Origin of the sequence: Janthinobacterium aestuarii (assembly GCF_051380835.1) — a bacterium.
In the GTDB taxonomy this organism is placed as follows: domain Bacteria; phylum Pseudomonadota; class Gammaproteobacteria; order Burkholderiales; family Burkholderiaceae_D; genus Janthinobacterium; species Janthinobacterium aestuarii.
Window position 1 is genome coordinate 337,850 of the sequence record NZ_JBNYXU010000003.1, and the last position, 223,026, is coordinate 560,875.

At 63.2% G+C, this 223,026-nt stretch carries 216 protein-coding genes and 1 pseudogene (2 of these 217 only partly in view); 122 read left to right on the plus strand and 95 right to left on the minus strand.

The genetic code is table 11. The annotated features are described in order from the left end of the window. The 3 genes from ACQ4WO_RS11110 to ACQ4WO_RS11120 all read left to right on the plus strand — a co-directional run. Positions 1–808, plus strand: partial view of a c-type cytochrome gene (locus tag ACQ4WO_RS11110; protein WP_436481463.1) — the 3' portion only. 602 nt of this gene lie to the left of the window's left edge; the window shows 808 of its 1,410 coding nt (coding positions 603–1,410); the start codon falls outside the window, past its left edge; its stop codon occupies positions 806–808. 115 nt (positions 809–923) lie between these two features. Beyond that, positions 924–1,376 (plus strand): RrF2 family transcriptional regulator, encoded by a 453-nt coding sequence (locus ACQ4WO_RS11115; RefSeq protein ID WP_436481464.1) that lies wholly within the window; start codon positions 924–926, stop codon positions 1,374–1,376. Then, complete coding sequence (locus ACQ4WO_RS11120) at positions 1,363–2,337, plus strand: NAD(P)/FAD-dependent oxidoreductase (protein WP_436481465.1); 975 nt, start codon at positions 1,363–1,365, stop codon at positions 2,335–2,337. The genes ACQ4WO_RS11115 and ACQ4WO_RS11120 overlap by 14 nt, the downstream gene beginning before the upstream one ends. Here the strand turns inward: ACQ4WO_RS11120 and ACQ4WO_RS11125 are convergent. Then, entirely contained in the window at positions 2,265–3,032 is a 768-nt protein-coding gene (locus ACQ4WO_RS11125; RefSeq protein WP_436481466.1) for an SDR family oxidoreductase, read from the minus strand. The two genes, ACQ4WO_RS11120 and ACQ4WO_RS11125, sit on opposite strands and share 73 nt — an antisense overlap. A gap of 128 nt (positions 3,033–3,160) precedes the next feature. On the opposite strand from ACQ4WO_RS11125, the gene ACQ4WO_RS11130 reads away from it, so the two are divergent. Together ACQ4WO_RS11130 and ACQ4WO_RS11135 are read left to right on the plus strand one after the other, a co-directional pair. Then, entirely contained in the window at positions 3,161–4,084 is a 924-nt protein-coding gene (locus tag ACQ4WO_RS11130) for a LysR family transcriptional regulator (RefSeq protein WP_436481467.1), read from the plus strand. A 16-nt stretch (positions 4,085–4,100) separates the two neighbouring features. Further along, positions 4,101–4,853 (plus strand): DUF4303 domain-containing protein, encoded by a 753-nt coding sequence (locus ACQ4WO_RS11135; protein ID WP_436481468.1) that lies wholly within the window; start codon positions 4,101–4,103, stop codon positions 4,851–4,853. A 3-nt stretch (positions 4,854–4,856) separates the two neighbouring features. On the opposite strand, the gene ACQ4WO_RS11140 is transcribed toward ACQ4WO_RS11135, so the two are convergent. From ACQ4WO_RS11140 to ACQ4WO_RS11170, 7 genes are all read right to left on the minus strand, one after another. Then, positions 4,857–5,978: a metallophosphoesterase gene (locus ACQ4WO_RS11140; protein WP_436481469.1), complete on the minus strand. Its 1,122-nt coding sequence runs from the start codon at positions 5,976–5,978 to the stop codon at positions 4,857–4,859. A 71-nt stretch (positions 5,979–6,049) separates the two neighbouring features. Further along, positions 6,050–7,576 (minus strand): ATP-binding response regulator, encoded by a 1,527-nt coding sequence (locus ACQ4WO_RS11145; protein WP_436481470.1) that lies wholly within the window; start codon positions 7,574–7,576, stop codon positions 6,050–6,052. Continuing rightward, on the minus strand, positions 7,563–9,386 hold the full coding sequence (locus tag ACQ4WO_RS11150; protein WP_436481471.1) for an ATP-binding protein: 1,824 nt from the start codon (positions 9,384–9,386) through the stop codon (positions 7,563–7,565). The genes ACQ4WO_RS11145 and ACQ4WO_RS11150 overlap by 14 nt, the downstream gene beginning before the upstream one ends. Beyond that, positions 9,383–10,468 carry an ATP-binding protein gene (locus ACQ4WO_RS11155; RefSeq protein WP_436481472.1) on the minus strand — a complete coding sequence of 362 codons (1,086 nt, stop codon included), beginning with the start codon at positions 10,466–10,468 and terminating at the stop codon, positions 9,383–9,385. The genes ACQ4WO_RS11150 and ACQ4WO_RS11155 overlap by 4 nt, the downstream gene beginning before the upstream one ends. Then, positions 10,465–10,887 carry an ATP-binding protein gene (locus ACQ4WO_RS11160; protein WP_436481473.1) on the minus strand — a complete coding sequence of 141 codons (423 nt, stop codon included), beginning with the start codon at positions 10,885–10,887 and terminating at the stop codon, positions 10,465–10,467. Before ACQ4WO_RS11160 ends, ACQ4WO_RS11155 begins: the two co-directional genes overlap by 4 nt. A 10-nt stretch (positions 10,888–10,897) precedes the next feature. Continuing rightward, a complete protein-coding gene (locus ACQ4WO_RS11165) occupies positions 10,898–11,260 on the minus strand; it encodes an STAS domain-containing protein (RefSeq protein ID WP_436481475.1) in 363 nt (120 codons plus the stop codon). A gap of 7 nt (positions 11,261–11,267) precedes the next feature. Beyond that, on the minus strand, positions 11,268–12,152 hold the full coding sequence (locus ACQ4WO_RS11170) for an STAS domain-containing protein (RefSeq protein ID WP_436481476.1): 885 nt from the start codon (positions 12,150–12,152) through the stop codon (positions 11,268–11,270). 224 nt (positions 12,153–12,376) lie between these two features. On the opposite strand from ACQ4WO_RS11170, the gene ACQ4WO_RS11175 reads away from it, so the two are divergent. From ACQ4WO_RS11175 to ACQ4WO_RS11190, 4 genes are all read left to right on the plus strand, one after another. After that, positions 12,377–12,790, plus strand: a complete 414-nt coding sequence (locus ACQ4WO_RS11175; protein ID WP_436481477.1) for a hemerythrin domain-containing protein — start codon at positions 12,377–12,379, stop codon at positions 12,788–12,790. A gap of 36 nt (positions 12,791–12,826) precedes the next feature. After that, positions 12,827–14,008 (plus strand): NO-inducible flavohemoprotein, encoded by a 1,182-nt coding sequence (gene hmpA / locus ACQ4WO_RS11180; protein ID WP_436481478.1) that lies wholly within the window; start codon positions 12,827–12,829, stop codon positions 14,006–14,008. Positions 14,009–14,137: 129 nt separating this feature from the next. After that, entirely contained in the window at positions 14,138–14,446 is a 309-nt protein-coding gene (locus tag ACQ4WO_RS11185; RefSeq protein ID WP_034755744.1) for a DUF485 domain-containing protein, read from the plus strand. After that, a complete protein-coding gene (locus ACQ4WO_RS11190) occupies positions 14,443–16,125 on the plus strand; it encodes a cation acetate symporter (RefSeq protein ID WP_436481479.1) in 1,683 nt (560 codons plus the stop codon). The genes ACQ4WO_RS11185 and ACQ4WO_RS11190 overlap by 4 nt, the downstream gene beginning before the upstream one ends. 64 nt (positions 16,126–16,189) lie before the next feature. Here ACQ4WO_RS11190 and ACQ4WO_RS11195 read toward each other — a convergent pair whose 3' ends face one another. After that, on the minus strand, positions 16,190–16,645 hold the full coding sequence (locus ACQ4WO_RS11195) for an RrF2 family transcriptional regulator (protein WP_436481480.1): 456 nt from the start codon (positions 16,643–16,645) through the stop codon (positions 16,190–16,192). Positions 16,646–16,791: 146 nt separating this feature from the next. After that, a complete protein-coding gene (locus ACQ4WO_RS11200) occupies positions 16,792–17,085 on the minus strand; it encodes a hypothetical protein (RefSeq protein WP_436481481.1) in 294 nt (97 codons plus the stop codon). 23 nt (positions 17,086–17,108) lie between these two features. On the opposite strand from ACQ4WO_RS11200, the gene ppc reads away from it, so the two are divergent. The 14 genes from ppc to ACQ4WO_RS11270 all read left to right on the plus strand — a co-directional run bounded on the left by ppc (position 17,109) and on the right by ACQ4WO_RS11270 (position 35,789). Continuing rightward, on the plus strand, positions 17,109–19,862 hold the full coding sequence (ppc, locus tag ACQ4WO_RS11205) for a phosphoenolpyruvate carboxylase (protein WP_436481482.1): 2,754 nt from the start codon (positions 17,109–17,111) through the stop codon (positions 19,860–19,862). A 110-nt stretch (positions 19,863–19,972) separates the two neighbouring features. Continuing rightward, positions 19,973–20,983, plus strand: a complete 1,011-nt coding sequence (gap, locus tag ACQ4WO_RS11210) for a type I glyceraldehyde-3-phosphate dehydrogenase (protein ID WP_092708981.1) — start codon at positions 19,973–19,975, stop codon at positions 20,981–20,983. Positions 20,984–21,069: 86 nt separating this feature from the next. Next, positions 21,070–22,530 carry a pyruvate kinase gene (gene pyk, locus ACQ4WO_RS11215; RefSeq protein ID WP_083292642.1) on the plus strand — a complete coding sequence of 487 codons (1,461 nt, stop codon included), beginning with the start codon at positions 21,070–21,072 and terminating at the stop codon, positions 22,528–22,530. Between the two features lie 298 nt (positions 22,531–22,828). After that, a complete protein-coding gene (locus ACQ4WO_RS11220) occupies positions 22,829–23,578 on the plus strand; it encodes a heparin lyase I family protein (RefSeq protein WP_436481483.1) in 750 nt (249 codons plus the stop codon). Positions 23,579–23,603: 25 nt separating this feature from the next. Further along, the gene (locus ACQ4WO_RS11225; RefSeq protein ID WP_436481484.1) at positions 23,604–24,512 is read left to right on the plus strand and encodes a heparin lyase I family protein; all 909 of its coding nucleotides are present in this window, start codon (positions 23,604–23,606) and stop codon (positions 24,510–24,512) included. A 206-nt stretch (positions 24,513–24,718) separates the two neighbouring features. Further along, positions 24,719–24,898, plus strand: a complete 180-nt coding sequence (locus ACQ4WO_RS11230) for a hypothetical protein (RefSeq protein WP_436481485.1) — start codon at positions 24,719–24,721, stop codon at positions 24,896–24,898. An 88-nt stretch (positions 24,899–24,986) separates the two neighbouring features. Then, positions 24,987–25,469, plus strand: a complete 483-nt coding sequence (locus ACQ4WO_RS11235; RefSeq protein WP_436481486.1) for a DUF3617 domain-containing protein — start codon at positions 24,987–24,989, stop codon at positions 25,467–25,469. A 67-nt stretch (positions 25,470–25,536) separates the two neighbouring features. Continuing rightward, complete coding sequence (locus ACQ4WO_RS11240) at positions 25,537–26,109, plus strand: sigma-70 family RNA polymerase sigma factor (protein ID WP_436481487.1); 573 nt, start codon at positions 25,537–25,539, stop codon at positions 26,107–26,109. Continuing rightward, positions 26,106–27,074: a FecR domain-containing protein gene (locus ACQ4WO_RS11245; RefSeq protein ID WP_436481488.1), complete on the plus strand. Its 969-nt coding sequence runs from the start codon at positions 26,106–26,108 to the stop codon at positions 27,072–27,074. Before ACQ4WO_RS11240 ends, ACQ4WO_RS11245 begins: the two co-directional genes overlap by 4 nt. Before the next feature lie 273 nt (positions 27,075–27,347). Further along, positions 27,348–29,807, plus strand: coding sequence for a TonB-dependent siderophore receptor (locus ACQ4WO_RS11250; protein WP_436481489.1), 2,460 nt, complete (start codon positions 27,348–27,350; stop codon positions 29,805–29,807). 74 nt (positions 29,808–29,881) lie between these two features. Next, a complete protein-coding gene (locus tag ACQ4WO_RS11255; RefSeq protein WP_436481491.1) occupies positions 29,882–30,250 on the plus strand; it encodes a hypothetical protein in 369 nt (122 codons plus the stop codon). Between the two features lie 16 nt (positions 30,251–30,266). Further along, positions 30,267–30,725 (plus strand): GNAT family N-acetyltransferase, encoded by a 459-nt coding sequence (locus ACQ4WO_RS11260; RefSeq protein WP_436481492.1) that lies wholly within the window; start codon positions 30,267–30,269, stop codon positions 30,723–30,725. Between the two features lie 347 nt (positions 30,726–31,072). Continuing rightward, complete coding sequence (locus tag ACQ4WO_RS11265; protein ID WP_436481493.1) at positions 31,073–34,780, plus strand: PAS domain S-box protein; 3,708 nt, start codon at positions 31,073–31,075, stop codon at positions 34,778–34,780. A 13-nt stretch (positions 34,781–34,793) separates the two neighbouring features. Next, positions 34,794–35,789, plus strand: coding sequence for a response regulator (locus tag ACQ4WO_RS11270; RefSeq protein WP_436481494.1), 996 nt, complete (start codon positions 34,794–34,796; stop codon positions 35,787–35,789). Positions 35,790–35,800: 11 nt separating this feature from the next. Here the strand turns inward: ACQ4WO_RS11270 and ACQ4WO_RS11275 are convergent, their stop codons facing one another. The 5 genes from ACQ4WO_RS11275 to ACQ4WO_RS11295 all read right to left on the minus strand — a co-directional run bounded on the left by ACQ4WO_RS11275 (position 35,801) and on the right by ACQ4WO_RS11295 (position 39,919). Then, complete coding sequence (locus ACQ4WO_RS11275; protein WP_436481495.1) at positions 35,801–36,127, minus strand: RES family NAD+ phosphorylase; 327 nt, start codon at positions 36,125–36,127, stop codon at positions 35,801–35,803. A gap of 115 nt (positions 36,128–36,242) precedes the next feature. Next, positions 36,243–36,482, minus strand: a complete 240-nt coding sequence (locus tag ACQ4WO_RS11280; protein ID WP_436481496.1) for a hypothetical protein — start codon at positions 36,480–36,482, stop codon at positions 36,243–36,245. Positions 36,483–36,488: 6 nt separating this feature from the next. After that, positions 36,489–37,133 (minus strand): hypothetical protein, encoded by a 645-nt coding sequence (locus ACQ4WO_RS11285; RefSeq protein WP_436481497.1) that lies wholly within the window; start codon positions 37,131–37,133, stop codon positions 36,489–36,491. A 124-nt stretch (positions 37,134–37,257) separates the two neighbouring features. Further along, positions 37,258–39,141, minus strand: a complete 1,884-nt coding sequence (locus ACQ4WO_RS11290) for an esterase/lipase family protein (protein ID WP_436481498.1) — start codon at positions 39,139–39,141, stop codon at positions 37,258–37,260. A 1-nt stretch (position 39,142) separates the two neighbouring features. Then, positions 39,143–39,919, minus strand: coding sequence for a DUF481 domain-containing protein (locus tag ACQ4WO_RS11295; RefSeq protein ID WP_230518518.1), 777 nt, complete (start codon positions 39,917–39,919; stop codon positions 39,143–39,145). Between the two features lie 245 nt (positions 39,920–40,164). Between ACQ4WO_RS11295 and ACQ4WO_RS11300 the strand changes: the two genes are divergently transcribed. The 16 genes from ACQ4WO_RS11300 (at position 40,165) to ACQ4WO_RS11375 (ending at position 59,017) form a co-directional block, all read left to right on the plus strand. Continuing rightward, entirely contained in the window at positions 40,165–40,851 is a 687-nt protein-coding gene (locus tag ACQ4WO_RS11300) for a winged helix-turn-helix domain-containing protein (protein WP_034755791.1), read from the plus strand. Continuing rightward, positions 40,844–42,196: a sensor histidine kinase gene (locus ACQ4WO_RS11305; protein WP_436481499.1), complete on the plus strand. Its 1,353-nt coding sequence runs from the start codon at positions 40,844–40,846 to the stop codon at positions 42,194–42,196. The genes ACQ4WO_RS11300 and ACQ4WO_RS11305 overlap by 8 nt, the downstream gene beginning before the upstream one ends. Positions 42,197–42,422: 226 nt before the next feature. Further along, a complete protein-coding gene (locus tag ACQ4WO_RS11310) occupies positions 42,423–42,773 on the plus strand; it encodes an acyltransferase (RefSeq protein WP_436481501.1) in 351 nt (116 codons plus the stop codon). A gap of 171 nt (positions 42,774–42,944) precedes the next feature. Next, positions 42,945–43,847, plus strand: a complete 903-nt coding sequence (locus ACQ4WO_RS11315) for a DUF535 family protein (RefSeq protein WP_436481502.1) — start codon at positions 42,945–42,947, stop codon at positions 43,845–43,847. 112 nt (positions 43,848–43,959) lie between these two features. After that, positions 43,960–44,934: a porphobilinogen synthase gene (hemB, locus tag ACQ4WO_RS11320; protein WP_100873238.1), complete on the plus strand. Its 975-nt coding sequence runs from the start codon at positions 43,960–43,962 to the stop codon at positions 44,932–44,934. A 75-nt stretch (positions 44,935–45,009) separates the two neighbouring features. Then, positions 45,010–46,353: an MBL fold metallo-hydrolase gene (locus ACQ4WO_RS11325; protein WP_436481504.1), complete on the plus strand. Its 1,344-nt coding sequence runs from the start codon at positions 45,010–45,012 to the stop codon at positions 46,351–46,353. A gap of 56 nt (positions 46,354–46,409) precedes the next feature. Next, a complete protein-coding gene (gene msrA, locus ACQ4WO_RS11330; protein ID WP_436481505.1) occupies positions 46,410–46,931 on the plus strand; it encodes a peptide-methionine (S)-S-oxide reductase MsrA in 522 nt (173 codons plus the stop codon). A 10-nt stretch (positions 46,932–46,941) separates the two neighbouring features. Next, the gene (locus tag ACQ4WO_RS11335; RefSeq protein ID WP_436481506.1) at positions 46,942–47,760 is read left to right on the plus strand and encodes a helix-turn-helix domain-containing protein; all 819 of its coding nucleotides are present in this window, start codon (positions 46,942–46,944) and stop codon (positions 47,758–47,760) included. Between the two features lie 175 nt (positions 47,761–47,935). Further along, positions 47,936–49,294 carry an MFS transporter gene (locus ACQ4WO_RS11340; RefSeq protein ID WP_436481507.1) on the plus strand — a complete coding sequence of 453 codons (1,359 nt, stop codon included), beginning with the start codon at positions 47,936–47,938 and terminating at the stop codon, positions 49,292–49,294. A gap of 13 nt (positions 49,295–49,307) precedes the next feature. After that, positions 49,308–51,080: an FAD-dependent oxidoreductase gene (locus ACQ4WO_RS11345; RefSeq protein ID WP_436481508.1), complete on the plus strand. Its 1,773-nt coding sequence runs from the start codon at positions 49,308–49,310 to the stop codon at positions 51,078–51,080. Beyond that, a complete protein-coding gene (locus tag ACQ4WO_RS11350) occupies positions 51,077–51,262 on the plus strand; it encodes a DUF2783 domain-containing protein (protein ID WP_034755818.1) in 186 nt (61 codons plus the stop codon). The genes ACQ4WO_RS11345 and ACQ4WO_RS11350 overlap by 4 nt, the downstream gene beginning before the upstream one ends. Beyond that, positions 51,259–52,563: a homogentisate 1,2-dioxygenase gene (gene hmgA, locus ACQ4WO_RS11355; protein WP_436481509.1), complete on the plus strand. Its 1,305-nt coding sequence runs from the start codon at positions 51,259–51,261 to the stop codon at positions 52,561–52,563. Before ACQ4WO_RS11350 ends, hmgA begins: the two co-directional genes overlap by 4 nt. A gap of 171 nt (positions 52,564–52,734) precedes the next feature. After that, positions 52,735–53,928, plus strand: coding sequence for a sigma-54 interaction domain-containing protein (locus ACQ4WO_RS11360; RefSeq protein ID WP_436481510.1), 1,194 nt, complete (start codon positions 52,735–52,737; stop codon positions 53,926–53,928). 234 nt (positions 53,929–54,162) lie between these two features. Beyond that, on the plus strand, positions 54,163–55,242 hold the full coding sequence (locus ACQ4WO_RS11365) for an LLM class flavin-dependent oxidoreductase (protein WP_436481511.1): 1,080 nt from the start codon (positions 54,163–54,165) through the stop codon (positions 55,240–55,242). A gap of 26 nt (positions 55,243–55,268) precedes the next feature. After that, entirely contained in the window at positions 55,269–56,423 is a 1,155-nt protein-coding gene (locus ACQ4WO_RS11370) for an LLM class flavin-dependent oxidoreductase (RefSeq protein WP_034755824.1), read from the plus strand. Positions 56,424–56,644: 221 nt separating this feature from the next. Then, entirely contained in the window at positions 56,645–59,017 is a 2,373-nt protein-coding gene (locus tag ACQ4WO_RS11375; RefSeq protein ID WP_436481512.1) for a TonB-dependent receptor, read from the plus strand. 98 nt (positions 59,018–59,115) lie between these two features. On the opposite strand, the gene ACQ4WO_RS11380 is transcribed toward ACQ4WO_RS11375, so the two are convergent. Next, positions 59,116–60,168: an ABC transporter substrate-binding protein gene (locus tag ACQ4WO_RS11380; protein ID WP_436481513.1), complete on the minus strand. Its 1,053-nt coding sequence runs from the start codon at positions 60,166–60,168 to the stop codon at positions 59,116–59,118. Between the two features lie 233 nt (positions 60,169–60,401). Between ACQ4WO_RS11380 and ACQ4WO_RS11385 the strand changes: the two genes are divergently transcribed. From ACQ4WO_RS11385 to ACQ4WO_RS11420, 8 genes are read left to right on the plus strand one after another with little or no spacing between them, the layout of a single operon-like run. Further along, positions 60,402–61,151: a class II aldolase/adducin family protein gene (locus ACQ4WO_RS11385; protein WP_436481514.1), complete on the plus strand. Its 750-nt coding sequence runs from the start codon at positions 60,402–60,404 to the stop codon at positions 61,149–61,151. A gap of 22 nt (positions 61,152–61,173) precedes the next feature. Further along, complete coding sequence (locus tag ACQ4WO_RS11390) at positions 61,174–62,247, plus strand: ABC transporter substrate-binding protein (RefSeq protein ID WP_436481515.1); 1,074 nt, start codon at positions 61,174–61,176, stop codon at positions 62,245–62,247. Continuing rightward, a complete protein-coding gene (locus tag ACQ4WO_RS11395) occupies positions 62,244–63,080 on the plus strand; it encodes an ABC transporter permease (protein ID WP_436481516.1) in 837 nt (278 codons plus the stop codon). The genes ACQ4WO_RS11390 and ACQ4WO_RS11395 overlap by 4 nt, the downstream gene beginning before the upstream one ends. Beyond that, complete coding sequence (locus tag ACQ4WO_RS11400) at positions 63,077–63,841, plus strand: ABC transporter permease (RefSeq protein WP_436481518.1); 765 nt, start codon at positions 63,077–63,079, stop codon at positions 63,839–63,841. Before ACQ4WO_RS11395 ends, ACQ4WO_RS11400 begins: the two co-directional genes overlap by 4 nt. Further along, positions 63,834–65,099 carry an MFS transporter gene (locus tag ACQ4WO_RS11405; protein WP_436481519.1) on the plus strand — a complete coding sequence of 422 codons (1,266 nt, stop codon included), beginning with the start codon at positions 63,834–63,836 and terminating at the stop codon, positions 65,097–65,099. Before ACQ4WO_RS11400 ends, ACQ4WO_RS11405 begins: the two co-directional genes overlap by 8 nt. Continuing rightward, positions 65,096–65,977 carry an ABC transporter ATP-binding protein gene (locus ACQ4WO_RS11410; RefSeq protein ID WP_436481520.1) on the plus strand — a complete coding sequence of 294 codons (882 nt, stop codon included), beginning with the start codon at positions 65,096–65,098 and terminating at the stop codon, positions 65,975–65,977. Before ACQ4WO_RS11405 ends, ACQ4WO_RS11410 begins: the two co-directional genes overlap by 4 nt. A gap of 39 nt (positions 65,978–66,016) precedes the next feature. Continuing rightward, a complete protein-coding gene (locus ACQ4WO_RS11415; RefSeq protein ID WP_436481521.1) occupies positions 66,017–67,075 on the plus strand; it encodes an ABC transporter substrate-binding protein in 1,059 nt (352 codons plus the stop codon). A 48-nt stretch (positions 67,076–67,123) separates the two neighbouring features. Then, entirely contained in the window at positions 67,124–68,188 is a 1,065-nt protein-coding gene (locus ACQ4WO_RS11420; RefSeq protein WP_436481522.1) for an ABC transporter substrate-binding protein, read from the plus strand. A gap of 22 nt (positions 68,189–68,210) precedes the next feature. On the opposite strand, the gene ACQ4WO_RS11425 is transcribed toward ACQ4WO_RS11420, so the two are convergent. Next, complete coding sequence (locus tag ACQ4WO_RS11425; RefSeq protein WP_256267169.1) at positions 68,211–68,333, minus strand: hypothetical protein; 123 nt, start codon at positions 68,331–68,333, stop codon at positions 68,211–68,213. A 160-nt stretch (positions 68,334–68,493) separates the two neighbouring features. Here ACQ4WO_RS11425 and ACQ4WO_RS11430 point away from each other — a divergent pair, with 160 nt between their 5' ends. After that, complete coding sequence (locus tag ACQ4WO_RS11430) at positions 68,494–71,187, plus strand: polysaccharide deacetylase family protein (RefSeq protein ID WP_436481523.1); 2,694 nt, start codon at positions 68,494–68,496, stop codon at positions 71,185–71,187. Beyond that, positions 71,188–71,568, plus strand: coding sequence for an immunity 22 family protein (locus tag ACQ4WO_RS11435; protein WP_436481524.1), 381 nt, complete (start codon positions 71,188–71,190; stop codon positions 71,566–71,568). Here ACQ4WO_RS11435 and ACQ4WO_RS11440 read toward each other — a convergent pair. Then, on the minus strand, positions 71,553–72,776 hold the full coding sequence (locus ACQ4WO_RS11440) for a response regulator (protein ID WP_436481525.1): 1,224 nt from the start codon (positions 72,774–72,776) through the stop codon (positions 71,553–71,555). The genes ACQ4WO_RS11435 and ACQ4WO_RS11440 overlap by 16 nt on opposite strands. A 110-nt stretch (positions 72,777–72,886) precedes the next feature. On the opposite strand from ACQ4WO_RS11440, the gene ACQ4WO_RS11445 reads away from it, so the two are divergent. From ACQ4WO_RS11445 to ACQ4WO_RS11455, 3 genes are read left to right on the plus strand one after another with little or no spacing between them, the layout of a single operon-like run. After that, positions 72,887–73,402, plus strand: a complete 516-nt coding sequence (locus ACQ4WO_RS11445; protein WP_436481527.1) for a TonB-dependent receptor plug domain-containing protein — start codon at positions 72,887–72,889, stop codon at positions 73,400–73,402. After that, a complete protein-coding gene (locus ACQ4WO_RS11450) occupies positions 73,302–74,840 on the plus strand; it encodes a TonB-dependent receptor (protein ID WP_436481528.1) in 1,539 nt (512 codons plus the stop codon). Before ACQ4WO_RS11445 ends, ACQ4WO_RS11450 begins: the two co-directional genes overlap by 101 nt. A gap of 17 nt (positions 74,841–74,857) precedes the next feature. Beyond that, entirely contained in the window at positions 74,858–75,391 is a 534-nt protein-coding gene (locus ACQ4WO_RS11455) for an RNA 2'-phosphotransferase (RefSeq protein ID WP_436481529.1), read from the plus strand. Between the two features lie 4 nt (positions 75,392–75,395). Here ACQ4WO_RS11455 and ACQ4WO_RS11460 read toward each other — a convergent pair whose 3' ends face one another. From ACQ4WO_RS11460 to ACQ4WO_RS11505, 10 genes are all read right to left on the minus strand, one after another. Further along, positions 75,396–76,610 carry a PepSY-associated TM helix domain-containing protein gene (locus ACQ4WO_RS11460; protein WP_436481530.1) on the minus strand — a complete coding sequence of 405 codons (1,215 nt, stop codon included), beginning with the start codon at positions 76,608–76,610 and terminating at the stop codon, positions 75,396–75,398. After that, positions 76,610–79,072, minus strand: coding sequence for a TonB-dependent siderophore receptor (locus ACQ4WO_RS11465; RefSeq protein ID WP_436481531.1), 2,463 nt, complete (start codon positions 79,070–79,072; stop codon positions 76,610–76,612). The genes ACQ4WO_RS11460 and ACQ4WO_RS11465 overlap by 1 nt, the downstream gene beginning before the upstream one ends. Positions 79,073–79,165: 93 nt before the next feature. Next, a complete protein-coding gene (locus ACQ4WO_RS11470; RefSeq protein WP_436481532.1) occupies positions 79,166–80,152 on the minus strand; it encodes a FecR domain-containing protein in 987 nt (328 codons plus the stop codon). After that, positions 80,149–80,658 (minus strand): sigma-70 family RNA polymerase sigma factor, encoded by a 510-nt coding sequence (locus ACQ4WO_RS11475; RefSeq protein ID WP_436481533.1) that lies wholly within the window; start codon positions 80,656–80,658, stop codon positions 80,149–80,151. The genes ACQ4WO_RS11470 and ACQ4WO_RS11475 overlap by 4 nt, the downstream gene beginning before the upstream one ends. Before the next feature lie 128 nt (positions 80,659–80,786). Next, positions 80,787–81,905: a HupE/UreJ family protein gene (locus ACQ4WO_RS11480; RefSeq protein WP_436481534.1), complete on the minus strand. Its 1,119-nt coding sequence runs from the start codon at positions 81,903–81,905 to the stop codon at positions 80,787–80,789. After that, entirely contained in the window at positions 81,902–83,113 is a 1,212-nt protein-coding gene (locus ACQ4WO_RS11485; RefSeq protein ID WP_436481535.1) for a tetratricopeptide repeat protein, read from the minus strand. Before ACQ4WO_RS11485 ends, ACQ4WO_RS11480 begins: the two co-directional genes overlap by 4 nt. 65 nt (positions 83,114–83,178) lie before the next feature. Further along, positions 83,179–83,427: a hypothetical protein gene (locus ACQ4WO_RS11490; RefSeq protein ID WP_436481536.1), complete on the minus strand. Its 249-nt coding sequence runs from the start codon at positions 83,425–83,427 to the stop codon at positions 83,179–83,181. A 13-nt stretch (positions 83,428–83,440) separates the two neighbouring features. Then, entirely contained in the window at positions 83,441–84,940 is a 1,500-nt protein-coding gene (locus ACQ4WO_RS11495) for a DUF4331 domain-containing protein (protein WP_436481537.1), read from the minus strand. A gap of 119 nt (positions 84,941–85,059) precedes the next feature. Continuing rightward, positions 85,060–85,707, minus strand: a complete 648-nt coding sequence (locus tag ACQ4WO_RS11500; protein WP_436481538.1) for an NrsF family protein — start codon at positions 85,705–85,707, stop codon at positions 85,060–85,062. Continuing rightward, complete coding sequence (locus ACQ4WO_RS11505) at positions 85,704–86,288, minus strand: sigma-70 family RNA polymerase sigma factor (RefSeq protein ID WP_436481539.1); 585 nt, start codon at positions 86,286–86,288, stop codon at positions 85,704–85,706. The genes ACQ4WO_RS11500 and ACQ4WO_RS11505 overlap by 4 nt, the downstream gene beginning before the upstream one ends. A gap of 131 nt (positions 86,289–86,419) precedes the next feature. Between ACQ4WO_RS11505 and ACQ4WO_RS11510 the strand changes: the two genes are divergently transcribed. The 9 genes from ACQ4WO_RS11510 to ACQ4WO_RS11550 all read left to right on the plus strand — a co-directional run bounded on the left by ACQ4WO_RS11510 (position 86,420) and on the right by ACQ4WO_RS11550 (position 92,543). Next, positions 86,420–87,226, plus strand: a complete 807-nt coding sequence (locus ACQ4WO_RS11510) for a DUF1223 domain-containing protein (protein ID WP_436481540.1) — start codon at positions 86,420–86,422, stop codon at positions 87,224–87,226. Further along, positions 87,226–87,822, plus strand: a complete 597-nt coding sequence (locus ACQ4WO_RS11515) for a cytochrome b/b6 domain-containing protein (RefSeq protein WP_436481541.1) — start codon at positions 87,226–87,228, stop codon at positions 87,820–87,822. Before ACQ4WO_RS11510 ends, ACQ4WO_RS11515 begins: the two co-directional genes overlap by 1 nt. 50 nt (positions 87,823–87,872) lie before the next feature. Continuing rightward, a complete protein-coding gene (locus ACQ4WO_RS11520; RefSeq protein ID WP_436481690.1) occupies positions 87,873–88,604 on the plus strand; it encodes a molybdopterin-dependent oxidoreductase in 732 nt (243 codons plus the stop codon). Positions 88,605–88,687: 83 nt separating this feature from the next. After that, positions 88,688–88,975 carry a pentapeptide MXKDX repeat protein gene (locus ACQ4WO_RS11525; protein WP_436481542.1) on the plus strand — a complete coding sequence of 96 codons (288 nt, stop codon included), beginning with the start codon at positions 88,688–88,690 and terminating at the stop codon, positions 88,973–88,975. Between the two features lie 107 nt (positions 88,976–89,082). Next, the gene (locus ACQ4WO_RS11530) at positions 89,083–89,637 is read left to right on the plus strand and encodes a GNAT family N-acetyltransferase (RefSeq protein ID WP_436481543.1); all 555 of its coding nucleotides are present in this window, start codon (positions 89,083–89,085) and stop codon (positions 89,635–89,637) included. A 66-nt stretch (positions 89,638–89,703) separates the two neighbouring features. Beyond that, positions 89,704–90,924, plus strand: coding sequence for an MFS transporter (locus ACQ4WO_RS11535; RefSeq protein WP_436481544.1), 1,221 nt, complete (start codon positions 89,704–89,706; stop codon positions 90,922–90,924). Positions 90,925–90,932: 8 nt separating this feature from the next. Then, on the plus strand, positions 90,933–91,316 hold the full coding sequence (locus ACQ4WO_RS11540; protein WP_436481545.1) for a DUF5071 domain-containing protein: 384 nt from the start codon (positions 90,933–90,935) through the stop codon (positions 91,314–91,316). Beyond that, positions 91,316–91,864, plus strand: coding sequence for a DUF6714 family protein (locus ACQ4WO_RS11545; protein ID WP_436481546.1), 549 nt, complete (start codon positions 91,316–91,318; stop codon positions 91,862–91,864). Before ACQ4WO_RS11540 ends, ACQ4WO_RS11545 begins: the two co-directional genes overlap by 1 nt. Positions 91,865–91,901: 37 nt before the next feature. Next, complete coding sequence (locus ACQ4WO_RS11550; protein WP_436481547.1) at positions 91,902–92,543, plus strand: CatA-like O-acetyltransferase; 642 nt, start codon at positions 91,902–91,904, stop codon at positions 92,541–92,543. On the opposite strand, the gene ACQ4WO_RS11555 is transcribed toward ACQ4WO_RS11550, so the two are convergent. Continuing rightward, on the minus strand, positions 92,540–93,298 hold the full coding sequence (locus ACQ4WO_RS11555) for an AraC family transcriptional regulator (RefSeq protein ID WP_436481548.1): 759 nt from the start codon (positions 93,296–93,298) through the stop codon (positions 92,540–92,542). The two genes, ACQ4WO_RS11550 and ACQ4WO_RS11555, sit on opposite strands and share 4 nt — an antisense overlap. A gap of 86 nt (positions 93,299–93,384) precedes the next feature. Here ACQ4WO_RS11555 and ACQ4WO_RS11560 point away from each other — a divergent pair, with 86 nt between their 5' ends. Beyond that, positions 93,385–94,146: an alpha/beta fold hydrolase gene (locus ACQ4WO_RS11560; protein ID WP_436481549.1), complete on the plus strand. Its 762-nt coding sequence runs from the start codon at positions 93,385–93,387 to the stop codon at positions 94,144–94,146. On the opposite strand, the gene ACQ4WO_RS11565 is transcribed toward ACQ4WO_RS11560, so the two are convergent. Both ACQ4WO_RS11565 and ACQ4WO_RS11570 read right to left on the minus strand, forming a co-directional pair. Continuing rightward, on the minus strand, positions 94,147–94,788 hold the full coding sequence (locus ACQ4WO_RS11565) for a LysE family translocator (RefSeq protein WP_436481550.1): 642 nt from the start codon (positions 94,786–94,788) through the stop codon (positions 94,147–94,149). A 106-nt stretch (positions 94,789–94,894) separates the two neighbouring features. After that, complete coding sequence (locus ACQ4WO_RS11570) at positions 94,895–95,971, minus strand: YeiH family protein (protein WP_436481551.1); 1,077 nt, start codon at positions 95,969–95,971, stop codon at positions 94,895–94,897. 107 nt (positions 95,972–96,078) lie between these two features. Between ACQ4WO_RS11570 and ACQ4WO_RS11575 the strand changes: the two genes are divergently transcribed. After that, positions 96,079–96,981: a LysR family transcriptional regulator gene (locus ACQ4WO_RS11575; RefSeq protein ID WP_436481552.1), complete on the plus strand. Its 903-nt coding sequence runs from the start codon at positions 96,079–96,081 to the stop codon at positions 96,979–96,981. A gap of 12 nt (positions 96,982–96,993) precedes the next feature. Here ACQ4WO_RS11575 and ACQ4WO_RS11580 read toward each other — a convergent pair whose 3' ends face one another. Then, the gene (locus ACQ4WO_RS11580) at positions 96,994–98,082 is read right to left on the minus strand and encodes a flavodoxin family protein (RefSeq protein WP_436481553.1); all 1,089 of its coding nucleotides are present in this window, start codon (positions 98,080–98,082) and stop codon (positions 96,994–96,996) included. A gap of 116 nt (positions 98,083–98,198) precedes the next feature. Here ACQ4WO_RS11580 and ACQ4WO_RS11585 point away from each other — a divergent pair, with 116 nt between their 5' ends. The 4 genes from ACQ4WO_RS11585 to ACQ4WO_RS11600 all read left to right on the plus strand — a co-directional run bounded on the left by ACQ4WO_RS11585 (position 98,199) and on the right by ACQ4WO_RS11600 (position 100,115). Beyond that, positions 98,199–98,771, plus strand: coding sequence for a helix-turn-helix domain-containing protein (locus tag ACQ4WO_RS11585; RefSeq protein ID WP_436481554.1), 573 nt, complete (start codon positions 98,199–98,201; stop codon positions 98,769–98,771). A gap of 7 nt (positions 98,772–98,778) precedes the next feature. Beyond that, positions 98,779–99,309 carry a GNAT family N-acetyltransferase gene (locus ACQ4WO_RS11590; RefSeq protein ID WP_436481555.1) on the plus strand — a complete coding sequence of 177 codons (531 nt, stop codon included), beginning with the start codon at positions 98,779–98,781 and terminating at the stop codon, positions 99,307–99,309. Positions 99,310–99,488: 179 nt separating this feature from the next. Then, positions 99,489–99,752 (plus strand): DUF378 domain-containing protein, encoded by a 264-nt coding sequence (locus ACQ4WO_RS11595; RefSeq protein WP_436481556.1) that lies wholly within the window; start codon positions 99,489–99,491, stop codon positions 99,750–99,752. Positions 99,753–99,764: 12 nt separating this feature from the next. Continuing rightward, the gene (locus tag ACQ4WO_RS11600) at positions 99,765–100,115 is read left to right on the plus strand and encodes a hypothetical protein (RefSeq protein WP_436481557.1); all 351 of its coding nucleotides are present in this window, start codon (positions 99,765–99,767) and stop codon (positions 100,113–100,115) included. A gap of 59 nt (positions 100,116–100,174) precedes the next feature. On the opposite strand, the gene ACQ4WO_RS11605 is transcribed toward ACQ4WO_RS11600, so the two are convergent. Both ACQ4WO_RS11605 and ACQ4WO_RS11610 read right to left on the minus strand, forming a co-directional pair. After that, positions 100,175–100,582, minus strand: a complete 408-nt coding sequence (locus ACQ4WO_RS11605) for a c-type cytochrome (RefSeq protein WP_436481558.1) — start codon at positions 100,580–100,582, stop codon at positions 100,175–100,177. Between the two features lie 82 nt (positions 100,583–100,664). Then, the gene (locus ACQ4WO_RS11610; RefSeq protein WP_189396476.1) at positions 100,665–101,543 is read right to left on the minus strand and encodes an EamA family transporter; all 879 of its coding nucleotides are present in this window, start codon (positions 101,541–101,543) and stop codon (positions 100,665–100,667) included. A gap of 534 nt (positions 101,544–102,077) precedes the next feature. Here ACQ4WO_RS11610 and ACQ4WO_RS11615 point away from each other — a divergent pair. Next, positions 102,078–102,308 (plus strand): hypothetical protein, encoded by a 231-nt coding sequence (locus ACQ4WO_RS11615; RefSeq protein WP_436481559.1) that lies wholly within the window; start codon positions 102,078–102,080, stop codon positions 102,306–102,308. Positions 102,309–102,315: 7 nt separating this feature from the next. After that, a complete protein-coding gene (locus tag ACQ4WO_RS11620) occupies positions 102,316–102,732 on the plus strand; it encodes a hypothetical protein (protein WP_436481560.1) in 417 nt (138 codons plus the stop codon). A gap of 67 nt (positions 102,733–102,799) precedes the next feature. On the opposite strand, the gene ACQ4WO_RS11625 is transcribed toward ACQ4WO_RS11620, so the two are convergent. Next, a complete protein-coding gene (locus ACQ4WO_RS11625) occupies positions 102,800–104,680 on the minus strand; it encodes a phytase (RefSeq protein WP_436481561.1) in 1,881 nt (626 codons plus the stop codon). 17 nt (positions 104,681–104,697) lie between these two features. After that, positions 104,698–107,220: a TonB-dependent receptor gene (locus ACQ4WO_RS11630; protein ID WP_436481562.1), complete on the minus strand. Its 2,523-nt coding sequence runs from the start codon at positions 107,218–107,220 to the stop codon at positions 104,698–104,700. A 315-nt stretch (positions 107,221–107,535) separates the two neighbouring features. Between ACQ4WO_RS11630 and ACQ4WO_RS11635 the strand changes: the two genes are divergently transcribed. The 6 genes from ACQ4WO_RS11635 (at position 107,536) to ACQ4WO_RS11660 (ending at position 114,576) form a co-directional block, all read left to right on the plus strand. Then, positions 107,536–108,444, plus strand: a complete 909-nt coding sequence (locus ACQ4WO_RS11635) for a GGDEF domain-containing protein (RefSeq protein WP_436481563.1) — start codon at positions 107,536–107,538, stop codon at positions 108,442–108,444. Further along, positions 108,444–109,469, plus strand: coding sequence for an AraC family transcriptional regulator (locus tag ACQ4WO_RS11640; RefSeq protein WP_436481564.1), 1,026 nt, complete (start codon positions 108,444–108,446; stop codon positions 109,467–109,469). Before ACQ4WO_RS11635 ends, ACQ4WO_RS11640 begins: the two co-directional genes overlap by 1 nt. Positions 109,470–109,733: 264 nt before the next feature. Continuing rightward, positions 109,734–111,128, plus strand: a complete 1,395-nt coding sequence (locus ACQ4WO_RS11645; RefSeq protein WP_436481565.1) for a class I SAM-dependent methyltransferase — start codon at positions 109,734–109,736, stop codon at positions 111,126–111,128. Further along, positions 111,128–112,471, plus strand: a complete 1,344-nt coding sequence (locus tag ACQ4WO_RS11650; RefSeq protein WP_319991892.1) for a sensor histidine kinase — start codon at positions 111,128–111,130, stop codon at positions 112,469–112,471. The genes ACQ4WO_RS11645 and ACQ4WO_RS11650 overlap by 1 nt, the downstream gene beginning before the upstream one ends. Before the next feature lies 1 nt (position 112,472). Further along, positions 112,473–113,570: a hybrid sensor histidine kinase/response regulator gene (locus tag ACQ4WO_RS11655; RefSeq protein ID WP_436481566.1), complete on the plus strand. Its 1,098-nt coding sequence runs from the start codon at positions 112,473–112,475 to the stop codon at positions 113,568–113,570. Then, positions 113,563–114,576, plus strand: coding sequence for a response regulator (locus tag ACQ4WO_RS11660; RefSeq protein ID WP_436481567.1), 1,014 nt, complete (start codon positions 113,563–113,565; stop codon positions 114,574–114,576). Before ACQ4WO_RS11655 ends, ACQ4WO_RS11660 begins: the two co-directional genes overlap by 8 nt. A gap of 71 nt (positions 114,577–114,647) precedes the next feature. On the opposite strand, the gene ACQ4WO_RS11665 is transcribed toward ACQ4WO_RS11660, so the two are convergent. Next, on the minus strand, positions 114,648–115,175 hold the full coding sequence (locus ACQ4WO_RS11665; protein WP_436481568.1) for an SRPBCC family protein: 528 nt from the start codon (positions 115,173–115,175) through the stop codon (positions 114,648–114,650). A 215-nt stretch (positions 115,176–115,390) separates the two neighbouring features. Here ACQ4WO_RS11665 and ACQ4WO_RS11670 point away from each other — a divergent pair, with 215 nt between their 5' ends. Both ACQ4WO_RS11670 and ACQ4WO_RS11675 read left to right on the plus strand, forming a co-directional pair. Continuing rightward, complete coding sequence (locus ACQ4WO_RS11670) at positions 115,391–116,176, plus strand: DNA/RNA non-specific endonuclease (RefSeq protein ID WP_070279907.1); 786 nt, start codon at positions 115,391–115,393, stop codon at positions 116,174–116,176. Between the two features lie 21 nt (positions 116,177–116,197). Next, positions 116,198–116,452, plus strand: a complete 255-nt coding sequence (locus ACQ4WO_RS11675; RefSeq protein WP_436481569.1) for a hypothetical protein — start codon at positions 116,198–116,200, stop codon at positions 116,450–116,452. Positions 116,453–116,488: 36 nt separating this feature from the next. Here ACQ4WO_RS11675 and ACQ4WO_RS11680 read toward each other — a convergent pair whose 3' ends face one another. The 6 genes from ACQ4WO_RS11680 to ACQ4WO_RS11705 form a co-directional block, all read right to left on the minus strand. Next, positions 116,489–117,124, minus strand: a complete 636-nt coding sequence (locus tag ACQ4WO_RS11680; protein WP_436481570.1) for a VOC family protein — start codon at positions 117,122–117,124, stop codon at positions 116,489–116,491. Between the two features lie 102 nt (positions 117,125–117,226). Continuing rightward, the gene (locus tag ACQ4WO_RS11685; protein WP_436481571.1) at positions 117,227–120,091 is read right to left on the minus strand and encodes a M16 family metallopeptidase; all 2,865 of its coding nucleotides are present in this window, start codon (positions 120,089–120,091) and stop codon (positions 117,227–117,229) included. A 90-nt stretch (positions 120,092–120,181) separates the two neighbouring features. Beyond that, a complete protein-coding gene (locus ACQ4WO_RS11690; RefSeq protein ID WP_436481572.1) occupies positions 120,182–120,514 on the minus strand; it encodes a type II toxin-antitoxin system RelE/ParE family toxin in 333 nt (110 codons plus the stop codon). A gap of 1 nt (position 120,515) precedes the next feature. Continuing rightward, a complete protein-coding gene (locus ACQ4WO_RS11695; RefSeq protein ID WP_436481573.1) occupies positions 120,516–120,803 on the minus strand; it encodes a type II toxin-antitoxin system Phd/YefM family antitoxin in 288 nt (95 codons plus the stop codon). Positions 120,804–120,884: 81 nt separating this feature from the next. Continuing rightward, positions 120,885–121,871, minus strand: coding sequence for a sensor domain-containing diguanylate cyclase (locus ACQ4WO_RS11700; protein ID WP_436481574.1), 987 nt, complete (start codon positions 121,869–121,871; stop codon positions 120,885–120,887). Positions 121,872–121,960: 89 nt separating this feature from the next. Beyond that, complete coding sequence (locus ACQ4WO_RS11705; protein ID WP_436481575.1) at positions 121,961–122,860, minus strand: sensor histidine kinase; 900 nt, start codon at positions 122,858–122,860, stop codon at positions 121,961–121,963. Positions 122,861–123,148: 288 nt separating this feature from the next. Between ACQ4WO_RS11705 and queE the strand changes: the two genes are divergently transcribed. From queE to ACQ4WO_RS11745, 8 genes are all read left to right on the plus strand, one after another. Continuing rightward, the gene (gene queE, locus ACQ4WO_RS11710) at positions 123,149–123,784 is read left to right on the plus strand and encodes a 7-carboxy-7-deazaguanine synthase (protein ID WP_436481577.1); all 636 of its coding nucleotides are present in this window, start codon (positions 123,149–123,151) and stop codon (positions 123,782–123,784) included. An 8-nt stretch (positions 123,785–123,792) separates the two neighbouring features. Continuing rightward, a complete protein-coding gene (gene queD / locus ACQ4WO_RS11715; RefSeq protein WP_034755997.1) occupies positions 123,793–124,239 on the plus strand; it encodes a 6-carboxytetrahydropterin synthase QueD in 447 nt (148 codons plus the stop codon). Beyond that, positions 124,232–124,744, plus strand: a complete 513-nt coding sequence (tadA, locus tag ACQ4WO_RS11720; protein ID WP_436481578.1) for a tRNA adenosine(34) deaminase TadA — start codon at positions 124,232–124,234, stop codon at positions 124,742–124,744. The genes queD and tadA overlap by 8 nt, the downstream gene beginning before the upstream one ends. Before the next feature lie 187 nt (positions 124,745–124,931). Continuing rightward, complete coding sequence (locus tag ACQ4WO_RS11725) at positions 124,932–127,295, plus strand: TonB-dependent hemoglobin/transferrin/lactoferrin family receptor (protein WP_436481579.1); 2,364 nt, start codon at positions 124,932–124,934, stop codon at positions 127,293–127,295. Positions 127,296–127,357: 62 nt separating this feature from the next. After that, a complete protein-coding gene (locus ACQ4WO_RS11730) occupies positions 127,358–128,515 on the plus strand; it encodes a hemin-degrading factor (protein WP_436481580.1) in 1,158 nt (385 codons plus the stop codon). 152 nt (positions 128,516–128,667) lie between these two features. After that, entirely contained in the window at positions 128,668–129,585 is a 918-nt protein-coding gene (locus ACQ4WO_RS11735) for an alpha/beta fold hydrolase (protein ID WP_436481581.1), read from the plus strand. Between the two features lie 32 nt (positions 129,586–129,617). Continuing rightward, positions 129,618–130,535, plus strand: a complete 918-nt coding sequence (gene ldcA, locus ACQ4WO_RS11740) for a muramoyltetrapeptide carboxypeptidase (RefSeq protein WP_436481582.1) — start codon at positions 129,618–129,620, stop codon at positions 130,533–130,535. A 14-nt stretch (positions 130,536–130,549) separates the two neighbouring features. Next, positions 130,550–131,731 (plus strand): DUF418 domain-containing protein, encoded by a 1,182-nt coding sequence (locus tag ACQ4WO_RS11745; RefSeq protein ID WP_436481583.1) that lies wholly within the window; start codon positions 130,550–130,552, stop codon positions 131,729–131,731. 1 nt (position 131,732) lies between these two features. Here ACQ4WO_RS11745 and ACQ4WO_RS11750 read toward each other — a convergent pair whose 3' ends face one another. Continuing rightward, positions 131,733–132,449, minus strand: coding sequence for an SOS response-associated peptidase (locus ACQ4WO_RS11750; protein WP_436481584.1), 717 nt, complete (start codon positions 132,447–132,449; stop codon positions 131,733–131,735). Positions 132,450–132,591: 142 nt separating this feature from the next. On the opposite strand from ACQ4WO_RS11750, the gene ACQ4WO_RS11755 reads away from it, so the two are divergent. Further along, positions 132,592–132,813 (plus strand): hypothetical protein, encoded by a 222-nt coding sequence (locus tag ACQ4WO_RS11755; RefSeq protein ID WP_034756009.1) that lies wholly within the window; start codon positions 132,592–132,594, stop codon positions 132,811–132,813. 7 nt (positions 132,814–132,820) lie between these two features. Here the strand turns inward: ACQ4WO_RS11755 and ACQ4WO_RS11760 are convergent, their stop codons facing one another. From ACQ4WO_RS11760 to ACQ4WO_RS11805, 10 genes are all read right to left on the minus strand, one after another. Continuing rightward, positions 132,821–133,066, minus strand: a complete 246-nt coding sequence (locus ACQ4WO_RS11760) for a hypothetical protein (RefSeq protein ID WP_436481585.1) — start codon at positions 133,064–133,066, stop codon at positions 132,821–132,823. A 73-nt stretch (positions 133,067–133,139) separates the two neighbouring features. Beyond that, positions 133,140–133,445, minus strand: coding sequence for a hypothetical protein (locus tag ACQ4WO_RS11765; RefSeq protein WP_230516072.1), 306 nt, complete (start codon positions 133,443–133,445; stop codon positions 133,140–133,142). A 238-nt stretch (positions 133,446–133,683) separates the two neighbouring features. Beyond that, complete coding sequence (locus ACQ4WO_RS11770) at positions 133,684–133,890, minus strand: hypothetical protein (protein WP_092708710.1); 207 nt, start codon at positions 133,888–133,890, stop codon at positions 133,684–133,686. Positions 133,891–133,977: 87 nt separating this feature from the next. Further along, the gene (mntP, locus tag ACQ4WO_RS11775) at positions 133,978–134,547 is read right to left on the minus strand and encodes a manganese efflux pump MntP (protein WP_436481586.1); all 570 of its coding nucleotides are present in this window, start codon (positions 134,545–134,547) and stop codon (positions 133,978–133,980) included. Positions 134,548–134,607: 60 nt separating this feature from the next. Continuing rightward, on the minus strand, positions 134,608–135,462 hold the full coding sequence (locus ACQ4WO_RS11780) for an undecaprenyl-diphosphate phosphatase (RefSeq protein ID WP_436481587.1): 855 nt from the start codon (positions 135,460–135,462) through the stop codon (positions 134,608–134,610). 111 nt (positions 135,463–135,573) lie between these two features. Further along, on the minus strand, positions 135,574–136,425 hold the full coding sequence (locus tag ACQ4WO_RS11785) for an alpha/beta hydrolase (RefSeq protein WP_436481588.1): 852 nt from the start codon (positions 136,423–136,425) through the stop codon (positions 135,574–135,576). Between the two features lie 85 nt (positions 136,426–136,510). Further along, positions 136,511–137,146, minus strand: coding sequence for a hypothetical protein (locus ACQ4WO_RS11790; RefSeq protein ID WP_436481589.1), 636 nt, complete (start codon positions 137,144–137,146; stop codon positions 136,511–136,513). 91 nt (positions 137,147–137,237) lie between these two features. After that, positions 137,238–137,570, minus strand: a complete 333-nt coding sequence (locus ACQ4WO_RS11795; RefSeq protein ID WP_139089205.1) for a hypothetical protein — start codon at positions 137,568–137,570, stop codon at positions 137,238–137,240. Positions 137,571–137,595: 25 nt separating this feature from the next. Next, positions 137,596–138,288 (minus strand): hypothetical protein, encoded by a 693-nt coding sequence (locus tag ACQ4WO_RS11800; protein ID WP_436481590.1) that lies wholly within the window; start codon positions 138,286–138,288, stop codon positions 137,596–137,598. Positions 138,289–138,385: 97 nt separating this feature from the next. After that, entirely contained in the window at positions 138,386–140,056 is a 1,671-nt protein-coding gene (locus ACQ4WO_RS11805) for a DUF6138 family protein (protein WP_436481591.1), read from the minus strand. 229 nt (positions 140,057–140,285) lie between these two features. Here ACQ4WO_RS11805 and ACQ4WO_RS11810 point away from each other — a divergent pair, with 229 nt between their 5' ends. Both ACQ4WO_RS11810 and ACQ4WO_RS11815 read left to right on the plus strand, forming a co-directional pair. After that, a complete protein-coding gene (locus tag ACQ4WO_RS11810) occupies positions 140,286–140,543 on the plus strand; it encodes a DUF1488 family protein (RefSeq protein ID WP_034756033.1) in 258 nt (85 codons plus the stop codon). 306 nt (positions 140,544–140,849) lie between these two features. Further along, entirely contained in the window at positions 140,850–141,542 is a 693-nt protein-coding gene (locus ACQ4WO_RS11815) for a DUF3334 family protein (RefSeq protein ID WP_034756036.1), read from the plus strand. 69 nt (positions 141,543–141,611) lie between these two features. Here the strand turns inward: ACQ4WO_RS11815 and ACQ4WO_RS11820 are convergent, their stop codons facing one another. From ACQ4WO_RS11820 to ACQ4WO_RS11830, 3 genes are all read right to left on the minus strand, one after another. Further along, a complete protein-coding gene (locus tag ACQ4WO_RS11820) occupies positions 141,612–142,058 on the minus strand; it encodes a GNAT family N-acetyltransferase (RefSeq protein WP_436481592.1) in 447 nt (148 codons plus the stop codon). Between the two features lie 48 nt (positions 142,059–142,106). Continuing rightward, positions 142,107–142,778 carry a hypothetical protein gene (locus ACQ4WO_RS11825; protein ID WP_436481593.1) on the minus strand — a complete coding sequence of 224 codons (672 nt, stop codon included), beginning with the start codon at positions 142,776–142,778 and terminating at the stop codon, positions 142,107–142,109. Between the two features lie 87 nt (positions 142,779–142,865). Continuing rightward, on the minus strand, positions 142,866–143,414 hold the full coding sequence (locus tag ACQ4WO_RS11830) for a DUF2939 domain-containing protein (protein ID WP_436481594.1): 549 nt from the start codon (positions 143,412–143,414) through the stop codon (positions 142,866–142,868). Positions 143,415–143,623: 209 nt separating this feature from the next. Between ACQ4WO_RS11830 and ACQ4WO_RS11835 the strand changes: the two genes are divergently transcribed. The 4 genes from ACQ4WO_RS11835 (at position 143,624) to ACQ4WO_RS11850 (ending at position 148,213) form a co-directional block, all read left to right on the plus strand. Continuing rightward, positions 143,624–145,222, plus strand: coding sequence for an ABC-F family ATPase (locus ACQ4WO_RS11835; protein WP_034756044.1), 1,599 nt, complete (start codon positions 143,624–143,626; stop codon positions 145,220–145,222). Positions 145,223–145,458: 236 nt separating this feature from the next. Continuing rightward, a complete protein-coding gene (nadA, locus tag ACQ4WO_RS11840; protein WP_436481595.1) occupies positions 145,459–146,592 on the plus strand; it encodes a quinolinate synthase NadA in 1,134 nt (377 codons plus the stop codon). Next, positions 146,589–147,455 carry a carboxylating nicotinate-nucleotide diphosphorylase gene (gene nadC / locus ACQ4WO_RS11845; protein WP_436481596.1) on the plus strand — a complete coding sequence of 289 codons (867 nt, stop codon included), beginning with the start codon at positions 146,589–146,591 and terminating at the stop codon, positions 147,453–147,455. Before nadA ends, nadC begins: the two co-directional genes overlap by 4 nt. Next, positions 147,455–148,213: a substrate-binding periplasmic protein gene (locus ACQ4WO_RS11850; RefSeq protein ID WP_436481597.1), complete on the plus strand. Its 759-nt coding sequence runs from the start codon at positions 147,455–147,457 to the stop codon at positions 148,211–148,213. The genes nadC and ACQ4WO_RS11850 overlap by 1 nt, the downstream gene beginning before the upstream one ends. A gap of 51 nt (positions 148,214–148,264) precedes the next feature. On the opposite strand, the gene ypfJ is transcribed toward ACQ4WO_RS11850, so the two are convergent. Further along, positions 148,265–149,155, minus strand: a complete 891-nt coding sequence (gene ypfJ, locus ACQ4WO_RS11855; protein WP_436481598.1) for a KPN_02809 family neutral zinc metallopeptidase — start codon at positions 149,153–149,155, stop codon at positions 148,265–148,267. Between the two features lie 153 nt (positions 149,156–149,308). Here ypfJ and ACQ4WO_RS11860 point away from each other — a divergent pair, with 153 nt between their 5' ends. Then, positions 149,309–150,202: a GNAT family N-acetyltransferase gene (locus tag ACQ4WO_RS11860; RefSeq protein WP_436481599.1), complete on the plus strand. Its 894-nt coding sequence runs from the start codon at positions 149,309–149,311 to the stop codon at positions 150,200–150,202. 9 nt (positions 150,203–150,211) lie between these two features. Here the strand turns inward: ACQ4WO_RS11860 and ACQ4WO_RS11865 are convergent, their stop codons facing one another. Next, a complete protein-coding gene (locus ACQ4WO_RS11865; protein ID WP_436481600.1) occupies positions 150,212–150,910 on the minus strand; it encodes a DAPG hydrolase family protein in 699 nt (232 codons plus the stop codon). A gap of 107 nt (positions 150,911–151,017) precedes the next feature. Here ACQ4WO_RS11865 and ACQ4WO_RS11870 point away from each other — a divergent pair, with 107 nt between their 5' ends. After that, positions 151,018–151,692 carry a TetR/AcrR family transcriptional regulator gene (locus ACQ4WO_RS11870; protein ID WP_436481601.1) on the plus strand — a complete coding sequence of 225 codons (675 nt, stop codon included), beginning with the start codon at positions 151,018–151,020 and terminating at the stop codon, positions 151,690–151,692. Here the strand turns inward: ACQ4WO_RS11870 and ACQ4WO_RS11875 are convergent. The 7 genes from ACQ4WO_RS11875 to ACQ4WO_RS11905 all read right to left on the minus strand — a co-directional run bounded on the left by ACQ4WO_RS11875 (position 151,655) and on the right by ACQ4WO_RS11905 (position 157,185). Further along, complete coding sequence (locus tag ACQ4WO_RS11875; RefSeq protein ID WP_436481602.1) at positions 151,655–152,335, minus strand: DNA alkylation repair protein; 681 nt, start codon at positions 152,333–152,335, stop codon at positions 151,655–151,657. The two genes, ACQ4WO_RS11870 and ACQ4WO_RS11875, sit on opposite strands and share 38 nt — an antisense overlap. A 182-nt stretch (positions 152,336–152,517) precedes the next feature. Continuing rightward, positions 152,518–153,294: a peptidylprolyl isomerase gene (locus tag ACQ4WO_RS11880; protein ID WP_034756072.1), complete on the minus strand. Its 777-nt coding sequence runs from the start codon at positions 153,292–153,294 to the stop codon at positions 152,518–152,520. A gap of 111 nt (positions 153,295–153,405) precedes the next feature. After that, a complete protein-coding gene (locus ACQ4WO_RS11885) occupies positions 153,406–154,185 on the minus strand; it encodes a peptidylprolyl isomerase (protein WP_034756076.1) in 780 nt (259 codons plus the stop codon). A gap of 113 nt (positions 154,186–154,298) precedes the next feature. Further along, complete coding sequence (locus ACQ4WO_RS11890) at positions 154,299–154,586, minus strand: BolA family protein (protein WP_058048143.1); 288 nt, start codon at positions 154,584–154,586, stop codon at positions 154,299–154,301. Then, entirely contained in the window at positions 154,583–155,212 is a 630-nt protein-coding gene (locus ACQ4WO_RS11895) for a septation protein A (protein WP_128143165.1), read from the minus strand. Before ACQ4WO_RS11895 ends, ACQ4WO_RS11890 begins: the two co-directional genes overlap by 4 nt. Before the next feature lie 83 nt (positions 155,213–155,295). Further along, positions 155,296–155,697 (minus strand): peptide-methionine (R)-S-oxide reductase MsrB, encoded by a 402-nt coding sequence (gene msrB / locus ACQ4WO_RS11900; protein ID WP_034756083.1) that lies wholly within the window; start codon positions 155,695–155,697, stop codon positions 155,296–155,298. Positions 155,698–155,706: 9 nt separating this feature from the next. Beyond that, positions 155,707–157,185: a protein adenylyltransferase SelO gene (locus ACQ4WO_RS11905; protein WP_436481691.1), complete on the minus strand. Its 1,479-nt coding sequence runs from the start codon at positions 157,183–157,185 to the stop codon at positions 155,707–155,709. Between the two features lie 226 nt (positions 157,186–157,411). Between ACQ4WO_RS11905 and ACQ4WO_RS11910 the strand changes: the two genes are divergently transcribed. Further along, positions 157,412–159,073, plus strand: a complete 1,662-nt coding sequence (locus ACQ4WO_RS11910; RefSeq protein WP_436481604.1) for a 3-(methylthio)propionyl-CoA ligase — start codon at positions 157,412–157,414, stop codon at positions 159,071–159,073. On the opposite strand, the gene ACQ4WO_RS11915 is transcribed toward ACQ4WO_RS11910, so the two are convergent. Genes ACQ4WO_RS11915 through ACQ4WO_RS11930 form a run of 4 tightly spaced genes read right to left on the minus strand, consistent with a single transcriptional unit; the run spans position 159,070 to position 163,929 of the window. Further along, the gene (locus ACQ4WO_RS11915; RefSeq protein ID WP_436481605.1) at positions 159,070–160,593 is read right to left on the minus strand and encodes a chemotaxis protein CheW; all 1,524 of its coding nucleotides are present in this window, start codon (positions 160,591–160,593) and stop codon (positions 159,070–159,072) included. The genes ACQ4WO_RS11910 and ACQ4WO_RS11915 overlap by 4 nt on opposite strands. Further along, the gene (locus ACQ4WO_RS11920; RefSeq protein ID WP_436481606.1) at positions 160,580–161,104 is read right to left on the minus strand and encodes a chemotaxis protein CheD; all 525 of its coding nucleotides are present in this window, start codon (positions 161,102–161,104) and stop codon (positions 160,580–160,582) included. Before ACQ4WO_RS11920 ends, ACQ4WO_RS11915 begins: the two co-directional genes overlap by 14 nt. Further along, positions 161,101–161,925 carry a CheR family methyltransferase gene (locus ACQ4WO_RS11925; protein WP_436481607.1) on the minus strand — a complete coding sequence of 275 codons (825 nt, stop codon included), beginning with the start codon at positions 161,923–161,925 and terminating at the stop codon, positions 161,101–161,103. Before ACQ4WO_RS11925 ends, ACQ4WO_RS11920 begins: the two co-directional genes overlap by 4 nt. 3 nt (positions 161,926–161,928) lie before the next feature. After that, positions 161,929–163,929, minus strand: coding sequence for a methyl-accepting chemotaxis protein (locus ACQ4WO_RS11930; RefSeq protein WP_436481609.1), 2,001 nt, complete (start codon positions 163,927–163,929; stop codon positions 161,929–161,931). Between the two features lie 630 nt (positions 163,930–164,559). Here ACQ4WO_RS11930 and ACQ4WO_RS11935 point away from each other — a divergent pair. After that, positions 164,560–166,647, plus strand: coding sequence for a 3-hydroxyacyl-CoA dehydrogenase NAD-binding domain-containing protein (locus tag ACQ4WO_RS11935; protein ID WP_436481610.1), 2,088 nt, complete (start codon positions 164,560–164,562; stop codon positions 166,645–166,647). Positions 166,648–166,755: 108 nt separating this feature from the next. Here the strand turns inward: ACQ4WO_RS11935 and ACQ4WO_RS11940 are convergent, their stop codons facing one another. The 3 genes from ACQ4WO_RS11940 to ACQ4WO_RS11950 form a co-directional block, all read right to left on the minus strand. Continuing rightward, entirely contained in the window at positions 166,756–167,604 is an 849-nt protein-coding gene (locus tag ACQ4WO_RS11940) for an alpha/beta fold hydrolase (protein WP_436481611.1), read from the minus strand. Between the two features lie 107 nt (positions 167,605–167,711). Continuing rightward, complete coding sequence (locus ACQ4WO_RS11945; protein ID WP_436481612.1) at positions 167,712–168,110, minus strand: VOC family protein; 399 nt, start codon at positions 168,108–168,110, stop codon at positions 167,712–167,714. 101 nt (positions 168,111–168,211) lie between these two features. After that, a complete protein-coding gene (locus ACQ4WO_RS11950) occupies positions 168,212–168,451 on the minus strand; it encodes a DUF2798 domain-containing protein (RefSeq protein ID WP_070302497.1) in 240 nt (79 codons plus the stop codon). A 96-nt stretch (positions 168,452–168,547) separates the two neighbouring features. Between ACQ4WO_RS11950 and ACQ4WO_RS11955 the strand changes: the two genes are divergently transcribed. Further along, positions 168,548–169,453 (plus strand): LysR family transcriptional regulator, encoded by a 906-nt coding sequence (locus ACQ4WO_RS11955; protein ID WP_436481613.1) that lies wholly within the window; start codon positions 168,548–168,550, stop codon positions 169,451–169,453. Here the strand turns inward: ACQ4WO_RS11955 and ACQ4WO_RS11960 are convergent. From ACQ4WO_RS11960 to ACQ4WO_RS11970, 3 genes and pseudogenes are all read right to left on the minus strand, one after another. Beyond that, on the minus strand, positions 169,450–169,740 hold the full coding sequence (locus ACQ4WO_RS11960) for a hypothetical protein (RefSeq protein WP_436481614.1): 291 nt from the start codon (positions 169,738–169,740) through the stop codon (positions 169,450–169,452). The genes ACQ4WO_RS11955 and ACQ4WO_RS11960 overlap by 4 nt on opposite strands. Positions 169,741–170,032: 292 nt before the next feature. Further along, a pseudogene (locus ACQ4WO_RS11965) lies at positions 170,033–170,275 on the minus strand (nucleotidyltransferase domain-containing protein); the annotation flags it as partial. A 419-nt stretch (positions 170,276–170,694) separates the two neighbouring features. Further along, entirely contained in the window at positions 170,695–172,395 is a 1,701-nt protein-coding gene (locus ACQ4WO_RS11970) for an MFS transporter (RefSeq protein WP_436481615.1), read from the minus strand. Between the two features lie 228 nt (positions 172,396–172,623). Here ACQ4WO_RS11970 and ACQ4WO_RS11975 point away from each other — a divergent pair, with 228 nt between their 5' ends. From ACQ4WO_RS11975 to ACQ4WO_RS11985, 3 genes are all read left to right on the plus strand, one after another. After that, positions 172,624–173,802, plus strand: coding sequence for an acetyl-CoA C-acyltransferase (locus tag ACQ4WO_RS11975; protein WP_436481616.1), 1,179 nt, complete (start codon positions 172,624–172,626; stop codon positions 173,800–173,802). A 128-nt stretch (positions 173,803–173,930) separates the two neighbouring features. Beyond that, positions 173,931–174,233 carry a Dabb family protein gene (locus tag ACQ4WO_RS11980; RefSeq protein ID WP_436481618.1) on the plus strand — a complete coding sequence of 101 codons (303 nt, stop codon included), beginning with the start codon at positions 173,931–173,933 and terminating at the stop codon, positions 174,231–174,233. A 123-nt stretch (positions 174,234–174,356) separates the two neighbouring features. Continuing rightward, on the plus strand, positions 174,357–175,355 hold the full coding sequence (locus ACQ4WO_RS11985; RefSeq protein WP_436481619.1) for an NADP-dependent oxidoreductase: 999 nt from the start codon (positions 174,357–174,359) through the stop codon (positions 175,353–175,355). 75 nt (positions 175,356–175,430) lie between these two features. Here ACQ4WO_RS11985 and ACQ4WO_RS11990 read toward each other — a convergent pair whose 3' ends face one another. Then, the gene (locus tag ACQ4WO_RS11990; RefSeq protein WP_436481620.1) at positions 175,431–176,627 is read right to left on the minus strand and encodes an FAD-dependent monooxygenase; all 1,197 of its coding nucleotides are present in this window, start codon (positions 176,625–176,627) and stop codon (positions 175,431–175,433) included. Positions 176,628–176,754: 127 nt separating this feature from the next. Here ACQ4WO_RS11990 and ACQ4WO_RS11995 point away from each other — a divergent pair, with 127 nt between their 5' ends. Continuing rightward, a complete protein-coding gene (locus tag ACQ4WO_RS11995; protein ID WP_436481621.1) occupies positions 176,755–177,555 on the plus strand; it encodes an AraC family transcriptional regulator in 801 nt (266 codons plus the stop codon). Positions 177,556–177,624: 69 nt separating this feature from the next. Then, a complete protein-coding gene (locus ACQ4WO_RS12000; protein ID WP_436481622.1) occupies positions 177,625–178,050 on the plus strand; it encodes a GNAT family N-acetyltransferase in 426 nt (141 codons plus the stop codon). A 102-nt stretch (positions 178,051–178,152) separates the two neighbouring features. Here ACQ4WO_RS12000 and ACQ4WO_RS12005 read toward each other — a convergent pair whose 3' ends face one another. From ACQ4WO_RS12005 to ygfZ, 9 genes are all read right to left on the minus strand, one after another. Next, entirely contained in the window at positions 178,153–179,163 is a 1,011-nt protein-coding gene (locus ACQ4WO_RS12005) for an ABC transporter permease subunit (RefSeq protein WP_071323543.1), read from the minus strand. A gap of 36 nt (positions 179,164–179,199) precedes the next feature. Beyond that, positions 179,200–180,699 carry a sugar ABC transporter ATP-binding protein gene (locus ACQ4WO_RS12010; RefSeq protein WP_128143181.1) on the minus strand — a complete coding sequence of 500 codons (1,500 nt, stop codon included), beginning with the start codon at positions 180,697–180,699 and terminating at the stop codon, positions 179,200–179,202. An 83-nt stretch (positions 180,700–180,782) separates the two neighbouring features. Then, entirely contained in the window at positions 180,783–181,718 is a 936-nt protein-coding gene (locus ACQ4WO_RS12015; RefSeq protein WP_077404737.1) for an ABC transporter substrate-binding protein, read from the minus strand. 53 nt (positions 181,719–181,771) lie between these two features. After that, positions 181,772–182,722 (minus strand): transaldolase, encoded by a 951-nt coding sequence (gene tal / locus ACQ4WO_RS12020; protein ID WP_436481623.1) that lies wholly within the window; start codon positions 182,720–182,722, stop codon positions 181,772–181,774. A 2-nt stretch (positions 182,723–182,724) separates the two neighbouring features. Then, positions 182,725–184,209, minus strand: coding sequence for a xylulokinase (gene xylB, locus ACQ4WO_RS12025; protein WP_436481692.1), 1,485 nt, complete (start codon positions 184,207–184,209; stop codon positions 182,725–182,727). Positions 184,210–184,240: 31 nt separating this feature from the next. Further along, complete coding sequence (locus ACQ4WO_RS12030; protein ID WP_436481625.1) at positions 184,241–185,242, minus strand: LacI family DNA-binding transcriptional regulator; 1,002 nt, start codon at positions 185,240–185,242, stop codon at positions 184,241–184,243. 270 nt (positions 185,243–185,512) lie between these two features. After that, entirely contained in the window at positions 185,513–186,250 is a 738-nt protein-coding gene (locus ACQ4WO_RS12035) for an NRDE family protein (RefSeq protein ID WP_034756140.1), read from the minus strand. Beyond that, positions 186,241–186,531, minus strand: coding sequence for a DUF4936 family protein (locus tag ACQ4WO_RS12040; RefSeq protein WP_436481626.1), 291 nt, complete (start codon positions 186,529–186,531; stop codon positions 186,241–186,243). Before ACQ4WO_RS12040 ends, ACQ4WO_RS12035 begins: the two co-directional genes overlap by 10 nt. Positions 186,532–186,538: 7 nt before the next feature. After that, positions 186,539–187,645, minus strand: coding sequence for a CAF17-like 4Fe-4S cluster assembly/insertion protein YgfZ (ygfZ, locus tag ACQ4WO_RS12045; RefSeq protein WP_436481627.1), 1,107 nt, complete (start codon positions 187,643–187,645; stop codon positions 186,539–186,541). A gap of 176 nt (positions 187,646–187,821) precedes the next feature. Between ygfZ and mltG the strand changes: the two genes are divergently transcribed. The 9 genes from mltG (at position 187,822) to ACQ4WO_RS12090 (ending at position 194,836) form a co-directional block, all read left to right on the plus strand. After that, complete coding sequence (gene mltG, locus ACQ4WO_RS12050; protein WP_436481628.1) at positions 187,822–188,808, plus strand: endolytic transglycosylase MltG; 987 nt, start codon at positions 187,822–187,824, stop codon at positions 188,806–188,808. Positions 188,809–188,830: 22 nt separating this feature from the next. Continuing rightward, positions 188,831–189,472 carry a dTMP kinase gene (tmk, locus tag ACQ4WO_RS12055; RefSeq protein ID WP_436481629.1) on the plus strand — a complete coding sequence of 214 codons (642 nt, stop codon included), beginning with the start codon at positions 188,831–188,833 and terminating at the stop codon, positions 189,470–189,472. Positions 189,473–189,487: 15 nt separating this feature from the next. Next, on the plus strand, positions 189,488–190,516 hold the full coding sequence (locus ACQ4WO_RS12060) for a DNA polymerase III subunit delta' (RefSeq protein WP_436481631.1): 1,029 nt from the start codon (positions 189,488–189,490) through the stop codon (positions 190,514–190,516). Positions 190,517–190,778: 262 nt separating this feature from the next. Next, entirely contained in the window at positions 190,779–191,411 is a 633-nt protein-coding gene (locus ACQ4WO_RS12065; RefSeq protein ID WP_034756156.1) for a carbonic anhydrase, read from the plus strand. Between the two features lie 92 nt (positions 191,412–191,503). Beyond that, entirely contained in the window at positions 191,504–192,283 is a 780-nt protein-coding gene (locus ACQ4WO_RS12070; RefSeq protein WP_436481632.1) for a TatD family hydrolase, read from the plus strand. 16 nt (positions 192,284–192,299) lie between these two features. Then, entirely contained in the window at positions 192,300–192,950 is a 651-nt protein-coding gene (locus ACQ4WO_RS12075; protein ID WP_436481634.1) for an ankyrin repeat domain-containing protein, read from the plus strand. 252 nt (positions 192,951–193,202) lie between these two features. Next, positions 193,203–194,126, plus strand: a complete 924-nt coding sequence (locus tag ACQ4WO_RS12080) for a class I SAM-dependent methyltransferase (protein ID WP_436481635.1) — start codon at positions 193,203–193,205, stop codon at positions 194,124–194,126. Between the two features lie 100 nt (positions 194,127–194,226). Further along, on the plus strand, positions 194,227–194,475 hold the full coding sequence (locus tag ACQ4WO_RS12085; protein ID WP_034756165.1) for a hypothetical protein: 249 nt from the start codon (positions 194,227–194,229) through the stop codon (positions 194,473–194,475). 163 nt (positions 194,476–194,638) lie between these two features. Further along, positions 194,639–194,836, plus strand: a complete 198-nt coding sequence (locus ACQ4WO_RS12090) for a hypothetical protein (RefSeq protein ID WP_128143192.1) — start codon at positions 194,639–194,641, stop codon at positions 194,834–194,836. 65 nt (positions 194,837–194,901) lie between these two features. Here ACQ4WO_RS12090 and ACQ4WO_RS12095 read toward each other — a convergent pair whose 3' ends face one another. Continuing rightward, complete coding sequence (locus tag ACQ4WO_RS12095; RefSeq protein WP_436481636.1) at positions 194,902–196,020, minus strand: phospholipase A; 1,119 nt, start codon at positions 196,018–196,020, stop codon at positions 194,902–194,904. 271 nt (positions 196,021–196,291) lie between these two features. Here ACQ4WO_RS12095 and fusA point away from each other — a divergent pair, with 271 nt between their 5' ends. Next, complete coding sequence (gene fusA, locus ACQ4WO_RS12100) at positions 196,292–198,400, plus strand: elongation factor G (RefSeq protein WP_436481637.1); 2,109 nt, start codon at positions 196,292–196,294, stop codon at positions 198,398–198,400. A 178-nt stretch (positions 198,401–198,578) separates the two neighbouring features. After that, positions 198,579–199,109, plus strand: a complete 531-nt coding sequence (locus ACQ4WO_RS12105) for an SRPBCC family protein (protein ID WP_436481638.1) — start codon at positions 198,579–198,581, stop codon at positions 199,107–199,109. Between the two features lie 896 nt (positions 199,110–200,005). Here the strand turns inward: ACQ4WO_RS12105 and ACQ4WO_RS12110 are convergent. Next, positions 200,006–200,443, minus strand: a complete 438-nt coding sequence (locus ACQ4WO_RS12110; RefSeq protein ID WP_436481640.1) for a hypothetical protein — start codon at positions 200,441–200,443, stop codon at positions 200,006–200,008. Then, positions 200,440–201,345 (minus strand): alpha/beta hydrolase, encoded by a 906-nt coding sequence (locus ACQ4WO_RS12115; RefSeq protein ID WP_436481641.1) that lies wholly within the window; start codon positions 201,343–201,345, stop codon positions 200,440–200,442. The genes ACQ4WO_RS12110 and ACQ4WO_RS12115 overlap by 4 nt, the downstream gene beginning before the upstream one ends. A 140-nt stretch (positions 201,346–201,485) precedes the next feature. Between ACQ4WO_RS12115 and ACQ4WO_RS12120 the strand changes: the two genes are divergently transcribed. After that, positions 201,486–204,686, plus strand: coding sequence for a PAS domain-containing protein (locus tag ACQ4WO_RS12120; protein ID WP_436481642.1), 3,201 nt, complete (start codon positions 201,486–201,488; stop codon positions 204,684–204,686). Here ACQ4WO_RS12120 and ACQ4WO_RS12125 read toward each other — a convergent pair. The 4 genes from ACQ4WO_RS12125 to ACQ4WO_RS12140 are packed head-to-tail and all read right to left on the minus strand — an operon-like array spanning position 204,683 to position 213,113. Further along, positions 204,683–207,562: a hybrid sensor histidine kinase/response regulator gene (locus ACQ4WO_RS12125; RefSeq protein ID WP_436481643.1), complete on the minus strand. Its 2,880-nt coding sequence runs from the start codon at positions 207,560–207,562 to the stop codon at positions 204,683–204,685. The two genes, ACQ4WO_RS12120 and ACQ4WO_RS12125, sit on opposite strands and share 4 nt — an antisense overlap. Positions 207,563–207,569: 7 nt before the next feature. Further along, a complete protein-coding gene (locus ACQ4WO_RS12130; RefSeq protein WP_436481644.1) occupies positions 207,570–208,760 on the minus strand; it encodes a hybrid sensor histidine kinase/response regulator in 1,191 nt (396 codons plus the stop codon). After that, entirely contained in the window at positions 208,750–209,631 is an 882-nt protein-coding gene (locus ACQ4WO_RS12135; protein WP_436481645.1) for a CheR family methyltransferase, read from the minus strand. Before ACQ4WO_RS12135 ends, ACQ4WO_RS12130 begins: the two co-directional genes overlap by 11 nt. Then, positions 209,631–213,113, minus strand: coding sequence for a response regulator (locus ACQ4WO_RS12140; protein WP_436481646.1), 3,483 nt, complete (start codon positions 213,111–213,113; stop codon positions 209,631–209,633). The genes ACQ4WO_RS12135 and ACQ4WO_RS12140 overlap by 1 nt, the downstream gene beginning before the upstream one ends. Before the next feature lie 281 nt (positions 213,114–213,394). Between ACQ4WO_RS12140 and ACQ4WO_RS12145 the strand changes: the two genes are divergently transcribed. After that, entirely contained in the window at positions 213,395–213,847 is a 453-nt protein-coding gene (locus ACQ4WO_RS12145; protein WP_436481647.1) for an Hsp20/alpha crystallin family protein, read from the plus strand. Between the two features lie 537 nt (positions 213,848–214,384). On the opposite strand, the gene ACQ4WO_RS12150 is transcribed toward ACQ4WO_RS12145, so the two are convergent. Then, positions 214,385–215,731, minus strand: a complete 1,347-nt coding sequence (locus ACQ4WO_RS12150; protein ID WP_436481648.1) for an MFS transporter — start codon at positions 215,729–215,731, stop codon at positions 214,385–214,387. A 217-nt stretch (positions 215,732–215,948) separates the two neighbouring features. Here ACQ4WO_RS12150 and cyoA point away from each other — a divergent pair, with 217 nt between their 5' ends. From cyoA to ACQ4WO_RS12185, 7 genes are all read left to right on the plus strand, one after another. After that, complete coding sequence (gene cyoA / locus ACQ4WO_RS12155) at positions 215,949–216,932, plus strand: ubiquinol oxidase subunit II (RefSeq protein WP_046682726.1); 984 nt, start codon at positions 215,949–215,951, stop codon at positions 216,930–216,932. Positions 216,933–217,016: 84 nt separating this feature from the next. Next, positions 217,017–219,020, plus strand: a complete 2,004-nt coding sequence (gene cyoB / locus ACQ4WO_RS12160; RefSeq protein ID WP_436481650.1) for a cytochrome o ubiquinol oxidase subunit I — start codon at positions 217,017–217,019, stop codon at positions 219,018–219,020. Continuing rightward, positions 219,013–219,651, plus strand: coding sequence for a cytochrome o ubiquinol oxidase subunit III (gene cyoC, locus ACQ4WO_RS12165; RefSeq protein ID WP_034788486.1), 639 nt, complete (start codon positions 219,013–219,015; stop codon positions 219,649–219,651). The genes cyoB and cyoC overlap by 8 nt, the downstream gene beginning before the upstream one ends. Next, positions 219,648–220,034 carry a cytochrome o ubiquinol oxidase subunit IV gene (gene cyoD / locus ACQ4WO_RS12170; RefSeq protein ID WP_034748058.1) on the plus strand — a complete coding sequence of 129 codons (387 nt, stop codon included), beginning with the start codon at positions 219,648–219,650 and terminating at the stop codon, positions 220,032–220,034. Before cyoC ends, cyoD begins: the two co-directional genes overlap by 4 nt. Continuing rightward, positions 220,031–220,858 (plus strand): SURF1 family protein, encoded by an 828-nt coding sequence (locus ACQ4WO_RS12175; RefSeq protein WP_436481651.1) that lies wholly within the window; start codon positions 220,031–220,033, stop codon positions 220,856–220,858. The genes cyoD and ACQ4WO_RS12175 overlap by 4 nt, the downstream gene beginning before the upstream one ends. Next, entirely contained in the window at positions 220,842–222,191 is a 1,350-nt protein-coding gene (locus tag ACQ4WO_RS12180; protein ID WP_436481652.1) for an ATP-binding protein, read from the plus strand. The genes ACQ4WO_RS12175 and ACQ4WO_RS12180 overlap by 17 nt, the downstream gene beginning before the upstream one ends. Next, positions 222,181–222,717: a response regulator transcription factor gene (locus ACQ4WO_RS12185; protein ID WP_436481653.1), complete on the plus strand. Its 537-nt coding sequence runs from the start codon at positions 222,181–222,183 to the stop codon at positions 222,715–222,717. Before ACQ4WO_RS12180 ends, ACQ4WO_RS12185 begins: the two co-directional genes overlap by 11 nt. 110 nt (positions 222,718–222,827) lie before the next feature. Here ACQ4WO_RS12185 and ACQ4WO_RS12190 read toward each other — a convergent pair whose 3' ends face one another. After that, positions 222,828–223,026, minus strand: partial view of a hypothetical protein gene (locus tag ACQ4WO_RS12190; RefSeq protein WP_436481654.1) — the 3' end only. It continues 386 nt past the right edge of the window; 199 of the gene's 585 nt are visible here — the last part of the coding sequence; its start codon lies beyond the right edge, outside the window; the stop codon is at positions 222,828–222,830.

The window sequence follows — 223,026 nt, forward strand, 5'->3', positions numbered from 1 at the left end:
TGCGCTGATGGCGGAGCAGCTGTCGAAGGAGCTGGGCGGGGCGGACCTGGGCACCTGGTACGCGCCGAACATCACGTCGGACGTCAACAGCGGCGTGGGTGGCTGGAGCCAGCAGGAGCTGGCCAGCTACCTGCGCACGGGCCGCGCCGCGCACCGGGGCCAGGCGGCAGGCCCGATGGCCGAAGCCATCGACCATAGCCTCAAGCACCTGAGCGACGCGGACTTGAACGCCATCGCGCACTACATCAAGAGCGTGCCCGCCATCCGCGACAAGGCGGACGTGAAACCGGTGACGCAATGGGGCAAGGCGGGCGACGAGTTGAGCAGCATCCGTGGCGTGCCGCTGCCGCAAAACCTGAACACGATGTCGGGTGCGCAGCTCTACGATGCGCAGTGCGCCAGCTGTCACCAGGCCAGGGGCGAGGGTAGTTTCGACGGCGGCTTGCCGCCGCTGTTCCACAACTCGGCGACGGGCCGCAGCAACAGCAACAACCTGGTGATGGCCATCCTCGATGGCGTCGAGCGCCAGGACGGCAAGGGTAGTCATACTGCGGGCCACCTGATGCCCGCGTTTCGCCAGACCCTGTCGGACGAGCAGATCGTCATCCTCGGCAATTACGTGCAGCGGATGTACGGCAATCCCGCCATCAAGGTGACGGCGGAACAGGTGACGACCTTGCGCAATGGCGGCGCACCGTCGAACCTGATCGGCCTTGCCCGCGCGGGCATCATCGTCGGCGTGCTGGTGCTGCTGGCCTTGCTGCTGTGGTGGCGGGGACGCAGGCGCAAGGAAGCATCAGCAGCGTAAGAATACACCCTGAAGCAAAGGCTGGGGTCAGACCCGACAAGGTCTGCCCCCTTTTTTTACGCAGGATTTTGCAACTCGTTTGCATTCGTGAAAATTATGTACTATCATTAGTTACATGAGACGCGACAGCAAACTATCATCGATCCTCCATGTACTGCTGCACATGGCCCATGCGGGACGCCCGATGACGTCCGAAGAACTTTCCGGCTACCTGGACACCAACCCCGTGCTGGTGCGGCGCGTGATGGCCGGCCTGCGCGAGCGCGGCTACGTGGCGTCGGACAAGGGCCATGGCGGCGGCTGGCGCATCGTCTGCGACCTGCACCAGGTGACCCTGCAAGACATCTACGCGGCCGTGGGGTCGCCCACCATCTTCGCCATGGGCAACCGCGTCGATCAGCCGGGCTGCCTGGTCGAGCAAGTGGTCAACCAGTCGCTGGCCGGCGCCTTCGACGAAGCCGAGGCGCTGCTGATCCGGCGCCTTGGCGCCGTCACCCTGGCCGACCTGGCCGACCGTTTCAGCCAACAATACGCCACACACAAAGGAGCACCGCATGCACATTCCTGAATTTGACGCCATCATCATCGGCGGCAGCTACGCGGGCCTGTCCGCCGCCACGCAACTGGCGCGCGCCCGCCGCCGCGTGCTGGTGATCGACGGCGGCCAGCGCCGCAACCGCTACGCCAGCCATTCCCACGGTTTCCTGACCCAGGACGGCAGCGGCACGGCCGCCATCGCGGCCGAGGGCAAGGCGCAGCTGCTGGCGTATGCCACCGTCACCTGGCTGGACGGCACGGCCACGCGGGCGGCGGCCAGCGGCAATGGCTCTGGTTTCGACGTGACCCTGGCGGACGGCCATGTCGTGCACGGCCGCCGCCTGGTGCTGGCCACCGGCGTGATCGACGAACTGCCGCCCGTCGAAGGCCTGGCCGAGCGCTGGGGCGGCAGCGTTTTTCACTGCCCGTATTGCCACGGCTATGAACTGGAGCAGGGCGCCATCGGTGTGCTGGCCACCGGCCCCCTGTCCATGCACCATGCGCTGATGCTGCCCGACTGGGGCACGGTGACTTTTTTCCTGAATGGCGCGTTCGAGCCCGATGCGGCGCAGCTGGCGCAACTCGCTGCGCGCGGCGTCAAGCTGGTACGCACGCCCGTGGCGCGGATCGACGGCGTGGCCGACGTGGTCATGGCGGACGGCAGCCGCCATGCAATGGCCGGCCTGTTCGTGGCGACCCGTACCCGCATGGCCAGTTCCCTGGCCGGCGAATTGGGCTGCTTGCTGGAAGAGGGAATCATGGGACCGTTCGTGCGCACCGACGAGCAAAAGGCCAGCAGCGTGCCCGGCGTCTTTTGCTGCGGTGACGCGGGCCGCATGGCGGGCAGCGTGGCGTTCGCGGTGGCCGATGGCGCCATGGCAGGCGTGGCGGCGCACCGCTCGCTGATGTTCGGACTCGATCAGGCGGCAAAACCGCCATCGATCTTCAGCCCCGCGCCCGTGACGAACGCCGCTTCCGCGCTGGCCAGGTAAGCGACCATGCCGGCGATTTCATCGGCCGTGCCGTGGCGGGGCAGGGCCATCAGGCCGTGCATCAGGTCGGCGAAGTCGCCCGTCGGCGGGTTCATGTCCGTGGCGACGGGGCCCGGTTCCACGTTGTTGATGGTGATGCCGCGCGGGCCCAGGTCGCGCGACAGGCCTTGCGTCAGGCCGCTCAGCGCCGATTTGCTCATGGCGTAGGCGGCCGCGCCGCCGAACGGCATGCGGTGCGCATTCGTGCTGCCGATGTTGATGATGCGCCCGCCCGTCGGCATGTGCGCCACGGCCGCCTTGATGGCGACGAACACGGCGCGCACGTTGACGTTCAAGGTCTTGTCGAAGTCTTCCAGCGAAAAATCGTCGATGGCGCCGGGCAGGAACACGCCCGCATTGTTGACGAGGATGTCGACACGGCCAAACTGCGCCGCCACCTTGGCGATGGTTGCCGTCAGGGCGGAGGCGTCGGCCGCATCGGCCTGCACGCCCAGGGCCTTGCCGCCGCTTGCCTCCACTTTGGCGGCCAGCGCCTGCGCCTCGGCGGCGGAACTTTGATAGGTGAAGACGACGTTGGCGCCCTGGCTGGCAAGGCGGCGCACGATGGCGGCGCCGATGCCGCGCGAGCCGCCCGTCACGAATGCGATCTTGTCTTGCAGTGGCAGGGTGGTGCTGGTGGTGGCTTGAGTTTGCATGATGTGCTTTCTTTCTATGTTGGGGAGTGGATGAAGCCAGTATCTGCCTTTCATTCCTGCCGCGCTAGCCGTGAATCGCTACAATCACTTTCAACTATAAGTATCAAGATAGCGGGTAGAATAGGCGCATGGACGCCCTCAATCACTTGCAATCGTTTGTGCTGTCTGCCGAGTTGGGCAGTTTTTCGGCGGCCGCGCGCCGCCTGGGGCTGACGCCGGCGGCCGTCAGCAAGAACGTGGCGCGCCTGGAAGCGAGTCTGGGGCTGCGGCTGTTCCAGCGCAGCACGCGCCGTTTGACCCTGACGGAAGGGGGCGAACGCTTCCTGCAGCAGATAGGCGGCGCCCTGTCCACCCTGCGCGAAGCGATCGCCGGCGTGGCCGAAGAGGGCGGCCAGCCGGCCGGCATACTGAAAATCAGCATGGCGCCATCGTTCGGCCGCAGCTACGTGGTGCCCTTGCTGGGCGACTTCATTGCCCGCAACCCCGGTGTCATCCCCGACTGCCATTTCGACAACCGGCAAGTGGACTTGATCGGTGAAGGTTTTGACGTGGCCATCGGCGGCGGCATCGAATTGACGCCGGGCGTGGTGGCGCGCGAACTGGGCCACGCCCACATCGTCGCCACGGCGTCGCCCGCCTTCATGCGGGGCAAAGCCATGCCCGTGCACCCTTCGGATCTGGCGCAATTCGACGGCGTGGCGCGCCGCTCGGCCGGCAGCGGCAGATTGCGCAGCTGGATACTGCGCGACGGTTCGGGCGGCGAAGGCGTGGCCGAATGCCGTCCGCGCGCCATCTTCGACGATCCGGAAGCGATGGCGCAGGCGGCCATCCTCGGCGTTGGCGTGGCGCTGCTGCCCATGCCGCATGCGCTGGCCCACTTGCGCAGCGGCGCCCTGGTCCGGCTGCTGCCCGGCTGGCATGCCGATTCCGGCCCTTTGTCCGTGTACTATCCGAGCAAGAAACTGCTGCCCGCAAAGACGCGCGTGTTCGTCGATTTCCTGCTGGCGCAATTCCGCCAGCGCGATTTCGCGGCGCAGATGCGGCCCGATTAACCGATGAAAAATTTTCATGCATAGCAATTACAGCCTGTTTTATACCTTTAACCATGACCAGCCGGCCCGCTTCCAGGAAGTGCGCGTCTTCGGCACCACGGTGTGGACGGCCGCCGGTGCGGCCATGACCTGGGGCGAGGAGACGCGCACGCAGTATGCGAGCGTAGCCGAAGCGCAGGCCGCCTATCTGGCCCATTGCGATGTGGCTGTCGCCGATGGCTATACCCTGGCGCGCGCCATGCCCATCGACCCGGCCGTCTTTGATTTCGCGCTGCTGCAAATACTGGTAGCGGATGCCGCGCGCCTGGCATTTGGGGCCGTGCGCCGTGCCCATCCCGGCCAGCACATCAACGCTTTCGCGCTGGTCAGCGACGACAGCGCCATGACCATCGGCCCGGCGGCCAACAGCCGCGAAGCGCTGGCCGCCTCGGAGTACGGCGAAGAGATGTTATGGAATCCGGCCGAATGGGCGTTTGAGGACGGGGTCGCGTATTTCGACAGCGCCTACCGTTTGCTGCTGCAGGCGCACCGCGACTTGCCGTTCGACGTGGACTTCAGCACCTTCCGCAGCGGCGTGTTCGATGCCTGCATCGCGGCGCTGGCGCAGCTCGATGCCGACGAATGCTTCGGCACGGGCGCGCAGCGCGACGATTGCGTGCTGCTGTTCGAGGTCAGCGACAGCGTACCGGTGGAAGGCGCGCTGGCGCGCTTGAATCCGCCGGCCGTGGTGGCGCGCTTCGAGGCGTGGATGGCCAGCTGGGCCGATTAGGTTCTACGCCGCCACCAGCCTCAATCTCGTAATCTCCGCCGGCGCGCCGATGCGCTTCGGCGGGCCCCAGTAGCCGGTGCCGCGGCTCACATAAATCCACAAGCGGCCTTGCCGGTGCAGTCCCGCTACATACGGCTGCTGCAGCGGCACGAACAGATTCCAGGGCCAGAACTGGCCGCCGTGCGTGTGGCCCGACAACTGCAGGTCGTAGCCGGCCGCTTCGGCATCGGGCGCGCTGCGCGGCTGGTGCGCCAGCAGGATGCGCGGGATGCCGGCTGGCGCACCGGCGATGGCCGCCTGCGGGTCGCTTTTCTGGGCAGGGTCGAAACCGGCCGCGTTGAAATCGGTGACGCCGGCCAGGGCCAGGTATGCGCCGTCGTGCTCGAGCACCGCATGTTCGTTCATCAGCACGCGCAAGCCCAGGCGGCGGAACTCCGCCACCCACGGTGCGGCGCCAGAATAGTATTCGTGGTTGCCCGTGACGAGGAAGACGCCATGGCGCGCGCGCAGCTCACCCAGCGGCGCCGTATGGCTGCCCAATTGCGCCACCGTGCCGTCGACCACGTCGCCCGTGATGGCGATGATGTCGGGCTGCAGGCCGTTGGCGCGCGCGACGATGGCTTCCACATAGGCGCGCTTGATGGTGGCGCCCACGTGGATGTCGCTCAGTTGCACGATAGTCAAGCCCTGCAAGGCGGGCGGCAGGCCGGCGATGGGCACGTCGACTTCGCGCACGCGCGCCACCTTGCGGGCGTTGATGAAACCGACGGCGGTGGCCAGCAGGGCCAGGACCAGCACAAGCACGGCGGACGCCTGCGCGTGCGGTCGGGTGGCGGGAATCAGCATCAGCAGCTCGCGCAGCACGGTCAGCACGAACAGCGAGGAAAAAAAGCCCATGCACAGCGAGCCGGCCCAGCTCAAACGGTCGGCCAGGCGCGCATCGTTGGTGATGGCGCGGGCGAAGATGGTCATCGGCATCAGCATGGTCGACGCCAGCAAGACCAGGCCGCCCAGCAGCCAGCCGGCCAGGCCGACGGGCAGGGCAGGCAATAGCAGCCAGCCCAGCAGGGCGTGCAGGGCGCCCAGCAGCATGGTGATGCGCAGCAGCGGCGTGCGGGTTTTCATGTCATGGTTCCAGAGGTGAGGCGGCCGCCGATTATAGCGGACGCCCTGGCGGCATGCAGCCGCCACCCCGCTCATGGCGCGATATGCAGTCCCAGCCTGGCCAGCTTGCCAAAATCGACAGGCTTGGCGAAGTGCTCGTCGAAGCCTGCCTGCAGTGCCGCCTGGCGGTCGTGTTCCTGGCCGTAGCCGGTCAGCGCGACGAGCAGGAATTGCTGCGGTATCGGCAACTGGCGCAAGGCCACGGCCACTTCGTAGCCGCTCATGTCGGGCAGGCCGATGTCGAGAAAGACGATGTCGGGCATGAACTCCTGCGTGCGTTCGATCGCTTGCGTGCCCGTGTAAGCCGTGCGCACCGTGTGGCCGTACATTGCCAGCAGTTCGGCCAGGGTGTCGGCCGCGTCGCAGTTGTCGTCGACGACAAGGATGCGCTGGCTGTCGCCGGACGGTGGCTGGGCTGGCGCCGGCACGGCGGCCGGCGGCGGCACGGGCGCGCCGGCATCGAGCGGTAGCACGATCTCGAAGGTGCTGCCCTGTCCGACGCCGGGACTGTGCACGCTGACCTCGCCGCCGTGCAGGGTCACCAGCTTGCGCACCAGCGACAGGCCGATGCCCAGGCCGTCCTGCACCCGGTCGGGCGAGTGTCCGCTCTGTTTGAAGAGGCCAAAGATGCTGTCGATGCTGGCGGCGGCGATGCCGATGCCGTTGTCGATCAGGCATATGCGCACGGTGTCGCCTTCGCGCACGGCGGTGATGGCGATGCGCCCGCCCGGCGCCGTGAACTTGGCCGAGTTGAGCAGCAGGTTGGCGACGATCTGCGACAGGCGCACGGCGTCGCCGCGCACCCACAGCTCGTCTTCGGGCAGGCTCACCTTCAGCGCATGGCCGCGCGCCTCGATGCTGTGCGAGCTCGTTTCCAGCGCGCTGCGGATGACGCTGGCCAGGCTCACGCTTTCCCATTGCAGCGAGATCTTGCCCTGCGAAATACGCGACACGTCGAGCAGGTCGTCCACCAGGCGCACCAGGTGGTCCGTGTGGCGGCCGATGGTGCGGCGCGCATTGTCCTGCATCGGTGGCACGACGGGGTCGAGCTTGCACAGCAGGGCCAGCGCCGTGCGGATGGGGCCCAGCGGGTTGCGCAATTCGTGCGCCAGGGTGGCCAGGAATTCATCCTTGCGGCGGTCCACGTCGCGCAGCGCGCGCTCGACCCGTCCCAGGCGCAGCAGCGCCTTGACGTTGGCGATCAGTTCATCGGCCTCGATCGGCTCGACCAGGTAATTGTCGGCGCCGCCATCGAGGGCGCGGATCTTGTCGGCCGTGCCGATGCAGGAAGCCGACGTTTGCAGCACCAGGATGGTGTTCGTCTCGGCGCCGCCCTTCAGTTGGCGGCACACTTCCAGGCCGTTGATGTCGGGCAGCTTGACGTCGAGGAGGATCAGGTTGGGGCGGTCCTGGCGGGCGCGCAGCAGCGCGTCGCCGCCGTTCGAGGCTTCGATGACCTTGAAACCGGCGCGTTTGAGGATGCGCGATTTGGCGTAGCGTGCGCCATCGCTGTCATCGACGTTCAGGATCAGAGCATCGCTGTTGTTATCCGGTAGCATGCGCATTGTCCCATGTGGTTGTGCCTTGCGGCGGAGCCGGCTCCTGCCGGTGATGTGTGTTGCCGATCAGCGCGCGCAGGGTCGCCAGCAATTGCTGGCGCGACAGCGGCTTGATGTAGTAGGCCTCGGCGCCCAGGGCCAGGCCCTTGCGCACGTCGTCGATTTCGGTGGCGACGATGACGGGCACCTGGCGCCGCAGCGGGTCGTTTTTCAGCTCGGCCAGCCAGTGCCAGGCCGTTTCGCCGTGCAGCAGGATGTCGAGGATGACGGCGGCGGGACGCTGCTGTTCCCAGCGCTCCTGCGCTTCGCGCACGCTGCGTGCGGGAATGACGCGAAATTCGCTGCCGGCCAAAAATTTTTCGTACAGGAGGCGCACGGGCGGATTGTCTTCCACGACCAGCACGGCGACGCGCTGGTCGTTGCCATTGTCGTTGGCCGGCGCGCATGGCGGCAGGCTGCCTTCGGGCGCATGGTAGCTGGTGGGCAGGACGACGGAAAACAGCGAACCGCGGCCCGGCGTGCTTTCCACGGACACCGTGCCATTGAGCAAGGTGGCCAAGTTGCGGCACAGGGGCAGGCCCAGGCCCGTGCCCTTGACCTTGCGCTGCAGGTGGTTTTCCACCTGGCTGAATTCCTCGAAGATCAGCTGCACGTCTTCGGCATCGATGCCCAGGCCCGTGTCGGAGACGGAAAAGCGGATGGCGTCCTGCTCCGGCAAGGGCGTGGCGCTGACGACGATGGCGCCCGCTTCCGTAAACTTCAGGGCGTTGGCGATGAAGTTGCGCAGAATTTGCGACAGCTTGCCTTCATCCGTGTGGATGTGCAGCGCCGGGTCGGGGTCGATGAAGGTCAGGGTGAGCGACTCGGACACCAGCAGCGGGCGCAGCATGCCGCGCAGGGCGCTGAACAGGTCGGCCACCTGGAAGCTGTTGGCGTGTACGTCGACCTTGCCCGCCTCGATCTTGGCCAGGTCCAGCAGGTCGTTGACCAGGTCGCTCAGGCTGACGGCGCTTTGCAGGATGAACATCACCTGCTTTTCCTGTTCCCCGGACAGATCGCCGTCGATGCGGTCGAGCAGCAGCTTGGACAGGGCGCGGATGGAGCTGAGCGGGGTGCGGAATTCATGGCTCATGTTCGACAGGAAGCGCGATTTCATCTGGTCGGCGCGGCGCAGGTGGTCGGCTTTTTCGTCGAGCTCCGCGAACAGCGCCACCACGCCGCGGTTGGTGTCTTCCAGTTCGCGCGTCAGCTGCAGCAGGTCGTCCTGGCGCGTCTTCAGTTCGGCCAGGGTGGTCAATAGTTCGCGGTTCTGCTGCTGCACTTCGGACAGCGTGATATCCGAAGGTAGCGCCTGCAGGCTGCCGGACAGCGTGCCGATCATGCTCCCGTCGAGCAGGCGCGCGTCGCGCGGGAACAGTTTGTGCAAGGTGATGTGCGTGCCGTCGCCGGGCGCGCTGTGGATATGGCAGCGGTCCATCAGGCGCTGGGCGCCCAGGATGCCCAGGCCCATGCCCGTGGGCGAGCGGTAGGTGCCGGCCAATATCTTGTCGAGCTGCGCGATGCCGGGGCCCTGGTCCTCGATGCGGATGCTGAGCACCTGCGGCGCCGTCTGGCCGTCGATGGCGAAATGCACCTTGCCGCTGCCGGCGTAGTTGTAGACGTTGCGCGCCAGTTCCGACACGGCCGTGGCGATGCGCACCTGGTCCTGCACGCCGAAGCCGCACAGGGCGGCGATCTGCCGCGCGCGCTGGCGCGCCCCCACCACATCGAGCTCGCTCCCGATATGCGCCGTCAATATGCGTTGCGTCATGGCGTACCGCTCCTTTCCGCACCGGCCGGCCGGTATTCCTCGTGTTCGCGCAGCACCACCACCGTGACGTCGTCGCGTCCGCGCGCAAAATCGCGGTACAGCACGGCGGCGACCAGGCTGGGGTGGCACTGCGCCAGGCCCGGATACTGTTCCAGGTCCCAGCGCGTTTGCAGGCCGTCGCTATGCATGATCAGCGTCGCGCCCGGCTGCCACGCATAGCAGAATTCCTGCACCTTGCGCAGGTTGCTGCCGACGATGCCGTTATGCGACAGCAGATGCCGGCGCTGCTGCGCATCGAAGGCGCAGGCGGCGATATTGCCCACGCCGGCGTAGCGCAATTCGCGGCGCGCGCTGTCGATATGCGCCACGGCCATGGCCGCGCCGCGCGTGCCGCGCAGGGCGTCGTGGGCCTGTTCGATGAAGGGGGCGGGCAGGGGCGCCAGGCCGGGCGTGCCGCCTTCCAGCAGGGCGCTGGCGCGTTCCGAGGCGCGCGCCGCCAGCGGGCCGTGTCCCAGGCCGTCGGCTACCAGCAAGCTCAGTTCATGGCCTTCGCAGACCACGTTCCAGGCGTCGCCGCACACCTGTTCGGACGCCAGCGGCAAGCACACGGCGCCGACTTGCCAGCCAGGATGGGGCGGTATGGCGCCGCCGGCATGCTGGCCCCCGACCACCACCATCAGCGCCGTGCCTTTGCCGGGCGCCGTGTACAGGTCGAATTGCTGTCCCAGGCGGCGCATCGCGCCCAGGCCCACGCCATAGGTGCCGGTGGTGGAATGGCCATCCTGCATGTGCTGGCGCACGTTCTCCATGCCGGGACCGCTGTCGATGGCCAGCACTTCGATGCCGCTGGTGCCGCCGCGCAGCACCTTGCGCAGCAGGATTTCACCGCGCTGCGCGTGCTTGACGATATTCGTCGCCGCCTCGCTGATGACGATGGCCAATTCGCCCGCGCGCACGTCGTCGAAGCCGATGTGGCGCGCCAGTTCGTTGCCGGCGCGGCGCGCGGCGGCGATTTCGCTCGGTTCGCCGATGGAGAAACGACGTTGCCTGGCGATGTCCGGGGTGTGCTCGATGTGGTTCAAAACAGCTTCCATTTCGCGATAATGACGGTAGTACCGGCGCCGGGCGCCGTGTCGATGTGAAATGCGTCGGCCAGGCGCCTGGCGCCGCCCAGCCCCAGACCCAGGCCGCCGCCGCTGGTATAGCCATCGGTCAGCGCCAGGGCAATATCGGCTATGCCCGGTCCCGCATCGATGAAGCGCAGTTCCAGCCCCTGGCGCGCGCCATCGCTGATGCGCGCGATGCGCGCTTCGCCGCCGCCGCCGTAGCGCAGGGTGTTGCGCGCCAGCTCGCTGGCCGCCGTGATGATCTTGGTCTGTTCGATCAGGCCAAAACCCATGGCGACCATGCTGTCGCGCACCTGCCTGCGCAGCCGCACAACGTCTTCGTCGCCGCGCAGCGGCAGTATCTGCTCGCATTCCCGCGCCTGCGCGCCTAGCACGGCGCCACCGTCATTCCCATTCGCCGTCCCGTTCCAGCAGCTTGATGCCGCGTTCCACGTTGAGTGCCGTGCTCACGCCTTCCAAGGTCAGGCCCAGCTCCACCAGGGTGATGGCGACGGCCGGCTGCATGCCGACGACCACGGTGCGTGCGCCAAGGATCTTTGCCATCGCCGCCGTGTTGCTGATCATGCGGCCGATGAAGGAATCGACGATGTCGAGCGCGGATATATCGATCAGCACGCCCGTGGCGTGGTCCGTCACGATGCGCGCCGTCAGGTCGTCCTGCAAGGCCATCGCCAGGCGGTCGTGCATGTCCACCTGGATCGTCACCAGCAGCAGCCGGCCCATGCGTAAAATAGGGATTTTATCCATGCGCGCCTCAGTGCTGCTGCCGGTAGTCGATGCTGGAACCCGTGCGCTTCAGGGCCACGACGAAGGCGTCGGCCAGCGTGGCCTTGGTGATCACGTCTTCCAGGTTGACGCCCAGGTGCACGATGGTTTGCGCGATCTGCGGGCGGATGCCGCTGATGATGCAATCGGCGCCCATCAGGCGCGCGGCGGCGATGGTTTTCAGCAGGTGCTGCGCCACCAGGGTATCGACGGTGGGCACGCCCGTGATGTCGATGATGGCGATCAGGGCGCCCGTGTCGACGATCTTTTGCAACAGGCTTTCCATCACCACCTGCGTGCGCGCGCTGTCGAGCGTGCCGATCAAGGGCAGGGCCAGCACGTCTTTCCATAACTGCACCACGGGCGTGGACAGCTCCAGCAATTCCTGCTGCTGGCGCAATATCACCTGTTCGCGCGCCTTCTGGTAGACGGCGATGGTCAGCAGGCCCAGCTCGTCGAACAGATTGCTGGTGCTAACGAGGGCCTCGCCCAGTTGCTGCGGCTGCGCCGCGAGGGCATTGCGCAGGTAGGCGAACAGGGGCTCCTTGAGGGAAAACACGAAGCTGGCCGTGTCGACCGGCGCGTAGCCCTGGCGCGCGCGCGATTGCGATATGTCAGCGAGCAGCTGGCGCGTGTCGTCCCAGGCGGCGCCCTCGATGTCGAAGGAGTCGGCGCTTTCCAGCGCGCTCGCCAGCAGCGGCAGGAATTGCGATGCCTGCTGGCGCAGCTCGTTTTCGGCGATCTTGTCGCGCCGCAGCAGGCGGGCGATCAGGCCGGCCATCCAGCCGTCCAGCAATTGCGCGTGGTGTGTGCTGATGATGGCGGCCAAGTGCTGCGCCTGGCCTGTATCTGCAGTATCGGTCTTGTTTGTCATGCTCATCCTTGGCTGGATTGGAGGGGGCGGCATGGCCGCAAGCAGGCCAGCGCTGTCCTGCAAATTATAGGCAAGCGTGGCCTTGGCTTGTGTTTTGTGGCGCACACAGTGGCGCAAGTCGATGTACATTCCTATCGGAAACTACAGGGTCATAAAGATGCATTTGATTTGCATGTTTAACTGAATTCCGCTACACTGGCGCCACTCAACAAGAGAAAAACGCCATGAATATCGACAAATTCAAACAGCAGCATCTGGCCATCCTGGCCGCCATCGATGACTTGCGCCAGTTGGCGCGCGGCGGCGTCGCCGCGCAGGCCAGCGTCATTGCGCAACAGATCGTCGCCATGAGCGGCTTGATCAAGCTGCACCTGGCCGTGGAGCAGCGTTTCCTGTATCCGGCCGCGCAAGCCTGCGGCGTGGCCAAGGTGGCGCAGATGGGCCGCCGGTACGAAAGCGAGATGCACGGCATCGCCGGCGCCTACCTGGAGTTTGCCGGTCGCTGGAATACGCCGGTGCGCCTGGCAGCCGAGCCGGACGCCTTCCGCAGCGAAGCGAACACCGTGCTGCACGCGCTGTTCCAGCGCATGCGGCGCGAAGACCACGAATTGTATCCAGCCGTTGAATCGCTGGCCTGACACCGCTTACCACCAATAGACATACAGGAGTTGCACATGCTGACCCAAGAACAACGCGCCATCATCACGGCCACCGTCCCTATCCTCGAGCAGGGCGGCGAAGCGCTGACGCGCCACTTCTACAAGAATCTGTTCCGCGACCATCCCGAAGTGCTGCCGTACTTCAACCAGGCGCACCAGCACAGCGGCGAGCAGCAGCGCGCGCTGGCCAATGGCGTGCTGATGTACGCCAGGCATATCGATCAACTCGATGCGCTGGGCGATCTCGTGTCGACCATCGTCAACAAGCACGTGGCGCTGCAGATCCGCGCCGAGCACTATCCGCTGGTGGGCGCCAGCCTGCTGCAGGCGATACGCGAGGTGCTGGGCGAAGAAGTGGCCAGCGATGCCGTCATCGATGCCTGGGGCGCCGCCTATGGCCAGCTGGCCGACATCCTGGCCGGCGAGGAAGGGCGCATCTACAAGGCGCAGGCGGCCGCACCGGGCGGCTGGAGCGGCGCGCGCGACTTTACCGTGCGCAGCAAGACGGTGGAAAGCGGCGAGATCACGTCCTTCCTGCTGGCGCCCGTTGATGGCCAGCCCGTGCTCGACTTTGCGCCAGGCCAGTACATCGGCGTGCTGGTGATGGTCGATGGCGTGCCCATGCGCCGCCAGTACTCGCTGTCGGCCGCCAGCAATGGCCAGACCTACCGCATCAGCGTCAAGCGCGAAGCGGGCGGCAAGGTGTCGAACTATTTCCACGACCACGTGCAGGCGGGCGACACGGTGCAACTGACGCCGCCATCGGGCGACTTCGTACTGAAGGAGAGCGACAGGCCGCTGGTGCTGATCAGCGGCGGCGTGGGCATCACGCCCACCCTGGCCATGCTGACGGCGGCCCTGCGCGGCAAGCGTCCCGTGCACTTCATCCACGCGGCGCGCAACCACGGCGTGCATGCGTTCCGCGCGCAGATCGACGAACTGGCCGCGCAGCACCCGCAGCTGCAGCGCTATTACTGCTACGCGGAACATGGTGGCGAGCACGATGCGCCGGATGCCGTCGGCCTGCTGAATAAAGAGCAACTGAAAAACTGGCTGCCGGCTTCGCGCGACATCGACGCCTATTTCCTGGGACCGCAGCCGTTCATGCGGGCCGTCAAGCAATACTTGCGCGAACTGGGCGTGCCGGAACAGCAGACGCACCATGAATTCTTCGGACCGGCTGCCGCCTTGAACTGATTTTTCTTCCTGTCTTGTGTTGTCCCCGCGAGAAAAAACGCTGCCGTAAGGGGCGGGTAAGCCTCGCGCTGTACTGTAAATCCAAGCTCGCACAAAAGAGCACGCTTTTACATAACAGGAGGCAACACAATGCATGACGATCTGGTTCAAAAAATCAAGAGCGATCCCAGCTATCATCAGCTGGTCAAGGTACGTTCCCGCTTCGGCTGGGCGCTGACGGGCCTGATGATGCTCGTGTACTACGGCTACATTCTGCTCATCGCCTTCAACAAGGAATTCCTGGCCACGAAAACGGGCGCCGGCGTGATGACCTGGGGCATGCCGATCGGCCTGTTCGTCATCGTGTTTACCGTGCTCGTCACCGGCATCTATGTGCGCCGCGCCAACAAGCAATTCGACGACCTGAGCAACGCTATCCAGGCACGGGTGCAAGCATGAGCGCCGCCAAGCATGGGCTGCGCGGCATGTCTTGCCTGAGCGTCCTGGCCTTGCTGGGTGCCAGCAACGCCGCGTTTGCGGCCGGCGCCGACCTGGGCCAGGCAGTCAAGCAACCGACCAACTGGACGGCGATCATCATGTTCGCCGCCTTCGTCATCTTCACCCTGTTCGTCACCAAGTGGGCAGCCGCGAAGACCAAGTCTGCCTCCGATTTCTACACGGCCGGCGGCGGCATCACGGGCTTCCAGAACGGCCTGGCCATCGCGGGCGACTATATGTCGGCCGCATCATTCCTCGGCATTTCCGCCGCCGTCTTCCTGAACGGCTACGATGGCCTGATCTACGCCATCGGCTTTCTCGTCGGCTGGCCCGTCATCACCTTTTTGATGGCCGAGCGCCTGCGCAATCTGGGCCGCTTCACCTTTGCCGACGTGGCCGCCTACCGCTTCAAGCAGGCGCCGATCCGCATCTTTTCCGCGTCCGGCACCCTCGTCGTCGTGGCCTTTTACCTGATCGCGCAGATGGTGGGCGCGGGTCAATTGATCAAGCTGTTGTTCGGCCTCGAGTACTGGATCGCCGTCGTCCTCGTCGGTACATTGATGATGATTTACGTGCTGTTCGGCGGCATGACGGCCACCACCTGGGTGCAGATCATCAAGGCCGTGATGCTGCTGGGTGGCGCCACCTTCATGGCCGTTGCCGTGCTGGCGCAATTCAACTTCAGCCCGGAAGCGCTGTTCGCCAAGTCGGTGGACGTGCACGCCACCAAGGAAGCCATCATGGGTCCCGGTTCCTTCATCAAGGACCCGATTTCGGCCATCTCGTTCGGCATGGCGCTGATGTTCGGCACGGCCGGCCTGCCGCACATTTTGATGCGTTTTTTCACGGTGCCGAGCGCCAAGGAAGCGCGCAAATCCGTGTTCTGGGCCACCACCTGGATCGCCTATTTCTACATTCTGACCTTCATCATCGGCTTTGGCGCCATCGTGCTGGTGAGCACCAATCCCGAGTTCAAGGATGCTGCGGGCAAGCTGCTGGGCGGTAACAACATGGCGGCAGTGCACCTGGCCAAGGCCGTGGGCGGCAATGTCTTCCTCGGCTTCATGTCGGCGGTCGCGTTCGCCACGATTCTGGCCGTCGTGGCGGGCTTGACCCTGTCGGGCGCGTCGGCCGTGTCGCACGATCTGTATGCCACCGTCATCAAGAAGGGCAAGGCCACGGGCGCCAACGAGTTGAAGGTGTCGCGCGTGACGACGATCGTGCTGGGCATTATCGCCGTGGTGCTGGGCATCGCCTTTGAAAAGCAGAACATCGCCTTCATGGTCTCGCTGGCATTCGCCATTGCCGCCTCGGCCAACTTCCCCGTGCTGTTCATGTCGGTGCTGTGGAAGGATTGCACGACGCGGGGCGCCACCATCGGCGGCTTCCTCGGCTTGACCACGGCCGTCGCGCTGACGGTGGTGTCGAAGTCCGTGTGGGTCGACGTGCTCGGCCATGGCGAAGCGCTGTTCCCGTACGCCTCGCCGGCGCTGTTCTCGATGACGGCGGGCTTTGTCGGCATCTGGCTGTTCTCGGTGCTCGACAAGAGCCCCCGCGCGCGCATCGACCGCGCCGGCTACGAAGCGCAGCAAATGCGTTCGGAGACGGGCATCGGCGCGGCAGGCGCCAGCGCGCATTGATGTTTTAGATAGTCGCTGCAGGAAACAATGCCCGGTTCGCCGGGCATTGTTGTTTTTGGCGCGCTTACTTTGCCACGCGCAGGGGGATCGCGCCGGCCGCCAGCGCTGGCGCGCCCGGCGTCGCTTCGAGTATCGATGCCAGGGTCACCGTGTCGAGCACGGCAAGGAAGGCGGCCGTGGCCTGGCCCAGCTTGGCCTTCAGCAGGCAATCTGGTGTCAGCGGGCAGGTATTGTTTTCCTTGTTAAAACATTCCGCCATGAAAAAATCGTTTTCCGTCTCGCGCACGACGGTGCCGATATTGATCTCGGCCGGATCGCGCGCCAGGCGCAGGCCGCCATTGCGCCCACGTACCGTTTCCACGATGCCTGACAGGCCCAGCTGGTGCACCACCTTCATCAAATGATTTTTCGAGATGGCATGCAGGTCGGCGATGTCCTGGATGGTGACGAGGTGGTCGCGGTGCACGCCCAGGTACATCAGGGTGCGCAGGGTGTAGTCGGTATAGGCAGTCAGTCGCATGGGAGTAGAGAGTAAGCACCCGACAAAGCTACCGCGCGTCGCGATTTGCGGCCTGCGATGCTCACTGTGCATCCGCACAGCTGCGCTTCTCGGCCACAACTCTCATCCGCTCGCTACGTTTTTGTCAGGTGTGTGAAAGATGTGGATTACATCCTTGTTTCATCCGCAGCATACAGGAGAGCGCCGGCCGTGTGTGTTGCGCCGTCACTTTTCCGCCCCGAAAGACAAAAGTTGATTGCCTTTCGCTTAAATGCGTAGTAAATTTTCATATTGTTGCCCTGGTAAATAGCTTGCAAGCCCTTGTTGGCCCTTTGGATATGATTTTTATTGATGGCAATCAAGAGGATGGTGAAACAATAAGGTAAATTTACTACAAATTCGACGATGGGCGTTTCCCGGGCCGGGAAGCGCGAACTACGCAATCTGTGCGGTGCCGCCATGGCCGCCCCAGGAAATACATACCATGCAAATGAATGAAGTGAAAGACGAGCTGCTGAGCAGCGATATCCGCCAGCTGGGCCGTCTCTTGGGCGACGCCATCCGCAACCATCTGGGCGATCCCGCCTTCGAGCGCATCGAACATGTGCGCCAGCTGGCCATCCGTTTCCGCCGCGACAATGATGAAGCGGCGCGCGCGCAGCTGTCGGACGCGCTGCAAGCGCTGTCGCAGGAAGAAACCACGCAGCTGACGCGCGCTTTCAGCTATTTCTCGCTGCTGGCCAATATTGCGGAAGACCAGCATCACATCCGCCGCACGCGCGCCCACTTGATCGCCGGTTCGCCGCCACGCCAGGGTAGCCTCAGCCATGCCGTCGGCAACGTGTTTGACGCGGGCAAGGCCGATGCGCTGGAAACCTTCTTTGAAGATGCGTTTGTCAGCCCCGTCTTCACGGCGCATCCGACGGAAGTGCAGCGCAAGAGCATCCAGAATTGCCAGATGGCCATTGCCCGCCTGTTGAGCGAGCGCGACCGCGTGCAAATGACGCCGGAAGAAGCCGAGCAAAACGAAGAAGCGCTGGGCCGCGGCATCGTTACCCTGTGGCAGACGCGTTTGCTGCGCACGAGCAAGCTGTCCGTCATGGATGAAGTGGCCAATGGCCTGTCGTTCTACGACCACACGATCTTGCGCGAATTGCCGAAACTGTATTCTTCGCTGGAAACCATGCTGGCCCAGCGTGACGCCCGCTGGGAAGATGCGGAATTACCCAATTTCATGAAGGTCGGCAGCTGGATAGGTGGCGACCGCGACGGCAACCCCTTCGTCACGGCCGACATCCTGCGCAGCACCCTGCAAACGCAGGCCGACAAGGTCCTCGACTTTTACCTCGGCGAATTGCGCAAGCTCGCTTCGCAACTGTCGCTTGCGCAAATACTGAACGCCTGCAGCGAACCGCTGCGCGCGCTGGCCGAGCGCTCGGCCGATGCCTCGCCGCACCGCGTCGACGAGCCGTACCGCCGTGCCCTGCATGGCATCCATGCGCGTCTGGAAAACACGCGCGTGGTTCTTTCCGGCAAGGGCAGGCAAGCCGACGGCGTACAGCCCTACGCCGCGGCTGCCGAACTGCTGGCCGACCTGGACGTGGTCCAGCATTCTCTCGTCAGCAATGGCTTGCGCGCGCTCGCGCGTGGCCGCTTGCGCCAGTTGCGCCGCGCCGTCAAGGTCTTCGGCTTTTCGCTGGCGCCGCTCGACTTGCGCCAGAATTCGGATGTGCATGAGCGCGTCGTGGGCGAACTGTTCGCGGGCGCCCAGCCGGGCCTCGTCTACCTGGACCTCGATGAAGAGCAGCGCATCAGCTTGCTGCTGGCCGAGCTGGAATCGCCACGCCTGCTGACGTCGCCATATGCGCAGTACTCGGAAGAAACGACGTCCGAACTCGACATCTTCCGCGCCGTGCGCGAAGCGCACGTCAAATACGGCCGTGAATCGGTGCCGAACTGCATCATTTCGAAGGCGGCCAGCGTGTCGGACTTGCTGGAAGTGGCCTTGCTGCTGAAAGAAGTGGGCTTGCTGCGCCAGGACAGCCGCGAAGCGGACGTCAACATCATCCCGCTGTTCGAAACCATCGACGACTTGCGCGCCGGCCCCGCCATCATGGCGCGCGCGTTCGGCTTGCCCTTCTACCGTGGCTTGCTCGAGTCGCGCGCGGACCAGCAGGAAGTCATGCTTGGCTATTCGGACAGCAACAAGGACGGCGGCTTTTTGACGTCCGGCTGGGAACTCTACAAGGCCGAGATCGAACTGGTGACCGTCTTCAAGGAGTATCACATCAAGCTGCGTCTGTTCCACGGCCGCGGCGGTTCCGTGGGACGCGGCGGCGGACCCAGCTATGAAGCCATCCTGGCCCAGCCGGCCGGCGCCGTGCAGGGACAGATCCGGCTGACGGAGCAGGGCGAAGTCATCACGGCCAAGTATGCGAATCCGGAAGTGGGGCGCCGCAACCTGGAAGTGCTGGTGGCCGCCACCATCCAGTCGACCTTGCTGCCGCAGGCCCAGCTGCAACCGAAGGCTTCGGCCGGCGCCGGCCATTTGGCCGCGATGGAAGAGTTGTCCGGCACGGCTCTGAACGCCTACCGCGACCTCGTCTACGGCACAGAAGGCTTCGAGCAGTATTTCTGGGAATCGACGGTGATCGCGGAAATTGCCGCACTGAATATCGGCAGCCGTCCCGCTTCGCGCAAGAAATCCACGTCCATCGAGGATTTGCGCGCCATTCCGTGGGTGTTGAGCTGGGCGCAATGCCGCTTGATGCTGCCGGGCTGGTTCGGTTTCGGTTCCGCCGTGCAAGCCTACCTGGCCGCCCATCCCGCCGATGGCGCGGACGTGCTGCGCGGCATGTACACGGACTGGCCATTCTTCACGTCCTTGCTGTCGAACATGGATATGGTCCTGGCCAAGAGCGACATCGCCATTGCCGGCAAGTATGCGGAACTGGTCAAGGACAAGGCTTTGCGCGACGCCATCTTCACGCGCATCCGCGCCGAATACGCGGCCACCCTGGACGCCTTGAAACTGATCACGGGCCAGGAAGAATTGCAGCAAGCCAATCCGCTGATGCAGCGTTCGATACGCAACCGTTTCCCCTACATCGACCCGCTCAATCACGTGCAGGTGGAGCTGCTGAAGCGCTTCCGCGAGGGCAAGCAGGATGCGGCGGCGCGCACGGGAATCCATTTGTCGATCAATGGCATTGCGGCGGGGTTGCGTAATAGCGGTTAATTTTTAGGACAGAGCCGCCGAAAATCCGGGGTCAGACCCGCCGGGTCTGACCCCGGCAGTTGCACTCTGGGTGGCTTTACGAACTCAGCAGAAAACATCAAGGAGACAGCATGACCATCAAAGTTGCCATCAATGGCTATGGCCGCATCGGCCGTAACGTCTTGCGCGCGTTTTATGAAGGCGGCAAGCAGCAGGATATCGAAATCGTCGCCATCAACGACCTGGGCGACGCCAAGTCGAATGCGCATTTGACGCGCTACGACACGGTGCACGGCAAGTTTCCCGGCGTCGTCACCATCGACGGCGACAATATGCTCGTCAATGGCGACCGCATCCGCGTGTTCGCGCAGCGCGACCCGGCCCTGATTCCGTGGGGCGAACTCGGTGTCGACGTGGTGCTCGAATGCACGGGTTTCTTCACGACCAAGGAAAAAGCGTCGGCCCACCTGAAGGGCGGGGCAAAGAAAGTCATCATTTCCGCGCCGGGCGGCAAGGATGTGGACGCCACCATAGTGTTCGGCGTCAACCAACACGTGCTGAAAGCCACGGACACGGTCATCTCGAATGCCTCGTGCACGACGAATTGCCTGGCGCCATTAGTGAAACCTCTCAACGACGCCATCGGCATCGAATCGGGCCTGATGACCACCGTGCATGCCTACACGAATGACCAGGTGCTGTCCGACGTGATGCATGAAGACCTGCGCCGCGCCCGCTCGGCCACGCATTCGATGATTCCCACCAAGACGGGCGCCGCTGCCGCTGTCGGCCTGGTCTTGCCGGAACTCAATGGCAAGCTCGATGGTTTCGCCATCCGCGTGCCGACGATCAACGTGTCGCTGGTTGACCTGTCCTTTATCGCCAAGCGCGATACGACGGTGGAAGAGGTGAATGCCTTGCTGAAAACGGCGTCGGAAGGCGCGCTGAAAGGCATCCTGACGTACCAGACGGAACCACTGGTTTCCATCGATTTCAATCACAACCCGGCTTCGTCGAACTTCGATTCGACCTTGACCAAGGTCTCGGGCCGCCTCGTGAAAGTGTCGTCGTGGTACGACAACGAGTGGGGCTTCTCGAACCGCATGCTCGATACGACGGTCGCTCTGATGGCGGCCAAGTAAGAACGTAGTACCGCTGATCCAGCGCACCAGGACGGCCGGCCCACAAGGCTGGCCCTTGTAGCAACTTATTTTAGAAAGCAGCAACCATGACCATGCAAGTACAGCAACGCGCCACCAAGATCGTTTCCACCATCGGCCCCGCTTCGAACGATATCGATACCCTGGTCCGCATGTTCAAGGCCGGCGTCGACGTCGTGCGCCTGAACTTTTCGCATGGCAAGGCACAAGACCATATCGACCGCGCCCGCATGGTGCGCGAAGCGGCAGCCCTGTGCGGCCGCGAAGTGGCCATCATGGCCGACTTGCAAGGCCCGAAGATTCGCGTCGGCAAGTTTGAAGAAGGCAAGATTTTCCTGGAAAACGGCGCCAAGTTCATCCTCGACGCGAAATGGGGCGAGAACGGCGAACTGGGCAACATCGAGCGCTGCGGCCTCGACTACAAGGAATTGCCGCGCGACTTGCGCGCCGCCGACGTGCTGCTGCTCAACGACGGCCTCATCGTGCTGACGGTCGATAAAGTCGTCGGCAGCGAAATCCACACCACCGTCAAGATCGGTGGCGAGTTGTCGAACAACAAGGGCATCAACCGCCAGGGCGGCGGCTTGTCGGCGCCGGCCCTGACGGCGAAAGACATGGAAGACGTCAAAACGGCGATGAGCTTCCAGGCCGATTACGTGGCCGTGTCCTTTCCGAAAAACGCCACCGACATGGTCATGGCGCGCCAGCTGGCCAATATCGCCGGCGAAGCGTGGGACCACAAGCCGATGATGATCGCCAAGATCGAGCGCGCGGAAGCCATTCCTGCCTTGCAAGAAATTCTCGACGCTTCCGACGGCATCATGGTGGCGCGCGGCGACCTGGCCGTGGAAGTGGGCAATGCGGCCGTGCCGGCCTTGCAAAAGCGCATGATCAAGATGGCGCGCGCGTCGAACAAACTGGCGATCACGGCCACGCAGATGATGGAATCGATGATCGTCAACGCCGTGCCGACCCGCGCGGAAGTGTCCGACGTGGCAAATGCCGTGCTCGACGGCACGGATGCCGTCATGACGTCGGCGGAAACGGCCTCGGGCCGCTACCCGATCGAAACGGTGGAAGCCATGGCCGCCATCTGCCTGGACGCTGAAAAATGGGATACCTGCAAGCTGGACGCCGATTTCCTCAACGCCACGTTCTCGCGCATCGACCAGTCGATCGCCTACGGCGCCCTGTTTACGGCCCATCACCTGCGCGTGAAAGCCATCGCCACCCTGACGGAATCGGGCTCCACAGCCTTGTGGATGAGCCGCTGCAACATCGATATTCCCATCGTGGCGCTGACCCCGAGCGTGGGCACGCGCCGCAAGCTGGCCCTGTACCGCAACGTCAGCACCCTGGAACTGACGTCCGGCACGGACCGCGACAAGGTCTTGCAGCAGGCGGAAGATTTGCTGGTGGAACATAAAGTCGTGGCCAAGGGCGACACCGTCGTGCTGACCTGGGGCGAGCCGATGGGCAAGGTCGGCGGCACGAACGCGCTGAAAATCATGAAGATCGGCCAGCATTAAGTTGCTTTCAGGTGCCGGTTCCCGCCTGGCGGGGCCGGTACTTTCCTGCGTCGCCCTGGCTGTCCAGCCGTGCGCCACCGGCGCAGGCGCCCCGTGCATATCAGTTGTTCCCTTCCTTTGCCGCGCGTGGCGCTATCCTGCCCAGTTGATGATGGTTATAAAAAACACACTTATCAATTGTTGAAATTAGTATATTTAAATATAATTGCCTGCATCGTGTTTTTGATAGCCAAACCATACAAGGCTTTGCATGCAGTAATTTTGTCTTGCCGCCATTTCCTTATTGACCGTTGCGGGCTTGCAGGCATATGCCGTTGCGGCCGTCTTTCCTGGCGTTCCGGCGGCAGACATCGCGCAGCATTTCTCCGATTATTACGGCGTACGCCAGCACGCGCAGCAACGTGTCCAGGCGACTGCAGCTACGCTGGGCGGCGTCACGCGGCCCGTGGTGCGCACGGACTGGTATGGCACGGACGCCACGCCGCATAGCGATTTCTACCTGTTGAATGAACAGCACCCCGTGCAATCGACCCGCCGCTGGTATGCCATGAGCGTATTCCTGCCTGCAGACTGGATCACGAGCAGCGTGCCGATTACCGTGGCGCAGGTCGACAACGGCAGCGGGGCAGGCGCACTGGCGCCGCCCCTTGCCCTGCAGATACGCGGTGACCAGTTGATGTTGAACATGAACTTCAATCATCGGGCGAGCGATATCACGCCAGCCAATTCCGCGCGCCGCACGGTGATGGCTGGGCCGGCAACCTTGGGTAGCTGGCATTGCATGGTGGTGCGCGCCGACTGGTCCGCAGTGGCTGGCGCTGGTGAATTGCGCGTGTACATGAATGGCAGTGTGAAGGAAACTTTTTTCGCCCGCTCAAGCCACAACAGCTATGCGGGCGCACTGCACGTGCCGCGTGTGGGCTTGACCGTGCCCGAGGGGGCAACGCCTGGTCATCGCGCGATGTATGCCGACTTTTTATGGGTGGGCGATTCCGCCGCTTCACTCAATGACATGACGCAAAAGACGCCTTGCCATGTGGCGTCTTGAGTCGTCTCCGAACCCAGGATTTCCTATGCGCGCATTCACCGCCATCGCCACGCTGGCATTGCTGGCCGCCACGCCGCTGCACGCGCAGGTCGTCAACAGCATCGGCGGCCCCGTGACCACGATGGCGCAGCCCAGCCTGCCCAGGCCAGCCAGCTTTGACAATGTGACGACACGCTACTTCAACTGGCTGTACGGCATCAGCGCCGGCAATCCTGCCGGAGTGGAATTGGTGGGCGATCCCGCCGTGACTCAAGGTGTCGAGACGCGCAAGGTGTTTCGCATGACCGTCAACGCCAGCGATCCCGACGAGTATGGCAAACGCACCGAGATAACGCCATCGTATGAGCGCGTGCCCCAGGGACGGCGCTGGTATGCGGGTGGCGTGTATTTTCCTGCGGACTGGGACCTGACGGGCAAGGATGGCTGGATCGTCGTGTTCCAGGTGCATAGCGCCAGGGGTATCGTCGTGACGGCGCCGCCGTTCTCGATCATCGCCGATGGTCCCGATCTGCTGATGGAGACGCGGGCCAATCATCGCGATACCTACACGCAGAAGGGCGATGTAATGGTGCCGGATGCAAGTCCGGACAATACGATGCAGCAACGGCTGATGTTGGGAAAGATTGAGCGTGAGAAATGGTATTGCCTGGTGCTCGATGCGGATTGGCAGCATGCTTCCGGCACGGGCGCATCGCGCCTGTGGCTGAACGGCAAGTTGGTGTACGAGGGAAGCAATTTCCCTACCCACTATATGAATGTGGACTTGCCGTCGCGCGGTAATTATCCGAAGACGGGCGCCTACTTGGGCGGATTTCAGGACACGCTACACGGCAAGCGCGTTGTATACACGGATTTCATGCATCTGGGCGGCGGCGCCAGTAGCTATGCGCAAATGGCCGGTCAGACGCCGTGCCCCGCGCCGCCGGCCACGTAGTCAAGGCGAGAGCTTTACCGCTGTCACCAGCGCAATGATCTGCAAAAACATGAAAGTCTGACAGCCGAGTGAGCTGCAGTCTTAAGAATTGCTGAAAAATTCGTGCTCGACGGCGCATCGCCTGGCCGATGCCCAATCTGCCATTGCGGCGAGCACATTTCCGTGTCAGCATGGTTTTCCTGCCTTCCAAGGCGCATCCGGAGTTCATGATGACTGAATACTTGCCTGCCTTGATCTGGTCCCTGTCGGCCTTCGCCTGCATGTTCATTGCCAAGCGCCGCCTCGTCAAGACAACGGCCGTCCGGGCCGTCCTGGTGACCTTGCTGGGGCCGTTTGCCATTCCTTTCGTGCTGGCCGCAAAGCCCGGGAAACCCGCTCTGGCGTAATCGCCCGCGACCGTCATCTACGGCTAAGCGTGCGGCCTGCGGGCATTCCTCTTTGCTATATTCAAACTTTTAGCTAAAAGGAATGCCCATGAAGCGCAGCGCCACCCTGTTCCTGATGACTATCCTTCCCCTGTGTGCGGCCACGTTCGCTTCGGCGGCCGAGCCTGTGCAGCGTTTGCAGCGCGCCACGGGGCTGTGGAAGGTGACGCCCGCCACCTCGCCATTTTCCTGGGAAATCTGCGTCGACCACGCGCGCGACCGCCTGATCGACGACGATCTGTGGTCCGGCTTCGAGCAGGAATGCAAGATCGAGTCGCAAAGCCGCCAGGGCGATAGCTACCAATTCGCGTCCAGCTGTCCGGACGCCAAGCTGGCCGGCACCTTCAAGGGCGACCTGGCCAAGGCATATACCTTGAGCGCCGACACCACCGTGCAAGTCAATGGCAAGAGCGAAGTGCAGCGCACGGAACTGGCGGCGGTGTTCCAGGGCGCTTGTCCGGCGGGGCTGGCGCCGGGTGCGAAGAAAATGCGCGGCGGCATGGTGATGAAGAGCTTGTATACCGACCGCTAGAAGAGCGCAGCCACGCTGAAACAACAGTTTCAGGGATAGGCGAGCATCGGCATTGACGCCAGCGGCAATGATTTGTGATAATGAGAATTATTATCAATTAGCCGCGCCTTGCCTTGCGCGCATCGGAGTCCCAGTGAACATTGCGCAGCCCAGCGAGTCGATAACCGGTATCTACAGCCACCATCATGGCTGGCTGATGCGCTGGCTGCGCGCCAAGCTGCAGTGCGCCGACCATGCGGCCGACCTGGCGCACGATACCTTCGTGCGCCTGCTGATGGCGCCGCCGGAGAACCGGCAAACCTTGCGCGAACCGCGCGCCTACCTGACGACCGTGGCGCAGCGCCTGCTGATCGACCATTACCGGCGCCTGTCGCTGGAGCAGGCGTGGCTGGAAACCCTGGCGCAGCAGCCTGAATTGCTGATGCAGTCGCCGGAAGAACGGCTGCTTGTGCGCGAAGCCCTGCAGCGCATCGATGCCATGCTCGACGGCTTGCCGCCGCTCGTGCGCAGCGCCTTCCTGCTGGCCCATGTCGACGGCCTCGGCTACGGAGAAATCGCCAGGCGCCTGGCCGTGAGCGAGCGCAGCATCAAGCGCTACATGGTGCAGGCGTTCGAACGCTGCATCCTGCTGATCCTGTGACCGCTTCCATCGATCCCCGCGCGGCGCGGACGGCGGCGCAATGGCTGGTGCGCCTGCACGGGGGCGCCTTGACGCCAAGCGAGCAGCAAGCGTTCCAGGCCTGGCGCGCCAGCGATCCCGCGCATGAAGCGGCGTGGCAACGGGCCGAGCTGGTGTGCAGCACTCTCGCCAGCGTGCCGCCAGCTCTGCGCCAGACGGCGGATGCGGCGCCGCAGTCGCCGCAGCGGCGCGCCGTGCTTTACGGCCTGGCCGGGCTGATCGCGGCCGGACCGGCCCTGTGGCTGGCCAGCCAGTCTGCACCGTGGCAAGCGTGGCGTGCCGGCATCCGCACGGCCAGGGGCGAAATCCGCCACATGACATTACCCGACGGCACGCAACTGGTGCTCAATACGGACACGGCCATCGACGTCCACTTTGACCACGCGGCGCGGCAGGTCTTGCTGCATGCGGGGGAAATCCACGTCGCCACGGCCCACGACGCAGCCGTGCCCGCGCGCTCCTTCCTCGTGCGCAGCAGCAATGGCGCCGTGCGCGCGCTGGGCACGCACTTCAGCGTACGCCACCTTGGCACCTTGCTGGCGCCGCGCACGCAGGTCAGCGTCAGCGAGGGGGCGGTCGAGATCCAGCCAAGCGAAGCTCGCGACGCCTTGCGCAGGATCGATGCGGGCCGGCAGGGTAGTTTCGATGACCGTGCCGTTTCTGCCTTGACGCCGCTGGCATCGCATGCGGAAGCTTGGCTGCGGGGCGTGCTGATCGCCGAGCGCATGCCGCTGGGCGAGGTACTGGAACAGGTGGCGCGTTACCGTTACGGCGTGCTGCGCTGCGATCCCGCGCTGGCAGCCATGCCCGTGGACGGCATCTTCCAGTTGAACGACCCGGACAATATCCTGCTTCTGCTGCAGCGATCCTTGCCGATCCGGCTGGCGCGCCGCACGCGTTACTGGATCAGCGTCGAGGCGGCTTGAGCTTGTCGGCTGACGAATGCCGGGGCTTGTAGGTCGGCTTGGCCCGCAGGGCGTAAGCCGACAGGCAACGTTGGCTGGCCTTGCCGGCTTACGCATGGCTGCGCCCCGCCAAGCCGACCTGCGATTTCCCGCCAAGCCGACAGGCGCAGCTTATTTGCATTTCCCCTGTCCCTTTTTCCGGATTGCTTCGTCATACAAGGTAGAGAACGAACAATCCGAACCATCGAAAGGGTCCACATGGCTTTGCAGCACCGTAAGTTTATCGCAGCACGCATGACGCTCCATCCCACCACCGGCGCCGTGCGCGCCGCGCTGGTCCTGCTCCTCGCCGTGGGCGCCGCCGGCGCCGGCTTGCCACACATGGCGTTGGCGGCCGAGGCCAGTCCGGCCGCCAACGTGCGCGAGTACAGCATTCCCGCCGGCAGCTTGCGCAGCGCACTGGCCTCGTTTGCCATTGCCGCGGGGATCAACCTGTCCACGCAGAGCGTGATGCTCGACGGGCTGGCGACGCCGGGTTTGCAAGGCAGCCATGGGGTTACGGCCGGCTTGCAAAAACTGCTGCAGGGCAGCGGCCTGGAAGCGACGGATGGTGGCAATGGCAATTACCTGCTGCGCAAGATCACTATCAGCACGGCCGATGGCGGCCTGGCCAGCATGCCCGCCGTCGTTGTCAGCGCCGAGGCGGACCGCGCCACGGAAGGCACGGGGCTGTATACGGCGCGTAATATGTCGACGGCCACGGGGCTGAATTTGTCGCAGCGCCACACGCCGCAAACGGTCAGCGTCATTTCGCGCCAGCAAATGGAAGATTTCGATCTGACCACCTTGCAGGACGTGGCCCGCGCCACGCCTGGCATCTATGGCAAGACGCAAGGCGTGTCCGACCAGGAAACCACATATTTCGCACGCGGCTTTGCCTTAAGCCACGTCAACGTCGATGGCTTGCCGCTGGACGTCACGGGTTTTAACGAGCGCAACGTCTCGGCCGACATGCTGATGTACGACAGGGTGGAAGTGGTGCGCGGCGCCACGGGCTTGATGGAAGGGGCTGGCGCGCCGTCGGGCAGCATCAACATGATACGCAAGCGGCCCACGACCACGCCCTTGCTGAACGCTTCCGCTCATCTGGGCAGCTGGAAGGAGCGGCAATTGACGGTGGACGCCAGCAATGCGCTGAATGCCTCGGGCAGCGTGCGGGGGCGTGTGGCGGCCAGCTGGCGCGACAGCGACAGTTTCGTCGACGTGGTCAACAACAAGAACAGCACCGTGTATGCGATCGTCGAGGCGGACTTGACGCCGTCGACCACGGCTGGCATCGGCTTTTCGCGCCAGCACAGCCGCACGGACGGCGTGTTCGTCGGCTTGCCGACCATGCTTGACGGCCGTCACATGGACTTGCCCCGCTCGACCTTCCTGAATAATGCCGACTCGTTCCAGAAGCGCGACAACAACGTCGTCTTCGCCGACCTGGAAACAAAGCTGGAGCAGGGCTGGCGCAGCCGCTTCGCCATCACGCGCATCGACGCTTCTTCCAGCACGCGCAATACCACCAACAGCCGCATCGATGGCGAAATATACAAGCTGAACCAGTCGGAAACGGGATGGAAGTACAACACGGAACAAGTGGTGGCCGACTGGCGCTTGAGCGGCCCCGTCACCTGGTTCGGCCGCCAGCACGACGTGATCGTCGGTGTCAGCTACCGCCATGACGATTCGGACGCGGGCCAGAGCTGGGAAGGCGCAGGGACGCGCGTGATCGATATCCGCCAGTGGAATCCCTACGCCTATCCGATGCGCGGCGCGCCGTTCGAGCCGTACAATTGGGGTCGCAAGACGGACGAGAAGGGGATTTATGCGGCTGGCAACTTCAGCCTGGCCGATCCACTGCGCCTGGTGCTGGGCGGGCGCTTCGGCTGGTATGCGCAGGATGTCACGGGCTGGTATGCCTCCAACCCGACCTGGCGCCGCGGCCTGACGGAAAACGCGAAATTCACGCCGTACGCGGGCCTCGTCTACGATGTGGACTCGCATCATTCCGTGTATGCGAGCGGCACGCAGATTTTCGAACCGCAAAGTTCGCTGGACGTGCGCGGCAACACCTTGCCGCCGTTGAGCGGCACCAACCTGGAGGTGGGCGTCAAGGGCGAGTATTTCGGCGGCAGGCTCAATGCCAGCGGCGCGCTGTTCCGCATCAAGCAGAATAATCGCGCCATGGCCGATGAGCTCAACTGTCCCACTGGCGGCGCCATCTACTGCGCCCGCGCGGCCGGGCAGGTGCGGAGCGAAGGCGTCGATCTGCAATTGTCGGGCTCGCCATTGCCGGGCTGGCAGATCGCGGGCGGCTACACCCATGTACTGGCCAAGTACACGCAGGACAGCGTGGCCGCCAATATCGGCCAGCGCATCGCCACGGACGAACCGAAGCAGCTGTTCAAGCTGATGACGAACGTACAGCTGGGCGGCAGCCTGGCGCAATGGAATGTGGGCGCTTCCGTGTACGCGCAAGACAAGATTGAGCGCCGCGACACGGCTTACCTGACACGGCAGGGCGGCTACGCCATCGTCGGGCTGACGGCCGGTTACCGTATCAACGAGCAGCTGCAGCTGCGCCTGAATATCGACAACGTGCTCGACCGCCGCTACTACCAGGCGCTCGGCTATGCGTGGTCGGGCGGGCTGGAGCGTTACGGCGCGCCGCGCAGCGTGCTGCTGTCCTTGCACTACAAGATGTAGCCGTTGCGCCAGCAGAGCGCGTCCCTTGCGGCGCCTCTGCTACACTGCCGCCGTCTTTATCTTTTCACTTTGCCATGACCGCTACTCCTGTCCTCACACCCTTGAAAAGCGCTTTCCAGCAATCGCGCACCGAGAATAACATCGAGCTGATCCTGCCCGAACTGCTGGCCGCGCAATTGCACGTTGTTATCGGCGGGCAGAGCGAGCAGATCGACCTGTTCCTCGTGCCGTCGCCCAATCCCGAGCGCCAGTGCGTGACGGTGGCGGAAGACCTGGCCTTCCTGGCCGGCATCGCGTTTCCGAAGATTCCCGTGACGGGCGCGCAATTGCTTGCCTCGATTCCCGCCGAGATCGAAATCGTCATCCTGCACGGCGATGGCGCCAATTATTTGACGCGCGAGCAACTGGCATGGTTCCGCCGCATGCTGGCGCAGAACGCCTGAGCGAAATAAAAAAAGAATGGTCGTCAACGCTGCCTTGAATCTGCATCCCGTATGCGCGGCGAACGCCGAGGCCGTCATCGGGCTGCCGCTGCATGCGGCGCAACGCGATTTCATTGCCAGCAATGCCGAGTCGCTGGCGCTGGCCGCCAGTCACGCCAACATGCAGCCGCGCGCCATCTATGCCGGCGACGAACTGATCGGCTTTGCCATGTACGCGCTGCCGGGCAGTGCGGGGCGGCAGGATACGCATGTGCTGTACCGCTTGATGATCGCGGCGCCGCGGCAGGGGCAGGGATTTGCCCGGGCGGCCCTGGCCCTGCTGCTGGACGAGATGCGTTCGCGCGGGGCGGGCAGGGTGGTGCTCTACTACGTGCCGGCCAACGTGCGTGCCCGGCAACTGTATGCGCAGTCCGGTTTCGTCGAAACAGGGCTCGACGGCGATGGCGAGATGATGGCCGAGCGCCTGCTTTCCTGAGCTGTGGCATCGAGGCCGCAGAATATGTTTGTTTTGGCAACTGTATTGCTGAAGTCCTATGAATATTTTCGTAAAGCAACTATACTCATGGCTCTTTAAAAAAATCATCGTCACGCTGGCGGCCAGACATCCGCGCCAGAGTTCGTACGCATTCCGCTTGTTCTCTCTGAACGGGCACCTTTCCCCCGCGCGGCAGGCGCGGGCGTGATGACCGAGCCTTGCCCTGGTCGACTGCTACCGTTGTCATTTCCGCTGTATTGCCGCTTTGGTAAGAAGCCTGGCGACGGCGCGCGGTGTGCCGTCATGTTTTGCGACGTTAGGTTTTACTCCACTTATGCCACGACAGTATGTTTAGTTCCATCTTTGCCGTATCGACCGATACCATGCAGTACATCTATGGCACGCACAATGCCTGGCTGGTGCTGTTTTCCATCGGTATCGCCATCTTTGCCTCGTTCATGGCCCTGCAGATCGCCGGCATGGCGCGCAGCAGCGAGCGCGGCTTCCAGCGCCAGACGGCCATCATCACGGGCGCCATCGCGCTCGGTGGCGGCATCTGGTCGATGCACTTCATCGGCATGCTGGCCTTCGATATCTGCACGCGCGTCTCGTTCGATCCCGGCCTGACCTTGCTCTCCATGCTACCCGGCATGGCCGCTTCGTGGGTGGCGCTGCACTTGCTGGCGCGTCCGAGCATCAACTGGCAGCAACTGGTGGTTGGCGGCGTGCTCGTCGGCGTGGGCATCGGTTCCATGCATTACAGCGGCATGGCCGCCATGCAGACTTCGCTGACCCTGCGCTACCAGCCGTGGCTGTTCGCCCTGTCGCTGCTGGTGGCCGTCACCATGGCCATGCTGGCCCTGTGGGTGCGCTTCGGCCTGAGCGCCATGCGCCAGCGCCAGCGCCTCAGCCCCCTGGCGTCCTTGCTGCTCAGCAGCGTGGTGATGGGCCTGGCCATTTCCGGCATGCACTACACGGGCATGCTGGCCGCGCGCTTTTCCGGCACGCCCACGGCAGGCGAGAACACGATCACGGTGCAAGCCTCGTTCGTGGCCCTGGCCGTGGCCCTGATCACTGTCACCCTGACCGTCTTCGTGGCGGCCGCGAACGGCTTGCTGCGCTACCGCCAGCTGTTGCGCCACGCCAGCGTCAGCGAATCGCGCCTGCGCGCCATCGTCGACACGGCGGCCGATGGCCTGATCACCATCGATGGCCAGGGCAAGGTGCGCTCCTTCAATCCCGCCGCGGAAAGCCTGTTCGGCTGGCGCGAGACGGAAATCGTGGGGCGCGACGCCAGCGTGCTGCTGCAGCCGGCCGATGCGGCCGAATACGAGGGCTATCTGCGCGACTACCTGGAAACGGGCGCCTCGCGCATCCTCGACAGCGGACGCGAACTCGATGGACGGCACAAGGATGGCGCCGTGCTGCCCATGCGCGTGGCGATCGGCAAGATCGATACGCCGGGCCAGCCCCTATTCGTGGCGTTTGTCACGGACATGCGCTCGTCGCGCAGCATGGAGCAGGCGCTCAAGGACAGCGAGCGCCAGTACCGCACCCTGATCCGCAATATCCCCGGCGTGTCCTTCCACTGCAGCTTCGCGCCCGAATGGAAGATGATTTTCATCAGCGACGCCGTTTTCAACCTGACGGGCTGGCTGCCGCAGGACTTCGCCGAAGGGCGGGTCAGGCTGTTCGACCTCGTGCATCCAGACGACCGCCAGCGCGTCAACGACACTTGCGTGCAGGCGGCCGGCGAACGGCGCGATTTCGAGAATGTCTACCGCATGATCCACCGCGACGGGCGCGAGCGCTGGGTACGCGAAAGCAGCGGTCCCGTGCTCGATAACGACGGCGTGGTGCGCTGGATCGACGGCGTCATCCTCGACATCACGGAAAGCGAATTGCGCAACGCGGAATACGAGGGCAAGGTGACGGCGATCTCGCGCGCGACGGCCGTCGCGGAGTTCGACCTGCAGGGACGCATCCTGGCTGCCAACCAGAACTTCCTCGACCTGGTCGGCTACCAGCTCGACGACGTGCTGGGCCTGCACCACAGCATCTTCTGCGAACCGGGCTATGTGACCTCGCCCGACTACAGCGCGTTCTGGCAGCAGCTGGCGCAGGGTGAATTCAATACGGGCGAGTACAAGCGCATCGGCAAGCATGGCAAGGAAGTGTGGATACAGGCTTCGTACAACCCGATCTTCAACACGGACGGCAAGCCGTTCAAGGTGGTCAAGCTGGCCACCGATGTCAGCGAGCGGCGCGCCATGCAGGAAAACCTGCGCGCGGCGAAAGACCGCGCCGAACTGGCCGCCGAATCGAAGACCAGCTTCCTGGCCAACATGAGCCATGAAATCCGCACGCCGATGAACGCCATCATCGGCTTTACGGAAGTGCTGCTGGGCACAGCCCTGGACAGCCTGCAGCGCCGCCACCTGGGCACGGTGCGCCAGTCGGCCCGTTCGCTGCTCGAGCTGCTGAACGACATCCTCGACATGGCCAAGCTGGAAAAAGGCGCGACCGAGCTGGAACTGGTGGACTTTTCGCTGCCGGATCTGGTCGACCACGTGGCCGCGTCCCTGCGCATCACGGCGCATGCGCGCGACCTGGTGCTGCATGTCGATGTCGACCCCGGCATGGGCCAGTTCTTCCTGGGCGACGCGCGCCGGGTGCAGCAGGTGCTGACGAATTTGATCGGTAACGCCGTCAAGTTCACGGAAGTGGGCCATGTGCGCGTGGCCGTCGGCATGCGGGGCGAGCAGGTGCATATCGCCGTGCACGACACGGGCATCGGCATCCCGGCCGACCGCCTGGACAAAATCTTCGCTCCATTCACGCAAGCCGATTCCTCGATGAGCCGCCGCTTTGGCGGCACGGGTCTGGGCACGACGATTTCGCTGCAACTGGTCGAACTGATGGGGGGCACCATCACGGTGGAAAGCACCCTGGGCGTGGGTAGCGTGTTCCACGTGCTGCTGCCGCTGGCGCCGGGCAAGGCCGTGTCGCGCCGCAGCGAGCAGCCCGTGGTGGCCTTGCCGCCGCTGCGCATCCTGGCGGCCGACGACGTGCCGCAGAACGTGGAGCTGCTCCTGATCAGCCTTGGCGCGGCCGGCCACCAAGTGATCGCCGCCAGCGATGGCGAGAGCGCCGTGCGCGAGTTCAGCAAGGGCAGCTTCGACATCGTCCTGATGGACGTGCAGATGCCGCGCATGGATGGCCTGGAAGCGACGCGTTTGATCCGGGTGTACGAGCGCGAGCAGGGCTTGAAGGCGACGCCCATTATCGCCCTGACGGCCAGCGTGCTGGAACAGGACCGGCGCGCCGCGCAGACGGCCGGCATGAACGGCTTTGCTTCGAAACCGCTGGAAATGCACAAGCTGACAGCGGAAATCGCGCGCCTGCTCGATATCGCCGTGTCCATGCCGCCGGCTGCCGGCGCGGCGGCGCGTGCTGCCGCCGGCCAGGTCGACTGGCAGCGCGGCATCGCCCTGTGGGGCGGCCACGAAGCATTGCAGCGGGCGATTGGCCGCTTCGTACAGGCCAATGGCGACTGCGCCGCCATGCTGGCGGCCGAACTGGAACGCGGCGGCAGCAGCGTGGCGGGCCATCTGCTGCACCGTATCAAGGGCGCGGCGGGCAACCTGTGCCTGGTGCAGGTCGAAGGCCTGCTGGGACGCATCGAGCAGGCGATCGCGCGCCAGTTGCCGGCGACCGAATTGCTGGTGCAGCTGGCCGCCGCCTTCATGGCGCTGGCCGGCGAACTGGAAGAATCGGGTATGCCGGCCGTGGCCGTGGGTACGCCGGCTGTCGGCGCGCCACTCGATGCCGCCGCCGGCGCCTTGCTGCGGCAAGCCATCGCCAGTCTGGAGGGTGGGCAGCTCGACGACGCCCTGATGGCGCAGATCGCGGCCATGCTGGCGCCGCACGGACAGCAGCAGCGATTGCAGGCGCTGGCCAGCGCCATCGACGACTTTGAATTCGCGCGCGCCGCGGGCGTGCTGCGCCAGCTGCTGGCGTGGCTGGAAACGCCAGCGCCTGCCGACCTTTCCTGATATTGGGCTTACGATGACCTTACACGAAGACAAACCGATCCTGCTGCTGGTCGACGACGAAGCGACGAATCTGCAGGTGCTGCGCCAGATCCTGCAGGACGATTACCGCCTGCTGTACGCCAAGGATGGCGAGAAGGCGCTGGAGCTGGCGCAGAACAACCCCGTCGAACTGATCTTGCTCGACATCATGATGCCCGCCATGACGGGCTATGAAGTGTGCCGCCAGCTCAAAGCCATGCCGGCCACCGCGCCCATTCCCGTCATTTTCGTCACCGCCCTGTGCGACGTGAAGGACGAGGCGGACGGCTTTGATGCGGGCGCCGTCGATTACATCACCAAGCCGGTCAGCCCACCCATCGTGCGTGCCCGCGTGCGTACGCATCTGTCGCTGGTCGACGCCGAGGAATTGCGCCGCTCGCGCCTGCAGGTGATCCAGACCCTGGGCCAGGCGGCCGAATACAAGGATAACGAGACGGGCATGCACGTCATCCGCATGAGCTATTACGCGCGCCAGCTGGCGCTGGCGGCCGGCTACAGGGCGGGCAGGGCGGAAGACCTGCTCAATGCGGCGCCCATGCACGACGTGGGCAAGATCGGCATCCCCGACGCCATCCTGCAAAAGCCAGGAAAGCTTGATGCGGACGAATGGCAAGTCATGCGCCGCCACGCGGAAATCGGCGCGGCCATCATCGGCGAGCACGCGAGCGGCTTGCTGAAAATGGCGCGCACCATCGCCCTGACGCACCACGAAAAATGGGATGGCAGCGGCTATCCGCAAGGTTTGAAGGGGGAGGAAATCCCGCATGAAGGCCGCATCGTCGCCATCGCCGACGTCTTCGACGCCCTTACCAGCGAGCGCCCGTACAAGCGCGCCTGGACGATCGACGAAGCCATCGCCACCATGCAGCGCGACAGCGGCACGCACTTCGACCCTGACTTGCTGGCGCTGTTCATCGAGCAGCTGCCGGCCATGCTGGAGATCAAGGACAAGTGGCGCGAGCCGGTGTAGGGAATCTCAGGTCAGGGCGGATCCGCGCGCAGGCGATCGGCGAGCAAGCGTGCATATGCTTCAGTGGCGCCGAATTGCATGTGTGAGCATGCCATGTTGGTTTCCAGTGCTGTCATATGGCGGGACGATATCGCATAAGCCAGTTTGCCGGGCTGGCGGCGCGACGGATACACGAAGCCGTGAACCGGACTATTTTCCTGCGCAATGATCTGGTCAAGCTGCCAGCCAAGCCATTGGCACCAGCCGTGATCGGGGCTGTGCGATTGATCATAAATGCCCAGCCGGCTGGCGGCCATCCCGGTCAGGTCGAACAATTGCAGCGGGGCGCTGAAGGACAAGGTTGGGATCAGCGCTTGTTGCGCAGCGTGCGCGATATAAAAAGTGCCGGGGCGTGTGACGTCATTGCGGCAAAGCTGCGCTTCCCAGGCAGCAGTGCAGGTATCTTCCGCAATATTATACCCAGTGATAGGGGAAGCCGTTGGCGTTGGCCAGCTCGGCAGGCGGGCCGAAGCGGCAGGTCCGTTCGACCTTCGCCGGCCAGATGGATGCCACGTTCCACGCTGCGCGTACCAGGGCCTGGCCGGCTGGAAAAGTGACGACATTGCGCAATAATTCAGCGCGCAGCGATGCCAGCGCCGGCAGGCGCGTGGCCATTTCAGGTGGAATCGGTGTTTCTTCCAGTTCAAGTTTCATGCAAGGCTAGCCCGTGATGTCGGCCATGCCCCTATGCTGCCACTTCGCTGCCGCAAGCACCTTGCGCAATCTCTCGCTTGCCGGCAGGTCCAGCTGCGCCTGCTGGCTGGGATGGACCTCGGTCCGCGTCTCGAACGATTTGCCTGCAAGCATCTCTGCTGGCGACAGTTCGTTGAGTTCGTCTGCACTGCTGATCCAGAAGGCATGGATTTCACTGCTGGGCTGGCCGGCAAGGATCGCCAGTACCGGTGCGATCAGTTCCGGCACGGGCTGGATAAATTGCCACGCCGGAAATTCCTTGCCGATACTACGCCCCTTGGGTGTCACGCAATAAAACCGCTGGCTTTCCACCGCGCGATACAGCGACGCCTGCGACAGTTCCACCCATCCTTGTCCGATCACATCGGACACCTTGAGTTTTGACACGGGAAGCTGGACCGGCGGGAGCGGCGGCGGGGTGACCAAAGAGGCGCGCGCCTCTTGGAGCGCGCGCGTGGCCAGGTCGATCAGGCGCAGGCGCTCGGGTCCTTGTGCCAGTATGTCGAGCTGTGCGGTCACGAGGCGCGAGAATTGTTCCACCACCCGCAGGTCGCTATCCGTTAATGCCTGAAGCTCGGGCGCCAGAGTATCGTGATGCAGATGCACTGTCATGATCATTCCTTTGCAGTAGCGCAGTAAAGAACATCATATACAAGATTCTCATGTTTCGCAACTTTATCATGCGCTGTAACTTTCTTATCCAGCGATAATCCATGCGCGAAGAATGCCAAGTGCCTCAGGGCAGGGTATCAGGCATGCGCAAAATCCGCCGTATCTCCAGAATCGCCTGCGGGCTTTCCTGCACGCTGTGCCACGAAGGGATGACTTTTTCCGACTGTGCGCCGTCGAGGTGGGCGCTGGCGTAGGGCACGACGCCGTCGCTCGATTCCGCAAGCGGCAGGTCCGGCGTGTCGTTGCCCATGATGGAGTAGTAGCGCACGTTCGGGCTGATGGGCAGGTCGGCTACCAGGCGCACGAACGGGTCCTTGTCGCTGAGGTTGTCGATGCTGTTGGGGATGCGCAGCGGTTCGCTGCTGCCCGTGTCGAGCTGCGCCAGGCTGCCGGCGGCGTCCGACAACTGGTCGAGCATGGTGATGGGCAGCGTGACGAGGTTGGCGATCCAGCGCGCCACCTTGTGGTTGGCGAACGAAGTGCCGCGATGCGGCGCGGCGATGAAGATGGCGCGGTTCACCTGCGGCATGGCCGTGAAATTCAGGTAGGGCGCCAGTCCCACGCGCACTTTTTCCGCCTTCTTGCCCTTCAAATTGTATTCTTCCGTGATGGCGTCGAGCAGCGTGTTGCTGGCATCGGAGACCATCAGGCGCGCCAGTACGCCACCCATGCTGTGGCCGATCAAGACCATGTCGTTGGCCGCGTCGGCCTTGGCGGCAGGGTCGAACTGCGTCAGGGTCGCGTTCAGCGCCTTGCGGATGGCGGCGTTGTTGGCCGCCAGCGGCGCATTGCTCGGGTAGTACACCTGCCAGATCTGGTAGCGGCGGCGCAGCTGCTCGTCGCCCATCAGTTCATTCGCCACGTTGATCCACGCTTCCGGGCTGCTGGCCAGGCCGTGCAGCATGACGATGGTGCGCTTGTTCGGGTCATAGGGCTGCATCAGGTGCACCTGCGGGCGCGAAATGCCGTCGGCGCTGCCGAACAGGGTACGCAGCGCCTGCACGCCAAAGCCGGAACGGGCCAGACACAGGCCGTAGCCGGCCGTGAAATTGGCCGCCACGGGCAGTTCCTGGCCCGCCATGCGCGTCGATTCGCTGCGCGTCGGGTCGACCAGCATCACCAGCAGTTGCTGCGTGGCCAGTACCTCCTGCAGGCTGTTGCCGTCGAAGCGGATCAGCGCCGTGACGACGGGAAAACGTGTTTCCTGGTACGGCACGTACTCGCCTTTCGACGCCCGGGGCTTGGGCATGACGGCCACCAGGTCGGCGCCGAAGCCGTCGCGCCGGTACACATTGCGCAGGCCGGAAAACGACAGCGAGGTGGCCGGCAGCAGTTCGTCGGGCAGGGTGCCGTCATCGGGCAGGCGCAGGGCAGACAATTCGCTGTCGATCTGCCAGCCGGCGACGCGGATCACATTGCCGTCGGGGCGGTATTCGCCGCGGTGGCGGAACAGGTTGCCGACGGCCTTTTGCACGGCATAGTTATAGTAGTCGCGGATTTGCGTCTGCCGTTCTTCGAAGGCGCGCTGGCCCGGCGTGCGCGTCGTGTAGAACAGGTAGGCATACGCGTAGCGGGCCGATTCGAGCCAGGCGGCCAGCGTTTCGGCGCTCGGGTGGCCGCCCTGTTTTTCTTCCGCCAGCGCGCTTTCCAGCCACAATTCCGATAGCGTCGCCAGGCGCTGCTCGTCGCTCAGCAGCTCGGAACGGGCCAGGTCGGCGCGGCAGCTGCCCGTATTGGCTTCGCAGGCGGCGATGTCGCTGCCGATGATGCGCAGCACCTCGCTGGCCGAGGCGCTGAGTTTGCCCGTGGCGAGAATGTCGCCGCGCCGCTGCTGCAGGTAGTCGGCCGGTGAAATGGAGCTGACGGTGACGGCGGCGCAGCCGCTCAGCAGCGCCGCGGCGCACAGCAGGGCGCCAAGGCGCAGGCGCCGCATCAGCGTGGCCCGCATGTCAGAACGAGTAGACCAGGGTCAGCGAGGTTTGCGTATCCGTGTTCTTCTTGTCGTCCGGCACGCGCGTGTCGTTGCGGGCGCTGAAGGCGGCTTTCATCTGCATGGTGCCGTTGATTTTCGTGCTGAGGGCGGTTTCGGCGATCGAGTGGGTGTTCGAGGTGCCCCGTTCCACGCTGACCGTCTGCGTGAACATGGCCGACTGGCTGATCTTCCACTTCATGGCGGCCGCGCCGCGCACCGTCAGGCCGTGTTCCGATTCGCCCGCGTCGTTGGTACCGCTGAAATAGCCAGGACCGATTTCCACGTCGACGCTTTTGTCTGTCGACTGGTACCAGCGCGAGCCATGACCGACGGCCAGGGTCGAGTACTTGGTGTAGGCGCCGAACTTGTCGTTCACGTGCGAAGCCAGCACGAACAGCTTTTCATGGTCGGCCATCAGCTTGTACGCCGCCTTTGCGGAGGCGGAAAAGCGTTCGGCCGAGCGTTCGCGCACTTTTTCGCCATCGTCGTTCGTTGTTTCGTCTTCCTTGAAATAGCCGCTGAAGATGTACTGGTTGCTCCAGTCATCGAGCTCCTGGCGCGCGTCGATCTTGCCCGTGACGGAAGTGCCGACCGTGTTGCCCGAGGTGGTGATGGCGCCCAGTTCGGCGGAAGTGCTCCAGCTGCCGATGGGGATTTCATCGAACAGCATGCTTTGCTTGGTGTCTGCGGCGGCGGCACCGCCGCAGCTGATGGCCATGGCCAGCGCCAGTGCGAGAGAGTGGGTCGATTTCATGGCTGTATCGGTTTGTGGCGCGCGCCAGGCGCGCCTGATGTTCGTTAGTGGCAGTGATGGTTTGCAGGCCGCGGCAAGCCGGGAGGCGCCGATAAAAAATGCGCGCGCGGGCGCGGCCAAACATTGTCGAGGCTGTATTGTACCCGACCCTGTGATCGCGCGTCGCACGCGGCGGGGCTGGCAAGTGGCGCGCGCCTGGCGTATGCTGCGCCTATTTGCTGCCTGATCTTTACAAGGAATTCTCCGTGCGCTGCCTGGTCATCGAAGACGAAGCCGAAACTTCCCGCTATATCTGTGCCGGCCTGCGCGAGGCGGGCCACGACGTCACCGCCTGCGACAATGGCATCGACGGCATGCGCCTGGCTTGCGGCGAAGACTGGGATGCGCTGGTGCTCGACCGCCTGCTGCCCGGCGAGATTGACGGCCTGGCCATCGTCGCGCGCCTGCGCGGCATGGGCCGCAACACGCCCGTGCTGGTGCTGTCGGCCCTGTCCAGCGTCGACGAGCGCGTGCGCGGCCTGCGCAGCGGCGGCGACGATTACCTGTCGAAACCGTTCGCCATCGATGAACTGCTGGCGCGCATCGAAGCGCTGCTGCGGCGCGCCGCGCCCGTGCCCGAATCGACGCAGCTGCAGGTGGCCGACCTGGTGCTCGACATGCGCACCATGCGCGTGACGCGCGCCAACCGCCAGATCGCCCTGCAGCCGCGCGAATTTCGTTTGCTCGAATACCTGATGCGCCACCAGGGCCAGTCCGTCACGCGCGCCATGCTGCTCGAAGCCGTGTGGGATTACCATTTCGACCCGCAGACGAACGTCATCGACGTGCAGGTGAGCCGCTTGCGGACCAAGGTGGACAAGGAATTTTCACCGCCGCTGATCCACACGGTGCGCGGCGTCGGCTATACCCTGGGCGTGATCGACAGTGCGTAATTTGCACCGCTCGATCGCGGCCCGCCTGGCGCTTGGCTATGGCGTGCTGGTGGTCGTGTCGATCAGCATCGTCTGCGCCGTGTTCTATTTCGGCACCATCGGCGTGCTCGATCGCAGCGTGGACCGCAAGCTGACCCTGCTCTCGGAGCGCCTCGCCGCGCTGTACGAGCAGGGCGGCAGCAGCCGCGCGACGGCGGAAATCGCCCATCTGCTCACCGACCGCACCGACAGCGACACGGAGATCTTTTTGCTGGTGGACGCCGATGGCCGCCGCGTGGCGGGCAATCTGTCGTCCTGGCCCGACGTGGGCAGCCCCGTGGGCCACTTGCTGCACCGCGACGTCACGCGCGAAGGGCGCAGGGTGCCCGCGCGCATGCTGATCCGCGACCTGGCGGGCGGCGCGCGCCTGTTCGTCGGGCGCGATATGGAAGAGGGCAAGTCGATCCGCTCCCTGGTACTGCGCTCGCTGGCCTATGGCGGCGGGGCGGCCATCCTGCTGGTGGTGGCCGGCGCCTGGCTGTTCCGGCGCCAGCTCGAAGCGCGCATCGGGCAGATCCGCCGCACGGCGGGCGAGATCGAGGCGGGCGACCTGAGCCGGCGCATTCCCGTCTCCAGCGAGGATGAATTCGGCTTGCTGAGCCGCGACATCAACCGCATGCTCGACCGCATCGAACACCTGATGGAAGGCGTGCGCCACGTGTCGAACGCCATCGCGCACGACCTGCGCACGCCGCTGGGCCGCATCCGCAACAAGCTCGATGGCGCCCTGCGCCAGCAGCAGGGCGTCGCAGGCTACGAGAGCGCGGCGCAGGCGGCCATCGACGACATCGACGACCTCACGCGCGTGTTCGACAAGCTGCTGCAGATCGCGGCGGCCGAATCGGGCATGCGCCCCGAGAATTTCGACGACATCGACCTGCATCAGATCGGCGCCGACATCGTGGAAATGTACGAGGCCACGGCCGACGAGCAGGGAGTGCTGCTGGTACAGATGTATGGCGACGGCGTGCCGGCGCGCGGCGACCGCAATCTGCTGGGCGGCGCGCTGGCCAGCCTGGTCGACAATGCCATCAAGTACGCGGGCCCGGGCGCCACGGTGGAAGTGTCGGCCGGCAGCGATGCGCATGGCAACTGGCTGGCCGTGCGCGACAACGGCCCCGGCGTGCCAACGGAAGAGCTGCCGAAGCTGACGCAGCGCTTTTACCGGCTCGACAAGAGCCGTCACTTGCCCGGCAATGGCCTGGGCCTGTCCATCGTCGCGGCCATCGCGGCCCTGCATGGCGGCAGCCTGGAGATCGAGGATGCGGCGCCGGGCTTGCGGGTGCAATTGCGCCTGCACCACTAGTTTCCCAGTATCGCTGCCGCTGGCCGGCCCTACCGCCGCCTGGACTCGCGTGCGGCATCGATCAGTTTAAAGTTATCACAAATTAAATCGTAAATTATAAAAAAGACACTATAGTGCTTTTTTGGCACTATTTTGACCTGTGCCGGGTGCATGTCGTCATGGTCATGCTTCCGTTGCCAGACGCATCATTTTTGCCGCTCTGGCCCTGCATGGAGGGGCAGGCGACGTGGCGCCGCTGGCGCTCACCGTCATGGGCGTGCTGCCTGTGCTGATCTGGCTGTGCGCGCGCTGGCGGCCGGCCGTGCTGGAGGGCAGAGTGTCGGCTTTTCTGGGCGATATTTCCTACGCCGTCTACCTGCTGCACATCCCGCTGTCGCCGCTGCTGCAAAAGCCGCTGCGCCTGGCGTTTTCCGGCACCGACCTGTTGTCGGTGCTGCTCAAGGCCGGCGTGTTCGGTCTCGTGCTGATCATTGCCAGCAGCCTCAGTTACCGCCTGCTGGAAGTGCCGGCGCGTCGCTGGCTTGTCCAGCGCTACGGACGGCGGCCCGTGGCCCGCGCCGCTGCCACGGCCGTGTAAACCGCATGGCGCCAGGGCGCGCTTGCCGGCACATTACCAACTTGTAACCCCCTTCGTTTTCACCTCCCCCTATCATCCGCTCTACCCGGCGTAGAGCGGCTGCCAGCGCGCAGCCGCCTGTTCCGGGCTGCCTGCGGCCGCCGCCGCGTCTTTTTCAGTAGAGCCGTTTGCATGCATACTTTTACCGCCACCGGCGACAACGCCGCGCCGCAGCCGGCGCCACTGCGCCAGCATGGCCACCGTATCAAGGCCGCGCTGGGCGCCATCGTCTTTCCCGTGCAGCGCGCGCGCTGGCAAACCTTTATTTCCACGACGCCGGGCCTGGCGGCGCTGGCGCAAGCCCATCCCAGCCTGCTGTACAAGATTTATCGTCCCTACGCCAGCCGCCAGTACGGCTGCGCGGCGCGGGTGGACCTGCTGTGCGGGCATTACCGCTTCCTGTGGCAGGCGGGCGCGCGGCCGCTGGTGGAGTACGCCGCGCGCCGTGCGCTGGTGCTGGCCGCCATCGAGGGCAAGGATGGCGCCACCTACCGTTTGCAACTGACGGCCATCCGCGACAGCCATCGGGAAGGGGAGCTGTGCCTGCGCCTGACGCGCGACGGCGTGCCGCTGTACCTGACCAGTTTCCTGTTCCGCCCCCAGCCTGGCGGCGCCGTCATCCAGCTGGGCGCCTTGCAGGGCTTGCGCTCGTCCGCCGGCGCGCAGGCGGTGAAACAGGCCACGCGGGCGCTGCACGGCTGCCGGCCGAAAAACCTGATGGTGGCCTCCTTGCGCGACCTGGGCGACTTGTTCGGCTGCGGCCATCTGGAACTGGTCAGCAACGCCAACCGCATCGCGCTGAACTGGCGCCGGCGCCGGCATATCTCGTGCGACTACGACCTGGCGTGGCGCGAACTGCATGCGCTGCCCGCCAGCGGCGGCAATTTTCGCCTGCCGTGCGGCCCCTGCCGGATGCCGGATCTGGCGCTGGTGCCGTCGAAGAAACGGGCCGATGCGCGCCGCCGCGGCGCCTTGCTGGTGCAGCTGGCGGCCGACATGCGCTGGCAAGTGACGGCCCTGCTGCACGCGCAATGACGGCGCAGGGCGGTGTTTCTTGACCTGCGCGGCTTTTTTGCCGGGCGGTCCGGCGCAACTGGCGCGATCGGCGTATACTTATCGGCGTTGTTAACCCGAAGCCAGTCACTCCATGCCAGCACAATTCCCCACTTCGCGCATGCGCCGCCTGCGCGCGACCCCGCAACTGCGCGAGCTGTTCCGCGAAACCGAGATCAATCCGCGCGACCTGGTCCTGCCGATTTTCGTCGACGAAGGCAGCAGCGATTTCATCGACATCAAGTCCATGCCCGGCGTGCGCCGCATTCCCGAAGCGAAGCTGGCGCAGGAAGTGGAGCGCTACGCGCGCGCCGGCCTGCGCTCCGTCATGACCTTCGGCATTTCGCACCACAAGGACAGCCACGGCACGGACACCCTGAACCCGGACGGCCTGGTGGCGCGCATGTCGCGCATCATCAAGGACGCCGTGCCGGAAATGGTGGTCATGTCCGACACCTGCTTCTGCGAATACACGGACCACGGCCATTGCGGCATCCTGCATGGCGACACGGTCGACAATGACAGCACGGTGCTCAACCTGGGCAAGCAGGCCGTCATCGCGGCCCAAGCGGGCGCCGACATCATCGCCCCATCGGCCGCCATGGATGGCCAGGTGGCGGCCATCCGCAGCGCGCTCGACGCGGCAGGTTTCCATGACACGCCCGTGATGGCGTATTCGACCAAGTTCGCTTCCGGCCTGTACGGCCCGTTCCGCGACGCGGCCGGCAGCACCCTCAAAGGCGACCGCAAGACCTACCAGATGGACCCGATGAACCGCCGCGAAGCGATCCGCGAGTCCTTGATCGACGAAGCCGAAGGCGCCGATGCGCTGATGGTCAAACCGGCCGGCGCGTATCTGGACATCATCCGCGACCTGCGCGAAGTGACGCGCTTGCCGATCGGCGCCTACCAGGTCAGCGGAGAATATGCGATGATCAAGTTCGCCGCACAGGCCGGCGCCATCGACGAGCGCCGCGTGGTGCAGGAAACCCTGGGCGCCATCAAGCGCGCGGGCGCGGACATGATTTTTACGTATTTTGCGATGGATGTGCTGAATAATCCGTACTAAGTCAACATGGGGCAGGGCAGCCTTTTCAGCTATCATGCGCGCTGCCCAACCTGGTTCTGCGATTTGTAGCTTCCCATGCCCCTGAAAATCTCCCGCATCCTGCACGCCGGCTATGTCTTCGAATGCGACGGCACGGCCATCGCCTTCGACCCCATCGTCGAAAATCCGTTCAGCCGCAACTGCCATGCGTTTCCGTCCGTGCGCTTCGACCTGGACGCCGTGCGCCGGCTGCGCTGGGATGCCGTCTTCATCTCGCACTTCCACGACGACCATTGCTCGCTCGACAGCCTCGATGTGCTCGACCGCGCCACACCCATCTACTTGTACTGCGTCTTCGACGAACTGTTCGCGATGCTGCGCGCGCTCGGTTTTACACAGGTGCAGCGCCTGCACGTGGACGTGCCCGTGCAGGTGGGCGCCATCGAGGTGATTCCGCGCCGCGCGCTCGATGACGATGTCGACTCGCTGTTCCAGGTGCGCGTGGCCGGGCTGAACGTGCTCAATGTCGTCGATTCCTGGATCGGCCCCGAGACTTTGGCACAGCTGGCCGCCTTTGCGCCGTGGGACATGGTGCTGTGGCCGTTCCAGACCATGCGCGAGATCGCCGTCATCGCGCCGTCGCAAGCGCAGCCTGGCCCCGTCGAGCTGCCTGACGACTGGGTGCCGCAGCTGCGCGCGCTGGCGCCCCGGTACATCGTGCCCAGCTCTTGCCAGTTCGTGCAGGAAGACTGGTCCTGGTACAACCACGCGATGTTCCCGATTACCTACCGCCAGTTCGCGCAAGAGATTGGCGCCGCGCTGCCCGAGGCGCACATCTTCCGCCTCGATCCATCGACGGCCGTGCTGCTCGACGCACACGGCGTGAGCAGCGCCCAACCCTTGCCCTGGGTGATACCCGTGGGCCTGCAAGACGTGGATTTCGACTACCGCCCCGAGGCGCCGCCACCCGCCACGGCGGACATCGCGCGCCGTTTCGCACCCTTGAGCGATGCCGATGCAGCGTTGGTGCTCGATTTCTGCCGCAACGGTTTGCTTGAACGCTACCGCGACATGGAACTCCCCGAGGACAGCTACTTCCAGGCACCGCGTTTGTGGCGGCTGTCGCTGTATGGCCATGATGGCGCGGCCACCGTGCTCCATTACCGCACGCACGGCGACTTGATCGACCTCGTGCCGGAGACGGACGAGGCGCCCGGCTGGACGACGGAAGTGCCGCTGGTGAAATGCCATGCGGCGCTGGTGCTCGGTGAATCGCTGACGTCGATGTACATGCGCATCAACGATGGTCCTTTCGATGCCGAAGTGCGGGCGGAGCTGGGGGAAGCCGACATCGTCGACGACCCGCTGATCCGCTGCCTGTTCAACGACGCCATCGGCGCCTACCAGGCGGCGCAGCTCAAGCGCTTGCTGGCCCGCTGAAGAAAGTCGCGCGACAGGGTAAGATAGCTGCTTCTGACTAGAACGGGAAAGACACCATGGCACAAGACAATGCACAAGGCAATGAAACGGCGATCCTGGCCGGCGGCTGCTTCTGGGGCGTGCAGGACTTGCTGCGCCGTTATCCGGGCGTGATCGCCACGCGCGTGGGCTACAGCGGCGGCGACGTGGCCAACGCCACCTACCGCAACCACGGCACGCATGCGGAAGCGATCGAAATCATTTTCGACCCGATCACCATCAGCTACCGCAAGATCCTGGAATTTTTCTTCCAGATCCACGACCCCAGCACGGAAAACCGCCAGGGCAACGACCGCGGCACGAGCTACCGTTCGGCCATCTATTACACGAACGACGAGCAAAAACGGGTAGCCGAAGACACCATCCGCGACGTCGACGCTTCCGGCCTGTGGCCCGGCAAGGTGGTGACGGAAGTGGCGCCGGCCGGCCCGTTCTGGGAAGCGGAACCCGAGCACCAGGATTATCTGCAGCGCTTGCCGCACGGCTACACCTGTCACTACATCCGGCCGGACTGGGTCTTGCCGCAGCGCGGGCAGTAAGGACGCAGATATGCGTTACTGGCGCGTCGAACGGCGGCAGGCGGAAGGGCAGCTGGACTTTGGGCGTACCCTGGAGTTGATGGCTGCCATCGGCCATGCCGACGTGAATGCCGTCGCCGGGGCCATCCTGAAAACGGTCAGCACGGTCGCACCGATTGCCCAGTGCACGATCTTTGCCTATGAATTCGGCAACCGGCCCCGGACTGTCGCCGTGGCCGACCGGCGCGGTGGACGTTTCCTGCAAGATATTGCCGACAGCTACGCGCGCCATTACTACGCGCTCGATGGCAACCAGCGCGTGATCGCGCCGGCGCCGGGGCGGAAAATCGATCCCGCCATCGTGCTGCACCAGCAGGCCAGCGACGAGATCGACCATCCAGGCTACCGCGCCGCCTGCTATCAAAAACCGAATGTCTCGGACCGGCTATCCCTGCTGCTGCAGCCGGCCGGCGATATCTGGCTGTCCGTCAATTTTTACCGCGACAGTAGCCAGGGCCAGTTCCAGCACGGCGAAGTGGCGGGCATCGAAACCCTGTCGCCGCTGTTTGCCCATGCCGTCAAGCATCACTACAGCCTGAACGGTCAGGCCGCGCAGGGCGTCGCGCCCATGATGCTGGCAAGGCTGCGCCAGCATTGCCCCGCCTTGAGCAAGCGTGAACTGGATGTGCTGCGCTGCGTGCTCGAAGGCCTCACGGCCGTGGAAATCGCCGAGATCATGGGCGTGCAACCGTCCAGCGTGACGACTTACCAGAAGCGCGCCTATAAACGCCTGGGCATTTCCAGCCAGCGCCAGTTGTTCGCCCTGTGCATGGCGCCAGCGCCTGTCTAGTTCCTTGGACGTAGCAATGGCTCCGCCTTTCTGACTGTTTTAGCCGAAAAATGTCCCCAAAATGGGGACAGCCGGCATCGTTGTCGTCTGCATACTGTGTTTCAAGCCGGGATCACTCGGCCGCTCTTACCCAATAAAAACAGCAAGGGGAGGGCGACACCTTATGGAGACAAGCATGACCATCGCCAAAGCGGCCACCCCCGCCACCCCGGCGCCCGTCCTCGACGCGGTCGCCGTCCAACTGGAACAGCAGGTGATGCGCAAGGTATCGCGCCATCTGCTGGGATTTCTATTCCTGCTGTTCGTTTTTTCCTTTCTTGACCGCATCAACATCGGCTTCGCTGGCCTGACCATGATGCAAGACCTGGGCCTGTCCGGCACCCAGTTCGGCTTTGCCACCACCCTGTTTTACATCGCCTACATCGCTTGCAGCATCCCCAGCAATATCGTGCTGGCGCGCATCGGCGCGCGTAAATGGATAGGCAGCATGATGATCGCCTGGGGCCTGGCCTCGACGGCGACCCTGTTCGCCGGCGGCCCGGCCAGCCTCTACGCGCTGCGCTTTTTGGTGGGCGTGACGGAGGCGGGCTTCCTGCCCGGCATGCTGCTGTACCTGACGTACTGGTTTCCCAGCGCCTACCGGGCACGCGCCAATGCCTTGTTCATGATCGCCATGCCTGTGACGGCCGCCATCGGTTCGGCCTTGTCGGGCCTGATCCTGGGCCTCGATGGGCACTGGGGCTTGAAGGGCTGGCAATGGTTGTTTTTGCTCGAAGGCATGCCATCCGTATTCTTGGGCCTGGCAGTGTATGGCTATCTCGACGATGCGCCCAACAAGGCAAACTGGCTGAGCAAGCTGGAACAGCAAGTGCTGGCGCGCATGCTGGCGGCCGAGCACAAGCCGGCTGCAGTGCACATCGCTCCCCGGCACAACACCTCGGTGATGGCGGAAATGCTGTCGCCCACGGTATTGAAATTCGGCGTCGCCTACTTTTGCCTGGTGAATACTTTGGCGATGGTGGCCGTGTGGACGCCGCTGATCGTGAAAAGTTTTAACAGCAATGCCAGCAACACGCAGATCGGTCTGCTGGCGGCCATTCCGCAAGTGTGCACCGTCATTGGCATGATTGCGTGGGGCCGCCGTTCGGACCGCTTGCAGGAACGCCGCTGGCACATCGTCTGGCCCATGCTGCTGTCGGCCGCCGGCTGGCTCTTCACGGCGTATTCGGCCAACCCCATCGTGCAGCTGCTGGGCGTATGCATGGCATCGACGGGCGCGTACACGGCCATGTCCGTCTTCTGGACCACGCCGGACCGTGCCCTGAGCCTGGGCGCGCGCGCCATCGGCATCGCCGTCATCAATGCCACGGGCAATATCGGCTCGGCCCTGAATCCCGTCGTCGTGGGCTGGCTGAAGGATTTCACGCACAGCTTTGCCACGGGCTTGCTGTATGCCAGCGTGCTGCTGGTGGCCGGTGCTGCCATCGTGCTGACCCTGCCCATCGCCCGTGGCGGCAACAAAGAACAATCTTGAAGAGGACACCATCATGAGCGACACGTTCCACCCTTATCCCCATGTGCCGAAGGTGTATCCGCCAAGTAAGCCGGCCGGTGCCGCCACGCAGCACGTCCCGGTGCTGATCGTCGGTGGCGGCCCCGTGGGCCTTGCCACGGCCTTGGGCCTGGCCCGCCACGGCGTGCGCTGCATGCTGATCGAGGCCGACGATGGCGTCTGCACGGGCAGCCGCGCCATCTGCATCTCGCGGCGCAGCCTGGAAATCATCGAACGCCTGGGCGCGCTCGACGGCTTTATCAGCAAAGGCTTGCCGTGGGCCGGTGGACGCAGTTTTTACCGCGACGAGGAAGTGCTGCATTTCACGATGCCGCAAGACGCGAACCAGAAGTTGCCGCCCATGGTCAACCTGGCGCAATACCATATCGAACAATTCCTGCTCGACGCGGTCGAACGCCAGCCGGAGCTGATCGATATCCGCTGGCAAACGCGGGTCACTGGCGTGGACCGGCGCGCCGATGGTGCCACCGTTACCGTGGCCACGCCCGATGAAACGTATCGGATCGAGACGGACTGGCTGGTGGCGGCCGATGGCGGGCGCAGCGTCGTGCGCGAGGCGCTGGGCTTGAAATTGCAGGGCACCAGCTATGAAGGGCGCTATGTGATCGTCGACATCCACCTGAAAAGCGACCGTCCGACGGAGCGCCTCGCGTATTTCGATCCGCCGTCGAATCCAGGTTCGACCGTGCTGGTTCACAAGCAGCCCGACGATATCTGGCGCATCGACTATCAATTGCGCGACGACGAGGATGCGCAGGCGGCCGTGCAGCTGGAAAACGTGGCGCCCAGAGTCGATAGCCTGCTGGCCATGATGGGAGAAACCGCGCCGTGGCATCCCGTGTGGATCACCATCTATAAAGCCAACGCGCTGACCCTGGAAAAATACCGGCACGGCCCCGTGCTGTTCGCTGGCGATGCGGCCCACCTGGTGCCCATCTTCGGCGTGCGCGGAGCGAACTCCGGCATCGACGATGCGGATAACCTGGCCTGGAAGCTCGCGTACGTGGTCAAGGGCCAGGCGCCGCAGGCCTTGCTCGACAGCTATTCGGACGAGCGCGTGTACGCCGCCCATGAAAACCTGCGCCACGGCACAAAAAGTACGGAATTCATGGCGCCGCCCACGTTTGCTTTCGAGCTCATGCGCACGGCCGTACTGGGCCTGGCGGGCAAGCATGCGCACGTGCGCTCGCTGATCAACCCGCGCCAGACCAGCGCCATCGCGTATGCGCAGTCGGCCTTGAATACGCCAGATAGTGCGACGTTTGCCGCCGGTCCCGCGCCGGGCGCGGTCCTGCCCGAGTGTCCGCTGGCGCTGCTGCACAACGGCGGGCAAAAAGCGCGGTATATTACCGATTTGGTGAACCGCACTGATGGCAATTTCACGGGGCTGTACTTCAGCGACGATGGCTGCGTGCCTGCGGAACTGCTGGTGCTGGGCGATACATTACCGTTGAGTACCGTAGCGATCACCCGCAGCGGCGCGCAAGAGGGCGCCTGGGACCACACGGCGCAGGTATTTTCGCTGTTCGACGTGCAGCCTGGCAGTTTTTACCTCGTGCGTCCGGATGGCCATGTAGTGGGGCGCTGGCGGCAAGTGCGGGCGGGGCAGGTGGCGGCAGCGCTGGCTCAATCCGGGGTCAGTCCCTTCGGGAGCGGTACGCGCCCCATTGGGGCGTGCACCCCCGCCGGGTCTGACCCCGGCACTTTGCGCAGCGGGTCAGTAAAAGTTATTAAGGAGATAGCATGACCGACATCGAACTGGACAATCTTTACACCGAGCTATGCCACACCATGGGCGGCCTGGGCGAACAGCGCTCGCCCTTGTTCCTGGCCCGCTTCGCCTTGCTGGCCATGGGCGCCATCGGCAAGGCCGACGTGGTACAAGGCTTGCTGCGCGACGCGGCCGATGGCCTGGCGGAGCGCGCATGATAGGCGCCGGCTACCAGAGCGGCTTCGGCAACGAATTTGCCACGGAAGCCATCGCCGGCGCCTTGCCGCAGGGGCAGAATTCGCCGCAGCAGGCGCCGCTGGGCCTGTACGCGGAACAATTGTCGGGCACGCCCTTTACGGCGCCGCGCGCGCAGAACCGGCGCTCGTGGCTGTACCGCATCCGTCCCGCCAGCCAGCATCCGCCTTTTACCTTGGTGGAAAATGCCCGCATCGTCAGCGATTTCCACGCCATGCCGCCCACGCCGCCGAACCAGCTGCGCTGGGACCCGCTGCCGCTGCCCGACAGCGCGACACCAACGGACTTCATCGACGGCTGGCAGACGATGGCCGGCAATGGCAGCGCTGAAACGATGAGCGGCTGCGCCATCCACGTGTATGCAGCCAACCGCTCCATGCAGCGTTTCTTTTACTCGGCCGATGGCGAATTGCTGGTCGTCCCGCAAGAGGGCCGGCTGGCGATCGCCACGGAACTGGGCTTGATCGAGCTGGAACCGCAGGAAATCGCCGTGATTCCCCGCGGCGTGCGTTTCCGCGTGACCCTGCCGGACGGCAAGGCGCGCGGCTATGTGTGCGAAAACTTCGGCACGGCCTTCCGCTTGCCCGACATGGGGCCCATCGGCTCGAACGGCCTGGCCAACGCCCGCGACTTCCTCACGCCGCACGCGGCCTACGAAGACATCGATGGCGAATGCGAACTGGTGGCCAAGTTCGGCGGCCATCTGTGGCGCACGACCCTCGACCATTCGCCGCTGGACGTGGTGGCCTGGCATGGCAATTACGCTCCCTACAAATACGATTTGCGCCGCTTTAATGTCATCGGCTCGATCAGCTACGACCATCCGGACCCGTCGATCTTTCTCGTGCTGCAGGCACCGAGCGAAAATCCGCTGTTCGGCGCCATCGACTTCGCCATCTTCCCGCCGCGCTGGCTGGCCGCCGAACATACGTTCCGCCCGCCGTGGTTCCACCGCAACGTGGCCAGCGAATTCATGGGCTTGATCCACGGCCTGTACGACGCCAAGGCGACCGGTTTCGTGCCGGGCGGCGCCAGCCTGCACAACTGCATGTCCGGCCATGGCCCCGATGCGCAGACGTTCGAAAAGGCCTCGCACGGCGACACGTCCGCGCCCGTGAAGGTGGCCGACACCATGGCCTTCATGTTCGAGACGCGCACCATCCTCAGGCCCACGCCATTCGCCTTGAACGGCGAACTGCTGCAAAATGACTATTTCGAGTGCTGGCAAGGTTTGCGCAAGCATTTCGATCCCGACCAGGCATAGTCAGGCGGCCAAGCGGCCCGCGCCAGCGTGTGCGGGTTGCTGGGCAGGCCGCATTGCCTGCTTCCTTGCCGCAGCAAGGTTCGGGCCCACGCCCCGCATATGCAAAATCCGGATAAGCTAGCGCGGCACCATTCGTTCACGCCTGGAGATGGAGCGCGGTATAGTCGGCTCATGGAACTCTTAGCCCACAATTTCAGCAGCGATTTCGCGCGCAGCGCCCACCTTGCCCGTGGCGCCGGCGATGACGGCGACAGCGAGGCACTGGTCGCCTTCCGCGATCCGCAGCAAATGAGCTTGCTGGTGCGCGCCACGGCCTTTGTCTTTGCCGACCCCCGTTCGCGCCAACTGCACGAACTGATCGAACGTATCGCCCCCAGCGAGGCGACAGTGCTGATCACGGGCGAAACGGGGACGGGAAAAGAACTGATCGCGCGCCACGTGCACGGCTTGAGCGGGCGCGCCGAACAGACCTTCGTGGCGATCAACTGCGGCGCGTTTTCCGAAACCCTCGTCGAGAGCGAGCTGTTTGGCTATGAAAAAGGCGCGTTTACGGGCGCGCAGCAGGGCAAGCCTGGCTGGTTCGAGACGGCCAGCGGCGGCACCCTTTTCCTTGATGAAATCGGCGATTTGCCGCTGGCGATGCAGGTCAAGCTGCTGCGCGTGCTGCAGGAGCGCGAAGTGGTGCGCCTGGGCGCGCGCCGTGCCATCCCCATCGACGTGCGCCTGATCGCGGCCACCAACGTGGACCTGGCCGAAGCCGTGCGGGCGGGGCGCTTCCGCGAAGACCTGTATTACCGGCTGCAGGTGATCGGCCTGCCGCTGCGTCCCTTGCGCGAGCGTCCGGGCGACATCATGCCGCTGACGCGCCACTTCATGGCCATCTATGCGCAGCGATTGCATCTGGGCGAGGTGGAACTGGGCCCCGATGCGCAGGAGGCCTTGCTCGCTTATCCATGGCCGGGCAATATCCGCGAACTGGAAAACGTCATCCACCGCGCGCTGCTCGTGTGCCGCAGCGGCGTCGTGCGGGACGAGGACCTGAGTTTGTCGGGCTGGCACCGCGCGCCTGCCGCCGCACCTGTCTCTGCGCCTGTTCCAGATGCGTGGGCTGGCGGCGCCGACATCGCCTATGCGGCCATTGGCGCGGCCGGGCAGGACGACTTGTTGGCGGCCGAACGCTTTGCCCGCGCCTGGCAAGCCTTGCTCGACTCGGGCGAGGCCGTGGAGTTCGAAGCCATGCAGCAGGAACTGGTGCGCGCCGCGTGGGAGCGCAACGAGCGCAACCAGGTACGCACGGCCAGGCACTTGAACCTGAGCCGCAACATCTTGCGCACCTTTTTGAAAAAGGCGGGCGCCATCGACTAGGCGCTCGACGGACTTCCCGGAGCCGGACCCGCAGCGATGCGGCTCCGGCTTTTTTCATGGCTGCTGCACGCGCAACACATTGCTGCCGTGGCTGCAGCCGATTGCTGCCTAAGCAGCAGCTTCGGGCGCCGATGGGTAGCCAGCGCATGGCATGTTTTCTGCGAGGAGGGAAGGGCAGATCGCTACGCATGATGCGCCGCGACCTTTTCTTCGACCCACGACAGGAGTCCATGCATGACCATCGAATTCATCTGGCAATTGCCCATCAGCGGCGACGGCCGCTACGCGGCGCCCGGCATCACGCGCCGGGGCGAGCGGGCCGCTGGCGCGCCCAGTCCCTTGCAGGCGGGCGTGAGCGACCCGCGCGGCGTGCGTCCGCCCTTCAATTATTTCGACTACCTGCACCAGATCGCCCGCGCGGCCGACCTTTCCGGCTTCGACGGCATCCAGATACGCCACGATACGCAGGGCGATGAAAGCTGGATCGTCGCAGGCTACCTGGCGCGCAGCACGCGGCACCTGAAACTGATCGTCGAATTCGACGCGGCCTGGGGTTCGGCCGTGTACGCGGCAAAGAACGCCGTCAGCTTCCAGCGCTTTACGGGCGGGCGCTTTGCCTGGCAGATCGGTCACGGCGGCGATGCCGCGGCGCGCCGGCGCCAGGGCGACATCGTGCCGGACGCCGATATTCTGCCCCGCATCAATGAATTCATCACGGTGGCGCGCGGCGTGCAGAGTACTTCGCCGTTCAGCTTCAAGGGCAAGTTCTTCGAGGTGCAGGACGGCGGCTTCAAGGGGCCGCTGGCGAACCACCCCGTTAACACCATCTATTTGACCGGTGAGTCGTCGGAGGCGCTGGCCCTGTCGGCGCGCCAGGCCGACGTACACGTGTTCGATGCGGCGCCGCTCGCGGATTTGCAGCCGGCCATCGCCGGCTTGCAAGCGCAGGCGCGTCAGCTGGGCCGCACGGTGGCGGCGGGCGTGCGCATCGACGTGCTGGCCCGTGAAACGTTCGAGGAAGCCTTGCGCGACGCGCGCCGCTACCGCGGCGGGGCGGGACTGCCCGACGATGGACTATTCGATGACGGCACTGCCGCCTTCTGGCCAGGCTTTGCGCAAGCGCAGACGGGCGCCCGTGGCGCGCTGGTCGGCAGCTATGAGCAGGTCAGCGCCGCGCTCGAGGCCTACGCGCAGGCGGGAGTCTCCAGCTTCGTGCTGGCGGCCATTCCCCATTTCGAGGAAGCCTACCGCATCGGCGAGCACGTGCTGCCACGCATGCGGGCAGCTTTGTACACGCAACGGCAAGCGGCCTGAATCCCCTAATTTGAAGGAGTACCTTGATGGCAATCGATTTTTTCTGGCGCATTCCCACGCATGGCGAACCGAGTTCGCACCGCGCCCGTACGCCGTTTCGCGGCGACTGGTTTCCCGGCAATGACAACCTGCGCCAGGCCGGCCTCGGTGGCGGCGGCGCCGACGGTTTTACGTATATCGACTATCTGGCCGAGATCGCCCGCGCCGCCGAGCTGTCGGGATTCCAGGGCGGCCTGATCCCGTCTTTCCCCATGACGGACGAACCGTGGGCCATTTCCGCGCTGCTGGCGCGCGAGACGAGCACCTTCCGCTTCATGATCCCGTTCCAGCCCGGCTTTTTGAATCCCGTGGTAGCCGCGCGCATGACGGCCAGCCTGCAGCGGGCCACGGGCGGCCGCGCCCTGTACAACGTGATCACGGGCGGCGGCGGTCCGGCGCAGCTGTGGTGGGGCGATTCGGCCGGCCACGACGACCGCTACACGCGCACGACGGAATTCCTTGACGTGGTGCGCGGCGTGTGGCGCGGCGGGCCGTTTTCCTACCAGGGCAAGTTCTACCAGGTGGAAGACGCGGGCCTGGCCACGCCGCTGTCGGAGCAGGACTTCCCCGAGATTTATTTTTCCGGCTCGTCCGACGCGGCCCTCGGTTCCGCTTCGAAGCATGCCGATTACTACCTGACGTGGCTGGAACCGTTCGAGCAGCTGCGCGAGAAATTCGCCCGCGTGCATGAAAAGACGGCGCTACTGGGACGCAAGATCAAATGCGCCGTGCGCGTCGATATCGTCGCCCGCGCCACGGAAGAAGAAGCGTGGGATGAAGTGCGCAAGGGCTTTGACGCCGTGGACCCCGCCACCTTGCGCCAGTTCCTCGGCGCCGATGGCGGCGATTCCGTGGGCGCGGCGCGCCAGCGGGGCAACCGTCCGACCACCCTGAACAGCTACAAGGATTTGATCACGGCGCCGAACATCTGGTCCGGCTTCAACTTGCTGCGCGGCGGGCAGACGCAGGGCATCGTCGGCAGCTACCAGCAAGTGGCCGAACGCCTCGACGAACTGGTGCAACTGGGCGCCGATGCCTTCATCCTGGCCAGCACCCCGCATCTGGAAGAAGCGTACCGGGTGGGCGAGGAAGTGCTGCCGCTCGTGCGCGGACACACGTCCGCACTCTTGCGCGCCGCCTGATCTTTTCCCTGTTGCCGCGACAGCAGCGTCACCGCCTGCTGTCGCGCAGGCAGCACGCGGCAGCGCCGCTGCTGCCAAATCAACAGCACTATCATGATGATAGTCTTCCTTTTAAATCAATCACTTAAGAATGATTTTGCTGCGCTGCGGCAGCGGGCATGCGCCTTGCAATACAGGTCATCACCATCTCGCGTTTTGACTTTACTCAAGGATAATCACCCATGCGCCGTTCGACTGCCCCCGCCGCCGTTTTTTCTTTCCCCTTTCATTTGACGCCGGTGCGCCGCGCGCTGCGCTCGGCCTTCGCCATCGGCGGCCTGATGCTCGCTTCGAGCACGGTCCATGCCGAAGCGCCTGGCGCCGACGTCATTGCCGCCGTCGACGCGAACGGCGGGGGCGAGGGCGCCTCCCTGCAATCGGTGACGGTGACGGCGCAAAAGCGCGAGGAATCGGCGCAGAAGGTGCCGAGCGCGATCACGGTATTGGGCGGCAGGGAGCTGCTCGACACGGGCATCGGCCGCTCGGCCAGCGAAATCCTCAATTACGTGCCGAACGCCTCGGCCGGCACGCAGCAGCATGGCCGCCCCCGCTGGTGGATACGCGGCGTCGGCGCGGGCCAGCAGCAGATCGATTTCCCGAATCCCGTCGGCTTTTATCTCGACGACGTCTACATCAGCAATTCCAGCGCCACGGGCTTTCCCCTGTTCGACCTCGACCGGGTGGAAGTGCTGCGCGGCCCGCAAGGCACGTTGTGGGGCAAGAACACGACGGGCGGCGCCATCAACGTCATTTCGCGCAAGCCCTCGTTCAAATCCAGCGGCTACGCCAAGCTTGACTACAGCAGCTACGACACCAAGCTGGCCGAAGGGGCCATCGGCGGCGCGCTCGTCGACGAGGTGCTGGCGGGGCGCTTGTCCTTCCACACGGAGCAGCAGGACAAGGGCCGCTTCCACAACCAGTTTACGGGGGAGCGCGATGGAAAACTCAAGGACAGCGCCATCCGCGGCCAGCTCAAGGCCCTGATCGGACGCGACCTGACGGCCAATCTGAACCTGCACTACCGCGACTACACGACCAAGGGCGCCACGACGACGGTGGCCAGCTATGGCGCCAATGGCGTTTACCGCAATGGCTACATCCCCAGCATCAATCCCGATGACGTGAGCACGAACGCGCCGGCCGACAGCGACGTGAAGCAGGGCGGCGCGCAGCTGAACCTGGAATACGCGCTGGGCGAGCTGACCCTGACGTCGATCACCGGCTATGAAAACTTCCGCAACGAGGCGACGGGCGACAGCGACAACACGCCGCTGGAAGTGGGCCGCAGCCGCTCGAAGGCCAGCAGCCGGCAAGTGTCGCAGGAGCTGCGCCTGACGTCGCCGCAAAACGGCGCCGTGAGCTGGGTGGCGGGCCTGTTCTACTTCAATGAAAAGATCGATTCCGATTCGGCCGGCGCGCGCCTGCCCAACGGCACGGTGCCGGCGCTGGCGGGCAGCACGCAGCCCGTCGGCTACAACCGCACCATCTACCGGCACAAGGCGCGCAGCGCGGCCATCTTCGGCAGCGCGACCGTCAACTTCAGCGAACAGTTCCTGTCCACCTTCGGCCTGCGCTGGACGACGGAAACCAAGGACCTGGACTTGCAGCGCGTGCAGGCCGCATCGAATACGGTGACGTTTGGCGACGCGGCCAGCTGGTGGAACACGGTCCGGGGTGGCAATTACGCGGCCGCGTCGGTGGCCAACAATAACTTCACGTCGAATCCATCGACCACGTGGAATGCGCTCACGTATGACGTGACACCCGAATACCGCTTCGGCCGCACCTTGCGCGGCTATTTGAAATATGCGCATGGCATCAAGTCGGGCGGCTACAACACGAGCGCCACGGACGTGCGGGCGCTGAACACGGTCAAGCCCGAAACCCTGAACTCGTTCGAGGCGGGCATCAAGTCGGAGTGGCTGGACGGGCGTTTGAATTTCAACGCCAACCTTTTTCACTATGACTACAAGAACGTGCAGGTCAATATCACGGGCGTGTACAACGGCGACCCCACGCAAAGCGTCAATTACCTGCAAAACGTGCGCAAGGCTCACGTGAATGGCGCGGAATTCGAGATCGAGGCGCAGCCGACCGACAACCTGCACATCAACGCCAATATCGGCCTGCTGCGCACGGAATTCGACGATTTCGCCATCCAGAACAATGGCGGCGACCGCTCCGGCAATGAATTCGTGCGCTCGCCCCACGTGACGGCCTTGCTGGCGGCCGATTACCGTTACCCGCTGGGCAATGGCGCGCAGCTGGTCTTCAGCGGCGACGTGCGCTACACATCGAAGCAGTACTACTATGTCGACCCGCAAAACGCCGCGCGCGACCTGCTGAACCAGGGCGGCTTCGCGCTGGCCAATGCGCGCCTGTCGTATGTGCTCCCGGGCGGCAAGCACCGGATCACGGCGTATGCGAACAACCTGGCCGACAAGGTCTACCGCAACCACACCTTGACCAGCTTCGTGCCTGGCGCCGTCAACGGCGACACCGTCATCATCGGCCAGGGCCGCACGGTGGGGGCGTCGTACACGATCCAGTTCTGATGGCGATTGATTGATGTGAAGGCCGGCAAACTCGCCGGCCTTTGCGTTTTCCCGTAGGTCGGCTTAGCGCAGCGTAAGCCGACAACACCACTACCGCATCAAGCCGCCACCCTCAGCAGCGCCTCCAGCCGCCGCTGCGCCTCCTCCAACGGCCGCCGGTCGATCCAGCGCTCGATATCCACGTCGCGGTCAAGAAAACCGTGCTGCAGCTGAAAATCCTTTTGCTGACGGAACAGCGCCACCTTGTCGTCGGACAGGTCGGGCGCCAGGGTCAGGTGAAAACCGTCGCGGTAGGCTTCGGCCACGGCGTCGGCGCCGGCCCGCGTCTCGCCCTGCAGGATGGCCAACACGTCGGCCTGGTGGCTGCGGGCCCAGTGCGCGGCGCGCAGTGTCTGCGTCAGGAAGCGCACGACCAGTTCGAAATGTTGCTCCAGCATGGTTTCATGCACGGTGATCGGCCGCGGCGTGCCGTTGTTCACGCGAAAGCGCCGGTCGGGCAGGGCGTCGATGTCGATGCCCACTTCCAGTCCCGCCGCGCGGGCCGCTTCGGCCGCCGCCGCGCCTTTCACGTAGACGGCATCGACTTCGCCGCGCAGCAGCGGCGCGATGCCTTGCCACAGGCCCGCGCCGAGATTGGCCGATGCCTGGGCGTCGGCTCCCACTTCCACCAGCTGTACATCATCGAGCGTGAGGCCGGCCGACGCCAGCACGCCCTTGTAACCGGCCAGGCTCATGCCGCGTGCGATGCTGCGCCCGCGCCGGTTTTCGCGCAAGTCTTCGGCGCGAAACGCTGGCAGCGCCAGACGCTTGCCCTGCAGCTGTGCCGGTGTCGTGATGCCGGAACCGGGGCGCACGAGGATGGCTTGCCATTCATCGATCCACGTCAGGCCGATCAGGCGCGTGGGCGCCCCTTGCGCGCGCGCGGGCAGGGCCAGCAGGTTGCCGCCTTCGCGCACGAGCGTGGACAAGCCGTGGTCGTAATGGTGGCGCGCCAGTTCGCCGCCCACTTCCTGCAGGGTTTTCAAGGCGATGCCGTCGCGGGCGAATTCCTCGTCCAGCCAGCCCAGTTTGTAGGCCAGGCCCGTGGCCGTGGGCACGGGGCAGCGGGTGAACCAGACGGTATCGACAGCGGGGGGGAGGGAGGCAGTCATGGAATTCCTTGGTGGTGGTGGTGGTGGTGGTGCCTTGAGCCGTGCAGGAAACGTGCCCGCGCCGCTTGCTGGCTTGCCGACAGCGCGTGCCGGCAACGCTGCTGCCCCGCCAGCAGCCGCTGTTGCGCAGGCAGCAGCGCTTCACCATTTTCGCGGCCCCGGCGCTGGCACGCGTCTTGCGAAAGTAGAGGCATGACTGAATCGTACCTCAACCTCAAAGACTGGAGCATGACATGACGGACGTGGCACAAGCGGAAGTACAACAAGTACAGGCGCAGGATCTGACGGCGGCCGAACTGGCCTTCGTCGAGCAGGTGCGGCGCGACGCGCAGATCGCCTTCGACGGCTTGCGCGAGACGGGCAGCCTGACGGCCAACGGCACGGTGGGCTTTGTCGAGCGCACGCCTGGCGGCGACAAGGTCGTGGTGGTCAACGATCCGGGTCCTTTCCGCCGCGGCCAGCCATTGAAGGCGGCCGTGCTGGCGCTCGATGGCACGGTGATCGTGGGTGACGCGAACAACGGCGGCGCGCGTTACTTAAAACTGTTCCGCGAACGGCCGGAAGTCACGTCGATCTCGCACGTGCATTCGCCGTCGCTGGGCGCGTGGGCGCAGACGCACCGCACCCTGCCGATCCGCTACGTGCCCGTGCAGCGCTTTCAGCTGATCCGCGAAATTCCCATCTATATCGACCGCCGCCAGCCGGAAGTCGATTTCATTCTCGGCGAAATCGCGCGCAATACGCATGCGACGGCCATCCTGGAAGCGAATGGCGGCGCCACCGTGTGGGGCAAGCAGGGCTTGCTGAAGCTGGCCGAATTCATCCTGCTGCTGGAAGAGGGTGCGCAGATCCAGATCGCGGCCGAAGCCATCGGCGGTTCGCGCGACTTCGGTCCCGGCGTGCTGCTGCAGCAATGGAAGATGAGCAAGCTGATCGACACGGCGCGCGCGCTCTCTCTGCTTCCTGCCACCGACCTGGTGTAACCCTTTCAAGAACAGGCCCCCGATGTCATTGAAATTCTTACGTTTGCGCTGGCGCACTCTCGTCTCCGCCGCCCTGGCGGCCAGCCTGCTGGCGCCGACGATCGCGGCGGCCGCCGAGCCGCTGCCGGCCGCCGTGCGCATCGCCGTCGTGGCGCGCACGGCGCCGTCCGGCAAGACCGTGTTTGCCGGCTCGGCCGCCCAGGTGGCGTCCCAAGGCTGGCTGGCGGCCGAGCTGGGCAAGCTGGGCGTGAAGCTGGAATGGGTGCCCGTCACCACCAATTCCGTGGCAACGCAGGTCAACGAGGCCTTTGCCAACCACTCGATCGACCTGGCCCAGTATGGCGATCTGCCGTCGATTATCGCCAATGCCTCGGGCTTGCAGACGCGGCTGATCTTGCCCGGCGGCAGCGCCAACAACACTTATCTGGTGGTGCCGAACGGCTCGACGGCCAAGTCGATCAAGGAATTGAAGGGCAAGAAGATCGCCCTGCACCGTGGCCGGCCGTGGGAATACCCGTTCGCGCGCTTGCTGGAAGCCAATGGCATGAGCTTGCGCGACGTAAAAATCCTCAACCTCAATCCGCAGGCGGGCGCGGCGGCCGTGGCGACCGGTGGCGCCGATGCCTTCTTCACCCTCAGCGACGCCTTTTTGCTCGAGGATAAAAAGGTCGGCAAGATCATCTGGTCCAGCAAGGCGCCGCCGCAGGACTGGAAGATGCGCGCCGAGCTGTGGGCCGACAGCGGCTTTCTGAAAAGCTATCCGCAGCTGGCCCAGCTCGTGGTGACGGCCTATGTGCGCGAGCACCACCGGGCCGCCGGCGCGGGCGGCGAAGATGAGTATGTGCGCACCGAGGCGGCCGCAGGCCAGGTGGAAAGCGTCGTGCGGCGCGAACTGGCGGGCGACCATACGCCGTGGCAGGCGCGCTGGTCGCCCTTGTTTACGGCCAGCCTGCGCCAGCATTACGTGGGCGAGGCGGCGTATGCGAAGAGCGCGGGCCTGATCGGGCGGCCCTTGCAGGTCGACAGCCTGTTCGCGCCCCAGTTCGTCAACCAGGCGCTGGCGCAGCTGAAATTGCAAACTTACTGGTCGCCATGACTTCCTTCACTATCGCCTTGCCGCGCGCCCCTGCGCCAGCGCGTGCGGCTTCTGTTCCCTGGCTGCGGCGCTTCGTGCGTTCGCCCTGGTCCGTGTGGGCGTCGCCGCTGGCCTTGCTGTTGCTGTGGACGGCCGCCACCACCTTCGAATGGATGCCCGCGCACATCTTGATGTCGCCATGGCAGGTGCTGCTGACGGCCCGCGACCTGGCCGACAGCGGCGAACTGGGCCAGCACCTGGGCATCAGCCTGTTCCGCCTGCTGGCCGGCTTCGGCCTGGGCGCCAGCGGGGGCCTGGCGTTCGGTGTCGTGCTGGGCCTGTCGCCTGGCTTGCGCAGCTATGTCGACCCGACCTTCAATGTCTTGCGCCAGCTGCCCACGGTGGCCCTGATTCCCCTGTTTATCTTGCTGTTCGGCATAGGCGAGAGTTTCAAGGTGTTTATTGTGGCCAAGGCCAGCTTTTTTATCGTCGCGCTGGCCGTGCATGACGCCATCCGCAACCTGTCGCAGCGCTATTTTGAGGTGGCGCAAGTGTATTGCTTTTCGCGCTGGCAGCGCATCCGCCTGATCGTCTTGCCCGCCATCGTGCCGGCCGCGCTGACGGGCATGCGCATCGCCCTGTCGCGTTCGTGGATGGTGCTGGTGGGCGCGGAATTGCTGGCCGCCGACAGCGGCCTGGGCCAGATGATGGAAATGGGCCGGCAAATGTTCCGTCTCGACGTGGTGATGGTGGGCGTGGTGCTGACGGGCGTGATCGGTTTTGGCCTGGACCGGCTTTGCCACGCGCTGGAAGCGTGGCTGATGCGCTGGAAGCGCGGTGGAGAGTCCAAATGAAGCAGCGTTTGATATTGATTTTCAAGGGCGCGCTGCTGCCGCTGGCCTTGCTGGGCGCCTGGCAATGGGCGTCCGGCCAGGGCGCGGCGGCCGCCTACATTTTTGTCTCCTTGGGTGACCTGGCGCACAGCTTGCGCGATCTGGTCTCGACGGGTGAACTGTGGGTGCATTTGCGCGCCAGCCTGGGCAGGACGTTGGCCGGCTTGCTGTTGGGCGGCAGCGCCGGCATCGTCACGGGCGCGCTGATGGCGCAGTCGCCGCTGGCGGACCGGCTGATTGGCCCGCTGTTCCACAGCATCCGCCAAGTCCCGCTGCTGGGCCTGATTCCCCTGCTGGGCTTGTGGGTAGGCAATGGCGATGGCGCCAAGCTGCTGGTGATCGCCATCGCCGCCTTTTACCCGACCGTGCTCAACACGTATGCGGGCATGCGGCAGGTGGAGGGGCGCTTGCGCGAAGTGGGGCAGGTGCTGACCCTGACGCGCACGCAGACCCTGCGCCAGATTTTGCTGCCGGGCGCCATGCCGGCCATCGTGACGGGTGTCACGCATGCGCTGGCGTTCGCCTGGCTCGCTTGCCTGGGCGGCGAACTGCTGTTTTCGGCTGGCCCCGGCATGGGTTCCTTGCTGCTCAACGGCGAAGTGTCGGGCCGCATGGACGTCGTCTTGCTGGCCGTGCTCGTGATCGCCTTGCTGGCGCAAGCGATGAACGTGGCGTTTGCGCGCCTCGCGCGCCTGCTGGTGAAGGGGCGCGGCAGTGAGTGAATTCCTGTCATTCCAGCCAGACGCGGCCGCCAGCGCCCGCGAAGGGGAGCTGCGCGCCTTCTTGCTGCGCTTTATCGGCCTGACCTTGCTGTCGGGCGTGACCATCGGCATGAACAAGGTGCTGGCCACCTTGCTGGGCTTGCACCTGCACGTGAGCAATTTCCAGCTGGCCGCGATCAGCAGCGCGGAAACCCTGGCCATGGCGCTCGGTACCATTCCGGCCGGCTATATCTTGTCGCGTGGCAATCCCAAGCATTTGTATGCGGGTGTCAGCCTGAGCCTGGCGCTGGCTTTTTGCGTGCTGCCGTGGCTGCCCGGCTGGCAATGGGTGGCCTTGCTGATGTTCTTGGTTGGCCTGTGCATCTCGCTGCGCATTGTTGCCATGAGCACCGTGTTTCTCGTGCGCCTGCCGGAACTGGGGCAGGGCAAAGCGGGCTGGTACAAGGGGACCTTGATCCTGGGCATGCAGTTCCTCGGGCCCTTGTGCGGCAACTATCTGATCGCCCAACTGGGCCTGAAGGCAGGCTTTTTGATTTCCGCCCTGATGTTCGCCATCCTGGCCGTGCTGGGCTGGCAAGTGTTGCCCGATAACACGGCGCCGCGCAAGCAGGAAGGCCAGGCCTTGTTGCCCGGTGCGGCCAGCCTGCGCGAACTGCTGCGCCTGCCCGTCGTGCGCGTGACTTACCTGTTTGAAATCCTTGCCAGCTTCACGGCCTCCAGCGTGGGCGTGTTTTCCATCTTGCTGGCCATCCGTGTGCTGCACTGGCCTGCGTATCACTCCGTCTGGCTGATGGCCGTGCAGGGACTCAGCTGCGTGCTCGTGCTGTTGTTCCTGGGGCGCTTCGTGCTGGCCAGCCGCCACCGCGAACAACTGTATGGCGGCGCCCAACTGGCCATCATGGCCGCCTTGCTGATCCTCGGTCTGTGGCCGAACAGCATCGCCTACCTGGCGGCCTCCGTGTTGCTGGGCCTGGGACTGGGCGTGAATAACCTCGTCAATACAGACAATATCGCCCGCGCGCCCGTCGACAAGGCCAGGGTCTCGGCCCATTTGACCCTGTTCGGCATGGTGGGCGGCACGGCCGGCGCGCTGGCGGCGGGCCGCCTGGCCGACCTGACGGGCTTGCGCAATGTGTTCCTGATCTGGCTGGCTCCATGGCTGGCCGCCTGGCTGGTATTCCACGGCAGCCGCTGGCTGCGCCGGGCGCCGCCCGCCGCCATTCCTTCCCTAACCCCCACCGCAGAGAGTGCGCCATGAATGATTTCGTTTCCCCTTCGGTCTTGTCGCCGCAACAGCAGCACCTGAGCGGCGGCTTGCAAGTGCAGCACGTGAGCAAGTCGTTTTCGCTGAAAGGCGCGCCGCTGCTGGTGCTCGACGATATTTCGCTGACCATCGCGCCGGGTGAATTCGTCGCTATCGTGGGCGCGTCCGGCTGCGGCAAGTCCACCTTGTTGCGCCTGCTGGCGGGGCTCGACACGGATTACACGGGTTTGCTGCTGCACGATAGCGTACCGATACGTGGCACGGATCTGCACCGGGGCCTCGTGTTCCAGGATCACCGCCTGTTCCCCTGGCTGACGGTGCAGCAGAACGTGGCCGTGGCCTTCAGCAATACCAAGGTGCCGCTGGCCGAGCGCGCAGCGCGTGTGGCGGCGGAAATCACGCGCGTGGGCCTCGATGGCTATGCGGATGCCTATCCGCATCAATTGTCGGGCGGCATGTCGCAACGGGCCGCCATTGCCCGCGCCCTCGTGGGGCGGCCCGACGTGCTGCTGCTGGACGAGCCGCTCGGTGCGCTCGACGCGCTGACCCGTTTGCGCTTGCAGCAGGAACTGCGCCGGCTGTGGCAGGACGAGGGCATCACCATGGTCATGGTCACGCATGACATCGATGAAGCCGTTTACCTGGCCGACCGCATCGTCGTGCTCGACGCGCGTCCCGGCAAGGTGCGCCGGGTGCAGGACGTGCCGCTGGCCCATCCGCGCCAGCGCGGCTCGCCCGGTTTTGTGTCCATCCGCGATGGCTTGCATGCGGATTTCAGCGACCTCGACGAATCGCATGCGCCCGTGGCGCAAGAGGAACACCCCAGCAGCTTGTGGGATGGCAATGAATGGGCGCGCAGGATGGCGCTGTAGTTTCCTTTTTGACTGGTCCACCCACTCTGGAGATACAAGATGAGCAATAACAACGCACTCGACACCCTGTGGTACACGCGCTGCCCGGTCCCCACAGGCCTGGGGATAGCCTTGCAGCAAGGCTGGCTGGAAGAAGCGTTGCGCGCTGACGGCACCAGCTTGCGCTCCTTGCGCGAATCGGACCAGGAAGCCGTGCGCGAATCGCATTTCGACCATACCTTGCAAAATTCCGTGCGTCACGGCGGCAATATTCCCGCCCTGTGGGCCCGCGCGGCGGGACGCGAGACGCGCGTGATCGGCCTGTCGTGGTCGGACGAGACGCAGCTGATATTGACCCTGCCCGATAGCGGCATCCAGACCGTGCGCGACTTGAAGGGGCGACGCTTCGGCTTGCCTTTGTGGGCCAAGGCGCAGATCGACTTTGCGCGCGCGCAAGCCTTGCGCGGGCTGGAAAACGCGCTGAGCCTGGAAGGGTTGGCGGTTGCTGATGTGGAACTGGTCGATTATGTGGTCAACACGGGCCAGAGCGAAACGGCGCCGGAGCAGGGCGCGGCGACGAATCTGTTCAGCGGCGCGCGGCGCGGCGGCCAAAGTCCAGAACTGCTGGGGCTGCTGCGGGGCGAGGTGGACGCGATCTTCCTGAAAGGCGCCTCGGCCGCGCAGCTGGCGCAGCAATTCGGCTTGCATACGGTGATCGACACGGGCATCCATCCGGAACCCTTGATCCGCGCCAACAACGGCACGCCGCGCACCCTGAGCGTCGATGCGCACTTGCTCGACAAGCATCTCAATTCCGCCGTGACCCTGGTCGACCAGGTGCTGCGGGCCGAAGCGTGGGCGCGCGGCCATGCGGACGAGACGCGGCGTTTCCTTGCGCGCGAATCGAATGCCAGCGAGCACTGGGTGCAAGTGGCGTACGGCAAGGATGCCCATCTGCGCCTGGATACGGACCTGGCGGAAACGTCGATCGCGGCCTTGCAGGACTTCAGCGACTTTTTGTTCCGCTGGAATTTCCTGCCCAGCAAGGTCGACGTGCGCGCGTGGATCGACCCGCGTCCTTTCGACGCGGCGCTGGCGCAGACGCGCCGGGCGGCTTGAGCGGGAAACACGTCAACAGTGGCCATGTTCGATGATGAGGAGAATGCGATGCGGCGACGCACGGTGATGGGCGGGCTGGCCTTGCTGCCCCTGGCTGGACAGGCAGTGTCGGCGGTGTCGGCAGCGAAAGGGGCGGGGGCGCCGCCGGCGGCCCTGCGCATCGCCTCGACGGGTTTTGCGGAAAACGGCAAGGCGGAGCTGGGCGGCATCGCTTACCGGGTACAGCAGGAAGGGTGGCTGACGCGCGAACTGAAGCAACGGGGCGTGCGGCTGGAATGGCTGCCCGTCACGGGTGATACGGGCGCGACCATGAATGAAGCGTTCGCCAGCGGGCGCATCGACATGGCCGCGTATGGCGACTTGCCGTCCGTCATCCTCAACGCGGGTGGCGTGCGCACGCAGGTGATCGTGCCGGCGGGGCGGGGCACGGACCAGTTCCTGCTGGTGCCCACCGGTTCGCGCGCCACGTCCCTGGCCGAGCTGAAGGGCAAGCGCATCAGCGTGCACCGGGGCCGGCCGTGGGAACTGGGCTTGCGCCAGCTGATCGCCGACCAGCGCATGTCGCCCACGGATTTTCGTTTGATCAATATGGATTTGAAGCCTGGCACGGCCGCGCTGGCCACGGGTGCCGTCGACGCCTTATTCATGATCAATGGCTATCCGCTGGAAGACAAGGGCATCGGCCGCATCATCTGGTCCAGCAAGGGGCTGCCGGAACGCAAGATGCGGGCGGAACTGTGGGCGCGGCGCGACTTTACGCAAGCCCATCCCGACATCGCCGAACTGGTGGCCACGGCCTGGCTGCGGGCCCAGCACTGGGCGGCGCTCGACGGCAACCGCGAAGCCATCATCAAGGATGGCACGCGCAACGGCACGCCCGACAGCGTGGTGCGGCGCAGCTACGACGATCCGGGCTTGCAGTGGAAGGAGCGCTGGTCGCCCCTGTACGACGACGCCGTGTACCGCCATTACCGCCGGGTGCTGGCGTTTGCGCAGGAACAAAAGCTGATCCGCCAGCCCTTGACGGCGGAGGAATTGCTGGAACCGCGCTTCGTGGCGGCAGGCTTGAAAAAGCTGGGCCTGGCCAATTACTGGGAACCGGCCAAGGTGTAGTGCTGTAAGACGGGCGCGTGGCTCAGTGCGGCAGGCATACGCGTCCCGCCACATTGACCACGTCGTCGCCCGCATGCGCGCGCAGTTGCAGCAGCATCAGGGCCACGCCCAGCATCAGCGCCGCGGCGCAGAGTTTCTTGTGCATCGTCTTTTCCGTTCCTACGTTCGCTGAAGGTTTGCCGTCATATTATTGCCGAAATTCAGCGTGCGGGCTGAGCATGTGCCATGCGTGCTTTACAATTATGCATCTGCGCATCCGCGCCATCCGAATTGTATGCATAGTATGTGAAGGGAATGACAAGCCTGTGACTTCCAAGCCGATCAAGATCGCCGCCACCGTCGTCGTGGCTCTCGCCGCTGGGACGGGCATTTATACGTTTACCCGTCCCGCAGCCACCGCCACGCCAGGCGCCCCGGCCTCGGGCAGCCCGGCCGCCGCGCCCCAGTCCACCGTCGATACGGCCGCCGTGGCCAGCCAGTTCCGCGACTTGCTGGGCAATTTCCGCAAGATCATCGTGCTGCTGGCCGACGAGCAAAGCTTGCCCGAAGGCGCGCGCGACGAAGCCCGCAAGGTGGGGCAGGCGCTGTTCCATGAAAACCAGGAACGCATCGCCAAGCTCGATGCCGCGCTCGACCAGCTGACGGCGGCCACCAATCCGGGCCGCTTCGAGGCGCTCGACAGCTTGTTGACGTATATTGAATCCGATCCGGGCCTGTACGACGCGGACCGCCTGGCCTTCCGAGAACTGCTGCAAAGCATGCTGGCCGACGTCGCCAAGGATTCGTCCTTGCCGGCGATCAAGCTGCACAAGCGTATTTCCGAAGACCTCGACGCGCTGGGCGAGATCGAGCGCAATTACGAGAAGGAAATCCGGCAAATCTTCGGCAACCTGGGCCAGCGCGCCATCGAACTCAAGCGCGAACGGTGGGACGATTACGTGGCGCAGCTGAAAAAACTCTACAGCCGCGAGCAGATTTTGAAGGAAAACGGCATCGTCGTGCCTTACACCGTGCCACCGGCCGGTTCCATTCCGGAAGCCAAGCCGGTGCCAAAAAAAGATGAGGCAGAAATATTTGGCCTGGGTTTGCCGAAGAAAACCATCGTGCTGACCTTTGACGACGGCCCGCACCGCCGCTATACGGAAGAAATCAGCGCCATCTTGAAACAATATGGCGTGCCGGCCGTGTTCTTCAACGTGGGCCGCAACCTCGGTTCGCTCGATGCGGAAGGCCACGCCAAGCTGAACGCGGGCGCGGAAGTGAGCCGCAAGCTGATGAAGGAAGGCTATGCCGTGGGCAACCACAGTTTCAGCCATGCACAGTTATCGAAACAGACTGGCGACAAGCTGAAGGGCGAAATCCTCGGCACCGATACTTTATTGAAGGCCATCAGCCCCGAGCGGGCCGCGCTGTTCCGCTTTCCGTATGGCGCGCGCAACAGCGAAGGCATGGCCGCGCTGGCCGATGCCCATTTGAAATCCGTGATGTGGAATATCGATTCGCTGGACTGGGCCGACCCCGTGCCCAGTTCCATCACGAACCGGGTGCTGGCGTCCGTCGACAAGGCGGGACGCGGCATCATCTTGTTCCACGACATCCACGAACGCACGGTAAAAGCCTTGCCGGCCGTGCTCGACAAGCTGATTGCCGAAGGCTATCAATTCGCCGGCTGGGATGGTACGAGCTTCCAGGTGGCAAAAAGCTCGGCGCCCGCGCCGGAAAAAGTGCCCGTCACCACCGGTTACGCCAATTCCTGGGCCGTCGTGATCGGCATCGACGATTATGCCAAGTGGCCGAAATTGCAATATGCGGTGCGCGACGCGCAAGGCGTCCGCGAAACGCTGATTGAAAAGTTTGCGTTTGCCCCCGAGCGTGTCGTCACCCTGAAGAATGGCGAAGCGACGCGCAACAACATCCTGGCAGCCTTCCACGACAAGCTGGCACATGGCGGCGTGCAAAAGAATGACCGCATCTTCGTCTTCTTCGCCGGCCACGGCGCCACGCGCAAGCTGAGCTCCGGGCGCGACCTCGGCTACATCGTGCCCGTCGACTCCGACCCGGCGCAGTTCGCCACGGATGCGATCCCGATGACGGAAATTCAGAATATCGCGGAGTCCCTCACGGCCAAGCACGCGTTCTTCGTCATGGACGCCTGCTATAGCGGCCTGGGCCTGACGCGTGGCGCCGGTTCCAGCTCCTTCCTGCGCGACAACGCCAAGCGCATCGGCCGGCAAATGCTGACGGCCGGCGGCGGCGATCAGCTGGTGGCCGATGGCGGGCCGAACGGCCACTCCGTGTTCACGTGGACCCTGCTACAGGGCCTGGCGGGCAAGGGCGACCTCAACGGCGACGGCCTGATCACGGCCACGGAACTGGCGGCCTATGTGGCGCCTGCCGTGTCCAGCGTGTCGAACCAGACCCCCGCGTTCGGCAGCTTGCCCGGTTCGGAAGGGGGTGATTTCGTCTTTGAATTGCCGGGCGAGACGGAATTCCTCAGCCCGAACACGACGCAGCTGTCGACGGAAGCCATCGCCCTGAATAGCAAGCTGGACGCCAAACCGGCGGCGGCCAGCGTGACGGTGAAGGATTTGCAGGGCGGCGAACAGAAGATCGTCACGCCGGGCGCCGTGCCGAGCTCGACGCGCCAGCTGGCGCAGCGGGCCAACGACCGTGGCTTGCAGCTGTACAAGGAAAAACAGTATGCGGCGGCGGAAGCGCAATTTACGGAAGCGCTGAAATTGCGTCCCGATTTCGCGCTGGCGGCGAACAACCTGGGCTTTGTCTTCTACAAGCAGGAAAAATACCGCGAAGCGGCCCGCTGGTTTGAAAACACGGTCAAGATGGACCCGTCGCGCGCCATTGCCTATCTGAACTTGGGCGACGCGTATGCCAAGGCTGGCGATGCGGCCAAGGCGAAAGCCGCCTATAAAACCTATCTGGAACTGGCGCCGACGGCGGCCACGGCGCCGGCCGTGCGGCAAAAGATGGAGAAGCTGTAGTTGGCCAGTACTTTGCCCATCGTCCACGTGTTTGCCTGCAGCGGCCGTTTCCCCAGCTGGGAAGCGCTGCAGGCCTACCTGTCGCCCACGTACACGGAGGATGGCGATGCCGTGCCATCGCCATTCATCCTGGAAACGGGCCTCACGTGTTATGAGCCGGCCTGTTTTGAAAGCGCCATGCTGGCGTTGCCAGTGCCGCTGGCGCAGTTGCTCGATGGCGTGTCGTACCCCGACAGCTGGCTGGCGCAGGCGTGCGCGGACGCGGATGGGCAGGGCGTGCTGGCCGACACGGCCGTCTGCGTGTTTGCGCCGAACCAGCTGTCGCACCCCCAGCGCAGTGCGCTGCATTACGTGGGCAGCTATGCCTACGCTGGTGGCTGAGCGCCATCCTCGCGCTGCTCATGCAGTAGTTTGTTGATTGCCGCCAGCAGGCTGGTGCCCGACGTGGTGATGAAACGGGCGCCTGCCGCCTGCGCTTCCGTGCCGTAGCTGGCGACCGTATCCTTGCTGCAATATACGACGATGGGCAGTTCCGGCAAGGTCTGGCGCACTTCGCGCACCGTGTGCACGCCCGCATCCTTGATGCGCCGGCGGTTTTCCACCCGTGCCATGTCCGTGATCAGCAGCGCATACGGTTTCTGTTGCAGCATGGCCAGCGCCTGGCGCGTCGACACGGCCTGGTCCACCTTGATGTTTTCCCGTTCCAGCTGTTCCACCAGCAAGGTATTGTTGCGCGGATGGTCGTCCAGCCACAGCACCAGGCTGGCCGGCTTTTGCCCCGTTGGCACGCCGGCCAGGGCCGTGACTGGCGCGCCGCCATCGGGCGGGTAGGCCAGCAGCAGCTGCGTGACGGCTTCCTGCATGTCATCGAGCGACTTTTGCTGCAAGCGGCTCAGTTCCGTCACCTCGATTTCCTTGCCGCTCTCCAGGCGCACCGATTCGTTCTTGACCATGCTGTCGGCCCGCTTGATCATGATGGACAGGTAAATGCGCGTAAGCAGGTAGCCGATCAGGAAACCATGTACGGAAAAGAACAGCATGATGCCGCCGACCACCGCCATCGCCGTGGCCGTATCCGTGGCCAGGCTGGGCGCGATAAAGGCGGCCATGCTGCGTGCGCTGCCGGGCAGGCTTTTGAGTTCGATCAAGCCCACGCCGACGATGATTTTCGTCAGCCAGTCCGACACTTCCACCAGATTCGAATTGATTTCCATGGGCGTGGGCGTGCCCAGGAACAGCGTATTGCTAGGGGCGGCGTCCGCCGTGTCTATCCCTGCGGCCGGTGGCTCGTCCGTGGGACGGCTCTTGCCATTGTTCCGCTCGTCGGGCGGGGCGGCGCTGACGGTGCCCGAGGGCAGGCTGCGCGGGATGCCGAACAAAAAGCCCAGCAGCATGCCGCTGACGCAAAAGCCCAGGCTCCACAGCAGGGCCGGCACGGCCTGGTAGTAGGGCGGCAGCAGGGCGCCCGCCATCACGGCCAGCAAGCCCGCCAGCAGGATGAACAACAGAATATAGGGCAACACATCGCGTTTGCGCACGGCCGCGGCGGCGGTTTTCGTTGCCTTGCCGGCACTGTCGCTCAGTTCCACGGTCGCTCCTTGAAAAATGCTGAATCCAAACAAGCAGCCGGCCGCGTATACATCCGGTAGGCTAGACCAAGCCCAGGACCCATACTGACATCATAAAAAGGGGAGACGCGATGCGATTGAGAAAACGCAAACTGGTAGCAGCTTGTGCGCTGGCATCGCTGGGCTTGGGGCACCAGGCGGGGGCCCAGGTCCAGGCCGAGGCGGCTCCAGTTGCCGATGAAACACGCACCGTGCGCGTGACTGGCCACTACGACAACGCCGTCGGCACGTCGGATGCGGCCAGCCAGGGCGTCATCACTACTGAATTGATTGTCAACCGGCCCGCTTTGCGCACGGGCGAATTGCTGGAATTCGTGCCGGGGCTGATCGTCACCCAGCACAGCGGCGACGGCAAGGCCAACCAGTATTTCTTGCGCGGCTTTAACCTCGACCATGGCACGGATTTCGCCACTTACCTCGACGGCATGCCCGTCAATATGCGCACGCATCCGCCTGGCCGACAAATTGCCGCAGGGCCAGGCCAGCGTGTCCTTCGGCCAGCACGGTTATGTGCGCGGCGTCGTCGCCGATTCGGTCGCGGCCGGGCCAGGCACCTTGCTGGTCGGCCTGGAAGTGCACCGCAATAACGGTCCCTGGGATGTGCCGGAGCGCGTGCGTAAATACAGCGGCGTGCTGCGCTACAGCCAGGGCACGCCGGACGACGGCTTCAGCGTGACGGGCATGGCCTATAAAAACAGCTGGAACGCCACCGACCAGGTGCCGCTGCGCGCCGTGGAATCGGGCCAGATCGGCCGTTTCGGCAGCCTCGCGCCCAGCGATGGCGGCGACACCTCGCGCTACAGCCTGTCGTATGCGATGCGCAAGCGCACGGAAAACCGCTTGTTCGAACTGGATGCCTACGTGATCCGCTCGCAGCTGGAACTCAACAGCGACTTCACGTATTTCCTTGCCGATCCGGAACAGGGCGACCAGTTCCAGCAAAGCGAGCGGCGCACGGTGGCCGGCGTGAACGCCAGCGAAAGCTGGACCATGGAGCTGTTCGGTCTTCCCCTGCGCAACAAGCTGGGCGTGCAGGCGCGCTATGACCGGCTGTCGCCCGTTGGCCTGTACAACACGGTGGAGCGCGTGCGGCAGAGCACGGTGCGCGAAGACCGGGTGCGCGAAAGCAGCATCGGTCTCTACGGCGAAAACACGGTGCATTGGCTGCCCTGGCTGCGTTCCGTGGCGGGCGTGCGCTATGACGCCTATCGTTTCAAGGTGGACAGCAGCATAGACGGCAACAGCGGCTCGGCGAACGACCACGTGGTGTCGCCGAAACTGTCATTGATACTTGGGCCGTGGAGCAAGACGGAATTTTTTATCAACTACGGCAAGGGCTTCCACAGCAACGACGCGCGCGGCACGACGCAGACGCGCTTGCCCGACGGCACGTCATCCACGCCCGTCACGCCGCTGGTACCGACCAGGGGCATGGAATTGGGCGCGCGCACGGAATGGCTGCCGGGCCTGCAAAGCTCGCTGGCCCTGTGGCGCCTCGACATCGCGTCGGAATTGCTGTTCGTCGGCGACGCGGGCGAGACGGAGGCGAGCCGCGCCAGCCGCCGCCACGGTATCGAGTGGAACAACCATTATATTGCCGCACCGTGGCTGCTGTTCGACCTGGACCTGGCCGCTTCGCGCTCGCGCTATACGGAAAATGATCCGGCCGGCAATTTTATTCCCGGATCGATCGACAAGGTGACGTCGTTCGGCGTGACCGTGACGGACCAGGGCCCGTGGTCGGGCGCCTTCCAGCTGCGTTACTTCGGCCCCCGTCCCCTGATCGAGGACAACAGCGTGCGCTCGGCCTCGACGACTCTGGCCTACGCGCGCGTGGCGTATCAGATCAACCGCAAGACGCGCTTGTCGCTCGACGTATTCAACCTGTTCGACAAGCGCGCCAGCGACATCGACTACCACTATGCCTCGCGCTTGCCTGGGGAAGCAGCGGAAGGCGTGAATGACCGGCATTTCCATCCGGTGGAGCCGCGCTCCGTACGCCTGACCTTGGCATATGCGCTCTGATAACGGTAGACTGGGGTATGACAGATCATTTGGTAAATACCAGTAAATTCCTTTCCCTCATACTGCGCCACGCGCCCGAAAAAATCGGCCTCGTGCTCGATACCCAAGGCTGGGCCGACATCGGCCAGTTGCTGGCGCTGGCGGCCCAACACAGCCGCAGCCTTTCCCTGGAACAATTGGATGACGTGGTGGCGCGCGACAGCAAGACGCGCTACGCCATCAGTGCCGACGGCTTGCGCATCCGCGCCAACCAGGGCCATTCGCTGGCCGCCGTCGATATCGCCTTGCCGCCCGCCATGCTGTACCACGGCACGGCCAGCCGCTTTGTCGAGGCGATACGGGTCGGCGGTTTGCTGCCGGGAGCGCGCAACCACGTTCATTTGTCGTCCAGCCTTGAAACGGCCGTGGCCGTCGGCGCGCGCCATGGCAAGCCCATCGTGCTGACGGTGGATGCGGCCGCCATGCAGGCGCAGGGCTACGTGTTTTACGTGTCCGACAATGGCGTGTGGCTGACACAGGCAGTGCCAGTGGCATTCATCGGCTTTCCCTGACTAATTAATGACTTAGCGCCCTGGCCCTGGCATGCCCCTGGCGCTTGCGTCGCCAGATCAGCACGCCCGTCACGCTCAGGCCCGCCACCAGCACGCCCATGGCGCAAATGAACAGTTTGAAAGGCCAGCCCCACATCGAGGCCATGTGCAGGGCGCTGATCCAGCTGCGGATGGTGTCGCCGCTGGCCGCGCCCGTGGGTAGCCAGGTGGCCAGTTGCCGGCCGCTGACCGCGTCAAAAAAGACGGTGGTGAGGCCCTTGTGGGCGCGCACGTCGCGGCTGCTGCGCACGTTGTAGCTGTACACGCCCAGCGCGCGTTCGTAGGCCAGCGCGTTTTCCTCGATGATGGTGAATGCGTGCTGGCGCGCCAGCGCGTCCATCAACTGGCGGCCCTGCGCGCGCGCGGCAGGCCAGTCCAGCTGCGGCCCCGGTGACGGCGTGTGCCGCGCGACGATTTCCTCGGCTCCCTGGTGGGCAAACAGCGGATGCATGACGGCCGCATAGGCGCCGTACAGATTGAAGGCGACGCCGCTCCAGGCAAACACCAGCAGCATGGCCCACAGCCACAGGCCGCCCGCGCGGTGCAGGTCGAACACCAGTTTATAGCTGCCGCCGTTGCGGCGCAGCAGCCACGACGGACGCCAGCGCAGCAGCCACGGTTTCGTTCCCGGCGAGCGTTTTTTCAGGCGCGCGGGGAAGGTCAGGGCGGCGCCGACGAAGCAGTCGACCGTCCACACGATGGCGACCAGGCCGAACATCAGCAAGCCCGTGTCGCCCAGCGCCAGCGCGTAATGCAGGCGCTCGATGAAGGGCAGCAGGTTGATGGCGCCCTCGCTGATTTCGCCCCAGCGCCGCTGGCCCAGCACGGCCCCCGTGTGGGGATCGACGAATACTTCGTCGCTGGCCAGCGGTGATTCGTCGCCCGGGCGCAGGTAGAACACCATGCTGTGGCCGGCCGGCGCCGACAGCGGTGCGTAGCTGATCTGCGCCTGGGGAAAGCGTGCAGCGACGGACTCGCGCAGCAGCAGGGCGTCGAGCGGCGCGGCGCCCGGCGTGGGCGGCGCCACGCGGAAGACGGCGGGCAGCACGGCCGCCTCCAGTTCATCCTTCCACGCGAGCGCGCTGCCCGTGACGCCGGCGACGATGAGGAAGCCGGCCATCAGCAGGCCTGCGTAGCGGTGCAGCGCCGCCAGGACGGGCCGAACTTGCAGCGATGGCATCAGAAGCGGTACATGGCGCTGACGTTGGCCGTGCGTTCCGCATTGCGGTAGCACAGGTTGGGCAGGTAGCCGCAGTCATACAGGGTTTGCTTGTTCAGCACATTGTTGACGTTGAGGGCGAATTGCCATGGTCCGCGCGACACGCCCAGCGCCGCATCCCACTGCGTGATGCCGCCATTGCGGATGTTCAGGTTTTCGCCGTCGGAATTCGAGCGCATGGCGCCGAGAAAACGCATGCCCAGCGCCGCATACGCGGGCAGGCTGCCGGCCAGCGTGAACGATTGTCGGGCCCAGGCCGAGGCGCTGTGGCGCGGCGCGCCCGCCTGCTGCAAACCCAGGTCGCCATTATTGCTCTTTCTGACTTCCGTATCGAGGTAGGTGTATTGGGCGATCAGGCTCAGACGGCTGGCGAACTCCGTGCGCGCTTCCAGTTCCACGCCGCGCGAGCCCACTTTGCCCGTTTGCTGCAGGCGGCCCGGGTTGCCGATGTCGGACGTGGTGACGTTGTCGCGTACCAGGTCGAACACGGCTGCCGTATAGCTGGCGCGCTGGCCCACGGGCTCGTAACGCACGCCCGCCTCGAACTGCTTGCCGCGCGACGGCTTCAACGCACTGCCGTTGGCCGTGATGCCCAGTTCGGGCGAGAACGAGGTGGCGTAGCTGAGATACGGCGCCCAGCCGCCATCGAACAGGTAGACGGCGCCCAGACGGCCCGTGGTGGCCGATGGCGACTGGTGGAAGTCGGGTTTGACGGCGCCGGTATTGAGGTCCGTGACGTCGCGCGACTGCGTGGCCTTGTCGCGGCGCAGGCCCGCCGTGACGACCCAGCGGTTCCATTTCAATTGATCCTGCGCGTACAGGCCGAGCTGGCGCGACGGCGCTTCGGCGCGCGTGGGCGCCTTGGCCGGCACCAGGGGCTGCTTGCCGTACACGGGCTGGTACAGGTCAATCGGCCCGATGAAGCCCCGCTGGTGGCGGTAGTCGTCCGTGTTGCGGATGTTCGCGTAGTCGACGCCCAGCAGTACTTGGTGCGTCAGGCCGCCTGTGGCAAACCGCGCCTGCAGCTGCGTGTCGGCGAACAGGCTTTTCGACGCCGTATCGACAGGCATGAAATAGCGCTCCACCGTGCCATCGTCATTCAGGCCCAGGGGGAACATGTCCGTGCGGTCGTTCTTCAGGTGCGTGTAGCGCAGGTTCTGGCGCAGCGACCAGGTACCGTTGAATGTGTGCTCGAACTCGTAGCCCAGCATGGTGTTGCGGCGTTTGAAGCGGTTATCGTCGCCCATCAGGTTGACTTTTGGATCGACCTGGCCGCGCGGGCCCGGGTGCAGCAGCTGGTTCGGAAACGCATATTGCTGGTTGTCCTGCTCGTAGCGGGCCAGCAGGGTCAAACGCGTGGCGGGGCCTGCCTGCCAGGTGAGCGAGGGGGCGAAGTACAGGCGGTTGTCGCGGTCGCGGTCCAGCCGCGTATGGGCTTCGCGGCCCAGCATGACGACCCGGTAAGTCCAGGCGCCTGGCGCGTCGAGGGTGCCGCCCACGTCGGCTTTCAGCTGGCGGCGCTGGTAGCTGCCGTACTCAATTCCCACTTCGCGCACGGCGTCCGCGCTGGGACGCTTGCTGACGGCGTTGACCATGCCGCCCGGCGGAATCTGCCCGTACAGCACGGACGCGGGGCCGCGCAGCACTTCGAGGCGCTCCAGGCCATACGGCTCGATCGAGGCGCCAAAGGTGCGGCCCGAATTGCGCAAGCCATCTTGCAGGATGCCGTTCGTCTCGATCGTGAATCCGCGCAGCAGCGAGGAATCGTCGCTGCCCAGCGGGCGCTGGTTCGGCGTCACGCCCGCCGTGTAGCGCAGGGTTTCGTCGAGCGATTCGGCATTGCGGTCGCTGATTTCATCGGCCGTGACGACCGACACCGATTGCGGGTTTTCATTGAGCGCCGTATCCGTCTTGGTGGCCGAGCCGGCGCGCCGCGCCACATAGCCGCGCACGGGACCCGTCGCCGTTTCTCGTTCGCTGCTGGCATTGATAGTGATGGCGGGCAGGGTGGCGCTGGCCTGGGCCGGCGTGGCTGCCGGTGCAGTCTCCGCCCGCAGCGCATACGCGCCGTTGGCACCCGCCACCACGCGCACGCCCTGGCCGCGCAGCAGTTCCTCGAAACCCTGGCGCACCGTGTAGCTGCCCGCCAGGCCGCCGCTGCGCTTGCCCTGCAACAGGGCCGCGTCGGCCGACAGTTCCACGCCGGCCGCGCTGGCGAACGTGGTCAAGGCCCGTTCCAGCGGTCCGGCGGGGACCGCGTACTGGCGCTTCGCTTGCGTCGTGTCGGCCGTCTGCGCGTGGGCGGCAGGGGCGGTGACGGCGACGGCGCCCGCAGCGGCGCCTGCGAGGAACAGAGCCTGGATGGCGGCGGCGAGGGGGAACGGACGCAGTTTGTGCGCGGGTGCGGTCAGGCGAGGGGGCATGGTGCAAATCCTTGGAAAGTGGCGGAAAAAAATCGGTTCTTCCCGTATTCCGAACGAAAAGCCAAAACCCTCAACGTTTTTTCACTTATTTTTTCAGCTGGCCTGGCGCGGCCCCACGCTGACCCAGTAGCGCGTGCGGTAAACCAGCTGCACGGGCAGACTGGCGGCCAGGTTGGCCAGCGAGCGGTCCGTGTCGCGCAGCGAATACACGCCCGTCACGCGCAGGCCGGCGATCGATTCGTCGCAGCGCAGCACGCCGTGGCGGTACCGCCCCAGCTCGGCCAGCAGCTCGTTCAGGCGCATGCGCTCGGCCACCAGGCTGCCATCGGCCCAGGCGGCGGCGCTGTTTTCGACGTTCGTCACATCTTGTACTTCCAGACGCGTGTAGCCAGCCTGCTGGCCCGCCTGCAGGTGCAGGGCGGGGGAGCCGTCCTGCATCGGCTGCAGGGCGACTCCCCCCTGGAACACGGCGACACGGCTCTCGCCATCATCGAGGCGCACGCTAAAACGCGTGCCCAGCGCCGTGGCCGTGCCTTGCGGCGTTGCCACCAGCAGTTGACGGTAGACGGGCGCCGTTTCGTGCGCGCTGGTGACGAGGATGGCGCCAGCGCGCAGCACGATGCGCCGTTCATTGGCGCCGTAGCGCACGTCGATGGCGCTGGCCGTGTCGAGCACCACTTGCGTGCCGTCGGCCAGCACGATGGCGCGCGTCTCGCCGACCGACGTGCGGTAATCGCTTGCGGCGCGCCGCCACAGGCCGGACTCGTGCGCCAGCAGGGCCGTGCCGCCGCCTGCCGCGATCAGCCCCAGCAGCTGCAAGGCGCGCCGGCGGCCGGCGGCATGGCGCGGCGCCGGTGCCAGGGCGTTGCGCGTCACGTCGCGCGGTAACGCCTCGAATTGCCGGGCGAAGCGCTGCAGCCGGGTCCAGGCCCGTTCGTGTTCGGGGTGGGCGGCGCGCCAGGCGGCGCAGGCGTCCGCATCGGCCGCGCTGGCGTCTTCCGCCCACAGCCGCGCCATCCATTCGGCGGCGCGCTGCAGCACGGCGGGGGCGATGGGGGCGCTGTCCAGCTGGGAGCTCATGCGAATTGCGCCGCGCAGCAGGCCAGCAGCGCGCGGGCGATGTATTTTTCCACCGACGAGACGGAAACGTCCAGGCGCGCGGCGATGTCGGCGTAGCCCATGCCTTCGAGTTTGCACAGCAAGAAGGCGTTGCGCACTTTAGCGGGCAGGCTGGCCAGGATGGCATCGATTTCCATCAGTGCCTCGACGATCAGCGCGCGCATTTCCGGCGTCGGTGCGGCCGCTTCCGGCTGCGCGGCGATGGCGTCCGCGTAGGCTGATTCGATATGCCGGCGGCGGAACAGGTCGACCACGAGGCCGTTGGCGATCTGCGCCAGGTGCTGGCGTGATTCGTCGCGTCCGGGCGCGCGGCCCCGCGCGAGGATGCGCAGATACGTGTCGTGCGCCAGGTCGGCCGCATCGAAGGCGTTGCCCAGCTTGCGGCGCAGCCAGCCCTGCAGCCAGCCGTGGTGGTCACTGTAGAGCACTTCGATTTGCCGATGCAGTTCCAGTTCGGGGCGTAGCATGCAACCTTTCCATGCCATGGTCCGCGGACAAACAGGCCTTGATGCGATTGAGAATTGTTCGTATTGTAGCTCGGTTGTGCGCGCTTGTGGCTGGCTTGTGGCCGGCTAGTGGCTGTTCAACAACGCCATCAGCTTGAAATCAGCTTGATGTCGACCACTCTCTCCACCAGCCAGACGGCCGCCACCAAGGCGATGGCCAGCGAGCCGACGGCCAGCACCTGCCGGTACAGCCAGGTCTTGCGCAGCAGCCAGGCTGCGGGCAGGAATGCGGCGACGATGGCCAGTTGGCCCAGTTCCACGCCCACATTGAAGCCCAGCAGGCTGGCCATCAGGGAACCCTGCGGCAAGCCCAGGTCGCGCAGCACGCTGGCAAAGCCGAAGCCGTGGATCAGGCCAAAGACGAAGGCGGCCACGGCGCGCTTGCCGCGGAACAGCGGCAGCAGGTTGTTCAGCGCGGCCAGGATCACGGAGGCGGCGATGGCCGATTCCACCCAGCGCGATGGCAGCGAGATGAGCGACAGGCTGGCCAGGCTCAGGGTGATGGAATGGGCAAGCGTAAATGCCGTGACGACTTTCAGCACGTCGCAGAACGCCGCCTTCAAGCCTTGCTGCTGCTCGCGCAAGCCAGGCAGCAACACGGCCGGCAGCAGCAAGGACAGCAAAAACAAAATATGGTCGTAGCCGATCCAGATATGCCAGATGCCGTGTTTCACATAGGCGCCGAACTGCGCCAGGCGGTCGGGCGCGGCCAGGGAAAGCGTCTGGCGCGGGCTGTCCGGGTCGAAGATGGCCGTTTGCGTGGAACCATCGCTATTAATCTTGAACAGTCCCTTGTGCTGCGGATCGAGGTCGGCGAACAAGGTGTAGCCGATGGCGAGACTGGCCGGCGCCGCGCCGGGGCAGCTGGCCTGGAAGCGCAGCACGCTGTAGGCGCCGTCGGTATGGTTGTCGATCAGCTGCTCGACGGCTTTCAAGGGGCACGCGCCCTGGTCGCTGGCCACATGCAGGCGCTGCAGCGCGTACGCGGCGATGGCCTCGTGGCGCGCGCGGATTTCATCCCACGTCAGGGCGCCGTCGCCATTGCCATCGAGGCCGATGGCGAAATCGAGGTCGCGCAGGGCGATATCCCAATGCCCCTCGATCTGCTGGCCGTGGACCTCCAGGCTCAGGTAGCTGTCGCTGGGCTTGTGGGCTTGCGCGGGCGCGAGCCAGGCGCACAGCAGCAGGATGAAAAGGCATCGTTTCATAGCGCACCTGCCTTCTTCGCAGAACTGATTTTCGCATCATCCTGCGGCCCCAGCAGCCTGACGAGCCGCTGCAGCGCCACGTCTTCCACGCCATTGGCCGCGATCCAGGCCAGCACGGGCTGTGCCGCCGAATAGTTGTGCGCGGCCAAGGATACTTCGAGCAGAATGCGCATGTCGGGCACTTCCTTCTGGATGGCCCAGTTTTTCTGTGCCAGTTGCAGGGCGGCGGGGATATCCTGCTGCAAAAACAGGGCGAAGCGGGCCTGTTCGCGCTGGTGCACGGTGTCGCCGCGCTGCATGGCGGCGTTGAAGCGGGCCGCCAGTTCCGCTTTTGCCGCCAGGAAGGCGGGCTGCCGGCCAGACTGCGCTTGCAGGGCCAGCGCGTAGCGCAGCAGCAGGGCATCGATGCGCTGCCGCTCTTTCAGCAGCTTGGCGACTTCCTGCGGGCGCTGCCGCTCGAGCAGGAAATCCGCGTAGGCGCCCAGCAGATAGCTGTCGCGCGGCTGCTGCGCCAGCGCCTTGGTGTAGCGGGCCTCGGCCAGCGCCCACTCTCCGCGCCGCGAGGCCATTTCCGCCAGCAGGGTTGCGGCCCAGCTTTCCAGTTCGGGCGCCGCGCCGGCACTACGCTGCAAGGTCAGGTCCAGCAAACGCTCGCTGGCGGCGGCGCGGCCCGTGACGCTGGCGATGTTGGCAAGGCAGGTGACGGTGACGAGCTGCGTTGTCAAGGCCGACAGCCGGGCGCAGCTGGCCGTCGCCTTCGCGTAGTCGCCCTGCACGGTAAGCACGGTGGCGCGCGTCAGCCACGCTTGCCCGTTGGCCGGCTCCTGGGCGATGACGGCGTCGAGATCCTGCAGCGCGGGGCCGAAATGGTGGGTGCTTTGCAGGATGGTGGCGCGCAGCAGGCGCACGGGGACGGGCGGCGCCGCTTGCCGCCACCACGGCGCCAGCGCCGCTTGCGCGTAGCCCAGGTAGCGCGGATCCGTTTCGCTGCGGGCCAGCGCAATATAGCGCTGGGCCAGGCCGCTGGCCAGGGCCAGGTCTTGTGGTTTGGCGTCGAGTTGCTGGCGCAGGCCGCGCAGGGCCAGCTGCGTGGCGTCGGCGCGGCGCGGCAGCTGTTCGATGACGGCGCTGCCATCTTTCGGCGTGTAGGGCGCGGCCCATGCCAGCAAGGGCAAACAGGCGCACAGCAGGGAAATCGGTGTTTTCATCGTGGACGCCATCGACGGGAATGGGCAAGGGCGCCGGGGAGCTGACTCCCCGGCGCCCGATGGGCTTACAGAGGCACCGGCTCCGTAGTCTCCGGAGACGTCGCCATGATGGCGTCAATGCCGACGCCATCCTTGTCATCGCTGGTGGTCAGGATGACGTTGCTGACGGCCACATAAAATGCGTCGAGCAGCACGACGGGAGGGGGGGTAACGCCGCCGTCGCCATTATCGCCGCCATGGCTGCCGCCGCCGCCACCGCAGCCGGCCAGCAGGGCCGTGAGCGCCAGGGCGCCGCTTACATAGAGCTTTTTCATCGCGTTCTCCTGGTTACAGCTGCGGCGAACCGGCCACGGGATTTTTCAGGTAGGGGAAGCCTGCCGTGAACGACGTTTCGTCGAGGAAGGCGCCATCCGTGAAATGCAGGCCGCCGGCGGGAGCGTCGGCCGGAGCGCAGCCGATGTTCAGGGTGCACAGCTTGCCCATGGCCACGCGCAGCACCACGTCGACCACGTCGTCGCCAGGGCGGCGGCCGTTCGGGAAGCCCGCGTTATCGCCGCCGATCACGCCGAGGCGGTTCTGCGCACCGACGTTGGTGGCGGCGATGGACGTATTGAGGCGCAGCATTTCCGATGCCGTCACGGTGACGGGCTGGTTCACGCCCTTGATACCGGTCAGGAAGGTGGCGACCAGATCGTTGCGGGGGAAGTTGGTGGGCGCCTTGGCGCCGGCCGAGCCGTACAGCACTTCCACGAGGGCTGGCGCCGTGGGGTTGGTGACGTAATCGGCAAATTGCGCGTCGCCCGACGGCTTGCTGGCGTTGAAGCGGTCCTTGTCCTTCAGGCCGATCACCAGTTCATTTACCAGCGGCATGCCCAGGCGCGACACTTGCACCCACGCGCCGCCTTCCTTCGAAGCCGCCGTGGCCGTGCCCGGCGCCGGGTTCAGCAGGCGACCCTGGCGCAGGCTGGCCGTGGTCCAGCCACCGATGACAGGGTCGGCGCCGGCCGTCAGGCAGGCGGTCGGCACTTCCATCTCGATGGCCGTGACGTTTTTCTTGGCCAGGTCATCCTTGGCGGCCGATTCCGCATTCGCGGCAAACTCCGTGGCGGGCGCCTTGATGTTGATCAAGTCGAACGTTTCGCCCAGGTTGACCACGAACGGGTCCTTGCGCTGGCCGACGAACATGCGCGCCGGCGTGGCGCAGCCGGGAATATTGACGGCGTACACATGCTGCGCGGCATACGCGGCGTAGTTGGGGACGGCCTTGTTGCCGATATTGTCGACTGGCTTGTCGAAAGTCGTGCCGCCGCCCGTGGCGTTCGTGACGCTGCTGCGCGTGCCCGTGCGGCGGTCGCCCCGCACGACGGTCACGCTGTAGGTTTCGCGCACGTTCAGGCCGGCCGGGTTGACGGAATCGATGGCGCCGCCGTTGATAACGAGCGGAATCGAGACTTTCTTGCCGCCCACGGTGAACTGGCCATCCTTGATGGTGTTGGTAAAGCGGAACTGGAAGGTGAGGTCTTCCTTGCCGTCGCCATTGTTGTCGATATGGATTTCATACAGCGCGTTCGGGTCCATGGCGAAGTAGTTCGGGCCGCCGTAGGCGTCCTGCAGGGGGATATAGTCGGCCACCAGGGTGGTGTAGGCCCCGCGCCCCGTTTCATAGCTGCGGAACATATAGAAGTCGGTGGCGTCGACTTTGGGGTTTTGCGTGATGAACGGCGCTTCGCGGTGGCTGGAAGCGTAGGCCGATGGCGCGATCGCCAAGGTCAGCAGGTTGCCCAGGAGGGCGGCGCCCAGTGCGGTTTTCGAGTGTGACAATGACATTTCGATTCTCCCGATTTTTGTTAGCGTTGACAGACAAGTCCAAGAAACTGCAGGCTGCCTGACTTGTACGCACCGGGGGATGAAAACGGATTCACTGCTTTGAAAAGCATGTCATTGGTTCACCAGGCCAGCACTTTCGGGCCGATGGCCGCGCCGATGGCGGTCGGCGCCAGCATGCCCAGCACATACCAGAAGCCGACGAAGCTGGCCGCCAGCTCGGGGCAGTGCAGGCAATACACGAGGGCCGCCATGGCGCCGGCGGCGAACCCGGCCGCCGCGCCGGCCAGGCGCAAGCGCGTGGGCGCCAGCTGGCGCATCAGGCGCAGCACGGCAGCCAGGATCGGCAGCGACAGCAGGGCAATGAGCAAGGGGCAGCTGCGCCAGGTGGCGCCCCAGAACAGTTCCGCCCGTTGCTCGGGTGGCGCTTCGCTCAGGACGATGGCGCCCAGCGCCCACATCAGCAGCAGCGGCATGGCGAGCAGCAGGGGCAGGGCGCGCGTGGCGGCACCCGGCATGCACAGGCGGCGGCTGACCTGCCAGGCCGCCAGGCAGAGGCAGACGACAAAGCCCACCTTGATCCAGAAATCGGGCAACAGGGCCAGCTGTTCCAGGTTGGGCCGCACGCCCAGCAGCATGGCCATCAGGGCCACGCTGGCCAGCAGCCCGGCGCCCACAGCGGATGCGGCGCGCCAGCGTGTGCCCGGGGGCGGCGTGGCCGCCACGTCGGGGCCGTTGGCCAGCATGGCGATCAAGTCATCGGTTTTCATGGTGTCGTTATCCTCAAGTTGGCTGCCAGTGCCTTCAAGCCGCGATGTACGGCCACTTTGACGCTGGCTTCCGAAATCCGCATGGCGGCCGCCGTGTCGCGCACGGACCAGCCATCGAGCTTGGTGTGCACGATGGCGTCGCGCTGCTGCGCGGGCAAGGTGGCCAGCAGCTTGCCCAGGTCGCGGCTGGCTTCGACCGCCTCGGCATCGGCGCTGGAAAACAGTTCCTGCGCGCTATCTTCTTCGTCATACGGCAAGTGCTGCGCCTCGCGCCGCCCATGCCGGCGCAGCCAGTCGATCAATTTATACCGTGCGATCGCATGAATCCACGACGTCAGCGGCACCCCCGTATCGTAGGTCAGGCGCTGGTTGTGGATGGCCAGCAGGCACTCCTGCACCAGGTCTTCCACCTCGTCCGGCCAGCGCTGCAGGCGGTGCCGGAAAAAGGCGCGCAAGTGCTGGCTGCTTGCCTGCAAAAAACTGCGGTAGGCCGCCGCATCGCCATCGAGCCCGCGCAGCATCAAGCCATGCAGCCGCAATTCCGTGCCATGCAGGTGTTCGCTTACAGGTATTCGTTGCATGCAGGCCTTTGGTGACAGGCGTTGGAAAAAATAAATTCAAAAAATAATGGATGGTGGCTGTAACCAATCCGCGGCATGCGGCGAATTGACAGGCAAGCACGCTTCTTAATTCAATATACCGGGTAACGACCATGGACATCAAGCACCGCCTTGCAACACTGCTTTTACCCGTACTGAGCATGGCTGTGGCCGCCCCGGCCATGGCGCAAATGGCAGCCGGCCAGCGCTGCGCCGTGCAAAGCGGGCCGCAGACGGCGGCGCTGGTGGAGCTCTACAGCAGCGAAGGCTGCTCCAGCTGTCCGCCCGCCGACCAGCGCCTGAGCGCCTTGCGCAAGGAAGCGGGAGCGGCCAGCCTGATCGTGCCGCTGGCCTTGCACGTCACCTACTGGGACCAGATCGGCTGGACGGACCCGCTGGCGCAGCCGCAATTCGATGCGCGCCAAGCCGAATTGCTGCGCCACCAGCCGCGCCACGTGGCCTACACGCCGCAGTTTTTCGTCGGCGGCACGGAATTGCGCAGCTGGGATACGCAACTGCCGGCCGCCATCCGCCGCATCAATGCGACCGCCGCGCCCGTCAACATCGGCCTGTCCGCCACGCCGGAGCCCGGTGGGAAACTGGTGCTTGAAGCAAATGCCAGCGCGTCGGACGCACAGACGCGCGGCCAACTGTACGTGGCCATCAGCGAAAGCGCCATCGTGTCCAAAGTGCTGCGCGGCGAAAACCGCGGCGCCACTCTGCATCACGACGCAGCCGTGCGCCTGTGGCTGGGGCCAGTTGCGATGTCGCAAGGCCGTGCCCAGCTGCGCCGTGAAGTCAAGCTGCCCGCCAGCTGGCGTCCGGAGCAGCTGCAAGTGGTTGCCTTCGTGCAGCGCAGCGGCAGCAGCGCCATCCTGCAAGCCGTCAGCACGGCATCCTGCGCGAAGGGAGCGATGTGATGAACGGACAAGCAAGCGTGATCCATCCAGCCTGGCTGCGCATCGCGCACTGGCTCAACGCCGTGGCCGTCGTGGTGCTGGCCACCAGCGGCTGGCGCATCTATAACGCGGCGCCATTCTTCCCGTTCGAGCTGCCGCGTGCCCTGACCCTGGGCGGCTGGCTCGGTGGCGCCCTGCAGTGGCATTTCGCCGCCATGTGGCTGCTGGTGGCCAATGGTTTGCTGTATCTGCTGATTAACATCGTCTCGGGACGCTTGCGGCGCCAGTTCTTTCCCCTGTCGCCGCGCCTGCTGTTGGCCGATTTCGTCGCCGCGCTGAAAGGCAAGCTGGCCCATGCGGACCCGCGCCACTACAACATGGTGCAGCGCGCCGCCTACCTGTTCGTCATGCTCGATTGCATCGTGCTGGTGCTGTCCGGCCTGGTGCTGTGGAAATCCGTGCAATTTCCCCTGCTGCGCGAGCTGATGGGCGGCTACGAGAGCGCGCGCAGGGTCCACTTTATCGCCATGGCACTGCTGACGGGCTTTGTCGGCGTGCACCTGCTGATGGTGGCGCTGGTGCCGCGCACTCTGGTCGCCATGCTGCGCGGTCGCTAAAGGAGATGAGCATGAAAAAAACCATCATCGTGCAAGAGCAGGGCCAAGCCATGCTGGCCGACGCCTTGCGCCAGATCAAGCAGCCGTCGCGCCGCCTGTTCCTGCAGCGCAGCCTGAGCCTGGGCGGCCTGTCCTTGCTGACTGGGTGCAGCGCCAGCGACCCGTCCGGCATCGAGACAGCCTTGACGGCGGTGTCGCGATTCAATGACAAGGTGCAAGGCTGGTTGTTTGACCCTACCAAGCTGGCGCCGACCTATCCCGATTCCATGATCACGCGGCCGTTTCCCTTCAACGCGTATTACGGCGAGGATGAAGTGGAAGAGGTCGACGGCGACGCCTGGCGCCTGGAATTGAGCGGCCTGATCGCCGACAAGAAGCCGTGGACCTTGCCGCAGTTGCGCGCCTTGCCGCAGGAAACGCAGGTGACGCGCCATATCTGCGTGGAAGGCTGGAGCGCCATCGGCAAGTGGGGCGGCGTGCCGTTTTCCCATTTCCTCAAGCGGGTGGGCGCCGACACGACGGCCAAATACATCGGTTTCAAGTGCGCCGACGATTACTTCACGAGCATCGACATGGCCACGGCCCTGCATCCGCAAACCATCATGGCCCTGACGTATGACGGCCGGGAATTGCCGCCCAAGTATGGTTATCCGATGAAACTGCGCATGCCGACCAAGCTGGGCTACAAGAACCCCAAGCACATCCAGGCCATTTTTGTCACGAATACCTACCCGGGAGGGTATTGGGAGAGTCAGGGATACAACTGGTTCGGCGGCTCTTGATCACTTTTGGCAATACCTGTAGCACCGCAGTCGCTTTACCACCGGGCAATCTCGCCCATCCAACACTGAGACAAGGACCTATCATGAAAACCACCATCACCGCCATCATCGCTTCCGCCATCCTCATGTCGGGCGCTGCGTTTGCCCAGGACGCCATGAAGAAAGATGCCATGGCCAAGGACGCTTCGGCCGATGCCGTGCACAAGGATGCGATGGACAAGGACGGCATGAAGAAGCCGATGGCCAAGAAACACATGAAGAAGGATCACATGGCCAAGGATGGCATGGCGAAAGACGGCATGGCCAAGGACGAGATGAAAAAGGATGAAATGAAGAAAGACGGCATGGCCAAGGATGCGATGGCCAAATAAGGTAAGGGCCTTGCGCCGCCTGTCGTGGCGGTGCAAGGCCAACGATGATATTGACGCGGCAGGCTGGATACCGCAGAGTGCGGTGACAATACCGACTCTGGATACCCATGCAACCATTGCCCACGATTGTAACGCCACAGACCATTTTGACCGTGCTCCACCCCGGCAATGCAGACCTGCTGCTTGCCTACCAGCAGGAAAACAGGCATCATCTGGCGCCGTGGGAGCCTGAACGCGACAGCCAGTTCTACACCGCAGATGCCTGCCATGCGCGTGCCGCGAGCGCTTGGCGCGCATTTTTGGATGGCAATGCCGTCAATTTCATCGCCATCGGACGGGACTCGCAGAAGATGGTTGCCGGGTGTAATTTCACGAATATCGTCAGGGGGCCGCTTCAAGCGTGTAACCTTGGCTATTCCATCGCCAAGGCTTGCGAGGGGCGTGGCCTGATGCGCGAAGTGGCGGCGGCGGGGATCGGCTATGCCTTCGGGGAGCTGGGCTTGCATCGCATCATGGCCAACCACATGCCGGCCAACGTGAAAAGCGAGCGCCTGTTACGCACGCTGGGATTCGAGCGCGAAGGTTATGCAAGGGCCTATCTGAAAATTGCCGGCCAGTGGGAAGATATGGTGCTCAATGCGCTGATCCATCCGCAAGGATAGGAAGCCGTGGCACGTGGATGAGCAGAGACTTGTATACTAGATATCTCTCCCGATACCCGCAGAGCCATGACCGACCCGTCCGCCACCTCGTTATCCGCCACGTCCACCGTTACCGACAAATCCCTGCGCCGCCGCTCGCTGTTTGCCGCCTGCAGCGCGCATGCCGTGCATGACGGCTTGACGGACGTCATTTACGTGTTGCTGCCCATCTGGCAGGCGCAGTTTGCCATCAGCTATGCCATGGTGGGGCTGCTGCGCGGCTTGTACTCGGGCATGATGGCCGGTTTCCAGTTGTTGGCCAGCCGTATGGCCAAGCGCTGGGGGCGCGAGCGTCTGCTGGTGGGCGGCACGGCGCTGGCCGGCGTCGCCTATCTGGTCGCGGGGCAGGCGGGCGGTCTGGCCGTGCTGCTGTTCGCCTTGCTGCTGGGCGGCCTGGGTGCCAGCACCCAGCATCCGCTGGCCTCGTCCATCGTCACCGATACGCACGAGGCGGGTGGCGGTGTGAAGGAAGCGCTGTCGCACTACAACTTTGCCGGCGATATCGGCAAGACCTTGATACCCGCGCTGGTGGGCTTGCTGTTATTGGTCTGCAGCTGGCAAGCCAGCGTCTCGCTGCTGGGCTTGCTGGGGCTGGCGGCGGCCGGCTTGCTGTGGTGGCTGCTGCCGAAACCGGGCGAATTGCAGGCTGGCGCAAAGAAGGCGGGCAAGACCATCGCCGGCAGCGGTTCCAAAGCAGGCTTCCGGGCCTTGCTGGCCACGGGCACACTGGACAGCGCCGTGCGCATGGGTTTTCTCACCTTTTTGCCATTCCTGCTGAAAAGCAAGGGGGCGGGCACGGCCGGCATCGGCGTGGCCTTATCTCTGCTGTTCGTGGGCGGCGCCTTCGGCAAGCTGCTGTGCGGCTACTTGGGCGCCCGCATCGGCATGATGAAGACCGTGTGGCTGACGGAATCGATGACCTCGCTGCTGATCGTGGCGGCCTTGTGGCTGCCGCTGGCCGGCGTCATGGCCATGCTGCCCTTGCTGGGGCTGGCATTGAACGGTACCTCGTCCGTGCTGTACGGCGCCGTGCCGGAACTGGCCGAGCCCGGCAAGCGCGAGCACGCGTTTGCCCTGTTCTACACGGGCAGCATCGGCGGCGGGGCGCTGTCGCCCGTGCTGTTCGGCGCGCTGGGTGACCATACGAGCGTGAACACGGCCTTGCTGGCGCTGGCGGCCGTATTGCTGCTCACTTTACCGCTGGCGTGGCAGGTGCAGCGGGGCCTGGCGCATGGCAGCGCCACATGACACCACGCATGCATCTGCCATTGCCGCGCGATAAACACGATACGCAGCATGCGCAAGCCCTGATCGCATTGCGATGGGACGACATTGCTCCAGCCATGCCGCAGATACTGGAATGGGTGCAAGACGTGAACTGGCCCGTGGCAGCCGTGCTGCTGCCGTATCTGGCCGGCGTCGGTGCGCGCCTTGCCCCGTATGTGAAAACGGTGCTGGCCGGTAACGACGAGCAGTGGAAATATTTTATTCTGCAAGGCACCGTGCGCCATTCTCCCGGGCTGGCGGCGGCCTTGAACGGGGAATTGACCCGCTTCGCCCTGATGCCAACGCCTGGCGAGCTGGAAGCGGGCGTGGCCGAGGTGGCCCGGGAGATTTTAGAGATATCCAAGGATTTTTAATGAGTTGTTCAGATAATTTATCGACGGCCACGGCAGACGCGGCCAGCCTGATCGCCTGCATTGAGCGCGAGTTCGCTGGTACGCAGCGCCCGGAAACATCTTTGCGCCAATTTTTCTTGACGGATAAATACGGTATGTCGGGCGACATCAGCGAGAGGGAATGGGTGGCAAGCGGCAAGGATCGAGCCGATTCGATCTGGCAAGATATTCCGGATGCTGAAATCGAGGAGGGTGAAGGTTTGCTCGCCCATATGGAGGTTGATGAATTTCTGTATTACTTGCCGGCATACATGCGCTACGCCGTGGCATATCAGCATCGGACAAGCTGGGAAACAGATGTGCTTGGAATGACAGTGCATGCGCTTTCTCCGTCTGAACGGAACCGGGATTTGCGCGCGTATGCTATCGCGAAATACGCCGGCTTCAATGCGGCGCAAAGACAGGCCGTCGTGCAATTCCTGACGTTTGTCGCACAGGTGGATGAGAGCCTGTCTGGACAGTATGCCCTGGACGCCCTGGCAAATTACTGGCAGGCCGATACGGCATGACTTGCCCGCCAGCACCGCCATCGTCTACACTCGCCGCATGAAAAATTTTGAAAAGCGGCGCGACCGCTATGACTTGTTCCGGGCGTTTGACAATCCCCTCGTCAACATCAACTTCCAGCTCGACGTGCCGGATTTCCGTCCCTGGTGCAAGGAACGGAACATCCCCGTATTCCACTTTTTCCTGTTCTGCCTGCTCAATACAGTCAGGGAAATCGACAATTTCATGTACCGCATCCACCAGGGCGAAGTAATCAAGATCGACGATTTCCCCGCCTCGTACACCGTCATCAACGGCGACGAGAACCTCAACTACACGCGCTTCGCGATGACGGACCAACTCGATCTATTCATCGCACGCAGCCTGGAAGCGAAACGCCTGGCCGAAGCGAGCTGCGCGCTGATCAACACGGGTGAGGGAGAAACCGAGCGCGAGCAGCGCAACAATATCTTCATCACCTGCCTGCCATGGCTGGAGCTGGCGGCCATCGAGCACCCGATTTACCGTCACCGCGACGCCGACATCCCGACCTTTACCTGGGGCAAGTTCGGCCCCGCGCAGGACGATGGCCGCATGCGCGTGCCGTTTGCCGCCCAAGCCCACCATGGTTTTGTCGACGGCTACCATGTGCAGAAACTGGCGCAGGCGCTGGCGCAGTGCATTGAGAACATCATTTCCTAGGCTAGATAATCGCTGGGCGCCTGGCCCAGCACGCGGCGGAAGGCGGCCGTGAAGGCGCTGGGGCTGGCATAACCGAGGTCGAGTGCGATCCTGGTGACGGCTTGCCCCTCGGCCAGCCGTGTGATGGCGGCCAGCAGGCACGCTTGCTGGCGCCATTGGGCAAAGCCCAGTCCCGTCTGGATGCGGAATTGCCGCGTAAAGGTGCGCCGGCTCATGCCTGCCTGCGCCGCCATCGCATCGAGCCTGCTATCCAGGCTCGGTTGCTGCAGCATATCCATGCACAGCCGCGCCAGCCGCGGTTCCTGCGGCAGGGGCGCGCTCAGGGGCAGGGGCCGGGCAGCGGCAATCTCATCGAGCAGCAAGGCCATCAATCGTCCGGCCCGCGATTGTTCCGCATACAGCGCGTCGACGGTCACGGCCTCGGCCAGTAGCTGGCGCAGCAGCGGCGGCGTGTCCAGCACCTGGCAGTGGGGCGGCAAGCCGGCCCCGTCGATGGCGGCTGCGTCGATAAACACGTTGTGCATGGTCACGGCGCCATGCATGCGCATGCCGTGGACGAGCTGGGCCGGCACCCAGCAAGCCCGTTGCGGCGGTACCAGCCAGCTGCCTTGCGGTGTGTGCACGCTGATGACTCCCTGCGCCGCATACGCGAATTGCCCGCGCGCATGGCTGTGGCTGGGAAAGACGGCATCAGCAGCATAGTCGCGCGCCGTGGCGATCAAGGGGCGCGGCACTTCCGTATAAAAATCATCCATGGCCCGTACTCTACAGTATTTGACCTGCCATCGAAGGCGGGTCGATGGCTGGCCACTTACCATCACACTCTTTTTCAGGAGTGAATATGCACAACACCTATCATCGCCTGGGCCATGGTCCCCACGCCGTCATCGTGCTGCACGGCTGGTTTGGCGACGCGCACGCGTTCGCGCCGATGGAAGCGGCCCTCGATGGCGGCGCTTTCAGCTATGTCTTCATGGACAATCGCGGCTATGGCGGCATGCGCGGCGCGGCAGGCAAGTACTCGATGGACGAAGTGGCCCGCGACGCGCTGGCCCTGGCCGATGCACTCGGCTTTGCCACCTTCAGCGTGGTGGGACACTCGATGGGCGGCATGGCGCTGGAACTGTTGGCCTTGCTGGCGCCCATGCGCCTGCGCAAGCTGGTTGCCGTGGCGCCAGTACCCAGCTGTGGCGTGGCGCTCGATGGGGCGGCGCGGCAACTGTTTCTCGACGCCAGTGGCAATGTGCAGGCGCGGCGCGCCATCATCAACCGCAGCACGGGAGAACGCTTGCCGGCCGCCTGGCTGGACTGGAAGGCGCAATATTCTTGGGAAAGTGCGGATCCGGCCGCGTTTGCCGCTTATTTCCTCGCGTGGAGCGGGACGGATTTCAGTGAAGACATCAAGGCGGCGCGCGTGGCACTACCGTTGCTGGCGCTGGTGGGGGAGCACGACCCGCGTTTTGATGCGGCCCTGATGCGCCGCACCTATCTGGCGTGGTACCCGCAAGCCCGGCTGGAGGTGCTGGGCAATGCGGGACACTATCCGATGAATGAAACGCCGCTGGCCCTGGTCGCCAGCATCGAAGCGTTTTTACTACAGTAGTTACGCTGCCTTGCTGCGCAGGCGCAGCAGGCTCAGGCCCAGCAAGACGAAGGCGCCGCCCGTGATGCGGTTGAACAGCTTGGCGCGGCCCGGCGTGGCCAGCTGGTTTTTCAGCAGGCGCGCCAGGTTGGCGTAGAACAAGTGGGCCAGCATGGCGCAGGCAACAAACGAGGTCGTCAGCACGGTGAACTGGATGGCCACGGGTTCGCCCGGCGTGATGAATTGCGGGAACAGTGCCGAGAAGAACAGGATGGCTTTCGGATTGGTCAGCGCGACCGTCAAGCCCTGGCGGAACAGTTTCCAGAAGGAATTCGGATTCGCCGCGCCGGCCACCACGGGCGCATCGGCCACGACGCTGGTCTTGCTGCGCCATTGCTTGATGCCCAGGTACACGAGGTACAGGGCGCCGGCCAGTTTCAGCAGCATGAAGGCCGTGGCCGAGGTGGCGAGCACGACGCCCATGCCGGCCATGGCCACGCCGGAAATGATGAACAGGCCAAAACCATTGCCCATGCTGCTGATCATCGCGCGGCGCGGGCCGACGGCGATGGCATTCGAGATGGCCAGCAAGACGGCCGGGCCGGGAGAAAACGTGACGAGCAGGGCGACGCTGCAGAAAAGCAGCCAGTTCGAGAGGTGCATGGATATTCCTGGGTGGGGCCGAAGCCGGTTTGAGAGTCAAAACACTTGTATTGTACGAAGTTTTCGGCTCCTGCGTCAGCGGCCCCGGCTTGAATCCGGCTCAAGGTCAGGCAAACAGGCTGGCAACCACGTGGTTGATGGCGGCGCCACCGGCGATCAGCCAGCAGAACAGGATGCCTGCCAGCAACAGGGGCTTGATGCCGGCGCGGCGGATGGCCGACATATGCGTCGTCAAACCCAGGGCCGCCATGGCCATGGCCAGCAGGACCGTGTCGAGTTCGGTGATGGTGGCCACGGTGCCCGCTGGCAGCAGGCCCAGCGAATTGAAGGCGACCACGGCAATGAAGATGAAGGCGAACCAGGGGATGGCCAGCTTGGCCGCTTTTTCCTTGCCACCGGCCTTCGCCTTGCCGCGCGCCAGCACGGCCGACAGGATGACGAGAAACGGCGCGAGCATCATTACGCGCACCATCTTGGCGATCACGGCCGCATTCGCCGCTTCCTGCCCGATCGACTTGCCGGCCGCCACCACTTGCGCCACTTCATGCACGGTCGAACCGATGTACACGCCGAAGGCGGCAGGCGTGGCGCCCAGCAGGTGCCAGCCTTGATTCAGCTGGTACAACAAGGGATACAAAAAAATGGCGATGGTGCCGAACACAACAACGGTGGAGACGGCAACGGTCACATCCTCGCTGCGCCCCCTGACGACGGGTTCCGTCGCCATCACGGCCGCCGCGCCGCAAATCGAGCTGCCCGCGCCGATCAAAATGGCGCTATTGCGTTCCAGCTTGAACACTTTGGTGCCGAGGAACATGGCCAGGCCAAACGTGGACGCCAGCACCAGCGCATCGATGGCAATGCCGGCCAGGCCGACCTGGCCGATATCCTGGAAGGTCAAACGAAAGCCGTACAGGATGATGCCAAGTCGCAATAAAGTCTGCTTGGAAAAGGCCACGCCCGCGCCGCAAGTGGGCGCCATGCGGCCGTACACGCTGTTGCCCAGCACGATGCCCAGCATGATGGCCAGGGTCAGCGCGCTCATGCCGTGGCTTTGCATCCATTCCAGCTTGCCCAGCGCGATGGCTGCATAAGCGATTGCGCCGCTGAGCAGCAGGCCCGGCAGAAGGCGGCCATAGCGGTCGCTGAAACTTGTGGTGTTAGTTGTTGAGAGGGATGACATGCCGTACTCCATGGTTCTTGATGCGTATGGCATGACTGTACAGTTCTCTGATTAAATGGTAAAACGGATTGTTTTTGTATGTTTAACTGAAAAAATAGGTAGATGAGATGGCGTTGACCTTGCGGCAGTTGCAGATTTTCCTCGCCGTGGCGGACACGGGCAGTACCAGCGCGGCTGGCGACTTGATTGCGCTGTCGCAATCAGCCACGAGCGCGTCCCTGAATGAGCTGGAAGTCTTGCTGGGCGCGCAATTGTTCGACCGGGTGGGCAAGCGATTGCTGCTCAACGACAATGGCCGCCTGCTGTTGCCGCAGGCGCGGCAGATGCGCGACGGCGCCGCCAGCATCGAGCGCCAGTTCGCGGGCGCCGACCCGTCCGTGCCCGTCAGCCTGCAGATCGGCGCCAGCACCACCATCGGCATCTATCTGCTGCCGCAGATCCTGGCGCAAGCGGCGCAGCAATACGGGCGCAGCATTCCGCAGGTGACGATTGCCAACACGGCCGACATCGCCGCCGCCGTGGCGGAGTTCCGTGTCGATATCGGCCTGATCGAAGGGCCGTGCCACGAAGCGGGCTTGCTGGTGGAACCGTGGCTGACGGACCAGATGCTGATCGTGGCCGCGCCCACGCATCCGCTGGCGCAGTTGCGCCATCTGCTCAGCTTTACGGAACTGAACCAGGCAGGCTGGCTGCTGCGCGAAGCGGGCTCAGGCACGCGCGAAGCCGTGGAGCAGGCGCTGGTGCCGTATCTGCATTATCTGCGCGCCGCAGGCGAATTCAGCAATTCGGAAGCCATCAAATATGGCGCGGCGGCGGGGCTGGGCATCGCCTGCCTGTCGCGCGTCGTCGTGTCCGATCTGCTGGCCAGCGGGCAACTGGTGGAACTCGAGACCATGCTGCCGCCCCTGGAGCGGAACTTTTACCTGATCCGCCAGTCCAAGAAGATACTCTCGCCGCGCCTGGCCGGTTTTCTGGAGCTGTGCCGCCACGCCTCGCGCATGGCGGGGTAGTTGTGCCGGGTGTCATTTTGGCCGGGGAGGCTGGAGTTCCGCATCGGGTGGCGCCAGCGTGCCTGCGCGCAGCCGTTGGACGGCGACGGCCACGGCGCGGGCCACGTTGCGTACCTCTTCCTGCAGATTGGTGTCATGGTCGAGAGCATCGTGGCTTTGCGCGTAACTGTCGTAATAGCCGATGTAGCGGTCCAGCCGCGCCTTGGCGCCTGCGTCAACCAGGCCCATCCAGTCCAGCCAGTCGGACAGGCCCCGTCGCACGCCTTCGATGCCGGCCACGTCGCCATGCACGACGAGGCCATACGCGTGCCCGGCCAGGTGTTTCGGGTAATTCCAGCCTTGCAGTTCGAGCGCCTTCGCTTCCATGGCTTTCTTGCCGTGCGTGGACGTGGGATCGGGATTGCCGCCATCGGCACACACGAGCCGGTCTATCATCAGTTTCAGCACGCTGGGTGTCTGGTACCAGTACACGGGCGTGAGAATGATGACGGCGTGCGCGGCCGTCCAGCGCTCGTAAATCTCCGCCATCCAGTCATTCGTCTGCCGTTCGCCATGGTTCGGGTAGCAACTGCATGGCCAGTGGCACAGTGGCATGGCCGTCGAGACACAGCCCTTGCACGGGTGAATGTGCAAATCATATGAGGAGGTCAGCAGGCTCAGGTCCAGCACGTCCGTTTCGATATTGTCGGCCTGCAGTACTTCCCTGGTCCATTGCGTCATGCGCCACGTTTTCGACATTTCACCAGGGCAAGAACCGTCATTGCGCGCCGCCCCGCAGATCAGCAGCGCGCGCGACGCCGTGGCGGGGTCTTTCTGGCGCGCTTCGGCGGCCAGCAGGCGGTCGCGCGTGGCTTTCCACTCCACGGACAAGTCGTAATCGGGGTCAAGAAAACCGGGCCCCGCCTTCTGTGTCACGGGGGCCTTGCGGTCATCCTGGTAATTCTTCCACGCCACTTCTTCCACCTGCACCAAGGCGCCGCGCACGGCGTCGAACGCGGGATCGGCATATGAGCGAATGAACTGCAAATGGAATTCGACCCTGCCCAGCGGTGCGGGCGCCTGGCCCAGACGTGGCTGGGGAGTGGCGGGAGTGGAGGCCATGGCTTTTCCTTGAAGTGATGGCGTATCGTGCCTGGGGAGGGCTTGCTGGTCTGCGCGCCGATCAACTGTGCAGCAACCGCTTGCCAATTTCTCTTTTGTGGGATAAATTCCCATATATGGAAAATCCAACATTGACTGATAACGAGACGGAACAGCGGCTGGCGGCGCGTTTAAAACAGTTGCGCGTGGAGCAGGGGTGGTCGCTGGACCAGCTGGCCACTGCCAGCCAGGTCAGCCGCGCCACCCTGTCACGCCTGGAAAATGGCGAAGTCAGTCCGACGACTAGCGTGCTGGGCAAGCTGTGCGCCGCGTACGGCCTGGCCATGTCGCGCCTGCTGCGCATGGTGGAAGACGATTTCCCACCGCTGCTGCGGCGGGCTCAGCAAAGCGTATGGACGGACCCGGACACGGGTTTCCGGCGCCGCTCCGTCTCGCCGCCGTCACGCGCACTGGCCGGCGAAGCGCTCGAATGCGAACTCGATGCGGGCGTGACGATCACTTATGCCGCCTCGCCCCGGCCCGGCATGGAACACCATCTGTTGCTGCAGGAAGGCAAGCTGAACGTGACCGTCGACGGCCGCGCGCACGATTTATTGGCCGGCGACTGCCTGCGCTACCAGTTGCGCGGCCCCAGCGCGTTCACGACGCCGCCAGACAGCGGCGCCCGCTATTTTCTCTTTCTTGTCTGAGGTCGCCATGTCCGCATCGCTACGCCATTTTTCCTCCACCGATATTCTCGAACGCTTGCCGGAACTGGGCGCCTTGCTGCAAGACTGCGTGCACGACGGCGCCAGCATCGGTTTTATCTTGCCCTTTGATACGGCGGCCAGCCAGGCGTTCTGGACCGATAATGTGTTGCCGGCCGTCACGCGCGGCGTGCGCCTGTTGCTGGTGGCCGAAGTCGATGGCCAGGTGGCGGGCGCCGTGCAGCTGGACTGGGACACCAATCCCAACCAGGCGCACCGGGCCGAAGTGCGCAAGCTGCTGGTCGCGCCCGCTTTCCGTCGGCACGGCATCGCCCGCCTGCTGATGCGGGCGCTGGAAGTACAGGCGCGCCAGTTGCCGCGCAGCCTGCTGACTCTGGACACGCGCAGCGGTGACCATGCGGAACCGCTGTACTTGTCGCTTGGCTACATGGTGGCCGGCAGCATCCCCGCCTATGCGCTGGCGCCGGACGGCGATCGCCTGGACGCCACCACCATCATGTACAAGCAGCTGCGGCAATGAATTGCAGTTACCCGATGCGCGCTGTCGCCTGGCTTGTTGCCAGATAAAATCACCCGCCTGATTACAGAGTCTTCCTACTTCAATGCCCGGCATCGTCCGACTGGCGCATGCCGGCGCCGCGCCTACACTGTTCCTTGATAGACCCGGCGGCGGGTCCTTTCTTCTTACAGGAGGTTGATATGGCGAATATCCAGGCAGGATCGGACGGTGCGGCAAAACAGGAAATGTCGGCAAAGCGCTTGAACGTGGTCGACTGGATCTCGATGATCCTCTTGATCGTGGGCGGCTTGAACTGGGCGCTGGTGGGTTTGTTCGATATCGACATCGTGGCCAGCATCCTCGGCGCCATGACGACCGCTTCGCGTGGCGTGTACGTGCTGGTGGGACTGGCGGCGCTGTATTCCATTTACCTGTGCCTGCGCAAGTTGCCGGCCAAAACGTAGACCGCAGGGGACATGCCTGTCGGTGCAAGCCCCAAGCGTGAACGCGAATTCAAGAAGCTGGAACGGGATTTCAAGCAGGAAGGACGCTATTCGGGCCGCGAGGAAGAAGTCGCGGCGCGCATCGTGAACAAGCAAAGGGCGCAATCGGGTGAAACGAAGGAAGCGCAGAGGCGGAAAAAAGCCGGCGGCGCTGCCTCGGATGCGTCATCGCCGGACTTGCCCATCGCCGGCTACCAGCAATTGACGGTGGCGCAGATCCGCGACAAGCTCGATGGTCTGTCCACCGCCCAGCGCAAGCGGCTGCGGGCCTATGAAGCAGCGCACAAGAAGCGCAAGGGCGTGCTGCAGGCGCTGGGAGCTTGATCCGGCTTCATGGGCTGGATGCGGTATGCGCCTGTCCATGCATGCGTTATGGGAGGTGCTTACTGCGTGCGCAGGTAGGCCAGCAAGTCGGCCACCTGCTGCGCATTGCCGATGCCCCAGAAGCGCATGTTATTGCCGGGAATGAAGTCGCTCGGTGCTTTCAGGAAGCCGGCCAGGTTTTGCTCGGTCCAGACGATATTCGCGTTTTTCATCGCCGCCGAATACTTGTAGTCGGTGGTGGCACCGGCTTTGCGGCCGATCACGCCCGTCAGCTTGGGGCCAAAGCCGCCGCGCGCCGATGGGCCTACCTGATGGCAGGAAGCGCACTTGCGAAACGCGGCCTTGCCCGTTTCCGCATTGCCCTTGAGAGCGGCCGGAGCGGCAGCCTGCGCGACGGCGGCTGGCGTCAGCAGTACGGCTACGGCAGCGAGAGGGGAGAGCAGGTGGAAAAAAAATGTGGATGTCATCGGTGGGACGGAGTGCGCGATATGGCAAGCAATGACGCATTTTACAGGCGGGCATCAAAACCTGCCTGCCCGTCGAGCACCGCTAGCGCTTGCCGCCCTGTGCGCCGAGCGCCGCCATGGCCGACGCGAACACGATGCAGGCGATGGCCAGCCACTGCGTCAAGCTCAGCATTTCTCCCAGTACCACCATGGCGGCCAGCGCGCTGACGGCCGGTGCCGCGCTGCTGAACATGCCGAACACGCCTTGCGGCAAGCGGCGCAGGGCAAAGATTTCCAGCGAATATGGCAGGGCGCTGGACAGCATGGCGATGGCCAGGCCCATCAGCGCGATTGATGGCGCCAGCAGTGCCGTCCCCGAGTACGCGACGCCGATGGGCACCGTTACCATGGCCGCCACCGTCATGCCCCAGGCCACGGCCTGGCCGCCTTGCAAGGTCGAGGCGCGCTTGCCGAAGATGATGTACAGCGCCCAGCACAGGGCCGCCCCCAGCGCATACGCCACGCCGACAGGGTCCAGGCTGCCCGGACTGCCTTGCAGGGGCAGCAGCAAATACAAGCCGAACACGGCGCAGGCGACAGCCAGCAAATCGCGCGGCCGGCGCGACGACAGCATGGCCACGGCCAGCGGCCCCGTGACCTCGATAGCGACCGCGATACCAATCGGTATCAGCGCAAACGCCCGGTAAATCAGCAAATTCATCAGCCCCAGCACGGAACCATAGACGAGCAAGTTCAGCACATCCTTGCGCGTCAGCCGGTAGCGCCACGGCCGGAAGATAGCCAGCAGGATCAGCGCCGAAAACCCTACCCGGTAAGCCGTAATCCCCTCGACCCCGATGACAGGAAACAGATTCTTCGCAATCGCCGCCCCCAAATTGACGGAAATCTGTCCTCCCAATACGGCCAGGGAAGGGAGCAGGATGCTGTCGGGGAGGGAAGAGGTCGAAGCGGGGGAGGTCATGGAACGGTATTTTAATACGGCTGAGACTAGCAGACACTGAAGTAATGGCACGAGAAGAAGAAAATGATGATTTTACAGCGAGCCAAAATGGTTGAGCGTCCTCCATTAACTCCTGCTTGTGGGACACCAAGCTTTGAACGGAAAAATTCTGAACTACTTAGCTGCATCGCATTGAATAAAGTGTCTTTACCCTACGATGTTCGATTCGAAGACGAATTGACTGCGTGAATATGTATAATTCAGGCTAAGCGATAGCCTGAATTATTTCTTGTGATCAGTCAATAATTAGGGGGCCTAACACGACTTTATGAAAGTATCAAACGATCCGTGTGAAGTGGCCATTGCTGAATTTAGTTTTGCAAGAGAAAGCGACAGTCTGAACCGTCTTTGTGTGCCACCGCCTCGATTTTCAATTTCCCGTGTCTTGCTTCAAGCTGCCTACACGCATTCGTACGTCATTTGCGGTGTTCGCACCATTTTAATTTCAATTAAACACTGAATTTTGGCGTTTGATGCAAGGGCGGCAGTGCGGTGGTGTCGTTGATATCGACGTTTACTTTGCTGGCGCCTGCCACGGCATGGATGCCGTATGGAATTGGGAACATTTCGCTCGGCAAGACGCGCAGCGAAAAGCTGCTTGCCTATTGCAAGGTCTATGCATTGAACGCTGATGCCGATCTGAGCGAAATGTGGACCATACTGGCAGAACCCTTCGCTAATCTGCTGGCCTATCGGGTAGTGGATTCACGTGTCAATCAGGAGTAGCAGCGTAATGCATGTATTCAGTATCGGCGACACCAATTTCGACGTGGATGTGGCGAAATCCAGGGTCAGCCTGGAGGCGCGTGGCGACGGCATGCGGGAAGTTAATATCAAGATCGAGGCCGACGACGATGTGTTCATGCAACTGACGGAAGACGACGATGCTCCCTGGTCGTGGGCGCTGTATCCGCCGTCCTTCTCTTTGCTGGGCTTGCTAGTAGCGGGAGCGGATGCCGCACCCGTACACAGGCTTGCTGTCGATGCCGACGATGTGCAGTGTGAATCGGCTCTCTACATGATGGAATACCGCGACGTAGCGGATATCTGTCTGGTGGAATTGTCGGCGCAACGGCTGGCCATCACAGGCCGTGTGGATTTCTTCGGCAAAAGCCTGCCTTTTGCCATCGATATGCCGCGCACAAACTAAGCGATGCAGCAGCGCAAAATCCGGGGTCAGACCCGTCGGGTCTGACCCCGGCATTTAAACCTGCAATTCAATCCAGCTTCAAGGCCTTCGCCACATCGCCCCACGCCACATACTTGAAGTTCTGCGGCCCGTCCGGCAGGCGCTTGTAACCGTCCTGTATCACCAGCATGCCTTGCGCGTAGGCGCCGCCCAGGCTGGCGGACGTGACGTCCAGGCCATCCGTTTCCGAGGTGCCGTCGATGCCTGCCGGTAAATTGAAGCCCACCTTGAAACGGCCGCGCACCTTGTAGGGGGCTTTGGCGTCGAGCACGACGTAGCTGTTGTCGCCCTGGCTGGAGACGATCAGGTAGCCAGAATCAGCCTTGCCGCCCGGCTGGCGGTAGATGGCCATGCCTTCCACGTCGGCCGTCAACTGTGCGCCCACGGGCAGGACCATGGCGAGTGCATCGGGCTTGGCGGCGTCGGCCGAGGTGGTCCAGATGCCGCGCGTTTCCTCGCCCAGGAACAATCTGGCGTTGGCGTCGTCGGCCACGCAGCCTTCCGGTTGGGTGGCGACCTTGAAGCTGCGCAAGAGGGTGGCACTGAACTTGTTGCCGTTCATGCCGCTCATTTCGATTCTGTACTGCTGGAAGGTGCCGTCCTTGTCGTTGATGAACGCTTCCACGCCGCCGCCGCTGGCTGGCTGGTACAAGCACATGCCGTAGATGCTTTTCAGTCCGGTCGGGAAACGGCCCGCTTCCGCCACGACGCCATCGGCATTGATTGTGAACAGCATCATGCTGTTGTCGTCGCGCTGGGTGGCGACGGCCAAGTCGACCTTGCCGCCGCCAAGGCTGATGTTTTGCCGCACATCGACGTTGTTCAGGCGGCCCACTTCCAGCAGCTGCGTCTGCTTGCCTTGCAGGTCGTAGACGAGCAGTCCTTGCTTCTTGTTGGTGCCCAGGATGCGTGCGTTGGCGGGGTTGCTGGACAGCCAGATGGCTGGATCATCGGCAGCGTCGCCCTGGCGCGCCATGGGTTCCGTCTGGGCCTGCGGTGCGATGATGGCCACCGCAGGCGATGTTTCCGCTTGGCCAGCCCATTTCAATGATCGCGCTTGCCAACCGTCCTTGCCGCGCAACATCAAGGAATTTCCGTCGAGGGCCAGCTGGCTGTCGCCCTTGCGCACGTTCAAGGTGACAGCTTGGGCTGGCTGTGCCGTCCATTTACTTCCCTGATGGGAATACAGGTGCAGCTTGTCCGCCTTGCCGTCGAGCACGGCGACACCACCCGGCAGCACGGCCAGGGCGCCGGCGCCAACGTCCAGCTGGCCATACGGCTTGCGCAGGGCCACCACTTCGCGCTTGCCCATGCCTTCGGAGTCGGCTTCATACGACCACACGCCCATGTTGGCCTCGCTCACCAGCAGGCGCTGGGCGCCATCGTCGGCGCGGCAATGCTTGGCATGGGGCGGCAAAGCGAGTTTACGTACCAGGCTGCGCTGTTCACCTTGCATCACCCACTGTTCCGCTTGCCCATCCTTGCCGATCAAGAACAGATGGTCGAGTTGCTGGGCGTCGCGGTAGAGGCAGGACGCTTCCACGGAAAACGTGGGAACGGGAAACGGTGCCAGGCGATTGAGCTTGCCGGCCGACACATCGACGGACACGGGCAGCGGGCGCTGCGTCTCCGCTTCCAGGAAGACGGCCAGCACTTTATTGCCGTCGCTGCGCGTGTCGAGCTGCTTGGCGCGCACGGCGATGCGATCCTGCTCCTGGCCGCTTGCATTGAACAGGCGCAAGCCGTGCTTGTCCAGGGTCAGCCAGCCGCCGCCGGGCAGGCGCGCCAGCTCTTCCGCTTCCTGCGTAAATGAAGGGACAGCTTGGACAGGCGCCGCTTGCGCCGTGCCCGTGAGGCAAAAAGCAGCCAGCAAAGCGCCGCAGAGTACGGTTTCTTTTATGTTATTCATGTTCATTGAAATCATCATCAGAAGGCGCTGGCTTTCAAGCTCACTTTGAAAGTGCGGCCGTATTGTTCGTTCTGCACGTTGTATTGCTTCGTGCCCTGGTATACATAGTATTTCTCGTTGTTCAGGTTCGCCGCTTCGAACAGTACCTGGAACTGTTTGTTGATCTGGTACGACAGCGAAAAATCGAGCTGTTTCTGGCTGGCGACGATATGGTCCTGGCTTTGGTCAAGGATGTCGTTGCCCATTTCCAGCAGATACGGCGACTTGTAGTTGAGGGCCAGGCGGGCGCTGACAGGCCCCGTTTCATAGCCCAGCATCAAGTTCATCACCTGATTCGACTGGCCCGGCAGGCGGATGTCGCGGTGCATCTGCTTGTTCGTCGCCTTGTCGAAACGGCCGATTTGCGCGCTCGACGTGCTCAGGGTGCCATTCACGCCGACGAGGAATTTATTGAATGGCGCCGGCAGCATGCGCAGCGGCTGCATGTAAGCCAGTTCGATGCCTTTGACTTTGGCCGCGTCGCCATTCGCATATGACGTGGCCGTCGTGTAGCCCACCCATTGGCCCGTGCCGGCCAGGTTCGTCGTGTACGTAAAATTCTTGATGTCCTTGTAGAAGCCGTAAGCCGACATCACGCCATCGTTGCCCAGCACGCGCTCGATGCCGAGATCCAGATTGTTCGCCTTCAGCGGTTTCAGGTCCGGGTTGCCGATTACGGCTTCCGTGTTGCTGGCCAGGCTGATGCCCGGCGCCAGCTGGCTGAAATTGGCGCGCACCACGGCTTGCGTCCAGGCGGCCCGCACGCTGGTCTTTTGATCGACGTCATAACGGGTTTGCAGGTTCGGCAGCCAGTTGGTGTACGAACGCTCGCGCGTCAAGGGCGTTGCCACGCCGGCGCTGTCCACTTGCGAACCGGCCGCCTCGAAACTGGTACGTTCGGCGCGCACGCCGCCGAGGATGTGCCAGGCGTCGAAGTCGTAGCTGTTTTGCACATACATGGCGTTGATGTCTTCATGCATGCGGTAGTCGTTGATGATCGATTCCGTGGACAGGCGCGCCTTGGCGCGGTCCAGTCCCGCCACGCGGGCGCGTATCAGGGCCGGGTCCAGCGCCACGCCGATGTTGCCCAGGTCGTAGTCGAGATTGTGGCCCTGCACGAAATTGCTCATCGACGTGGAACCGGTGCCCCAGTAATTGCCGCTGGTCGTCTTGCTGCTGTTATACGCCCATTGATCCGTGTCATTGGTCTTTTCACGGCGGCTGACTTTGGCGCCGAACTTCAGGGTGGCGATGTCGAACTTGCGCGCCAGGTCGATGCGCGCATGGTGTTCATTGTCCTTCGAGTAGCGCTTTTGCAGGGTGATGGCGTTGAGCGCGTAGCTGGCCGGATCGTACAGCGAGGCGGGGCCGCTCAGTTTCGGCTCCTGCGTATCCGTAAAGCTGATGCCGGCGAAATTGCTGGTGCCGCGGAAACGGCCATCGTTCAGGGATTCCGGCGTGTCTTCCGTGGCGCGGCTCATGCCGCCTTTGACGTCCAGGATCCAGTCGCCCGATTTCTGCTGCGTGCCCAGTACGAGCGAGCGCACTTGCTGCGTGTATTTGCGCTGGCGGATGCGGCGCTCGGCGCGCGCGCTGGCCGCCTGGTCTTCGGCCAGGCTGCCGCCCGCGATATTGCTGATGGTCAGGCGGTCGCGCACTTCATTGTCGGAGAATTCGCTGACGAACGAGCGCAAGAACCAGCTGTTGCCCGCTTCGGGACGGTAGTCGAGATTGACGGCCAGGGCGCCGCGCTTGCGCACGGGCAGGTAGTCGCGCAATTCCAGGCCCGATAATTTCCCCTTGCTCCAGGCGCCGCCCGTTTCCACGTCATCGGAGCCGAACGAGCGCTTTTCCGCGCTCAGGCCGGCTGCCACGCCCAGCTTGCCGTCGAGGAAGCGCTGGGCCCACAGGGCGCCGCCGCTGGGGCTGGTCTTGCCCGTCTTTTCGTCGTAGCTGGCGCCCACGTTGGCCGACAGCAGCTTGCCCGGCAAGTCGAAGGCGGACAGTGATTTCACTTCGATCGTGGCGCCCAGCGAGTTGGCGTCCATTTCGGGAAGTAAAGTCTTCGAGACTTCCAGCGTGCGGATCAGGCCGGCAGGCAGGATGTCGAGCGCCACGGCGCGGCGGCCCGCTTCCGGCGACGGCACGAGGGCGCCGTTGATGGTGACGGCATTCAAGTCCGGACCCAGGCCGCGCACCGTGATGTAGCGGCCTTCGCCCTGGTCGCGCTGTACGGACACGCCCGGCAAGCGGGCCAGTGCTTCGGCCGCGTTTTTATCGGGCAAGCCGCCGATATCGTCGCTGCTGATGACGCTGATGATGTTGTCGGCTTTCTCTTGCGCGGCGATGGCGTTGCGCAGGCTGGCGCGCTGGCCGCTGACAACCACGGTGGCGGCCGGCTGGCCGTCCGCATCTTGCGCATGGCTTTGACCGCTGAAGACGGCCATGATGCCGAGGGCCAGGGCCGTCAGGCGCAGCGGGGAGGGAGTCGAAGTGTGCATGGTTTTCATGAAGAGCTCGGTTAGGGGAAGGAACCGGGCGGATTCTAGGCAGCAAATATGACGGTTGCGTGACAGGCAAGGGCTTGCCACCCTGAAAACCACGGCCCGTGAACGCTTTCCGGCTGGAAATGGACCGTGGTGAGCTGAAATGACCTGCCGGTCGTGGGCACATGGGGCGTGGCATGCCGTATTTGCATGAGCGCCCCAGGGAATGATGAGCCGTTTGCACCTGCCGCACGGGCGTGGAGCATGTCATCGTGCCGTCATGGGCGGGCGCTATCGTGGCGACAGCACCACTTTTAAAGGTTTTCCCACATGCTGCCATTGCACCGTAACAGCCTGATTGCCGCCGCACTGGCCTTGCCCCTGTTCTTGTTCCTGTACGCCACACTGGGGCACCTTAAACCGTTTGCCATCTGGAAGTGGATGGATATCGTCTGCGAAGGCGGCACGGCCTTCATGGCGGGCATCTGGTTTTTGTTTACCCTCAGCAGCCGCCCGCGCGGGCTGGTGACGAGTTTGATCGCCGGCGGCCTGTGCGCCATCATGCTGGGGTCCTGGGCCGATTGTCTCGACGAATTCTTTGCCGTCGACAAGAGCGCCGTGTGGGATAACTGGCTCGAAGGCTTGATTCCGTTTGGCATGCTGCTGGTGACGATCGGCATGTATTACTGGCGCCAGGAACAGTTTCGCCTGAACGAGCATCTGCAAAAGCGTGAGCGCCTGTTCCGCGACCACCGCGCCTTCGACCGCATCACGCAACTGGCCGATGCCAGCTACCTGCGCACGCAGATGCGCCTGGAGCAGGAGCGCCGGCCCGGCCTCGATTGCGCGCTGGTCTTGCTCGATATCGACAGCTTTCACTTGATTAACCGCGAATACGGCCACCGCGAAGGCGACCGCGTGCTGCAAGCCGTGGGCCACATGCTGCTGCTGAACTTGCGCAATGACGATTTGCTGTGCCGCTATGCGGGCGACCGTTTCGCCGTGCTGATGCCGGGCGTGTCGCGTGAGGATGGGGCAGTGAAGGCGCGCCACCTGTGCGCCATGGTGGGGCAGCTGCGCCACCACGCCAACGACAACCGTGAAATCGGCCTGAGCCTGCGCCATGCCTGCTCGCTCACCGATGGCGTGCCGGAAGTGGTGCTGGCCGAGCTGAGCCGTGCCGTGGAAACGCCGGGACGGAGCGCCAGTCCCCGGGCCGGCACCGCCGCGCCTGCCTGATGCCGCTGAACCAGCAAAGCGACCCCAGCATCGCAGCCCATCATCAGCCGGCGCTGGTGCTCGATTACGCGCGCAGCCGCGAGTTGCCCGTGGCGCCGCTGCTCAAGGGCACGGGCCTTGATGGCGGTGCGCTGCCGTCCGCGGAAAGCCAGGTCAGCGCCGCGCAATACCTGCAATTGCTGGTCAACGTGGCGCGCGGCCTGGACAGTGCCGACACGAGCTTCATGCTGGGCCAGCAAATGCTGCCCGGCCATTACGGCGCCGCCAGCCATGCCTTGCTGCAGGCGCAGAACCTGCGCCAGGCCTTGACCATCCTGTGCGATTTTCATACCTTGCTGTGTCCGCTGCTGCAGCCGCGCTTGCGCGAAGCGGGCGACATGCATGTGCTGTACTGGGTCGACGCGTTCGGCGCACCGAGCCAGCTGCCTTTTCTCGTGGAAATGCACATGACGGCGCTGGCGGCCATGTGCCGCTGGCTGGCCGGAGAGTCCTTGCCGTGGCGCTTCTGCTTCAACCGCGCGCGGCCCCGTCACGTGGAGCAGCACGAAGTGCACCTGGGGCCGTCCCTGCGTTTCGATTGTCAGGTCGACGCCATGCTCATCGATTCCAGCTTGCTCGACAAACCCTGGCCGCGCGGCAATGCCACGGCGGCCGCGCTGGCCTTGCGCGCGGCGGCCCTGGCGCCCGTACCGGCCGCGAGCCTGCTCGGTGCGCTGTACGACTATCTGCTGGCCCATATCCGCTGCGCTCCAACTCTGGAGCGCACGGCGCAGGAGTTTGGCGTCAGTCCCGCCACCCTGAAGCGCCACCTGGCGCGCCATGGCACGCATTTCCAGGCCGAGCTGGACCAGGTGCGCGCGCACAAGGCGATTTATCTGTTCCAGGCGCATGGCTACGACAACGACGCCGTGGCCGCCTACCTCGGCTTTCATGATGCCACCAACTTCCGCCGCTCGTTCAAGCGCTGGACGGGGCAAACGCCGCAGTTGCTGCGTCATGCGCTGGCACTGTTTATTGCGGGATGAGCGCCGACGTTGCGCGCCAGCGCCACGGAGAGTCGTTCCTGAGGGAACAATTGCCCGTTCTGCTACATCCATAGTACACTCGATCAGAGAGCGAACAGATGCGCTTTGAGGCGCTCCGGCGCGGCGTCGCGCGACGCCGCAATACCGCCATTGCGATGGCGGAGCCGGCGGCAAACGACCGGTGTGCCGTGCCTTAACCCAGCCTGGAATCTGGTGTCACCAGTGTGGTGCGCCGGAAACCGGGCAACTTGATAATGCTCAATCGTGTATTCACAATCGCAGATCGATCCAGTCGTCAGTTTCCGCAACACCCAGGGTGAGGCGGTGCGCGGCACGATTTTCAACTTGCAGCGCAATTCGCTGGTCATGGAAATCTACAATCCATACTCGATTGTGCAGGTCAGCGAGGTGCTCAATGACGTGACGGTACGCATGGGGGCGAAAAACGCCTACGTCGGCAAGGCCGTCGTCATCAGCAGCGTCAACACAGGCCTGACCGCCATCGTTTCCGTGACACTGATCGACGAGTGGCGCGAATTGAGCGACGTGGTCGTCGTCAAGGGCGCCGTGGCGAAAGAGTCCAGCGCCTTTGTGGCGGGCTGGGGCGAGCGCTTCCGCATCCGCCGCGACTACCAGATCGTCGTCAACGAAATGCGCGCCTTTTTGTCGGAAGTGGCGCGCTGGGTCGAGCAGGTCGACTTGTCCGACTCGCTGCCCAAGGAAAACGGCCGGCTGCGCCCCGATATCTTCGATGAACTGGCCTTGCCGCTGATGGAGCAGACCCAGCTTTACTTGCGCCAGCTCGAGGTGGAAGCCTCGCTCGTCGAGGAAGAGCGGGCACCGGCCCACCGCGCATTTGCCCAGGCGGCGCTGCATCCTTTGATCCTGCGCGCGCCGTTCGTCTTCCGCACGTTTACCAAGCCGCTCGGCTATGCGGGCGATTACCAGATGGTCAACCAGCTGCTCGACGATCCGCGCCAGGGTCCGAGCACGTATTTTCAGATCGTCAATGCGGCCTTCTTGCAGGCGGCCGTGGCCACGGCGCACCGCAACCGCATTGATATCCTGACGGAATTTTTGGCAGAAAAGGCGGCCGCGGCGCGTGCCGCGGGGCGTGTGTACAAAGTGCTCAACGTGGGCTGCGGCCCGGCCATCGAGGTGCAGCGTTTTCTCGAGACGTGCCCCGATGCGCAGTGGCTGGCCTTCGAGCTGGTCGACTTCAGCAGCGAGACGCTGGACTGGACGCGCGCGCGCCTGACCACCATCATGCAGCGCACGGGAAGAGTGGTCGAGATCGATTATGTGCACGATTCCGTGCATAACCTGCTCAAGCGCCGCCATGGCTCGGGCATCACGGGCTTGCCCGGCAGTTTCGACGCCGTGTATTGCGCCGGCCTGTTCGACTACCTGTCCGATAAAGTGTGCGCGCGCCTGCTGATGCACTTCGCCTCGCGCGTGGGGCCGGGCGGACGTTTGCTCGTCACCAATGTGCACGCCGACAACCCGGGCAAGTTCGGCATGGAACATTTGCTCGAGTGGCATCTGATCTATCGCAATGAAGCGGGCCTGTCGGCCTTGCTGCCCGAACATGCGACGGAGCCGAAAATCTATGTCGACGCGACGGGCGTGAATGTGTTCGCGGAAGTGAGCATTCCTTGATGGATACTCCAGGCCTGCACGCCGGCTATACGGCCGTTTTGCGCGACTTCCGCCTGGAATTCAGCCGCGGCGGAGCGTACACGGGCATCGTGCTGATCCTGCTGGGCATGGGCCTCGATTCGGCACTGTATCCGGACAAGCAATCGGCGTTTACCAGCGCGCGCATCGTCGTGTCCGTGCTGATCTTTTGCGTCGTGCTGGCCATGCGCACGCGCTGGGCGCAAGACCGCATCCAGGGGCTGACGTTTGTCTGGCTGATCCTGCCGCAAATCATGATCGCCTGGATGATCGCCATCACGGAAGGCGCCACCTCGATCTATTACGTAGGCATGACCCTGGCCATCTATTCGTCGGGCATCGTGCTCGCTTTCGGCCTGTGGCAAAACATGGTCTTCGGCGCCATCTCCTGCCTGCTGTACGTGGGCGCCTGCGCCTGGCATGCGGGCGGCTTCGACTTGCCGGGCACGTTTGTCGTCAACTGTCTGTTCCTCATCATGTCGGCCAGCATCAGCGCCGTCTTTACGTATTTCAATGAGCGCGCCCGCTTCATGCTGTTCCAGCTGAAGGCGGAAGTGGCGCAAAAGAACACGCAGCTGGAAGAAACGAATAAAAGCCTGGCCGATATCAAGGGACAGATGCTGCAGCAGGAGAAGATGGCCGCCATCGGCACGCTGGCCGCCGGCATGCTGCATGAGGTCAATAACCCCGTGAATTTCTGCATGATGGCCATCGAAGTGGCCATCGAAGACCCGGCCGCCAAGCAAAGCGCGCTGGTGAGCGAATGCCTGGCCGACGCCAAGCAGGGCATGCTGCGCGTGCAGCACATCGTGTCCGACTTGAAGACCTTTGCCTACCGCAAGAGCGGTAATCAGCTGGAAACGGGACACTTCCAGTTCCGCAGCGCGCTTGACGCGGCCATCCGCCTGGTGGGGCATGAAACGAAAAATGTCAGTATCAGCCACGACTTGCCGGTTGACACCCTGGTGCGCGGCGACGAGGCGGCCATCGTGGGCGTGCTGATCAACTTGCTGGGCAATGCCGTGCTATCCATGCGCAAGGGCAATGCACCGCCGTTCGAGATCCGCATCACGGCTCACTGGGACGACAAGCGCCTGCGCATCAGCGTGCGCGACAACGGCCCCGGCATCGCCCCGGAAAACCTGGCGCGGGTGTTCGAGCCGTTCTTTACCACGCGCGAAGTGGGGCAGGGGCTGGGCCTGGGCTTGAGCATCAGCTATGGCGTGATCGAGCGCCACGGGGGAACATTGAGCGCCGAAAGCGAGCTGGGCAAATGGGCCAGCATGAATTTCGACTTGCAGCGCTCCGATTGGGAGGGCCGCTAGCATGGACAGCGATAGCCGCGCCAGCGTGCTGTACGTGGACGATGAAGCGCTCGCCTGCAAGTATTTCGAGCGCGCCGTCGGCCCTCGCTACCGCGTATTGACGGCACAGAGCGTCGATGCGGCGCTGGCCTTGCTGGAAGACGAGGCCGGCCAGATCGACGTGCTCGTCACCGATTACCGCATGCCGGACCGCCTGGGCAGCGAGCTGCTGCAGGAAGTGGCGCAGCGCTATCCGCACATCGTCTGCATGCTGGTGACCGCCTATGCGGACAAGGACGTGCTGCTCGAGCTGATCAACGGCGGTACCTTGTTCCGTTTGCTGGAAAAGCCGCTCGACCTGGCCGCCATGCAAACGGCGCTGCAGCTGGCCGTGCAGACGGGCCGCGAACGGGCCGCGCGCCGCCAGGGCCTGGTGGCGATGGAGGAATCGCTGGCCTTCCTCGCGCATGAATTGAATACGCCGCTGGCGGCCATCGCCAATTTTGCGCGCGGCATCGCGCGGCGCGCGCAGGCGGACGCCGCACCGCAGGCCGAGATCGGCGAAGCGGCCGCCCTGATGCACGACAATGCGCGTTATTGCCTGTCGGTCCTGGCCAGCTTTGTCGACACGGTGCGCCTGGCCAGCGCCGGGCCGGGCATGCAGGGAGGACGCCGCGCCGGCAGCGCGCGCCAGTTGCTGGACGCCTTGCTCGACAGCTATCCCTTGAGCGCGGCCCAGCGCGCCGCCATCACGGTCGAAGTGGGCGAAGATTTTTCCATAGCCGAGTCGCCCAATTGCGTCGCGCTGATATTATCGTCCGTGCTGGCGAATGCCTTGCGTTCGGCCGGCGAGCAAACCCGTCCAGCGATCGGCATCCGCATCGATGCCGGCCGCATCATGGTGCGCGACAATGGCGCCGGCATCGCCCCCGAGATTGTGGAGCAGCTGTTGATCGACCCCGTCAGTGCCGGCGGCGGCGAAGGCAAGGGCTGGGGCATGGTGTTTTGCCACCGCATGATGCAGTCGTTCGGCGGCAACCTCGATATCGCCACCGAGTTTGGCACCTCCACCGCGGTAACCCTGAATTTTCCAGTACATATAAGGAACGAGCATGATTGACGCCAATCTGCGTTTACCGGCTCAGCGTGAGCCGGCGCAAGGCTTGCCGACGATACTCTATGTCGATGACGAGGCCAACGCCCTCAAATACTTCCAGCGCGCCATCGCGCCGCTGGCCGACGTGCTGACGGCCACCTCGGTCGAGGAGGGCAAGCGTATCCTCGACGAGCAGGCCGACCGCATCGCCGTGCTGGTCTCCGACCAGCGCATGCCCGGCGCCTACGGCAACGAATTGCTGTCGTACGCCTGGGACCGCCATCCGCATATCGTGCGCATTTTGACCACCGCGTATTCCGAACTCGAGCACACGGTGGAAGCCGTCAACCAGGGGCAGATCCACCGCTACATCCAGAAGCCGTGGGATATCGCGGCCCTGCGCATGGAACTGAAACAGGCGCTGGAACTGGCGCGCTTGCGCAATGAACACGCCCAGTTGTTGCGCGAAAAGCTGATGGTGCGCCAGCGGCAAGCCGTCGCCAACCGCATCGGCACCCTGTACGCCTTGTGTGCCAGTCTGGCCGGTCCGGAACAGCAACTGCCCGTGGAAGCGTATCTGTCGGCGGCCCTGACGGCCGGCGTCACGCCGCCCGAGCCGGACTGGCTGCTGATGGATTATGCCGACCTGGTCAGTTCGGAAGCGTTCCGCGGCACGGCCTTTGCCGCCGCCGTGCGTCAGCAGCTCGACACGCTCGAGCGCGAGCATCCGGGGCGTGGCGTGGAGCAGGCGATCGACATGCTGCTGCCCGTGTTCGGCGCGGCGCTGCAAAACCAGGGCGGCACGGCACTGTTCCTCGATGGACGGCTGCTGACGGAATTCCTGGAAACGCCGACCACCACGCCCGTCTCGTCCATTCACTCGTTTTGGCTGGCCAGCTTGCTGTGGCTGGCGCGGCGCGGCTGGTCGCTGCAGTTGAGCAAGACGGAATCGGGCTTGCAGGGCAAGGTAGTGCAGGCTGAACCGGCGCTCACGCCAGACCATCTGGCCGCCTGGATCGAGCAGTTCTGAGATTGTCCCCGCAAGGGGTACCAAATAAAACAGGGCCGCGCGGGCCCTGTTTCCTTTTGCTGCGAGCGGGCTTAGCGTTCCGCAGCCGCCTTCAGGTTGTTCAAGCCTTTTTCAAAATCCTTGCCGATCATCCTGTCCATGCTGACGAAGACCGTCATCACCTTGCTGACGTATGGGCTGGGGCCCGTCATGGTCCAGTTCACCTTGGTGCCGTCGCCCTCGGGCGTCATGGTAAACGTGGTGGTGTTGTGGCTTTCGAAGGGCTTGAGGAAGTCCAGCTTGATGACGGTGCGTTCGGGCTGTGCCGCTTCCGTGATTTCCATGCGGCCGGCGCCCACCTTGTCATTGCCCGTCCACGCATATTGCGCTCCCAGGCCATTGGCCGGGCCCGTAAACGTGCGGCGCATGGCGGGATCGAGCTTTTCCCACGGCGACCAGGCGGCCCAGTAATGGAAGTCCGTGATCAGGGCGGCGATTTTCCCGGGCGGGGCCTTGATGGTGATTTCGCGCTGGACACTGAAAGTATCGGGCTTGGTGGTGGCATAGCCGAGGATGGCGGCGACGACGACAACGATCAGCAGCAGGGTTTTTTTGATCATATGCTCTCCAAATCTTGAATGGTCGATGCGAACGAATCAAGGCAATCTTAGCAGATATGAATGGCTGTGAGCGGCCTGTTGGCCTTTATTTGCACCAGCTCTGCGCAGGACCGCCTGCACGCCCATTTTCCGGCGCACGCCAGGTTTGCGCGGGTTTGTGATGATGGCCGCCGTCCGCTAGAATGCTGGCCTGCAATGATTTCACTTAGGGAAATATGATTCAACGATCGATCGCCAGGCTGACCCTGGCGTGCGGCTTGCTGGCTTCCGCCTTTGCCGCGAACCTGGCGCATGCCGATGCCTGTCCCGCCCATTACGTCGATGGCCGCAAGCCGGAAATCACAAACCCCAAGCTGGACGTGGCAACCAAAGAGCTGTGCTACAACGTGTTTGGCGTAATGCACTCGGGTATCACGCGCACGCCGCTGTGGTCGGCCGAGCACCTGACGGCGAACAATCTGGAAGCGGCGCAGGACTTGTCGCGCGAAAACTCCTTCCACGCCGAACGCAAGCTGCCCGCCGCCCAGCGCGCGGAGCTGGCCGACTATGCGCGCAGCGGCTTCGACCGTGGCCACATGGCGCCCAACGGCGACATGCCGGACCGCCAGAGCCAGCGCGACAGCTTTACCCTGGCCAACATGGTGCCGCAAGACGCGCGCAACAACCGCTATGTATGGGCCGGTATCGAAGGCGCTGTGCGCAAGATGGCCAAGAAAGAGGGCGACCTGTACGTGATCACGGGGCCGGCTTTTATTGGCGGCAACTTGCGCAAGGTGGGCCGGGTAATCGTGCCCAGCCATCTGTACAAGGCCGTGTACAGCCCGCGCCAGCGCGCCGGCGCCGCCTATTTCATTGAAAACGTCGATACCAAGACGTATGAAGTGTTGAGCATTGCGCAATTGGAAGACAGGATCGGCATCGATCTGTTACCGTCGCTGACGCGCCAGCAAAAGTTGCGCATGCTGAGTTTGCCCAAGGTGAAAAGCAAGTCCAAGAAATAAGACCGTCAAAAAGGAAATCCCATGTGCGCAAAGAAATTCGTCCCGTATGCCAATGAAAGCGATGTGCTGGAAATCGGCAGCCTGACCATCGAAAACCGGATCGACCGCATCAGCATCAGCGGCGACATCGACCTGACCCTGGACAAACCGGGCCTGACCCTGGCCAAACAGCTGCAAAAACTGCTGGCCGACGTGGTGGCGCAGCTGGAAAAGCAGGAGCTGCCCGACCAGCTGCCGCCGCCCGAGGTGACGTCGGTGGCCAATCCCTTCGAGTGAGTTGGCAGCGCGGGGGAGGTTGATCGCCCGCCGCGCTTACAATCGACGCGGCCCCTGCGGCGTATTGATGTGGGCGACCAGGCCGGCGCCGCGTTCCGCTGTCGACGCGTGCACAACAAGCTGACCTTCAAGGCCCAGCGATAGCAGCAAGCGTGCAATGCGTTCCGGTTCGGGATGAAACAGTTCGAGCTTGATGAGGGACAGCCCCTGATCCTGCAGCTTGGCCGCCGGGTGCGCCCCCGCTTGCCACTCGATGAGTGCCGGGGCGACGCCATGCAAGGGCAATGCGCCATCGCCGGGAATGGTGATCAACCAATTCAGGGCACCCCGGCTCATGGCTTCGATATTGCCAAGCGGCTCCGAACACGCCGCAACGCTGGCCTCGATATCGGCGGTGCGGGCTATCCAGGTGGAGAGTGCCGGCGCCGCATCGGCGGCCAGGATGTCAAGCGCGAACCAGCGGGGCCGGGACGGTAGCGGCGCCTCGGGGTCGGGTGCGATCACTTCCAGGTAGACAGCATCGCCTAGCCTTAGCAGAAGGTTATGCGTCCCCATGCGGGTATGCGCTCCGCCAGCCTGAAGTTCTGCCCCCAGCGCCAGCCGCACCAGCTCCGCACCCGCTTCCAGCGTTGGCGCCGTGATGGCGATATGATCAATGTGACAGCGTGGCATTCCATATCCTTCACCGCAGGTCGTTGATGTGTTCAAGTCTGGCCATCCCCGATCCCCCCCATCCGACATGCTTCGTCAGATGGGGGGGGCCAGCACCAGCCCTTACTTCGCGAACGCCTGTACCGCTGTGGTGACGGTGACGGCTGCCGGCTTGATGTTCAGTTTCATCGCGCCGATGACCTTGTCTTCATCGAGCAGGGCTTGCGGCTTGTTGCCGTCGTACTTGATGGGAGAAAACGCGTCGCTGACGAGCTTTTCCTTCAAGCCGGCCGCATCCTTGGCGACGATCACGACGGACAGGTTCTTCGCCGACAGGTGCTGTTGGATGGCGCGGTTGACGTCCGCCAGCGTCAGTTTCGACAAGCCATCACGCATCAGTTTGGTGAACTCGGGCGTACCATACCATTGCGAATCGAGCGCATAGCCCAGTTGCTGGTCTTGCGTCGACGTCATGACGAAGACGTTCTTCATCAGGTAGTCGCGCGTGGTGGCGAAATCGTCCTGCGTCAGGCCGTTGTCGATCAGCTTGCCCAATTCCGTCAGGGCCACGCGCAAGGCGAAGTGGGCGTTGTCCGGCGCCACGGGGCGGATCCAGATTTCGAACAGCTGCGCCTTGCGGCCCAGGTTCGGGTTCGGGAAGAACTGGAACATGCCGCGCGGGAAGGCTTCAATGTACGCATAATCGCCATAGTTCATGCCGCGGATTTCACGGATGCGCTGGTACAGGTAGGAATTCGAGGCGCGGTGCTCGCCCAGCCATGTTTTCGCCAGCCACAGGGCGGGGAAGTCCGGGTGCGTGCGCGTCACCTCCAAAGGCAGGCCGAAGGAAATGGCCGTCGCGCGCGTGTTTTTCTCGATGATTTCCACTTCCAGGCCGTTTGCCTTGCGGCCCGCGGGTTTCACCGTTGCCGGCAAGCCTGGGCCTGCCGGCAAGCTTGCCAGCGCCTGCGTCAGGGAAGCCGTCATGGCCTCGGAGACGTCGCCGGAAATGCCCACCTTGACGGCGCCTTGCGCATACGCGCTCTTCCAGAACTGTTTCACGTCGTCGAGGGTGATGGCGTCGATGCCGGCGACCGTGCCCAGCACCGGGTGGCCGTAAGGCGTGCCCGCATACACATTCGTTTGCAGGCGTTCCTTGGCGAATTCCTCTTCGTTATTGTCCTTCAGGTCCAGCAGCAGCGCGTTCTTTTGCGCGTCCTTCAGGCGGCGGAAGTCGTCTTCGCGGAAACCGGGCGAGAGCAGCAGCGGCAGGGCGATGGCGTTGAACTGCGTCCAGTTATCCTTGTGGATGGAACCCGTAAACGTCGTCATTTCCTTGTCCGTCTGCTGGCTGAAACTGCCGGCCAGCGGGAACAGGGCCTGGTTGACTTCGTCGATCTTGCGCTCGGACGAGCCACCGGACGCCACCATGGACGCCGTCAGCGCGGCCAGGCCTTCCTTGCCTTGCGGGTCTTGCGCGGAACCGGCCATAAACAGCAGCTTGTAGCGGATTTGCGGCAGCGCGGACTTTTGCACCAGCACGTCGAACTTCGCGTTCGAGGCGGCCGGCAGCAGGCTGGCCAGCTTCGGCGTGGTGGCGATGGCGGCGGCCATCGGCTGATGCGACAGGGTCGTCACCACCAGGCCCTCGTCCGTCAGGTATTTGCGCGCGGCCGCCTGCAGGTCGGCCGGCGTGAGCGTATCGATCAGGCGGTAGTACTGGTTGATGGTGGCATACGAGCGGTCGAAATGCACGAAGGAAGCCAGGGTGCCGGCGATCTGCTCCGTGTTGTCGAGTGAGCGGATCAAACCGTATTTTTCAGCCGACTTGGCGTCCGCCAGATCTTTTTCGCTCACTGGCGTGTCGCGCAGCCGCGCCACGGTGGCCAGGATGGCATCGCGCACGTAGACGGCGTCATCGATATTTTTCACGCGCGCGCCGAGCACGGCCAGGGTAGGATCGACCCGGTCCGGCGTCATCTCGAACAACTGGTCGACCTTTTGCTCGTTTTGCACCAGGCGTTTATACAGCGGCGAGGTGCGGCCGAACGACAGCGACAGCAACGTTGCCAGTGCGGCCTGGTCCTTGTCCTTCACGGAAAACGCGGGCGCGTGGAAGCCGACGGCCACCCATGGCAGGGTCGGTGTGGGCCAGGCCACGTGCTTGTAGACGGGGCCGCGCGGGGCGGGCTCGACGGGCACGGCCGCCTGCTGCTTGCCGCGCTGCCAGCCGCTCCAGTATTTTTCCACCAGCGCGATGGCTTGCTGCGGTTCCACATCGCCGGCGATGATGATGGTGGTGCGCTCGGGACGGTACCAGCGGTCGAAGAAGATCTTCGAATACGCGTACTGGTTCGGCATGTCTTCGATGTCCTGGATAAAACCCATCGTCGTGTGCTTGTAGGTATGCGTCGTGTAGGCGCTGTCGCGCATCACTTCGAACAGTTTCGAGACGGGATTGGCGCTGTTCTTGTTGTACTCGCCCAGCACGGCACGCGACTCCGTCTTGAACGCGTCTTCCGCATAGTCGAGGTGCTGGAAGCGGTCCGCTTCCACCTTCAGCACGGTTTCCAGGTCCTGCTTGGCAAACGTTGTGTGGTAATTGGTCAGGTCGTCGCTCGTATACGCGTTCTGGCGCGCACCGGCGCGGGTGATCACTTCCTGGTATTTTTCGGGCGGATACGCCTTGGTGCCGCGGAACATCATGTGCTCGAAGAAGTGGGCAAAGCCGGATTTGCCCGGCTCGACTTCATTGCGCGAACCCGTCTGCACGGGAATCTGCAAGGAGACCAGGTTCGGGAAACCGGTCGGCACGATGATGATCTTCAAACCATTGGGCAAGGTCTTTTCCGTGGCCTTGAACGGCAGTAGGGCGGCCTTGCTGGCAGTGGCGCTGTGGGCGGCGGCCGGTTTGACGGGTGCGGCGCCCAGGTTCGACGAGGCCATGGCCGACAGGGCCAGGGCGAAAGCGGGTAATAAAGCGGGCATGATTCTTGACACGGGGGCTCCTTCTTTTTTGGAAATGTGGAAAGTGCAACGCCGCAGCATAGAATATTCGTGCCGCCGTGCATAGGGGCTTTAAAAGTCGGGCCGCAGGATGCGCTTGGTGAGGTGGGTCAGAAAGTCGCGCCGGGTGGGCAGGAACATGCGGATGTACACGATGTCGTGCGCGCGGTCATGGTGGTAGACGACGCGGATCTCTTCGCACAGGCGTTGCCGCACATCCATGCCGACTTCGCGGGCGGCTTCGATGGGCGTGCCGCTGTCGGGAAAGGATTTCAGCTCAGAGAATAATTGCCGGAAAGCGCAGATGAACTGCGCATGGCTGGCGGCCGTATGGCGCGCCTTGAAGTCGCTGCGCAACTCATTGAAATCGGCTTGCGCGCTTTTCAGCACGACGATGCGCGTCATCTCAAGCCTGGTCGAGGCTGGCCAGGAAATCCTCTTCGGACACGACGTCGCCGCGCGCGATGTCCTGGTTGCCCATGGCGATTAGCTTCATGAACGCATGCTGCTCCTGCATTTGCTGCGCTTGCCGTTTGCCTTCCTGATACGCGTGCATGGACAGCACGACCATTTTCGCTTCGCCATTTTGCGTGATGATGATGGCCTCGTCCTGGCCAGCGTCAAAGCTGTTGACGATCTCCGTCGTATTGGCCTTGAGGTAGGAAATCGGCTTGATGCGCTCCTTGAGGTTCATGGCGGCTCCGCGATTGAAATGTGGGATAGGACCAAATATACACCAAATTTAGTCGTGTTTCCGGATGCTGGGACTTGTTGCTTACGTTAGCGTCGTTTCCGGCAGGCTGATGCGGTTGCGGCCCAGGTGCTTGGCGCGGTACAGGGCGCAGTCGGCCGTATGGATCAGCTGCCCCGGTTCCGTGCCGGGGCCGGGCAGGGCCGTGGCGGCGCCGATGCTGACGGTGACGCAGGCGCCGTCCGGACGCTTGCGCGGCAACTGCAGCCGCTCGACGCGGTGGCGGATGCGTTCGGCCACGATGGCCGCGCCCTTGAGCGACTGGTTTGGCAGGATGACGGCAAACTCTTCGCCGCCGTAGCGCGCCACCAGGTCGTTGGCGCGCATTTCGCTGGCCACGGCGCCGGCGACCTTGCGCAGGCACAGGTCGCCGCCCTGGTGGCCGTGGCTGTCGTTGTATTCCTTGAAATTGTCGACGTCAACCATCAGCAGCGACAACGGCTGGCCCTGGCGCTGGGCGCGCTGCCACTCGGCCAGGATGGTGTCGTCGAAGCAGCGCCGGTTGGCCAGCCCCGTCAAGCCATCGCGCGTGGCCAGGCGTTCCAGTTCCACGTGCGCGCGCTTTTCGTCCGTCATGTCGCGCAGGGTTTCGACGACGGCGATCAGTTCGCCGTGATTGCCGTAGATGGGGCTGGCATCGACGGCCAGGTAGCGCCGCCGTCCCGTGCGCGGCATGTCGCACCAGTTTTCCGCGCACAGGTTGCTGCCCGTGCTGCTGCGGTATTGCTGCTGGGTATGCAGGGCGCGCATGTCGCCGCCGCGCCCGGCCAGTAGCAGGTCGGCCAGCGTGGGGCGCTCGTCGTTGTAAAAGCAGCGACCCGGTTCGCGCGCACCCAGCACTTCGCTTGCCGGCACACCCGTCAGCTGCTCGCAGGCGCGGTTCCAGATCATCACCCTGCCATGCACATCGAGTACAAAGGTGGGCACGACCAGCAATTCCATCATCTTGACGGCGAAACCCTGGGCTTCACCATATGGCGATGGGCTGGCATGTGCGTGGCTATCCGGCATGAAAGCATCCTTCTTGGGCGTGAATGGGGCTGGCTCGTTGGCCATGATGCAGCGTGGCGTAGCGACGGTGTTGATATTGAGCAATATTTTCAGTGATGGAGCATTGCTTCGTCGTGGCAGACCGGCAGGGGCAGCGACACGCGCAAGGTGGTGCCGGCGCCGCTGCGGCTGTCGATGTGCAGGCTGCCGCCGGCGGCGGCCACGCGCTCATGCATGCCGGACAGGCCGCAACCGAGGCGCGGCGGCGAGCCCGACAGTCCGATGCCGTCGTCGCTGATGCGGCAAGCCACGGTGGCGCCCGTTTGCTGCAGACACAGCTGGACATGCGTGGCGTGCGCATGGCGGGCAACGTTCGCCAGCGCTTCCTGCACCACGTGATACAGCAAGGCGCCATGCGCGCGGCCGGCGGCGGCGTCGAGCTGGTAGTCGCAGCCGCAGCCGATGCCGGTGGTACGCGTAAAGTCGGCCAGCAGTTCATCGCATGCCGCTTGCAGGCCCGCGTCGAGGGCAGGCGGGCGCAAGTCATGGATGGCGCAGCGCAGCGCCGCGATGGTCAGGTCGACATTGCGTGCGATCACGGCCAGCTGTTGCGCCAGCTGGGGCGCCGCCTCATGCGTGCTGGTCTGCAGCATGGACAGGTCGATCTTCAGGGTCAGCAAATGCTGGCCCAGGTCGTCGTGGATGTCGCGCCCGATGCGCAGGCGTTCCTGCTCGCGCGCCTGCTGTTGCCCGCTGGCCAGGCGCGCCTGCTCGCCGTCCTCGCGCAGCTGTTCCAGCGCCTGCAGGCGCAGCTCCAGGCGGTGCTGGCGCCACAGCAGCAGCGTCAGCGCACCGAGCAGGACGGCGCAGGCCGCCATCAAAGGGGAGGGTGCGCCGGCCGGCGGCATCGGTCCCGCCGCGTATCCGGTGTGCAGGGTGGCGAGTGCGCTGGCCGCCAGACAGGCCAGAATGCTCAGGCGGTACGGCAGGCGTAGCCAGCGTTGCATCATTTCTCGCTCCCTAAATGTTTTCCAGAAGGCAATCTTATTACAGAAAATATATTAACTGCGGGCTATTTATATTGTCTAAACGCAAAAGCTGCGCAGTTATGCCTTTCGCCGTGGCTTTCTGGTCCTTTGGCGCCGCACGGCCAGGTGACGGGCACGGCATTTGCACGGGAAGTGTCGTGGCGGCATATAATAGAGGGTTGTCAATCGGCTTTTGCGGTTCCGGCGGTATGCGCCGGCATCGCTGCGTACGCCCTGCGCGAGGACGCCAGCCAGCTCTTAGGAAATACAGTGACTTATAGCATCAAAGAGATTTTTTACACCCTGCAGGGCGAAGGTGCGCACGCGGGCCGTCCGGCCGTGTTTTGCCGCTTTTCCGGCTGCAACCTGTGGACGGGCCGCGAAAGCGACCGCGCCACGGCCGTGTGCCAGTTCTGCGACACGGATTTCGTCGGCACGGACGGTGAACTGGGCGGCAAATTCAAGACGCCGCAGGAACTGGCCGCGCTGATCGACAGCCTGTGGCCAGCCAGCTATGCACCGAGCAAATACGTGGTGTTTACGGGCGGCGAGCCGCTGCTGCAGCTGGATACGGCCCTGATCGACGCCATGCACGCGGTCGGCTTTACCATCGCCATCGAAACCAACGGCACCTTGCCCGTGCCGGCCGGGGTGGATTGGATCTGCGTCAGCCCGAAGATGGGTTCGACACTGGTCGTCCACAAAGGCAATGAAATCAAGGTGGTCATTCCCCAGTTCCAGCAAGACCTGGCTGCTTACGAACAACTGGATTTCGAGAACTTCTTCGTGCAGGCGATGGATGGCCCCCTGGCCGCGCACAACATGAAGCTGGCCATCGAAACATGCAAAAGCAACCCCAAGTGGAAGCTGAGCCTGCAAACCCATAAACTCCTGCAAATACTTTAACAACACATATGCTGACTATCACACGCAAGCTCGAATTCGACGCGGGCCACCGCATTCCCGACCACAAAAGCCAGTGCCGCAATCTGCACGGCCACCGCTATACGGTGGAAATCACCCTGGTCGGCAAGGTCATCGAAGCGGAAGGCAATTCCGACAATGGCATGATCATGGACTTTTCCGACGTGAAAACCCTGGCCAAGCAGCACCTGGTCGACGTCTGGGACCACGCCTTCCTCGTCTACGAAAAAGACACGGCCGTGCGCGACTTCCTGGCCAGCCTGCCCGACCATAAAACCGTCGTCATCGACCGCATCCCGACCGTGGAAAACCTGGCGCGCATCGCCTTCGATATTTTGAAGGCCGCGTTTACCGACCATTTCGGCACGGGCTTGCACCTGCATAAGCTGGTGCTGCATGAAACGCCGAATTGCTGGGCAGAAGTCACCGATGACTGAAACGCACGCTAGCGCGCAGGACGCGCGCTACATGCAGCTGGCCCTGGAGCAGGCCCAGCACGCGTGGGACCTCGGCGAAGTGCCCGTTGGCGCCGTCGTCGTCAAGGATGGCGAAGTTATTGCCGTCGGCTACAACCAGCCCATCGGCCGCCACGACCCGACCGCGCACGCGGAAGTGATGGCCTTGCGTGCGGCTGCCGAAAAGCTGGGCAACTACCGGCTGCCAGGCTGCGAGCTGTACGTGACCCTGGAGCCGTGCGTGATGTGTTCGGGCGCCATGCTGCATGCGCGTCTGGCGCGCGTGGTGTACGGCGCGGGCGACCCGAAGACGGGCGCCTGCGGTTCCGTGCTGAATCTGTTCGAGCAGCCCGCGCTGAACCACCAGACGGCTATCGAAGGCGGCGTCCTGGCAGAGGAGTGCGGCGCTTTTCTCAAGCGTTTTTTTGCCGAACGCCGCCGCGCGCAGGCGGAAGCGCGCAAGCTGGCCCATCCGCCGGCCTGTTAGCCTAGTCTTGCCAGCCATCCCGGCTGGCATTTTTATAATTGTTGCGAAATAACACCTGTCTAGATCAATTGTCATTCTCAAATGAGAATGATTCGTGTTACAGTATTGTTTTCGCCAGCAAACTTTCCTTGCGCATCGTTATCGATCCGGGTTCAAGAGCCAGCCTTTACTCTTAGACCGGACCATCATGACTACTGTGCTTCCGCAGCGCACCGCTGCACCCGTCGTATCCCCAGCCAGCCTGCCTGCCCGCCGCCACAACCTGGTGCTGCGCGCCGCCTTGCTGGGCCTGTTCGCCGCGCCGATGCTGCCTGCCGTTGCGCAAAATGCCGCTATCAACGCGGGCACGGCCGCCCAGGAACCGGCCAAGCTGCCGGTCTTCCCGGAAATTGTCGTCAATGCCAAGCAGGATTACGAGCGCCGCGCCGGCACCAAGACGGTCATTAGCAGCGACGACCTGGAGCGCCGTGGCGTGACGGACATGGCCGGCATCGTGCGCTACCAGCCGTTGATCAGCACGCCGATGGCGGCCTCGGGCGCCGGCAGCGTGTGGGATGGTTCGGGCAACACGGGCTACAACATCCGTGGCCTGGAAGGCAACCGGGTCAGCCTGGACGTCGATGGTATTTCCTTGCCCGACGCGGCACCTAAGCCCGATGGCAATACCCTCAACGCCTTCGGCACCGGCCGTGATTATTTCGATCCTGAAACCTTCCGCGAAGTGCGCATCGATTCGGGCACGACGGCCGTCAGCGGCGCCAGCCCTGGCCTGGGGGGCGGCGTGGCCTTTGTCACCAAGTCGCCCGAGGATTATCTGGGTGAAGGGCAAGACCATTACGTGGCCTATAAATACGGCCGCGCGACGGCCGACCGCAGCAATGCGCACACCCTGACGGGCGCCGCCAAGCTCGGCGCCAGCCTGCAAGGCCTGGCCGTGTACGTGCACCGCGATGGCGAGCAGCTTGACAGCCGCGGCAGCGCTACCGTCAACCCCGACGACTGGCATTCGAACGCCTTGCTGTCCAAGCTGGTGTGGACCTTGCCTGGCGAACAGAAGCTGGACTTGACGGTCGATATGTTCGAGCGCAAGAACAAGCGCGATCTGCGCAACAAGGTCAGCACGTACTATCCGACGGGCGTGCAGCAGGATTCCACCACCAGGCGCACGCGCGTCAGCCTGGGACACGACGTGGTGCTCAAGGATTTCGCCCTGTTCGACCGCCTGACGTCGAAAGTGTATCTGCAGAATGCGAAAACCGATGACAAGACGCAAGGCCGCTACACCTTCGGCAGCCCGGCACAGCGTACCATCGACACCAGCTTCAAGAACGACAGCATCGGCCTGACGTCGGAAGCGTTCAAGCAGCTCAATGCGGACAACGCGCTGCTGTACGGCGTGCAGCTGGAACAGCTGAAAACCCGCCGTCCGTGGCGCGAAGACCGTGTCATCGTTGCCACGGGCCAGCATCAGATCACCAACAAGAACCGCATGGCCGACATGGACACGACCAAGCTGGCCTTGTACGTGCGCGACGATCTCGGTTTCAATCTGGCCGGCAAGAAAGCCGTGCTGACGCCGGGCTTGCGTGCCGACTACCGCAAGAACGAGCCGAAAAACCTGCAAAACTATGTGATCGCCGTGCCGAACGCGGCCAAGGAAGTGCGCAAGGAAAGCGACACCTATTTCACGCCGAGCCTGAGCCTGTCCGTGGAAGTGTTGCCGCAAATGAGCGCGTATGCCACCTTCACGCGCGGTACGCGCCTGCCGACGGCGGCGGAGCGCACGGGCACCTATGATTCCTTCAGCTACACGGGCCGCGGGACGGGCTACGCCGTGCTGGGCAATGCGAACTTGCGCAAGGAAACCAGCCAGGCCTATGAACTGGGTTTGAAGGGCGACATCGTCAAGGGCTTGAGCATGCACGCGTCCGTCTACCAGACGGAATACAAGAACATGATCGAGTACGTGATGCAGGAAGACGATCCCGTGAACTATCCCACCATCGTGCAGGGTTTGTTCCGCCCGGAAAACATCGGCGATGCCCGTACCTGGGGCGGCGAGCTGACCCTGCGCGCGGAGCTGGGCGCCTGGGCACCGGCCATGCAGGGCTATCGCGTCGACCTGGCCACGGGCGTGGCCAAGGGCCGCTCCTTCAATACCCGGACGGGCGAGAGCGGCGGCCTGGCCTCGGTGGCGCCAGCCAAGACGGCGCTGACCTTCGGTTACGACCACACCAACATGCTGTTCGGCCTGGAACTGACGGCGCTGCATGCCGGCGACAAGCAGGCGCCGAACGACTTGCTGATGGGCACGACCGCGCCGCGCTTCAAGGTGCCGTCGTACACCATCTTCGACTTGTCGACTTACTGGAACGTGCACAAGAACGCGAAGATCATCGTCGGCGTGTACAACTTGACGGATCGCAAGTACTGGGATTACGCCGCTTCGCGCAGCCTGTCCGCCGGCACCACGGCCGCCAGCCGCGCCGAGATCGAGCGCTACGCCAAGCCGGGCCGCAACGTCGCCGCCAGTCTCAGCATCAGTTATTGATTGTTAACCGGGGAGGGGTGTTTGCCCCTCTTTTTTTCCATGTTTGATTGAATGGTCTCTCTATGAAGTTATCCAAACTCGTTCTATCCCTGCTAGGCAGCCTGCTGATCGCAAACGCATACGCGGCCCCAGCCACTTTGGCGGAACGCTGGTCCACCTTGCGCACGGAACAGCCGAAGCTGCAGATCCGCGACGCGGCGCGCGCGCTGGGTGTGTCCGAAGCACAATTGCTGGCAACCAATATCGGCAAGGGCGTCACGCGCCTGCAGGCCGACGGCAACCAGCCGCGTGAAATCATGCGCGCCGCGCTGGACCTGGGCATTGTGCAAGCGATCACGCGCAATGAAAACGGCGTCATTGAAACGACGGGCGTCGCCAGCAAGTTCAAGCAGGCGGGCGACAAGTCGGAACAGGCCGACGCCAAGCAGGATCCGGAAACGGAAGCGCGCCAGCGCAATATCGCGGGCGGCTACCTGGGCGGCCAGATCGACCTGCGTTTCCACTTTGAAAACTGGAAATACGCGTTTGCCGTGGAGCAAGCGGGCCGCGATGGCAAGCCGACGCGCAGCCTGCAATTTTTTGACGCCAACGGCACGGCCGTGCACAAGATCTATCTGCGCAACGAGCCTGGCGTGGCCGTCTACGACAAGCTGGTGGCGACGTTCCGCATGCCGCAGCAAAGCGCCGAGCTGAACGTGCTGGCCGTGGCGCCCAAGGCCGCTGAAAAGCCGGACGCCGAGATCGATGTCAAGGAATTCCAGCTGGCCTGGAAAGACATGACGGACGTGCACCAGTTTGCGCAAATCATGCGCGAGTTCCATTTGACGCGCGAACAGGCGCTGCGCCTGGCGCCCGCCGGCGTGGTCGAGCGCGTGACGCCGGAAGCGCTGCGCACCCTGCTGGAAAACGCGGCCAAGGACAAGGTCGCCATCATGGTATTCCTGGGCAATGAAGGCTTGACGCAGATCTACAGCGGCAAGATCGAAAAAACCATGGCCGCCGGCGGCTTCTTCAACGTGCTGGACCCGGACTTCAATCTGCACATCCGCGACACGGCCCTGCGCAGCGGCTGGGTCGTCAAGCGCGGCGGCGTCACTTCCGTCGAATTCTTCGACAAGGAAGGCACGCAAGTGGTCTCCTTCTTCGGCGTACGCGAGCGCGGCAAACCGCAGCCGCAAGCGTGGGTGGATCTGGCCGATTCCTTGCCTAAGGCCAAGTAAGGTGCAGCAAGGTTGCCGCGCGCCGTACCGGCGCGGCAACACTTCAGCTGAGTGCCGCGTGCCGGTCTCATGTCTGAAGCACAATAGTGGTATGCTGGTTGCAAGGCCGCAGCGATCGTGCCTGCGTGCTGGTTCCTGTAAGAGAGGCAATCATGGCAACCATCATGGCGAACGGCCTCAACATAGCTTATGAAAGCCACGGCGACCCCAACGATCCGTGCGTGCTGCTGGTCATGGGCCTGGGCATGCAACTGATTGCCTGGCCGGCGGACTTCGTCGAAGGCATCGTCGAGCAAGGTTTTCGCGTGCTACGTTTCGACAACCGCGACTGCGGCCTGTCGAGCAAGATGGCGCTGGCGGGCAAGCCGTATCTGCCCCTGGCCTATGTGAAAAACTTGTTGGGCTGGCCCCTCAAAACTTCCTATACCCTCAATGACATGGCGGACGACGCTCTGGGTTTGCTGGCGGCCCTGCGCATTGCGCAGGCGCACGTGATTGGCGTGTCGATGGGCGGCATGATCGCGCAAGTGATGGCGGCGCGCGCGCCGCTGCAGGTGCTCAGCCTGACGTCCATCATGTCGAGCAGCGGCCGGCGCGGCTTGCCCGGCCCCACGCGGGCCGCGCGCAATGCCCTATTGCAACGTCCGAAGCGCAATGCCAGCCGCGCCGAACTGATGGCGCACATGGCGGCCACCGTGCGCGTCATCGGCAGCCCTGCCTATCCCGTGTCGGAAAAACTGCTGTACCAGCGCATCGAAGCGGCGCTGCAGCGCGGCAGCTGCCCCGAAGGCGTGGCGCGGCAGATGGTGGCCATCGCCGCGTCGGGCGAGCGCACGGCCCTGTTGCCGAGCATCAGTTGCCCGGCGCTGGTGATCCATGGCGCGGCCGACCCCTTGATCCCCGTCGCCTGCGGCATCGATACGGCGGCGCTGATCCCGGGTGCCCGGCTCGAGGTGATCGAAGGCATGGGGCACGACATGCCGCCCCAGTTGATCGAGCGCCTGCTTGCCTTGATCGATGTGCATCTGCAAGGTAAGATGGCGCCCCAGATGCGCTCCCAGCCAGCCTAGGCGCGCCCACAACTTTTGAAGGCACGGGCATTTTGAAGACACCTGAGATTGGCATCGCCATCGTCGCGCCGGGCGGCTACGCGCCCGACGCGGCGGCCATGGCGCGCGGCATCGCCCGCTTGCAGGCGCAAGGCGCCACCGTTCACAATTACTACGACCACGAGCAGAAATTCCAGCGCTTCGGCGGCACGGACGCGGGCCGCCTGGCGCAGCTCCATGCGGCGGCTGCCGACCCGGCCGTGCAGGTGGTGATCGCCTTGCGCGGCAGCTACGGCATCAGCCGCATCCTGCCCGAGATCGACTTTACTGCCATGGCCGATAGCGGCAAACTGTTTGTCGGCTACAGCGACTTCACGGCCTTCCACATGGGCTTGATGGCGAAAACGGCCCGCGCCAGCTTTGCCGGCCCCATGATCTGCGACGATTTCATCCGTGACGAGCCCGAGCAATTTACGCTCGACCAGCTGTGGTCGTGCCTGGCCGGCCCCACGCATACGGTCACGGGCACGGCGGCGGGCAATCCGCAGGTCGCGCTGCAAGGCAAGCTGTGGGGCGGCAACCTGGCCATGCTGGTCCACTTGCTCGGCACGCCGTATTTCCCCGAGATCGATGGCGGCATTTTGTTCCTGGAAGACGTCAACGAACACCCGTACCGGGTCGAGCGCATGCTGCTGCAATTGCTGCACGCGGGCGTGTTTGAACGCCAGCAAGCCGTGGTGCTCGGCGATTTTTCCGCTTATAAATTGAGCCCGATGGACAACGGCTACGATTTCGACGCCATGCTGGCCTACGTGCGCGAACGCCTGCCCGTGCCCGTGCTGACGGGGCTCGAGTTCGGCCATATCCGCCGCCGGGTCACTTTGCCGTTCGGCGGCCACGCGCGCCTGCAATCGGATGCGTCCGGCTTCAGCCTGCAGGTGACCGACTACCCGACCCTGGCGCGCCCCTGAACGCCCTGAGCTCCATGTCCGCCAAACCCGGCAGGTTGCTGCAGCTCGACGTGCTGCGCGGCATCGCCGTGTTTGGCATCTTGCTGGTCAATATCTGGGGCTTTGCCTGGGGCACGCTATCCCTGCGCTACGGCACCTTGCCGGCCCAGCCGCCTGTACTCGACCAGCTCGTCATTTTCGGCGTGGCGGCGCTGGCGCAATTCAAGTTCTATCCCATCTTCGCATTTTTGTTCGGTGCCGGCTTTGCCCTGCAGACACGTTCCCTGAAACGCCAGCTGGGCAGTTGGGAGCAGGCCCAAGCGGCCTATCGGCGCCGTTTGCGCTGGCTGCTCGTGTTTGGCCTGCTGCATGGTTTCCTCATCTGGAGCGGCGACGTGCTGACCTCGTATGCGGTGGCCGGCATGCTGATCCTGCCGCTGGCAGCCGCCAAACTGAGCCGCATACGCAACCGCGCCTGGCTGGTGGCCGCCGGTTTTCTATTATTCATGTGCTTGCTGATTCCCATGGGCCAGCAGGGTGGCGCGCCGGACATCGCGCGCGACCTGCAAGGCTTTGCGGACCGCTACGCCATCTACACGCAAGGCGGCGCTTGGGCTGTGGCCAGGCTGCGCGCCAACGATTTCCTCGTTTCCCTGCTATACGCCATCGTCATGCTGCCGCACATCATCGTGCTGTTCCTGCTGGGCATCCTGTCCGTGCGCCTGGGCTGGCTGACGCAGCCGCAGCGCCACCAGCTGCTGTGGCGCCGCGTGCGTGCCGTAGGGCTGGGCGTGGGCTTGCCGTTCAACCTGCTGGCGGCGGGTGCCGTCGCGTGGCAGGTGGCCGATCCGTATCAAACCGTATTCGACACGGCCCTGTTCGAAGTGGGCCTGTTCGCCGGCGGCCCCGTGCTGGCGGCCGGTTATGTGGCGGCGCTGATGCTGGCCGGTCCTTTCATGCTGCGCTGGCTAGGCGCATGGCTGGCGCCCGTGGGATGCATGGCGCTCAGTAATTATCTGCTGCAATCGGTGATCGGCACGTGGCTGCTGCAAGGGCCGGGTCTGGGCTGGGGCGCAACACTGCGTCCGGCAGAGATGCTGGGACTGGCGGTGCTGATCATGGCAGGGCAGGTGCTGCTGAGCCGCTATTGGCTGCGGCATTTCCGCCAGGGGCCGATGGAAGCGCTGTGGCGCCGGCTGGCGCGATTGCCCGGCTGAGTTAGTCGCCCCAGTCGAACGCGCTTTGCGCCGCGGCCGGTGGCGGCGGCGGCTTGGGTTTGGCGGACGGCACGAGCGGATTATCGACGGCATGCCACTCGAACAGTTCCACGTCGAGCATGCAGGTGCGCGCCAGGTGCAGCGCCTGCTCCGGTGTCAGGGCGGGGTCGAGCCAGCGGCGCGCGTCTTCGCGGCTGACGGCCACGGGCCGGCGGTCGTGGATGTCGACCATGCCACCGAGGCTGTCGGCCGTCACCAGCACGAAACCGGCTTCTTCGCGGCTGTGCTTGTACGGGCCGAACTGGGCCAGCGCCAGCAGGAACAGGCGCGCGCGGTCCTTGCGGTGGATGTGCCACGGCTGCTTGCTGCCTTTTCCTCCCGTCCATTCATACCAGCCGGAAACGCAGACAATGCCGCGCCCCGCGCGCAGCAGGGGTTTCCAATAGGCGCCCGCGAGTTTTTCCAGGCGGGCATTGATGGCGATGGGGATTTTTTTCTTGCCGGGGGCGGGCACGGCCTGCGCGGCCCAGGCGGGGCGGTAGCCCCAGAAGACGTCGTCGACCCTGCGCACGCCATCCTGGATATGCAGCACGGGCCGGTAAGTGCCGGGCGACACGTTCAGGTGCGGTTCGGCCTCGCTGTCGAACACCGCGTCGGTCCAGCCGAACGATGACGCCAGCTCGGGCGCCGTGTCATTTTGATCGAGTCGTCCACACATGTTGAAATCATACCCGATCACCGGGCGACGCGAGGCAGGCGCGTGCGTGCTTTCTGTGTGTGATCAAACGTACAGACTGCTTGTGCGCGCGGGCGCACAGTTAGGTCTGTCAGGTCCCTGACACTCTCGCCTCGGAGGAAATATGTCATTTGAAAATCCCACCATCCACAAAGGTTTTATCATCAGCGCCACGGCCAGCCAGCGCCGCGATGGCCGCTGGGTCGGCTCGTATGTCAGCCAGAACCAGGCGTGCGGCGCCTATGCGGACACCTGCGACTATGACGATTGCAGCAATGAAAAAGAAGCACAGCAACTGGCCTTGTCGATAGGCTGGCGCCTGGCCGATGGCGTGCCGGCACGCTGAAATAGCCTTAGCGCTTGCCCCGCAGGGCCAGCAGCAGGCCGGCGAGCGGCATTAGCAGGGCGGCGCCCAGGCGTACGGAGGTCAGCGATGCGGTCTCCACGCCCAGTACATAAGGCAAGGCCAGCAGTAACAGGGGGGCGGGTACGGCAATCGCGAAGAAAAAAAGATACCACGAGTAGCCATTTTTCATGGCCAGCAAGGCGATCAGCGCGCAGCCGACGAGGAAGACCAGCGGTAAATTCACAAATTCCATGGTGTTGAGTTTTCATCCGGGAAAGCGCGTCATTATACGCGCCGCCCCGGATGACCGGATGGGCTTGCCTGCGTCAGTTGCCGACGAAATCCGGAGGCTGCGGCGCCTGTTTTCCGGCTAGCTGCCCATCGGCCGGTAGCAAGGCCTTGATGGCGCCGTTATAGATGAGTTCCTGCGCATACGCCGATGCTTCGATCAAGGCCGCATGCACGGACTTGAAACTGCTCGGCGTTTCTATCAATACGGGCTTGGCATACACCTGCTGCGTATCGCCGCGCTTGCTGATCAAAATCATGCCCCGGTAGCGTCCATCCTTCTCCAGCGCCCCCGCCACATGAAATTCATAACCCCTGATCTGGTGTTTTTGTCCCTGATCCATGTCTCCCCGCCTCCAGACCTGATTGTCATGGCTTTGGACTATCAATTCGATTAGAACGGTTGAGTGTTTGACCTGAATCAATACCCAAATTCTTGATCACCATCCAACGAACGTCACGACGGCTGCTGCAAGCCTAGCGAGCGGAGGGGATGTGTGGCTGAGAAGCGCAACCGCACTGAAGTGCGGTGAGCATCGCCAGCCGCAAAGCCCCCCGCGCAGTAGCTTGCGGCAGCCGTCATCATCCAGCGCGTATGGCGCGGATTTGTTGGGCAGTTTCCTCGATCTCCCGATACGCTTCCTGGATATAGCCATTGATCGGATGCCCATCCATCCACTCGAAATAGGCGCGCTCATCGTGTTTGATGGCAAAAGGGACGTGGTGGTCGCGTATCGATTCGGCCGTTTCGCGTACCAGCGAGGCAAAAATCAGCTCAATAGTTTCCATGATGGTCACCTTGCGAGACAGGAATGCAGAGCATTGACTGTAGCACAAAGCGCGCGGCCAGGGCCGCGCGTATCGGCTGCCCGGACCTCAGGCCGGATGGCCGATATGCTCGTACAGGATCACGCAGCCGATGACGATCAGCACCAAGCCGCCCACCAGTTCGGCGCGCCTGCCCGCCACCGTGCCCAGCACGCGGCCCAGCATCACGCCCAGGGTCACCATGACGAAAGTGGAAAAGCCGATGGCGGCGGCTGTGACGACAATATTCGCGCCCAGCAAAGCCAGGCCCGCGCCCACGACCATGGCGTCGATGCTGGTCGCCAGACCGGTGACGGCCAGCACCCAGAACGAGTGCGACTGGGCCGGCGCTTCCTCCTCGTCGCTATCGCTCAAGGCATTGCGTATCATCAGCAAGCCGATGCTGCCCAGCAGGCTGAAGGCGATCCAGTGGTCCCACGCTTCCACGTAGGGCGCCGCCACGCTGCCCAGGGCCCAGCCGATGATGGGCGTGATGGCTTCGATGACGCCAAAGATCAGGCCCGTGCGCAGCGCCTCGCGCCATTGCGGCTTGTGCAGGGCGGCGCCCTTGCCCACGGCGGCCGCGAAGGCATCGGTGGACATGGCAAGCGAGAGGGCGGCGGTGGCGGCGAAATTCATCGTTGGCTTTCAGTAAAACCTGGCTGGGATGGATAGTTGCAAATTGCAAACCCGGCGATTTTACCCCAGGTACAGCACCACCATGGAAGCGGCCAGGCAATACGCGCCAAAGAAATGCCAGCGGCCCTGTTCCAGCCAGCGCGACAGCCAACGCAGGGCCAGCAAGCCGGCCAGGAACGACAGCAGCATGCCCAGCAGGCTGGGGCCGAGCAAGTGCAGCACACTGTTGCCGTGTTCCAGATGGTCCAGGCTGCCATTTGCCACGGCCTGGTAAAAGCGCCAGCCTTCCTTGACCAGCACGGCCGGCGTCAGCACGACGGCCAGGGCGAAGCTGAATTCCTCGGCGCGGCGTTGCGGCACGCCCATGGCGATGCCGGCGGAAATGGTGGCGCCCGAGCGGGAAAATCCCCGGAAGGGCAGGCACAGGCCTTGCACCGCGCCGATCACCATCGCCTTGCCGATGGACAAGGTGCCATGCTGGCGCGCTTGCTGGCGCGAGGAGACGATGATCAGCACGCCGGCGGCGGCCAGCGCGGCGGCCATCAGTTTCGCGTTGCCGAACAGGTGTTCGATTTCAAAGCCGGGCGCATCCTTGCTCATGAAATGGGTAATACCCTTCAGCAAGCCGAAACCGACGATGCCCGTCAGGGCCGTGGCCGCTGCGAGCAGCAGGACGTTGCTGCGAAAAGCGTTGGCCGAGCTGAAATACGTGGCGCGCCAGGATTTCCAGAAATACACGATGACGGCGAACATGGTGCCCGTGTGCAGCATCACCAGCAGCATGGTCAGTTCCGGTGACGTGGGATCCAGGCTCATCCATTTTTCCGCCATGATGACGTGGGCGGAGCTGGACACGGGCAGCAGCTCGGCGAAGCCCTGGACGATGGAAAGAATAAATAGTTGAAGAAAACTCATGGGTATCTGTAATCGGGCGGGGAAAGAATGGCCGCCGATTTTACCTGCCAGATCCCGTGCTGGCCCCCTGCGCCAGATTACAGTTTGTCCATGTCTTGCTGCCCGGCCCGCTTATTGCGGTTTGAATACGGCGCGGAAAGCCTTCAGGGCTGCCGGATGATAGATCGTGCCATGGGTTTCTTCCGGCATCTTTTCCAGATGCCATTGCAAGCCGGGCGGCGCCTGTTTCTCCAGCACGTCGGCCAGGCGCTGCACTTCGACGGCGATGCCCGCTTCGCTGCTGGAGGCCAGATACAGGCTGTGCTTGCCCGACGCGCCTTTCGCCAGCAAGGCAGCCGCTTCGCGCGGCAGGGCGCCACGATTCCACCACAGGCTGGGGTCGAATGCCAGGTAATGGTCGAACAGCTGCGGTTCCAGCAGATAGGTTTCCACGACGAACAGGCCCGCCAGCGATTCGCCGACGATGGCCGTCTCGCCCGTCGTGCGGTAGCGGCGCTTGATTTCCGGCATCAGTTCATCGCGGAGGAAGGCCCGGTAGGCGGCCGAACCTGCCACCACGGGCGCGATCTTGCGGTCTTCGGCGCTGTCCGTCGGGCCCGTCAAATCGCGCCGGCGCTGCGTGTTTTGCATGCCGACCAGCATGAAGGGACGCATCGTGCTATTCGCCACGGACACTTGCAGCAAGCCGGCCACGTGCAGGAAATCTTCCGCCACGCCACCGTCCGGCATGTACAGCACGGGCAGCGGCGCATCGGGCGGCGTATCCCAGGCGCGCGCCATGTACACATTGATGTGGCGCTTTTCCTGCAGCGCTTGCGACTCGATGTTGAAACTTTCGCCGATGACGAGCGGCGTGGCCGCGCTGGAGGCTGCGGTAACGGCGGGCGTGGCAGTGGCGAGATGGAAGGGGCTGGACAGCAGCAGGGCGGCGATGAGGTGCAGTGCAAGGCAAGAGCGGCGCATGTTTTCCTGTGATAAGAGTTGGATCGATGGCATGTACTCTTATGGACATGCCATCGGGCGATTCTATCTTACCTTTGAGGCAGCATTACTTGATCGTCAAGAGTTGACGCCCGCGCACGATGCCGGCCTTGTCGACCGTGTAGGCGACAAGCAGCGCGCCATCCTCGGCGCAGGCATGGCAGGTCATCAGGGGCGTGGAAAACAGCAGGCGCTGGCCGCCATCGTCGGTGGCCGTGCTGCCGACGAAGTCGGCGGGCGCAAACGGGACGGAGTCCGGATGGGCGGCGGCAAACGCGCGCCAGGCCGGCGTGGCGCGGTCTTCCTCGCGCACGGAACCTTCGTCGACGTCGATGGCCGCGCCATTGCTGCCGATCAGCAAGGTGCCTTCATTCGTGTTGGCGCGAAACGGATAGGTGACGGTGGCCAGGGCCGCCTTGCCCAGCGGGCGCCAGGCGGAGATGAAGCCCGCCTTGTTTGCCTTGACCAGCATCCGGGCGGCGGCGATGGCTTGCGGACGCGCGCCGCTGCGCTGCATGGTGCGCAGCAGGCAGACGTCGGGCGCCATCGGCGATTGTTCGCTGCGGCAAGCCGACAGCGAGCGTTCCTGCCAGACGGCGCGCGCGTCGACGGGGCCGGTAGCTTGGGCATGGGCCGCCTGCATGGCGGCCAGGCCGGAGAAAGCAAGGGCGCTCAATACGCGGCGGGAAGATCGTGTGGGCATGGCGTCTTTCAATAGCGGAAACAAGAGAGCTTGCGATTATAGGAGGGGGCTGGCGTTCTTGCGTGCACGGAACAGTCGGCTTGCGCCTCGATCAGCGCTTTTTTGCCGCCGCCTGGCGCAAGGCCTTGGCTTCCTGCTTGTTGGGGATGTGCGGGCGCGTGGCCAGCTCGGCCTTGACGGCGGCGATGGCGGCACCGAACTGCTGCTCGGCCTGCTCGACGCTGGCGCCCGCGTAGTGCTGCTGGTTGGACTGGGCGGCGCGCAGCCGGCGCAGCAGCGCCAGCAATTGCTTGCCGTGCAGGGAGTGCAGGTCTTGCGCCAGTGCTTGCTCGACCACCGCGCCCTCCACATGGTCGGGATCGATCAGACGCAGCAAGGCCAAGCCTGCGGGCTGGGCGACCGGGGTCAGTTTGGGCTTGTCCATCGGCAGTGTATAGCTCCGTGAAGGGTTACAGGTATTCCCAGATCTCATCGAAGGTTTCGCGCGCGAAATCGTTGCGCCAGGCTTCCGAACTCTTTTCGCGGCTGACGGCAAACACGGCGCGCCATGTCTGCTTTGGCGAGCTCGTGTAGGTGGCGGCGATCTTTTGCAGTCCGTCCTTGCATTGCTCCACCTTGCAGCCGCTCTTCGCCAGTTGCTGGGCGGCAGGCGCCCATGCCACTGGCACCTTGACGACCTGGCATTCGAAGCTGACGGCGGCCGTCTGCATGCCGTTTTCCACCGTCACCGGGTCCGCCTTGGTGGCCTGGCACGCGGCGCCATTCTTGGCGGCGATGACATTGGCGGCCAGCAGTTCGGCGGCCGGCGTCACGGCTGTGCGCATGTCGGCGGGGAACAGGTCGGCGATCAGCTTGCCCGTTTGCGTTGGAAACTGGGCATCCGCTGCCTTCAGGGCGCTGTACGACGCGTATTCGGCGCTTTGATGGCCCGCCAGGCGGGTGGGGCGCAGGTAGGCGTTGAGTTTGGCGACGCTGGCTTCATCCTGGTTGATGATGGTCTTGATGTACAGGTCGGCGACGGCCAGCGGCGCCAGTTCGACAGCGGTGGAGACAGCGGTGGATTCAGCCGCCATGGCGGGTTGCATCAGCGCGGCGGCGAAGGTGGCGGCCAGCAGTCTGGCGGCAGGGAATGGCTTGTGCATGTGTTTTCTCCATGATTCAATGTCAGGCGCCAAAAAATGCTTTTCGGCAATTTCGGCGCCCGCATTATAGATGGTGAAAGTCATAACGTTGCACACTTCAGGCGTGCGCCTTGCTGGCCGCTGCAAGCAAGGCCAGTAGCAGTTCCTTGCGCCGGCCTTCCGCCTTGCGCGCCAGTGCCACCAGTTTTTCCAGCTTGCCCCAGACGGGATACAGCATGTGCTCGACCAGATAGCCTTCCAGCCCTTGCAGTTGCTGGCAGAACAATTCCAGTTTCTCGACATCCTCCAGTTCCGCCTGGATCTTGACCTTTGCGTTATCCGTGCACGCGCGCAGGCACGCCGCCAGCACGGGAGCGGAGTCGCGCGTGACGCCATGTTGCTCGGCGTAGGCCGCCGTGAACTGGTCCTGCACGGACTGGTGTTCCTCGTCGACGTTGGCCATATAGTGCTGCACGAGCGGGAAATAGCAAGAATCGAGCAGACCCAGCCCAAACACGGCGTAACTGCCAGGCATGCAATTCTTTTCGCCTTCCGTGTCGGCATAGAATTCGAATTGCTCGATGGCCACCCGTGCATACGCTTCCAGCTGCGGCCGCAGGGGCGCATGGGCGAGGGCGTTGGCAAAGAAGCGGTGCGTATCGGATTTCGCCAGTCCCTTGATCGGCAAATATGCCTTGACCTTGGATTTGAGCTTGATCTGGTAGCTTTTCGGGAAGCCGGCTTGCAGCAAATGCGTGATGAAGGCCAGCGCCTGCGCATACGCGTCTTCCTCTTCCTGGGCAATCGTGATGCTGAACGTGGCAAATACATCGTTGGCGCGGCATTCCAGCAGCGCGTTTTTCACGTGAATGTCGGTATCGGGGAAGGTGCCGCTACCTTCCTTGAGCATGCGCACGGCCCGTTCGCTGCCCAGTTCGCGCGCGATTTCCAGAAATTTGAGGCCTGTCGATTTGGCGTAGCTCGGTTCGTGCCGCAAGATCATGACGGCGCCATACAGCAGCAGATCGATCGGCGCCAGCGCCTGCGCGTCTGGCGCCGCGCCCGCCTTCAAGCTGTATTCCGCGCTGCAGTAGCTTGACTGCCGCACATCATAGAACTGCGGCAGAAATTGCTTTTCCGCCCAGGCCGACACGGCCTGGATGATATCGCCGCGATGTTCGGCCAACGCCTGCGGGCGTGATTTGTTCAGCTGCTCGATGCGTTCGAATTGCGCCAGCGTCCAGCCGATATCGGGCTGCGGAAACAGTTGGGGATCGAGCAGGTGGCGGGTCAGGAAGAAGGTTTCCAGCGGTTTCGTCGGATGGCGGCCATGCGTGAGCTTGTGTTCGATATACGCGTGTATGTTTTTCAGCAAGGCCTGGCGCTTGCCGTCGTTGACGTATTCCAGCAAGGTCAGGTGCAGCTTGCCCTGCGCCGTCTGGAACTTGCCGCGCAAGGTGAAACGGTAGTCGATCATCGGCGTGTCGACCAGCGGCGCCAGGCGGGCTTGCACCAGCGCCGCCAACTGCGGCGCGATCAAGTCACGCACTTGCGCATCATCAAGGCGTGCCGGCGTCCGGGGACGCACGTCGTCGTCGAAGCCCAGGTCGATTTCATCGGCAGTGGTGCGGCCCGGTTTGTAATCGAGCATGAAGTCGCTGAAGACGCCCGCTTGCAAGGTGGTCCGATTCACGGCCTCTTCCAGGTCCGTGCGCTGCAGGCGCTCATCGAACCAGGCGTGGATCGCCGTCGTCATTTCTTGTGTTGCCTGCTCTAACAGTGTGCTCATTGACTTCCTTGGATGGCGCGACAATGCCATGTTTAATATAAAGCACTATTTTAGGTGGACAGGGCCGGCTGCAACAAGGGCCACACACGAACGACTACCGGTATGCACTTATGTTCGGTGGCAGACGGTAGCTTGCACCCCTTGCCGCTATTCTCGGCGTATTCCAGCGGAAAATGGCGCCGAGCTTGCGCGACATTGCCGCGACAACCTTGCCAGGAGCCGCCCGGCCATGCCCTATGAAATTCTCCGCGACAGCATCGCGCTCGAGCAGGCGGGTGACGCCATCCGCTTCCATTTGTCCGTCTTCGGGGCGGAAAAAACCTGCCGTATCACCGTCACGGCATTGCACAGCCTGGACCAGGGGCAGGGCGGCGACTTGCTGGCCATTTTCGACACCCACCGCCTGCGCATCGGCCAGCGTGCCTTCTCCTACTTGAGCCGCGATCTGCTGGTCAGCGGCGTGGTCTTGCGCGCACTTGATTTCTAGTCACTTTTTCCTGCGCCCATGCCCGTGGCCTGGCCAGGTATGGTATTTCCGCACAGATCGTCAAGTAAATGCAGGTATGGCTGGACGGAAATGTTACATCTCGGTATTCTGCGCATCTGATACTTATTTCTATACAGAAAAAGTTATGAGGGTGGTTCGGGCCAGCGGCGACGCGGCGCGCGCTGCCAAGCAAGGTCAGGCATGCAAAGGTGAAGTCGTCCGCTTGCTGAGCGAAACGGTCGTGTTTCGGCTCGCGGCGGGCAGGGAACAGTGCTGTCATCTTTAAAATAGTTGGAGAGGTTGCTCATGGATGCAGAAAAGGATGTTGTGTACGGTACAGAAGATTTGTTGATGAGTTTGTGCAACTCGGTGGTTCGGGTGCTCAACGTTGCAACGCAAAGCAAGGTCAATTATTCAGGCATGGTGCAGCGCATCACCAAGACGGGCCTGAAGCCGGACATCGGCTGCTTCGTGATGTTCGATGGCGGTTTCACGGGCCTGGTCGTGCTTAATTTTGCCGCCGATACGGCGATGGAAATCTACGAGCGCTACATGTTGCACATGGGTATGCCGAAGTCGGAACTGGCCAGTTTCTACACGTCGGACGAAGTGTCGAACATCATGGGCGAGCTGATGAACCAAATCGTGGGCGACTTCACGGGCAAGGTGCGGCGCGAACTGCAAACGAACATCACCCAGAGCCAGCCGAAGATGCTGGTGCTGAACAAGCAGGTGATGCTCAGCGTCGACACCCCGCTGGACCGCCCGGAAATGCGCCGCGTCACTTTCTACACGGAAAAGAACAATATTTTCTATCTGGAACTGGCGATCGACCGTACCGAGTTCATCAAGCTGCACGATTTCGATTCGCGCGAAGTCGATGCCGACTCGCTGATGGATGGCGAATTCGCGAACCGCGAACGGAACGCCGCCCCCGCACCTGCGGCGGAACCGGAAGACGACGACAACGCCGACCTGCTCAAGTCGCTGGGCATGTAAGCAGCGCTTGTTGACCGTGGTTGACAGTGGCTGGCGGCAGCTTAGCCGCCAGCCACTGCCGTATGCTACCTACAAGATCTTGCTCATGAACACCCTGCTCGTGCCTTCGGGGCTGCAGGCGATGTCGCCGAAGCGGCGCCAGCCGCGGCGCTCGTAAAATTCGGGCGCCTGGAAACTGATGGTGTACAGCACCGCCGAGGCGCAGCCGCGCCGGCGTCCTTCCTCTTCGAACTGCGCCAGTATCTGACTGCCCAGGCCCAAGCCCCGCAAGGCGGCGGGCAAGTAAAACAAATCGAGAAACAGCAGGCCCAGCGAGGTCCGGCCCATGGCGCCGCCCAGCACCCGCTGGCTGTCGCGGTCGCGCACGACCACGCTCAATACCTGCCTGTCCTGGTATCCCGTGATCGCATCGTTGTAAGCGTTCAAGCCCTCGAGGATGGCTTGCTCAACCTCCGCGTCAAGCGTGGCGCTGACGCAGATGGTGTAGGGTAATTCGATGTGCGGGTGTGCAGGCATGTTGGGCAGGGCAATAGTGAATAACTGTACAAATATACAGTATTTTATCTATTTATGCCCGTCTTGTTGCGGCAACGTCAATGTGTCCATGCGGCGCTTGCCGACCATGCCGCCTTGCTGGCTGTCGTCGAGCGACCAGTATTCGAGCGCATACCCATAACTGCCGTCGATGATGGTCAGCGTTTCCTTCTGGCGGCCGTTGGGGGCCTTGTAATACAGGCGCCGCGCGGGCCGGCCATTCACCGTCTGGTTGAACGATTGCGGTGAAAGACCGGCGCGCTTGCCCGCCTTGCCCGCCATCGACATCGCCGTGATCGTCACGTAGGCCCGGTCCGGGCAGCGGGCCAGCAGGTGGGCACCGCTGAGGACGGTGGGCTGCGTTGGGTCGAGCGGGAAGCCGAACGGTTGCACACCGACGATATCCAGGCACCCCATCTGCTGCGCCAGGCCGGTCAACGCGGCCGGACCGAGCGCGCTCGCATAGTGTTTTTCAGCGGCCTGCGCCTGACCCAGCGCCAGGCGGCGCTCCAGTTCGGCCAGCGAGATATCGCTGGGCACGGGCAGCGGCGCGGGCGCGTCGGGATCGGCGGCCTTCGACGTTTCCGCTTGCATGCGCGAAGCAACGGAGTGGCTGTTCCCGGCCGTGCCATCGAGGGCATGGGCGGGTGACGTGGCGCTGGCAAGGGCGATTGCCAGCGATAAAGCTGGGTGTTTCAGCATGAAATTTTCCTGCAATCGGATAACAAGTGGCACGCATTGTGTCTCAGATCGCTTGCGCATGCGTGTTCCTTGCATGCGTGTTCCCGGTTAACGTGCAGCCATCGCCGACGCAATTTCGATCGAACTCAGTTTCCAGCCCCACACGCCATGACGCAGCAAGACCAGCGCACCTTCCTGTGCATTACCATCCTTCGCGCGCACGACGAAGGTGTTCAGGCCGGCATAGCCTGCCGCATACCCGGCCTTTTTCTGCGCGCCATCGGCGGGCGCGTCCGCGTCCGCGTTTGTATTCGCCTGCGGGCTGACGGCACTCTTGTTGACCAGCGCGACGACGCCGGCAGGCGAGACCATCGTGTCGACCATCTTGCCCAGCATGGCGCTGGCGATCGACTGGCCCAGCGCGGCCAGCGGGTTGTCGCTGCCGGCGGTCGCCGCGATGCTGCGCGCCATGCTGGCCTCCAGCTGCGTCTTGACGCTGGCGCGCAGGGCAGGGAAGTCCACGTGTTCGGCCAGGGCTTCGGCGTTGCGCTCGGCCAGCGCAGCCTTGATCTGGTTCAAGGCGTAATACGGCGAGGCATAGGCGGTGGCGGCGATGGCAACGATGGACACGGCCGCGGCGATGGTGATTTTTTTCAAGTGAAGCCTGTGAGGTGGAGGGGGGGAATGGATGGCACGCAGCGTATCTGCTAAATGGAAATACGGCAATCATATTTTCTTGCCATTATTTCTCCGCATGCATTCGGGGCGCCCTCGGCGGACCACTATAGAGTGATGAGGGTGGGTGCTGTATAATGGGAGAAAAGTATTTAACTAGCTGTTTTAACTGAATAAAGACCCAATATCACATGCTATCTACAGCAAATATTACGATGCAGTTTGGCGCCAAGCCATTGTTTGAGAATATCTCCGTCAAGTTCGGCGACGGCAACCGCTATGGTTTGATCGGCGCGAACGGCTGCGGCAAGTCGACGTTCATGAAGATCCTGGGCGGCGACCTGGACCCGTCGGGCGGCAACGTCATGCTCGATACCAACGAACGCCTGGGCAAGCTGCGCCAGGATCAGTTTGCCTTTGAAGACATGCGCGTCCTCGACGTCGTCATGATGGGCCACACGGAAATGTGGGCCGCCATCCAGCAGCGCGACGCGATCTACGCGAACCCGGAAGCGACGGACGACGACTACATGCAGGCGGCCGAGCTGGAAGGCAAAGTGTCCGAATATGATGGCTACACGGCCGAATCGCGCGCGGGCGAGTTGCTGCTGGGCGCCGGTGTCGCCATCGACCTGCATCAAGGCCCGATGAGCAATGTGTCGCCAGGCTGGAAGCTGCGCGTGCTGCTGGCGCAGGCGTTGTTCTCGAACCCGGACATCCTGCTGCTCGACGAGCCGACGAATAACCTGGACATCAACACGATTCGCTGGCTGGAAGACGTGCTCAACGAGCGCAACTCCACCATGATCATCATTTCCCATGATCGCCACTTCCTGAACCAGGTCTGCACCCACGTGGCCGATATGGACTACGGTACCCTGAAGATTTATCCAGGCAACTACGACGAATACATGTTCGCCTCGACCCAGGCGCGCAACCAGCAACTGGCCAACAACGCGAAAGCGAAAGACAAGGTTGCCGAGCTGCAGGAATTCGTGCGCCGTTTTGCTGCGAACAAGTCGAAGGCCCGCCAGGCGACGTCGCGCGCCAAGCAGATCGAAAAGATCAAGGTCGACGACATCAAGCCATCGTCGCGTGCCTATCCCTTCGTGCGTTTCGACGGCGAAAAGAAACTGCACCGCCTGGCCGTGGAAGTCGAGAACATCTCGAAAGGTTTCGACCGCCAGCTGTTCAAGAACTTTTCCATCATGGTGGAAGCGGGCGAACGCATCGCCATCATCGGTGCCAACGGCGCCGGCAAGACCACCATGTTGCGCTGCATCGCGGGCGACATCGCCGGCTTGCAGCCTGATCAAGGCCGCGTGAAGTGGGCGGAAAACGCCAACGTCGGCTACATGCCGCAAGACCCGACGGAAGATTTCGCCAAAGACACGAACCTGACCGACTGGATCGGCCAGTGGACGAAAGAGGGCGACGACGACCAGGCCGTGCGCTCCATCCTGGGCCGCTTGCTGTTCGGCGGCGACGATGTCAAGAAGGCTGTCAAGGTACTGTCCGGTGGTGAAAAAGGCCGCATGATGTACGGCAAGCTGATGCTGGGCCGCCACAACGTGCTGATGCTCGATGAGCCGACCAACCACATGGACATGGAATCGATCGAGTCCTTGAACATCGCGCTGGAAAAATACGCGGGCACCCTGATCTTTGTGTCGCATGACCGCGAATTCGTTTCTTCGCTGGCCAACCGCATCATCGAGATCAAGGAAGATGAAGTGGTCGACTACCGCGGCAACTATGAGGATTACCTCAAGAGCCAGGGTATTGATTAATTTGTAGGGTAACGTTGTGTCGGATTACGCGCTGTGCGCTAATCCGACCTACGTCAGGGTGAGTTGGTCGCGTAGGTCGCGTAGGTCGGATTAGCGGAGTGTAATCCGACAATCCAAGCCGGCGTTGCCAACCGCCAGCCACCCGGCACCACACCGACGCGCCGCGGTTCATTCGTTCCGGCGCACCTGCTTTATTGCAATCGCGCCGGTCTATCCCGTTTTTGTTTGACACAGCCATGCAAACTTTAGCCATCAAATCCGTCGAGTACGAACATCCACAAGACGGAGCCAGCTGCACTGCCCACGCCTGGGCACGCACGCCAGCGACGCCGTCCCCGGCCGAGAAAGCCGAACTGATCACGCGCATCAAGCGCCTGCTGATCGAGCGCGAAGCCGTGCTCGTTTCCCACTATTACGTTGATGCTGACCTGCAAGACTTGGCAGAAGCCACGGGCGGCTGCGTCTCCGATTCCCTGGAAATGGCCCGCTTCGGGCGCGACCATCCGGCCAAGACCCTCGTCGTGGCCGGCGTGCGTTTCATGGGTGAAACGGCAAAGATTCTCAGTCCCGAGAAAACGGTATTAATGCCCGACCTCGACGCGACCTGCTCGCTCGACCTCGGCTGCCCGGTCGATGAATTCACGGCTTTCTGCGACGCCCATCCGGACCGCACGGTGGTGGTGTACGCCAACACCAGCGCGGCCGTCAAAGCGCGCGCGGACTGGATGGTGACGTCGTCCATCGGCCTCGACATCGTTGCCCACCTGCATGCGCAGGGCAAGAAAATCCTGTGGGCACCCGACAAGCACCTGGGTTCGTATATCCAGAAGCAGACGGGCGCCGACATGCTGCTGTGGCAGGGTAGCTGCCTCGTGCACGACGAATTCAAGGGCATCGAACTCGATTTGCTCAAGGAAGAATATCCGCAAGCCAAAGTGCTCGTGCACCCGGAATCGCCCGCGAACGTGGTGGCGCTGGCCGACATGGTGGGTTCCACGTCACAAATGATTGCGGCAGCGCAAACCATGGACACGGATACCTTCATTGTCGCCACCGACAACGGCATCCTGCACAAGATGCGCGCGGCTGCGCCGGGCAAACGTTTCATCGAAGCGCCCACGGCCGGCAACAGCGCCACGTGCAAAAGCTGCGCGCATTGCCCGTGGATGGCCATGAACGGCTTGCTGAACCTGGCGCAGACGCTGGAAAACATGCACAACGAAATCCACGTCGATCCTGCCGTCGGCCAGCTGGCCGTGCGCTCGATTAACCGCATGCTCGACTTCGCCGCCGCCAAGAAGGCGGGCCTCAAGCCGGGCGCGGACCTGGCTAAAGAAACCACATTGTTCCAAGGAATCGGTCCAGCATGAGTACTCTCGTTAATTCTTTCGCTCCTTTCGACCCGGCCCTGGCGCGCGCGTTCGAAGGCAATTTGCTGGCCGCCTTGCTGGAAGACGTGGGCCAGTGCGACCTGACGGGCGAGCTGGTGCCGCCAGACCACGTCGTCACGGCGCGTGTCATTGTGCGCGAAGCAGCCGTGCTGTGCGGCGCGCCGTGGTTCGAAGGCATCATGAAAAGCCTGGACCGCAGCATCGATATCGCCTGGCATTACGCCGAAGGCGACATGATGACGGCCGACAGCGTCGTCTGCACGATTGCGGCGCCGGCGCGCGCCTTGCTCACGGCCGAGCGCAGCGCCCTCAATTTCCTGCAGCTGCTGTCCGCCGTGGCCACGGCCACGCGCCAGTATGTCGACGTGATCGCCGGTACCAAGGCGTCCATCCTCGACACGCGCAAGACCTTGCCGGGCCTGCGCCTGGCGCAAAAGTATGCGGTGCGCGTGGGTGGCGGCAAGAACCAGCGCCTGGCCCTGTACGACGGCATCCTGATCAAGGAAAACCATATCGCGGCCGCGGGCGGCGTCAGCCAGGCCCTGGAAAATGCGCGCAACCTCGACGCGGGCGTGCCCGTGCAAATCGAGGTGGAAACCCTGGCGCAATTGCGCGAAGCGCTCGATGCGGGCGCCGTCTCCGTCTTGCTCGATAACTTCAGCAACGACATGATGCGCGAAGCCGTGGCCTTGACGCAGGGCCGCGCCTTGCTCGAAGCGTCGGGCGGCATCAATTTCGACACCGTGCGCGCCATTGCCGAAACGGGCGTGGACCGCATTTCGATCGGCAGCCTGACCAAGGATGTGCGGGCCACCGATTACTCCTTGCGCATCGTCGGCTGATGAAAAAAGCCGGGCGGCGCCTGCTGGCCTTGGCGCTGCTGTGGCCGGCATTTGCCGCGCCCCTGCAGGCACGCGAGCTGCTGGCCGTGGGCGCGCAGTTCGAGCGCGTGTTCGAATACCAGGACAGTGGTGAATATGGCGGCCTGGGCGCGGAACTGCTGCGCCTGATCGCGGCACGCACGGGTAACACCGTGCGTTTTCGCATGGTGCCGTGGGCGCGCGCGCAAGCCATGCTGGTGCAGGGCCAGGCCGATATCCTGATCGGCCCTTACAAGACGCCCGAGCGCATAGTCAGCATGGCCTTTTCCGACAAGCCGTTTTACCAGGACCAGATGGTCTTGTATACGCGCCAGAACGCCAGCTTCAGCTGGGATGGCGACTACGCGGTGCTGAAGAACCGCAGGGTGGTGCTGCTCAATGGCTGGGCGTATGGCGCGGAATGGGAGCGCATGCGGCCCGGCTTGCAGGTCAGCGTGGCCAACAACGTGGAAAATGGCTTGAAGATGCTGGTGCACAATCACGTCGACGTCTTCGTCAGCAACCGCCGCAATACCGATCCCGTCATCGCCCGCCTGGGCTATGGACGCCAGGTGAAACCCCTGCCCAGAATCATCGAACTGCAAAACGGCTATTTCGCCTTCCCCCGCTCGCCCACTTTCGACAAGCTGCGTGTGCAGTTCGACCAGGAACTGAATAACCTGATCGAGACGGGCGAGCTGAAAAGACTGGGCAAGCGCTACGACGTCAGCTTGCCCTGACAGTCGCATGCCTGCCCGCAGGGCGGCATGCGTGGGAGCTCGCGGATGTCATTACAACTGGCGTGCCTCGAACGTATTGCACTGGGCAATCTGGCCGCTCTCGATGCCCTTGGTAAACCAGCGTACGCGCTGCTCCGAGGTGCCGTGCGTAAACGAATCGGGCACCACATGGCCTTGCGACTGGCGCTGCAGCGCGTCGTCGCCGATGGCCGTGGCCGCTTTCAGGGCCGCTTCCACGTCGCCCTGTTCCAGGATCTTGCGGTCGGCGTTCGCGTGATACGCCCATACGCCGGCAAAACAGTCGGCCTGCAACTCCAGGCGCACGGACATGGCGTTGGCCTGGCGCTCCGATTGCGTGCGGCGCGCATTGTCGACCTTTTCGGACAAGCCCATCAGGTTCTGCACGTGGTGGCCCACTTCATGCGCGATCACGTACGCTTCCGCAAATTCGCCCGAGACCTTGAAACGCTGCTGCATCAGGTTGAAGAAATCGAGGTCCAGGTAGACTTTCTGGTCGCCGGGACAGTAGAAGGGCCCGCTGGCGCTCTGGCCCGTGCCGCACGCCGTCGGCGTGCTGCCCGAGAACAAGACCAGCTTGGGTTTCACATAGCTCCCGCCTTCGGCCTTGAACAGGGCGCTCCACGTGTCTTCCGTATCGGCCAGCACGGTTTTCACGAAGCGGGCCATCTCGTCCGATTCGGGCGGTTGGCGCGCCGGGGCCTGGCTTTGCTGGGTGCTGACCTGGCCGCCACCGCCGCTGAGCAGGTTCAGCAAGGTCAAGGGATTGACGCCCAGCACATACGAGCCGACGAGGGCGATGACGATGGTGCCGATGCCGATCGAGCGCCCGCCAAAACCAAAGCCGCCACCGCCGCCTCCGCCGCCATCTTCGCCACGGCGATCTTCCACATTGTCGCTTTCGCGATTGCCTTCCCATTTCATGATATTGACTCCTGCTGCGATTTGCGATTGATTGGTGACGCCTGAATATGTTTCTTGCGACGAATCTTGTTATTATCGCAGTAAACCGCGCTGCGACAGAGGTGACAATGTTACCCTTTGCAACTTTCCACCCACTCCACAACAGGTACACGCATGGCGCTTGCCAACGATACACTCATTTCGCCAACGACGGTGGTCCAGGCGCAACTGGACGCCTACAACGCGCACGACGTACCGGCCTTGCTGGCCATCTACGCAGACGATGCGCAGCAATTCCAGCATCCCGATACCTTGCTGGCGCAGGGCGGCGCGCAGATCGGCCCCCGTTTCACGGCCCGTTTCGCGGCAAGCCGGCCGCAGGCGCAGTTGCTTGAGCGCATCGCCTGCGGCAAGCTGGTGATCGACCATGAAATCGTCCATGGCGACACGGACGATGGCGTGTCGGCCCAGGAACTGGTGGCGACGTATGAGGTGGAGCAGGGCCGCATCAGCCGTGCCTGGTTCAGCTTTGGCACGTTGACCAGTCTGCGCGTGGCGCTGCCGGCCGATGTGCCTGCCATGAATGCGTTGATCGCCCGCTCCGGCGTGGCACTGAGCGCGGGGTTTTATACGCAGGAACAGGCCGCGGCCGTGACGCGCTACGTGTTCGGCGTCGATACGCAGCTCGTTGCCGACCAGACGTATTTCGTGATCGAACGCGATGGCGCCATGCTGGCTTGCGGCGGCTGGAGCCAGCGCGCCACCCTGTATGGCGCCGACCGCGCCAAGAGCGGGCCGGACCCGCTGCTCGATCCGGCCAGCCAGCCGGGCCGCATCCGCGCCTTCTTTGTCGAACCAAGCGCCGCCCGCCAGGGCCTGGGCAGCATGCTGATGCGCCATTGCGAGCGCCAGGCGCTGGCCGCCGGTTTTACGGCCCTGGAACTGGCCGCCACCTTGCCCGGCGTGCCGCTGTACCTGGCCAGCGGCTTTGCCGTGACGGAAGAGTTTCATCTCGACTTGCCCGATGACATCAAGCTGCCGCTGGCGCGCATGCACAAGCAGTTGTAAAACCATGTTTTACCAGGGCAGCGGCGCCTTTTCCCCATTGGCGTGCTCGCCGTAGTACAGCGACGGTAAAAAGCGCGACAGATAGGTAAACTCGCTGTAGCAATGGCGCAGCAAATTCAGGCCCAGCATGTCGGGCACGTCGCGCACGGGGTCCAGGCTATTGCGACCCAGCAAGAAGCGGCTGCGCAGCACGCAGCCCGTGGGCGTGTCGCGCGTCAGGTGCAGCATTTCGCCATCGAGCGGGTCGCCGTGCGGGTCCAGTTGCACGTGCTCGCCAAAGCCGATGCGCGCGCAGATGGCGGCCGACAGGGTGCCGCTGTCCTTGGCCTGCTGCAGTTGCGCCGTATCAAATACTTCCTTCGGATCATGGAACTTCAGCTTGGCTTTCACGGGCGGAATGTCGCCCAGCGACTCCACGGCCTCGATCGAGGCGCCGTAATAACTTTCTCCCTTTTTCCACGCATTGTTCCAGCCATGGTGTGCCACGTGGTCGTGCGGATGCCACCACTTGATGTGCTGCGTCGTCTCGAAAAACGTGAACCACCAGTCCAGCATGCGCCCGCTGCAGCGGTGCAGTTCCGTGCGCGCCGCCACCAGCAGGCAGCCGTCTTCCAGGCGCGTGATGCCCGTTTCCAGGCGCAGGGGAAATGGATCGAGCAAGTCGCCGGTGCTCGTGATGCTCCATGGGAATTCCATATGCTTCGTCATATCGTTCTCCTTTGTTGGGGTGGGCCGATTATATATTAAAGAAACGAATTGCGTTTCTTAAATATGTTTCAGTGTAAAATTGCCCATCGATCAAGCTTGGAGCCGGCATGCAGGAAGAAGAGAGCAAGGCTGTGCGTGGACGGGGCCGTCCAGCGCGGCCACCCGAGGAAGCGCGCGAGGCGGCCGTGCAGGCGGCCACCTGGCTGCTGCTGCACGAAGGCTATGCGGCCACGACCATGGAAGCGGTGGCGCGCCACGCGGGCATGGCCAAGAAGTCGCTGTATCAATACGCGGCCAACCGCGAAGAACTGGTCGCCCTGGTGGTGCGCGGCTGGACGGATGCGTTCCTGCCAGCCATGGCGCACGATGCGGCCGCGCCCGGCGAAGTGTTGCCGCTGTTAAAAGAGATATTGCAGGCGGTGGCGGCGCGCGTGCTGACGGCGGATGCCGTCGGCCTGTTCCGCCTGCTGTGCACGGAGTTTCCCGCGCGCGCGGACTTGCTGGCCGTGTATCAGCGCAACGGCATCGAGCGGGGCACGGCCATGTTGGCCGACTGGCTGGGCCGCCAGGCCGCCCGCAGCCACATGACGGTCAGCAATGCGCCTGAACTGGCCGGCTTGCTGCTGGCCATGGTAATTGCCGAGCCGCTGCGGCAGATGGCGCTGGGCTTGCTGGCGCCCATGCCGGCCTGGGATGCGGCGCCCCGCATCGACGCCGCGCTGCGCTTGCTCGGTGGGCAGGCGTTCACCGTGGCTGGTGCTTCAACGCCTCGCGGTAGCTGAGCGCAGACAGTTGCTGGCGGTGCTCCGTGGCAAAAGCCAGCACCTCTGTCGGCGCGTGGCGCGCGTAATCGCGCAAGGCCCAGCCAATGGCCTTGCGGATGAAAAACTCGTCTTCGTGGGCCAGCGCCAGCGCCGCGCCGAACAGCCAGGCGGCGTCCGTGTCGGCACGCCAGCCCAGCTGGTGCAGCATGGCGATGCGGCGCAGCCAGAAATCCATGTGGCGCAGCGCATCATCCATGTGCGCCTGGCCGTCGCCACCGTGCTGGTGTTCGGCCTGCAGCACGTCGCCGACGATGCCCGCCATGCCGTCGACGCTGTCCCACCAGGCCCGCTGGCGCGCCAGTGCCAGCAGGGCGGGGATGTGCCCGATGTTCAGCTGGCGCCGGTGCAGGGCCAGCATGTCGAGCGCCACGTGCTGGTATTCGCGCTCCGGCTGCTGCCACAGCAGCTGCGCGTGCTCGAGCAAGGTCGCGGCATCGATGCCCGTCAAGCCCGCCAGCAAGTCCCTGGCGGCCAGCCGCCGCTGTGGCGCTGCCACGCCCAGGAAAACGAACTGGTCGCGCATATAGGCTTGCATGGGCACCGCGCGGCCCGGTTCGGCAACCGCTTCCAGCGCGGCTTTCAGTGCGGCATGTAGATCCATTCCATCTCGCTTTCTTCAGGCGTAAAAAAAGCGCCCCAAGGAGCGCTTTATATCCGGGCAGAATGCCCGATAAAACCGTAGCGAGCGGAAGTGAATTGTGGCCGAGAAGCGCAACCGTACTCTAGTACGGTGAGCATCGCAGGCCGCAAGTCACGACGCGCAGTAGGTTTGATCGGGTATTCTTATTGGATTTTGGCTTTTTTCATCAGCTCATCGCGGTAGGCGGCGAGTTTCTTCTGTTGCAGCGACTCGGCCACTTGACCCTTGACTTCTTCCAGTGCCGGCAGCTTCGTCGGACGGGTTTCTTCCAGCTTGATCACGTGGAAGCCGAATTGCGACTGCACTGGCGTTTGCGTGACCTGGCCTGGTTTCAGGGCGACCATGGCGTCGGAGAATGGCTTCACGTACGAAGCTGGGCTAGCCCAGTCCAGGTCGCCGCCATTGGCTGCGGAACCGTCTTTCGATACTTTCGCCAGTTCTTCGAACTTGGCGCCGCCTTTCAGCTTGGCGATGATGTCTTTCGCTTCCGCTTCGGTGGCGACCAGGATGTGGCGTGCATGGTATTCCTTGTCGCCCGCTTGTGCCTTGAACTTGTCGTACTCGGCCTTGATTTCAGCATCCTTGACGGGGTTCTTCTTGACGTAGTCGGCCAGCAGGGCGTTGATGATGATGCTTTGACGGGCATTGTCGATCTGCGACTTGACTTCCGGACGCGTGCCGTAGCCTTGCTTGTCGGCTTCCTGGATCAGCACTTCGCGGCCGATCAGGTCTTTTTTGATGGCTTCGCGCAATTGCGGCGAATCCGCTTGCTTGCCTTGGGCGACGACTTGCTTGACGACCTGGTCGACGCGCGACGATGGGATGGCCTTGCCATTCACGGTGGCGACGTTTTGCGCGAACGCAGGGATCGCTACAACGGCGACCAGGGCTAAGATCAGGCGGGCTGGCTTCAAAATCATGTTCATTCCTAATAAATATACTAAAAATCGATATGCGCGGCTGTCGCGCAGTGCGCATTCAGGCGCAGAATACACGACCGGCGCCGAAAGGGGCGCCGGGGAGGTCAGTTCTTACTGAACTTTCGCTTTTTTGATCATTTCTTCCTGATACGCTTGCAGTTTCTTTTGCTGCAGCGCTTCGGCGATCTGTGGCTTGACTTCTTCCAGGGTCGGCAGTTTTGCCGCGCGGGTGTCGTCCAGCTTGATCACGTGGAAGCCGTTAGGCGTTTGCACCGGGGTGTCGGTGACCTGGCCTTTTTGCAGTTTCACGAAGGCGTCCGAGAACACTTTCGGGAAGGACGATGGGGCTGCCCAATCCAGGTCGCCGCCGTTGTCGGCCGAACCGGTATCTTTCGATTGCTTGGCCAGATCTTCGAACTTGGCGCCGCCTTTCAGCTTGGCGATGATGTCTTTCGCTTCCGCTTCGGTGCCGACCAGGATGTGGCGCACGTGGTATTCCTTGTCGCCGGTCTGGGCCACGAACTTGTCGTATTCAGCCTTGATTTCAGCGTCGTTGACCGGGTTCTTTTTCAGGTAGTCGCCGACCAAGGCGTTGATGACGATGGCCTGGCGTGCGTTCTCGATTTGCTGCTTGACTGCTGCATCTTTACCGAAACCTTTGTTTTCCGCTTCTTGCATCAGCACTTCACGGCCGATCAAGTCTTTCTTGATCATTTCGCGCAGTTGCGGCGAATCCGGTTGCTGGCCTTGGGCGACGACTTGCTTGACGACTGCATCAACGCGCGACGATGGGATAGGCTTGCCATTAACAACGGCAACATTTTGCGCAAAAACAGGTACCGCGACAACGGCGAGTAGTGCGATCAGCAAGCGGGCTGGCTTAAAAGTCATTATTAAATCCTGTTAGGGAAAGTTTCGTAAAAAACGCATGGGAAGAAAACGCGTGCATGGCGCTTGCGGCAAATGGCATACCGAGTTGCCCCGGTACGCCAAAAACGCCGTCCTTACACTACTTCGGACGGCGCCAGTGCCACAATCGCCAATGCATGTATCTCATTATGCATCATATCGTGCACGGAATCATACACCAGTCGATGGCGCATGACGAGCCTGAGCCCCTCAAATTGACTAGAAATTATGCGTAGATTGTAATGGCCTCCGCCCGAGGCGGCGCCCGCATGGCCCCGGTGGCGCGCCGAGTCGTCTTCCAGCACGCATTCCAGAGGGGAAAGTGCTGTTTCCAGGCGGGTACGAATGCGCTCCATGCGCGTTGCCGTGTCGTTCGTCATCATGCGTCTTCCTTGATATGTTTGGCCAGGAACAGGGTTTGCGCCACGATAAAGGCAAAGAAGATGCCCGTCGCGCCAAACGCCTTGAAGCTGACCCAGGCGGCCATGTCGCCCTTGTACAGCACGAAGGCCACGAACAGATTCAGTGCGCCGATGGCGCCGAAGAAGATGATCCATGCGGCCAGCAGCTGGTTCCACACAACTTCGGGCAATTGCACTTGCGCTTCCATGGTCTTGCGGATCAGGTTTTTCTTGAAACCCACGTGGGCGATCAAGAGGGCCAGGCCGGACAGCCAGTAGATCAGAGTCGGCTTCCATTTCAGGAAGAAATCATCATGCAGGTAAATGCTGGCGCCACCGAACACGACAAAAATGAACAGCGACAGCCACAGCATGCCGTCCACCTTGCGCCCGCGCAGCAGCAGATAGCTGACCTGGCAGGCGGTGGCGATGATGCCGACGAGGGTGGCGAGTATCCACGGCGCCTGGTCGGCCTTGATCAGGCCGCCTGACACGAAGCCGGACAAATATTGCTGCACGAAGTCGTGCGTGGCCGCTTCATACATGCCGCCCAGTTTGAAGGCGGCGAAGAAGGCGAGCAGGGGGAATATGTCGAATAGAAATTTCATGGCGAGACTTTACACTGGTCTTATTAGAATCATCTTAGGAATGGCTTAGGAACAACCGAATCGCTCCCAAGCGTTCCTGTGTCTCACGGCTGAGGATCGAAGCGCAACGACGCCGAATTGATGCAATAGCGCAAGCCGGTCGGCGGCGGGCCGTCCGGGAAGACGTGGCCCAGGTGGGCGTCGCAGACGGCGCAGACGATTTCCGTGCGCACCATGCCATGGCTGCGGTCGACAATCTCCGTCACGTTGGCCGGGTCGAGTGCCTGGAAATAGCTGGGCCAGCCGCAGCCAGAGTCGAACTTGGTGTCCGAAGCGAACAGGGGCGTGTTGCAGCAGACGCAGGTGTAGACGCCATGTTCATGGTGGTCCCAGAACTTGCCTGTGAAGGCCCGTTCCGTGGCCGCGTGGCGCGTGACTTCGTATTGCATCGAATCGAGCATGGCGCGCCATTCGGCGTCGGTTTTCTTGACTTTATTCGTGGTCATAATGACTCCTTAAGATGAGCAGCTGACTTCAAGGTGGCTGGCCCAGTCGGGCGGCAGGGCCGCATAGTGCTGGTGTTCGGGCTGTTCGTCAAATGGCTTTTGCAAAACTTCCAGCAATGTCGCCACTTCCGTGTAATCCTGCTGCTGGGCTTTTTCGATGGCCACTTGCGCCAGGTAGTTGCGCAGCACGTATTTCGGGTTGACCAGGTTCATGGCCGCTTGCCGTTCGGCATCGACGCTGTGCTCTTGCCGCAGGCGCGCGCGGTATTGTGCCGCCCACGTATCGAAGGCGGGGCGGTCGATGAACATGTCGCGCGGCACCGTGTCGTGCTCGGGCGCCGCCACTTGCAGTGTCGCCAGGGCGCGGAAGAAGTTGGTGAAATCCACGTGATTGGCTTGCATCAGCGCAAACATGCTGTCGAACAGCTGCGTATCGTCGTCCTGGCTCGTTTGCAAGCCCAGCTTGGCGCGCAGCAAGGCATTCATCTTCTCCGCAAAGGCGCTCTGGTAGCTGTCCAGCGCAGCCTGCGCCAATGCCACTTCGCCGATCAACGGCAGCAGCGCCTGGCCCAGCGCATAGCAGTTCCAGTGGCCCACCTGCGGCTGGTTGGCGTAGGAATAGCGGCCTTGCTGGTCCGTATGGTTGCAGATGTGCTCGGCGTCAAACGCTTCCATGAAGCCGAAGGGACCGTAATCGAGGGTCAGGCCCAGGATCGACATATTGTCCGTATTCATCACGCCATGCATGAAACCGACGGCTTGCCACTGCGCAATCATGTGCGCCGTGCGCACGCACACTTCGGCCAGCAAGGCTTGATATGGATTTGATGCAGCGCGCAAGTGGGGGTAGAAGCTGTCGATGACGTAATCGGCCAGGATTTTCAGCTCGGCCGGCTGCTTGCGGTAAAACCAGTGTTCGAACGAGCCGAAGCGCACAAAACTAGGCGCCATGCGCGTCACGACGGCGGCAGTCTCGACGGTTTCGCGCATGATGCCTTGCTGCGAGCCCATGATGGACAGCGCACGCGACGTGGGGATGCCCAGCGCCGCCATGGCTTCCGAGCACAGGAATTCGCGGATGGACGAGCGCAGCACGGCGCGGCCGTCGCCCATGCGCGAATACGGCGTGGCGCCGGCGCCTTTCAGCTGCAGCTCCATGGGGCCGTGTTCGGTGGCGATATCGCCCAGCAGGATCGCGCGACCATCGCCCAGCTGGCCGGCCCAGACGCCGAACTGGTGGCCCGAATACGCGGCCGACAGGGGCATCGAGCGCTCGGCCACGGCATTGCCGCTCAGCAGCGCTACGTAATCGGGCTCGGCCAGGCGCGCCGCATCGAGGCCGATCAGGGCTGCGGCTGGCGCGCTGGCGGCCACGAAATACGGGGCGGGCAGGGGCGTGGGCATCAAGCGCGTATAGAACGCAGGCGGCAAGGCCGCAAAGGCGTTACCCAGTGGTAAGGTATGAGCGGTGATGGTAATTCCAGTCAGTAAGATGGACTGGCACGGTGCGCCAGCCTGGAATGCGATTTTACCGCACAGCGCCAAGGCGTGCGCCGGGCGCTGTAGTGGGTATCCGCACGGCAAAAAACGGAACCGAAAATTCCATGCTGCATCGCAATATCGAAATGCGTTGACGATTTCCGCACGACCGTACGAAACTAGGAAAAATCTTTAATTTCCAACAATAACCGAGTATCCATTCCCAGGAGACACGATGTCGGCATTCCCCTTGAGTCCAGTGATGGGCCAGATGATGAATCAGCCCTTGCTGATTTCCAGCATTATCGAGTTTGCAGCGCGTCATTATGGGGGCAGCGAAATCATTTCGCGGCGGGTCGAGGGCGATATGCACCGCTACACCTACCGCGATTGCCACCAGCGCGCGCGCCGGCTGGCGAACGCCTTGCATGGCCTCGGTGTCGGCATGGGCGACCGGGTCGCCACCCTGGCCTGGAATGGTTACCGCCACCTGGAAGCGTACTATGCCGTGTCCGGCTCGGGGGCCGTGCTGCACACGATCAATCCGCGTTTGTTTCCCGACCAGATCGCCTATATCTCCAATCACGCGGAAGACCAGGTCTTGCTGTTCGATTTGACTTTCCTCCCCGTGGTGGAAAAGATCGCCGCCGACTGCACCTTCGTGCGCCACTTCGTGCTGATGTGCGACCGCGAGCGCATGCCCGCCAGCAGCACCATCCCCGATCTGCTGTGCTATGAAGACTTGATCGCCACGCATTCCGACGATTACGCATGGCCCCTGTTCGACGAGAATGCGGCCGCCACCCTGTGCTACACGTCGGGCACGACGGGCAACCCCAAGGGCGCACTGTATTCGCACCGTTCGACCGTGCTGCACGCGTACGCGTCGGCCATGCCCAGCGCGCTGAACGTGCGCGCTTCGGACACCGTGCTGCCCGTCGTGCCCATGTTCCACGTGAACGCCTGGGGCTTGCCGTATTCCGTGCCCCTGTCCGGCGCACGCATGGTGTTTCCCGGCGCGGCGCTCGATGGCAAGTCGCTGTATGAATTGTTCGAGGCGGAAAAAGTGACGTTCTCGGCCGGCGTGCCCACCGTCTGGCTGGGCCTGCTCAACCATGCCTTGCAGAATAATCTGCAATTTTCCACCTTCCGCCGCACCGTGATCGGCGGCGCGGCGTGCCCGCCGGCCATGATGGATACCCTGATCGACAAGTTCGACGTGGAAGTCATCCACGCCTGGGGCATGACGGAAATGTCGCCGCTGGGCACGGCCGGCGGCTTGCAGACCAAGCACCTGGACTTGCCGAAGGACGAGCAGCGCAAGATCCTGCAAAAGCAGGGCCATGCCATCTACGGCGTGGACATGAAGATCGTCGACGACGACGGCAAGGAATTGCCGTGGGATGGCCTCAGTTATGGCCATCTGCTGGTGAAAGGGCCGTGGATCATTTCCTCGTATTACAAGAACGAGGGTGGCGACGTATTGCAGGATGGCTGGTTCCCCACGGGCGACGTGGCCACCATCGACACGGACGGCTACATGCAGATCACGGACCGCAGCAAGGACGTGATCAAGTCGGGCGGCGAGTGGATCGGCACCATCGACCTGGAAAACCTGGCCATGGCCCACCCGGCTGTGCTGCAGGCGGCCTGCATCGGCGTGTTCCACCCGAAATGGGACGAGCGCCCCGTGCTCGTCGTGGTGCCGCGTCCCGGCATGACGGTCACGCGCGAAGCGTTATTGCAATTTTTTGAAGGCAAGATCGCCAAGTGGTGGACGCCCGATGACGTGCTGTTCATCGACGCCTTGCCCATGGGCGCCACGGGCAAGATACAGAAGAACAAACTGCGCGAGCAGTTCAAGGGGCACCAGCTGCCGGGATGTAAAGAAACCTAGGCTGCCTGCGGCAGCGCCGCCCCCAGTTTTTCCAGCAGATGGTCGCACTGGAAGACGGACAGGGTCTGGCGCTGCGCATCCGTGCCGATATCGATCATTTCATCCATTTCGCTGCGCAAGTCCTCGTGCGCGCCCGTGCGGATGATTTGCGGTGCGGCAAAGCGCTGGCTGTCGGAGATGGTCATGATGTTGTCGACGTGATCGACGAGAAAGCCGTAGCGCTCGGCGCCCCGTTCCACGATCAGAATCTTGCCCGCACTGGCGTCCGGCAAGGCCGGCATGGCGTACAGCTGGCGCAGGTCGATAATGCTGATCATTTGCTGGCGCAAGTTGAGCATGCCGCGCATGCAAGCCGGCATGCCCGGCGGTGTCGTGATGGCGCCGCTGAAATCGATGATTTCGCGCACTTGCCCGATTTCCACGGCGAAGCGGGTTTCCACTGTGAATGTGATGTAGACACGACGTTGCGCCTTGTGCGTGGCGGCCGCCGTTTCCGTCTCGGCCGGGTACAGGCGCGCATGGCCGTCGCGCATCTGGACGATCTCGGTCTGCGACAGGATGCCCTTGTGGTCGAGGAAAATGATGTCGCCCAAGCCCTCTTTCGTGATGCAGCCGGCGAACATGGCGGCGCGCGCCTTGCTCAGCAGGGGAATCGGCAGCACTTCGTCGCCAAAGAAATGCACGATGCTGTCGACGGAGTCGACGAGGAAGCCCACGGTCGTGTCCTCGAGGCGCACGACGATGACGCGTTGATCCAGCGTGGCCGCCGTGCCGGATGCGGGCGCCTGCAGCAGGGCGCCGAAATCGACGACCGCCACCTGGCTGCCGCGGAAATGCATGCGCCCCAGGCACAGTTCGCTGTTCAGCAGGGAACTGTGCAATTCCGGCACGCGGATGATTTCCTGGATGGCCAGCATTTCAAAGGCAAACGTGGCGCCGGCCGCGTGGAAACTGACGCATTGGCGGCGTTCGCTTTGCGCGTGGTAGCGGGCCGTGTTCAGCTTGGCTCCCGTCGCTTGCAGGGCCAGCACATGGGGCACGTTTTCAATGCGCAGCAGGGCGTGCGGGTCGAGCACCTGCAGCAGGCGCGCGCCGCCATCGAGCAGGATCGTGCCGGCGATGACGGCGTGGCTGTCGCCGGCCGCATATTGCAGGGCGCTGCGGGCGCTGGCGGGCACGCGCAGGATTTCGCCCGTATCCTGGAAGACGATGCCGATCAGCACTTGCTGGAAGTCGAGAATGGCGATCTTGTCCGTGGCCACCGCGCGCGGCGCATCGGCGCGGAACAAGCGGCCCAGGTTGACCACCGGAATGACGCTGCCGCGCAAGGTGAACATGCCTTCCAGATACGCGGGCGACAGGGGCAGGGCGGTGACTTTCGCGGGGTGGTTCACCACTTCGCGGATGCAGCTGGCGGGCAGGGCGAACTCATCGTCGCCCAGGTGGAAGGAGCCGAACAGTTCGGTGGCCGTGTCGCCGTTGGCCTGCGCTTGCAAGCCCGTCGCTTCATGCATATCCATATGCGCCTTCCTTGCGTGGAATCAATTCGGGTTGTGTCACCACGTCGGTGACGGCGTAGCTGCGACTGGCGCAATCGATCAGCAACTGGCGCCCGTGGCGGCCGCCCAGCGCGCAAAAGCTGACGTGCAAGCCGCATTGGCCCAGGTATTTTTGCGCCGCTTCCGCGTTTTGCCGGCCTATCTGCAGCCGGCCGTTGCGCGGTCCGAACATGCTGGCGCCGCCCGCCAGCACCACGTCGATGTCGGCGTAATCGGCCTGGCGCACGCCCATCAGGCGCAGCAGCGAAGGCACGGCCTGGCTCACATAGCGCGCGCCAAGGGCGCTGTCGGCACCGGGCGCTTCCGGCAGCAAACAATGGGCCAGGCCGCAACATGGGCCGTTCTTCCAGATGAAGCCGATGCCGATGCAGGAGCCGAGCAAGGCTTGCAGCTGCTCGCCATGCGTGCCCACGCTGAGTTGCCCCATGCCAACATGGTGCAGCGGCAGGCCATGGTCGATGATGATGCTCATGCGGTACCCGCCTTGTAAATCATGGGAAACTCGAATTGATAGCCGGTACCGAGGCGGGCGATGGTTTCCGATTCGCCCAGGATCAGCCGGCCTTCATCCTTGAGGCTCAGGCGCGCTTGGCGCAGCACGGTTTCCTGGTGCTCGGCGTCGAAATAGATGAGCACATTGCGCAGGAATACCAGGTCGAACTGCCGGGCCGGGCGCAGCGCTTCGAGCAGGTTGTGCTGGGCAAAGCTGACGTGTTGCCGCAGTACTTGGTTGACCTTGACGCCATACGGTGCTGGCGTGAAATATTTGCGCAGCAAGTCCGGGTGCGACAAGCGGATGCGCTCGACGGAGCGCCCGCTGTACTGGCCGGCCCGCGCCGCGCCCAGGATCTGCTGCGAAATGTCGCTGGCCAGGATCTGGTAGCGGAAAGACGGCGCTTGCAGGCTGAATTGTTCGCACAGCATGGCGATCGAATACAGCTCCTCGCCGCTGGCGGCCGCGGCCGACCAGATGGCCAGGCAATCGTCCGGATGCGCGCGCGTCCAGGCGGGCAGGTAGCGGTCGCGGAAGTAATCCCAGATCTGCGGCGTGCGGAAGAACAGGGTGTCGTTGGTGGTGACCAGGTCGATGAAATGGGGTACCTCGTCGCGGTCGCTGGCCACGCGCTCCAGGTAAGCCTGGTAGCTGTGCAGGGACAGCGCCTGCAGCCGTGGCTGCAAGCGCCGTTCCAGCAAGACGCTCTTGCGCGCCGTCATGGCGATGCCCGTATGCTGGCGCACCAGCGCGATCAGGGTCGTCAGTACCTCGGGCGTCAAGGTGGCCGCGTGGCTCATCGCCTACACCACGAAGCCGGAGACGGTCTGGTTCAGGCTGCCAGCGCGCTCGTTCAAGCCATCGGTCGAGCGGGCGATGCTGTCGCAGTTGGCGGCCGACTTTTCCGTTTCCTCGGCGATGTACTGGATCGCCGTCGACACTTCGCGCGCTGTCAGCAGCTGTTCGTTGGCCGCCTTCGAGATGTCGGAAATGGCCAAGGTGGTCTTCGCCACGCCCGAGACGATCTTGTCGAAGGCGTCGCTGGCCTGGCGCGAAATCTCGCTGCCCGTCGACACGCGCTTGACGGATTCGTTGATCAGCTTGGAAATTTCCTTGGTTGCCTGCGACGAGCGCTCGGCCAGCTTGCGCACCTCGTCGGCGACGACGGAAAAGCCCAGGCCGTGCTCGCCCGCGCGCGCCGCTTCGATGGCCGCGTTGAAGGCCAGCATGTTGGTCTGGTTGGCGATCTCGCTGATGACCTTGACGATTTCGCCGATGTCTTCCGACGAGCGGTTGATCAAGTCCATCGCCTCGATCGACTTGGCGACGGCGCGCGCGCCCGCTTCCGCTTCCTGCTGCGTGGCTTTCGCCAGGGAATCGGCATTCGAGGTGTTTTCCGCGATGGAATTGATGGAAAACGTCAAGCCGTCGATGGAGGCGTTCATTTCTTCCACCGTAGCGCCCAGCGCCTGCGTGCCCACGGCCACGCCCGTGGCCCGTTCGGCGATGGCGTTCGATGCGTCGGCAAAGCCGTTGGCCGCCGACACCACGTTGCCGATCACGCCGCGCAAGTCGACGATCATCTTGCTGATGCCGCCGGCCAGCAAATCGATCGGCTCGCCGCCTTCGGGCACGATATTGCAGGTCAGGTCGCCCTGCGCCGCGCGCGCCACCGAGTCGAGCAGGGCATTGACCTTGCGGCTGTCGTTGGTGGCCTTGGCCTGGATGCTGTTTTCCAGGTTTACCTGGTCCGTGATGTCGATGGCGAACTTGACCACTTTATACGGTTTGCCGTTCAGGTCCAGGATGGGATTGTAGGTCGCCTGTATCCACACCACCTTGCCATGGTTGCCCAGGCGCTTGTAGCGGCCCGCGTCGAATTCGCCCCGGTTGAGCTTTTGCCAGAATTTCTTGTACTCGGCGCTGCCCGCGTACTCGGGCTCGCAGAACATGCGGTGGTGCTCGCCCTCGATATCGCTCAAGTCGTAGTCCATGACGGCGAGGAAATTGTCGTTTGCGTCCAGCACCTTGCCCTGCATGTCGAATTCGATCACGGCCTGCGCCTTGCCGATGGCGCTGACCTTGCCTTCGTATTCGGCGTTGCGCTTTTTCAGGGCCGTGATGTCGCTGGCGAACTTGACCACCTTGAAGGGCCGGCCTTCCGCGTCGAAGATGGGGTTGTACGAGGCATTGAGCCAGATTTCGCGGCCATCCTTGGTAACGCGCTTGTATTCGCCCGCGTCGAACTCGCCCTTGCCCAGCTTTTGCCAGAACTGTGCGTACTGCTCGCTCTTGGCATACTCGGGTTCGCAAAACATGCGGTGGTGCTTGCCTTCGATCTCGTCCAGGGTGTAGCCGACGGACTTGAGGAAGTTGTCGTTGGCGCGGATGATGGTGCCGTCGAGCTGGAACTCGATCACGGCCTGGGCCTTGCTGATCGCGTCGATCTTGCCTTCGTAATCGGCATTGCGGCGCTTGCTGGCCGTGATGTCGGTGGCGAACTTGATGACTTTATAGGGCTTGCCGTCCGCGTCGAGGATGGGGTTGTAGGAAGCGTTGATCCACACTTCGCGGCCATCCCTGGCGCGGCGCTTGTATTCGCCGTGGTCGAATTCGCCGCGGGCCAGTTTGGCCCAGAAGTTGGCGTATTCGGCCATTTTCACATACTCGGGATCGCAGAAGATGGCATGGTGCTTGCCTTGCACCTCGGCCAGGCTATACCCGACGACGCGCAGGAAATTGTCATTCGCATGCAGGATGGTGCCGTCGAGTTCGAATTCGATGACGGCCTGGACACGGTTCAATGCAGTATTTATCGCTTGTAAGTCCAGATCCTGGGAGTGGCTGACATGGCTGGCTGCGTCCATAGTATTTCCTTCGGGGTGAGAAGAGGAATGGGGGCAATAAGGCTGCTTTTATTATTTTTTCTGCTATCGGCTTAAGGCAGGAATCAAGGCGACGATGTTATTGCATCGCCAGCATCTGGTGATAATCGGTGAGAATGTGCGCGATCAACGGCCGCCAGTGTTTGCCCTGCGGTTTGCCTGATAGTAGATAAATTGTAGAATATTGATTTGAATCAACAATTTTATTATTCCTCAGCGCCTGTCGAAAAACAAGGGGTGGGAATAAATAATGCAGAAACTGTCGCAATTGCCCCATGCTGGCATATAACAAAACCATTATTTTGCATAATAAAACGTTGTTATTATTATTGCTGTTTTATTAATTAAATGAATATCCAAGTGATAGCTTCTACAAGAGCTTGCCGCTTGCAGCAGAATCTTTCCGCAAACGATGTTGTACCATGGCGTACCATGCTGGCGCCGGGCGCGTCATGATAAAAATAATACGAGCGTTCTTTTATGCGGTATAGTGAAGCTTCATCCCTTGCAACCACCTCATCGCTGAGCAAAAATCAATAAGGAAGAGACATGAGTGCTGAATATCAAGTGAACGGCGCCGTTGCCGTCATTACCCTGGCCAACCCGCCCGTCAATGGCCTGGGTCTGGCGACGCGCACGGCCGCCGTGGCCGGCATCCGCCAGGCGCTGGCGGACGAGGCCGTCAAAGCCATCGTCATCACGGGCGCCGGCAAGGCCTTTTCGGGCGGCGCCGATATCAAGGAATTCAATTCGCCCAAGGCGCTCACGGAACCGACCCTGCACACCCTGATCAACGTCGTCGAACAATCGACCAAGCCAGTCTTGGCGGCCATCCACAGCGTCTGTATGGGCGGTGGCCTGGAGCTGGCGCTCGGTTGCAACTACCGCGTGGCCGCGCCTGGCGCGCAGATGGCCTTGCCGGAAGTCAAACTCGGCATCTTGCCGGGCGCGGGCGGCACGCAGCGCCTGCCGCGTGTGCTGGGCCTGGAAATGGCGCTGAACATGATCGTCTCGGGCACGCCCGTCGCGTCCGAAAAACTGGCCGGCACGGCCCTGTTCGACGAAGTCATCGCGCCTGGCGCGGATTTGCTGGCCGCCGCAGTGGCCTTCGCCACGAAAGTGGCCGACGTGCGCCCGCTGCCGAAAGTGCGCGAGCGCAAGGTCGACTACCCGAACCACGAAGCTTTCCTGCAGTTTTCGCGCAATACCGTCAAAGCCATGTCCGGCCCGTTCCCCGCACCGCTCAAATGCGTCGATGCCGTGGCGGCCGCCGTGACGATGAAATTCGACGACGGCTTGAAGTACGAGCGCGAACTGTTCATGCAGCTGGTGCAGTCGCCCGAGTCGAAAGCCCTGCGCCACGCCTTCTTTGCCGAGCGTGTCGCCAGCAAGGTACCTGACGTGCCGTCCGACACGCCCGTGCGCGCGATCGCCAGCGCGGCCATCGTCGGCGCCGGCACCATGGGCGGCGGCATCGCCATGAACTTCGCCAACGCGGGCATCCCCGTGATGCTGCTGGAAACGAAGCAGGAAGCGCTGGACAAGGGCCTGGCCACGATCCGCAAGAATTACGAGAACACGGTGAAGAAGGGCAAGCTGACGCAGGAGAAGGCCGAGCAGCGCATCGCGCTCGTTTCCGGCACCTTGGCCTACGCGGATATCGCGCAAGCCGACATCGTCATCGAAGCAGTGTTCGAAGAGCTGGGCGTCAAGGAAAGCGTGTTCAAGCAGCTCGACGCCGTCATGAAGCCGGGCGCCATCCTTGCGTCGAACACGTCCACTTTAGACCTGGACAAGATCGCCGCGTTCACCAAACGCCCGCAAGACGTCATCGGCACGCATTTCTTCAGCCCCGCGAACGTCATGAAGCTGCTGGAAATCGTCCGTGGCGCGAAGACTGGCAAGGACGTGCTGGCCACGGCGCTGGCGCTGTCGAAAAAGCTGAAGAAGACGGGCGTCGTCTCGGGCGTGTGCGACGGCTTTATCGGCAACCGCATGATCGAGCAATACAGCCGCCAAGCCGGTTTCCTGCTGGAAGAAGGCTGCCTGCCGGAACAGGTCGACAAGGCGGTCGAGAAATTCGGCTTTGCCATGGGCCCGTTCCGCATGGGCGACCTGGCCGGCAACGACATCGGCTGGGCCATCCGCAAGCGCCGCTACGTGGAAAAGCCGGACGTCACGTATTCGAAGACGGCCGACCTGCTGTGCGAACTGGGACGCTATGGCCAGAAGACGGGCGCCGGCTGGTACGACTACAAGCCGGGCGACCGCAAGGCGTATCCATCGGAGCAGGTCAATGCCATGATTCTCCAGCACTCCGCCGACATCGGCGTGGCGCGGCGCAAGATCAGCGACCAGGAAATCGTCGAGCGGCTCGTGTATGCGCTCGTCAATGAAGGCGCGCGCATCCTGGAAGAGGGCATCGCCCTGCGCGCTTCGGACATCGACATGGTGTATTTGACCGGTTACGGCTTCCCGCTGTTCCGCGGCGGCCCGATGTTCTATGCGGACACGGTCGGCTTGCCGAACGTGCTCGACACGATTGCCGGCTACGCGAAAGGCCGCCACGGCGAAGCGTGGACGCCGGCGCCGCTGCTGGTGAAACTGGCGGGCGAGGGCAAGGGGTTCAATAGCTAATCCGGCGCTACCGCTGACGCCCGGTATTGTCGGATTACGCGCGGCTTCGCCACGCTAATCCGACCTACGCGTCGACAAGGGGTTCAATCGCCGCGTAATCCGACGCCACTACTTCTTCTTCGCCACCATCTTGACCGCCTCGTTGACGATGACGGGGTTGTCTTTCTGGATGTAGTAGCCGGCGCCCGTGATGCGCTCGATGGCGGGCGCGCCGGACAGGCGCTGCCAATCCTTTTCCTGGGCCCGCACCACGTTTTCAAACGAGCCCATTTCCTCGATGCCGAACTTGTCGCGCACCAGCAGCATGGCGGGCACGCGCAGCGGGCTGCTCATGTCGACGTGCTGCAGGCACTGCGTCTGGGCATCGAATTCGGCCGATTCCGTGCTGTTGAACATGAGTTTACGCCGCGTTTTGACGAGCATGGCGTAGGTGTACGCGTCCGCCTGCAGGCGGTTCCATTGCTGCGGGTGCGTGGGATCGAGCAGGACGAGGCCGGCCACGTCCTGCGGATACAGCCTGGCATACACATACTGGTACAGCCCGCCCAAGCCATGGCCGACGAGCACATACGGCGGCTTCAGGCCCGCTTGCGTCAGCAGGGCCCGCTGCTGGGCGGCGATGGTGCAGGGATCGCGCGGCGTGGTGGTTTTCTGGCTGTCGCCGTAGCCGGGGCGGTCGTACACGAGCACGCGGTGCTGCCTTGCCACTTCGGGCACAACCTTGGCCCACACGTCCTTGCCGTCGCCCATGGCCGACTGGAAGACCACGGGCAAGCCGCTCTGGCCGCTCAGGGTATAGGCAATGCTGGCGTCGGGCAGGGCCGCGGTGGCGGGAATGCCTGGCGTGACTGGCGTGGATGGCAACAGAGAGCAGCCGGAAAAACAGCCTGCCAGCAGCACGCCGGCGCTGGAGAGGAGCATGGTGCGCGCGGGGCGGCCGACGAATAGATGATGCATGAATCTCCTTCTTGGTGCACGGACCGGGAGCCGGTATGGCTTGGCAGCCATTATAGGCAAAACATATAGAAGTGGAAATGCCGAACAGAGCCGGATTTCCCATCCTGTCAGCTGGCGTCGGCGCGATGGCAGACGGCTTCGATGCGGTTGCCGTCCGGATCGAACAAAAAGGCCGCGTAATAACTGGCGTGATAGTGGCGCAGGCCCGGTGCGCCCAGGTCGATGCCGCCGTGCGCCAGCCCCGCCTGCCAGAACGCTTCCACCGCTGCGCGCGAGGAAGCCTTGAAGCAGTAGTGGCGGCGCGGCGCGTCGTCGGGCTTGGGGCCCAGGCGTACGGAAAAGTAGCTGCGTTCAGGATGATCCGCATCGCTGCGCTCGCCGTAGCCTATCCAGGCGTTGGCGTGGTCGCTGCCCACCTTGGGCACGTCCAGCGCGGCAAAGACGGCGTCATAGAAGCGCTCGGCGCGTTCCAGGTCGCTGACGGTGAGGGAAACGTGATCGAGCATGGGCACTCCGCTGTAAAGACAAGGACGCCCATAGCATAGCCCGGATCAGGGCGGCCGTGGGCGGGAGTGACCGAGTGGTACTGCCGGCGGACGACTGCCGGTCAAGCGCTGCTGGCGAGCCGGGCCACGATATTGCGGCTCATCAGCTGCACGCGGGGTGCGAACAGCATCACGGCGCAGAAGGCCACGGGCCAGGCGGCAAAGAACGCATGGCGCCAGCGGGGCAGGAAGTCCGCCTGCAGGCCGATATTGAGCCAGGTGACCCAGGCACTCATCAGCAGGGTCATGAGCAGCGACATCAGAAAGGCAAATACGCAGCGCAAACGCAGGGCTTCGGACATGGAGCACTTTCAAAGTGTGAAGATATGGCAGCGTAACGACTTGCAGCAATCTATACTAGAGCCATATTTTTAATTTCAAATTCCGAAAATGCAATCATGCTCGATGATTTAGCCCTGTTTGTCGCCATTGTCGAGGCGGGCAGCCTGCATGCGGCGGCCGTCAAGGAAGACTTGCCTGCCGCTACCGTCACGCGCCGGCTGCAAAAGCTGGAAAGCCAGCTCGGCTACCGCTTGCTCAACCGCAGCGCGCGCCGCCTGCAGCCGACGGCGGAAGGCTGGCAATACTATGAGCAATGCCGTCCCTTGGTACACGCCTTGCGGCAGGCGACGCAGCAGCTCGACGCCAGCCTGTCGGCCGTCTCGGGCAGCATCCGCGTGCTGGCGCCCGTGAACTTTGCCAGCGGCTTGCTGACGCCGGCCTGGGTCAGCTTCATGCAGCAGTACCCGGACATCCGCCTGGAGCTGGAACTGTCGAACCTGCTGCAAGACCTCGTGGGCAGCGGCGCCGATCTGGCCATCCGCGTGGGCGCGCTCGACGATTCCTCGCTGATGCAGCGCCGGCTGGGCAGCGCTTCGCTGGTGATGGTGGCCGCGCCAGCCTACCTGGCGCGCGCGGGCGTGCCGCGCGACTTGCAGGAACTGGAAAAGCACGAGCTGATCGTGGCCGAGCCGCTGCGCACCTGGCGCTTGCGCCGGCCCGGCGATGGCGCCGAAATGGTGATCGAACCGCAGGCGCGCCTGCGCGTCAATGAAATGCGCCTGGCCGTGGAGATGGCCGACGCGGGCATCGGTATCCTGCTGTGTCCGCTTCTGCAATGCCGCGACGAAGTGGCCAGCGGCAGCCTCGTGCGCGTCTTGCCCGACTGGATGCCGCAGCCGCGCCACGTGTACGCCGTGTGGACGCAGCGGCGCTACCTGCCGGCCCGCGTGCGCGTGTTGCTCGAGCACCTGGCGGCGTTCGCCGCTGGAAATCCGCTGTTGAACGAGGAGCTTGGCGTTTAGCTCGTTTGTTGCTGTACCAGCCACTGCGTAAACTGGCGCAACGCTGGCGTAAAGCCGCTGGCTGGTGCGGCGCCGGGTCTCGCCTGGGCAAGGAAATACGCCATCTGCACCTGCATGGCAGGATAGCGGCGCAGCAACAGCGCCGCATGCTCGTCCAGGCTGGCGGGCCAGCAGGATTCGCCGTCTTGGCGCGGGATGTTGCAGGAACGGATCAGCTTGCGCGACGCTTCGCGCTGCAGGCGGACGATGGCGGCAGGGTTGCGCTCGTCGTCGAGGCGCCCGCGCATAGTCGTCCAGCACCCGGGCAAAGTCGCCATTCACGGCCAGGGCAATGGCGCGCGAGGGCGCGAACGGCGCAAAGTGCGGCGCCAGGTCTTCGCCCCACAGGCAGCGGCACTGGTGCTTGATCCAGTATCCCCAGCTGTACAGGTGCTCGGGCGCGAGCACCTGGGCCCGGTGGCCGATATCGAAATCGATCTTGATCACTTCTGGGTGGCGCGCCTGCAAGGCCAGGCGCAGCGCTTCCAAGGTCTCGGCCTGCTGCGGCGTGGGCGGCCGGCGCAGCACCAGAGTCAGGTCGAGGTCGGACACGCCCGGCGTGGCGTCGCCCCGGGCGATGCTGCCATACAGGTAGATGCCATCGAGCCAGTGACCGGCGTGCCCAGCCAGGCTGGCGCAGACGTCTTGCAGCAAGGCGTCGAAATGGTGCTGCAGCGGGCCGCAGGGGGCGGGTGCGATGGTCGGCATGCCTGGCACGAGTCCGGTGATCGAAACTTCCACCATAGCATGCGGCGTGCCGGGCACGCCGGGAATCCTTTCCATTTAGTAATACCGAGCGCTTGTACTTTCCGCCGGGATCGCGTTAAGATAAAGCTGCTTGCTTATCCAGCGGGCAATCTGGTGTTTTTTCGCGCAATCCCGTTCCTATCCATGAGAGTAGCAATGAAATATCTGATCGTTCCCTTTTTGCTGGCGATGACCGGCTGCGAAGTACTGTATGACGCGAACCGGGACAAGATCGGCGAGTACTGCAACAGCCTCAATAATTTCGACGACCGCAATGCCTGCCGCAAGCGCAACCAGACCAGCTACCAGGAATACGTGCAGCAGCGCGACCAGCTGAAAAAGAGCAAGAGCGACAAATAAGCTTGCCACCGCATACGCCACAAAAAAAACGCCGCTGACCAGTCAGCGGCGTTTTGCTTTGCGGCCCCGGCCTTGCGGCCGGGGCTTGCGCCGGATCAGTCGTCGGCGTAGATATTGTTGTCCTTCGTTTCCTTGACGAACAGGGTGCCGATCACGACAGTCGCCAGGGCGACGACGATCGGATACCACAGGCCATAATAAATATCGCCCTTGAAGGCCACCAGCGCGAAGGCCGTGGTCGGCAGCAAGCCGCCGAACCAGCCGTTACCGATATGGTAGGGCAGGGACATCGAGGTGTAACGGATACGCGTCGGGAACATTTCCACCAGCATGGCGGCGATCGGGCCGTACACCATGGTCACGTACAGCACCAGGATGAACAGCAGCAAGACGACCATCGGCTTGTTGATCTGGTCCGGATCGGCTTTCGCAGGGTAGCCCGCTTCCTTGATGCCGGCGCCCAGTTCTTTTTTCAGCGCCGCTTCTTTGGCCTTGCTGTCCGCATCGAAGTTCAGGCCGTCCGGTGTCATGACGGCGTTAAACGACGTAAATTCCTTAGTACCGATGCGTACCTTGGCGATGCTGCCGGCCGGTGCGTCTTCCTTCGTGTAGTTCACCGAGCTGTTCGACAGGAAGCCGGTGGCGATGTCGCACGACGATGGGAATTTCTTTGTGCCCGTCATGTTGAACTGGAAGTGGCAGGAAGCAGGATCGGCCACGACCACCACTGGCGAGTTCTTCAGAGCCGCTTCCAGCTGCGGGTTGGCGAAGTGGGTCAGGCCGTTAAAGATCGGGAAGTAGGTCGCTGCGGCGATCAGGCAGCCGCCGAGGATGATGTACTTGCGGCCGATGCGGTCGGACAGGCTGCCGAAGAACAGGAAGAACGGCGTGGCCAGCAGCAGGGCGATGGCGATCAGCACGTTGGCCGTTGCCAGGTCCACTTTCAGGGTCTGGATCATGAAGAACAGGGCGTAGAACTGGCCCGTGTACCAGACGACTGCCTGCCCGGCGGTCAGGCCAATCAGGGCCAGGATGACGATCTTCAGGTTTTTCCACTGGCCGAATGCTTCCGTCAGCGGGGCTTTCGAGGTCTTGCCCTCGGCCTTCATCTTGGCAAACGCCGGCGATTCATTCATGGCCAGACGGATCCACACTGAAATACCCAGCAGGATGACGGAGACCAGGAAGGGAATGCGCCAGCCCCACGCTTCGAAATCCTTCTCGCCGGTCGCCAGGCGGGTGCCCAGGATGACCATCAGCGACAGGAAGAAGCCCAGGGTAGCCGTCGTTTGTATCCACGCCGTGAACGCGCCGCGCTTGCCTTCAGGCGCGTGCTCGGCCACATAGGTGGCTGCGCCGCCGTACTCGCCGCCCAGCGCCAGGCCTTGCAGGATGCGCAGGAAGACGAGGATGATCGGTGCGGCGATGCCGATGGAGGCGTAGCCCGGCAGCAAGCCGACGATGAAGGTGGAGCCGCCCATGATCAAAATGGTGATCAGGAAGGTGTACTTGCGGCCGATCATGTCGCCCAGACGGCCGAAGACCAGCGCGCCGAACGGACGCACGATGAAGCCGGCGGCGAAGGCCAGCAGCGCGAAAATGAAGGTGGTAGTGGGGTCGCCGATGAAGAATTGCTTGGCGATGATGGAAGCGAGCGAACCGTACAGATAAAAATCGTACCATTCAAAAACGGTGCCGAGCGAGGACGCAAAGATGACCTTGCGTTCCTCGGGCGTAATCGGCGTTCCCTTGGTAGAAGTTTTTCGTACGTCGGCCGGGCCGGATGATGATGCCATGGTTTGTCTCCCTATGTTTTATAGTGAACTGGTGCCGCGGTCTTTTTGACCATTCTTGCAACAGCTGGAGGCGAGTGTGTTCTCCGAACCTTACGTCATGCTTGCTTGAAACTTACACCAAACTTACAAATCAATGTCCGACGGAACTTTGCGAACGACCGTACTTAAATGTGCTATTCTCATTCCGCAGATACCCCACCCAATAATATCCCCACAAGGAGACACAGCATGAATGAAGCCGTCATCGTATCGACCGCCCGCACGGGCCTGGCGAAGTCCTGGAAAGGCGCGTTCAACATGACGCATGGTGCCACCCTGGGCGGCCACGTGCTGGCGGCCGCCGTCGAGCGCGCGCGCATCGAGGCGGAGGAAGTGGAAGACGTACTGGTCGGCTGCGCCTTTCCCGAAGGCGCGACAGGCGGTAATATCGCGCGCCAGGTGGCCTTGCGCGGCGGCTGCCCCGTCACGACGGCGGGCATGACCGTCAACCGTTTCTGCTCGTCGGGCTTGCAGGCCATCGCCCTGGCGGCGCAGCGCATCATCGCCGGCGAAGGCGATATCTATGCGGCGGGCGGCGTGGAGTCGATTTCCTGCGTGCAAAACGAAATGAATACGCATATGTACCGCGAAGTCTGGCTGCAGCAGCACAAGCCGGAACTGTACTGGCCCATGCTGCAGACGGCCGAAACCGTGGCCAAGCGCTACCAGATTTCGCGCGAGCGCCAGGATGCCTATGGCGCGCAAAGCCAGCAGCGTGCCGCCGCGGCCCAGGCCGCCGGTCTGTTCGACACGGAAATCGTGCCGATGACCACCATCATGGGCGTGGCCGACAAGGCCAGCGGCATGCTCGTGTCGCGCGAAGTGACGATTGCCGCCGATGAAGGGATCCGTGCGGACACGACGTATGACGGCGTGGCGAAGATCCGCCCGGCCATTCCTGGCGGCGTCATCAGCGCCGGCAATGCCAGCCAGTTTTCCGATGGCGCGTCCATGGCCATCGTCATGAACGCGAAAGTGGCCGAAGCGAAAGGGCTCCAGCCGCTGGGCATCTTCCGCGGCTTTGCCGTGGCCGGCTGCGAACCCGATGAAATGGGTATCGGCCCCGTCTACGCGATTCCGAAACTGCTGAAAAAGGCGGGCTTGACTGTTGCCGATATCGGCCTGTGGGAACTCAACGAAGCGTTTGCCGTGCAAGTGCTGTATTGCGCCGACACCCTGGGCATCCCCATGGACCGCCTGAACGTCAACGGCGGTGCGATTGCCGTCGGCCATCCGTACGGCGTGTCGGGTGCCCGCCTGACTGGCCACGCCTTGATCGAAGGCAAGCGCCGTGGCGCCAAATACGTGGTGGTGACCATGTGCATCGGCGGCGGGCAGGGCGCGGCGGGGCTGTTCGAAGTGCTGTGATATTAGCGTGACCCCAGTCTGCGGGCGGCTTCCAGGGCCGCCCGTTTGCATTGGGCCCCCCGTTCCTGCAAGACGCGCCGATTGCGGTTACAGTAATGCATCATTAATAAACAAGCAGCCCTGCCGCCATGATCAAGCACATCGTTTTCTGGAAACTCAAAGACCACGCCGAAGGCGCCGACCGCGCCACGAATGCATTGAAGCTCAAGGCTCTGCTCGATTCCTGTTCCGGCCTGGTGCCCGGCATCTTGAAATTCGAATCCGCCGTGGCCCAGCCGGGCCTGGAAGCGACCTACGACATCGTCCTGTACAGCGAATTCGCCAGCCGCGAAGCGCTCGATGCTTACCAGAACCATCCCGAGCACGTGAAAATCAAGCCGTTTTTTGGGGCGGTTCGCGAAGCGCGCCAATGCATGGATTACGAGATTTAGTCGTTACGCAACAGACACCCGGGGTCAGTCGCTTCGCGATCGGAATGCGTCCCATTGGGACGCATTCCCCCGCCGGGTCTGACCCCAGCCTTCCGCTGATCTTCTCTATCGTCAAGGAGCACCATGACCACCTACCAACGCATCGTCCTCGCCTCGCGTCCCGCCTCCACGGAGGAAGTGCAGCCGGCACATTTTCGCCTGGAAACGAAAGATATTCCCGCCATCACGGATGGCCAGTTGCTGGTGCGTAATCAGTACCTGTCGCTCGACCCGTACATGCGCGGGCGCATGAGTGCCAATAAAAGCTATGCGGCGCCGCAGGCGCTTGATGAAACCATGATCGGCGGCACGGTGGGCGTCGTACTCGAGTCGAAGCATCCGAAGTTTGCTGTGGGCGACATGGTCGTGGGTACCCTGGGCTGGACGGAAGTGGCCGTGTCGGACGGCACGATGCTGCGCAAGGTCGATACGACGCACATTCCTGCTTCGGCCTACCTGGGCTCCGTCGGCATGCCGGGCATGACGGCCTGGTATGGCTTGAACCAGATCATGGCGCCGAAAGCGGGCGAAACCGTGGTCGTGTCGGCCGCCAGCGGCGCCGTGGGCAGCGTCGTGGGCCAGCTGGCGAAACTCAAAGGCTGCCGTGTCGTCGGCATCGCGGGCGGTGCGGAAAAATGCCGCTATGTTGTCGAGGAACTGGGTTTCGATGCCTGCGTCGACTACAAGGCGGGCAATCTGGAGGCCGATTTGGCGGCGGCGACGCCGGACGGCATCGACGCCATCTTTGAAAACGTGGGCGGCGCCATCTTCGATGCGGCCCTGGCGCGCACCAATGCGTTTGGCCGCGTGGCCGTGTGCGGCTGGATCGCCGGCTACAACGGCGAACCGACGCCGCTCGACAATGCGCGCCTGATCCTCACCAACCGCCTCACCGTGCGCGGCTTCATCGTCTCCGAGCAGCCGGAATTCTGGCCACAGGGACTGGCGGAACTGGGCAGCCTGGTGGCGACGGGCAAGCTGAAATTCCGCGAATCCGTGGCCGACGGCCTGGCCAGCGCGCCCGAGGCCTTCATCGGCCTCTTAAAAGGGCGCAACTTCGGCAAGCAGCTGGTGAAGTTGTAACCGGGTTGTCCTGAAAAGTGACCGGGCGCGCCGCCAGTTCCTGGCCCGGCCGCGCCCGGTAGCACAGCAATGCGTTCAATAGATCGGCAGCGTGAAATCGTCGTCGATCCTGCGCGCCCTGGTCTTGGCGTTCGCTTGCAACAGCCACTGGATCAGGGCGCTGCCGAAGCACCGTTGCAGTACATGCGCGATGGCTATGCCGAAGCGCGTGCGCACGTGCATGAGGCGGATGAGGCGAGGACTCAGCTCCTGCTGCGACCGCTCGACATACGGGCGAAGGATGCGTTCGTATGCCTGGAATGCCTGGGTGTGGGTAGCGCACCTCTTGATTTCCCCCGCCAGCACATAGGCTCCCACCAGCGCCAAAGCCGTGCCCTTGCCCGTGAATGGCGTCGGGCAGTGCGCCGCATCGCCCAGCAAGACCAGCCGGCCTTTCGACCAGGTCGATGCTTGCACCTGGCTCATCGGCCCGAAGTAGAAGTCCTGGACGGCATCAAGGTCGGCGACGATACGATCGGCGACCTTGCCCCGGCCTGCCAGCGCCGCGCGCAGCATCTCGCGCCGCGACGGCGCCGTCGGACTTCGCAGGCCAGGCTCAGCGGCTGAAAAGGTTATCAGTACGGTAGTTTCCGTCAGGCCACCTGGCCTGAGGTTGATCATCGTACCGCCTATGCCGTTGACGGAGCAGGCCCAGAAGTCGTCTTCCGGTCGCCGGGGAATGTTGAAAAACGCCATATAGGCGCCGAGGTAACGCATGCGCGTTTCAGCCGCCAGCGTCAGTTCTCTGGTCGGCGAACTCACGCCGTCGGCGCAGATCACCAGCGCGAAGTCCTCTGTCGTGCCATTGGCAAAGGTTGCCCGCACACCATTTTCAATCTCATCAACGCCACTGACGGATGTGCCAAAACGGTATTCGCAAGTGCCGTGGGTCGCATCGAACAAAATACGCGCGAAATCGCCGCGCAGGATTTCGAAATCGCTGGTCAGTCCGCCGATACTACCTTTGGGAAAAACAGCCACCACCTTGCCGGTGGCGTCGAGCCACTTCTGTCCGCACTCCAGCGTGTCGCGCGCCTCGACCTGTTCCGTCAAACCCATGCGCTTGATGACCTGCTGCGCGGCGCCCTTCACATCGATGTTCTGCCCGCCGTCCCTGAGCGCGCCGGCCTTTTCGACGAGCACCACCGAGTAGCCGTACCTGGTCAGCCACCAGGCACACGCAGGGCCGGCGATGCCGCCGCCGCAGATCAGGATTTTCTTCGTTTGTTCCATGTGACAGCTTTCGTGGTTGTGATGTCACCGTCCATGTTAGGCGCGCCACGTGTTGGTCACAATGAGCCAACAGGCCATGTTATATTGAATTCCTGCCACACTGATTTTGTTCTTTGAAAGGTGCCCGATGCCTGTTTTCAGCGACGACTCGTCCATTGAGTGGGAAGACCCCGACTCCGTGCCAAGGCCGGTGGTCACGCTTGGCGCCGTTGGCCGCGAGATGGATAGCCGCCAGGAGAAGGATTTCCATCAGCATCGAAAAGGCCAGTTCCTGCTCTGGATGCGTGGCGTGCTCACCTGCGAGGTGGACGGCGGCTTCTGGCTGGTGCCGCCAGGAAGCGCCATTTGGATACCCGGCGGCACACAACATCGAATGGATGGGGCCGGCACGGTCGACTGTTACGTGGCGTATGTCGATCCTGCGGTAGGCGACGCCTTGCCGCAGGAATGCTGCACCTTGTCGACCACGCCGCTGCTGCGTGAATTGGTGATCCGTTCAGCGGCATTGCCGATGCGCTATGAAGAGGGCGGCATGGCGTCACGACTGATGACACTGCTTCTCGATGAAATGGCGCTGGCGCAGCCCGGCCAGGTTCATCTTCCCCTGACGCCAGACAAGCGGCTACGCAAACTGGTCGAGTGGATCATGGCGCGTCCGTCCGATCCAGGCAACATCGAATCGTGGGCGCAGCGGATGGGCATCAGTGCGCGCACGCTGTCACGCCTCGTGTCCCGGGAAACCGGCATGAGTTTCGGACGCTGGCGCAGGCAACTGCATATCCTGCTCGCCTTGCAATGGATGGCCAGGGGCGCCACGGTCCAGCATGTCGCAGAGGGCCTGGGCTACGAGAACGCGAGCAATTTTGTCGTCATGTTTCGCAAGGTACTCGGTGAAACACCTGGACGTTACCTGAAATCGAACGCTTGAGCGGCACCACCTGCCAAGGCGTGGCATGCCGTGCGACAATGACGGCCCCTCTCTTATTACCGTATACCCATGACCAAGCACACCATCCGCCTCGGCGACTGGGCCACCCTGGGCCCTGACGCCACCGCCATCCGTTTTGAAGTTTTCGTCGATGAACAGAAAGTGCCGGCCGAGATCGAACTCGACGACATGGATGCCGTCTGCCTGCACGCCGTTGCCTACGATGTGACCGGCAACGCCATCGGCACGGGCCGGCTATTGCCAGACGGCCACATCGGCCGCATGGCCGTGCGCCAGCCTGGCCGCGGCACGGGCGTGGGTGGCGCCATTTTGACCTTGCTGATGGACAAGGCCCGCGAGCGGGGCGACAAGGCGGTGGTGCTGAACGCGCAAACCGTGGCCGCGCCATTCTATGCGCGCCACGGTTTCGTGCAGCAGGGGGAACAATTTGAAGAGGCGGGGATTGCGCATGTGGAGATGCGGCTGGTGTTCTAGGGTGTTGTCGGATGACGGCCTGCGGCCTAATCCGACCTGCGCCTGTCGTTGCACGTAGGTCGGGTTAGCGCGCCAGCGCGTAACCCGACACCACCAGCACAATCAGTTCTGCGCGTGCGACTGGCGCCATTTGTCGAGGATCACCGCCAGCACGATCACGACACCCTTGGCCACATACTGCCAGAACGACGACAAGCCCAGGATCGTCAAGCCATTGTTCATCACGCCGATGATCAGGGCGCCGATGACGGTGCCCCAGACGGAACCCACGCCGCCCATCAGGCTCGTGCCACCGAGCACGACGGCCGCGATGGCGTCGAGCTCATAGCCCGTGCCCCAGTTGCCGTTGGCCGCATACAGACGGCTGGCCGACATGGCGCCGCCCAGGCCGGCGAACAGGCCGCTGATCGTGTAGACAAACATCAGCACGAGGCCGACCTTGATACCGGTCAAGCGTGCCGCCTGGATATTGCCGCCGACGGCGTAGATATGCAGGCCCAGGGTGGTCTTGCGCAGGATGAACCAGGTCAGCACCACCACGGCGGCGGCCAGCCAGATCAGCCAGGGCACGGCCAGGAAGCTGCCGTTGCCCATCCATTCAAAGCTAGGGATTTCCGTGTTCAGCACGCTGGTGCCGTCGGCCAGCAGGTAGGCGGCGCCGCGCAGGGCCGTCATGGTGCCCAAAGTCACCACGAAGGGGTTCAGTCCCACGAGAGCGACCAGCACGCCGTTCAGCGCGCCCAGCAGCAGGCCGACGATGAGGAAGGTGGGGATCGAAAAGCCGGCGAACTGGGCCGACAGCGACATCAGCATGCCTGCCACGGCCGAGACGGCCAGCACGGAACCGACGGACAGATCGATGCCGCTGGTCAGAATGACGAAAGTCATGCCGGACGCCAGCACGATGTTGATCGACACCTGGCGGAAGATGTTCATGGTGTTATTGCTGGTCATGAACGTCGACGTGCCGTCGGCCGAGAAATACACGGTCAGGCCATACATGGCCAGGTAGAGCACCACCAGCACGGGCAGCATGCCCAGGCGGCGCATCAGGTTTGAGGCATTGAAGGGTTCGCCGGCGCGCGCGGCGCCGCTGGTGGTACTCGTTGTCATGTTGATTCTCCTGAATAATTATGCTGATGCGTATTTTTATGCCGCTTCCAGATGGGTGGCATAGGCAAGGATTTTTTCCTGCGTGATATCGTCGCCCGTCACTTCGCCCGTCAGGCGTCCTTCGCACATCACCATCACGCGGTCGCAAATGCCGACCAGCTCGGCCAGCTCGCTGGAAATGCACAGAACGGCCGTGCCCGCGTCCGCCAACTGGTGGATGATCTTGTAGATTTCGCTCTTCGCGCCCACGTCCACGCCCCGCGTCGGTTCGTCGAGGATGAGCACTTTCGGGGCGATGGCCAGCCAGCGCGCCAGCAAGACTTTCTGCTGGTTGCCGCCGGACAGGCCGCCGACGATGCCGTCCGGTCCCGACACTTTCACGTTGAGGTTGGCTATCGCCTCGCGCGTCAGCTGGGTCAGGGCGCCACGGTTGACGACGCCCGCCGTCGCATGCTTGGACAGGATATTCATCGACATGTTTTCCATGGCCGACAATTGCATGAACAGGCCCAGGCTCTTGCGGTCTTCGGGCAGGTAGCCGATGCCGTGGCGGATGGCCGCCAGCGGCCGGTGGATGTGCACTTCCTGGCCATCGAGCCATACTTGCCCCGATTGCTTCTTGTCCGCGCCAAAGATCAGGCGCGCCAGTTCCGTGCGGCCCGCGCCGACGAGGCCGGCAAGACCCGTCACTTCGCCCGCATGCAGGGTGAACGAGGCAGGCTTGACCTTGCCGCCGCCCACGTTTTCCACGCGCAAGCGCTCGGCGCCGCGCGTGGTGCGCCGCTGGTGCGAATAAAAGTCGTCGGCGGGGCGGCCCACCATCATTTGCACGACTTTCTTTTGATCGAGTTCATCCTTGCCCAGCTCGCCTACATAGGCGCCATCGCGCAGCACCGTGATGCGGCGCGCCAGGCGCTCCACCTCGGCCATGCGGTGGCTGATGTAGAGCACGGCCAGGCCCTTGTCGCGCTGCTCTTCGATGATGCGGAACAATTGTTCAGTTTCCCGGTCGGACAGGGCGGCAGTGGGCTCGTCCATGATCAGGATGCGGCTTTCGTGCACGAGGGCGCGGGCGATTTCCACCTGCTGCTGCTCGGCGATCGACAGCGTCGAGACCATGGTGTCGGCGTCGAAACGGGAACCGAGGTCGGCCAGGATGGCGTTCGTGCGCGCGCGCATTTCGCCGCCCTTGACGGTCCAGAACGGTCCTTTCGGCTCGCTGCCCATGAAGACGTTCTGCGCCACCGTCATGTTCTTGGCCACGCTCAGTTCCTGGTAGATCAGGTTGATGCCCAGCGCGCGTGCCTCGCCCGGGTTGCGGATGCGGATCGGCTTGCCGTCGAGAATGATCTCGCCCGCGTCCGGCGTGTACACGCCCGATAAAATCTTCATCAGGGTGCTCTTGCCGGCGCCATTTTCGCCCATCACGGCATGGATTTCGCCGCTGCGTACCGTCAGGTGCACGCCGCGCAGCGCGCGCGTGGCGCCAAAGCGCTTCTCGATGCCGCGCATTTCAAAAATAATATTGTCGCTCATGACTGTCCTTCCTTGCTTTTGAAACTGTTGCCCACCCCTGGGCCGGAGCCGGGGCGGGCAACACGTGGTTCAGGTCAGGCAGATCAGTTCTTTACCCAGCCCGTGTAGGTGGCGACGTTTTCCTTGGTGATGGCCGGGGTCGGCAACAGCACCATCGTTTGTTTCGGCGTGCGGCCGTTCATGATGTCGTAGCCCATTTGCACGGCGTCGGTGGCCATGCGGTACGGGTTTTGCGCCGAGGTGGCGGCAAACAGGCCGGCCTTGTTTTTCAGGGCGTTCTGGCCATCGGGCGCGCCATCGACGGCCGTGATCAGCTTGACGTCCGTGCGCTTCGATTGCTTGATCGCCAGTTCGGCGCCGATGCCTGTCGGGTCGTTGATGGCGAACACGCCGTCGATCTTCGGATGGGCCGTCAGCAAGTTCGACATCACGGTCATGCCGCCGTCGCGGCTGCCGCCGGCGTTCTGGTTGTCAGACAGGATCTTGATATCCTTGAACGCGGCCAGGGTTTTCTTGCAGCCGTTGACGCGGTCGATCACGGACGTGACCGGCGGGCCGTTCAGGATCACGACATTGCCCTTGCCGCCGATCTGTTTGGCCAGGTAGGCGCACGACACGTCGCCAGCCATGGTGTTGTCGGACATCACGGTGGCCGACGCGCCCACGGCGCCCACGTCCACGGCGATCACGACCACGCCCGCATTGCGCGCTTTCTTGATGGCCGGGGCGATACCCTTGGAATCGACGGCGTTCAGGATGATGATGTCGGTCTTGTTGGCAATAAAGTTTTCAATCTGGTCCACCTGGGTGTTCAGGTCATACTTGCTCGACACCGTGGTGACTTTCACGCCAGGGCCGCCCAGTTTTTTCGCGCTTTCTTCCGCGCCGCGGCCAATCGCCACGAAGAACGGGTTGGCCAGGTCGCCCACGCTCACGCCGATGGATTTCAGCGGTTTGTCAGCGGCGAAAGCGCCGCAGGCGGCGGACAGCAACAGGGAGGCGGTAATGACTTTTTTCATGAGGATCTCCAAGGGTTTTTATTGTCAAAAACAAACGGTGCTACGGGTGAAACTTATTGATTGCGTAATTTCTCGATCATGGCGTCCAGCTTGCCCGCATCGACGGCAAAGCCGCGGATGCCTTCGGCCAGCTTTTCGGTCGCCATCGCGTCGTCATTCAAGGCGTAGCGGAAAGCAGCCTCGTCATACGTGATGGCCGGCTGCGCGGCGCCCAGGTCTGCGCCCAGGGCGCGCTCGAACGGCACGTCGGATGCTTCGAGTTTCGCCAGCAAGTCCGGGCTGATGGTCAGCAAGTCGCAGCCGGACAGGGCCGTGATCTGCCCCACGTTGCGGAAGCTGGCGCCCATCACTTGCGTGGCGATGCCATGTTGTTTGTAGTAATTGAAGATGCGCGTGACCGACTGTACACCCGGATCGTTGGACAGGCTGCGCGCCGCTTCATCCCATGCGGCGCCCATCGATTTCTTGTGCCAGTCGTAGATGCGGCCCACAAACGGCGAAATCAGGCGCACTTTCGCATCGGCGCAGGCGACGGCCTGGCAAAACGCGAACAGCAGGGTCAGGTTGCAAAAGATGCCGTCTTTTTCCAGTTCGCGCGCCGCCTGGATGCCTTCCCAGGTGGCGGCGACCTTGATCAGCACGCGCTCGCGGCTGATGCCAGCCGCTTCATACAGGGCGATCAGGCGGCGCCCGCGGGCCACGGTGGCGTCGCGGTCAAAGCTCAAACGGGCATCGACTTCCGTCGACACGCGGCCCGGCACCACTTTCAGGATTTCCAGGCCGAAGCGCACCAGCACCTGGTCGACGATATCGTCGAGCGATGCATGCTTGTGGGCAGCAACCGTGCTTTCCAGCAAGGGCGCGTAATCGGGCTGCAGCACGGCTTTTAAAATCAGCGACGGGTTGGTGGTGGCGTCTTGCGGCGCGAAGCGCGCCAGTTGCAAAAAGTCGCCCGTGTCGGCGACGACGGTGCTGTACTGTTTTAGTTGTTGCAGCTGATTCATTACTATTCCTTATCACTGAGTTGGTGCAAGGCTTGCACGGCGGGAAACAAGCTACGGTAGCGGGCGTAGCGGATGCTCAAGGCTGCGCTGTGCGCGGCATCGGGCAAGAAAGTGTTTTTGATGGGCAAGCTGGTGGACAGCAACTGGCGCTGGCCGATGGCGGCAAAGCCCAGCTTGGCCGCGCCCAGGCTGGCCGACAGTTCGCTGTTGTGCAGGGTGCGCATCTCGCGGCCCAGCACATTGGCCAGCAACTGCGCCCAGTACTGGCTACGCGCGCCGCCGCCCACCAGCATGCAGTGGGGAACGACGGCGCCCGTCGACGTGACGGCCGCCTTGGCGTCGCGCAAGGCAAAGGCTACGCCTTCGAGTACGGCATAGCCGAGCTGCGCCGGCGTGCTGTCGTGGCCCAGCTGCAGGAAGGCGCCGCGCACTTGCGGGTCGTTATGCGGCGTGCGCTCGCCAGACAGATAGGGCAGGAACAGGGGCGCGGACGGCGCGATGGCGCTGTCCAGCGGCAAGCCCGCTTCCACGAGGGCCAGCAGGGCTGCCTCGTCGGGCTGGCCCAGCACGCCGGTGGCCCAGCGCAGGCAGCTGGCGCCCGATAAAATCGCACCCATCGCATACCAGCGGCCGGGCAGGGCGTGGCAAAAGCTGTGCACGCCGCCGGCCGGGTTGCCCACAGGCGCTTCGGTGACGGAAACGATGGCGGCGCTGGTGCCCAGCGAAATGAAACTGTCACCGCCATTGACGGCGCCGATGCCCACGGCCGAGACGGGGTTGTCGCCGCCACCGGCCGCCACCACCACGTCCGATGGCAAGCCCAGCTTGTCCGCAACGGCGGCCAGCACGGTACCCGTGGCCGCATCGCCTTCGGCCAGCGCCGGCATCTGTTCAGGCATCAAGCCGCAGGCGGCCAGCATGGGGGCGAACCAGGCACGGTTGGCCTCGTCCAGCCACAGGGTGCCGGCCGCGTCGGACATGTCGGTGACCTTGTTGCCCGTCAATTGCAGGCGCAGATAATCCTTGGGCGACAGCAGGCAGGCGATGGCGCCAAAGGCGTCAGGCTCGTGCGTTTGCAGCCACAGCAGTTTCGGCGCCGTCAATCCCGCCATGGGCAGGCTGCCCGTCACGTCCGCATAGGCGGGATAGTCGCGCGCCAGACCGGCCGCTTCGGCTTCGGCGCGCGCATCGTTCCACAGGATGGCCGGGCGGATCACAGCATCGTTGGCATCGAGCAGCACGGCGCCATGCATCTGTCCCGACAGGCCGATACAGGCGATGCGCGCGTATTCCTGCGGCCAGCCGGCGCGCAGCTGGCCCAGTGCGTTGACGCAGGCGGCCCACCAGTCCTGCGGCGCTTGTTCGGACCAGCCCGGCTGCGGGCGGCTGGTATCGATGCGCACGGAAGCCTGGCCGCGCACGGTGCCAGTGCTGTCCATCAGCACGGTTTTCAGTTCGGAGGTACCGAGGTCGATACCGAGGGAAATCGCTGGATGCATATCAGTTTGCTGTAAAAGGTCAGGGGCAGCCGCAGGAATTGCGCACGCGCAAGGTCGGCGACAAGCGCTGCACATGCCGGGCGCGGCCCGGATTGGCGATGCGGTCGATCAAGAGGTCGACGGCCATGGCGCCCAGCTCTTCGAGCGGCTGCGCCATCACCGTCAGACGGGGGCTGAAGTAATCGGCCCAGTCGAAATCATCGAAGCCGGCCAGGGACACGTCTTGCGGCACCGCGAAGTGCGCGTCGCGCAAGGCATGCATGGTGCCGATGGTCATCAGGTTATTGCCGGCCACGATGGCCGTCGGGCGCTGCGGCAGTGCCAGCAATTCGCGCGTGGCCGCGCCGCTGCGCTCCAGGTTGGAGTCGCCCGAGCGCAGCAGCGCCGGATCAAAGGCAATATTGGCGCGCTGCAAGGCCAGGCGGTAGCCTTCGATACGCTCGTCCGTCGTGGACAGGCCCGGTGCGCCCGCGATGAAGCCGATGCGGCGGTGGCCGTGGACGGTGATCAGGTGGCTGACCAGTTCGGCCGTCGCCTCGATATTTTCCACACCCACCTGGTCGAACGGTTGCGCCGACATGCGGTCGACCAGCACGGAAGCGATCTTGTTGCTGGTCAAATAGTCGAGCGTGCGGTGGTGCGTGTCGCCCGAAGGCGCCAGCACGATGCCGTCGACCCGGCGCTGGTGCAAGTTCTGCACCACTTTGAGTTCCTGCTCGGGATCGTCATGCGTATCGGAAAACAGCATCATTAGACCGTGGCGCGTGCAGGCCGCCTCGATGGCGCGCACGGTTTCGCTGAAGTAATGATTGGTGAAGGCGGAAATGGCCACGCCGATGGTGCCCGACGAGGAACCGGCGAGGGCGCGCGCCAGCATGTTCGGCACATAGCCGATCTGCTGCATGGCCGCATTGACGGCGGCGACGGTTTTCGGGCTGACCTTGCGGGTGCCGTTGAGTACGTGCGAGACGGTCGACAGCGATACGTCCGCCGCCCGCGCTACATCTTCCATGGTGGCCATGGTGTCTCCTGATGGTTTTATTATTATTGTGTGCTGCGATTGAGTACGGCTGTGTCGCCGCGTTTGAATCTATCGTAAACAAAAGAAAGCGCTTGCGCAAGCGCTTTCTTTTTTGTGCGTGCGGATGGATAGAGGTTTTTTGATGCGAGTCGGGAAGCGAGCGTAGGTCGGATTAGCGCGCCGCAGGGGCGCGTAATCCGACGTTGGTGACCGTGATGCCGGTTGAGTGTGGTGGTGTTGTCGGGTTACGCGCTTGTGCGCCAACCCGACCTACTGAATCACCAGCTCATGCAATTCGCCGGGAGAGTCCGGGAACAGTTTGACGACGGTAGACGTGCGTGTGCCGTAGCCCGGCGTTTCGATGCAGACGGCGGACAGTACGCGCTCGAGGTCCAGCGGCACGCCCGTGTCCGGCAATCGGAAGTCCGGGGCGCGCGTGGTGTCGGCCAGCATGTCGAAATACGCTTCATCGGGCGCGCCCTGGCACAGCAGGCTGGCGAACTGGGCCTTGGTCTTCAAGACCTTCGGCCACGGCGCGTCGAGCAGGGCGTTCGACAGGCCGTAAATGCCAGGTTCCAATGGCTGGCCATTGCGCGCATCGCCATCGCCGCGGTTGGAAAACCAGATCAGGGTATCCGCGTCACCGAGCACCAGATTGAAACCGTTGTAGGCACCGCTGCCGGGGCGGATTTGCGCGATGTAGTCTTGCGGCGACATGTTGCCGGCCAAATAGTCGGCCACGAGGGCGCCGCGCGAGGGGGCGTCCGGGTTGCGGTCTTGCGGGCTGCGGATGTTGGTGATGGCGGCAAAGCGCGAGCTGCCGCCGCCGGCCTGGGTGATGCCCATCCAGCTGCCGCCCGCCTGCAGGTCGCGGCCCGCATACACTTGCGGGTGTTCGGGCCAGGCGCCGGCGGGGGCGCTGGCACGTTCATAGAATTCGTCGCGGTTGGCGGCGGCAATCAGCGGGATGTGCGGATTGACTTTCCAGGCAAAAACGATCAGGCACATGGAGGCAAATCCATGAACACTTCCGTATGGCGCGCGCCAGCCGTCAGGGACAGCAAGCCCGCTTCCTCTGATGCGCTGGCCAGCAGTTCCGTAAAACCTTCGCCGACGACGGGGTAGATTTCCATCCACGTCTGCAAGCCATCCTTGCTGTCAGGACGGCGCTTCAGTTGCGGCGCCACGCCGGACGCGGCCGCCAGTTTCGCCTGCATGGCGCGGACCCGGGCTTCCAGCGCCTGGGCGTGCGCTTCTTTTACCTGATAGTAAACGTACAGATCTTTCATGGCATTCTCACAAGTCGAGTGCGTCGAGCACGTAAGGCATGGGCAGGAACTGCACGGCAGCGCCCTGGGCCGAGCCGTAGCGTACGGCGCCGGCGGCGCTTGAACCTTCTTCGATCGCCCCCAGCTTCATTTCAACGAGGGCGTCGATGCCGCCCACGCCGTTCGGCGCCGCGTTGACGACCATGCCGCACGGTTGCTCGGGGTCGCTCACGGCGAACAGTTCGCCGCCGGCCACCACCGAGGGATCGGCGATACTGACGAGGGTGGTGCGGCGTTTGAGCTTGCCCAAGTACTGGCTGCGCGCGACGATTTCCTGGCCCGGGTAGCAGCCTTTCTTGAAATTGACGCCGCCCAGCAGCTCGAAGTTGACCATTTGCGGCACGAACTGCTCTTGCGTGGCGGCCGTGATCTGCGGGATGCCCGCATGGATGTCCGACAATTGCCAGGCGTTATTGCCGCCCTTGGCGAGAGTTTCTGCCAGCTGCGGCCACACGTTCTGCGCCGTGGCGGCCGACGTCAGCCATTGATAGCGGGCGCTGCCGAACGCATCGGCCACGCGCAGCAGGGTGCCTAGCGCGTGGTCCACCTTGCTGAACGGCGCGGCGGGCAGTGCCGGGAACCAGGCGGACAGGGCCGCGCTGGCTTGCTTGCCGCCGAGGCCCAGTAAGATTTGATTGGACTCATCGGCGGACGCATCGTGCAGCTTGGCCTTGGCGCGCAGCACAAACATCTGCAAGCGCTTCTGAATCGCCGGCTGTATGGCGCGCGGCAATTGCAGATAAATGGTGGTGGCGTTGCGCCACATCAGGAAACTGGCCAGCAGCCGGCCCTTCGGCGTGCAGTAGCCGGCCAGGCGCACTTGCTCCTGGCTCAGGTGTTCCACATCGTTGGTCAGCTGGCCGTGCAGGAAACTGGCTGCATCGTCGCCGTTCAAGCCGATCAAGCCCTGGTCCGTGATGGCCGCGACAAAACCTTCTTGCAGCTGGGGCACTGTCAGGGACCGGCCAAAATCGGCGATGGGGGAGTTTGCTGTGCTGTCAGGCGCGCCATCGATGGCAACGGGGCGGGCGCCTTGTGCTGTTAAAAATTGATTCCAGTTATTCATAATTTCCATTAGATCAGCGATTAAGCATTATCATTACGGGTTCATTATAGTGATGTCGCGCAGATTGCGTCGGCAGCGGCAAGATTGCCAGTGTTGGCGCCGCTTTGCGCGCACTTGCTTCACAAATGAACGATCATAACAAGCGCGCGTTGCCCGCCAGCGCCCGCATCACAAGAATCGGAACAATGGCTTTCTTTAAAAAACTTGTAGTCAGTTCAGTCATCGCCGCCATCGGCGTCGGCGGTACTTTTGTGTACTGGGCACAGCAGCCCATCACCACGGACGGCGAAGCGATCCCGTTTACGATCAACCCGGGCAGTGGCGCGCATGCGGCCGGCCAGCAGATCGCGGACGCGGGCGTGCCCATCGTTCCCATCCTGTTCAACATGCTGGCGCGCATCGAAGGCAAGACCTCGAAGATCAAGGCCGGTTCCTACGAGCTGAAACCGGGCACCACGCCGCAGCGCCTGATCACGCAACTGGCACGCGGTGAATTCGCGCAAGAGTCGCTGACCATCATCGAAGGCTGGACCTTTAAACAAATGCGCCTGGCCATGGCCAACCACCCGGGCCTCAAGCACGATACCGTGGGCCTGTCCGACAAGGAACTGATGGCGAAAATCAGCCCTGAATATGTGCACCCGGAAGGCTTGTTCTTCCCGGATACGTATCTGTTCGCCAAGGGCGCCAGCGAAATGCAGATTTTCAGGCAGGCGCACACGGCCATGATCGGCCGCCTGTCCGAAGCGTGGGACAAGCGCGATCCGGCCTTGCCATATAAAAACCCGTACGAAGCCCTGATCATGGCTTCCATCGTGGAAAAGGAAACGGGGCAAAAGTCCGAGCGCGCCATGATCGCCGGCGTGTTCGTCAACCGCCTCAAGACGGGCATGCTGCTGCAGACGGACCCGACCGTGATCTATGGCATGGGCGACAACTACCAAGGCAAGATCCGCAAACGCGACCTGGAAGCGGACACCCCGTACAATACCTACACGCGCGGCGGCTTGCCGCCCACGCCGATCGCCCTGGCTGGCGCGCAATCGCTGACGGCGGCGTTGGCGCCGGCCCGCACGCAGGCGTTGTATTTCGTGGCGCGCGGCGACGGCACCAGTCAGTTCTCGGCCAACCTGCCCGACCATAACCGCGCCGTGAACCAGTACCAGCGCTAATTTCACCAGATTAAGAAGTTTCATGACACAACACCATCAACCCCGCTTCATCACCTTCGAAGGCATCGATGGCGCGGGCAAGTCGACGCATATCGGCTTTGTCACCGACTACCTGCGGCAAAAGGGCGTGAGCCTCGTCTCGTCGCGCGAACCGGGCGGCACCAGCCTGGGCGAAAAGCTGCGCGAACTGCTGCTGCATGAAAAAATGCACCTGGAAACGGAAGCCTTGCTGATGTTCGCCAGCCGCCGCGAACACATCGCGCAAGTCATCGCGCCCGCTTTGGCGCGGGGCGAGTGGGTCATTTCCGATCGATTTAGCGATGCCAGCTTTGCCTACCAGGGCGGCGGCCGCGGCATGGACCTGGGCAAGATGGAGACGCTGGAAGCGTGGGTGCATCCGCACCTGCAGCCGGACCTGACGTTTTTATTCGATGTGCCGCTGGCCGTCGCCCGCGCCCGCCTGGACGCTACGCGCGCGCTCGACAAGTTCGAGCAGGAACAGGCGGACTTTTTCGCCGCCACGCGCAACGAGTATCTGCGCCGTGCGGCCCAGTTCCCGGAACGCTTCCGCATCATCGATTCCACGCAAAGCATCGCCGACATTCAAGTGCAGCTCGCGCAGCTGCTGGATGTTTTACTTGAGAAAAGCACTGCAACACACTGATTTACAAAGAATAAAATGACCAGTTCTCTCTATCCATGGCAACAGGACGCCTGGCAGCAATTGCAAGCCTTGCGCCCGCGCATGCCGCACGCCATTTTGTTCCATGGCGCGCAGGGCATCGGCAAGGCCGACTTCATCGAGCATTTCGCGCAAGCGCTGCTGTGCGAAGACGTGCGTGCCGACGGCCATGCCTGCGGCGCCTGCGCCTCATGCGGCTGGTTTAGCCAGGGCAACCATCCCGATTACCGCCGGGTCCGTCCGGAAGCGCTGGAAGACGAGGTGGCCGACGACGGCGAAGAGGGCGAAGGCGCGAAGAAAAGCGCCAAGACCAAGACGCCGTCGAAAGACATCAAGATCGAGCAGATCCGCAACCTGGCTGATTTCATGAACATTTCCACGCACCGCCAGGGCTTGCGCGTGGTGGTGCTGTATCCGGCCGAGGCGCTGAACACGCCCGCCTCGAACGCCTTGCTGAAGACGCTGGAAGAGCCGCCGCCGGGCACCTTGTTCCTGCTGGCATCGAACAGCCTGGACCGCTTGCTGCCGACGATATTGTCGCGCTGCCGCAAGTTTGCGTTGCCGATGCCCAGCCACGAGCAAGCCTTGGCGTGGCTCAAGCAACAAGGCTTGAACGACGCGGACAGCTGGCTGCGCGAGCAGGGCGGCGCACCGCTGGCCGCGCTGGCCCAGTCCGAATCGGGCGGCCGCGAGGAGACGGAACAATTGCTGCAAGTCTTGGCCAACCCTGGCGTGGAAGCGGCCCTGAAGGCGGCCGACAAATTGCAGAAGGCGCCGTTGGCGCCGCTGGTGGCATCGCTACAGCGCTGGCTGTACGATGTGTTTTCCGTCAAATTGTCGGGCACCATCCGCTACTACCCGCGCCACCGGCGCGAACTGGAAGCCTTGGCAGGACGCATCAACGTGAGTCGTCTGATGGCCGCCATCAAGGCGGCGAACGAACGCCGGGCGATTGCCGAGCACCCCTTGTCGCCCAAGCTGTTCCTGGAAGATATGCTGCTCGATTACGCTTCCAGTTGCCAATGAAATCAAGCGCTTGTGTTGCTGAGTTAATGTAAATTCTCTCCCCGCCGTTTGCCGCGCCCGCAAGCCGGTGTTCCAGTCAAGACACTGGACAGCAACGGAGGCGTGCATGACAATCGGAATACGGCCAGTTCGGCTGGGTCATTGATCCAGAGGGCAACAAGGTGGAGCTGTGGCAGCCGCCTGACGCGCAGTAGGCGGGGCAGTAGGCAAGCCAGACGCCATTCAGCGATAATACGGGCTCAGATAACGATCCCTATTTATTATGCGCGACATTATTGCTGGATTCCTACGCTTCCAAAAAGAGGTTTTTCCTGAGCGCCGCGAGTTGTTCAAAACCTTGGCCACGGGGCAAACCCCGAAGGCCCTGTTCATTTCCTGCTCGGATAGCCGCATGGTGCCAGAACTGGTGACGCAGCGCGAACCCGGCGAACTCTTCGTGATCCGCAACGCGGGCAACATCGTGCCGTCGTACGGCCCTGAACCGGGCGGCGTGAGCGCCACGGTCGAATTTGCCGTGTCCGCCTTGAACGTGAGCGACATCGTCATTTGCGGCCATTCCGATTGCGGCGCGATGAAGGCGATCGCCACGTGCGCCTGCCTCGATCACATGCCGGCCGTGCGCAGCTGGCTGCACCATGCCGATGCGGCGCGCATGATCAACGAATCGGTCGACCATCCGACGGAACAGTCGCGCATCGATGGCATGGTGCGTGCCAACGTAGTCGCGCAACTCAATAACCTGCGCACCCATCCTTCGGTGGCGCTGGCCATGGCGCAACACCGGCTGACCCTGCACGGCTGGGTGTACGACATCGAGAACGGTTCCCTCGATGCACTCGACGAGTCGACCGGCAACTTCGTTCCGCTCGCGGAACATCCGGCCTCGCAGATGTAGTCGGCTGCAAGCCTCCGAACCGCCCCGGCAGGGGATGCGCGCCGTCGCCGTCCCCCTGCCAGTTTTCGCTCCCTCCGGTACAATCCCGCCTTATGTATATCGATTCCCATTGCCATATCAATTTCCCCGAGCTGGCCGCTCGCATGCCCGAGATCCTCGCCAAGATGGCCGAGAACAAGGTGACGCACGCCCTGTGCGTGTCCGTCGACTTGCCGGACTTCCCGCAGGTGCTGGCCCTGGCCGAGCAGTATCCGCATATCTTTGCCTCCGTCGGCGTGCATCCCGACTACGAGGACACGCCTGAACCGTCCGTGGAAGACCTGGTGCGATTGGCGGACCACCCGAAGATCATCGCCATTGGCGAGACGGGCCTCGACTATTTCCGCCTGACGGGCGACCTCGAGTGGCAGCGCGAGCGTTTTCGCACTCACATCAAAGCTTCAAGAATCACGCGCAAGCCCTTGATTATTCACACAAGAGCGGCCAGTGAAGACACGATACGCATCATGCGCGAAGAGGGCGCTGGCGTGGCCGATGGCGGCGTGGCCGGCGTCATGCATTGCTTTACGGAATCCCTGGAAGTGGCGCGCGCCGCCATCGACATGGGTTTCTATATTTCGTTTTCCGGCATCGTCACGTTCAAGAGCGCCAGGGATTTGCAAGCCGTGGCCCTGGAAGTGCCGCTCGAGCGCATCCTCATCGAAACGGATTCGCCGTACCTGGCGCCCGTGCCGTTCCGCGGCCGCATGAACGAACCGGGCTATGTGGCCCACGTGGCGGAATACCTGTCGACCCTGAAAGGCATCCCGCTGGAGCAGGTGGCGCGCCAGACGACGGACAATTTCTTCAAGTTATTCAATCAGTTGCCGTAACTTCTGAAAGTCAGACATGATGAAAAAACTCGCGCTGGCGATGCTGCTTTGCTGCGCTACCGCCAGCCAGGCGGCGCCGGAACCGGATGCTTTTTTCCGCGCCGTGTCCGTCAACAACGCCAGCGGCGTGCGCGACATGCTGGCCGAGGGCATGAACCCGAACCAGCCCGACGCGCAGCGCGGCGACATTCCCCTCGTGCTGGCCTTGCGCGACGATGCGGACAAGGTGTTCAAGGTGCTGCTCGACGCACCCGGCATCGACATCGAAGCCCGTTCGGCCAATGGCAACACGGCGCTGATGATGGCCGCCTATAAACACAAGCAGGATGCCGTGAATGCCTTGCTGGCCAAAGGCGCTAAAGTCAACCAGAGCGGCTGGACGGCGCTCCACTATGCGGCTTCGGCGGGCGACTTGCCGATCATGAAGATTTTATTGGACCGCGATGCCGCCGTCGATGCGCGCGCGCCCGCCAACGTCACGCCGCTGATGTTCTCCGCCCGCGAGGGGCAGGAGGGCGCCGTCAAGCTGCTGCTGTCCTGGGGCGCGGACGCCAGCCTGAAAAGCGACCATGGCTGGACGGCCGTGCAGTTTGCCCAGGCCGGCGACAAGCCGGGCGTGGTCGCCATCATCGAAGCGGCACAGAAGGCGCGCGCGGCACGAAAGTAATTTTCTAGCAATATTTTCCATGCCAGCGCTGAAACTGGCATGGAATTGCCTCTCAGCTCAGCCCTTTGTTCTCCGTGCCGATTAACGATAATGATCGTGTCGCATTAATCAGGAGATTTTCGCATGGGCAATCACATCAACGTCAGGCGCCGGCTGGTTTGTCGCCGCCCCTCGCGCAGCCCGTGCGATAACACTGCTTTCTGGAATGACAAAACCGATCGGCCATCGGAGCCAGACTCCAAGAGGACAGACATGCTGAATGAACGAGAAATCGAGAGTTGTTACCTGGGGCAATTTATCCCCGTCCATTACCACCACAATATGTTGATGGACCAGAACCGCATGCACGGGTTCAAGTCGGCGATCGATTACGCGGTGAAGCCTGGCATGAAAGTGCTGGAGCTGGGCGGCGGCACGGGTGTGCTGTCGTGGTTTGCGGCCGCGCGCGCCGACAAGGTCTGGTGCGTGGAGTTCAATCCGGACATGGTCAAGGAAGCGCGCAAGATGCTGGCGCTCAATCCCAACGGTGAAAAAGTCGAAGTCGTCCACGCGGACGCGTTTGAATACCTGCCGCCCGAGCCCGTCGACGTGGTCATCTGCGAAATGATTCATGTGGGCATGCTGCGCGAAAAGCAGGTGGAAGTGATCGAATCGTTCAAGCGCCGCTACCTGGCCCGCTTTGGCGGCCCGCTGCCCATCTTCCTGCCTGAGGCCGTCATCATGGCCGTGCAGCCGATGCAGCAGGAATACGATTTCGAGGGCTTTTATGCGCCCATCGTGCAATTCCAGGAAACCACGGCCATTCATCCTGGCGTGCAGGAGCTGGCGCTGCCGTCCGTCTACAGCATCATCGACTTCAGCCAGCCGACGGACAGCGTGTTCGGCTTCGACGGCAAGTTCGTCGTCGAGCGCAGCGGCACCCTGAACGCCTTGCGTTTCGTCACCAAGAACATCCTGGCCGTCGTGCCCGAGCGCTCGACCACCATCGACTGGCTGAACCACTACATGTGCTTGCCGCTGGCCGCGCCGGTCGCCGTGAAGGCGGGCGACGTGCTGCAAGTGAGCTTCCAGTACCGTGCCGGCGGCTCGATTCCTTCGCTGGAAACGTCGATCCGCGCGCAGGTGATCTATGACGTGAACCTGCAGCCTGCCACGCAGAACGCCGTCTACGCATAAGTAGCGTTAATTCAAAGGCAACGCCGCAGCGATTTCATCCTGCGGCGTTTGTCCATTCAGGGTATATTTCGTCTTTTACCCACTGGACAGCTTTACTATCATGGAACAGATCGATCAGCGTTACCTCGTGCAACAGAACAAAATCAGCGATGGCGAAACCAAACCGCCCGTGTTTGCCAAGGTAATGCGCAGCAAGGAAGGCGTGTTTGAAGGCGTGTCCTTCATCAAGTCGAAGGACAAGGCCTCGATCCTGACCATCGAAGATGCCAACCAGGCCATCAAATGGGCCACCAGCAAAAAGCCGAACGCGCATGAATACATCACGAAAGTGATTTGCGTCGGTCAATAAAGGTAGCCGCAGGCGCCGTTCATTCCCGTTTTTGCACCGTTCATCCCCCCAGCACGCAGTTCATCGCACGGCCGTTGCCGCCGTGGCGGCGCTTGCATATAGTGGCGTCACGGTAGCGGGGCAAGCACGGCTTGCTCCGCACATTTCATTCTAGGGGGACGCGATGCTGGGATTTGTGCTGTGGTTGCTGCTCTTGCTCGTATGCTGGCCCCTGGCCTTGCTGGCCCTCGTGCTGTATCCGCTGGCCTGGCTGCTGTTGCTGCCATTCCGCTTGATCGGCATCGGCGTGGAAGGCGTGTTTGAATTGCTGCGCGCCATCGTCATGCTGCCGGCCCGCGTGCTGGGCGGCGGCCCGCGATAAGTCAGATATTTCCCATAAAAAATGGCGCCGTCGGCGCCATTTTTGTTTGCGGTACTGTGTTTAGCTTACAGGTCGACCATGAAACCGGCGCCGATCGATTTCTGCGAATAGTTATAGTCGATCAAGCTCTGGCCATAGCCGGAGAACAGTTGCAGATAACCTTTCAGGTTGGCCTTCAATGGGAAAGCCCAGCTTGCCTGCATGGAGCCATGCTTCTTGCTGAAATTGCGGCGGGCCGTCACGGCATACTCGTGGCCCTTGTTGCGGTAGCTCACGCGCAAGTCGCCATGTCCCAGGTAATCGGTGATGTCGATATTGTCATTGTCGGTCTTGCCATTGTCGAGGCGGTGCCAGACACGGGCCGTGACGGCCAGATTGTCTTTTTCCATGCCCAGTTCGGCATACACGCGGTTCCAGCTGCGCGACAGGGTCGACGTCTGGCCGTTGGACTGGTGCACGAGGCCGAAGTTCAGGTAATTGAATTCCACGCCCGCGAAATTCTTGTTGATCGGCATGATCAGCATCAGTTCCGGCTGGTAATTGGTCTCGCGGAACGGGCTCGATGCCTTGCGGTTATACGCTTGCCAGAAACTTTGCTGCGTGTAGCCGAACCACATGTCGAGCGGCGTGCCGGCGATGTCTTCCAGCAGTTTCATCTTGAAGCTCAGCTGGAACGTCAGTTCCACATGCTGGCTCTTGATGCCGGCCGGCGTGAAATCCTGGAACGGTTCGTCGTTCGAGGCGTCGCTGTAATTGGCCAGCAACAGATAGTTGTCGCGGTGCGGGCGGAAGTTGAACAGCCCGCGCTTCGAGGCCTCGTTCAATTCCCACGATTGCTGGGTGCGCGAAATCGGCGCTTCCGGCGGCGCCGCGCCTGTCTGTGCGACGGCGGGAATGGCCGCGTTGACAGCGTCCGGCGTGGCCACGCCAGGCGGACTGACTGGGGTGATCGGGGCGGCCTCGGCTGCCGCTGCCAGGGTGACGGCCGCGTTGGCGGAATCACCACCGGCCGCGATGGTGGCTTTTTCCGCCGCTTTGGCCAGGGTGTCGAAGCACCCCAAACGGGCGCTGGCGTCGCCAAGCACGGCGCAACGCTGCATTTGTTGTTCCAGTTCACCGGCCATGGCCAGTGCCGGCGATGCCAGCAGGGAGGAGAGGATTATTTTTCTTAGTTGGATAGTCATAGGCTGAGTAGGGCATGTCGTTCGGTGCGCACCTTGGCTGCATGCCGGCGGCGTCGCCTTGCATGGTAATTGCCATGCGTATTGATGCTGATTAATCTTTGTTGATTTAATACTGATGAAAGTATAGCTGAATCGTTCATTTCCCCTGTGTCCTTGGCGTGCGCACGACGGACAGTGTTGCGCGCTTGGTAAACGGCACGCTGCCGTGCCGGCCAAATCGATGTCTGCTACACTGGAAAACCGGGTGCCGGGGCTAGCCATGGAGACTGTGATGACCCGCAAAACACCTATCGAGCGCTACCGCAATATCGGCATCAGCGCCCATATCGACGCCGGCAAGACCACCACTACCGAGCGCATCCTGTTTTATACGGGGGTCAATCACAAGATCGGCGAAGTGCACAATGGCGCCGCCACCATGGACTGGATGGAGCAGGAGCAGGAACGGGGCATCACCATCACCTCGGCCGCCACCACGGCCTTCTGGAAAGGCATGGCTGGCAACTTTCCTGAACACCGGATCAACATCATCGATACGCCCGGCCACGTGGATTTCACGATCGAGGTCGAGCGTTCGATGCGCGTGCTCGACGGTGCCGTGATGGTGTATGACGCCGTCGGCGGCGTGCAGCCGCAGTCGGAAACCGTCTGGCGCCAGGCCAACAAATACCACGTGCCGCGCCTCGCCTTCATCAACAAGATGGACCGGGTGGGGGCCGATTTCCTGCGCGTGCGTCAGCAGATCGCCGACCGCCTGAAGGGCGTGGCCGTGCCCATCCAGCTGCCGATCGGCGCCGAAGACCATTTCACGGGCGTGATCGACTTGCTGAAAATGCGCGCCATTACCTGGGACGATGCCAGCCAGGGCGTGCAGTTCAGCTATGGTGAGATTCCCGCCGAGCTACAGGCGCAGGCGCAGCAGTGGCACGAGCACATGGTCGAGCACGCGGCCGAAGCCAGCACGGAGATGACGGAACGCTATCTGAATGGCGACACGTTTACGGAAGCCGAGCTCAAGCAGGCCTTGCGCGCGCGCACGATTCGCAACGAAATCGTGCCTATGCTGTGCGGCAGCGCCTTCAAGAACAAGGGCGTGCAGGCGATGCTGGACGCCGTCATCGAATACCTGCCGTCGCCGATGGAAGTGCCGCCCATCATGGGCCATGACGAACACGACAATGAAGTGGAGCGCCATCCGACGGACGACGAGCACTTTGCCGCGCTCGCCTTCAAGATCATGACGGACCCGTTCGTGGGGCAATTGACCTTCTTCCGCGTGTATTCGGGCGTGGTGAATTCGGGCGACATGGTCTACAACCCCACCAAGAGCGCGCGCGAGCGGCTGGGACGCATCCTGCAGATGCATGCGAACGAACGCAAGGAAATCAAAGAAGTGTATGCGGGCGACATCGCCGCCGCCGTGGGCCTGAAAGCCGTCACCACGGGCGACACCCTGTGCGCCATCGACCACATCATCGTGCTGGAAAAGATGGTCTTCCCGGAACCCGTGATTTCGCAGGCCGTCGAACCGAAGACCAAGCCGGACCAGGAAAAGATGGGCATCGCCCTGAACCGCCTGGCGCAGGAAGACCCGTCGTTCAGGGTGCATACGGACGAGGAATCGGGCCAGACCATCATGTCGGGCATGGGTGAGCTGCATCTGGAAATTCTGGTCGACCGCATGCGCCGTGAATTCGGCGTGGAAGCCAATGTCGGCAAGCCGCAGGTGGCTTACCGCGAAACCATCACGCGCGCGGTGGAAGACGTGGAGGGCAAGTTCGTCAAGCAATCGGGCGGGCGGGGCCAGTACGGCCACGTGGTGCTGAAACTCGAACCGCTGGAGCCGGGCACCGGCTACCAGTTCGTCGACGCCATCAAGGGCGGCGTCGTGCCGCGCGAATTCATCCCCGCCGTCGACAAGGGCATCGTCGAAACCTTGAAGTCGGGTGTGCTGGCAGGCTACCCGGTCGTCGACGTCAAGGCAACGTTGACCTTCGGCTCCTACCACGACGTCGATTCGAACGAAAACGCGTTCCGCATGGCCGGCTCCATCGCCTTCAAGGATGGCATGCGCAAGGCACACCCCGTGCTGCTGGAACCGATGATGCAGGTGGAGGCGGAAACGCCGGAAGAGTTCATGGGCAACGTCATGGGCGACCTGACGGCCCGCCGTGGCATGGTGCAGGGCGTCGACGACGTCCCCGGCGGCGCGGGCCGCATCGTCAAGGCGCTCGTGCCGCTGGCGGAAATGTTCGGCTATTCCACCACCCTGCGTTCGCTGACCCAGGGCAGGGCCACGTACACGATGGAGTTCAAGCATTATGCCGCCGTACCCAAGCATATTCTCGATCAGGTGGCCGCGACGGGCAAAGCCAAGTAGGTCGGATTGGCGGGCAAAGCCCCGCGTAATCCGACAACATTGTGCGCCTGGGGCCGTTGGTGATGTCGGCTTACGCGCTGTGCGCTAACCCGGCCTGCGCTCAAGAGGGCGTACGGGCCTTTCCCATTTTCGGCGCCACTGTTACATTAACTGCCAGTCCACCAACACAGGAGAGAGCATGGCCACCGCAGAACAGAAGCAGGAAGGACAGCACCGCGACAGCAGCGACTTTGTCATCACGCAAACTTTCGACGCGCCGCGCGATCTCGTGTTCCGCTCGTGGGTCGAACCCGAGCGCCTGGCGCAGTGGTGGGGGCCTGTGGGATTCGAATTGAGTGTGTTGGCGCTGGATCTCAAACCGGGCGGAGTCTTCCACTACGGCATGCGCGCCGATAATGGCTACGAGATGTGGGGCAAGTTCACCTACCAGTCTATCGAAGCGCCTGAACGCATCGTTTCCATCCTGTCGTTTGCCGACAAGCAGGGGAACGCCGTGCAGCACCCCGTCAGCGCCACTTGGCCGCTGGAATCGTTCAATGTCATGACCCTCACCGAGGAAAACGGCAAGACGACGATGACGTTACGGTCGACGCCGCACAAGGCGACGGATGAGCAGCATGAGACTTTCAAGCAGGGATTTGAGTCGATGACGCAGGGGTTCAAGGCGACCTTCGCCCAGCTGTCTCAGTACCTGGCACGTGTTCAGTGATCGTATTGTTTTGAATGGCGGGCCAGAGCCGCGGGCCTGAGAAAATGTCCATGGCTGCGTTGCTTGGGCTCGCCGTACATGCGTACTGTCTTCGCCCGCGCGCCTTGCCCTGGCCATTTTTCAGGCCCGCTGGGCCCGGGGAGCCTGGATTTTGGGTGATGGCCTACTCGGCTTGATTTGTGCTTCGCCTTTTTTAGGGAAGGCCGAAACCGATATTCATATTTCAAGTTAGCCCAGAGCGGACATAACGAGGGATAACACCAGCTTTCAAGAGGTAGTATAGATATATGTGACCACGCTTGCGGAGTTGTCAAACCTTTGGCTCGGGTTCAAGGCACTTTACTCGGTTTTTAAACCATTGATAGCACGCACAGCCGATACCAAGTACCGCGCCGAGTTCTATGAGCGTACGTATATATGAGGCGAACACACTAGTAAACGGGCGGAAAGCCACGTGCATGAGAACAGAAATAATCATAAGCGTCGTGAGCGCAATGACCTATGCTAAAAATGAATACCAGCCTTTTTGGGTGAAACCTGCATTCCAGCGCCGGGTGTAGGTGGCCTGTCCGATCCAGAGGCCACAGAGGAATGCAAAAGTAGTGCTTGTGCACCCATACAAAGTCATGAACGAGCTAACTTCTTCGTCATAACTATTACGGCCGCTCCCAATCGTTATGGTTGTAGGGCCATCTAGATCAGTTGATGCTAAAACACCAAGAGCATCACCAAGAAATGTTAAGCCAAGTCCAACCAGGAGGATGGTGGTGATTCCAACTACCCAAGCGATTGCAGTTCGCATAGATCTTTTTCTCTCGATGTATAGTCGATGATTTGTTAGGCATTTCAAAACCACGATCGAGATAACCGGTCGGACATTTTTCTTGTATCTCTGTTTAGACTTGAAACTTCCATGTTGCCTCCGCTAACTCAGGCTCTGCCTGGCAAAATGCGCTGAGGCAGGCGTTCCCGGTGACGACCAGCCATTCGCGCCGTGTGTGTTCAAAACCCTGTAGCGTGTTCTCTTCCATACCCCAACTTCCTGTCAGCACTTCCAAGAGGTGGCTGCCGCACGGGAAGTCACTGGAATTCCAGTATCGCACCAGGTCGACCTCATCAAGCAAGCGAAATCCGTCTACGTCGGGGAACGTAATCTTCAGGCCGCTGACGTCATTTTGCTCTCGCGAACAAGCAATCAGCACAATCAGTGTGCCGTCGGCATAGCTGACGGAGGCAATATCGGAGTTGGACTGAACACCGCTTGACGGCAGATATGCGCGAGCCTTGAGCGCTACTTTTGTCATATCGCCCGCTTCAGGCACTACTCTCATCATTTCGCCTCCATCCCCAACATCCCCCGAACCACCGGCAAAATCATCCCCCAAGCATTCGACGTCGCCGCAATCTCGTCATAATGACTGGCCCCCGGCAAAATCAGCACCTCCGCATGGTCACCGGCCTTCACAGCTTTCGCTGCGTAATCGTGTGCCACGCGGGGAGGGGAGATGGTGTCCAGTTCTCCCGTGGCCAGCACGGTGCGGCTGCCGTTGGGGATGAGGTCGGCGGCGTTGGTATCGTTGTAGATGTCGGGGCGCTCAGTACTGGGCTGGCCTGCCAGCTGGGCGATGTCGCGCTCGCAGCTGGTCTTGATCAAGTCCTTTTCATGGCGCAGGTCGGCCAGGCCGCCCAGGCTGACGATGTTTTTGACTGGCAGGAACTTGTCGCGGTACAGGGGACTGGTTTTTGGCAGTTTTTCTCGCCCGGCGATCCATTGCACCAGCTGGCCGCCGGCCGAGTGGCCCATGGCGACGATGCGGGTCGTGTCGAGCTGGTATTGGGGCGCGTGCTGCTGCAGGCTGTCGAGTGCCGCGTGCATGTCTTCGTAGGTGCCAGGGTAGCCGCCTCCCGGCTCGTCCACGCGCCGGTACTCGACATTCCACACGGCGATGCCTTGCGCGACGAGGGCGCCGGCCACGTTGCGCATCTGCTTGATGCCGCCGAAGGCCACCGTCCAGCAGCCGCCATGCACGAGCACGACGACGGGGAACGGGCCGCTGCCTTCGGGCCGGAACAGCTGCGCGTATTGCGACGGTGCGGGGCCATAGGCGATCTGCGCCGTGGGCGGGGGGCCGTTCAGGGCCAGGTAGTCGTCCAGGCTCATGGGGGCGGCGACGGCGCCGTGGACTGAGGCGAGCAGGGCGCTGGCGATCAGGGAGGACGGCAAGGAAGTAGGCATGCTGGAATTCGCTTGAGAAGAGAGCAACACTTTAGCATAGGGCCGCATGGGCGCAGGGATCAAGTGGTACGCTGTTTTCCTCCTGCAAGAGGGTTGCCCCATGGTATATTCCGGGCATCAGTTTTCCCCTTATCGACACGGTGCACGCAAACAACATTCTTTCCTTGCTGGACGCCGAGCATAGTGCGCTGGGCAGCATCGCGGCAGGCGCCGACCTGGCCCCTGCATTGGAGCATTTGTTGCTGGCGCTGCAAGAGCTGGCCGACGGCGGCGCGCATGCCTGCCTCGTGCTGATCGACGAGGCCGACCGCTTTTGCGGCTTGTCCGCGCCCAGCCTGCCACAAGACCTGTGCCTGGCCCTGCGCCACGGCGGCGAGCAGCCATCCCCGTTCGGCACGGCGGCTTTTTCCGGCGCGCCCGTGTATTGCGGCGACATCACGCGCGACGTGCACTGGAGCGCGGGGCGCAAGGAAGCCTTGCTGCACGGCTACCGCGCCTGCTGGGTTGCCCCCGTGTTCGGCGCCAAGGGGCATATCCTGGGCGTGCTGGGCCTGTTTTTCCAGGTGACATGCCATCCCACGCAACCGGAGATCGAACTGTTGGCGCTGGCCGCGCGCGTGGCCGCGCATGTCATCGAGCGGGGCCAGCTGGAACAGGCGCTGCACGACAGCCGCGAACATTTTCATTACGCCATCGAACTGAACACGCAAGTGCTGTGGACGGCCGATATCGACGGCAAGCTTGACTATGTCGCGCAGCGCTGGCGCGAATGGACGGGCGGCAACGGCCTGGGCACCAGCTGGCTGGAAGCCATCCACCCCGAAGACATTCCCCATTCCTTGGCGGCCTGGAGCGAAGCGGTGGGCAGCGGCCAGCCTTTCGACCAGGAAATGCGCGTGCGCCGGCAGGATGGCCAGTACCGCTGGGTGCATTCGCGCGCATATTGCCGCCGGGACGAACGCGGCCAAGCCGTGAAATGGTATGGCTCGTGCGAGGATATCGACGAACACTGGCAGGCGCGCAATGCCTTGCTCGACAGCGAGGCGCAGTTCCGTTCGCTCGCGTCCACCATGCCCAACCAGGCCTGGCTGGCGCATGGCAGCGGCGCCACCTACTGGGTCAACGAACAGGTGTGCGAATACACGGGACAATCGATGAAGTCGCTCGTGTCCAGCGGTTTTCGCCACTGCGTGCATCCGGACGACGTGCAGACTACGCAGAGAAGCTGGGACCGGGCCGTCGCCACGGCCAGCGCCTATGAACAGGAGTTCCGCATGCGCCGCGCCAGCGATGGCGCCTACCGCTGGTTTCTCGCGCGCGCCTTGCCCCTGTTCGACGAGGCGGGCAAGGTGCTGCGCTGGGTGGGCACGAATACGGACGTGCAGGAACAGAAGAACGTGCTGGAAAAGATGGCCTACCTGAATTCCTCGCTGGAAGTGGAAATGGCCAATCGCACGGCCGACCGCGACCGCATGTGGCGCCTGTCGACCGACATCATGCTGGTGGCGGACCTGTCCGGCATGATCATCGCCGTCAATCCCGCCTGGAGCAAGATCCTCGAGCGCCCGGAAGTCGAATCGCTGGGCATGGACTTCATCAGCCTCGTGCATCCCGATGACCGCATGGCGGCCTTGCAGGACTTGTCGCGGCTGGCCCATGGCGCGCCCACCTTGCGCATGGAAAACCGCTACCGGCGCCGCGATGGCGGCTACCGCTGGATTTCCTGGACGGCCGTGCCGGCGCAAAAGCTGATCCATGCCATCGGCCGCGACGTCACCGATGAAAAAGAGGCGCGGCTGGCGCTGGTGCGCAGCGAGCAAGCTTTATTGCAGGCGCAAAAACTGGAATCGATCGGCAAGCTGACGGGCGGCGTGGCCCACGATTTCAATAACGTCCTGCAAATTATCTCCGGCAATTTGCAGTTGCTGAAACTGACGGTGGCGGACAATCCGCAGGCGGCCCGCCGCCTCGATTCGGCCGCCTCGGCCGTCGAGCGGGGCGCCAAGCTGTCGTCGCAGCTGCTGGCCTTTGCGCGGCGCCAGCCGTTGAGACCGCTGGTGACGGACCTGGGGCGTTTGCTGCGCCGTATGCATGAGCTGATCCGCCGCGCGCTGGGCGAAGCGATTACCGAGGAAACCTTCATCAGCGACGGCCTGTGGCATACGCTGGTCGACCCGAACCAGATGGAAAACGTGCTGCTGAACATGGCCATCAACGCGCGCGATGCGATGGACAAGGGCGGGCGCCTGACTTTTACCTTGAGCAACGTCACGCTCGACGCCGCCTACGCCAGCCAGCATGCGGACGTGCTGGAGGGGCAATACGTGCTGCTGACCATCACCGACACGGGCCACGGCATGGAGCGCGACGTGATCGACCAGATCTTCGAGCCCTTCTTCACCACCAAGCGCGAAGGCGAGGGCACGGGTCTGGGCCTGTCCATGGCGTACGGCTTCATCCGCCAGAGCGCAGGCCACATCAAGGTGCACAGCGCGCCGGGCGCCGGCACGACGTTCAAGATTTACCTGCCCCGTTCGCTGGAAAAACTGGCCGAACCGCCACCGAGCCTGACGGGTCCCGTGCTGGGCGGTGGCGAGACCATCCTCGTCGTGGAAGACGATGCGCCCGTGCAGCACACGGTGGTCGACATGCTGCGCGGCCTAGGCTACGACGTGTTGCATGCGGACGATGGCGCCTCGGCGCTGGCCCTGCTGGGCACGGGCGTGGCCATCGACCTGCTGTTTACGGACGTGGTCATGCCCGGTCCCGTCAGCAGCAAGCAGCTGGCGCAGCAGGCCAGGCTGCTGCTGCCGGAACTGGCCGTATTGTTTACCTCGGGCTACACGCACAACGCCATCATGCAGGGCGGGCGGCTGGACCCTGGCGTGGAGCTGTTGAGCAAACCGTACCAGCGCGAAGACCTGGCGCGGCGCATCCGCCATTTGCTGGCCGACCGCCGCCTCGTGGGCGCGCCCGACCCTTCTGGGCGGCGCATCCTGCTGGTGGAAGACAATGACGATGCGCGCGAAATGACGACGGAAATGCTCAATATGCTGGGGCACACCGTGCACGGCGTGGCCAGCGCGGAAGCGGCCATGCCGCTGTTGGCCATGCCGGGCCTGGACGTGCTGGTGACGGACATCAGCCTGCCCACCATGTCCGGCCTGGAACTGGCGCGCCATGCGCGCGCGCACTGGCCGCAGCTGGACGTGGTGTTTGCTTCCGGCCACGACTGGGGCGCCAGCCTGATGCAGGATGCCAGCGCGCGTTTCCTGCGCAAGCCGTTTGGTCTGGAAGAGCTGGCCAGCGCACTGAAGGCGCGCCGGCTCGACGTCTACTAACTTGACGCCAGCAAGGCTTGCTGCAATTGCTTGACGGTAAATGGTTTCACCAGGAAGCGTGCTTGCGGGTCCAGCACGCCGGAATTGGCCGGCGCATGGCCGGTGGAAAATACCACTTCCAGCTGCGGATAGTCGCGCGCCGCCAGCTCGGCCAGTTCGGCGCCCGACATGCGCGGCAGGCTGATATCGGTCAGCAGCAAGTCCAGTCCCGGCGTGCCCAGCAGGGGCAAGGCTTCCTCGGCCGTGCCCACGGCCAGCACCCTATGGCCGAGCATGGCCAGCAATTCGCTCGTCATGGCGCGCGCGTCCGCATTATCTTCCACCAACAAAATATGTCGTCCCGCCGGCTGTGCGGGTGCGGCAGGTTGCGGTGGTGCCAGCTGCGCGCGGTACTGGTGCAGGGCCGTCACGTGGCGGCCATTGGCCAGCAGGTGGCGGATGCGCCGCGCCAGGTCTTCGCGGCGGTACGGTTTGCTCAACAACTCGACACCCGGTTCCAGCCGACCGCCCTGCATCATGGCATCCTGCGTGTAGCCCGAGGTAAACAACACGGCCAGCTGTGGCAGCAGCATCCGGGCCTGGCGCGCCAGCGCCGTGCTGGCCACCTTGCCTGGCATCACCACGTCCGTAAACAGCAGGTCGATGGGAACGCCGCTGCCGATGACGGCCAGCGCGCTTTCGCCATCGCTGGCGCGCAGCACGACGTAACCCAGGCCGCGCAACATGTCGACCACCGTCGTCTGCACGTGCACGTCGTCTTCCACGACGAGAATGGTTTCCTTGCCGCCCAGCACGGGGCCGCCCAGTTGCAGCGGCAGTTCCGTTTCCGCTTCAAGCGAGCGCGGCAGATAGATGCGGAAGGTGCTGCCATGACCGGGCAGGCTGTCCACCGTCAGGTGGCCGCCGCTCTGGCGCAGGAAGCCGTAGGCCATGGACAGGCCCAGGCCCGTGCCTTCGCCTTCCTTCTTTGTCGTGAAGAACGGCTCGAAAATCTTGTCCAGCAGCTCGGCGGGAATGCCCGTCCCCGTATCCGAGACGGCCAGCTGCACGTAGTCGCCGGGCGCCACGTCCGCATGGCGGGCCGCGTAGTCGCTGCCCAGCACGATGTTGCTCAGTTCGATGGTCAGCTGGCCCTGGCCATCCATGGCGTCGCGCGCATTGATGGTCAGGTTGAGGATGACGTTTTCCAGTTGGTGCGGGTCGACCAGGGCGCGCCAGCAGTCGTCGGCCAGCAGCCAGCGTGTGTCGATGGTTTCGCCCGTGGCCCGTCGCAGCAGCTCTTCCGTCGAGCGCAGCAGCTGCGCCAGATCCGTCACCAGCGGTTTCAGCGGTTGGCGCCGCGCAAAGGCCAGCAGCTGGGCCGACAGCTTGGCGCCCCGTTCCACGGCGGCCGAGGCGCTGGCGATGCGCTTGGCGGCCAGCGGGTCGTTGTCCAGGCTCAGCTGCAGCAACTGCAGATTGCCTGAGATAATTTGCAGCACGTTATTGAAATCGTGGGCCACGCCGCCCGTCAGCTTGCCCAGCGCTTCGAGCTTTTGCGATTGCAGCAGGGCCATCTCGCTGTGGCGCAACGATTCCTGCATGCTGCGCAAGGTGCTTTGCGCTTCCTTTTCCAAGGTGACGTGGCGCCCGGTGGCGAAAATCAGGTCGCCTTCGGTGGCCGCCACCCACGACAGCCAGCGGTGGCCGCCGTCGCGGTGCCGGTAGCGGTTTTCAAAGCTGGGCAGGGCCTCCTGCGTCACTTGCGCCAGCGCCTGGCGCGTGGCGGCGGCATCCTCGGGCAGCACGAAGTCGAACAGGCTGCGGCCCAGCATTTCCTCGGGCAGCCAGCCCAGGATGGCGCCGGCGGCCGGGTTGACGGCGGCAAAGCAGCCTTCGGCATCGATGGCCACCATCAGGTCTTGCGCGCTGCGCCACAGCCGCTCGCGCTCGCTGTTGCGCGCGGCCAGGTCCGCTTCCAGCTTCTTTTCCACGGTGATGTCGCGCGCGCTGCAATACACCTTCTCGCCTTCGGGCACGGCCACCCACGACAGCCAGTGCCAGCCGCCCAGCTTGTGGCGGTAGCGGTTTTCGAAGCGCAGCGCCGGCTGGCCCTGGTTGGCAGCATCCCAGGCCGCATAGGTGCGCGGCAAGTCGTCCGGATGGATCAGTTCAAAAAATTTCGTCGTGCGGATTTCCTCCGCCGACCAGCCCAGGGTGGCTTGCCAGGCGGGGTTCGAGTGTTCGAAATAGCCGTCGAGGTTGAGCACGCCCAGCAAGTCGGGACTGACGTTCCAGGTGCGGCCGAATTCGCGCGTGCGCTCGGCCACTTGCGTTTCCATGCTGGCAGTCAGGGCGCGCAAACGCGATTCCGCCCGGGCCCGCAAAATGGTCGACCAGACGCGTTCCGACACTTGCACGGCCAGTTCGATCTCGTCCGCATGCCACAGGCGCGCCGCGCTGCTGTGCACGACGAACAGGGCCTCCAGCTGGCCATCCTTGGCAATTGGAATGTTCAGGAAGGCGCGGATGCCCAGGCGCGCGAACGCGGCCAGCGCTGCCGTGCGCGGATCGCTCGCCACATCGCTGACGGCCAGCGCCTGGCCGGCGGCCAGCGCATCGGCCAGGCCTGCCGCGTAATCGCCGAGGAAATACTCGCCGGCGCCGCCGGGTGCCAGGCCATCGCTCCACGCATGCTGCAGGGTGGGGCACTGCAGGGTCTGGTCGATATCGAAACAGGCCACTTGCTGGGCGCCCAGGCGCTGTCCCAGCAGCTGCGCCGACAGGGAAAGAATCTCGCCCGTGTCTTGCAGAAGGCGCAGCCGGCGTTCCAGTTGCAGCAAAAAAGCGACGCCGCTGGCGCCGGCCTGACTGCGGGGGACGGGGGTGCTGGTCATGCCGGCCTCAGCTGCCGGCCAGCGGCAGGGTGACGCTGAACAGGGCGCCATTGCCGGGCTGGCTTTGCAGGGTGATGGCGCCGCCATGCGCATCGACCAGCTGCTTGGTGATGAACAGGCCCAGGCCCAGGCCGCCCGTGCGGTCCTGGTGCATGACGCGCTCGAACGCGTCGAAAATACGTTCCTGGTCGCGCGCGTTGATACCGATGCCATGGTCGCGCACTTCGATGACGGCGCTGTTTTGCGTATGTGCCAGGCTGATTTCCACGGGCTGGCCCTGGCCGTAGCGTACGGCGTTGCTGATCAGGTTGACAACGATTTGCTCGACGCGGAAGGCGTCCCAGAAACCGTGGATGGGCTCGAAGGCCATCACTTCCAGTATGCTGCCCGTGGCGGCCGCATACGGGCCCAGGTCGTCCGCCACGCGGCGCACCAGGCAGGTCAGGTCGACGGCTTCGCGGCGGATCGACAGCTTGCCGCTGGTGATGCGCGACACATCGAGCATATCGTCGATCAGGCGCACCATGCTGCGGATTTGCCGCCCGTCGCGCGCCACCATCTTGCCCAGCTTGTCCGGCTCGAAGGCGGCCAGGTTGCCCCGTTCCAGGTTGACGGTGCGCATCTGCGTTTCCAGGAACAGCGTATTTAATGGCGTGCGCAGTTCGTGCGCCACCATGGACATGAATTCATCGCGCAGGCGCAGCGAGCGCTGCAGTTCAGCCTGCGTGGCGCGCAATTCCTTCAGCAGCGCTTCCTGCTGCTGGCGGCTGTGCTCGAGTGCCTGCACCTGGCGCCGCGTCTCGCTGCGCTGCTGGTGCAGGGCAACGAAGACATTGACCTTGCTTTGCACGGCATTGATGTCGAGCGGCTTGTGCAGGAAGTCGACGGCGCCGCTTTCATAGCCCTGGAAGGCGAAATTCATTTCCTTGCCGGCCGCCGTGACGAAGACGATGGGGATGTGGCGCGTCTTTTCTGTGCCGCGCATCAATTGTGCCAGCTCAAAACCATCCATCTCCGGCATTTGCACGTCGAGGATGGCCAGCGCGAAATCGTGCTCCAGCAGCAGGGCCAGCGCTTCTTCGCCGGACGAGGCTTGATAGACGCTGCGGTCGCTCTCGCGGATCAGCGCGTTGAGCGCGCGCAAGTTTTCCGGCAAGTCGTCGACGATCAGCAGTTTGGTGCTTGTTTCATTCATCATGTTTCATTCCTGGCATGTGCCGTCCAGCGTAGTGGGAAGCGGCGTGCGACGGCGCACGCTTGCGGTAGAGCTTTTCGGGACCCGGCAATGGCTCGAAGTCGGGGGCAAAGCGCGTGAAATGCGTGCTTTCCTTGCTGCCCAGGCCCAGGAATCCCCGGTGGCACAGCGAGTCCTGGAACAGGCCCAGGGCCCGCTCCTGCAAGGTTTTATTAAAGTAAATCAAGACGTTACGGCACAAAATCAGTTGCGTTTCAATAAACACGCTATCCGTGGACAAGCTGTGGTCGGCAAAGTTGATCTTGTCGAGCAGACGCTGCTGGAAACGTGCCGTGGCATGCTCGACCGTGTAATAGTCGGCCAGTTGGCCCAGGCCGCCCGCGGCCAGGTAGTTGGCGCCATATTCTTCAAGCCGGTGCAGCGGATATGCGCCGCGCGCGGCCGTGTCCAGCACTTGCGGATTGATGTCGGTGGCGTAAATCGTGCTGCGCTCGAGCAAACCTTCCTCGTGCAACACGATGGCCAGCGACAGCGCTTCTTCTCCCGTGCAGCAGCCGGCCACCCAGATCGTTGGCGACGGGTAGGTTTTCAGCACGGGCACCACGTGTTCACGCAAGGCGCGGAAAAATGCCGGGTCGCGGAACATTTGCGTGACGGGCACGGTCAAAATCTGCAGCAGGTCGCCGAAAGCGGCCGGGTCGTCCAGCACGCGCCGCTGCAAGGCAGGCACATCTGCACAATGCAAACGGTCGAGCGCATGATTGAGGCGCCGCCGTTGCGAGGGCAGGGAATAGTCGCGAAAATCATAGCTGTAACGCTGGTACAGCGCTTCCATCAGGGCGTATAGTTGCGCGTCCGTGGTGCGCTGGGACATCAGATGCGTTCCATCTTCGGCATCCACACGCGCAGCAGCGAATACAAACGATCGAGGTCGATCGGCTTGGCCAGGTAGTCGGACGCGCCCGCCTGCAGGCATTCTTCCTGGTCGTTCTTCATGGCCTTGGCCGTGATGGCGATAATCGGCAGCTTGTTGTAACGGCCATCGGCGCGGATCAAACGCGTCGCCTCCAGCCCATCCATGCCCGGCATCATGACATCCATCAGCACGAGGTCGATATCGTTCACGCTGTTGAGCTTGCTGATGGCTTCAAAGCCGTTACGGCCGATTTCCACCATCACGCCTCGCTGTTCCAGCGCATTGGTGAGGGCAAAGATATTGCGCACGTCGTCGTCCACGAGCAAAATCTTGCGCCCTTCAAACACGCGTTCGCGGCTGCGCACCTGCTGCAGCATGCCCTGGCGCTCGCTCGACAGTTCGGATTCCACCTTGTGCAGGAAGAGGGTGACTTCGTCGAGCAGGCGTTCGGGCGAGCGGGCGCCCTTGATGATGATCGAGCGTGAATACTTCATCAGGTCCGCTTCTTCCTCGCGGCTCAGGTTGCGGCCCGTGTAGACGATGACGGGCGGGAACGAGCACAGCTCTTCATGCTCCATGCGTTCGAGCAACTCGTTACCCTGGATGTCGGGCAGCTTCAAGTCGATGATCATGCAGTCGAAAATCTGCGTTTTCAGCAATTCCAGCGCCTGCTCGCCCAGCGCCACGGCCGTGATTTCCACGTCGTCGTCGCTGATCAGGTGCACCACGCTTTCGCGCTGGCGTTCGTCGTCCTCGACCAGCAGGATGCGTTTCATCTGCTGCGTGAATTTCGACTCGAGTTTGCGGAACACTTCCTTCAACTGCTCGCGCGTGCGCGGCTTGGTGGCGTAGCCGATGGCGCCCAGCTGCATGGCTTCCTGGATCTGGTCGTTGCCGGACACGATGTGCACGGGAATGTGGCGCGTCAGCGGGTTTTCCTTGAGCTGCTGCAAGACCAGCAAGCCCGGGCGGTCCGGCAAGCCCATGTCCAGCAGGATGGCGTCGGGCAGGAATTCTTCCGCCAGGCGCAAGCCTTCGTCGGCGCCGTGCGCCACCAGGCAGCGGTATTGCATTTCATGCGCGAGGTCGAACAGGATGCCGGCAAACGACGGTTCATCCTCGATCACGAGCACGGAACGCTGGCCCGTCTTGACGGCTGGCACGCTGTCGCGGTCATCCTGGAAGGTGGGCAGCGGCACGGGCTTGGCGGCGGGCGCGGCCTTGGGCGCGGCGGCCACGATTTTTGCGGGCGCTTGCGGCACTGCGGCCTGGGGCGGCTCCGCTTCCACGGCGCGCTCCGGCATGACGGCCGGCAACACCAATGTAAACGTGCTGCCCTGGCCTGGCGTGCTGGCCAGCTCGATGCTGCCGCCCAGCAAGGCGGCCAGGTCGCGCGAAATCGACAGGCCCAGGCCCGTGCCGCCATAGCGGCGGCTGGTGGTGCCGTCGGCCTGGTGGAAGGCGTCGAAAATCTTGTGCTGCTGGTCGTCGGCGATGCCGATGCCCGAATCCTGCACCTGGAAGCGCACCTGGCCGTCCGCGCCGCTGCTCACGTGCAAGCTCACGGTACCCGTATCGGTAAACTTGATGGCATTCGACAGCAGGTTTTTCAGGATTTGCTCGAGGCGCTGGCGGTCGCTGACGAGCGACGGCGGCGAATCCGGCGCCACCTTGACGTCAAAAACGAGTTTCTTTTGCTGCGCCTGGGCGCCGAACAGCATCTTCATGCTGCTGAGCAGTTCGTCGAAAGGCACGGCTTCCGGCGTCAATTCCAGCTTGCCCGCCTCGACCTTGGAAATGTCGAGGATATCGTTGATGAGGGTGAGTAAATCGTTGCCGGCCGAATAAATGGTTTGCGCAAACGTCACTTGCTCGGGCGTCAGGTTGCCGCTGGTGTTGTCCGACAGCAGCTTGGACAGGATCAGCGAGCTGTTCAGCGGCGTGCGCAGCTCGTGCGACATGTTCGCCAGGAATTCGGACTTGTAGCGGCTGGCCCGCTGCAGCTCTTCCGCGCGCGCTTCCAGCTGCGCGTGCGCCTGGACGATGGCCATGTTTTTCTGGTCCAGCGACAGCGCCTGCACGGCCAGTTGCCCGTTCGACTGCTCGAGCGCCGCCTTTTGCTCTTCCAGGTGGGCTTGGGACTGTTCCAGCACGCGCGACTGTTCGCCCAGCTCTTCATTGGCCGTGCGCAGTTCTTCCTGCTGCACTTCCAGTTCTTCATTCAGTTGCTGGGTTTCTTCGAGCACATTTTGCAGGCGCTGGCGGTACAGGGCCGCTTCCAGCGAGGTGCCGACATTCGCGGCAATCAGGTTCAGCCATTCCTTGGCGCGGGCGCTGACGGGATGCGTAAAGCCCAGTTCGATGACGCCGTTGACGACGCCTTCATTGTTGACGGGTGCCAGGACCAGTTCCAGCGGCGCGCCGCGGCCCAGGCTCGACGTCACGGTCAGGTAATTCTCGGGCACTTGCTGCACATGCTTGAGGCGTTTTTCGCGGGCCGTCTCGCCCACCAGGCCTTCGCCCAGCTTGAAAACCTGTTTTCCCTTCACCCCTTGTTCGTTGAAACCGTACACGGCCGTGCGGCGCAGGCTGCCATCCTCGTCGACCACGTACAGGGTGGCAATGGCCACGTCGAGGCGGTGGGCGAGGAAATCCAGCACGTGCCGTCCCAGTTGCGGCAAGGCCAACTGGCCGCTCGTGTGGGCCGCCAGTTCCGTCTGCCCCGTGCGCAGCCAGGCTTGCTCCTGCAGCACGTCGTTGTCCTTGCCGCGCTGCTCGAGCGCATCGTTGTAGATATCGGACAGGCGCAGCAGTTCGCGCCGTCCCAGGTAGGCAAGCAAGCCCGACAATCCCAGGCTGAGGACAAGGAACACGACCACAGCCAGCATGGTGCGGCTTTCGGCCGTATCGACCCGTTCCTGGCGCAGCCGCTGTTCCATGGACAGGAAGGCGAGGAATTCGCGGCGGATTTCGTCAAATTCCAGCTTGCCTTCGCCCTGGCGCACGCGCGCAAGGAATTCCTGGTTGTTGCGGCGCTGGGCGATCACACCTTCGGCGTAATCGAGCCACTGGCCTTGCAGCGCGCGGATGCGGCGCAAGCGGTCCACCTGGATGGGGCTGTCGGATACCAGGTCCAGCAGGGTGGTCATTTCGACGGCGATCTTGGCCTTGCCCGATTTATATGGCGCCAAAAACGTTTCATCGCCCGTCAGCAAATAGCCGCGCATGCCCGTTTCCAGGTCGACCGACAATTTCATGACTTCATTCGCGTTGCCGATCACCCGTTCGGAATGCTCGACCGAGCGCAGGGCCGAGAGCAGGTAGGCGATCAGGGCGACGAACACGAGGGCCGTGACGACCCCGATGACCAGCGGCAAGGTCACGTTGCGGGCGAGGATGCGGCGAAAGCTGAAGGAGTCGATCGGGGTCTTGGTATTCATCATGTCCGTGTAAGGCTGTCGCGAAAAAATCAATTTTAATTGAAATGCAAGATTTCTGGTGGTCAAGCATAGCGTGCGCTAGCATAACAGCCTTGGGGCATTTTTCGCAGGCGCAAGGTAACGCAATGCGGGGCAGCGCACAGATGAAAGTAGAGGAAAATCAAGGTGATCACGATTGAGGCAGATCAAAGAGCTTGGTTGTTGACCTCCTAAGATGCAGGAGGTGGCGAGGTCCAAGCGGACGGCCGCCGTGTGCAAACCAGCCCATGCAGGAGGACATCATGGCTAATCAACTGATCCGTCGCGATCCGCAAAACCCGCTGGCACGTGTCGACCCGTTCAGCGACATGGAAGAATTCATGCACGACTTTTTCGCGCCCGCCTTGCGCTTGCGCGATGGCGGTTCGGTACGCATGCGTGTCGATATTTCCGAAACCGAACAAGCTTATCAGGTGCAGGGGGACATTCCTGGCGTCAACAAGGACGATATCAAGGTCTCCATCGACGGCAACCGCGTCTCCGTCAGCGCCGAACTCAAGGATGAGCGAGTGACGCGCGACGGCGGCGGCAAGACCGTGCGCAGCGAACGCGAGTACGGCCAGCAGTACCGCAGTTTCGTGCTGCCGCACGAGGTGGACGAGGCTGGCGCGCAGGCCCGTTATGAAAATGGCGTGCTGCTGCTGGACTTGCCGAAGAAGGAAGGCACGGGTGGGCGGCAACTGCCAATACAGTGAGCCAGGCCGGGTTTTAGCCGCATAGGCTAGATTAGCGCAGCGTAATCCGGCAATCTTCGTGGCGGCGCCTGTCGGCTTACGCCCTGCGGGCTAAGCCGACCTACGAAAACACGCCGGACGGTGCCGGCGGTTTTGGGGTGTTCCGGGTGGCGGGGCGCTGCCACCCGGATTGCGTCTATATATATGTCAGTTTTTAGTTGAGTAGGTCAGATTAGCGCAGCGTAATCTGACAATCTTCGTGGCGGCGCCTGTCGGCTTACGCCCTGCGGGCTAAGCCGACCTACGAAAAAACGCCGGATGGTGCCGGCGTTTCCTTGGGTGTTCTGGGTGGCGGGGCGCTGCCGCCCCAACTGCTTAGCTGCGTAGGTCAGATTAGCGCAGCGTAATCTGACAGCTTCGTGGCGGCGCTTGTCGGCTTACGCCCTGCGGGCTAAGCCGACCTACGAAAAAACGCCGGACGGTGCCGGCGTTTCCTGGGGTGTTCCGGATGGCGGCGCGCCGCCACCGGGATTGCCTATATATATGTCAGTCTATATGTCAGTCGCGGATTTCCAGCGCCCGGTTCAGGCTCAGGGCGGCCAGCGAAGCGACTGCGCCCGACAGCAGGTAGAAGCTGACATAGGCAAGGCCGAAATTGGCCGACAGGCCCAGCGCCACCAGCGGTGCGAAGCCGGCACCGACCAGCCAGGCCAGGTCGGATGTCAGGGCCGCGCCCGTGTAGCGGAAGCGGGCAGGGAAGTTGGCCGTCACGGCACCGGCTGCCTGGCCGTAGGACAAGCCCAACAGACTGAAGCCGACGAGGATGAAGACGTCCTGGCCCGTATTGCCGCCGCCCATCAGGGTCGGCACGAAGGCGCTGAAGATGGCGATCAGCACGGCCAGCACGCCCAGGGTGGTGCGGCGGCCCACTTTATCGGCCAGCACGCCGGAAATCACCACGCCGACGGCGGCCAGCAAGGCGCCCAGCATCTGGATTTGCAGGAAGTCAGAGGCCGAACGCGTCTGGTAGACGGAAATCCACGACAGCGGGAACACGGTGACGAGGTGGAACAGCGCGTAGCTGGCCAGCGCGGCGAGGGCGCCGATCAGCACGTTGCGGCCCTGGCCGCGGCTCATTTCAAACACGCTCACGGGCTGCAGTTCGCGTTCGTCCAGCAGGCGCGCATATTCATTCGTCGACACGAGGCGCAGACGGGCAAACAGGGCCACCACGTTGATGGCGAAAGCCACATAGAAAGGATAGCGCCAGCCCCAGTCCAGGAAATCTTCATCCGTCAGGGTGGTCAGCATGAACCAGAACAGGCCGGCGGCGATCAGGAAGCCGACCGGTGCGCCCAGCTGGCCCAGCATGGCGTACCAGCCGCGCTTGTTTTCCGGCGCGTTCAGGGCCAGCAGCGACGGCAGGCCATCCCATGAACCGCCCAGCGCCACGCCCTGGCCGATGCGCAGCACGGACAGCCAGATGATGGCGGCAAAGCCCAGGTGGGAATACGTCGGCAGGAAGGCGATGCCGGCCGTCGACACGCCCAGCAGGAAGAGGGCGAACGTCAGCTTGGCGCTGCGTCCCATGCGGCGCTGGATCTCCATGAAGATCACGGTGCCGAACGGACGGGCGATAAAGGCGAAGGAGAAAATCAGGAATGCATATAATGTACCCTCCAGACGTTCTTCAAACGGGAAGAAGACGCGTGGAAACACCAGCACCGAGGCGATGGCGTAGACAAAGAAGTCAAAGTATTCGGAAGCGCGGCCGATGATCACGCCGACGGCGATCTCACCGGGGTCGATATGCGATTCGACCGTGCCGGCCCCGCGTGCGTCCCGCAGGGAGTGGGGGGAAAAGTCGGCGGGTACATCCCCGCTGTGTATGCGCGTGCTGGACATGATGATCGTCTCCAATATAGTTTCGAGTTCGGCCAACGCGTAACATACCCCGGGTGTCTCACGCCCGGAGTAGGACTATTCAATGGATAGCTGTAGGAAAACTCCGCAACTACCGAGTGAAAATCCGAGCAAGGGGGTGGACAAAACGTCCAATTGCCAACGCGCTCCAGTGAGAATACAGTACCATATCTTCATCCCCTGTACTGGACTTTCCTGTATGTTTTCATTAAAAGTTCGTCGCGGACTGCTTCTTTTACCTCTCGCATTGTTGGCTGGTTGCAATACGGTGGTACTGAATGCGTCTGGTGACATCGCAGTTCAGCAAGGCAATCTGATTGTCATCTCGACATTGCTGATGCTGTTGATTATCGTTCCGGTAATCGCCCTGACCCTGCTTTTTGCATGGCGCTATAGAAAAAACAATACCGCGGCCAAATACGAGCCGGACTGGGACCACTCGACTCGCCTCGAGCTGATTATCTGGGGCGCGCCCCTGTTGATCATTATCGTGCTGGGCCTGCTGACCTGGATCAGCACCCACACCCTCGATCCATATCGCCCATTGAGCCGTATCGACGCCAACCGTCCTATTCCTGCCAGCCACAAGCCGATGATCGTCGAAGTCGTGGCCCTGGACTGGAAATGGCTGTTCATCTACCCGGAGCAAGGTATCGCTTCCGTGAATGAACTGTACGCGCCTGTCGATCGTCCAATCCGCTTCAAGATCACCGCGTCGTCCGTCATGAACTCGTTCTTCATTCCCGCACTGGCAGGTCAGATCTACGCCATGCCGGGCATGGAAACGCAGTTGAATGCCGTCATCAACAAGCCTGGTGTCTACAAAGGCTTCTCCGCGAACTACAGCGGTGCCGGTTTCTCGGGCATGCGCTTCAAGTTCCACGGTGTCAATGATGCGGACTTCGACAAATGGGTGGAATCGGCACGTGCCGGTGGCGGCGCGCTGAACCGCGACGACTACCTGTCGCTGGCCCAGCCTAGCGAACGCGATCCGGTCCGCCGCTACAGCGCCGTGCCAAACGACCTGTACAAGGCAATCCTGAACCGCACCATCGTTTCCGACGCCCTGTGCGTGACGCCGGTCCAGCCATATAAGTTGACGATGGCAAATAGCCCGGTAGCGGCCGTAACGGCAGTAGTCGCTAGCGATGCAGTGGTTGAAAAGGGCGTTCAAGCCAAGTAACAACTGCATGAATCCCGCAGCGCATTGCGCTGCAGATACTGGCGCCGTTTGCCTGGCGCCTCCCTTTTTTCTCTGAGAGTAACAATGCTAGACCATATTGATCTGACGAAGCTTATATTCGGCCGTCTGACTTGGGATGCAATTCCATTTCACGAACCTATCCTGCTGGTGACCTTTGCCATGGTTGCCCTGGGCGGTATCGCACTCGTTGCGGCACTGACGTATTTCCGCGTCTGGGGTACCCTGTGGCGCGACTGGATCACCAGTATCGACCATAAAAAAATCGGTATCATGTACATGATCCTGGGTCTTGTCATGCTGCTGCGCGGCTTTGCCGACGCGCTGATGATGCGTACCCAGCAGGCAGTCGCCTTTGGCGACAATGCCGGCTTCCTGCCACCGCATCACTACGACCAGATCTTCACCGCCCACGGCGTGATCATGATCTTCTTCGTCGCGATGCCTTTCGTGACGGGTCTGATGAACTACGTGGTGCCGCTGCAAATCGGCGCGCGCGACGTGGCTTTCCCATTCCTTAACAACTTCAGCTTCTGGATGACCACCATGGGCGCCGCCCTGGTCATGGCTTCGCTGTTCGTCGGCGAATTCGCCCGTACGGGCTGGCTGGCGTATCCACCGCTGTCGGGCATCGTCGGCAGTCCGGACGTGGGGGTAGACTATTACATCTGGTCCTTGCAGATTGCCGGGGTCGGGACGCTATTGTCTGGTGTCAACCTGATCGCCACCATCGTCAAGATGCGCGCGCCAGGCATGACCTGGATGAAAATGCCGGTCTTCACCTGGACCGCACTGTGCACCAACATCCTGATCGTCGCCGCTTTCCCGGTGCTGACGGCTGTGCTGGCCATGCTGTCGCTGGACCGCGTTGCAGGCTTTAACTTCTTCACGACGGAATTGGGCGGCAACGCCATGATGTACGTCAACCTGATCTGGATCTGGGGTCACCCGGAGGTCTACATCCTGATCCTGCCACTGTTCGGCGTGTTCTCGGAAGTCGTCGCCACGTTCAGCAGCAAGCGTTTGTTCGGCTACGCCTCGATGGTGTACGCCACCTGCGTCATCATGATCCTGTCGTACCTGGTATGGCTGCATCACTTCTTCACCATGGGTTCGGGCGCCAGCGTCAACTCCTTCTTCGGCATCACGACGATGATCATCTCGATCCCGACGGGCGCGAAGATCTTCAACTGGCTGTTTACCATGTACCGCGGCCGTATCCGCTTTGAACTGCCTATGCTGTGGACGATCGGCTTCATGGTCACCTTCACCATCGGCGGCATGACCGGCGTATTGCTGGCCGTACCACCAGCTGACTTCGTGCTGCACAACAGCCTGTTCCTGATTGCCCACTTCCATAACGTGATTATCGGCGGCGTGGTCTTCGGTGTCTTCGCTGCGATTAACTACTGGTACCCGAAAGCCTTCGGCTACAAGCTCGACGTGTTCTGGGGCAAGTGCTCGTTCTGGTTCTGGTTCGTCGGCTTCTACCTGGCCTTCATGCCGCTGTACGTGCTGGGCCTGATGGGCGTGACGCGTCGTGTCAACCACTTTGAAGATCCATCGTTGCAAATCTGGACCATCATCGCCTGGTTTGGCGCCGTCTCGATCGCACTGGGTATCGCTTCCATGCTGATCCAGTTCTTCGTCAGCTACCGCAACCGTCACGCTCTGCGCGACGTGAGCGGTGACCCATGGGGTGGCCGTACGCTGGAATGGTCGACGTCGTCGCCACCGCCAGACTATAATTTCGCCTTCACGCCACAAGTGCACGAACTCGATGCATGGACTGACATGAAGAAACACGGTTACCAGCGTCCGACGTCCGGTTTCACGAAGATCCACATGCCGAAGAACACCTGGGCTGGTTTCGTGATCGCCGCACTGTCCGCACTGGTCGGTTTTGGCCTGATCTGGCAAATGTGGCTCGTCGCCAGCATTGGCTTCGTGATCATGATGGTTACCATCATCGTCCATACCTTTAACTACAAGCGCGATTACTACATTCCTGCGGAAGAAGTGGTCCGTACCGAAGACGCTTATACTAAATTGCTGAGCAGCCATGTCTGATACCATCGCCCATAACACCGGCGCCGCTGGCGCCGCACCAAGCACGCGCAGCTACTTTGTGCGCGAGCACCACCCGGAAAACGGCAGCCTGCTGGGTTTCTGGCTCTACCTGATGAGCGATTGCCTGATCTTCGCCTGTCTGTTCGCCACGTACGCCGTGGTCGGCCGCAGCTACGCGGACGGCCCGACGGGCGCCGCGCTGTTCGACCTGCCGCTGGTGGCCGTCAACACGGCCATGCTGCTGCTGTCGTCGATTACCTACGGTTTCGCCATGCTGGCCATGCAGCGCAAGCAATTGCGCAGCACCCTGGTCTGGCTGGGCATCACGGGCCTGTTCGGCCTGGCCTTCCTGTCGCTGGAAATGTATGAATTCATTCATCTGATCCACGAAGGCGCCGGTCCGCAGCGCAGCGCGTTCCTGTCGTCGTTCTTCGCCCTGGTCGGTACCCACGGCTTGCACGTGACGTTCGGCGTGATCTGGCTCGTGACCTTGATGTTCCAGTTGAACAAGCATGGCCTGACCCCGGAAAACGGCCGCCGCATGATGTGCCTGTCGCTGTTCTGGCACTTCCTGGACGTCATCTGGATCGGCGTCTTCACCTTTGTCTACCTGATGGGAGTGCTGCCATGAGCGACCACCACACACACGGCGATAGCCACCACCATGACAACCACGATCATGGCAGCCTGAAAAGCTACACGATCGGTTTCATCCTGTCGGTGATCCTGACGGCCATTCCGTTCTGGCTGGTGATGACGAAAGCCATCACCAACTCGGGCACCATGGGCCTGGTCCTGCTGGCGTTCGCGGCTGTTCAAGTCGTGGTACACATGGTGTACTTCCTGCACATGAACACCAAGTCCGAAGGCGGCTGGAACATGATGGCGCTGATCTTCACCATCATGATCGTGGGCATTGCCATGGCCGGTTCCCTGTGGGTCATGTACCACATGAACCACAACATGATGCCGGATCTGATGCCTGAGTACATGCATACGAAAACGGCTCCATGATGAGTAATACGCGCCCAAGCAACACCGGGCGCGCCCCTGGCGCCGCATCGCAAGATGCCGCGCCAGGCCCACGCGGCATGGTCGTGCGATATGCACTGGCCTTGCTGGCGGGGATCTTGTTTGCCGGTTTCTGTGCCTTGGGCACCTGGCAAGTCAAGCGCCTGTTCTGGAAGCTTGACCTGATCGAGCGCGTCGAACAACGCGTACATGCGCCCGCAACGGACGCACCTGGACCCGCAGCCTGGGCCAGCATCACGCAGCAAACGGATGAATACCGCCATGTGCGACTCTCCGGTACCTATCTCCCCATTTTTAATACCCTGGTGCAAGCAACGACGGCACTGGGCAGCGGTTACTGGCTGATGACGCCATTGCGCCTGGCCGATGGCAGCACCGTGCTGGTCAATCGCGGCTTCGTGCCGAAACGCGAAGGCATCGCCGCCAGCACGCCGGCCGGCATCGTGCACGTGGACGGCTTGCTGCGCGTCAGCGAGACGGGCGGTGGTTTCTTGCGCGAAAACAGTCCTGCCACGCAGCACTGGTATTCGCGCGACGTGGCCGCCATCGGCGCTTCGCACATGCTGACCAATGTGGCGCCATATTTTGTCGACGCGAAGGCAAAATCGGAAACGGCCAGCGACGCGCCCGTCGGCGGCCTGACCGTGATTTCCTTCCACAACAACCACCTCGTGTACGCCCTGACGTGGTTCGCGCTGGCCCTGATGGTGGCCGGCATCACGTGGTGGATCGTGCGCGAAGACAAGCGCCGCCGCGCGCGCCGTCGCGCCGGCACGCAAGAGAGTGACCATGCCGGGCAGGATTGAAATCCTGCCCAACCGCGAAGTGCTGGAGCGCGGTACGGTGGCGGCCGAGATGGAACATCCGGCCGGCCACCAGAACATGAAGCTGCTGATCCAGCTGCGCTGGCTGGCCGTGATCGGCCAGATCAGCACCATCTTCGGCGTGGGCGTGGGACTGGGCATCGCCTTGCCCGTGCCTTACATGCTCGAAGTGCTGTCCTGCCTTATCGCCTTCAATCTGGCCAGCCTGCTGCGCTGGCATGAACGCCAGCCCGTCTCCAACACGGCGTTGTTCCTCGCCCTGCTGGTCGACGTCGCCGTGCTGACGGCGCAGCTCTACCTGAGCGGCGGCATCAGCAACCCGTTTGCCTTCCTGTACTTACTGCAAGTCATCCTCAGCGCCGTGCTGCTGGAAGTGTGGTCGACCTGGATCATGGTGGCCATCACGAGCCTGTGCCTGGCCGGCCTGGCCTTGCTGCCCGGCCCCCTGATTCTGCCGATCGACCCCGAGCGGGGCTTTTCCAGCCTGTACGTGCAAGGCTTGCTGATCTGTTTCATTTTGAACGCCGCCTTGCTCGTGGTGTTTATCACGCGCATCAACCGCAACCAGCGCGCCGGCGACGCCAAGGTGGCCGACTTGCGCCAGCGCGCGGCGGAAGAAGAGCACATCATCCGCATGGGCTTGCTGGCATCGGGCGCCGCGCACGAGCTGGGCACGCCGCTGGCGACGCTGTCCGTCATCCTCGGCGACTGGCGCCGCATGCCGGAATTGAGCAAGAACAGCGAATTGCTGGAAGAAATCACGGAAATGCAGGCCCAGTTGCAGCGCTGCAAGAGCATCGTCAGCGGCATTTTATTGTCGGCGGGCGAGGCGCGCGGTGAATCTTCCGTGAAAACGACGATCAATACCTTCCTCAACGACTTGGTCGACGAGTGGCGCACCAGCCGTCCTATCCAGGGTTTCGAATACGACAACCGCATCGAGTACGACGTGCCCGTCGTCTTCGATTCGACCCTGAAGCAAACGATTTGCAACGTGCTCGACAATGCGTTGGAAGCGTCACCCGAGTGGCTGCGTTTCGAAGCGACGCGTGAAGCGGACGCCTTGCACCTGGTTATTACCGATGCGGGCCCGGGCTTCGAGCCGTCGATGCTGACGCACCTGGGCAAGCCGTATCAAAGCAGCAAGGGCAAGCCCGGTGGCGGCCTCGGTTTGTTCCTGGTGGTCAATGTCGCGCGTACCCTGGGCGGCACGGTGACGGCACGCAACCGGGTGCAGGGCGGGGCGGTGGTGCACCTGGCCTTGCCGCTGGCGGCCATCAAACTGGAAAGAGAAAGCGACCACCATGCAGGATGACCGTCTGTTACTGATCGTGGAAGACGACGCCGCGTTTGCCCGCACCCTGGGCCGCTCGTTCGAGCGGCGCGGCTATCAGGTCATCCTGGCCACCAATTTCGATGAGGCGAGCGCCTTGCTCGAACAGCATTGCCCCGACTACGCCGTCGTCGACCTGAAGTTGAATGGGAACACCTCGGGCCTGGCCTGCGTGCAGATGCTGCACCAGCGTGACCCGGACATGCTGATCGTCGTGCTGACCGGCTACGCCAGCATCGGCACGGCCGTCGAAGCCATCAAGCTGGGCGCCTGCCAGTACCTGGCGAAACCGTCGAACACGGACGACATCGAAGCAGCCTTCGGCCACGTGGCCGGCAACGCCGACATCGAACTGACGAACCGCGCCACCAACATCAAGACCCTGGAATGGGAACGCATCCACGAAATGCTGGCCGAGACGGATTTCAATATCTCGGAAACGGCCCGCCGCCTCGGCATGCACCGGCGTACGCTGGCGAGGAAGCTGGAAAAGCAGCGGGTGAAGTAGTTACTGCGCAGTCTGGTCGTTGTCGAATCAGAGGCGCCAGGAGGTTTTTAAGACAGGATGCCAATCGGGATGAATGGCGTGCTTGAAATCGCGCTTATCCGGATTCGCCATCAATGATCTGCGGCTTGCACGGCGACGCCCGACGTGACCAGGACTTCATGTTCATAGGCGCCCAGATGGCCATAATGGCCTTTGGGACTGAGATAGCCCACGATATGCACGCGCGGCTGCTGACAGCTTGAGTTGGGTGCCACCAGACCGATGTCGCGCCATGCAACGCCGCCGAAGGAGTTGAACCACCATGCGCCG

Coding starts and splice junctions, on each gene's coding strand:
- ACQ4WO_RS11115 (WP_436481464.1), top strand. CDS start 924: ATGAGACGCGACAGCAAACTATCATCGATCCTCCATGTACTGCTGCAC.
- ACQ4WO_RS11120 (WP_436481465.1), top strand. CDS start 1,363: ATGCACATTCCTGAATTTGACGCCATCATCATCGGCGGCAGCTACGCG.
- ACQ4WO_RS11125 (WP_436481466.1), bottom strand. CDS start 3,032: ATGCAAACTCAAGCCACCACCAGCACCACCCTGCCACTGCAAGACAAG.
- ACQ4WO_RS11130 (WP_436481467.1), top strand. CDS start 3,161: ATGGACGCCCTCAATCACTTGCAATCGTTTGTGCTGTCTGCCGAGTTG.
- ACQ4WO_RS11135 (WP_436481468.1), top strand. CDS start 4,101: ATGCATAGCAATTACAGCCTGTTTTATACCTTTAACCATGACCAGCCG.
- ACQ4WO_RS11140 (WP_436481469.1), bottom strand. CDS start 5,978: ATGAAAACCCGCACGCCGCTGCTGCGCATCACCATGCTGCTGGGCGCC.
- ACQ4WO_RS11145 (WP_436481470.1), bottom strand. CDS start 7,576: ATGCTACCGGATAACAACAGCGATGCTCTGATCCTGAACGTCGATGAC.
- ACQ4WO_RS11150 (WP_436481471.1), bottom strand. CDS start 9,386: ATGACGCAACGCATATTGACGGCGCATATCGGGAGCGAGCTCGATGTG.
- ACQ4WO_RS11165 (WP_436481475.1), bottom strand. CDS start 11,260: ATGGATAAAATCCCTATTTTACGCATGGGCCGGCTGCTGCTGGTGACG.
- ACQ4WO_RS11170 (WP_436481476.1), bottom strand. CDS start 12,152: ATGACAAACAAGACCGATACTGCAGATACAGGCCAGGCGCAGCACTTG.
- ACQ4WO_RS11175 (WP_436481477.1), top strand. CDS start 12,377: ATGAATATCGACAAATTCAAACAGCAGCATCTGGCCATCCTGGCCGCC.
- hmpA (WP_436481478.1), top strand. CDS start 12,827: ATGCTGACCCAAGAACAACGCGCCATCATCACGGCCACCGTCCCTATC.
- ACQ4WO_RS11185 (WP_034755744.1), top strand. CDS start 14,138: ATGCATGACGATCTGGTTCAAAAAATCAAGAGCGATCCCAGCTATCAT.
- ACQ4WO_RS11190 (WP_436481479.1), top strand. CDS start 14,443: ATGAGCGCCGCCAAGCATGGGCTGCGCGGCATGTCTTGCCTGAGCGTC.
- ACQ4WO_RS11195 (WP_436481480.1), bottom strand. CDS start 16,645: ATGCGACTGACTGCCTATACCGACTACACCCTGCGCACCCTGATGTAC.
- ACQ4WO_RS11200 (WP_436481481.1), bottom strand. CDS start 17,085: ATGGCGGCACCGCACAGATTGCGTAGTTCGCGCTTCCCGGCCCGGGAA.
- ppc (WP_436481482.1), top strand. CDS start 17,109: ATGCAAATGAATGAAGTGAAAGACGAGCTGCTGAGCAGCGATATCCGC.
- gap (WP_092708981.1), top strand. CDS start 19,973: ATGACCATCAAAGTTGCCATCAATGGCTATGGCCGCATCGGCCGTAAC.
- pyk (WP_083292642.1), top strand. CDS start 21,070: ATGACCATGCAAGTACAGCAACGCGCCACCAAGATCGTTTCCACCATC.
- ACQ4WO_RS11225 (WP_436481484.1), top strand. CDS start 23,604: ATGCGCGCATTCACCGCCATCGCCACGCTGGCATTGCTGGCCGCCACG.
- ACQ4WO_RS11230 (WP_436481485.1), top strand. CDS start 24,719: ATGATGACTGAATACTTGCCTGCCTTGATCTGGTCCCTGTCGGCCTTC.
- ACQ4WO_RS11235 (WP_436481486.1), top strand. CDS start 24,987: ATGAAGCGCAGCGCCACCCTGTTCCTGATGACTATCCTTCCCCTGTGT.
- ACQ4WO_RS11240 (WP_436481487.1), top strand. CDS start 25,537: ATGATTTGTGATAATGAGAATTATTATCAATTAGCCGCGCCTTGCCTT.
- ACQ4WO_RS11250 (WP_436481489.1), top strand. CDS start 27,348: ATGACGCTCCATCCCACCACCGGCGCCGTGCGCGCCGCGCTGGTCCTG.
- ACQ4WO_RS11255 (WP_436481491.1), top strand. CDS start 29,882: ATGACCGCTACTCCTGTCCTCACACCCTTGAAAAGCGCTTTCCAGCAA.
- ACQ4WO_RS11260 (WP_436481492.1), top strand. CDS start 30,267: ATGGTCGTCAACGCTGCCTTGAATCTGCATCCCGTATGCGCGGCGAAC.
- ACQ4WO_RS11265 (WP_436481493.1), top strand. CDS start 31,073: ATGTTTAGTTCCATCTTTGCCGTATCGACCGATACCATGCAGTACATC.
- ACQ4WO_RS11270 (WP_436481494.1), top strand. CDS start 34,794: ATGACCTTACACGAAGACAAACCGATCCTGCTGCTGGTCGACGACGAA.
- ACQ4WO_RS11280 (WP_436481496.1), bottom strand. CDS start 36,482: ATGAAACTTGAACTGGAAGAAACACCGATTCCACCTGAAATGGCCACG.
- ACQ4WO_RS11285 (WP_436481497.1), bottom strand. CDS start 37,133: ATGACAGTGCATCTGCATCACGATACTCTGGCGCCCGAGCTTCAGGCA.
- ACQ4WO_RS11290 (WP_436481498.1), bottom strand. CDS start 39,141: ATGCGGGCCACGCTGATGCGGCGCCTGCGCCTTGGCGCCCTGCTGTGC.
- ACQ4WO_RS11295 (WP_230518518.1), bottom strand. CDS start 39,919: ATGAAATCGACCCACTCTCTCGCACTGGCGCTGGCCATGGCCATCAGC.
- ACQ4WO_RS11315 (WP_436481502.1), top strand. CDS start 42,945: ATGCATACTTTTACCGCCACCGGCGACAACGCCGCGCCGCAGCCGGCG.
- hemB (WP_100873238.1), top strand. CDS start 43,960: ATGCCAGCACAATTCCCCACTTCGCGCATGCGCCGCCTGCGCGCGACC.
- ACQ4WO_RS11325 (WP_436481504.1), top strand. CDS start 45,010: ATGCCCCTGAAAATCTCCCGCATCCTGCACGCCGGCTATGTCTTCGAA.
- msrA (WP_436481505.1), top strand. CDS start 46,410: ATGGCACAAGACAATGCACAAGGCAATGAAACGGCGATCCTGGCCGGC.
- ACQ4WO_RS11335 (WP_436481506.1), top strand. CDS start 46,942: ATGCGTTACTGGCGCGTCGAACGGCGGCAGGCGGAAGGGCAGCTGGAC.
- ACQ4WO_RS11340 (WP_436481507.1), top strand. CDS start 47,936: ATGACCATCGCCAAAGCGGCCACCCCCGCCACCCCGGCGCCCGTCCTC.
- ACQ4WO_RS11345 (WP_436481508.1), top strand. CDS start 49,308: ATGAGCGACACGTTCCACCCTTATCCCCATGTGCCGAAGGTGTATCCG.
- ACQ4WO_RS11350 (WP_034755818.1), top strand. CDS start 51,077: ATGACCGACATCGAACTGGACAATCTTTACACCGAGCTATGCCACACC.
- hmgA (WP_436481509.1), top strand. CDS start 51,259: ATGATAGGCGCCGGCTACCAGAGCGGCTTCGGCAACGAATTTGCCACG.
- ACQ4WO_RS11360 (WP_436481510.1), top strand. CDS start 52,735: ATGGAACTCTTAGCCCACAATTTCAGCAGCGATTTCGCGCGCAGCGCC.
- ACQ4WO_RS11365 (WP_436481511.1), top strand. CDS start 54,163: ATGACCATCGAATTCATCTGGCAATTGCCCATCAGCGGCGACGGCCGC.
- ACQ4WO_RS11370 (WP_034755824.1), top strand. CDS start 55,269: ATGGCAATCGATTTTTTCTGGCGCATTCCCACGCATGGCGAACCGAGT.
- ACQ4WO_RS11375 (WP_436481512.1), top strand. CDS start 56,645: ATGCGCCGTTCGACTGCCCCCGCCGCCGTTTTTTCTTTCCCCTTTCAT.
- ACQ4WO_RS11380 (WP_436481513.1), bottom strand. CDS start 60,168: ATGACTGCCTCCCTCCCCCCCGCTGTCGATACCGTCTGGTTCACCCGC.
- ACQ4WO_RS11385 (WP_436481514.1), top strand. CDS start 60,402: ATGACGGACGTGGCACAAGCGGAAGTACAACAAGTACAGGCGCAGGAT.
- ACQ4WO_RS11390 (WP_436481515.1), top strand. CDS start 61,174: ATGTCATTGAAATTCTTACGTTTGCGCTGGCGCACTCTCGTCTCCGCC.
- ACQ4WO_RS11395 (WP_436481516.1), top strand. CDS start 62,244: ATGACTTCCTTCACTATCGCCTTGCCGCGCGCCCCTGCGCCAGCGCGT.
- ACQ4WO_RS11400 (WP_436481518.1), top strand. CDS start 63,077: ATGAAGCAGCGTTTGATATTGATTTTCAAGGGCGCGCTGCTGCCGCTG.
- ACQ4WO_RS11410 (WP_436481520.1), top strand. CDS start 65,096: ATGAATGATTTCGTTTCCCCTTCGGTCTTGTCGCCGCAACAGCAGCAC.
- ACQ4WO_RS11415 (WP_436481521.1), top strand. CDS start 66,017: ATGAGCAATAACAACGCACTCGACACCCTGTGGTACACGCGCTGCCCG.
- ACQ4WO_RS11420 (WP_436481522.1), top strand. CDS start 67,124: ATGCGGCGACGCACGGTGATGGGCGGGCTGGCCTTGCTGCCCCTGGCT.
- ACQ4WO_RS11425 (WP_256267169.1), bottom strand. CDS start 68,333: ATGCACAAGAAACTCTGCGCCGCGGCGCTGATGCTGGGCGTGGCCCTG.
- ACQ4WO_RS11445 (WP_436481527.1), top strand. CDS start 72,887: ATGCGATTGAGAAAACGCAAACTGGTAGCAGCTTGTGCGCTGGCATCG.
- ACQ4WO_RS11455 (WP_436481529.1), top strand. CDS start 74,858: ATGACAGATCATTTGGTAAATACCAGTAAATTCCTTTCCCTCATACTG.
- ACQ4WO_RS11460 (WP_436481530.1), bottom strand. CDS start 76,610: ATGCCATCGCTGCAAGTTCGGCCCGTCCTGGCGGCGCTGCACCGCTAC.
- ACQ4WO_RS11465 (WP_436481531.1), bottom strand. CDS start 79,072: ATGCCCCCTCGCCTGACCGCACCCGCGCACAAACTGCGTCCGTTCCCC.
- ACQ4WO_RS11470 (WP_436481532.1), bottom strand. CDS start 80,152: ATGAGCTCCCAGCTGGACAGCGCCCCCATCGCCCCCGCCGTGCTGCAG.
- ACQ4WO_RS11475 (WP_436481533.1), bottom strand. CDS start 80,658: ATGCTACGCCCCGAACTGGAACTGCATCGGCAAATCGAAGTGCTCTAC.
- ACQ4WO_RS11480 (WP_436481534.1), bottom strand. CDS start 81,905: ATGAAACGATGCCTTTTCATCCTGCTGCTGTGCGCCTGGCTCGCGCCC.
- ACQ4WO_RS11485 (WP_436481535.1), bottom strand. CDS start 83,113: ATGAAAACACCGATTTCCCTGCTGTGCGCCTGTTTGCCCTTGCTGGCA.
- ACQ4WO_RS11490 (WP_436481536.1), bottom strand. CDS start 83,427: ATGAAAAAGCTCTATGTAAGCGGCGCCCTGGCGCTCACGGCCCTGCTG.
- ACQ4WO_RS11495 (WP_436481537.1), bottom strand. CDS start 84,940: ATGTCATTGTCACACTCGAAAACCGCACTGGGCGCCGCCCTCCTGGGC.
- ACQ4WO_RS11500 (WP_436481538.1), bottom strand. CDS start 85,707: ATGAAAACCGATGACTTGATCGCCATGCTGGCCAACGGCCCCGACGTG.
- ACQ4WO_RS11505 (WP_436481539.1), bottom strand. CDS start 86,288: ATGCAACGAATACCTGTAAGCGAACACCTGCATGGCACGGAATTGCGG.
- ACQ4WO_RS11510 (WP_436481540.1), top strand. CDS start 86,420: ATGGACATCAAGCACCGCCTTGCAACACTGCTTTTACCCGTACTGAGC.
- ACQ4WO_RS11515 (WP_436481541.1), top strand. CDS start 87,226: ATGAACGGACAAGCAAGCGTGATCCATCCAGCCTGGCTGCGCATCGCG.
- ACQ4WO_RS11520 (WP_436481690.1), top strand. CDS start 87,873: ATGCTGGCCGACGCCTTGCGCCAGATCAAGCAGCCGTCGCGCCGCCTG.
- ACQ4WO_RS11525 (WP_436481542.1), top strand. CDS start 88,688: ATGAAAACCACCATCACCGCCATCATCGCTTCCGCCATCCTCATGTCG.
- ACQ4WO_RS11530 (WP_436481543.1), top strand. CDS start 89,083: ATGCAACCATTGCCCACGATTGTAACGCCACAGACCATTTTGACCGTG.
- ACQ4WO_RS11535 (WP_436481544.1), top strand. CDS start 89,704: ATGACCGACCCGTCCGCCACCTCGTTATCCGCCACGTCCACCGTTACC.
- ACQ4WO_RS11540 (WP_436481545.1), top strand. CDS start 90,933: ATGCATCTGCCATTGCCGCGCGATAAACACGATACGCAGCATGCGCAA.
- ACQ4WO_RS11545 (WP_436481546.1), top strand. CDS start 91,316: ATGAGTTGTTCAGATAATTTATCGACGGCCACGGCAGACGCGGCCAGC.
- ACQ4WO_RS11550 (WP_436481547.1), top strand. CDS start 91,902: ATGAAAAATTTTGAAAAGCGGCGCGACCGCTATGACTTGTTCCGGGCG.
- ACQ4WO_RS11555 (WP_436481548.1), bottom strand. CDS start 93,298: ATGGATGATTTTTATACGGAAGTGCCGCGCCCCTTGATCGCCACGGCG.
- ACQ4WO_RS11560 (WP_436481549.1), top strand. CDS start 93,385: ATGCACAACACCTATCATCGCCTGGGCCATGGTCCCCACGCCGTCATC.
- ACQ4WO_RS11565 (WP_436481550.1), bottom strand. CDS start 94,788: ATGCACCTCTCGAACTGGCTGCTTTTCTGCAGCGTCGCCCTGCTCGTC.
- ACQ4WO_RS11570 (WP_436481551.1), bottom strand. CDS start 95,971: ATGTCATCCCTCTCAACAACTAACACCACAAGTTTCAGCGACCGCTAT.
- ACQ4WO_RS11575 (WP_436481552.1), top strand. CDS start 96,079: ATGGCGTTGACCTTGCGGCAGTTGCAGATTTTCCTCGCCGTGGCGGAC.
- ACQ4WO_RS11580 (WP_436481553.1), bottom strand. CDS start 98,082: ATGGCCTCCACTCCCGCCACTCCCCAGCCACGTCTGGGCCAGGCGCCC.
- ACQ4WO_RS11585 (WP_436481554.1), top strand. CDS start 98,199: ATGGAAAATCCAACATTGACTGATAACGAGACGGAACAGCGGCTGGCG.
- ACQ4WO_RS11590 (WP_436481555.1), top strand. CDS start 98,779: ATGTCCGCATCGCTACGCCATTTTTCCTCCACCGATATTCTCGAACGC.
- ACQ4WO_RS11595 (WP_436481556.1), top strand. CDS start 99,489: ATGGCGAATATCCAGGCAGGATCGGACGGTGCGGCAAAACAGGAAATG.
- ACQ4WO_RS11600 (WP_436481557.1), top strand. CDS start 99,765: ATGCCTGTCGGTGCAAGCCCCAAGCGTGAACGCGAATTCAAGAAGCTG.
- ACQ4WO_RS11605 (WP_436481558.1), bottom strand. CDS start 100,582: ATGACATCCACATTTTTTTTCCACCTGCTCTCCCCTCTCGCTGCCGTA.
- ACQ4WO_RS11610 (WP_189396476.1), bottom strand. CDS start 101,543: ATGACCTCCCCCGCTTCGACCTCTTCCCTCCCCGACAGCATCCTGCTC.
- ACQ4WO_RS11620 (WP_436481560.1), top strand. CDS start 102,316: ATGCATGTATTCAGTATCGGCGACACCAATTTCGACGTGGATGTGGCG.
- ACQ4WO_RS11625 (WP_436481561.1), bottom strand. CDS start 104,680: ATGAATAACATAAAAGAAACCGTACTCTGCGGCGCTTTGCTGGCTGCT.
- ACQ4WO_RS11630 (WP_436481562.1), bottom strand. CDS start 107,220: ATGCACACTTCGACTCCCTCCCCGCTGCGCCTGACGGCCCTGGCCCTC.
- ACQ4WO_RS11635 (WP_436481563.1), top strand. CDS start 107,536: ATGCTGCCATTGCACCGTAACAGCCTGATTGCCGCCGCACTGGCCTTG.
- ACQ4WO_RS11640 (WP_436481564.1), top strand. CDS start 108,444: ATGCCGCTGAACCAGCAAAGCGACCCCAGCATCGCAGCCCATCATCAG.
- ACQ4WO_RS11650 (WP_319991892.1), top strand. CDS start 111,128: ATGGATACTCCAGGCCTGCACGCCGGCTATACGGCCGTTTTGCGCGAC.
- ACQ4WO_RS11655 (WP_436481566.1), top strand. CDS start 112,473: ATGGACAGCGATAGCCGCGCCAGCGTGCTGTACGTGGACGATGAAGCG.
- ACQ4WO_RS11660 (WP_436481567.1), top strand. CDS start 113,563: ATGATTGACGCCAATCTGCGTTTACCGGCTCAGCGTGAGCCGGCGCAA.
- ACQ4WO_RS11665 (WP_436481568.1), bottom strand. CDS start 115,175: ATGATCAAAAAAACCCTGCTGCTGATCGTTGTCGTCGTCGCCGCCATC.
- ACQ4WO_RS11670 (WP_070279907.1), top strand. CDS start 115,391: ATGATTCAACGATCGATCGCCAGGCTGACCCTGGCGTGCGGCTTGCTG.
- ACQ4WO_RS11675 (WP_436481569.1), top strand. CDS start 116,198: ATGTGCGCAAAGAAATTCGTCCCGTATGCCAATGAAAGCGATGTGCTG.
- ACQ4WO_RS11680 (WP_436481570.1), bottom strand. CDS start 117,124: ATGCCACGCTGTCACATTGATCATATCGCCATCACGGCGCCAACGCTG.
- ACQ4WO_RS11685 (WP_436481571.1), bottom strand. CDS start 120,091: ATGCCCGCTTTATTACCCGCTTTCGCCCTGGCCCTGTCGGCCATGGCC.
- ACQ4WO_RS11690 (WP_436481572.1), bottom strand. CDS start 120,514: ATGACGCGCATCGTCGTGCTGAAAAGCGCGCAAGCCGATTTCAATGAG.
- ACQ4WO_RS11695 (WP_436481573.1), bottom strand. CDS start 120,803: ATGAACCTCAAGGAGCGCATCAAGCCGATTTCCTACCTCAAGGCCAAT.
- ACQ4WO_RS11700 (WP_436481574.1), bottom strand. CDS start 121,871: ATGCCGGATAGCCACGCACATGCCAGCCCATCGCCATATGGTGAAGCC.
- ACQ4WO_RS11705 (WP_436481575.1), bottom strand. CDS start 122,860: ATGATGCAACGCTGGCTACGCCTGCCGTACCGCCTGAGCATTCTGGCC.
- queD (WP_034755997.1), top strand. CDS start 123,793: ATGCTGACTATCACACGCAAGCTCGAATTCGACGCGGGCCACCGCATT.
- tadA (WP_436481578.1), top strand. CDS start 124,232: ATGACTGAAACGCACGCTAGCGCGCAGGACGCGCGCTACATGCAGCTG.
- ACQ4WO_RS11725 (WP_436481579.1), top strand. CDS start 124,932: ATGACTACTGTGCTTCCGCAGCGCACCGCTGCACCCGTCGTATCCCCA.
- ACQ4WO_RS11730 (WP_436481580.1), top strand. CDS start 127,358: ATGAAGTTATCCAAACTCGTTCTATCCCTGCTAGGCAGCCTGCTGATC.
- ACQ4WO_RS11735 (WP_436481581.1), top strand. CDS start 128,668: ATGGCAACCATCATGGCGAACGGCCTCAACATAGCTTATGAAAGCCAC.
- ACQ4WO_RS11745 (WP_436481583.1), top strand. CDS start 130,550: ATGTCCGCCAAACCCGGCAGGTTGCTGCAGCTCGACGTGCTGCGCGGC.
- ACQ4WO_RS11750 (WP_436481584.1), bottom strand. CDS start 132,449: ATGTGTGGACGACTCGATCAAAATGACACGGCGCCCGAGCTGGCGTCA.
- ACQ4WO_RS11755 (WP_034756009.1), top strand. CDS start 132,592: ATGTCATTTGAAAATCCCACCATCCACAAAGGTTTTATCATCAGCGCC.
- ACQ4WO_RS11760 (WP_436481585.1), bottom strand. CDS start 133,066: ATGGAATTTGTGAATTTACCGCTGGTCTTCCTCGTCGGCTGCGCGCTG.
- ACQ4WO_RS11765 (WP_230516072.1), bottom strand. CDS start 133,445: ATGGATCAGGGACAAAAACACCAGATCAGGGGTTATGAATTTCATGTG.
- ACQ4WO_RS11770 (WP_092708710.1), bottom strand. CDS start 133,890: ATGGAAACTATTGAGCTGATTTTTGCCTCGCTGGTACGCGAAACGGCC.
- mntP (WP_436481586.1), bottom strand. CDS start 134,547: ATGAATTTCGCCGCCACCGCCGCCCTCTCGCTTGCCATGTCCACCGAT.
- ACQ4WO_RS11780 (WP_436481587.1), bottom strand. CDS start 135,462: ATGAGTTTTCTTCAACTATTTATTCTTTCCATCGTCCAGGGCTTCGCC.
- ACQ4WO_RS11785 (WP_436481588.1), bottom strand. CDS start 136,425: ATGCGCCGCTCTTGCCTTGCACTGCACCTCATCGCCGCCCTGCTGCTG.
- ACQ4WO_RS11790 (WP_436481589.1), bottom strand. CDS start 137,146: ATGCCCACACGATCTTCCCGCCGCGTATTGAGCGCCCTTGCTTTCTCC.
- ACQ4WO_RS11795 (WP_139089205.1), bottom strand. CDS start 137,570: ATGGACAAGCCCAAACTGACCCCGGTCGCCCAGCCCGCAGGCTTGGCC.
- ACQ4WO_RS11800 (WP_436481590.1), bottom strand. CDS start 138,288: ATGCACAAGCCATTCCCTGCCGCCAGACTGCTGGCCGCCACCTTCGCC.
- ACQ4WO_RS11805 (WP_436481591.1), bottom strand. CDS start 140,056: ATGAGCACACTGTTAGAGCAGGCAACACAAGAAATGACGACGGCGATC.
- ACQ4WO_RS11810 (WP_034756033.1), top strand. CDS start 140,286: ATGCCCTATGAAATTCTCCGCGACAGCATCGCGCTCGAGCAGGCGGGT.
- ACQ4WO_RS11815 (WP_034756036.1), top strand. CDS start 140,850: ATGGATGCAGAAAAGGATGTTGTGTACGGTACAGAAGATTTGTTGATG.
- ACQ4WO_RS11820 (WP_436481592.1), bottom strand. CDS start 142,058: ATGCCTGCACACCCGCACATCGAATTACCCTACACCATCTGCGTCAGC.
- ACQ4WO_RS11825 (WP_436481593.1), bottom strand. CDS start 142,778: ATGCTGAAACACCCAGCTTTATCGCTGGCAATCGCCCTTGCCAGCGCC.
- ACQ4WO_RS11835 (WP_034756044.1), top strand. CDS start 143,624: ATGCTATCTACAGCAAATATTACGATGCAGTTTGGCGCCAAGCCATTG.
- nadA (WP_436481595.1), top strand. CDS start 145,459: ATGCAAACTTTAGCCATCAAATCCGTCGAGTACGAACATCCACAAGAC.
- nadC (WP_436481596.1), top strand. CDS start 146,589: ATGAGTACTCTCGTTAATTCTTTCGCTCCTTTCGACCCGGCCCTGGCG.
- ACQ4WO_RS11850 (WP_436481597.1), top strand. CDS start 147,455: ATGAAAAAAGCCGGGCGGCGCCTGCTGGCCTTGGCGCTGCTGTGGCCG.
- ypfJ (WP_436481598.1), bottom strand. CDS start 149,155: ATGAAATGGGAAGGCAATCGCGAAAGCGACAATGTGGAAGATCGCCGT.
- ACQ4WO_RS11860 (WP_436481599.1), top strand. CDS start 149,309: ATGGCGCTTGCCAACGATACACTCATTTCGCCAACGACGGTGGTCCAG.
- ACQ4WO_RS11865 (WP_436481600.1), bottom strand. CDS start 150,910: ATGACGAAGCATATGGAATTCCCATGGAGCATCACGAGCACCGGCGAC.
- ACQ4WO_RS11870 (WP_436481601.1), top strand. CDS start 151,018: ATGCAGGAAGAAGAGAGCAAGGCTGTGCGTGGACGGGGCCGTCCAGCG.
- ACQ4WO_RS11875 (WP_436481602.1), bottom strand. CDS start 152,335: ATGGATCTACATGCCGCACTGAAAGCCGCGCTGGAAGCGGTTGCCGAA.
- ACQ4WO_RS11880 (WP_034756072.1), bottom strand. CDS start 153,294: ATGATTTTGAAGCCAGCCCGCCTGATCTTAGCCCTGGTCGCCGTTGTA.
- ACQ4WO_RS11885 (WP_034756076.1), bottom strand. CDS start 154,185: ATGACTTTTAAGCCAGCCCGCTTGCTGATCGCACTACTCGCCGTTGTC.
- ACQ4WO_RS11890 (WP_058048143.1), bottom strand. CDS start 154,586: ATGATGACGAACGACACGGCAACGCGCATGGAGCGCATTCGTACCCGC.
- ACQ4WO_RS11895 (WP_128143165.1), bottom strand. CDS start 155,212: ATGAAATTTCTATTCGACATATTCCCCCTGCTCGCCTTCTTCGCCGCC.
- msrB (WP_034756083.1), bottom strand. CDS start 155,697: ATGACCACGAATAAAGTCAAGAAAACCGACGCCGAATGGCGCGCCATG.
- ACQ4WO_RS11910 (WP_436481604.1), top strand. CDS start 157,412: ATGTCGGCATTCCCCTTGAGTCCAGTGATGGGCCAGATGATGAATCAG.
- ACQ4WO_RS11915 (WP_436481605.1), bottom strand. CDS start 160,593: ATGGATATGCATGAAGCGACGGGCTTGCAAGCGCAGGCCAACGGCGAC.
- ACQ4WO_RS11920 (WP_436481606.1), bottom strand. CDS start 161,104: ATGAGCATCATCATCGACCATGGCCTGCCGCTGCACCATGTTGGCATG.
- ACQ4WO_RS11925 (WP_436481607.1), bottom strand. CDS start 161,925: ATGAGCCACGCGGCCACCTTGACGCCCGAGGTACTGACGACCCTGATC.
- ACQ4WO_RS11935 (WP_436481610.1), top strand. CDS start 164,560: ATGAGTGCTGAATATCAAGTGAACGGCGCCGTTGCCGTCATTACCCTG.
- ACQ4WO_RS11940 (WP_436481611.1), bottom strand. CDS start 167,604: ATGCATCATCTATTCGTCGGCCGCCCCGCGCGCACCATGCTCCTCTCC.
- ACQ4WO_RS11945 (WP_436481612.1), bottom strand. CDS start 168,110: ATGCTCGATCACGTTTCCCTCACCGTCAGCGACCTGGAACGCGCCGAG.
- ACQ4WO_RS11950 (WP_070302497.1), bottom strand. CDS start 168,451: ATGTCCGAAGCCCTGCGTTTGCGCTGCGTATTTGCCTTTCTGATGTCG.
- ACQ4WO_RS11955 (WP_436481613.1), top strand. CDS start 168,548: ATGCTCGATGATTTAGCCCTGTTTGTCGCCATTGTCGAGGCGGGCAGC.
- ACQ4WO_RS11960 (WP_436481614.1), bottom strand. CDS start 169,740: ATGCGCGGGCGCCTCGACGACGAGCGCAACCCTGCCGCCATCGTCCGC.
- ACQ4WO_RS11970 (WP_436481615.1), bottom strand. CDS start 172,395: ATGGCATCATCATCCGGCCCGGCCGACGTACGAAAAACTTCTACCAAG.
- ACQ4WO_RS11975 (WP_436481616.1), top strand. CDS start 172,624: ATGAATGAAGCCGTCATCGTATCGACCGCCCGCACGGGCCTGGCGAAG.
- ACQ4WO_RS11980 (WP_436481618.1), top strand. CDS start 173,931: ATGATCAAGCACATCGTTTTCTGGAAACTCAAAGACCACGCCGAAGGC.
- ACQ4WO_RS11985 (WP_436481619.1), top strand. CDS start 174,357: ATGACCACCTACCAACGCATCGTCCTCGCCTCGCGTCCCGCCTCCACG.
- ACQ4WO_RS11990 (WP_436481620.1), bottom strand. CDS start 176,627: ATGGAACAAACGAAGAAAATCCTGATCTGCGGCGGCGGCATCGCCGGC.
- ACQ4WO_RS11995 (WP_436481621.1), top strand. CDS start 176,755: ATGCCTGTTTTCAGCGACGACTCGTCCATTGAGTGGGAAGACCCCGAC.
- ACQ4WO_RS12000 (WP_436481622.1), top strand. CDS start 177,625: ATGACCAAGCACACCATCCGCCTCGGCGACTGGGCCACCCTGGGCCCT.
- ACQ4WO_RS12005 (WP_071323543.1), bottom strand. CDS start 179,163: ATGACAACGAGTACCACCAGCGGCGCCGCGCGCGCCGGCGAACCCTTC.
- ACQ4WO_RS12010 (WP_128143181.1), bottom strand. CDS start 180,699: ATGAGCGACAATATTATTTTTGAAATGCGCGGCATCGAGAAGCGCTTT.
- ACQ4WO_RS12015 (WP_077404737.1), bottom strand. CDS start 181,718: ATGAAAAAAGTCATTACCGCCTCCCTGTTGCTGTCCGCCGCCTGCGGC.
- tal (WP_436481623.1), bottom strand. CDS start 182,722: ATGAATCAGCTGCAACAACTAAAACAGTACAGCACCGTCGTCGCCGAC.
- ACQ4WO_RS12030 (WP_436481625.1), bottom strand. CDS start 185,242: ATGGCCACCATGGAAGATGTAGCGCGGGCGGCGGACGTATCGCTGTCG.
- ACQ4WO_RS12035 (WP_034756140.1), bottom strand. CDS start 186,250: ATGTGCCTGATCGTTTTTGCCTGGAAAGTCAATCCGCACATCCCGCTG.
- ACQ4WO_RS12040 (WP_436481626.1), bottom strand. CDS start 186,531: ATGAAAGATCTGTACGTTTACTATCAGGTAAAAGAAGCGCACGCCCAG.
- ygfZ (WP_436481627.1), bottom strand. CDS start 187,645: ATGGAAATTATGAATAACTGGAATCAATTTTTAACAGCACAAGGCGCC.
- mltG (WP_436481628.1), top strand. CDS start 187,822: ATGGCTTTCTTTAAAAAACTTGTAGTCAGTTCAGTCATCGCCGCCATC.
- tmk (WP_436481629.1), top strand. CDS start 188,831: ATGACACAACACCATCAACCCCGCTTCATCACCTTCGAAGGCATCGAT.
- ACQ4WO_RS12060 (WP_436481631.1), top strand. CDS start 189,488: ATGACCAGTTCTCTCTATCCATGGCAACAGGACGCCTGGCAGCAATTG.
- ACQ4WO_RS12065 (WP_034756156.1), top strand. CDS start 190,779: ATGCGCGACATTATTGCTGGATTCCTACGCTTCCAAAAAGAGGTTTTT.
- ACQ4WO_RS12070 (WP_436481632.1), top strand. CDS start 191,504: ATGTATATCGATTCCCATTGCCATATCAATTTCCCCGAGCTGGCCGCT.
- ACQ4WO_RS12075 (WP_436481634.1), top strand. CDS start 192,300: ATGATGAAAAAACTCGCGCTGGCGATGCTGCTTTGCTGCGCTACCGCC.
- ACQ4WO_RS12080 (WP_436481635.1), top strand. CDS start 193,203: ATGCTGAATGAACGAGAAATCGAGAGTTGTTACCTGGGGCAATTTATC.
- ACQ4WO_RS12085 (WP_034756165.1), top strand. CDS start 194,227: ATGGAACAGATCGATCAGCGTTACCTCGTGCAACAGAACAAAATCAGC.
- ACQ4WO_RS12090 (WP_128143192.1), top strand. CDS start 194,639: ATGCTGGGATTTGTGCTGTGGTTGCTGCTCTTGCTCGTATGCTGGCCC.
- ACQ4WO_RS12095 (WP_436481636.1), bottom strand. CDS start 196,020: ATGACTATCCAACTAAGAAAAATAATCCTCTCCTCCCTGCTGGCATCG.
- fusA (WP_436481637.1), top strand. CDS start 196,292: ATGACCCGCAAAACACCTATCGAGCGCTACCGCAATATCGGCATCAGC.
- ACQ4WO_RS12105 (WP_436481638.1), top strand. CDS start 198,579: ATGGCCACCGCAGAACAGAAGCAGGAAGGACAGCACCGCGACAGCAGC.
- ACQ4WO_RS12110 (WP_436481640.1), bottom strand. CDS start 200,443: ATGATGAGAGTAGTGCCTGAAGCGGGCGATATGACAAAAGTAGCGCTC.
- ACQ4WO_RS12115 (WP_436481641.1), bottom strand. CDS start 201,345: ATGCCTACTTCCTTGCCGTCCTCCCTGATCGCCAGCGCCCTGCTCGCC.
- ACQ4WO_RS12125 (WP_436481643.1), bottom strand. CDS start 207,562: ATGACCAGCACCCCCGTCCCCCGCAGTCAGGCCGGCGCCAGCGGCGTC.
- ACQ4WO_RS12130 (WP_436481644.1), bottom strand. CDS start 208,760: ATGATGAATGAAACAAGCACCAAACTGCTGATCGTCGACGACTTGCCG.
- ACQ4WO_RS12135 (WP_436481645.1), bottom strand. CDS start 209,631: ATGTCCCAGCGCACCACGGACGCGCAACTATACGCCCTGATGGAAGCG.
- ACQ4WO_RS12140 (WP_436481646.1), bottom strand. CDS start 213,113: ATGAATACCAAGACCCCGATCGACTCCTTCAGCTTTCGCCGCATCCTC.
- ACQ4WO_RS12145 (WP_436481647.1), top strand. CDS start 213,395: ATGGCTAATCAACTGATCCGTCGCGATCCGCAAAACCCGCTGGCACGT.
- ACQ4WO_RS12150 (WP_436481648.1), bottom strand. CDS start 215,731: ATGTCCAGCACGCGCATACACAGCGGGGATGTACCCGCCGACTTTTCC.
- cyoA (WP_046682726.1), top strand. CDS start 215,949: ATGTTTTCATTAAAAGTTCGTCGCGGACTGCTTCTTTTACCTCTCGCA.
- cyoB (WP_436481650.1), top strand. CDS start 217,017: ATGCTAGACCATATTGATCTGACGAAGCTTATATTCGGCCGTCTGACT.
- cyoC (WP_034788486.1), top strand. CDS start 219,013: ATGTCTGATACCATCGCCCATAACACCGGCGCCGCTGGCGCCGCACCA.
- cyoD (WP_034748058.1), top strand. CDS start 219,648: ATGAGCGACCACCACACACACGGCGATAGCCACCACCATGACAACCAC.
- ACQ4WO_RS12175 (WP_436481651.1), top strand. CDS start 220,031: ATGATGAGTAATACGCGCCCAAGCAACACCGGGCGCGCCCCTGGCGCC.
- ACQ4WO_RS12180 (WP_436481652.1), top strand. CDS start 220,842: ATGCCGGGCAGGATTGAAATCCTGCCCAACCGCGAAGTGCTGGAGCGC.
- ACQ4WO_RS12185 (WP_436481653.1), top strand. CDS start 222,181: ATGCAGGATGACCGTCTGTTACTGATCGTGGAAGACGACGCCGCGTTT.